Origin of the sequence: Brevibacterium sp. K72 (assembly GCF_050562175.1) — a bacterium.
Classification (GTDB): Bacteria; Actinomycetota; Actinomycetes; order Actinomycetales; family Brevibacteriaceae; genus Brevibacterium; species Brevibacterium casei.
Map to the genome: position 1 here is coordinate 1,082,322 of NZ_CP191582.1, position 227,501 is coordinate 1,309,822.

Annotated in this window: 203 protein-coding genes and 2 pseudogenes (2 of these 205 cut by a window edge); 123 read left to right on the forward strand and 82 right to left on the reverse strand. The window is 67.8% G+C overall.

From position 1 onward, the window contains the following. The 7 genes from eat to ACQ1RG_RS04835 form a co-directional block, all read left to right on the forward strand. Positions 1-1,300: the 3' portion of an ethanolamine permease gene (gene eat / locus ACQ1RG_RS04805; protein WP_009379786.1), read on the forward strand. The gene continues 137 nt to the left of window position 1, outside the view; the window shows 1,300 of its 1,437 coding nt (coding positions 138-1,437); its start codon lies off the left edge, out of view; it ends in the stop codon at positions 1,298-1,300. 92 nt (positions 1,301-1,392) lie between these two features. Beyond that, a complete protein-coding gene (locus tag ACQ1RG_RS04810; RefSeq protein ID WP_009379784.1) occupies positions 1,393-2,877 on the forward strand; it encodes a glutamine synthetase family protein in 1,485 nt (494 codons plus the stop codon). Next, complete coding sequence (locus ACQ1RG_RS04815) at positions 2,858-3,646, forward strand: gamma-glutamyl-gamma-aminobutyrate hydrolase family protein (RefSeq protein WP_009379776.1); 789 nt, start codon at positions 2,858-2,860, stop codon at positions 3,644-3,646. The genes ACQ1RG_RS04810 and ACQ1RG_RS04815 overlap by 20 nt, the downstream gene beginning before the upstream one ends. A gap of 14 nt (positions 3,647-3,660) precedes the next feature. Next, on the forward strand, positions 3,661-5,028 hold the full coding sequence (locus ACQ1RG_RS04820; protein ID WP_040342187.1) for an aldehyde dehydrogenase family protein: 1,368 nt from the start codon (positions 3,661-3,663) through the stop codon (positions 5,026-5,028). Between the two features lie 111 nt (positions 5,029-5,139). Next, entirely contained in the window at positions 5,140-5,916 is a 777-nt protein-coding gene (locus ACQ1RG_RS04825) for a 3-oxoacyl-ACP reductase (protein WP_009379773.1), read from the forward strand. Positions 5,917-6,027: 111 nt separating this feature from the next. Continuing rightward, positions 6,028-6,786 carry a type 1 glutamine amidotransferase gene (locus tag ACQ1RG_RS04830; RefSeq protein WP_009379763.1) on the forward strand — a complete coding sequence of 253 codons (759 nt, stop codon included), beginning with the start codon at positions 6,028-6,030 and terminating at the stop codon, positions 6,784-6,786. A gap of 75 nt (positions 6,787-6,861) precedes the next feature. Next, positions 6,862-8,544: an alanine/glycine:cation symporter family protein gene (locus ACQ1RG_RS04835; protein ID WP_100227503.1), complete on the forward strand. Its 1,683-nt coding sequence runs from the start codon at positions 6,862-6,864 to the stop codon at positions 8,542-8,544. Positions 8,545-8,604: 60 nt separating this feature from the next. On the opposite strand, the gene ACQ1RG_RS04840 is transcribed toward ACQ1RG_RS04835, so the two are convergent. The 5 genes from ACQ1RG_RS04840 to ACQ1RG_RS04860 all read right to left on the reverse strand — a co-directional run bounded on the left by ACQ1RG_RS04840 (position 8,605) and on the right by ACQ1RG_RS04860 (position 11,861). Further along, complete coding sequence (locus ACQ1RG_RS04840; RefSeq protein ID WP_009379759.1) at positions 8,605-9,333, reverse strand: hypothetical protein; 729 nt, start codon at positions 9,331-9,333, stop codon at positions 8,605-8,607. Continuing rightward, positions 9,330-9,839 (reverse strand): DUF6114 domain-containing protein, encoded by a 510-nt coding sequence (locus tag ACQ1RG_RS04845; RefSeq protein WP_009379757.1) that lies wholly within the window; start codon positions 9,837-9,839, stop codon positions 9,330-9,332. Before ACQ1RG_RS04845 ends, ACQ1RG_RS04840 begins: the two co-directional genes overlap by 4 nt. After that, positions 9,839-10,453 carry a DUF6230 family protein gene (locus tag ACQ1RG_RS04850; protein ID WP_009379755.1) on the reverse strand — a complete coding sequence of 205 codons (615 nt, stop codon included), beginning with the start codon at positions 10,451-10,453 and terminating at the stop codon, positions 9,839-9,841. Before ACQ1RG_RS04850 ends, ACQ1RG_RS04845 begins: the two co-directional genes overlap by 1 nt. Positions 10,454-10,689: 236 nt before the next feature. Continuing rightward, on the reverse strand, positions 10,690-11,205 hold the full coding sequence (locus ACQ1RG_RS04855; RefSeq protein WP_100227502.1) for a tetratricopeptide repeat protein: 516 nt from the start codon (positions 11,203-11,205) through the stop codon (positions 10,690-10,692). A 14-nt stretch (positions 11,206-11,219) separates the two neighbouring features. Continuing rightward, complete coding sequence (locus tag ACQ1RG_RS04860; protein ID WP_009379750.1) at positions 11,220-11,861, reverse strand: GntR family transcriptional regulator; 642 nt, start codon at positions 11,859-11,861, stop codon at positions 11,220-11,222. 253 nt (positions 11,862-12,114) lie between these two features. On the opposite strand from ACQ1RG_RS04860, the gene ACQ1RG_RS04865 reads away from it, so the two are divergent. From ACQ1RG_RS04865 to ACQ1RG_RS04900, 8 genes are all read left to right on the forward strand, one after another. Beyond that, positions 12,115-13,161 (forward strand): 1-aminocyclopropane-1-carboxylate deaminase, encoded by a 1,047-nt coding sequence (locus tag ACQ1RG_RS04865; RefSeq protein ID WP_167560304.1) that lies wholly within the window; start codon positions 12,115-12,117, stop codon positions 13,159-13,161. A 27-nt stretch (positions 13,162-13,188) separates the two neighbouring features. After that, a complete protein-coding gene (locus tag ACQ1RG_RS04870) occupies positions 13,189-15,639 on the forward strand; it encodes a transketolase-like TK C-terminal-containing protein (RefSeq protein ID WP_063248753.1) in 2,451 nt (816 codons plus the stop codon). Between the two features lie 336 nt (positions 15,640-15,975). After that, a complete protein-coding gene (locus ACQ1RG_RS04875) occupies positions 15,976-17,370 on the forward strand; it encodes an NAD-dependent succinate-semialdehyde dehydrogenase (protein ID WP_009379743.1) in 1,395 nt (464 codons plus the stop codon). A 391-nt stretch (positions 17,371-17,761) separates the two neighbouring features. Continuing rightward, on the forward strand, positions 17,762-18,256 hold the full coding sequence (locus ACQ1RG_RS04880; protein ID WP_009379741.1) for a monovalent cation/H(+) antiporter subunit G: 495 nt from the start codon (positions 17,762-17,764) through the stop codon (positions 18,254-18,256). Continuing rightward, on the forward strand, positions 18,256-19,851 hold the full coding sequence (locus tag ACQ1RG_RS04885; RefSeq protein WP_009379739.1) for a class I adenylate-forming enzyme family protein: 1,596 nt from the start codon (positions 18,256-18,258) through the stop codon (positions 19,849-19,851). The genes ACQ1RG_RS04880 and ACQ1RG_RS04885 overlap by 1 nt, the downstream gene beginning before the upstream one ends. Next, positions 19,848-21,188, forward strand: coding sequence for a beta-ketoacyl-[acyl-carrier-protein] synthase family protein (locus ACQ1RG_RS04890; protein WP_063248752.1), 1,341 nt, complete (start codon positions 19,848-19,850; stop codon positions 21,186-21,188). The genes ACQ1RG_RS04885 and ACQ1RG_RS04890 overlap by 4 nt, the downstream gene beginning before the upstream one ends. Then, complete coding sequence (locus tag ACQ1RG_RS04895) at positions 21,185-22,390, forward strand: acyl-CoA dehydrogenase family protein (RefSeq protein ID WP_430600601.1); 1,206 nt, start codon at positions 21,185-21,187, stop codon at positions 22,388-22,390. Before ACQ1RG_RS04890 ends, ACQ1RG_RS04895 begins: the two co-directional genes overlap by 4 nt. Before the next feature lie 137 nt (positions 22,391-22,527). Further along, complete coding sequence (locus ACQ1RG_RS04900) at positions 22,528-24,567, forward strand: heavy metal translocating P-type ATPase (protein ID WP_119297102.1); 2,040 nt, start codon at positions 22,528-22,530, stop codon at positions 24,565-24,567. 178 nt (positions 24,568-24,745) lie between these two features. On the opposite strand, the gene ACQ1RG_RS04905 is transcribed toward ACQ1RG_RS04900, so the two are convergent. The 4 genes from ACQ1RG_RS04905 to ACQ1RG_RS04920 all read right to left on the reverse strand — a co-directional run bounded on the left by ACQ1RG_RS04905 (position 24,746) and on the right by ACQ1RG_RS04920 (position 29,090). Then, entirely contained in the window at positions 24,746-26,287 is a 1,542-nt protein-coding gene (locus ACQ1RG_RS04905; protein ID WP_119297103.1) for a dihydrolipoamide acetyltransferase family protein, read from the reverse strand. Further along, positions 26,287-27,312, reverse strand: coding sequence for an alpha-ketoacid dehydrogenase subunit beta (locus tag ACQ1RG_RS04910; RefSeq protein WP_119297104.1), 1,026 nt, complete (start codon positions 27,310-27,312; stop codon positions 26,287-26,289). The genes ACQ1RG_RS04905 and ACQ1RG_RS04910 overlap by 1 nt, the downstream gene beginning before the upstream one ends. Continuing rightward, positions 27,309-28,412, reverse strand: a complete 1,104-nt coding sequence (gene pdhA / locus ACQ1RG_RS04915; RefSeq protein ID WP_009379727.1) for a pyruvate dehydrogenase (acetyl-transferring) E1 component subunit alpha — start codon at positions 28,410-28,412, stop codon at positions 27,309-27,311. Before pdhA ends, ACQ1RG_RS04910 begins: the two co-directional genes overlap by 4 nt. Before the next feature lie 168 nt (positions 28,413-28,580). Then, positions 28,581-29,090, reverse strand: a complete 510-nt coding sequence (locus ACQ1RG_RS04920) for a YqeB family protein (protein WP_009379724.1) — start codon at positions 29,088-29,090, stop codon at positions 28,581-28,583. Positions 29,091-29,321: 231 nt separating this feature from the next. Here ACQ1RG_RS04920 and ACQ1RG_RS04925 point away from each other — a divergent pair, with 231 nt between their 5' ends. After that, complete coding sequence (locus ACQ1RG_RS04925) at positions 29,322-30,056, forward strand: TetR/AcrR family transcriptional regulator (protein WP_009379722.1); 735 nt, start codon at positions 29,322-29,324, stop codon at positions 30,054-30,056. 390 nt (positions 30,057-30,446) lie between these two features. Here ACQ1RG_RS04925 and ACQ1RG_RS04930 read toward each other — a convergent pair whose 3' ends face one another. Beyond that, a complete protein-coding gene (locus tag ACQ1RG_RS04930; RefSeq protein WP_009379720.1) occupies positions 30,447-30,905 on the reverse strand; it encodes an Lrp/AsnC family transcriptional regulator in 459 nt (152 codons plus the stop codon). Positions 30,906-31,233: 328 nt separating this feature from the next. Between ACQ1RG_RS04930 and ACQ1RG_RS04935 the strand changes: the two genes are divergently transcribed. Genes ACQ1RG_RS04935 through ACQ1RG_RS04945 form a run of 3 tightly spaced genes read left to right on the forward strand, consistent with a single transcriptional unit; the run spans position 31,234 to position 35,778 of the window. Next, positions 31,234-32,010, forward strand: a complete 777-nt coding sequence (locus ACQ1RG_RS04935) for an electron transfer flavoprotein subunit beta/FixA family protein (protein WP_009379718.1) — start codon at positions 31,234-31,236, stop codon at positions 32,008-32,010. Between the two features lie 11 nt (positions 32,011-32,021). Next, on the forward strand, positions 32,022-33,008 hold the full coding sequence (locus ACQ1RG_RS04940; protein ID WP_009379716.1) for an electron transfer flavoprotein subunit alpha/FixB family protein: 987 nt from the start codon (positions 32,022-32,024) through the stop codon (positions 33,006-33,008). A gap of 1 nt (position 33,009) precedes the next feature. Next, positions 33,010-35,778, forward strand: a complete 2,769-nt coding sequence (locus tag ACQ1RG_RS04945; protein ID WP_009379714.1) for a cytochrome b/b6 domain-containing protein — start codon at positions 33,010-33,012, stop codon at positions 35,776-35,778. A gap of 206 nt (positions 35,779-35,984) precedes the next feature. On the opposite strand, the gene ACQ1RG_RS04950 is transcribed toward ACQ1RG_RS04945, so the two are convergent. Beyond that, positions 35,985-36,962 (reverse strand): alpha/beta hydrolase, encoded by a 978-nt coding sequence (locus tag ACQ1RG_RS04950; RefSeq protein WP_009379712.1) that lies wholly within the window; start codon positions 36,960-36,962, stop codon positions 35,985-35,987. Positions 36,963-37,046: 84 nt separating this feature from the next. On the opposite strand from ACQ1RG_RS04950, the gene ACQ1RG_RS04955 reads away from it, so the two are divergent. Further along, positions 37,047-37,625: a TetR family transcriptional regulator gene (locus ACQ1RG_RS04955; protein WP_131248212.1), complete on the forward strand. Its 579-nt coding sequence runs from the start codon at positions 37,047-37,049 to the stop codon at positions 37,623-37,625. Positions 37,626-37,692: 67 nt separating this feature from the next. On the opposite strand, the gene ACQ1RG_RS04960 is transcribed toward ACQ1RG_RS04955, so the two are convergent. Further along, on the reverse strand, positions 37,693-38,355 hold the full coding sequence (locus ACQ1RG_RS04960) for a GntR family transcriptional regulator (RefSeq protein WP_009379709.1): 663 nt from the start codon (positions 38,353-38,355) through the stop codon (positions 37,693-37,695). A gap of 162 nt (positions 38,356-38,517) precedes the next feature. Between ACQ1RG_RS04960 and ACQ1RG_RS04965 the strand changes: the two genes are divergently transcribed. The 5 genes from ACQ1RG_RS04965 to purU are packed head-to-tail and all read left to right on the forward strand — an operon-like array spanning position 38,518 to position 44,565. After that, positions 38,518-39,735: a sarcosine oxidase subunit beta family protein gene (locus ACQ1RG_RS04965; protein ID WP_009379708.1), complete on the forward strand. Its 1,218-nt coding sequence runs from the start codon at positions 38,518-38,520 to the stop codon at positions 39,733-39,735. 19 nt (positions 39,736-39,754) lie between these two features. Further along, positions 39,755-40,051 carry a sarcosine oxidase subunit delta gene (locus ACQ1RG_RS04970; protein WP_430600603.1) on the forward strand — a complete coding sequence of 99 codons (297 nt, stop codon included), beginning with the start codon at positions 39,755-39,757 and terminating at the stop codon, positions 40,049-40,051. Then, positions 40,048-42,969 (forward strand): glycine cleavage T C-terminal barrel domain-containing protein, encoded by a 2,922-nt coding sequence (locus tag ACQ1RG_RS04975; RefSeq protein WP_167560300.1) that lies wholly within the window; start codon positions 40,048-40,050, stop codon positions 42,967-42,969. The genes ACQ1RG_RS04970 and ACQ1RG_RS04975 overlap by 4 nt, the downstream gene beginning before the upstream one ends. 10 nt (positions 42,970-42,979) lie before the next feature. Next, positions 42,980-43,717 (forward strand): sarcosine oxidase subunit gamma, encoded by a 738-nt coding sequence (locus ACQ1RG_RS04980; protein ID WP_342474401.1) that lies wholly within the window; start codon positions 42,980-42,982, stop codon positions 43,715-43,717. Positions 43,718-43,719: 2 nt separating this feature from the next. Next, positions 43,720-44,565, forward strand: coding sequence for a formyltetrahydrofolate deformylase (purU, locus tag ACQ1RG_RS04985; protein ID WP_009379701.1), 846 nt, complete (start codon positions 43,720-43,722; stop codon positions 44,563-44,565). A gap of 154 nt (positions 44,566-44,719) precedes the next feature. Here the strand turns inward: purU and ACQ1RG_RS04990 are convergent, their stop codons facing one another. Both ACQ1RG_RS04990 and ACQ1RG_RS04995 read right to left on the reverse strand, forming a co-directional pair. Then, on the reverse strand, positions 44,720-46,102 hold the full coding sequence (locus ACQ1RG_RS04990) for an MFS transporter (RefSeq protein WP_009379699.1): 1,383 nt from the start codon (positions 46,100-46,102) through the stop codon (positions 44,720-44,722). Beyond that, positions 46,099-46,671, reverse strand: a complete 573-nt coding sequence (locus ACQ1RG_RS04995; protein ID WP_202974440.1) for a TetR/AcrR family transcriptional regulator — start codon at positions 46,669-46,671, stop codon at positions 46,099-46,101. The genes ACQ1RG_RS04990 and ACQ1RG_RS04995 overlap by 4 nt, the downstream gene beginning before the upstream one ends. Before the next feature lie 215 nt (positions 46,672-46,886). On the opposite strand from ACQ1RG_RS04995, the gene ACQ1RG_RS05000 reads away from it, so the two are divergent. Beyond that, the gene (locus ACQ1RG_RS05000; RefSeq protein WP_009379695.1) at positions 46,887-47,141 is read left to right on the forward strand and encodes a glutaredoxin family protein; all 255 of its coding nucleotides are present in this window, start codon (positions 46,887-46,889) and stop codon (positions 47,139-47,141) included. Between the two features lie 137 nt (positions 47,142-47,278). Here ACQ1RG_RS05000 and ACQ1RG_RS05005 read toward each other — a convergent pair whose 3' ends face one another. Further along, complete coding sequence (locus ACQ1RG_RS05005; RefSeq protein ID WP_201671827.1) at positions 47,279-48,223, reverse strand: IclR family transcriptional regulator; 945 nt, start codon at positions 48,221-48,223, stop codon at positions 47,279-47,281. A gap of 179 nt (positions 48,224-48,402) precedes the next feature. Here ACQ1RG_RS05005 and ACQ1RG_RS05010 point away from each other — a divergent pair, with 179 nt between their 5' ends. The 5 genes from ACQ1RG_RS05010 (at position 48,403) to ACQ1RG_RS05030 (ending at position 51,063) form a co-directional block, all read left to right on the forward strand. Next, positions 48,403-48,984 carry a dihydrofolate reductase family protein gene (locus ACQ1RG_RS05010; RefSeq protein WP_131248209.1) on the forward strand — a complete coding sequence of 194 codons (582 nt, stop codon included), beginning with the start codon at positions 48,403-48,405 and terminating at the stop codon, positions 48,982-48,984. Between the two features lie 193 nt (positions 48,985-49,177). After that, positions 49,178-49,993 (forward strand): ABC transporter ATP-binding protein, encoded by an 816-nt coding sequence (locus tag ACQ1RG_RS05015; RefSeq protein WP_259800925.1) that lies wholly within the window; start codon positions 49,178-49,180, stop codon positions 49,991-49,993. Between the two features lie 181 nt (positions 49,994-50,174). Continuing rightward, positions 50,175-50,357, forward strand: a complete 183-nt coding sequence (locus ACQ1RG_RS05020) for a hypothetical protein (RefSeq protein WP_009379686.1) — start codon at positions 50,175-50,177, stop codon at positions 50,355-50,357. 101 nt (positions 50,358-50,458) lie between these two features. After that, entirely contained in the window at positions 50,459-50,653 is a 195-nt protein-coding gene (locus ACQ1RG_RS05025) for a hypothetical protein (RefSeq protein ID WP_063248735.1), read from the forward strand. 2 nt (positions 50,654-50,655) lie between these two features. Then, positions 50,656-51,063 carry an NUDIX domain-containing protein gene (locus tag ACQ1RG_RS05030; protein ID WP_040342157.1) on the forward strand — a complete coding sequence of 136 codons (408 nt, stop codon included), beginning with the start codon at positions 50,656-50,658 and terminating at the stop codon, positions 51,061-51,063. Here the strand turns inward: ACQ1RG_RS05030 and ACQ1RG_RS05035 are convergent. From ACQ1RG_RS05035 to ACQ1RG_RS05045, 3 genes are all read right to left on the reverse strand, one after another. Further along, positions 51,056-52,069: a serine/threonine dehydratase gene (locus ACQ1RG_RS05035; RefSeq protein WP_009379679.1), complete on the reverse strand. Its 1,014-nt coding sequence runs from the start codon at positions 52,067-52,069 to the stop codon at positions 51,056-51,058. The two genes, ACQ1RG_RS05030 and ACQ1RG_RS05035, sit on opposite strands and share 8 nt — an antisense overlap. After that, positions 52,066-52,791 carry a class I SAM-dependent DNA methyltransferase gene (locus tag ACQ1RG_RS05040; RefSeq protein WP_009379678.1) on the reverse strand — a complete coding sequence of 242 codons (726 nt, stop codon included), beginning with the start codon at positions 52,789-52,791 and terminating at the stop codon, positions 52,066-52,068. The genes ACQ1RG_RS05035 and ACQ1RG_RS05040 overlap by 4 nt, the downstream gene beginning before the upstream one ends. A gap of 123 nt (positions 52,792-52,914) precedes the next feature. Then, positions 52,915-54,255 (reverse strand): MFS transporter, encoded by a 1,341-nt coding sequence (locus ACQ1RG_RS05045; RefSeq protein WP_009379676.1) that lies wholly within the window; start codon positions 54,253-54,255, stop codon positions 52,915-52,917. A gap of 331 nt (positions 54,256-54,586) precedes the next feature. Between ACQ1RG_RS05045 and ACQ1RG_RS05050 the strand changes: the two genes are divergently transcribed. Continuing rightward, on the forward strand, positions 54,587-55,117 hold the full coding sequence (locus ACQ1RG_RS05050) for an AAA family ATPase (RefSeq protein WP_081591030.1): 531 nt from the start codon (positions 54,587-54,589) through the stop codon (positions 55,115-55,117). A gap of 227 nt (positions 55,118-55,344) precedes the next feature. Continuing rightward, complete coding sequence (paaZ, locus tag ACQ1RG_RS05055) at positions 55,345-57,378, forward strand: phenylacetic acid degradation bifunctional protein PaaZ (RefSeq protein WP_009379674.1); 2,034 nt, start codon at positions 55,345-55,347, stop codon at positions 57,376-57,378. Positions 57,379-57,478: 100 nt separating this feature from the next. On the opposite strand, the gene ACQ1RG_RS05060 is transcribed toward paaZ, so the two are convergent. The 5 genes from ACQ1RG_RS05060 to ACQ1RG_RS05080 form a co-directional block, all read right to left on the reverse strand. Next, the gene (locus ACQ1RG_RS05060; RefSeq protein WP_119297116.1) at positions 57,479-58,837 is read right to left on the reverse strand and encodes an MFS transporter; all 1,359 of its coding nucleotides are present in this window, start codon (positions 58,835-58,837) and stop codon (positions 57,479-57,481) included. Between the two features lie 75 nt (positions 58,838-58,912). Continuing rightward, entirely contained in the window at positions 58,913-59,623 is a 711-nt protein-coding gene (locus tag ACQ1RG_RS05065) for a TetR/AcrR family transcriptional regulator (RefSeq protein WP_131248207.1), read from the reverse strand. A gap of 56 nt (positions 59,624-59,679) precedes the next feature. Beyond that, positions 59,680-60,975, reverse strand: a complete 1,296-nt coding sequence (gene paaK, locus ACQ1RG_RS05070; RefSeq protein ID WP_186372599.1) for a phenylacetate--CoA ligase PaaK — start codon at positions 60,973-60,975, stop codon at positions 59,680-59,682. A gap of 104 nt (positions 60,976-61,079) precedes the next feature. Further along, a complete protein-coding gene (gene paaI, locus ACQ1RG_RS05075; RefSeq protein ID WP_232254145.1) occupies positions 61,080-61,610 on the reverse strand; it encodes a hydroxyphenylacetyl-CoA thioesterase PaaI in 531 nt (176 codons plus the stop codon). A 153-nt stretch (positions 61,611-61,763) separates the two neighbouring features. After that, positions 61,764-63,245, reverse strand: a complete 1,482-nt coding sequence (locus ACQ1RG_RS05080; protein ID WP_430600607.1) for a stealth conserved region 3 domain-containing protein — start codon at positions 63,243-63,245, stop codon at positions 61,764-61,766. Positions 63,246-64,081: 836 nt separating this feature from the next. On the opposite strand from ACQ1RG_RS05080, the gene paaA reads away from it, so the two are divergent. The 9 genes from paaA (at position 64,082) to ACQ1RG_RS05125 (ending at position 71,830) form a co-directional block, all read left to right on the forward strand. Next, entirely contained in the window at positions 64,082-65,080 is a 999-nt protein-coding gene (gene paaA, locus ACQ1RG_RS05085; RefSeq protein ID WP_342474402.1) for a 1,2-phenylacetyl-CoA epoxidase subunit PaaA, read from the forward strand. After that, entirely contained in the window at positions 65,077-65,403 is a 327-nt protein-coding gene (paaB, locus tag ACQ1RG_RS05090) for a 1,2-phenylacetyl-CoA epoxidase subunit PaaB (protein WP_101624274.1), read from the forward strand. The genes paaA and paaB overlap by 4 nt, the downstream gene beginning before the upstream one ends. A gap of 14 nt (positions 65,404-65,417) precedes the next feature. Further along, positions 65,418-66,398: a 1,2-phenylacetyl-CoA epoxidase subunit PaaC gene (paaC, locus tag ACQ1RG_RS05095; RefSeq protein ID WP_119297120.1), complete on the forward strand. Its 981-nt coding sequence runs from the start codon at positions 65,418-65,420 to the stop codon at positions 66,396-66,398. Then, positions 66,398-66,919: a 1,2-phenylacetyl-CoA epoxidase subunit PaaD gene (paaD, locus tag ACQ1RG_RS05100; RefSeq protein ID WP_119297121.1), complete on the forward strand. Its 522-nt coding sequence runs from the start codon at positions 66,398-66,400 to the stop codon at positions 66,917-66,919. Before paaC ends, paaD begins: the two co-directional genes overlap by 1 nt. A 1-nt stretch (position 66,920) precedes the next feature. Then, on the forward strand, positions 66,921-68,051 hold the full coding sequence (gene paaE / locus ACQ1RG_RS05105) for a 1,2-phenylacetyl-CoA epoxidase subunit PaaE (RefSeq protein WP_227007150.1): 1,131 nt from the start codon (positions 66,921-66,923) through the stop codon (positions 68,049-68,051). Between the two features lie 98 nt (positions 68,052-68,149). After that, positions 68,150-69,316 carry a thiolase family protein gene (locus tag ACQ1RG_RS05110; protein WP_201671820.1) on the forward strand — a complete coding sequence of 389 codons (1,167 nt, stop codon included), beginning with the start codon at positions 68,150-68,152 and terminating at the stop codon, positions 69,314-69,316. Between the two features lie 113 nt (positions 69,317-69,429). Continuing rightward, entirely contained in the window at positions 69,430-70,164 is a 735-nt protein-coding gene (locus tag ACQ1RG_RS05115) for an enoyl-CoA hydratase/isomerase family protein (RefSeq protein ID WP_063248800.1), read from the forward strand. A 110-nt stretch (positions 70,165-70,274) separates the two neighbouring features. Further along, a complete protein-coding gene (locus tag ACQ1RG_RS05120) occupies positions 70,275-71,057 on the forward strand; it encodes a 3-hydroxyacyl-CoA dehydrogenase family protein (RefSeq protein WP_063248799.1) in 783 nt (260 codons plus the stop codon). Further along, entirely contained in the window at positions 71,051-71,830 is a 780-nt protein-coding gene (locus ACQ1RG_RS05125; RefSeq protein ID WP_162909134.1) for an enoyl-CoA hydratase/isomerase family protein, read from the forward strand. The genes ACQ1RG_RS05120 and ACQ1RG_RS05125 overlap by 7 nt, the downstream gene beginning before the upstream one ends. A gap of 26 nt (positions 71,831-71,856) precedes the next feature. On the opposite strand, the gene ACQ1RG_RS05130 is transcribed toward ACQ1RG_RS05125, so the two are convergent. The 7 genes from ACQ1RG_RS05130 to ACQ1RG_RS05160 all read right to left on the reverse strand — a co-directional run bounded on the left by ACQ1RG_RS05130 (position 71,857) and on the right by ACQ1RG_RS05160 (position 77,176). Continuing rightward, positions 71,857-72,303: a TVP38/TMEM64 family protein gene (locus tag ACQ1RG_RS05130; RefSeq protein WP_227007151.1), complete on the reverse strand. Its 447-nt coding sequence runs from the start codon at positions 72,301-72,303 to the stop codon at positions 71,857-71,859. A gap of 410 nt (positions 72,304-72,713) precedes the next feature. Then, on the reverse strand, positions 72,714-73,322 hold the full coding sequence (locus tag ACQ1RG_RS05135) for a DUF998 domain-containing protein (RefSeq protein ID WP_063248723.1): 609 nt from the start codon (positions 73,320-73,322) through the stop codon (positions 72,714-72,716). Between the two features lie 31 nt (positions 73,323-73,353). Beyond that, positions 73,354-73,773: a MarR family winged helix-turn-helix transcriptional regulator gene (locus ACQ1RG_RS05140; RefSeq protein WP_063248722.1), complete on the reverse strand. Its 420-nt coding sequence runs from the start codon at positions 73,771-73,773 to the stop codon at positions 73,354-73,356. Positions 73,774-73,920: 147 nt separating this feature from the next. After that, positions 73,921-74,091: a hypothetical protein gene (locus ACQ1RG_RS05145; protein ID WP_156491120.1), complete on the reverse strand. Its 171-nt coding sequence runs from the start codon at positions 74,089-74,091 to the stop codon at positions 73,921-73,923. A 17-nt stretch (positions 74,092-74,108) separates the two neighbouring features. Further along, on the reverse strand, positions 74,109-75,482 hold the full coding sequence (locus ACQ1RG_RS05150) for an L-lactate MFS transporter (RefSeq protein ID WP_063248721.1): 1,374 nt from the start codon (positions 75,480-75,482) through the stop codon (positions 74,109-74,111). A 272-nt stretch (positions 75,483-75,754) separates the two neighbouring features. Continuing rightward, positions 75,755-76,504, reverse strand: a complete 750-nt coding sequence (locus ACQ1RG_RS05155) for a SurA N-terminal domain-containing protein (RefSeq protein WP_063248720.1) — start codon at positions 76,502-76,504, stop codon at positions 75,755-75,757. 105 nt (positions 76,505-76,609) lie between these two features. Next, positions 76,610-77,176: a dihydrofolate reductase family protein gene (locus ACQ1RG_RS05160; RefSeq protein WP_082834831.1), complete on the reverse strand. Its 567-nt coding sequence runs from the start codon at positions 77,174-77,176 to the stop codon at positions 76,610-76,612. Between the two features lie 166 nt (positions 77,177-77,342). On the opposite strand from ACQ1RG_RS05160, the gene ACQ1RG_RS05165 reads away from it, so the two are divergent. Beyond that, positions 77,343-78,551: a M20 metallopeptidase family protein gene (locus ACQ1RG_RS05165; protein WP_063248719.1), complete on the forward strand. Its 1,209-nt coding sequence runs from the start codon at positions 77,343-77,345 to the stop codon at positions 78,549-78,551. Positions 78,552-78,635: 84 nt separating this feature from the next. Here ACQ1RG_RS05165 and ACQ1RG_RS05170 read toward each other — a convergent pair whose 3' ends face one another. Together ACQ1RG_RS05170 and ACQ1RG_RS05175 are read right to left on the reverse strand one after the other, a co-directional pair. Then, on the reverse strand, positions 78,636-80,321 hold the full coding sequence (locus ACQ1RG_RS05170; RefSeq protein WP_063248718.1) for a BCCT family transporter: 1,686 nt from the start codon (positions 80,319-80,321) through the stop codon (positions 78,636-78,638). Between the two features lie 77 nt (positions 80,322-80,398). Next, on the reverse strand, positions 80,399-81,373 hold the full coding sequence (locus ACQ1RG_RS05175) for a flavin reductase (protein WP_063248717.1): 975 nt from the start codon (positions 81,371-81,373) through the stop codon (positions 80,399-80,401). Positions 81,374-81,489: 116 nt separating this feature from the next. On the opposite strand from ACQ1RG_RS05175, the gene ACQ1RG_RS05180 reads away from it, so the two are divergent. Genes ACQ1RG_RS05180 through ACQ1RG_RS05210 form a run of 7 tightly spaced genes read left to right on the forward strand, consistent with a single transcriptional unit; the run spans position 81,490 to position 87,041 of the window. Beyond that, positions 81,490-82,182 (forward strand): GntR family transcriptional regulator, encoded by a 693-nt coding sequence (locus ACQ1RG_RS05180; RefSeq protein WP_063248716.1) that lies wholly within the window; start codon positions 81,490-81,492, stop codon positions 82,180-82,182. Beyond that, complete coding sequence (locus ACQ1RG_RS05185; protein ID WP_082834830.1) at positions 82,179-82,859, forward strand: amino acid synthesis family protein; 681 nt, start codon at positions 82,179-82,181, stop codon at positions 82,857-82,859. Before ACQ1RG_RS05180 ends, ACQ1RG_RS05185 begins: the two co-directional genes overlap by 4 nt. Then, the gene (locus tag ACQ1RG_RS05190; RefSeq protein WP_201671819.1) at positions 82,856-83,407 is read left to right on the forward strand and encodes an amino acid synthesis family protein; all 552 of its coding nucleotides are present in this window, start codon (positions 82,856-82,858) and stop codon (positions 83,405-83,407) included. Before ACQ1RG_RS05185 ends, ACQ1RG_RS05190 begins: the two co-directional genes overlap by 4 nt. A gap of 12 nt (positions 83,408-83,419) precedes the next feature. Continuing rightward, a complete protein-coding gene (locus ACQ1RG_RS05195; protein ID WP_430600610.1) occupies positions 83,420-84,268 on the forward strand; it encodes an alpha/beta fold hydrolase in 849 nt (282 codons plus the stop codon). Then, positions 84,265-85,746 (forward strand): aldehyde dehydrogenase, encoded by a 1,482-nt coding sequence (locus ACQ1RG_RS05200; RefSeq protein WP_201671817.1) that lies wholly within the window; start codon positions 84,265-84,267, stop codon positions 85,744-85,746. The genes ACQ1RG_RS05195 and ACQ1RG_RS05200 overlap by 4 nt, the downstream gene beginning before the upstream one ends. A gap of 5 nt (positions 85,747-85,751) precedes the next feature. Further along, positions 85,752-85,952 (forward strand): 2-hydroxymuconate tautomerase, encoded by a 201-nt coding sequence (locus ACQ1RG_RS05205; RefSeq protein ID WP_063248713.1) that lies wholly within the window; start codon positions 85,752-85,754, stop codon positions 85,950-85,952. A gap of 42 nt (positions 85,953-85,994) precedes the next feature. After that, entirely contained in the window at positions 85,995-87,041 is a 1,047-nt protein-coding gene (locus ACQ1RG_RS05210) for an LLM class flavin-dependent oxidoreductase (RefSeq protein ID WP_201671816.1), read from the forward strand. 165 nt (positions 87,042-87,206) lie between these two features. Here the strand turns inward: ACQ1RG_RS05210 and fdhA are convergent, their stop codons facing one another. After that, complete coding sequence (gene fdhA, locus ACQ1RG_RS05215; RefSeq protein ID WP_201671815.1) at positions 87,207-88,421, reverse strand: formaldehyde dehydrogenase, glutathione-independent; 1,215 nt, start codon at positions 88,419-88,421, stop codon at positions 87,207-87,209. A gap of 553 nt (positions 88,422-88,974) precedes the next feature. Beyond that, positions 88,975-89,907 carry a LysR family transcriptional regulator gene (locus tag ACQ1RG_RS05220; protein ID WP_009380154.1) on the reverse strand — a complete coding sequence of 311 codons (933 nt, stop codon included), beginning with the start codon at positions 89,905-89,907 and terminating at the stop codon, positions 88,975-88,977. Positions 89,908-90,106: 199 nt separating this feature from the next. On the opposite strand from ACQ1RG_RS05220, the gene ACQ1RG_RS05225 reads away from it, so the two are divergent. From ACQ1RG_RS05225 to ACQ1RG_RS05235, 3 genes are read left to right on the forward strand one after another with little or no spacing between them, the layout of a single operon-like run. Continuing rightward, complete coding sequence (locus ACQ1RG_RS05225) at positions 90,107-91,357, forward strand: aromatic ring-hydroxylating oxygenase subunit alpha (RefSeq protein WP_236586982.1); 1,251 nt, start codon at positions 90,107-90,109, stop codon at positions 91,355-91,357. Next, the gene (locus ACQ1RG_RS05230; protein ID WP_131248197.1) at positions 91,354-92,790 is read left to right on the forward strand and encodes a flavin reductase family protein; all 1,437 of its coding nucleotides are present in this window, start codon (positions 91,354-91,356) and stop codon (positions 92,788-92,790) included. The genes ACQ1RG_RS05225 and ACQ1RG_RS05230 overlap by 4 nt, the downstream gene beginning before the upstream one ends. A 51-nt stretch (positions 92,791-92,841) precedes the next feature. Beyond that, entirely contained in the window at positions 92,842-95,409 is a 2,568-nt protein-coding gene (locus ACQ1RG_RS05235) for a GcvT family protein (RefSeq protein ID WP_131248196.1), read from the forward strand. Between the two features lie 335 nt (positions 95,410-95,744). Here the strand turns inward: ACQ1RG_RS05235 and ACQ1RG_RS05240 are convergent, their stop codons facing one another. After that, the gene (locus ACQ1RG_RS05240; RefSeq protein ID WP_131248195.1) at positions 95,745-96,446 is read right to left on the reverse strand and encodes a YoaK family protein; all 702 of its coding nucleotides are present in this window, start codon (positions 96,444-96,446) and stop codon (positions 95,745-95,747) included. A 139-nt stretch (positions 96,447-96,585) separates the two neighbouring features. On the opposite strand from ACQ1RG_RS05240, the gene ACQ1RG_RS05245 reads away from it, so the two are divergent. Further along, on the forward strand, positions 96,586-98,454 hold the full coding sequence (locus ACQ1RG_RS05245; protein ID WP_201671813.1) for a gamma-glutamyltransferase family protein: 1,869 nt from the start codon (positions 96,586-96,588) through the stop codon (positions 98,452-98,454). A gap of 5 nt (positions 98,455-98,459) precedes the next feature. Then, complete coding sequence (locus ACQ1RG_RS05250) at positions 98,460-99,122, forward strand: GntR family transcriptional regulator (RefSeq protein ID WP_430600611.1); 663 nt, start codon at positions 98,460-98,462, stop codon at positions 99,120-99,122. A 64-nt stretch (positions 99,123-99,186) separates the two neighbouring features. Here the strand turns inward: ACQ1RG_RS05250 and ACQ1RG_RS05255 are convergent, their stop codons facing one another. The 3 genes from ACQ1RG_RS05255 to ACQ1RG_RS05265 form a co-directional block, all read right to left on the reverse strand. Next, positions 99,187-99,678 (reverse strand): SRPBCC family protein, encoded by a 492-nt coding sequence (locus ACQ1RG_RS05255; protein WP_101624285.1) that lies wholly within the window; start codon positions 99,676-99,678, stop codon positions 99,187-99,189. 1 nt (position 99,679) lies between these two features. After that, positions 99,680-100,105: an ArsR/SmtB family transcription factor gene (locus ACQ1RG_RS05260; RefSeq protein WP_430600613.1), complete on the reverse strand. Its 426-nt coding sequence runs from the start codon at positions 100,103-100,105 to the stop codon at positions 99,680-99,682. A gap of 91 nt (positions 100,106-100,196) precedes the next feature. Further along, positions 100,197-101,432, reverse strand: coding sequence for an MFS transporter (locus ACQ1RG_RS05265; RefSeq protein WP_430600615.1), 1,236 nt, complete (start codon positions 101,430-101,432; stop codon positions 100,197-100,199). An 85-nt stretch (positions 101,433-101,517) separates the two neighbouring features. On the opposite strand from ACQ1RG_RS05265, the gene ACQ1RG_RS05270 reads away from it, so the two are divergent. The 7 genes from ACQ1RG_RS05270 (at position 101,518) to ACQ1RG_RS05300 (ending at position 108,995) form a co-directional block, all read left to right on the forward strand. Continuing rightward, positions 101,518-102,072 carry a CGNR zinc finger domain-containing protein gene (locus ACQ1RG_RS05270; RefSeq protein ID WP_430600616.1) on the forward strand — a complete coding sequence of 185 codons (555 nt, stop codon included), beginning with the start codon at positions 101,518-101,520 and terminating at the stop codon, positions 102,070-102,072. A 179-nt stretch (positions 102,073-102,251) separates the two neighbouring features. Next, the gene (locus ACQ1RG_RS05275; protein WP_009380138.1) at positions 102,252-103,697 is read left to right on the forward strand and encodes an APC family permease; all 1,446 of its coding nucleotides are present in this window, start codon (positions 102,252-102,254) and stop codon (positions 103,695-103,697) included. Further along, positions 103,694-104,623: a universal stress protein gene (locus ACQ1RG_RS05280; protein WP_009380136.1), complete on the forward strand. Its 930-nt coding sequence runs from the start codon at positions 103,694-103,696 to the stop codon at positions 104,621-104,623. Before ACQ1RG_RS05275 ends, ACQ1RG_RS05280 begins: the two co-directional genes overlap by 4 nt. 54 nt (positions 104,624-104,677) lie before the next feature. Next, positions 104,678-105,808, forward strand: coding sequence for a LacI family DNA-binding transcriptional regulator (locus ACQ1RG_RS05285; protein WP_201671810.1), 1,131 nt, complete (start codon positions 104,678-104,680; stop codon positions 105,806-105,808). A gap of 207 nt (positions 105,809-106,015) precedes the next feature. After that, positions 106,016-107,227 carry an MFS transporter gene (locus ACQ1RG_RS05290; protein ID WP_009380132.1) on the forward strand — a complete coding sequence of 404 codons (1,212 nt, stop codon included), beginning with the start codon at positions 106,016-106,018 and terminating at the stop codon, positions 107,225-107,227. A 26-nt stretch (positions 107,228-107,253) separates the two neighbouring features. Beyond that, entirely contained in the window at positions 107,254-108,027 is a 774-nt protein-coding gene (locus tag ACQ1RG_RS05295; protein WP_095375234.1) for an SDR family oxidoreductase, read from the forward strand. Between the two features lie 38 nt (positions 108,028-108,065). Further along, the gene (locus tag ACQ1RG_RS05300; RefSeq protein ID WP_190246600.1) at positions 108,066-108,995 is read left to right on the forward strand and encodes a 3-keto-5-aminohexanoate cleavage protein; all 930 of its coding nucleotides are present in this window, start codon (positions 108,066-108,068) and stop codon (positions 108,993-108,995) included. Positions 108,996-109,061: 66 nt separating this feature from the next. Here ACQ1RG_RS05300 and ACQ1RG_RS05305 read toward each other — a convergent pair whose 3' ends face one another. Beyond that, complete coding sequence (locus tag ACQ1RG_RS05305; RefSeq protein WP_063248707.1) at positions 109,062-109,361, reverse strand: hypothetical protein; 300 nt, start codon at positions 109,359-109,361, stop codon at positions 109,062-109,064. 240 nt (positions 109,362-109,601) lie between these two features. Between ACQ1RG_RS05305 and ACQ1RG_RS05310 the strand changes: the two genes are divergently transcribed. The 8 genes from ACQ1RG_RS05310 (at position 109,602) to ACQ1RG_RS05345 (ending at position 117,882) form a co-directional block, all read left to right on the forward strand. Then, positions 109,602-110,876, forward strand: coding sequence for a CaiB/BaiF CoA transferase family protein (locus ACQ1RG_RS05310; RefSeq protein WP_430600618.1), 1,275 nt, complete (start codon positions 109,602-109,604; stop codon positions 110,874-110,876). A 4-nt stretch (positions 110,877-110,880) separates the two neighbouring features. Further along, on the forward strand, positions 110,881-111,450 hold the full coding sequence (locus ACQ1RG_RS05315) for a dihydrofolate reductase family protein (protein ID WP_063248705.1): 570 nt from the start codon (positions 110,881-110,883) through the stop codon (positions 111,448-111,450). A 249-nt stretch (positions 111,451-111,699) separates the two neighbouring features. Further along, positions 111,700-112,620 carry a hydroxymethylglutaryl-CoA lyase gene (locus ACQ1RG_RS05320; protein ID WP_009380119.1) on the forward strand — a complete coding sequence of 307 codons (921 nt, stop codon included), beginning with the start codon at positions 111,700-111,702 and terminating at the stop codon, positions 112,618-112,620. Between the two features lie 2 nt (positions 112,621-112,622). After that, positions 112,623-113,867, forward strand: a complete 1,245-nt coding sequence (locus ACQ1RG_RS05325; RefSeq protein WP_119296975.1) for a CaiB/BaiF CoA transferase family protein — start codon at positions 112,623-112,625, stop codon at positions 113,865-113,867. Positions 113,868-113,981: 114 nt separating this feature from the next. Then, positions 113,982-115,040 carry a Bug family tripartite tricarboxylate transporter substrate binding protein gene (locus tag ACQ1RG_RS05330; protein WP_205772183.1) on the forward strand — a complete coding sequence of 353 codons (1,059 nt, stop codon included), beginning with the start codon at positions 113,982-113,984 and terminating at the stop codon, positions 115,038-115,040. After that, a complete protein-coding gene (locus tag ACQ1RG_RS05335; RefSeq protein ID WP_167560274.1) occupies positions 115,037-115,564 on the forward strand; it encodes a tripartite tricarboxylate transporter TctB family protein in 528 nt (175 codons plus the stop codon). Before ACQ1RG_RS05330 ends, ACQ1RG_RS05335 begins: the two co-directional genes overlap by 4 nt. A 9-nt stretch (positions 115,565-115,573) precedes the next feature. Beyond that, positions 115,574-117,088 carry a tripartite tricarboxylate transporter permease gene (locus tag ACQ1RG_RS05340; RefSeq protein ID WP_430600619.1) on the forward strand — a complete coding sequence of 505 codons (1,515 nt, stop codon included), beginning with the start codon at positions 115,574-115,576 and terminating at the stop codon, positions 117,086-117,088. Between the two features lie 14 nt (positions 117,089-117,102). Continuing rightward, positions 117,103-117,882 carry a helix-turn-helix domain-containing protein gene (locus ACQ1RG_RS05345; RefSeq protein ID WP_193338510.1) on the forward strand — a complete coding sequence of 260 codons (780 nt, stop codon included), beginning with the start codon at positions 117,103-117,105 and terminating at the stop codon, positions 117,880-117,882. Here the strand turns inward: ACQ1RG_RS05345 and ACQ1RG_RS05350 are convergent. Further along, complete coding sequence (locus tag ACQ1RG_RS05350; RefSeq protein WP_430600620.1) at positions 117,864-118,517, reverse strand: SRPBCC family protein; 654 nt, start codon at positions 118,515-118,517, stop codon at positions 117,864-117,866. The two genes, ACQ1RG_RS05345 and ACQ1RG_RS05350, sit on opposite strands and share 19 nt — an antisense overlap. Before the next feature lie 159 nt (positions 118,518-118,676). Between ACQ1RG_RS05350 and ACQ1RG_RS05355 the strand changes: the two genes are divergently transcribed. After that, a complete protein-coding gene (locus tag ACQ1RG_RS05355; RefSeq protein WP_193338512.1) occupies positions 118,677-119,435 on the forward strand; it encodes an HpcH/HpaI aldolase family protein in 759 nt (252 codons plus the stop codon). 1 nt (position 119,436) lies between these two features. On the opposite strand, the gene ACQ1RG_RS05360 is transcribed toward ACQ1RG_RS05355, so the two are convergent. From ACQ1RG_RS05360 to ACQ1RG_RS05370, 3 genes are all read right to left on the reverse strand, one after another. Further along, entirely contained in the window at positions 119,437-120,546 is a 1,110-nt protein-coding gene (locus ACQ1RG_RS05360) for an alcohol dehydrogenase catalytic domain-containing protein (RefSeq protein WP_430600621.1), read from the reverse strand. Positions 120,547-120,642: 96 nt separating this feature from the next. Further along, positions 120,643-121,167 (reverse strand): GNAT family N-acetyltransferase, encoded by a 525-nt coding sequence (locus ACQ1RG_RS05365; protein ID WP_009380109.1) that lies wholly within the window; start codon positions 121,165-121,167, stop codon positions 120,643-120,645. Continuing rightward, positions 121,157-121,525, reverse strand: coding sequence for an ArsR/SmtB family transcription factor (locus tag ACQ1RG_RS05370; protein ID WP_009380108.1), 369 nt, complete (start codon positions 121,523-121,525; stop codon positions 121,157-121,159). The genes ACQ1RG_RS05365 and ACQ1RG_RS05370 overlap by 11 nt, the downstream gene beginning before the upstream one ends. A gap of 74 nt (positions 121,526-121,599) precedes the next feature. Here ACQ1RG_RS05370 and ACQ1RG_RS05375 point away from each other — a divergent pair, with 74 nt between their 5' ends. Continuing rightward, positions 121,600-122,937 (forward strand): NAD(P)-binding domain-containing protein, encoded by a 1,338-nt coding sequence (locus ACQ1RG_RS05375; RefSeq protein WP_009380107.1) that lies wholly within the window; start codon positions 121,600-121,602, stop codon positions 122,935-122,937. Between the two features lie 29 nt (positions 122,938-122,966). Here the strand turns inward: ACQ1RG_RS05375 and ACQ1RG_RS05380 are convergent, their stop codons facing one another. Continuing rightward, positions 122,967-123,371, reverse strand: a complete 405-nt coding sequence (locus tag ACQ1RG_RS05380; RefSeq protein ID WP_009380106.1) for an arsenate reductase ArsC — start codon at positions 123,369-123,371, stop codon at positions 122,967-122,969. Between the two features lie 46 nt (positions 123,372-123,417). On the opposite strand from ACQ1RG_RS05380, the gene ACQ1RG_RS05385 reads away from it, so the two are divergent. After that, positions 123,418-123,807, forward strand: coding sequence for an MmcQ/YjbR family DNA-binding protein (locus ACQ1RG_RS05385; protein ID WP_040342252.1), 390 nt, complete (start codon positions 123,418-123,420; stop codon positions 123,805-123,807). Between the two features lie 45 nt (positions 123,808-123,852). Continuing rightward, positions 123,853-124,686 carry an aldo/keto reductase gene (locus ACQ1RG_RS05390; protein ID WP_131248190.1) on the forward strand — a complete coding sequence of 278 codons (834 nt, stop codon included), beginning with the start codon at positions 123,853-123,855 and terminating at the stop codon, positions 124,684-124,686. A gap of 144 nt (positions 124,687-124,830) precedes the next feature. Here the strand turns inward: ACQ1RG_RS05390 and ACQ1RG_RS05395 are convergent, their stop codons facing one another. The 5 genes from ACQ1RG_RS05395 to ACQ1RG_RS05415 form a co-directional block, all read right to left on the reverse strand. Further along, positions 124,831-126,348 (reverse strand): tripartite tricarboxylate transporter permease, encoded by a 1,518-nt coding sequence (locus ACQ1RG_RS05395; RefSeq protein ID WP_430600623.1) that lies wholly within the window; start codon positions 126,346-126,348, stop codon positions 124,831-124,833. 9 nt (positions 126,349-126,357) lie between these two features. Further along, positions 126,358-126,960: a tripartite tricarboxylate transporter TctB family protein gene (locus ACQ1RG_RS05400; protein ID WP_009380102.1), complete on the reverse strand. Its 603-nt coding sequence runs from the start codon at positions 126,958-126,960 to the stop codon at positions 126,358-126,360. Further along, complete coding sequence (locus ACQ1RG_RS05405; protein ID WP_009380101.1) at positions 126,957-127,988, reverse strand: 4-hydroxythreonine-4-phosphate dehydrogenase PdxA; 1,032 nt, start codon at positions 127,986-127,988, stop codon at positions 126,957-126,959. Before ACQ1RG_RS05405 ends, ACQ1RG_RS05400 begins: the two co-directional genes overlap by 4 nt. Next, positions 127,985-128,956: a tripartite tricarboxylate transporter substrate binding protein gene (locus ACQ1RG_RS05410; protein WP_063248693.1), complete on the reverse strand. Its 972-nt coding sequence runs from the start codon at positions 128,954-128,956 to the stop codon at positions 127,985-127,987. The genes ACQ1RG_RS05405 and ACQ1RG_RS05410 overlap by 4 nt, the downstream gene beginning before the upstream one ends. Before the next feature lie 63 nt (positions 128,957-129,019). After that, positions 129,020-129,748, reverse strand: a complete 729-nt coding sequence (locus ACQ1RG_RS05415) for a GntR family transcriptional regulator (RefSeq protein ID WP_009380099.1) — start codon at positions 129,746-129,748, stop codon at positions 129,020-129,022. Positions 129,749-129,899: 151 nt separating this feature from the next. On the opposite strand from ACQ1RG_RS05415, the gene ACQ1RG_RS05420 reads away from it, so the two are divergent. After that, a complete protein-coding gene (locus ACQ1RG_RS05420; RefSeq protein ID WP_119296969.1) occupies positions 129,900-131,114 on the forward strand; it encodes a CaiB/BaiF CoA transferase family protein in 1,215 nt (404 codons plus the stop codon). Between the two features lie 110 nt (positions 131,115-131,224). Next, the gene (locus ACQ1RG_RS05425) at positions 131,225-132,016 is read left to right on the forward strand and encodes an enoyl-CoA hydratase/isomerase family protein (protein ID WP_119296968.1); all 792 of its coding nucleotides are present in this window, start codon (positions 131,225-131,227) and stop codon (positions 132,014-132,016) included. 6 nt (positions 132,017-132,022) lie between these two features. Here ACQ1RG_RS05425 and ACQ1RG_RS05430 read toward each other — a convergent pair whose 3' ends face one another. The 9 genes from ACQ1RG_RS05430 to ACQ1RG_RS05470 form a co-directional block, all read right to left on the reverse strand. Continuing rightward, a complete protein-coding gene (locus tag ACQ1RG_RS05430) occupies positions 132,023-132,904 on the reverse strand; it encodes an NAD(P)-dependent oxidoreductase (RefSeq protein WP_095375211.1) in 882 nt (293 codons plus the stop codon). 15 nt (positions 132,905-132,919) lie between these two features. Then, on the reverse strand, positions 132,920-133,708 hold the full coding sequence (locus tag ACQ1RG_RS05435) for an SDR family NAD(P)-dependent oxidoreductase (protein WP_009380095.1): 789 nt from the start codon (positions 133,706-133,708) through the stop codon (positions 132,920-132,922). Continuing rightward, positions 133,705-134,646: a sugar phosphate isomerase/epimerase family protein gene (locus ACQ1RG_RS05440; protein WP_009380094.1), complete on the reverse strand. Its 942-nt coding sequence runs from the start codon at positions 134,644-134,646 to the stop codon at positions 133,705-133,707. Before ACQ1RG_RS05440 ends, ACQ1RG_RS05435 begins: the two co-directional genes overlap by 4 nt. Before the next feature lie 19 nt (positions 134,647-134,665). Further along, positions 134,666-135,421: a GntR family transcriptional regulator gene (locus ACQ1RG_RS05445; protein WP_009380093.1), complete on the reverse strand. Its 756-nt coding sequence runs from the start codon at positions 135,419-135,421 to the stop codon at positions 134,666-134,668. Beyond that, positions 135,418-136,281: a triose-phosphate isomerase family protein gene (locus ACQ1RG_RS05450; RefSeq protein ID WP_342474405.1), complete on the reverse strand. Its 864-nt coding sequence runs from the start codon at positions 136,279-136,281 to the stop codon at positions 135,418-135,420. The genes ACQ1RG_RS05445 and ACQ1RG_RS05450 overlap by 4 nt, the downstream gene beginning before the upstream one ends. Positions 136,282-136,284: 3 nt before the next feature. Then, positions 136,285-136,740, reverse strand: coding sequence for a ribose-5-phosphate isomerase (locus ACQ1RG_RS05455; protein ID WP_009380091.1), 456 nt, complete (start codon positions 136,738-136,740; stop codon positions 136,285-136,287). Beyond that, positions 136,737-138,542 carry a dihydroxyacetone kinase family protein gene (locus ACQ1RG_RS05460; RefSeq protein ID WP_430600625.1) on the reverse strand — a complete coding sequence of 602 codons (1,806 nt, stop codon included), beginning with the start codon at positions 138,540-138,542 and terminating at the stop codon, positions 136,737-136,739. Before ACQ1RG_RS05460 ends, ACQ1RG_RS05455 begins: the two co-directional genes overlap by 4 nt. Before the next feature lie 225 nt (positions 138,543-138,767). After that, positions 138,768-139,205, reverse strand: coding sequence for a helix-turn-helix domain-containing protein (locus ACQ1RG_RS05465; protein ID WP_430600626.1), 438 nt, complete (start codon positions 139,203-139,205; stop codon positions 138,768-138,770). Positions 139,206-139,242: 37 nt separating this feature from the next. Then, positions 139,243-140,409, reverse strand: coding sequence for a PucR family transcriptional regulator ligand-binding domain-containing protein (locus ACQ1RG_RS05470; RefSeq protein WP_430600627.1), 1,167 nt, complete (start codon positions 140,407-140,409; stop codon positions 139,243-139,245). Positions 140,410-140,521: 112 nt separating this feature from the next. Between ACQ1RG_RS05470 and pxpA the strand changes: the two genes are divergently transcribed. The 9 genes from pxpA to ACQ1RG_RS05515 all read left to right on the forward strand — a co-directional run bounded on the left by pxpA (position 140,522) and on the right by ACQ1RG_RS05515 (position 149,842). Beyond that, on the forward strand, positions 140,522-141,247 hold the full coding sequence (gene pxpA / locus ACQ1RG_RS05475; RefSeq protein WP_430600628.1) for a 5-oxoprolinase subunit PxpA: 726 nt from the start codon (positions 140,522-140,524) through the stop codon (positions 141,245-141,247). 72 nt (positions 141,248-141,319) lie between these two features. After that, entirely contained in the window at positions 141,320-141,559 is a 240-nt protein-coding gene (locus ACQ1RG_RS05480) for an acetyl-CoA carboxylase (protein ID WP_144588445.1), read from the forward strand. Then, positions 141,531-142,919: an acetyl-CoA carboxylase biotin carboxylase subunit gene (locus tag ACQ1RG_RS05485; protein ID WP_430600629.1), complete on the forward strand. Its 1,389-nt coding sequence runs from the start codon at positions 141,531-141,533 to the stop codon at positions 142,917-142,919. The genes ACQ1RG_RS05480 and ACQ1RG_RS05485 overlap by 29 nt, the downstream gene beginning before the upstream one ends. Beyond that, the gene (locus ACQ1RG_RS05490; RefSeq protein ID WP_430600630.1) at positions 142,916-143,824 is read left to right on the forward strand and encodes a 5-oxoprolinase subunit B family protein; all 909 of its coding nucleotides are present in this window, start codon (positions 142,916-142,918) and stop codon (positions 143,822-143,824) included. The genes ACQ1RG_RS05485 and ACQ1RG_RS05490 overlap by 4 nt, the downstream gene beginning before the upstream one ends. After that, positions 143,821-144,801, forward strand: coding sequence for a biotin-dependent carboxyltransferase family protein (locus tag ACQ1RG_RS05495; protein ID WP_144588442.1), 981 nt, complete (start codon positions 143,821-143,823; stop codon positions 144,799-144,801). The genes ACQ1RG_RS05490 and ACQ1RG_RS05495 overlap by 4 nt, the downstream gene beginning before the upstream one ends. A 133-nt stretch (positions 144,802-144,934) precedes the next feature. Continuing rightward, positions 144,935-146,332 (forward strand): purine-cytosine permease family protein, encoded by a 1,398-nt coding sequence (locus ACQ1RG_RS05500; RefSeq protein WP_236586926.1) that lies wholly within the window; start codon positions 144,935-144,937, stop codon positions 146,330-146,332. 131 nt (positions 146,333-146,463) lie between these two features. Beyond that, a complete protein-coding gene (locus ACQ1RG_RS05505; protein WP_430600632.1) occupies positions 146,464-147,114 on the forward strand; it encodes a hypothetical protein in 651 nt (216 codons plus the stop codon). Positions 147,115-147,246: 132 nt separating this feature from the next. Further along, positions 147,247-148,803, forward strand: a complete 1,557-nt coding sequence (locus ACQ1RG_RS05510) for a PepSY-associated TM helix domain-containing protein (protein ID WP_430600633.1) — start codon at positions 147,247-147,249, stop codon at positions 148,801-148,803. A gap of 541 nt (positions 148,804-149,344) precedes the next feature. Continuing rightward, positions 149,345-149,842 (forward strand): MarR family winged helix-turn-helix transcriptional regulator, encoded by a 498-nt coding sequence (locus ACQ1RG_RS05515; protein ID WP_197932227.1) that lies wholly within the window; start codon positions 149,345-149,347, stop codon positions 149,840-149,842. A 58-nt stretch (positions 149,843-149,900) separates the two neighbouring features. Here ACQ1RG_RS05515 and ACQ1RG_RS05520 read toward each other — a convergent pair whose 3' ends face one another. Continuing rightward, positions 149,901-151,157, reverse strand: coding sequence for a glutaminase (locus ACQ1RG_RS05520; protein WP_430600634.1), 1,257 nt, complete (start codon positions 151,155-151,157; stop codon positions 149,901-149,903). Positions 151,158-151,306: 149 nt separating this feature from the next. Here ACQ1RG_RS05520 and ACQ1RG_RS05525 point away from each other — a divergent pair, with 149 nt between their 5' ends. The 3 genes from ACQ1RG_RS05525 to ACQ1RG_RS05535 all read left to right on the forward strand — a co-directional run bounded on the left by ACQ1RG_RS05525 (position 151,307) and on the right by ACQ1RG_RS05535 (position 153,368). Then, positions 151,307-152,398 carry a pirin family protein gene (locus tag ACQ1RG_RS05525; RefSeq protein WP_430600635.1) on the forward strand — a complete coding sequence of 364 codons (1,092 nt, stop codon included), beginning with the start codon at positions 151,307-151,309 and terminating at the stop codon, positions 152,396-152,398. Positions 152,399-152,467: 69 nt separating this feature from the next. Beyond that, entirely contained in the window at positions 152,468-152,842 is a 375-nt protein-coding gene (locus ACQ1RG_RS05530) for a GNAT family N-acetyltransferase (RefSeq protein WP_009380084.1), read from the forward strand. Between the two features lie 43 nt (positions 152,843-152,885). Continuing rightward, positions 152,886-153,368: a carboxymuconolactone decarboxylase family protein gene (locus ACQ1RG_RS05535; RefSeq protein ID WP_259821135.1), complete on the forward strand. Its 483-nt coding sequence runs from the start codon at positions 152,886-152,888 to the stop codon at positions 153,366-153,368. Between the two features lie 59 nt (positions 153,369-153,427). On the opposite strand, the gene arr is transcribed toward ACQ1RG_RS05535, so the two are convergent. Then, on the reverse strand, positions 153,428-153,835 hold the full coding sequence (gene arr / locus ACQ1RG_RS05540) for an NAD(+)--rifampin ADP-ribosyltransferase (protein WP_430600637.1): 408 nt from the start codon (positions 153,833-153,835) through the stop codon (positions 153,428-153,430). A gap of 59 nt (positions 153,836-153,894) precedes the next feature. Here arr and ACQ1RG_RS05545 point away from each other — a divergent pair, with 59 nt between their 5' ends. Then, positions 153,895-155,205, forward strand: a complete 1,311-nt coding sequence (locus ACQ1RG_RS05545; RefSeq protein ID WP_430600639.1) for an Nramp family divalent metal transporter — start codon at positions 153,895-153,897, stop codon at positions 155,203-155,205. Between the two features lie 81 nt (positions 155,206-155,286). On the opposite strand, the gene ACQ1RG_RS05550 is transcribed toward ACQ1RG_RS05545, so the two are convergent. Both ACQ1RG_RS05550 and ACQ1RG_RS05555 read right to left on the reverse strand, forming a co-directional pair. After that, positions 155,287-156,396: a hypothetical protein gene (locus tag ACQ1RG_RS05550; protein WP_430600640.1), complete on the reverse strand. Its 1,110-nt coding sequence runs from the start codon at positions 156,394-156,396 to the stop codon at positions 155,287-155,289. Between the two features lie 203 nt (positions 156,397-156,599). Further along, positions 156,600-157,757 carry a DNA cytosine methyltransferase gene (locus ACQ1RG_RS05555; RefSeq protein WP_430600641.1) on the reverse strand — a complete coding sequence of 386 codons (1,158 nt, stop codon included), beginning with the start codon at positions 157,755-157,757 and terminating at the stop codon, positions 156,600-156,602. A 430-nt stretch (positions 157,758-158,187) separates the two neighbouring features. On the opposite strand from ACQ1RG_RS05555, the gene ACQ1RG_RS05560 reads away from it, so the two are divergent. After that, positions 158,188-162,822, forward strand: a complete 4,635-nt coding sequence (locus tag ACQ1RG_RS05560) for a sacsin N-terminal ATP-binding-like domain-containing protein (protein ID WP_430600642.1) — start codon at positions 158,188-158,190, stop codon at positions 162,820-162,822. A gap of 75 nt (positions 162,823-162,897) precedes the next feature. Next, positions 162,898-163,547: pseudogene (locus ACQ1RG_RS05565) on the forward strand (transposase); the annotation flags it as partial. 16 nt (positions 163,548-163,563) lie between these two features. Here the strand turns inward: ACQ1RG_RS05565 and ACQ1RG_RS05570 are convergent. Then, positions 163,564-164,711 (reverse strand): IS3 family transposase gene (locus ACQ1RG_RS05570; protein ID WP_100227560.1). Its coding sequence is split into 2 segments (ribosomal slippage): positions 163,564-164,441 and positions 164,441-164,711, totalling 1,149 coding nucleotides; the frame shifts between segments, so codons are not numbered across the junction. Positions 164,712-164,795: 84 nt separating this feature from the next. Between ACQ1RG_RS05570 and ACQ1RG_RS05575 the strand changes: the two are divergent. The 5 genes and pseudogenes from ACQ1RG_RS05575 to ACQ1RG_RS05595 form a co-directional block, all read left to right on the forward strand. Then, positions 164,796-165,296 (forward strand): annotated as a pseudogene (locus ACQ1RG_RS05575) (integrase core domain-containing protein); the annotation flags it as partial. A gap of 111 nt (positions 165,297-165,407) precedes the next feature. Next, positions 165,408-166,925, forward strand: a complete 1,518-nt coding sequence (locus ACQ1RG_RS05580) for an NERD domain-containing protein (protein ID WP_430600644.1) — start codon at positions 165,408-165,410, stop codon at positions 166,923-166,925. Next, positions 166,922-170,116 carry a helicase-related protein gene (locus ACQ1RG_RS05585; RefSeq protein WP_430600645.1) on the forward strand — a complete coding sequence of 1,065 codons (3,195 nt, stop codon included), beginning with the start codon at positions 166,922-166,924 and terminating at the stop codon, positions 170,114-170,116. The genes ACQ1RG_RS05580 and ACQ1RG_RS05585 overlap by 4 nt, the downstream gene beginning before the upstream one ends. Positions 170,117-170,135: 19 nt before the next feature. Further along, entirely contained in the window at positions 170,136-171,914 is a 1,779-nt protein-coding gene (gene drmB, locus ACQ1RG_RS05590) for a DrmB family protein (RefSeq protein WP_430600860.1), read from the forward strand. Positions 171,915-172,024: 110 nt separating this feature from the next. Then, on the forward strand, positions 172,025-172,414 hold the full coding sequence (locus ACQ1RG_RS05595) for a very short patch repair endonuclease (protein WP_430600861.1): 390 nt from the start codon (positions 172,025-172,027) through the stop codon (positions 172,412-172,414). 767 nt (positions 172,415-173,181) lie between these two features. Here ACQ1RG_RS05595 and ACQ1RG_RS05600 read toward each other — a convergent pair. Further along, a protein-coding gene (locus ACQ1RG_RS05600; protein ID WP_100227560.1) for an IS3 family transposase occupies positions 173,182-174,329 on the reverse strand; the annotation gives its coding sequence in 2 pieces (ribosomal slippage) (positions 173,182-174,059 and positions 174,059-174,329; 1,149 coding nt in all). A gap of 129 nt (positions 174,330-174,458) precedes the next feature. Here ACQ1RG_RS05600 and ACQ1RG_RS05605 point away from each other — a divergent pair. Both ACQ1RG_RS05605 and ACQ1RG_RS05610 read left to right on the forward strand, forming a co-directional pair. Continuing rightward, positions 174,459-175,841: a peptide MFS transporter gene (locus ACQ1RG_RS05605; RefSeq protein WP_430600646.1), complete on the forward strand. Its 1,383-nt coding sequence runs from the start codon at positions 174,459-174,461 to the stop codon at positions 175,839-175,841. Positions 175,842-175,882: 41 nt separating this feature from the next. Further along, complete coding sequence (locus ACQ1RG_RS05610) at positions 175,883-177,556, forward strand: amidohydrolase (RefSeq protein ID WP_430600648.1); 1,674 nt, start codon at positions 175,883-175,885, stop codon at positions 177,554-177,556. Between the two features lie 12 nt (positions 177,557-177,568). Here the strand turns inward: ACQ1RG_RS05610 and ACQ1RG_RS05615 are convergent, their stop codons facing one another. The 9 genes from ACQ1RG_RS05615 to ACQ1RG_RS05655 all read right to left on the reverse strand — a co-directional run bounded on the left by ACQ1RG_RS05615 (position 177,569) and on the right by ACQ1RG_RS05655 (position 189,058). Continuing rightward, positions 177,569-178,609 (reverse strand): DUF2891 family protein, encoded by a 1,041-nt coding sequence (locus ACQ1RG_RS05615; RefSeq protein ID WP_430600649.1) that lies wholly within the window; start codon positions 178,607-178,609, stop codon positions 177,569-177,571. Positions 178,610-178,858: 249 nt separating this feature from the next. Beyond that, positions 178,859-179,614 (reverse strand): HNH endonuclease, encoded by a 756-nt coding sequence (locus tag ACQ1RG_RS05620; protein ID WP_430600650.1) that lies wholly within the window; start codon positions 179,612-179,614, stop codon positions 178,859-178,861. Between the two features lie 293 nt (positions 179,615-179,907). Continuing rightward, positions 179,908-181,329: a purine-cytosine permease family protein gene (locus ACQ1RG_RS05625; protein ID WP_430600651.1), complete on the reverse strand. Its 1,422-nt coding sequence runs from the start codon at positions 181,327-181,329 to the stop codon at positions 179,908-179,910. 135 nt (positions 181,330-181,464) lie between these two features. Next, complete coding sequence (locus ACQ1RG_RS05630; protein ID WP_415711538.1) at positions 181,465-183,033, reverse strand: aspartate aminotransferase family protein; 1,569 nt, start codon at positions 183,031-183,033, stop codon at positions 181,465-181,467. A gap of 431 nt (positions 183,034-183,464) precedes the next feature. Beyond that, complete coding sequence (locus ACQ1RG_RS05635) at positions 183,465-184,973, reverse strand: aldehyde dehydrogenase (RefSeq protein ID WP_430600653.1); 1,509 nt, start codon at positions 184,971-184,973, stop codon at positions 183,465-183,467. A gap of 100 nt (positions 184,974-185,073) precedes the next feature. Next, on the reverse strand, positions 185,074-186,471 hold the full coding sequence (locus ACQ1RG_RS05640) for an MFS transporter (protein WP_430600654.1): 1,398 nt from the start codon (positions 186,469-186,471) through the stop codon (positions 185,074-185,076). An 84-nt stretch (positions 186,472-186,555) separates the two neighbouring features. Continuing rightward, complete coding sequence (locus tag ACQ1RG_RS05645) at positions 186,556-187,878, reverse strand: M20 family metallopeptidase (protein WP_430600655.1); 1,323 nt, start codon at positions 187,876-187,878, stop codon at positions 186,556-186,558. Further along, positions 187,875-188,558 carry a DUF1028 domain-containing protein gene (locus ACQ1RG_RS05650; protein WP_430600657.1) on the reverse strand — a complete coding sequence of 228 codons (684 nt, stop codon included), beginning with the start codon at positions 188,556-188,558 and terminating at the stop codon, positions 187,875-187,877. Before ACQ1RG_RS05650 ends, ACQ1RG_RS05645 begins: the two co-directional genes overlap by 4 nt. Continuing rightward, positions 188,555-189,058 carry a RidA family protein gene (locus ACQ1RG_RS05655; RefSeq protein WP_430600658.1) on the reverse strand — a complete coding sequence of 168 codons (504 nt, stop codon included), beginning with the start codon at positions 189,056-189,058 and terminating at the stop codon, positions 188,555-188,557. Before ACQ1RG_RS05655 ends, ACQ1RG_RS05650 begins: the two co-directional genes overlap by 4 nt. Positions 189,059-189,181: 123 nt before the next feature. Here ACQ1RG_RS05655 and ACQ1RG_RS05660 point away from each other — a divergent pair, with 123 nt between their 5' ends. The 4 genes from ACQ1RG_RS05660 (at position 189,182) to ACQ1RG_RS05675 (ending at position 194,202) form a co-directional block, all read left to right on the forward strand. Further along, positions 189,182-190,102, forward strand: a complete 921-nt coding sequence (locus ACQ1RG_RS05660; protein ID WP_119297191.1) for a LysR substrate-binding domain-containing protein — start codon at positions 189,182-189,184, stop codon at positions 190,100-190,102. Positions 190,103-190,303: 201 nt separating this feature from the next. Beyond that, positions 190,304-191,680 carry a flavin-containing monooxygenase gene (locus tag ACQ1RG_RS05665; protein ID WP_430600659.1) on the forward strand — a complete coding sequence of 459 codons (1,377 nt, stop codon included), beginning with the start codon at positions 190,304-190,306 and terminating at the stop codon, positions 191,678-191,680. Further along, positions 191,677-193,086, forward strand: a complete 1,410-nt coding sequence (locus ACQ1RG_RS05670; RefSeq protein WP_430600660.1) for an aspartate ammonia-lyase — start codon at positions 191,677-191,679, stop codon at positions 193,084-193,086. The genes ACQ1RG_RS05665 and ACQ1RG_RS05670 overlap by 4 nt, the downstream gene beginning before the upstream one ends. A 138-nt stretch (positions 193,087-193,224) precedes the next feature. Continuing rightward, positions 193,225-194,202, forward strand: coding sequence for a cation diffusion facilitator family transporter (locus ACQ1RG_RS05675; protein ID WP_430600661.1), 978 nt, complete (start codon positions 193,225-193,227; stop codon positions 194,200-194,202). A gap of 29 nt (positions 194,203-194,231) precedes the next feature. Here ACQ1RG_RS05675 and ACQ1RG_RS05680 read toward each other — a convergent pair whose 3' ends face one another. The 3 genes from ACQ1RG_RS05680 to ACQ1RG_RS05690 are packed head-to-tail and all read right to left on the reverse strand — an operon-like array spanning position 194,232 to position 197,913. Continuing rightward, complete coding sequence (locus tag ACQ1RG_RS05680; RefSeq protein ID WP_430600662.1) at positions 194,232-197,360, reverse strand: DEAD/DEAH box helicase; 3,129 nt, start codon at positions 197,358-197,360, stop codon at positions 194,232-194,234. 38 nt (positions 197,361-197,398) lie between these two features. Beyond that, entirely contained in the window at positions 197,399-197,695 is a 297-nt protein-coding gene (locus ACQ1RG_RS05685) for a hypothetical protein (protein ID WP_430600663.1), read from the reverse strand. Then, positions 197,692-197,913, reverse strand: coding sequence for a hypothetical protein (locus ACQ1RG_RS05690; RefSeq protein ID WP_430600665.1), 222 nt, complete (start codon positions 197,911-197,913; stop codon positions 197,692-197,694). Before ACQ1RG_RS05690 ends, ACQ1RG_RS05685 begins: the two co-directional genes overlap by 4 nt. Before the next feature lie 175 nt (positions 197,914-198,088). Between ACQ1RG_RS05690 and ACQ1RG_RS05695 the strand changes: the two genes are divergently transcribed. The 3 genes from ACQ1RG_RS05695 (at position 198,089) to ACQ1RG_RS05705 (ending at position 199,477) form a co-directional block, all read left to right on the forward strand. Next, positions 198,089-198,745 carry a homing endonuclease associated repeat-containing protein gene (locus tag ACQ1RG_RS05695; protein WP_430600666.1) on the forward strand — a complete coding sequence of 219 codons (657 nt, stop codon included), beginning with the start codon at positions 198,089-198,091 and terminating at the stop codon, positions 198,743-198,745. 189 nt (positions 198,746-198,934) lie between these two features. Beyond that, complete coding sequence (locus ACQ1RG_RS05700) at positions 198,935-199,219, forward strand: GlsB/YeaQ/YmgE family stress response membrane protein (RefSeq protein WP_009377556.1); 285 nt, start codon at positions 198,935-198,937, stop codon at positions 199,217-199,219. Between the two features lie 72 nt (positions 199,220-199,291). After that, positions 199,292-199,477: a CsbD family protein gene (locus tag ACQ1RG_RS05705; RefSeq protein WP_009377555.1), complete on the forward strand. Its 186-nt coding sequence runs from the start codon at positions 199,292-199,294 to the stop codon at positions 199,475-199,477. Between the two features lie 203 nt (positions 199,478-199,680). Here the strand turns inward: ACQ1RG_RS05705 and ACQ1RG_RS05710 are convergent, their stop codons facing one another. Then, complete coding sequence (locus ACQ1RG_RS05710) at positions 199,681-200,850, reverse strand: pyridoxal phosphate-dependent aminotransferase (protein ID WP_430600667.1); 1,170 nt, start codon at positions 200,848-200,850, stop codon at positions 199,681-199,683. Between the two features lie 199 nt (positions 200,851-201,049). After that, positions 201,050-202,501 (reverse strand): NAD(P)/FAD-dependent oxidoreductase, encoded by a 1,452-nt coding sequence (locus tag ACQ1RG_RS05715; protein WP_430600668.1) that lies wholly within the window; start codon positions 202,499-202,501, stop codon positions 201,050-201,052. Between the two features lie 163 nt (positions 202,502-202,664). Here ACQ1RG_RS05715 and ACQ1RG_RS05720 point away from each other — a divergent pair, with 163 nt between their 5' ends. Next, a complete protein-coding gene (locus ACQ1RG_RS05720; protein ID WP_430600669.1) occupies positions 202,665-203,027 on the forward strand; it encodes a cupin domain-containing protein in 363 nt (120 codons plus the stop codon). A gap of 2 nt (positions 203,028-203,029) precedes the next feature. Here the strand turns inward: ACQ1RG_RS05720 and ACQ1RG_RS05725 are convergent, their stop codons facing one another. After that, positions 203,030-203,701, reverse strand: coding sequence for a TetR/AcrR family transcriptional regulator (locus ACQ1RG_RS05725; RefSeq protein ID WP_430600671.1), 672 nt, complete (start codon positions 203,699-203,701; stop codon positions 203,030-203,032). A gap of 115 nt (positions 203,702-203,816) precedes the next feature. On the opposite strand from ACQ1RG_RS05725, the gene ACQ1RG_RS05730 reads away from it, so the two are divergent. From ACQ1RG_RS05730 to ACQ1RG_RS05745, 4 genes are all read left to right on the forward strand, one after another. Beyond that, complete coding sequence (locus ACQ1RG_RS05730; protein ID WP_430600672.1) at positions 203,817-205,280, forward strand: APC family permease; 1,464 nt, start codon at positions 203,817-203,819, stop codon at positions 205,278-205,280. Next, positions 205,280-206,929 (forward strand): N,N-dimethylformamidase beta subunit family domain-containing protein, encoded by a 1,650-nt coding sequence (locus ACQ1RG_RS05735; protein WP_009377548.1) that lies wholly within the window; start codon positions 205,280-205,282, stop codon positions 206,927-206,929. The genes ACQ1RG_RS05730 and ACQ1RG_RS05735 overlap by 1 nt, the downstream gene beginning before the upstream one ends. Then, complete coding sequence (locus ACQ1RG_RS05740) at positions 206,926-207,285, forward strand: cupin domain-containing protein (protein WP_009377547.1); 360 nt, start codon at positions 206,926-206,928, stop codon at positions 207,283-207,285. Before ACQ1RG_RS05735 ends, ACQ1RG_RS05740 begins: the two co-directional genes overlap by 4 nt. A 143-nt stretch (positions 207,286-207,428) precedes the next feature. Beyond that, positions 207,429-208,625: a pyridoxal phosphate-dependent aminotransferase gene (locus ACQ1RG_RS05745; RefSeq protein WP_009377546.1), complete on the forward strand. Its 1,197-nt coding sequence runs from the start codon at positions 207,429-207,431 to the stop codon at positions 208,623-208,625. Between the two features lie 31 nt (positions 208,626-208,656). Here the strand turns inward: ACQ1RG_RS05745 and ACQ1RG_RS05750 are convergent, their stop codons facing one another. Beyond that, positions 208,657-209,199, reverse strand: coding sequence for an AAA family ATPase (locus ACQ1RG_RS05750; protein ID WP_430600674.1), 543 nt, complete (start codon positions 209,197-209,199; stop codon positions 208,657-208,659). A gap of 74 nt (positions 209,200-209,273) precedes the next feature. Here ACQ1RG_RS05750 and ACQ1RG_RS05755 point away from each other — a divergent pair, with 74 nt between their 5' ends. The 10 genes from ACQ1RG_RS05755 (at position 209,274) to ACQ1RG_RS05800 (ending at position 223,145) form a co-directional block, all read left to right on the forward strand. Beyond that, positions 209,274-210,767: an amidase gene (locus ACQ1RG_RS05755; protein WP_430600676.1), complete on the forward strand. Its 1,494-nt coding sequence runs from the start codon at positions 209,274-209,276 to the stop codon at positions 210,765-210,767. A 135-nt stretch (positions 210,768-210,902) separates the two neighbouring features. Further along, positions 210,903-211,622: a DUF1345 domain-containing protein gene (locus ACQ1RG_RS05760; protein WP_095375173.1), complete on the forward strand. Its 720-nt coding sequence runs from the start codon at positions 210,903-210,905 to the stop codon at positions 211,620-211,622. A gap of 300 nt (positions 211,623-211,922) precedes the next feature. Next, positions 211,923-213,017 carry a zinc-binding dehydrogenase gene (locus ACQ1RG_RS05765; protein WP_167560250.1) on the forward strand — a complete coding sequence of 365 codons (1,095 nt, stop codon included), beginning with the start codon at positions 211,923-211,925 and terminating at the stop codon, positions 213,015-213,017. 267 nt (positions 213,018-213,284) lie between these two features. Further along, positions 213,285-215,042, forward strand: a complete 1,758-nt coding sequence (gene hutU / locus ACQ1RG_RS05770; RefSeq protein WP_430600677.1) for a urocanate hydratase — start codon at positions 213,285-213,287, stop codon at positions 215,040-215,042. A 97-nt stretch (positions 215,043-215,139) separates the two neighbouring features. Beyond that, positions 215,140-216,381 (forward strand): imidazolonepropionase, encoded by a 1,242-nt coding sequence (gene hutI, locus ACQ1RG_RS05775; protein WP_430600679.1) that lies wholly within the window; start codon positions 215,140-215,142, stop codon positions 216,379-216,381. Positions 216,382-216,401: 20 nt separating this feature from the next. Continuing rightward, on the forward strand, positions 216,402-217,721 hold the full coding sequence (locus tag ACQ1RG_RS05780) for a YjiH family protein (RefSeq protein WP_430600680.1): 1,320 nt from the start codon (positions 216,402-216,404) through the stop codon (positions 217,719-217,721). A gap of 132 nt (positions 217,722-217,853) precedes the next feature. Continuing rightward, positions 217,854-219,575: a histidine ammonia-lyase gene (gene hutH / locus ACQ1RG_RS05785; protein WP_430600681.1), complete on the forward strand. Its 1,722-nt coding sequence runs from the start codon at positions 217,854-217,856 to the stop codon at positions 219,573-219,575. Position 219,576: 1 nt separating this feature from the next. Next, positions 219,577-220,887 carry an allantoate amidohydrolase gene (locus ACQ1RG_RS05790; RefSeq protein WP_430600683.1) on the forward strand — a complete coding sequence of 437 codons (1,311 nt, stop codon included), beginning with the start codon at positions 219,577-219,579 and terminating at the stop codon, positions 220,885-220,887. Next, positions 220,884-222,281 carry a formimidoylglutamate deiminase gene (locus tag ACQ1RG_RS05795; RefSeq protein ID WP_259787104.1) on the forward strand — a complete coding sequence of 466 codons (1,398 nt, stop codon included), beginning with the start codon at positions 220,884-220,886 and terminating at the stop codon, positions 222,279-222,281. The genes ACQ1RG_RS05790 and ACQ1RG_RS05795 overlap by 4 nt, the downstream gene beginning before the upstream one ends. A 51-nt stretch (positions 222,282-222,332) precedes the next feature. After that, positions 222,333-223,145: an IclR family transcriptional regulator gene (locus ACQ1RG_RS05800; RefSeq protein ID WP_430600684.1), complete on the forward strand. Its 813-nt coding sequence runs from the start codon at positions 222,333-222,335 to the stop codon at positions 223,143-223,145. Between the two features lie 15 nt (positions 223,146-223,160). On the opposite strand, the gene ACQ1RG_RS05805 is transcribed toward ACQ1RG_RS05800, so the two are convergent. Continuing rightward, positions 223,161-223,841, reverse strand: coding sequence for a MerR family transcriptional regulator (locus ACQ1RG_RS05805; RefSeq protein ID WP_430600685.1), 681 nt, complete (start codon positions 223,839-223,841; stop codon positions 223,161-223,163). A gap of 87 nt (positions 223,842-223,928) precedes the next feature. Between ACQ1RG_RS05805 and ACQ1RG_RS05810 the strand changes: the two genes are divergently transcribed. Continuing rightward, positions 223,929-224,441, forward strand: a complete 513-nt coding sequence (locus tag ACQ1RG_RS05810; RefSeq protein ID WP_259787099.1) for a DUF2306 domain-containing protein — start codon at positions 223,929-223,931, stop codon at positions 224,439-224,441. Between the two features lie 156 nt (positions 224,442-224,597). Further along, on the forward strand, positions 224,598-226,298 hold the full coding sequence (locus ACQ1RG_RS05815; protein ID WP_101624338.1) for an ABC1 kinase family protein: 1,701 nt from the start codon (positions 224,598-224,600) through the stop codon (positions 226,296-226,298). A 36-nt stretch (positions 226,299-226,334) separates the two neighbouring features. Here the strand turns inward: ACQ1RG_RS05815 and ACQ1RG_RS05820 are convergent, their stop codons facing one another. Then, positions 226,335-226,715 (reverse strand): VOC family protein, encoded by a 381-nt coding sequence (locus tag ACQ1RG_RS05820; RefSeq protein ID WP_101624339.1) that lies wholly within the window; start codon positions 226,713-226,715, stop codon positions 226,335-226,337. Positions 226,716-227,047: 332 nt separating this feature from the next. Here ACQ1RG_RS05820 and trpS point away from each other — a divergent pair, with 332 nt between their 5' ends. Further along, a protein-coding gene (gene trpS, locus ACQ1RG_RS05825; protein ID WP_430600687.1) for a tryptophan--tRNA ligase crosses the window boundary here: on the forward strand, positions 227,048-227,501 show its 5' end (the start). Its footprint extends 593 nt past the window's final position; 454 of the gene's 1,047 nt are visible here — the first part of the coding sequence; it begins with the start codon at positions 227,048-227,050; its stop codon lies off the right edge, out of view.

Here is a 227,501-nt window from a genome sequence, read left to right on the forward strand (position 1 = left end):
GAACCTCGGCCTCGCCGAAGGCGGCTGGGGCGGTCTCCTCATCGCCTTCCTCCTCATGGGGCTCATGTACGTGTGCATGGTCTTCGGCCTCGCCGAGCTCTCCTCGACCCTGCCGACCGCGGGCGCCGGCTACGGATTCGCCCGCCGCGCGCTCGGCCCGCTGGGCGGCTTCGCCACAGGCATGGCGATCCTCATCGAGTACACAATGGCTCCGGCGGCGATCTCGACGTTCATCGCCGGCTACGTCCAAGCCCTCGGCATCCTCCCCGAATCCGTCCCCACGTGGACGATCTACCTCGCCGCGTACGCGATCTTCGCCGGCGTCCACCTCTGGGGCGTCGGCGAGGCGCTGCGGCTGATGTTCGTCATCACCGCGATCGCCGTCATCGCCCTCATCGTCTTCGTCGTCGCCGCGGTCGGCCACTTCGATGCCGCGAACCTCTTCGACATCGAACCGACGACCGCTCTCGGCTCGAGCGCGTTCCTGCCGATGGGCTTCAGCGGTCTGCTCGCCTCGCTCGTCTTCGGCATCTGGTTCTTCCTCGCGATCGAGGGCGTGCCCCTGGCCGCCGAGGAATCCGCCGACCCGAAGCGCGACATGCCCCGCGGCATCATCACCGCGATGGCGATCCTCGTCGTCTTCGGCGCTCTCATGCTCCTCCTCGTCCCCGGCATCGCGGGCTCGGCGGCCATGGGCGAATCCGACAACCCGCTGCCCGAGGCGCTGCGCTTCGTCTACGGCGAGAACTCGTGGCTGGCGACCTTCGTCAACTGGGCGGGCCTCGCGGGTCTCATCGCGAGTTTCTTCTCGATCATCTTCGCCTACTCCCGCCAGCTCTTCGCGCTCTCCCGCGCCGGTTACCTGCCCAAATGGCTCTCCCTGACCGGCAAGCGCAAGACCCCGGTCCTCGCGCTCATCGTCCCCGGCACGATCGGCTTCCTCATCGCCGTCCTCTCCGGCGGCAACGGCGGAGTCCTCCTCAACGTCGCCGTCTTCGGCGCCACCGTCTCCTACGTCCTGCTCAACCTCTCGCACATCCGCCTGCGCTTCAAGGAGCCGGACCTGCCTCGCGGTTACCGCACCCCCGGCGGTGTCGTGACGACGGGCATCGCCCTCGTGCTTGCCTCGGTGGCCGTCGTCGCGACCTTCTTCGTCGACATCCTCGCCGCCGCGATCGCCGCCGGCGTCTTCCTCATCGCGCTCGCCTACTTCTGGTTCTACTCCCGCCACCACCTCGTCGCGAGCGCACCCGAAGAGGAGTTCGCCCAGATCGAGGCCGCCGAGAGCGAACTCAAATAGACAGCGGACTCAGACAGACAGCGGACTCAGACAGATCCTGACCACCTCAACGACCGACGAGACAGCACGCACAGAGAACTGAGGTACCACCGATGACCCATCTGACCACGCCCTCCGAGGCCACCTCCGCCGAGGCGGCAGCCCCTGCCGATGTCGCCCCGGCAGCCGCCTCGGCGCCCACGACGGCACACGCCCCGCAGCGGACCACCCGCGGATCCCTCCAGGCGAAGCCGCTCACCCTCGACGAACTGCGCCGACTCACCGAGGCCGGAGAGATCGACACCGTCGTCGTCGCCGTCACCGACGCCCAGGGACGCCTCCAGGGCAAACGCCTGGGCGCACAGTTCTTCCTCGACGACGTCGCTGGGCACGGCTCCGAGGCCTGCAACTACCTGCTCGCCGTCGACGTCGACATGAACACCGTCGACGGCTACGAGATGTCCTCGTGGGAGACCGGGTACGGCGACATGGTCATGCAGCCCGACCTCGCGACCCTGCGCCTCATCCCATGGCAGCCGGGCACGGCCATGGTCAACTGCGATCTCCTCTGGACCACCGGCGCCGAGGTGACCGCCTCCCCCCGGCAGATACTCAAGAAGCAGCTCGACCGCCTCGCCGAGGCGGGGATGAGCGCCCACGTCGGCACCGAACTCGAGTTCATCACCTTCGATACGAGCTACGAGGACGCGTTCGCCTCGAAGTACCAGGGGATGACCCCGGCGAACCAGTACAACGTCGACTACTCCCTCCTCGGCACCGCTAGGATCGAACCGCTGCTGCGCGACATCCGCAACTCGATGGCCGGTGCCGGCCTCTACGTCGAGGGAGCGAAGGGCGAGTGCAACTTCGGTCAGCACGAGATCACCTTCCGCTATCAGCAGGCGCTCAAGGCCTGCGACGACCATGCGGTCTACAAGAACGGGGCGAAGGAGATCGCCGCCCAGCACGGCAAGTCGATCACCTTCATGGCGAAGTACGACCAGAAGGAGGGATCGTCGTGCCACATCCACTTAAGCTTCCGATCCGCTGACGGCGACATGGTCATGGCCGGCGACGGTGAGCACGGCTTCTCCCCACTCATGGAGCACTTCATCGCCGGCCAGCTCGCCTGCATCGAGGACTTCACGTACTTCTTCGCCCCGAACATCAACTCCTACAAGCGCTTCGTCGAGGGCTCGTTCGCCCCCACCGCCGTGGCCTGGGGCTTCGACAACCGCACGTGCGCGTTCCGCGTCGTCGGGCACGGACCGTCCCTGCGCGTCGAATGCCGGGTCGGCGGCGCCGACCTCAACCCCTACCTCGCCGCGGCCGCCCTCATCGCCGCCGGCCTCCACGGGATCGAGAACGAACTCGAACTCCCGCCGATCACTGAAGGCAACGCGTACACGACCGATGCGAAGCGCCTGCCGACGACGCTCACCGGTGCCCGCGACCTGCTCGAAACCTCCGAGATCGCCAAGGCGGCCTTCGGAGATGACGTCGTGCGCCACTACGTCCATGCCGCCGATGTCGAACTCGACGCCTACAATGCGACCGTGACCGACTGGGAGAGGATCCGTGGCTTCGAACGACTCTGAGAGGGCGGACGCCGCCCCGGTCATCGCGATCACCTCGTACATGCAGCAGGCCCAGTGGGGAGTCTGGGACGCCGAGGCGGCCCTCATCCCCGCCGACTACGTCCGGATGGTCGCGGGGTGCGGGGCGATCCCCGTCCTCCTGCCCCCGCACGGGCAGACGCCCGAGGTCCTCGACCGCGTCGACGGCCTCCTCATCGCAGGCGGTGCCGATGTCACCGCCGAGGCGTACGGACAGGTTCCGCACGAGCGGACCGCCTCCCAGCCCTTCCGCGACGAGTCCGAGTTCCTCCTCTTCCGCGGCGCGCGGGAGCGCGGGCTGCCCGTCCTCGGCATCTGCCGGGGCCTCCAGGTCATCACCGTGGCCACCGGGGGCACCCTCATCCAGCACCTGCCCGAGGTCCTCGGGCACTCCGACTACCAGCCGAACCCCGGCGTCTACGGCGAGGTCGCAGTGACGACGGAGCCGGGCAGCCTCGCCCGGGCCATCCTCGGGGAGGCGGCTACGGCACCCTGCTATCACCATCAGGCGGTCGACCGCCTCGGCGAGGGATTCGTCGTCACCGCCCGCAGCGGTGACGGACTTATCGAAGCCATCGAACCCGACCCTGCCCGCTCTGCGGAGACCGGTGAGGACGGGTGGCTGTTCGCGGTGCAGTGGCACCCCGAGCACAACCCGGACGACGCCCGCGTCGTCTCAGCCCTCGTCGACGCGGCCAGGCAGCGGATGAGCGGAACCGGGGTCCGCCTCGGCGAGAGGATCACAACGTGAAGGAGAGCAGTGACGTGAGTACGTTCACCGTCGTCAACCCGGCCACAGAGGAGTCGATCGCCGAGGTGGAGATCGCCGATGTCGACGCCACCGACGCCGCGATCGCGAAGGCGCAGACGGCCTTCGACGAGTGGCGGAAGGTCGCCCCCGGCGACCGGGCGCGGCTGCTGCGGCGCTTCGCCGACGCTGTCGGCGGGGCGATCGACGAACTCGCCGCCCTCGAGGTCGCCAACGCCGGGCACACGATCTCGAACGCGACGTGGGAGGCGGGCAACGTCCGCGACGTCATCGAGTACTTCGCGGCGATGCCCGAACGCCTCTTCGGCCGGCAGATCCCCGTCGACGGGGGAGTGAACATCACCTTCGCCGAACCGCTCGGGGTCGTCGGGGTCATCGTCCCGTGGAACTTCCCCATGCCGATCGCCTCGTGGGGGTTCGCCCCCGCGCTCGCCGCCGGCAACACCGTCGTCCTCAAACCCGCGGAGATCACCCCGCTCACGGCGATCCGCATCGGCGAACTCGCCCGCGAAGCCGGGATCCCCGAGGGCGTGCTGACGATCATCCCCGGCAAGGGATCTGTCGTCGGCGAACGCTTCGTCACCCACCCTGCCGTACGGAAGATCGTCTTCACCGGCTCCACCGAGGTGGGCAAGCGGATCATGGCCGGCTGCGCGGCGCAGGTGAAGAACCTCACCCTCGAACTCGGCGGCAAGAACTCGAACATCGTCTTCGACGACGCCGACATCGCCGCCGCTGCGGCAGCGGCCCCCGGGGGCGTCTTCGACAACTCGGGACAGGACTGCTGCTCTCGCTCGCGGCTGCTCGTCCAAAGGGGGATCTATGACGAGTTCATGGCCGCCCTCGAGGAGTCCGTCGGAGACTTCGCCGCCGCCGATCCGACGCTTCCGGACACGGCGATGGGACCGCTGGTGACCGCAGCGCACCGGGACAAGGTCGCCTCCTACGTCGCCGCCGGCGAGGTCGCGTTCCGGGGAACGGCACCGGAGGGACCGGGGTTCTGGTTCCCGCCGACCGTGCTCACCCCGGCCTCGACCTCCACCGCTGACTTCACGGAGGAGATCTTCGGTCCCGTCCTCTCGGTCGTGCCCTTCGACACCGAGGCCGACGCCCTGCGGATCGCCAACGACACCGAATACGGGCTCTCGGGCTCGATCTGGACGAACAGTCTCGACCGGGCGATGAGGGTCTCCCGCGGGGTCGAGGCCGGGAACCTCTCGGTGAACTCGCACGCCTCGGTCCGGTACTGGACGCCGTTCGGCGGGTTCAAGCAGTCCGGGCTCGGCCGCGAGCTCGGCCCCGACGCGGTCGCGTCATTCACGGAAGTCAAGAACGTCTTCTTCGCGACCCGGCCGGGGGAGTGAGCCGGGCTCGGCGAGCTCCAGACCCACCACCTCAGCCACACCACCTCAGACACACCAACTCAGACACACCAACTCAGACACACCACCTCAGACACATCACCAAGGAGAACCATGACCACAGCGGCAACCCGACTCAAGGACAAGGTCTGCGTCATCACCGGCGGTGCCTCGGGCATCGGGCTGGCGAGCGCGAAGCGGCTCGCCGAAGAGGGCGCGAAGGTCGTCATCGCCGACCTCGACGAGGCTCGCGGCCAGGAGGTCGCCGAGGAACTCGGCGGGCTCTTCGTCCGCGTCAACGTCGCCGACGAGGAGGATGTGAAGAACCTCTTCGACACCACCGTCGAGCACTACGGCCGGGTCGACGTCGCGTTCAACAACGCCGGCATCAACCCCACCGAGGACAATTCGATCCTCACGACCGACCTCGCCGCGTGGCAGAAGGTCCAGACGGTCAACCTCACCTCGGTCTTCCTCTGCTGCAAGTACGCGCTCACCCACATGGTCAGGCAGAGGTCGGGATCGGTCATCAACACCGCATCGTTCGTCGCCCTCATGGGGGCCGCCACCTCGCAGATCTCCTACTCGGCCTCGAAGGGCGGGGTGCTCTCGATGAGCCGAGAACTCGGGGTCCAGTTCGCCAAGGACGGCATCCGCGTCAACGCCCTGTGTCCCGGACCGGTGAACACGCCGCTGCTCCAGGAGCTCTTCGCCGCCGACCCCGTGCAGGCTCAGCGCCGCCTCGTCCACGTGCCCAGCGGCCGCTTCGGTGAGCCCGAGGAGATCGCCGCGGCCGTGGCGTTTCTCGCCAGCGACGATTCGACGTTCGTCAACGCCTCCACGTTCACCGTCGACGGCGGCATCACCTCGGCGTACGTCACTGCGGAGTGAGGGCGGCGGCTGAGTTGGGGCGTGCGGGGCTCTCGGTCAAGCCGGAGCGCACTTTTCGGGCGTTCCTCGCATCGCAAAGTGCTCGCCGGCTTGACCGAGGAGAATGAGGCCATGGCAGACGTGAGGATTCTCGTCATCGAACACGAGAAAGGCACCGGTCCTGAACGCTTCGGGCAGTGGCTCGAGGAGGCCGGCGCCGAGGTGGTCGTCGTCCGTCCGTACCTCGGCGAGGCGATCCCGGCCCCCGGCGACTACGCTGCGCTCCTCGTCCTCGGCGGCGCCGCAGGTCCCCTCGAGGACACGGCGAATCCGTGGTTTCCGCAGGTGAGGGAGCTGCTGCAGCGCTCTGCTGGCGGTGAGTTCCCGAGCTTCAACGTCTGCCTCGGCGGGGAGCTGCTCGCCGCGGCCACGGACGCGCGGATCTCCCGGCGGGAGCGCCCGCAGATCGGGATCTACGATCTCCGCACCACCTCGGCGGGGGAGTCGGACCCGGTCTTCGCCGCACTCGCCGGACGGACGCTGCCCTCGGTGCTCTTCCATCAGGAGGAGATGAGCCTGCCGGAGGGTGCGGAACTCCTCGTCACCGGCTCGGACGCGCCTGTGCAGGGGTTCCGGGTCGGCGAGTTCGCGTGGGGGACGCAGTTCCACCCGGAGACCGACGCCGTGCAGATCGCCCGCTGGCTGTCCTCGGACTCGGTCCCGCTGCCCGAGGGGAAGACGGCCGAGTCGATCGTCGAGGAGGTCCGCGCCGCCGACGCGGAGCTCATCGCGTGGGGCCGCGAGCTCGCGCAGAGATTCGTCGAGTATCTGCGCAGGCGAGAGGGCCGAAACGGCGCTGGGGCGGATGACGTCAACCTGACAACGAGCTGAGCGCTTGTTAGGTTGATGCTGGGTGCCGGTCCCGGACCGATCCTCCGGACGAATCCCTCACTCGCACCCGTGCGCATGAATTCCATAACTGAACACCTGTCCCAGCTCTCGGCCGTCGAGGCCCCGACCGGCACACTCCAGGCCGCCGACACAGTGCAGGCCGCCGGAATCGACCAGGCGATCGAGTCCTTCCTCGGGCCGATCGCGCAGACCTTCAGCAGCATCGTCTTCTTCGAGCTGCGCATCGGCGACCTCGGCATCCCGCTCATCGTCGTCTGGCTCATGGCCGCCGCGGTCTTCCTCACGATCTACCTCCGCTTCCATCCGGTCACCGGTCTGAAGTACTCGCTCGGCATCATCCGCGGACGCTTCACCCGCAAAACCGACCCCGGTCAGGTCTCGAGCTTCCAGGCGCTCGCCACCGAGCTCTCGGGCACCGTGGGCCTGGGCAACATCGCCGGTGTGGCCGTGGCGATCACGGTCGGCGGACCGGGCGCTGCGCTGTGGATCATCATCTTCGGCTTCTTCGCGATGACGGTGAAGATGGCCGAGGCGACGCTCGGCGTGAAGTACCGGCGCATCAACGACGACGGCACGGTCGCCGGCGGGCCGATGTACTACCTCCGCGACGGTCTCGCCGAGATCGGACGCCCGAAGCTCGGGAAGTTCTTAGCCGCGTTCTACGCCCTCACCGCGGTCATCGGCGTCATCGGTGCCGGCAACCTGTTCCAGGCGAACCAGGCGGCGTCGATCCTCGTCGGCGCCACCGGGGGCGAGGACAGCTTCCTCGCCGACAGGCTCTGGCTCATCGGCGTCGTCATCGCCGCCCTCACCGCGCTCGTCATCCTCGGCGGGATCCGGAAGATCGGGCAGTGGACGTCGAAGCTCACGCCGATGATGGCGATCCTCTACTTCCTCTCCGTCATCGTCATCCTCATCGTCAACGCGGGCGCCATCCCCGGCGCGTTCGTCCTCATGGTCGAGGGCGCGTTCAGCCCCGACGGCATCGCCGGGGGCATCGTCGGCGTCGCGATCGTCGGCATTCAGCGGGCGCTGTTCTCCAACGCCGCGGGCATCGGCTCGGCCGCGATGGCCCATGCCGCGTCGAAGACGACGAAGCCGGCGACCGAGGGCTTCGTCGCGATGTGGGAGCCGCTCATCGACTCCGTCATCGTCTGCACGCTCACCGCGCTCGCGATCATCACCACCGGGCTCTACACGACGAGCACCGAGGACGGCATCGGGCTGACCGCCGAGGCATTCGGCACTGTGAGCAGCTGGTTCCCGATCCTGCTCACCGTCGCCGTCGTCCTCTTCGCGTTCTCGACGATCCTCGCCTACGGCTACTACGGGCAGCAGGCCCTGGGCTACCTGACGGGGAACTCGAAGAAGGCGGACAAGGCGTACCAGATCTTCTGGATCCTCGCCGTCATCGTCGGCGCCTCGATGTCGCTCGAGTCGGTCATCGCCTTCTCGGATGCGATCTTCTTCCTCATGGCCCTTCCCAACCTGCTCGGCATCTACTTCCTCTGCCGCATCCTCCGCCTCGAGATCCTCCGGCTGCGGAAGAAGATCGACGTCGGGGTGGTCACCGAGATCAGCCCGCCGGAGCTCCAGGTGGGCATGGGCGACCATGAGCCCACCTCGGAGCAGGTCGCCGCCGCCGAGGCGGGACGCCGGCGCAAACGCGACCGGCTCCGCGAGGTGCGCAGCACGCTTAAGGAGAAGAAGCTCGCCCGCGCGAAGAAGGGCGAGTGAAGCGGCCGACCGGCTGTCCGGTCGGCCACCTCACTCCGCGGCTCAGGGCCGCTCCGTGGCTCAGGGCTTGACGATCTTCTGATCGGTGTTCGAGTAGCTGATCGAATCGGCCATCGAGCCGACGAGGCCCATCGTCACCCGCACCAGTCCCGGTTCGACGTCGTCGAGCGGGGGCGGGGTGTCGGTGCCGATGGTCAGCGACTTCCCGTCCTTCGTCGTCGCGGTGATCGACCCGATGTAGACGCTCACATCTCCCTTGAGCGTCATCTCGTCCGCCTTGGTCACGAGGCCCGGCTCACCGGGCGGGCGGACCGTGAGTGAGAAGCCGGTGATCGTGATCGAATCAGCGGTGATCTTCAGCGCCCGGATCGACCCCCCGTCCGCGGTGGGCACCGAGACGATCGAGACGCCGCTCAGCCCCGTGAACGAGAGCTTCTCCGAGCCCAGCGACGCCGGGGTCTTCGCGAAGATCGGCGCATCGTCGTCCTCCGTCGCCTCGACGGGGTCCGGGGACTCAGTGGGCTGCGGTGACTCCGTGGGCTCCGGGGCCTCCGTCGGCGACTCGGTCGGACCAGGCGTCGGGGACTCGGTGGGTGACTCCGTCGGGGTCGGTCCCACGCTCGGTCCCGGTTCGGCCGGATCCCCGCACGGGGACTGCGGACTGCACAGCGCCCCGGAACCGGGCCCCACCTCGGCGGCGGAGGCCCCCATCGACGTGAGCACCGTCGCGGGAACGGTGAGGGCGAGTGCCGAGAGAGCCAGCGCGGCGCTGCGGACGGGCGCCCTCATACGGTGCCTTCCCGGCTCGCGGTCTCCGCGACGTCCCTCCGTTCGTCCACCGATCCGAGGGACTCTGCGCTCGGTTCCCCGCTCGATGCCCCGTTCGGTTCGCGGGGACCCATCCACGCGACGACGAGCACGGCGCCGATGCTCGCGAGCAGCATTCCGAGGATGAAGCCGCCGAGGTTGACCCCGACGAGCGAGTAGACCGCGATGATGAGCGCGAGGATCCCGTAGAACACGTGGTGGACGGGCATCGCCATCGCGAGGACGCCGAGGACGACGAGGGTGATCGGGATGATCGTCGCCTGGAGTCCCTCGATGCCGAGCTGGATGTGGAGATTGCCCGTGTCGAGCTGACCGGAGAAGAAGAGCTCGATCCCGCCGAGGATGACGAGGAGGCCGCCGATGAACGGCCGCTGCCGGCGCCAGCGTCGGAAGCCGCCGGTCCGCTCCGTCCGGTGGCGACCGCGGCGTGACTGTGTGTTCGCTCGTCGTGTCTGTGCGCTCGCCATCAGAAGCACGTCTTCGATCCGTCGGTGAGCTCGAGCTTCATCCCCTTGAGGGTGAAGACTGACGCCTGCGTGCTCCACGCCGTCTGCTCGAGTCCCGAGATCGAGATGGTGTCCGAATCCTGGGCGAAGTCGCCCGCAGTGCCCTTGGCCTTGGTGTTGACGTCGGAGGCGTCGACGCCGATGCGGATGTTCGAGAACTCGGCGTCGCCCTTGAGTCCGGTCATCCCGATCTGCAGATCGCTCGCCGTCGCCGGTTGGCCGCCACCGCCGGCGGTGATGAGCACACCGGCCTTCCCGAGTGGCGTGTCGGTGACCGCGGACTGGCAGAGATCGCTGAGCTCGGCGCTCTTGATGTTCGCGATCGCGACCGTGTGCTTGCCGCCCTCGCTGTCCTCGGCGGTGCCGCCGTACTGGGAGAACCCCGTGCCCTCGAGCTGGGAGGCGCTGATCTGGAACTGGCTTCCCGACACCGAGAACGAGACCGGCACGGCACCCTGCGCGACACCTCCCATGAGACCGGCGGAGACGACGCCGGCGGGAATCGCGACGAGCGCGATCCGTCCGGCATACGACGAGGTGAGCTTGCTGATGTGGCGGAACTTCGGGAACTTCATCGATCCTCTTCCCGACGCCGACGACTGCGTCGGCGCCTCAATATGTGACGTAAGTTACTACGGGGTGTTACTGGCGAGTATATCGATCGTCCTTTCAGACGCAACACCCTCTGAGGTCGCCGATGGGGGAGGTTTTCTTGCCCGCAGTGCGCCAAGAGGGGCTGCGGGATCGGGCGGCGGTGCTCGTCGGGTCGTGCGGGCAGGTCGCGATCAATGCGGGTGGGGAACCGGGCCCCTCAGCGCTCGGGGTCGACCGCGCGGCGGCGCAGAGCGAAGGCGAGCGCCTGCTCGGCCGATTCGAGAAGTGCGGGGTCGCCGGAGAGGCGCATCGAGACCGCGATGCGGAAATCGTCGATCGCGTCGTCGACGCGACCAGCTGCCAGGAGCGCCTTTCCCCGGTGCTGTCGCATCGTGGCCTCCAGCGGGGTTCCGGCGGTCTCCGCGACGAGGCGATCATAGACGTCCGCGGCCTCGCCGGGTGCGCCGAGTTCGCGCAGGCAGTCGGCTCTGAGCGCGCGGGTGCGCAGCGTTGGGGGATGGTCGTCGAGCATGCGCAGAGCTGCGGCAGGTTCGTCGGACCACAGTCGTTCGAGGACCGGACACAACGGATCCTCGGCGAGTCCCGCCCGGAACGCCTGCAGGTCGACGATCGCCGGTCGCAGATCGCTGCCCCGCAGGATCCACCCCTGACCGCCGACGACGTCTGCGATCTCCGTCGGCGGCGCTTCGCTCTCAGGCGGTTGCTCTGCCATCTCCGACATCGCGTTCACCCCTCGAGGACGGACCAGTTCTCCCTGGTCAGGGTGACGGCGAGATCGTGGTCGTCGGCGCGGATCGCGGCCAGGATCTCGATGTGCTGCTCCGGCGAGGCTGACCCCTTCTCCGAATCGAAGTGGAGGTACTCCGCACGGCGCAGCGTCGCGGTGACGACCTCGAGATGGTCGAGGATGAGCGGGTTGCCGCTGCGCGTGAGCGCCACCGCGTGGAAGTCGTCGTCGGCGGCGATCGCCGCCTCGCTGTCCGAGGCCTCGAGCGCGGCCTGGAGGCGTGCGTTCGCCTCCTCCATCTCGGCGACATCGTCGGCGTCGAGGTGCGGCAGTGCGAGCTTCATCCCCAGCGCATGGAGTTCGGCGGCGACCTGGCGGGCGTTGATGATCGCCGCAGGGTTCTCCGGGGCAACGCGGGTCATCTTCCCCGGCTCCGCGACGACGAGGCCGGCCTGGGCGAGGCGCTGCAGGGCCTCGCGCACCGGGGTGCGGGAGACCCGCAGCCACGACCCGAGCTCCTGATCGCGCAGCTGCTCTCCCGGTGCGAGCTGACCGCGGATGATGGCATCGCGTATCGACCGGTAGACGTCGTCGCGCAGCAGCGTGCGGTGCGGGATCGGTGACGCCTCGGGTATCGGCACGGCTGCTCTCCCTGTCTATGCGGTGACGGTTGGTCTGTACGGTGACAGCTGATCTGTGCGGTGACGGCTGGTTGGCCAGCCCCTGTGAATCCTGACATGTGGGATGGTCGGTCGCTCCTCATTGTAGCGACGCTCGGAATGCAATATATTGCATATCGTGAGGTGGGTCTCAACGACGAGGCCCATCCACCACTGCCCGTGACCCGACCGACAGCGACACAGTCCCAGCACCGCCCCCAGAGACAAGGACGCCATGGCCATCACCGACTTCGAGCGCTACCCCCTGACCTTCGGCCCGAGCCCCGTGCACGAGCTGCGCCGACTGAGCGACCACCTCGGTGGGGCGACGATCTGGGCGAAGCGCGAAGACGTCAACTCGGGTCTCGCATTCGGCGGGAACAAGACCCGCAAACTCGAGTACATCGTCCCCGACATCCTCGCCTCGGGCGCGGACACGCTCGTCTCGATCGGCGGCTACCAGTCCAACCACACCCGCCAGGTCGCCGCCGTCGCCGCGCACCTCGGGCTGAAGTCCCGCCTCGTCCAGGAGCGCTGGGTCGACTGGGACGACCCGGTCAACGACCGGGTCGGCAACATCGAGATCTCACGGATCATCGGCGCCGACGTCCGCCTCGACGACTCCGGTTTCGACATCGGCTTCCGCTCGAGCTGGGAGGACGCGATCGCCGAGGTGGAGGCCGCCGGCGGCACCCCGTACCCGATCCCGGCCGGAGCCTCGGAGCATCCCCTCGGCGGACTCGGGTTCGCGAACTGGGCGTACGAGGTCGCCGGACAGGAGGCCGAGCTCGGGGTCTTCTTCGACACCATCGTCGTCTGCACGGTCACCGGATCGACGCACGCCGGCATGATCGCCGGCTTCGCCGCCGTCGAAGCCGCCGGCGGCCGGCCCCGGACGATCATCGGCATCGACGCCTCGGCGACGCTGGACAAGACCCGCGAGCAGGTCAAGCGGATCGCGAACCGCACCGCCGACCTCATCGGGCTCGGCCGCGAGATCACACCGGCCGAGGTCGACATCCGCTCCGGCTGGCAGGGACCCGCCTACGGCATCCCCGACGAGACGACGGTCGCCGCGATCCGCACGACCGCCGAACTCGAAGGCGTCATCCTCGACCCCGTCTACGAGGGCAAGTCGATGGCCGGACTCATCGACCTCGTCGGGGACGGGACGATCGGCGCGGATTCGACGGTCCTCTACGCCCACCTCGGCGGACAGCTCGCCCTCAACGCGTACAGCTCGATCTTCTCCGAGGCTCCGACCCCCGCCACGACCCGCTGATCCCCCCTTCTCGAAAGGCACACGACCATGGCCGCGAACGACCAGCAGAGCACCGTGAACACGCCGAGCACCGACCAGCGCGACGCCGACGAACTCCACCAGTTCGAGACGTCGATCCAGGTCAGCCCGCCCGGCACGAACGACAGGCCGCTGACCGCCTCGGCGTCGGGAGAGGACGAGGTCCTCGACGAGATCGCCCAGCGCGTGCTCTGGCTCGCCACCTCGATCATCGACCGCGCCAACCGCGGGCGGGCCAACAGCGACGGCGTCAAGGTCGGCGGACATCAGGCGTCCTCGGCGTCGATGGCCGGCATCATGACCGCACTCTGGTTCACGACGCTGCGCTCTGTCGACCGCGTCTCCGTCAAACCGCACGCCTCCCCGGTCCTCCACGCGATCAACTACCTCCTCGGCGACCTCGACGTCTCCTACCTCGACACCCTGCGCTCCCGCGGCGGCCTCCAGCCGTACCCCTCGCGGACGAAGGACCCCGACACCGTCGACTTCTCGACGGGATCCGTCGGCATCGGCGCGACCGCCCCGATCTGGGCGGCCCTGGCCCACCGGTACGTCTCCGACCGCTTCCCCGACACCCCCTCAGCCGGTCGTTTCTACTCCCTCCTCGGCGACGCGGAGATGGACGAAGGCGCGGTGTGGGAGGCGATCATCGACCCGGAAGTCCGCGCGCTCGGCGAAGTCACGTGGATCGTCGATCTCAACCGCCAGTCCCTCGACCGGGTCATCCCCGACGTCCAGATCCAGCGCCTCCAGGGCATGTTCGCCGCTGCCGGCTGGCAGGTGCTCACGTGTCAGTGGGGGCGCAGGCTCGAGACCGTCTTCGCCGGTGAGGGAGGTGAGGCGCTGCGGCAGCGGCTCGTCTCGATGCCCAACCCCGAGTACCAGCGTCTCCTGCGTGCCCATCCCACCGAAGTCCACGACCGTCTGCTCGCGGGCCTCGCCGAGGCGGACGCCGCCTCCCTGCGCACCGTCACCGACCGCTTCGCCCCCGACGACCTCGCCTCCCTCATCCGCGACCTCGGCGGTCACGATCTCGGCCAGCTCGTCGACACGTTCGACCAGATCGACGACACGCGTCCGACCGTCGTCTTCGCCTACACGATCAAGGGTCGTGGCCTCGCCACCGAAGGCCACCCCGGCAACCACGCCGCGCAGCTCACCGAGGACCAGATGCGCGACCTCGCCGCCGCCTCGGGGATGGACCTCGAGAACCCGTGGCAGACCTTCGACGCGGACACCCCGGCCGGGCGGCTCTGCGTCGAGACTGCCGAGCGCCTGTGCCGGGAGCCGATCACCACCCATGCCGTCGCCGAGGTGCCCGCCGAGCTCGGGTTCACCCCGAAGGCCGTCGTCTCGACGCAGGCCGCGCTCGGACGGTTCCTCGCCGACCTCAAGAACGTCGCCCCCGAGGTCGCCCGCCGCGTCGTCACCGTCTCACCCGACGTCGCGACGTCGACCAACCTCGGCGGATGGATCAACAAGACCGGCGTGTGGTCACCGGCCGGACGCGAGGACTGGTTCTCCGACGACCGGGAGCGGGTGCTCAAGTGGCACGAGGACTCGAGCGGGCAGCACATCGAGATGGGCATCGCCGAGATCAACCTCGTCTCCCTCGCCGGTGAGCTCGGCACCACCGGGCAGCGGTGGGGTCAGCCGCTGCTGCCGATCGCGACGATCTACGACCCGTTCATCAACCGCGCCCTCGAGCCGTGGACGTTCGGGCTCTACGCGGGCGGACGCTCGATCATGGTCGGCACTCCCTCCGGTGTGACCCTCGCCCCCGAAGGCGGGGCGCACCAGTCCTTCAACACCCCCTCGGTCACCCTCGAGATCCCGAAGCTCACCAGCTGGGAACCGGCGTTCGCGCAGGACCTCGAATGGACGCTGCTCGAAGCGCTGCGCGACCTCGCCGATCCCGACGGCGACTCCGCGTACTTCCGCCTGACGACCCGGCCGGTGGCCCAGGAGCGTGCCGCCGTCCCCACCGATCCGCTCCTGCGGGAGCGCCGCAGGCAGCAGGTGATCGCCGGCGGCTACCGGCTGAGCGACCATCCGGCGAGTGAGGACGCAGTGACGCTCGTCGGCGTCGGGGCGATGATGACCGAGGTCCTCGACGCCGCAGAAAGGCTCGAGAGTCTCGGCATCCGCGCCGGTGTCGTGTGCCTGACCTCGCCGTCGAAGATCTTCCGGGCCGTCCAGGAGCGGACCCGGGTGAGTCCGAGCCCCCGCTCGGCCATCGCCGATGAGCTCTTCCCCGCCGCGCACCCGGCACCGCTCGTCACCGTCCTCGACGGTCACCCGCACACGCTGTCGTTCCTCGCCGGCATCCGCGGAGACCGGACGCGCAACCTCGGCGTCAGCGACTTCGGGCAGGCCTCCTCGGTCTCCGAGGCCCACGAGATCCACGGCATCGACACGGTCTCGATCGTCTCGAACGCCCTCGACCTGCTCGGGAGGTGAGCGTCACCGGCGCCGAAGTGGGTCCCCCGCCTCGGCGGGTGCGGACCCCTGATTCGGCAGATGCGGGGGTCCTCGAACCGGCCTGCCGAAACCGTGACAGCCGTAGTCCTCACCTACGGAATCCGTCGCTTGATGCGCGGAATCCGCACAACCTCGGCGGGGGCATCGGGAGGCTCGGAGTGCTGATGATACCCCCAGGTTCCGGCACTTGTTGCTCAGGTCACGTGTTGATAGCGTGAGAGGCAGGCATACGCGATCCGTCGATTCGGGCGGCGTCGCAGTAGGCAACCGCTTCCCTGGAATCACCCAGGGTGCCATGAGTCAAAGGAGTCTGGAATGAGCAGTTCAGTCAGCGCCGCGACCGGCTACCGGGTCGAGAACCCGGCCACGGGCGAGATCGTCGAGCGGTTCGACACCGCCACCGACGAGCAGATCGGTCAGGTCATCGACGAAGCTCAGGCTGCTTACCTGAAGTGGCGTGAGAAGAGCATCGAGGATCGTGCCGCGATCGTCAACAAGGTCGCCGCCCTCTTCGGTGAGCGCAAGGAAGAGCTCGCGAAGATCATCGCCGAGGAGATGGGCAAGCCCATTCCCGAGGGCATCGAGGAAGCCGAGTTCTGCGAGGCGATCTTCAACTACTACGCCGACAACGGGCCCGAGTTCTCCAAGGACGAGGAGATCAAGTCCTTCTCCGGCGGCAAGGCCTACATCCAGCGCCGTCCCGTCGGCGTGATCCTCGGCATCATGCCGTGGAACTTCCCGTACTACCAGGTGGCCCGCTTCGCCGCGCCGAACCTCGTGCTCGGCAACACGATCATCCTCAAGCACGCTGAGATCTGCCCGCGTTCGGCGGCCGCGATCCAGCAGATCATGGATGACGCCGGCGTGCCCAAGGGCGTGTACAACAACGTCTACGCCTCGCACGACCAGATCGAGACGATCATCGCCGATCGCCGCGTCCAGGGCGTCTCGCTCACCGGCTCCGAGCGTGCCGGGTCGATCGTCGGCGCACTCGCCGGCAAGTACCTCAAGAAGGCCGTGCTCGAGCTCGGCGGATCCGATCCGTACATCATCCTCGACACCGACAACCTCGACGAGGCCGTCGACACCGCATGGGGCACCCGCCTGTACAACACCGGCCAGGTCTGCAACGCGAACAAGCGCATGATCGTCATGGACGACATCTACGACGACTTCGTCGCCGGGATCACCGAGCGCGCGAAGTCCTCGGAGAAGTCGAACCCGTCCGAGCCCGTCGAAGGCGGATACTCGCCCCTGTCCTCGCGGTCTGCCGCGGAGAACCTCCGCAAGCAGCTCGAGCGCGCGGTCGAGCAGGGTGCCACCCTCGTCGGCGGCGAACTCGCCGACGACGGTTCGGCCTACATCACCCCGGCCGTGCTCACCGGCGTGACCTCGGACATGGATGCGTTCCGCGAGGAGCTCTTCGGTCCCGTGGCCACGGTCTACAAGGTCTCGAGCGACGACGAGGCCCTCGAGCTCGCCAACGACACGGACTTCGGCCTCGGCGGCGCCGTGTTCTCGAAGGACGAGGAGCGCGCGGCGAAGATCGCCCAGCAGCTCGATGTCGGCATGTCGAACGTCAACACCCCTGCCGGTGAGGGCGCGGAGATCCCGTTCGGCGGCACGAAACGCTCGGGCTTCGGCCGCGAGCTCGGCCCCTACGGCATGGACGAGTTCGTCAACAAGCGCATGTACTACGTCGCCGAGTGACACCCTGACCGGGGTGCGCCGCTGATCAGTGCTAGTCGCTGACTCAGGCGGCGGGGCACGGTCGGTCGGTTGCACATTCGGTTGCACGTGAGCGGGCGTCGCGTCCGGTGCGGGAGAGTCCTCCCGGGCTGGGTGCGGCGCCCGCTTCGCGTGCCCGGGCTCGTCTTTCGGGTGCCCGGTGGCGCCGCGCACGCCACTGCGCCCCTTGCCGCGTCCCCTGCCGCGCCCCCTGCCGCGCCCCCGAGGAGGATCCGGTTCGAATCTGGCACCAAAATCGAACCGGATCCTCCTCGGGAAGCGCGACGCCGGCGTCCGACGGCTGCGGTGACGACCACCTCGGCGGGGATCATGTTCAGCCACTGCGCAACCTTCGCCGTCTAGACTGCGGAGTATGACGGAAGAGTGGACATCGCGGTGGCACATCACCGGGAAGAACGAGGTCATCCGGCAGTGGTCGCACGAGGACGGTCAGCAGGCGTATCGCCGCTACCAGACGACCAGCCGACCCTCACTGCAGAACCTCATCACCCTCGATGAGCACATCGGACGCTTCGACAGCCTGTGGAGCCGGATGTCGATCGTCTTCGTCGCACTCGGAGTGCTCGCGACCCTTGGGGTCGTCCTCGGTCTCTTCGGCCTCCCGATGTACGGAGTCGCGAACTCGGTGTCCCTGACCGTCGGGATCACCTCGGTGGCGATCATCGTCCTCATCCCCATCGTCGCGATCTTCATCATGCGCCACCTGCGCACCGAGGTCACCCGCCTCTACGCCGAGGCCGGCATCCCCGACGCGACGGGCACCGTCATCCCCGTCGCCGAGGGCGAAGTCCTCGTCGCCCGCTCCGGCATCGAGACGAGCGAACCGGTCGCCGCCAAGGCTCCCTGATGCCCATCACCGAGGCGATCCTCGAGACCGCCCGGACCCACCCCGACCGACCTGCGATCGTCGGTGAGGATGCCCGCCTCAGCTACGCCGGGCTCGTCGCCGACTCCCGCAGCCTCGCCGCCGCCGTCGATGCCCTCCACCGCGCTCAGTCGCACCCGCCGCGCCCGGCCCCGGAGACTGCGGGCATCCCGATCACCGCGGTGAGCCTCACCTCGGCGCTCACGACCGCCCGCATTGTCGCCGGGCTCGCCGGCTTCCGCGCCGTCTCGGCGACGATCGACCCTCGATGGCCGCTGAACCACCAGGTAGGCGTCATCACCGCGACCGGCATCGGGCTCGTCATCAGCGATTCCCCGACCCTCGCCGAGGCGCTCGCCGCGTCCGGCTGGACCGGCACCGTCGTCACCGCCGCCGAACTCGCCGCCGCGCAGGAGCGCCGCTGCGACCGTGCTCATGCCCTGGGTCCCGATCTCCCGTCGCCGTCCGTCCGCGGCCCCGACGAGGCGTTCCTCATGCTCTTCTCCTCCGGCACGACGAGCGACCCCAAGGCGTTCCTCAAGACCCGCGAGCAGTACCGCGCCAACGTCGCCGTCTCCTCGGCGCACCTCGAACCCCTGCCCGGCGTCGTCACGCTCGCCCCCGGCCCCGTCTCCTACAGCCTCACCCTCTATGCCGTCATCGAGAGCCTCGCGACCGGCGGGACGATCCACGTCGCCGACGAGTTCGCACCGCTTCCCCTCGGACGCCGCATCGCCGAGGAGTCCGTCACCCGGATCGTCGCCGTCCCCGCCGTCGTCGCGGCCCTCGCCGAGGCGGCCGACCGTGATCCCGACCGCTTCGTAGGCCTCGACCTCGTCGTCACCGGGGGAGCGAACCTCCCCACAACCATCCGCGACCGCCTCGCCGAGGTGCTCCCGGACACCCGGCTCATCAGCTACTACGGTGCCGCGGAGATCGGATTCATCGGCGACAGCCGGGACGGCGACGGGACGTGGATCGAAATCTATCCGACGATCGCCGCAGACATCCGCGACGAGACCGGCGACCCCGTGCCCGAGGGCGAGCTCGGCACCCTGTGGATCCTCGCCGCCGCATGCTCCGACGGCTACCTCGCAGGCACGACCGACGCCGTCCTGCGCGGACCCGACGGCTGGGCGAGCGTCGACGACCAGGGTCGCATGGTCGACGGTCGCCTCCAGCTCGCCGGCCGCGCCGGCGACATCGCCGTCACCGGCGGACACAAGGTCTCGCTACCCGAGATCGAACGGGCCTTTGCGACTCTGCCCCACCTCGGCGAGGCCATCGCGATCGCTCTGCCCGACTCCACGCTCGGCAGCCTCATCGCCCTCGTCGTCGAAGACGCGGGTGTCGTCGACGACGGCGACTCCGGCGCCGACAAGCCCGGCGCCGGCGGCCACGGTCCCGAGCACCCCGACAAGGCGGCCCTGCTCGCCCACGCCCGGTCACATCTCGCACCGCAGTTCGTCCCGCGCCGGTTCTACGCACTGCCCCGGCTGCCGCGGACCGTCGGCGGGAAGATCCGACGCACCGAGACCGTTGACCTCATCGTGAGCGGAGAGGGAACGAGACTGTGAACCGCGTCGTCATCACCGGCATGGGTGCGATCACCCCGAGCGGGCTCGACGCCGGCGCACTGTGGGAATCGGTGCGCGAAGGCCGCAGCGCCATCGACGTCCTCGACGGGGAGCAGTTCGCCGACCTCGCCGTGCGCATCGGCGGCCGGATCAGGGACTTCGACGCCGAGGCGGTCCTACCCCGAGCGCTCGCCCGCAGGCTCAGCCCCGTCCAGCACTGGGCGATCGCCGCCGCCGACGAAGCCCTCACCCAGGCGGGCATCCCCACCCCGTCCGAGGACCTGCCGTGGGAACGCCACCGAGTCGCCGTCATCGCCGCTACGGGATCGGGTCCTGTCGACGCGATGCAGGAGGCCACCCGCGCCCTCGAGACATCGGGGCCGCGCGGGGTCCCGATCACCCTCGCCATCCACGGCGCCCCCGACTCCGCGGCCGCGCTCATCAGCCAGCGACACGACCTCCGGGGACCCGCACAGGGAGTCTCGGCCACATGTGCGTCCGGGGCGATCGGCCTCGGCGAGGGGCTGCGCCGCATCCGCCACGGCTACGCCGAGGCCGTGCTCGTCGTCGGCATGGAGGACTGCCTCGGGCCGGTCAACCTCGCCTCGAACGCGAATATGCGGGCACTCGCCGCAGGGTTCGAGGACGACCCCACCGCCGCGAGCCGACCCTTCGACACCGCCCGGAACGGCTTCGTCATGAGCCAGGGCGCCGGGGCGATCCTCCTCGAATCCGCCGAGTCCGCCGCCGCGCGAGGCGCCGAGGTGATGGCCGAACTCGCCGGGTTCGGTGCCGCGAGCGACGCCCACCACCCGACGAACCCGCACCCCGAGGGCAGGGGTGCCGCCGCTGCCGTGCGCGAGGCCCTCGCCGACGCCGGCCTCGACCCCGCCGACATCGACCACATCAACGCCCACGCCACCGGCACCCCGGCCGGCGACAGGGCGGAACTCGCCGCCTTCGAGTCGGCCCTCGGGCAGGCGGCCCACCGGATCCCGATGAGTGCGACGAAGTCGGTCACCGGCCACCTCCTCGGCGCCTCCGGGATCGTCGAGGCGATCATCGCGGTGATGACCCTGCGCGACCAGACCCTGCCGCCGACGCTCAACCTCGAGTCACCGGAGTTCCCAGACTGGGACATCGTCGCAGGCCAGGCCCGCAGGATCGCCGACGGCAGCTCGGCCGACGGTGGTCCTGGCGAGAACCGGCTCGACACCGTCCTCTCGACGTCGTTCGGCTTCGGCGGGCACAACGGCGCGATCATCCTGCGGAACCCCGAGCGGCCGGCTCGGCAGCGCCCCGAGAGCACAGAGCACCCCACAGAGGAGAATCGATGAGCGACCGTGAGACCCGCATCGCCGAACTCGGCGATCGGTACCTTCCCGACGATGCGCTCGAGCGCTTCCGCGAGCGCGCGGCCGTCTACGACCGGGAGAACACGTTCTTCGACGAGGACCTCGAGGAGCTCACGGCCCTCGGCTACCTCACGCTCTTCGTCCCCGAGTCCCACGGCGGACCCGGGCTCAGTCTTTTCGAGGTCGCCCGCCTCCAGCAGCGCCTCGCCGGGACGGCCCCGGCGACGGCACTGGCGGTCAACATGCACCTCATGACCACGGGTGTGGCCAAAGCGCTCGCCGACCGCGGGGATGACTCCCTGACCTGGGTCTTCGACGAGACCATGGCCGGGGAGATCTTCGCCTTCGGCATCTCGGAGCCCGGCAACGACTGGGTCCTCCAAGGCTCGACCACCGAGGCGGTGCCGACACCCGACGGCGGATACGAGCTCACCGGCGTGAAGATCTTCACCTCGCTCTCCCCGGTGTGGACCCGGCTCATCGTCCACGGTGCGATCACCCCGGACGACGACGGCATCGCCGGCCCCGACGCGGACGCCCCCGCCGAAGGGGAGCTCGTCTACGGCTTCATCGACCGCAGGGCCCCGGGGATCACGGTCTCCGACCAGTGGGACGTCCTCGGGATGCGGGCCTCACAATCGCGGGCGACGATCCTCGACCACGTGCCGATGCGCCCCGACCGCGTCTCCCGCATCATCCCGGCCGGCCGTCACCCGGACCTCCTCACCTTCGCGATCACGAGCAACTTCCAGCTCCTCATCGCCGCCGTCTACGCCGGGGTCGCCGCCCGCGCCCTCGAGATCGGGGCGGCGGCGCTGAAGAAGCGGAGGTCGGCGAAGGCGGGAACGTCCTTCGCCGAGGTGCCCGAGACCCGTGCCCGGCTCGCCGACGCCCACCTCGACTACCAGGCCGTGCCCGCGATGATCGACGCGTACGCCCGTGACTTCGACGACCTCGTCGACCACGGCGCCGGGTGGCCGCTGCGTCTCGTGGCCGCCCGGATCAAGGCCGCCGAGGTGGCCCGCTCGGCGGCGGAGATCGCCCTGATGAGCACCGGCGGCAGCGGCTTCGACAACGCGCATGAGGCCTCCCGCCTCTACCGGGACGCGACCGCGGGTCTCTTCCACCCGCCGAGCGCCGACGCCGCGCGCCCGATGTACGCAGCCGCTCTCCTCGACGACTGAGGCATCCTCGACCACTGAGGCCTTCTCGATCACTGGGTCGGCCGCCGACGTCGATCCTCTCTGGCAGCCCTCTGTGCACTTCCGATGTGTCCGCGGAAACATATTGACGTATAAACATACGTGCATACGATGGAACTATGGACACGGCAGCACGCAAGGACGGGACACCGACGACCACTCGACCGAAGGATGACGGACACGGTCACGGTCGCCTCGGCGGGCCCGCCTGGGAACTCGGGTTCGCGATCACCTCCGGTGTCACGTACATCGCCGGGGCGATCTTCGAGTACTTCGTCCCCGGCGCACCTCTGACGCAGATCGCCATCCCCCTCTTCCTCGCCACGTACTTCTTCGGCGGGTTCTTCACCTTCGCGACCGCGATCAACTCCGTGCGACACGGCCGGTTCGAGGTCGACTTCCTCATGCTCGTCGCCGCGATCGGTGCCGCAAGCGTCGGCCGCTTCGCCGAGGGCGCCGTCCTCCTCTTCCTCTTCTCGCTCGGGCACGCGCTCGAGGAGTATGCGATGGGCCGAGCGAAGAAGTCGATCGAAGCGCTCGCCGAACTGGCCCCGGCCACAGCGCTGGTCCGCGTCGGCGACGACGTCGTCGAACGCCCGACCGAGGAATTGGAGATCGGCGACACCGTCGTCGTCCGACCTCATGCCCGGATCCCCGCGGACGGCTTCGTCGCCGTCGGCAATTCGGCCGTCGACCAGGCGGCGATCACCGGTGAGAGCATTCCCGCCGAGAAGTCCCCGGTCGCCGACCCCGGCGACGCCCTCGACAACCCGGGTCGCATCGACACGGCCTCGCGGGTCTTCGCCGGCACCGTCAACGGCTCGGGCTCCCTCGACATCGTCGTCCTCGCTGTGGCCGCCGATTCGACGCTCTCCCGCGTCGTCACGATGGTCCGCGAGGCCGACGACACGAAGAGCGCGACCCAGCGATTCATCGACCGGTTCCAGCGCTGGTACGTGCCCGCGGTCATCGCGCTCGTCGTCGCCGTCCTCGCCTTCGGGTGGCTCTTCCTCGACGAATCGTTCGCCGACAGCTTCTACCGGGCGATGCTCGTCCTCGTCGCCGCGAGCCCTTGTGCGCTCGCGATCGCCACTCCCGCCGCCGTACTCTCGGGTGTCGCCCGGGCGGCCCGCGCGGGCCTGCTCATCAAGGGCGGCGGACCGCTGGAGACGCTCGGCAAGGTGCGCTCGATCGCCTTCGACAAGACCGGCACACTGACGTGGGGTCTGCCCAGGCTCACCGACATCCGACCCGCCGAGGGCGCCGATGCCGACGAACTCTCCCGTGTCGCGCTCGCCCTCGAATCCTCCGTCGACCACCCCCTGGCCACGGCGATCGTCGCCGGCCTCGAACCTCAGATTCCGGCCGCGGATCGCCTCGAGGCCGGCGACGTCGAATCGGTCACGGGACAGGGCGTGACCGCAACGATCGCGGGCGAACCGGCGGAACTCGGCAGCCTGCGCATGTTCGCCGGCGACCTCACCCCGGAGATCGACGGTCTCGTCACTCAGCTGCAGGACGAGGGACGGACGATCATGGTCGTGCGGTGGGGCGGACGGTTCCTCGGCGCCCTCGGCGTCATGGACGCCCCCCGCTCCGAGGCGAAGGCCGTCATCAGCTCACTGCGGACCTCCGGCGTCGACGAGCTCGTGATGATCTCCGGGGACAACCAGCGCGTCGCGGATGCGATCGGCTCCGAGGTCGGTGTCGACACCGCCGCCGGCGACCTCATGCCCGAGGACAAGGTGTCGACGATCCGCCGCCTCGCCTCGCAGGGCGACACCGCGATGGTCGGCGACGGCGTCAACGACGCACCGGCGATGGCCAACGCCTCGGTGGGCGTGGCCATGGGCGCGGCGAGCTCCGCGGTGGCGCTCGAGACCGCCGACGTGGCGCTGATGAGCGACGACATCGGCAAGGTCCCGTTCCTCATCCGGCTCAGCCGAGCCTCCTCGGCGATCATCCGGCAGAACCTCATCGCCTCCCTCGTCATCGTCGCCTTCCTCGTTCCCGCAAGCCTGCTCGGCCTGCAGATGGGTCCGGTCGTCTTCATCCATGAGGGTTCGACCTTCCTCGTCGTGCTCAATGCACTGCGGCTGCTGCGCTTCGGCAACGGCGACGAGCACTCGGGCATCGCTCACGAAGCCAGGCCCGAGTAGACCGGCTCTCCCCTCGAAGCCGGCCGATCCCCGGTTCGGTCCGCGCACAGCCCGACAGCTGTGCGCGGACCGAACGCTGTGCGGGAAGGACGCCCGGCGCGAATCGAGGACGCGCAGTGTCGATTTCTCGTTCGGGAATCGACACCGCGCGTCCTCAACGCGCGTCCGGGGTGGGTGCTCAGACCTCCGGGAGGAGGGAGATCGGGTTCTCGATGCAGTCGGCGACGAAGGTGAGGAACTCGCTCGGCTCCGCACCGTCGCATGCGCGATGGTCGAAGACGAAGCTCAGGTACATCACCTTGCGGACGGTGAGCTCGCCGTCGACGACCCACGGCCGGTCCTTGATCCGGCCGAGGCCGAGCATGGCGACCTCGGGCAGGTTGATGATCGGTGCCGACCCGTCGACGCCGAACACCCCGTAGTTGTTGAGCGTGAACGTGCCGCCGGAGAGCTCCGAGGCCGCGAACTTGCCGGTCGACGCCTTGCCGACGGTGTCGACGATCGAGTCGCGCAGCTGCCGCAGATTCATCTCGCCGGCTCCGTGGACGACGGGAACCATGAGCCCGCGCGGGGTCTGCGCAGCGAGCCCGAGGTTGATGTCGCCGTGGGTGACGATCTCGTTCGCCGCCGTGTCGATCGACGAGTTGAGGATCGGGTACTGCTTGAGCCCGGCGATGACGAACCGCGCGACGAGTGCGAGCAGCGAGTACTTCTCACCCGTGCGCGCCTCGAGGGCCTTCTTCGTCCGCAGCAGCTCGGTCGCGTCGACGTCGAGCCAGATCGTCGCCTCAGGAATCTCATTCCGCGACTGCGTGAGCCTCTCCGACACGACCTTCCGCAGACCCGTGATCGGAGTCCGGGTGTCAGGGTCGGTGCTTTCGACCGTCGAAGCCGTCGCCGAGGCGGCCGGCTGTCCGGCGGTGCTGCTGGTGAGGTCGGTGGTCGTGCCGGTCTCGATCGCCGCGAGGACATCGGCCCTCGTCACGACTCCGCCGGGACCCGTGCCCGTGAGGTGCTTCGCGCTCAGCCCATGCTCCTGGGCGAGCCGGCGCACGATCGGCGAGGTGACCGGCGAGGTTGTGGGCGACGACGGTGCTGCCGGTGCAGCGGGCTGGGCGGTTGCGGATGCGGACTGCGCCGGGGCGGGCGTCGTAGCCGTTTCCGGGGCAGTCGCCGCAGCGCTGCTGTTTCCAGCATTGCTGGTCTCAGCACTGCTGCCGCTCCCGGCACTGCGCTTGCCGCCGAACGTCCGCTTCTTGCCCGAGCGGGCCTTGGGCTCCGAAGCGCCGTAGCCGATGAGGTTCGCACCGCCGCCTTCGACGCCGACCGGATCTTCTGCGTCATCGGCGGCCGGCGGCTCGGTCGGATCCTCCTCGGCGCCGGTGCCCGCCGCAGCAGACGAGCCGCCCGCAGCGGCAGCCGAACCACCCGCGCCGGCGGGCGAACCTCCGGCCTCAGCCCCCGCCTCGGCGACGGAGAGCAGAGCCTGCCCGGCCTCGACCGTGTCTCCGGCCTCGGCATGGAGGGCGACGACCGTGCCCGCGAAGGGGCATGGGAGTTCGACGACGCTCTTGGCCGACTCGACCTCGACGACCATCTGGTCGACGTGGACGGTGTCGCCGACGGCGACCTTCCAGCTGATGAGCTCCGCCTCGGTGAGGCCCTCTCCCAGGTCAGGGAGGATGAAGTCGCGGGCACCCGCGCTCGTCACGGCACTCATCACAGATCCCAATCCCACGATTCGAGGGCGTCGAGAACGCGTTCGGCGGTCGGCAAGTAGTACTCCTCGAGCTTGGGGGACGGGTAGGGGACGTCGAAGCCGGTGACCCGGAGGATCGGGGCGGCGAGGTAGGTGAAGTTGCGTTCGGTGACCCGAGCGGCCACCTCGGCGCCGTATCCGCCGAACTGGGCGGCTTCATGGATGACGGCGGCGCGGCCGGTCTTGCGGACCGACGCGGACACGGTCTCATCGTCGAACGGAGAGAGCGTGCGCAGGTCGATGACCTCGATGGACAGGCCGTGCTCGGGTCCCGCCTCGGCGGCCTCGAGGGCCGTGCGCACGGTCGGACCGTACGCGAGGAGGGTGGCGTCGGTGCCCTCGCGGATCACCTCGGCGCGGTTCATCGGGGCCGTGGTCACCGGGAGGCTGAGCTTGTCCTTCATCCAGTACCGGGACTTCGGCTCCATGAAGATCACGGGGTCGTCGGAGGCGATCGACTCGCGCAGCAGCGAGTACGCATCGGCCGGGTTCGACGGGGTGACGACGGTCAGCCCCGGCGTCGACGTCCAGTATGCCTCGGAGGAGTCCGAATGGTGTTCGACGCCGCCGATGTCGCCGGCGTAGGGGATGCGGATGGTGATGGGCAGGCTGATGCGGCCCTTCGTCCGGTTCCGCATCTTCGCGATGTGGGAGACGATCTGCTCGAACGCGGGGTAGGCGTACGCGTCGAACTGCATCTCGATGACCGGGCGCATGCCCGCCATCGCCATGCCGATCGCGGTTCCGGCGATGCCGGACTCGGCGAGCGGGGAGTCCCAGACGCGCTCGGGTCCGAACTCCTTCCGCAGGCCTTCGGTGACGCGGAAGACCCCGCCGAGGCGGCCGACGTCCTCGCCGTAGACGACGACGTTCTCGTCCTCGGCCAGGGAATCGCGCAGGGCCTGGTTGAGCGCCTTCGTCATCGTCACCGAGGTCGGTGCCGGAGTCGTGTCCTCGGTCGTCGGTGCGTCCGTCGTCGCGGTCATGCGTGGGCACCTGCGAGTTCGGCTTCACACTGGGCCTGCTGCTCGCGCAGGGCGGGGCGCGGGTTCGCGTAGACGTAGGCGAAGAGCTCGGTCGGGTCGATCTCGGCCTCGGTGTTCATCGCGTCGCGCACCGATGCGGCGAGGGTCTCAGCCTCGTCGGCGACTGTCGCCACGGCCTCGTCGTCAAGGACTCCGCGGGCGCGGAGGAACGCCTCGAGGCGGGTGATCGGGTCGAACTGCTTCCAATGCTCGACCTCCTCGGAGTCGCGGTACTTCGTCGGATCGTCGGAGTTCGTGTGCGACTCCATCCGGTAGGTGAGGCACTCGATGAGGGTCGGGCCGTCGCCTTCGCGTCCGCGTTCGAGGGCCGCAGAGACGGCGGCGAAGACCGCGGCGACGTCGTTGCCGTCGACGCGGATGCCCGGCATCCCGTAGCCGGCCGCGCGGTCGGCGAGCATCGTCGCATTCGACTGCTCGCGCAGCGGGGTCGAGATCGCGTACTGGTTGTTCTGGAGGACGAAGACGGTCGGGGTCTGCCACACCGAGGCGAAGTTGAAGGCCTCGTGGGTGTCGCCCTCGCTGCTCGCGCCGTCGCCGAGGAAGGTGAGCGTGCACGCCTCCCGGCCCTTGAGCTTCGACGCCATCGCGAAACCGGCGGCGTGGAGGGTCTGGGTGGCCAGCGGTGTCGCCGCTGGTGAGGTGTGGTACTCCTGCGGGTCGAAGCCACAGTGCCAGTCGCCGCGGAAGGCCGCGAGGATCTCTCCGACGGGCACACCGCGGGTGAGCAGCGCGGCCGAGTCGCGGTAGGTGGGGAAGAGCCAGTCGCCCGGTGCGAGCGCGGTCGTCGCCCCCACCTCGCACGCCTCCTGTCCGGCGGCGGACGGGTACGTGGCCAGGCGTCCCTGCCTGGTCAGGTGGGTCACCTGGGCTTCGAAGCGGCGCACGAGGACCATCTGCCGATAGAGGCCGGCCAGGGTCCGGTCGCTCGGGATCTCGAGCCCGTCGGTGTCGGTGTCGGTGGGCTGTCCGTCTGGGCCGATGAAGCTGATGGGCTGCAGCTGCGGCAGCGAGCGGCCGGTGGTGGGAACGTCGATGGTCATACCCTCATGATGACGTGAGCCGCATCACCGATCCAGGCTCTGAGATCGGTCACGGACAGGGGTGCCGATCGTGTCGGCAAAGGTGGACGTTGTGAGTGATCGGAGGCGGTCTCGGTGGACGTTTGGCACTGGGGATTCAGGGGTGTTGGAGGGGCTCGCGGGCGCCGCTCAGATCTCGCCCCAGCGGTAGCCTCGAGCGGTGAACGCCGCGGCGACCCGGTCCTTCTTCCCTTCGACACTGCCATGGAACGCCTGATGTCCGCCGGCGGTGAGGATCGTCAACTTGCCGCCGTCGAAGTAGGCGGTCGAGAACGACTCCCGCGAGATCCGCACCGGATGGCCGTTGCGTGTGTCCACCGTGATCGCGTCGTCGTCGATGCGCAGCCGCGGCACCGAGGCGGAGATGACGAGGGCGGCGACGGCCCCGAGGACGGCGCCGACGAACGGCCGGGCGATGACCACCCACTGCTCGTCGAATCCGCTGAGCTTCTCAATGGCATCGCCGAAGGGGATGGGGAAGCGTGCCGCAACGGAACCGAGCGCGGGGAGGAAGAAGCCGAGCGCGATGCCCGCCGCCACGCAGACGAGACCGATGATGACGGCGTCCGATCGTTTGAGCTCGAAGACCTCCGATTCGCCGCGGACGTGTCCGGAGTCGGCGTCTGGCGTGGTGGGCATCGTTCCTCCCTGGTCTGGATGTGCGTTCTGGGCGCGGTCCGAGCGCGTCAGCTCGCGTACTGGAACATAAGTGTACCAAAGTGGAACAATGATGTTCCTCTAGGCAAGGGTGGAGGAATGGCCGGTTGATGGTGCAGGCGGAGGGTCGACGCTGGACGGAGTCGATCCGCGTGCGGTGATCGGCGAGGATGGGAAGGCACGCATGAGTGCGAACGACGACGGAAGGTGCATATGGCCAAGGGAATGGGGCGGCTGGGCAGGACGGCCCTCATCGACGGGGCGCTGCCGCTGCTCGCGGCCGATTCGACCGCGTCGATGACCGACCTCGCCGATGGTCTCGGCGTCGGACGGACTACCCTGTATCGGCACTTCGGGGATCGCGAGGCGATGATCGCCGAGGTGGCCCGCCTCGGTGCGCGGATGTTCGGGGATGCGTTCCTCAGCGCCCGTCCCGAGGTCGGAACCGGGCTCGATGCCGTCGAGCGGATCTGCACCCAGCTCTTCACCGTCCCCGACGTGCTCACCCTCCTCTTCGCGGACAACCCGATCATCACCGACGACACCTTCGCCGAGGTGGCCCGCGAACGGGTCGAAGCGGAGCGTGAACGTGCCGTGGCTGAGCGCGAACGGGCCGTGGCGGAGCGCGAACGCAGTGACCGCGCCGAGGCGTCGCGAGGCCCCTCGGGTGCGGAGAGCGAGGGCGACGCGGACGACCTCGGTCCCGGGGGTGCGACGACCGAGTCCGACGACGACCAGCTTGAGGCGGTCATCGCGCGCGGCCAGGCCGACGGGTCGATCACGGCTGACGTGCCCGTCGGGTGGGCGGCGATGTACGTCTTCCTCACCATCGGCTCCGGGCATCTGTTCTCCGTCAGCGCCGGGATCGCCGATCGCGATGCCCGTGCTCAGGCGCTCGCCCTGACGATTCGTGCGGTCCGGCGCACACTCGAGGCGCCGGGCACCTGAGTCGCCCTGACATCATGCGCCGCCTCGAGAGCGCCCCTCGGGAGCGCCCCTCGCCGCGGGAGTCCCCCGCCGCCAGCGGCTTCGCTGCGATCGGGCGATCGCGGGCGACCGGGATGCAGGTTTCGGCGGGGCCTCCCCGCGAGTCTCAGCGGGGGATTGTGCTCGCCGAATCCTTAGGTTAGGCTGACCTATGAGATAGAGGGCACGTTCCTGTTGCCTCAGGCAGTTGACACACCTGCTTGGAGTTGCGGGCCCGATGTCTCACTGTTTCATTCGCCAGGAACCCTCGGAGCCGACGATATGCGCCGCGTTTCCCGACCGATGCAGATGTTGCCGATTCACTGCGCCAGGCGGAGGCGACGGTGGTCGCTCCGAGGGTTTCAGCGCGCTTCAGCCCTGTGCTCCGGGTCTGTGCCCGTCGGCCTCGTCGAGGATGAGCAGCGACCGCGACGATGTGACGCCGGGGACCTCGTGGATCCTGCGGAGGATGACCTGGGAGAGCGCCGTGTTGTCAGGCGCATTGACGGTGACGAGAGCGTCGATGTCACCGCTGACGGCTTGGACCTTCTCGACGAACGGCAGCGCGGCGAGATCGTCGCGCACTTCGGGCCACGGCCGATCGCCGATCCTCACGACGACCACCGCGGTCACGGTCATGCCGAGCGCACCGCGGTCCACCTCGGCGGTGAAGCCCTTGATCGCCCCGGATTCGATGAGCGCAGTGAAGCGTTTGTGGGCGGCTGACCGGGAGATATGGACACGTTCGGCGAGCTGGCGGACGCTCAGGCGCGAGTTCTCGACGAGAGCGGCGACGATGCTGCGGTCGATGTCGTCGAGGTCGAAGGACACGGGGATCTCCTTGGTGCGGGTCGGTGCCCCCATTCTAGGTCGGACGGGGTGCGATCGCGGTCGGCCGCCTCGGCGGGGATGCGAGCACCGGGGATTCGACCTACACTTAAGTAAACGTTCGTTAAGTATCATGGCCGCTGTGACCGATCGGACGCCCCGGTGACGCCGATGTGTCCTCCACCACGTAGCATGGGGCGGAGGAACGGTGGGGTCGAGCCGCGATCCCACTGACGGACGGCTGTTTCCCGACTGTAGATTATGGTCGGAGACGACTCGCAGCAGGCCTGACTGCTCGACGGCGGACCTGCGTCATTGATAAGGAGCCACGTTGAAGATCGCTGTGTTGGTCAAAGAGGTCCCGGACACGTACGGGGATCGCAAGCTCGATCTCGAGACCGGTCTGGCGGATCGTGCCGCCTCCGAGGCCGTGCTCGACGAGATCGGCGAACGCGCACTCGAAGTCGCCCTGTCCTATGCCGACAGCCACGACGGCACCGAGATCACCGTCGTCTCGATGGCGCCCTCGGGTGCCACGGCGACGATCCGCAAGGGCCTGGCGATGGGTGCCGGCGACGCCGTGCACATCGCGGATGAGGAACTCCTCGGCGCCGACCTCGGCCTCACCGCCGAAGTCCTCGCCGCAGCCGTGCGCCGAGGCGGCTACGACCTCGTCATCACCGGCAACATCTCCACCGACGGCAATGCCGGCATGCTGCCGGCGATGCTCGCCGAGCATCTCGATCTGCCGCATCTGACGAACCTCTCGGCCGTCGAGATCGCCGACGGCTCCGTCTCGGGCACCCGCGCCGTCGACGGCGGCCAGCAGCAGGTGACCGCCGAGCTGCCCGCCGTCATCTCGATCACCGAGGCGCTGCCCGAGGCCCGGTTCCCCAACTTCAAGGGCATCATGGCGGCGAAGAAGAAGCCCTTCGAGGTCATCGGCCTGGCCGACCTCGACGTCGATGCCGCCGATCAGTCGACGGCGCGCTCGATCATGGTCTCCGTCGCCGAGAAGCCCCCGCGCGAAGCCGGTGAGAAGGTCGTCGACGAAGGCAACGGCGGCGTCGAACTCGCCGAATTCCTCATCAAGAACCGTCTGGCCTAAGGAGAACGCCCATGTCTGAATTCCCCCAGGACACCATCCTCGTCGCCCTGACGGTCGACCCCGAAGGCGCACTCGAGAAGCCGGCCGCCGAACTCCTCGGCGGAGCCGGTGTCATCGGCAGCCCCGTCGCCCTCGTCATCGCGCCCTCCGGCAGCGGTGACGCCGCCGCGGAGACGGCCTCGTCTCTCGGCGCCGTGCAGACCCTCGTCGCCGAGGTGCCCGAAGGCAACACCGCGCTCGGGTCCTTCGCCGTCGACGCTCTCACCGCAGCCGCTGAGCTCACGGCCCCCGATGCCGTCCTCATCCCGAACACGATCGACGGCCGTGACCTCGCCGGTCGCTTCGCCGTGCGCTCGGGATCGGCGCTGTCGGTCGACGCGATCGGCGTCGACCGCGACTCCGAGGGCATCGTCGCCGACCACTCGGTCTACGGCGGCGGCTACACCGCTCAGTCCGCCCCGACCTTCGGTGCCCCGGTCATCACGATCCGCCTCGGTTCGATCGAGAACCGCGGTGAGGCCCAGCCCGCGAACTCGCAGGTCCTCGAGGTCGCCGACTCCGGCAAGCGCGCAGCCCAGGTGACGGCGTTCGAGCCGATCGTCGAGACCTCGTCGCGTCCCGAGCTGCGTGGGGCCCAGAAGGTCGTCTCCGGTGGTCGCGGTGTCGGCTCCGAGGAGTCCTTCGAGCTCGTCGGCGAGTTCGCCGACGTCCTCGGTGCCGCCGTCGGCGCCTCCCGCGCCGCTGTCGACGCCGGCTTCATCGCCCAGTCGCACCAGGTCGGTCAGACCGGTGTGTCCGTGTCCCCGCAGCTCTACGTCGCGCTCGGCATCTCGGGTGCGATCCAGCACAAGGCGGGTATGCAGACCTCGAAGACGATCGTCGCGGTGAACAAGGACGGCGAGGCGCCGATCTTCGACATCGCCGACTACGGCGTCGTCGGTGACCTGTTCAAGGTCGTGCCCCAGGCCGTCGAGACCTTGAAAGCGAAACAGTCCTGATATGTCCACCTTCTCCACCACGCTGCGTGCCGGCCTGCCCCGGGTCTCCGGCGGCGATCCGTGGCCCCCGGAGGGGACCGTCGGACAGGCCGTCGAATGGGAGTCCCGCGAATGGGTGAGCGCCGAGGCTGCTTCCGGAGCCGCTCCCTCTGCGTCCGAGTCGGCAGTGTCCGATTCGGCTGGGATCGTCGATGAGCCCACCGAGGCGGATGTCATCGAATCCGGTGCCGCCGAGGTGCGTGCCCCGGTGACCTCGGACGATGCCGGTTCGTCGGTCCCTGAGGCCGGCCCCGGCGACGTGTCGGCCGTCGGTGCCGACGATCACGGTGCCGCTGAACCCGGTGCTGAGGATCTCGGTGATTCGGGCCTCGGGATCGAGGATCGCGGAGCCGATGAGTTCGGCGCCGAAGATTCCGGTGCGGCAGTTGGAGGAGGGGTGGCGGCAGCCGTTGCCACCGAAGTCATCGACGTTCCGCTGCGACGCGGTCTGCCGCGCGTGAGCGGAGGAGATTCGTGGCCGCCCGAGGGCGTTGCCTCCGTCCGCGCGAGGTCCTCGGCCAGCAGTCCCGCCGCTGGCTCGGCCGATGGTGCGCCCACGGCCGCGCCTGAGCCGGGCGTGTCCGCAGCCGAAGCGTCGGAGCAGGTCTCGTCAGAGCCAGTTTCATCGGAGCAGGTCGCTGTCTCCGAATCCGAGCTCGTGTCGAGTGCGAGCGATGTCGATAGCGCGCAGGCCGATGGGGTTGCACAGGATGAAGAGGCGCCGAGCGACGTTGTCGCGGCCGACGCGACACAGCCGACTGCCGGTGCTGCTGCGGGAGTGGCCGCCGGTGCCGGCGTCGCCGGAGCGGGGATCGCTGCCGCCTCGAGTGGGGGAACTGCGGGCGAGGACGCCTCGGTGCCGTTACGCCGCGGACTGCCCAGGCAGTCAGGCGGCGACCCGTGGCCGCCGGAAGGTTTCGCTCCCGCCGGTGTGAAGAGCGCCGGCGCACAGGCACCATCCACTTCGGCAGACGGTGCGTCCGCCGAGACCGGTGCTCCCGCAGAGTCGGGCGCCCCGGCGGCAGCCGCTGGCGCGTCTACGACGGCTGCTGACTCGGCAGCGGAGCCCGAGACGACTCCCGCCGCTGAGACGAGTGCGACACCTGCTGCGGGCAGTGCTGTCACAGCGGGCGCTGGCGCGGCCGCAACGGCAAGCCGGCCCGCCGGCGCCTCTGAACTCAGCGACGTTCCCCTGCGCCGCGGACTGCCGCGCACCTCCGGCGGCGACCCCTGGCCGCCCGAAGGCTTCGCCCCGGTCACCGCCGCTGCCTCGACGGCTGCAGCACCGACCGCCCCTGTTGCAGAGCCTGCCGCCGGGAAGGCGCCCGCTGCCTCGAGCGAAGCTGCGACAGCCGACACCTCCGCAACCGACACCGCTGCGGCCGGAACCGCCGCTGGCACGGCCGCTGCCTCGGCGACGGCCGACGATGCCGCAGGCACGGAAGCAGCAACAGACAAGGACGCGGCCGCCGCTGGCACGGCCGCGAAGCCGGCGGCACGCTCAGGTCTGCCGAAGACCCGGACGGGGCTGCCGAAGTCGACCGGACCGGACACGGGCAAGCCCGGTGCCAAGCCCGCAGCCCGTACCGGTCTGCCGAAGACCGCAGGCCCGGCTTCGAAGCCGGGCGAGAAGCCTGTTGCGCAGAAGCCTGCGGCGGCGACCTCGGCCGGGACCGCCTCGGCGACGAAGGCCGACGCGAAGCCGACGGAACCCGCGAAGGCATCGGCCGCCTCGGCGGGATCGACGGCGAAGACCGCTGCTCCGACGAAGACGGCGGAGAAGCCGAAGACAGCCGAGAAGGCGAAGGCCCAGCCGGCACGCGAACCGATCATGATCGGGTCCAAGTCGCTCGGCCAGTGGGGCAAGCTCGTGAGCCTCGGCCTCGGCGGACTCATCGTCGTCGGCGGAATCCTCATCCTCGCCGCGCGCGGCGTCACGACCCTGCCCGGTGTGCCCGAGTTCCTCGAGCGCTACCCGGGCGAGTACCACCTGCCCGACTTCGTCGAGCCGGGATTCCCGGCGTGGGCGCGGTGGACGCACTTCCTCAACCTCTTCTTCATGGTCCTCATCATCCGCACGGGTCTGCAGGTGCGGCACCAGCAGAAGCCGCCTGCGTTCTACACGCCGAAGAAGGGCGGGAAGAAGATCAGCATCAACCTATGGCTGCACACCAGCCTCGATGTGCTGTGGCTGATCAACGGCGTCGTCTTCGTCGTCCTCCTCTTCGCCTCCGGGCACTGGGCGAGGATCGTGCCCACGAGCTGGGAGGTCTTCCCGAATGCGCTGTCGGCGATGCTTCAGTACGCGACGCTCGAGTGGCCGATGGAGGACGCGTGGGTCAACTACAACGCGCTCCAGCAGCTCATGTACTTCATCGTCGTCTTCATCGCCGCCCCCCTGGCTGCGATCACCGGCGTGCGGATGAGCGAGTGGTGGCCGAAGGACGCGGCGACGCTGAACAAGATCTACCCGGCGCCGCTGGCGCGGGCGATCCACTTCCCGACGATGCTCTTCTTCGTGTTCTTCATCGCCGTCCACGTGTTCCTCGTCTTCGCGACCGGACTGCGGCAGAACCTCGGCTACATGTTCGCCGGGACGAACGTGCTCGGCTGGGCGGGAGTCATCTGGTTCATCGTGGCGATGGCCGTCGTCGTGGCGGGCTGGTTCGCGGCGAGGCCGCTGCTGCTCGCTCCGATCGCCAACCTCTTCGGGCGCGTCTCGAGCAGGTAGACCCGGCTCCGTCAGCAGCGGACAGCACACGGCCCGATCGCAGCCCTCTCAGGCTGCGGTCGGGCCGTTGCGATTCACGCAGGGTGCGGCTGGGCCGCCCAGTCTTGAGTCGCGCAGGCCGGGGCCGTCTGCGATCGGATGGCTCGGGAGGCTGCAGCTGCGGCCGTGCGTTGCGTGCCCTCGCGCTCAGCGACGATGCCCGGCGCTCACCGCGCGGGCGTCCTGGTCCAGTTCGTCACCCGGTCGACGAACTCGGCGACGGCGAGCTCGAGCTGACGCAGGCCCGGGTCTTCGAGCGGGAGGTGGCCTGCTCCCTGCAGGCTCACCTCCTCGAACAGTGCGGGGTCGAGGCGGGAGACGACCGGGTCGGAGAGCTCGCGCGGCGACCACCGGTCTGCAGCCGGCTGGGTGAGCAGGACCGGGCAGGCGCGGAAGCGCGCCGGTTCGATCGCAGGGGCGTAGGCGAGGTAGTCCGCGAGGAATCTCAGCGGCATCGCATTCCCCGCCGAGGTGGGGTCGCCGAGGAGGACCTCCATCGCCCCGCGGTCGTTGGCAAGTGCCGACATCTTCGAGGCCAGGCGCATCGGATAGCGCAGACGCCCGAGCGGGGTCCTCGCGAGCGCCGCCATGATCGGTGCGCCGACGCGTGCGGTGGCACGGCTGCGCGCCGTGCGCTCGAGGACCTCCGGGCAGCGCTGGTCGAGGAAGGTCATGCCGACGATTCCATGGAGGACGCCCGCGGGGGCTGTCGCCGCGACGTGAAAGGCGAGCATGCCCCCGGCGGAGAGTCCGTAGAGGACGGTCGGCTTCGGATCCCTCGCCTGCTCGGCGCTGAGGAAGTCGACGACGAGTTCGACCCAGTCGGAGTACGACGGCGTGAACCCGGACCTCATCTCGGTCATTCCGAAGCCGAGATTGTCGAGGGAGACGACGTCATACCCGCGGCGCGCCAAAGGAGCGCCGAGGATGAGCGACATCTGGCGCCCGTTCGTCCCGACCCCGTGATGGAGGACGACACGTGCCGAAGCCTCCGGCTGCGAATAGCGGTCGAGATGGATACGGTGGCCGCGCCAGCGCCAGATCTCCTCCTGCGGAGCCGTCGATTCGTCGAGCCGCAGTCGTTCCGGCAGAAACTCCTGGAGATCCTGCCAGGCCTGCTGGTCGCGGTAGAGCGGTGCTGTCATGGATCCTCCTCGCGCAGTCACAGGAACACTATAAGTCAAGAATGACACTCAGTGCCATCGTTGTCCTTCGCCTACAATGCTCAGATGAGCACCCCGAACCTCCGTGAGCGCAAGCGCCGCCTCATGCAGGCCGAGATCACCGCGATCGCCCTGAGGCTGTTCCGCGAGAGGGGCTATTCCGAGACCACCGTCGACGATCTCGCCGCGGCCTCGGGGATGTCGCGGCGGACGTTCTTCCGCTACTTCCCGTCCAAGGAGGACGTCATCTCGGGCAAGTGGGTGGGGATGGGGGAGGACATGATCGCCCGGCTCCTCGCCCGCCCCGGTGACGAGGATCCGTGGACGTCCGTGCGCGCGTCGATGTCGGGGATCGTCGACCACTACGCCGACCCCGACCGGCGGGCCGACAGCTTCGCCCTCGACGAGGTCATCGACTCCACCCCGTCACTGCGGGCGGCGTTCATCGCGAAGGTCGACATCCTCGCCGAGGCGGTCGCCGCCGTCCTCGGCAAGCGCGGCGTCGAGCCCTTCCGTGCCCAGGTCATCGGCAGGGCGTGCGGGGCGGCGCTGACGATCGCGATGCGCGAGTCACGCGCACGGGGAGCCGAGGGCATCGGCGAGGATCTCGACCGTGCGATGAGGGAGTTCGCCTCGGGGCTGTGATCCGCGCGAGCAGGGGGCAGGCGCCCCCCGGTCGAGGTGGCGCGGCGGTGTCGGTGACGCGGTGCGGCTACGCCAGTGCCATGCGGACGGTCGCCTCGAACTCGCGGACATGCTCACCGGCCACCCGGCCCACCGCATCCTCGTCACCGGCGAGGATGCCCTCGAGCAGAGCGATGTGTTCGCGGATGTGGCCGAGGAGGTCGGGGATCTTCGGGAGCACGAGGCACCAGATCCGCGTCGCGAGGTCGTCGAGGCGCACGAGCGTCTCCTGCAGGTGGAGGTTGTCGACCGCGCCGTAGATGAGCCGGTGGACCTCGAGGTCGCGTTCGATGAGCAGGCGGGCGTCCATCCCCGCCTCGAGAGAGCTGAGCTCGGCGATCGTCGTCGTGAACTCCTCCCGCAGTTCGGGGCCGATGTTCCGCGCCGCGCGCCGGGCCGCGATCGGCTCGAGCGCCTCACGCATCTCCGTGATCGCCGCGAGGTCGGTGATGTCGACGTTGGAGGCGAACGTCCCGCGCCTGGGGAACGAGACGACGAGGTGCGCACCCTCGAGTCGTTTGAGGGCCTCCCGGATCGGCGTCCTCCCGACCCCGAGCTCCGCGCTCAGCGCCGCCTCGTTGATGACATCGCCGGGGGCGATGTCGAGCATGATGAGCCGGTGCCGCAGCGCCTCGTACGCGCGATCGGCCAGCGACGTGCTGCTCGCCGAGGTGTCCGTCACCGATGTCATCTCGCCCTCCGTCCTCGTCATGCGTCCCAGCAGTATTCCGGGGCGTTCCTGCCCGCTCGGAAATCGCTTCGCGCGAACCATTGCCAGCGCCGGGAATCTGGGCCTAGACTACAGGAACACAGCTGATATATTAGTTGACGATTAACGATCGAGGGAGATCGCATGGCTGAGCAGCTTCCCGAACATCCAGACTTCCTCTGGCGCAACCCGGAGCCGAAGAAGTCCTACGAAGCCGTCATCATCGGCGGCGGCGGGCATGGACTCGCGACCGCCTACTACCTGGCGAAGTACCATGGGATGACGGACATCGCGATCCTCGAACGCGGGTGGCTGGCCGGTGGCAACATGGCCCGGAACACGACGATCATCCGCTCGAACTACCTCTGGGACGAGTCGGCGGCGATCTACGAGCATTCGCTCAGACTCTGGGAGCAGCTGCCCGAGGAGCTCGACTACGACTTCCTCTTCTCCCAGCGCGGCGTGCTCAACCTCGCCCACACCCTCGGCGACGTCCGGGAATCGCGCAGGCGGGTCAACGCCAATGTCCTCAACGGCGTCGACGCCGAATGGCTCGATCCCCAGCAGGTCAAGGAGGTCTGCCCGATCATCAACATCGGCGACGACCTCCGCTACCCCGTCATGGGCGCGACCTTCCAGCCGCGGGCCGGCATCGCCAAGCACGACCACGTCGCATGGGCGTTCGCCCGGAAGGCCGACGAGATGGGCGTCGACATCATCCAGAACTGCGAGGTCACCGACATCCACCGCGACGGCGACCAGGTCACCGGAGTCGAGACGACCCTCGGACGGATCGCCACGGAGAAGGTCGCGGTCGCCGTCGCCGGGCACACCTCGGTGGTGGCGGACATGGCGGGCATCCGCGTGCCCATCCAGTCCCACCCGCTCCAGGCGCTCGTCTCCGAGCTCTTCGAACCCGTCCACCCGACCGTCGTCATGTCCAACCACGTCCACGTCTACGTCTCCCAGGCGCACAAGGGCGAACTCGTCATGGGCGCCGGCGTCGACTCGTACAACGGCTACGGGCAGCGCGGGGGCTTCCACATCATCGAGGAGCAGCTCGCCGCCGCGGTCGAGCTCTTCCCGATCTTCGCCCGCGCCCACGTCCTGCGGACCTGGGGCGGCATCGTCGACGTCACCCTCGACGCCTCCCCGATCGTGTCGAAGACGGAAGTCCAGGGACTCTACGTCAACTGCGGGTGGGGCACCGGCGGCTTCAAGGGAACCCCCGGTGCGGGATTCACCTACGCGCACACGATCGCCACCGACGAACCGCACCCGCTCAACGCGCCCTTCGCGCTCGAACGCTTCGAGACCGGCCACCTCATCGACGAGCACGGCGCGGCCGCCGTCGCCCACTGACCGACCAGAGAGGACCGCCATGCTGCTCATCATCTGCCCGAACTGCGGATCCCGCGACGAATCCGAATTCACCTACGGAGGCCAGGCGCATGTGCCCTACCCCAAGGATCCGTACGCGCTCACCGACCGCGAATGGGCCGAGTACCTCTTCTATCGCGACAACGACCGCGGGCTCTTCGCCGAACGCTGGTGCCACAGCCTCGGCTGTCGCAAGTGGTTCAACGCCGTGCGCGACACCGTGACCTACGACTTCGCCGGGGTCTACCCGATGGGTCAGCCCCGGCCCGCGACCTTCGAAGGAGCGACAGGACGATGACGACGACCGACTCGCACCGGACCGGTGCGACCCTGGGCCCTCTGGCAGCTCGGCTCGAGACCGCGACCGGCATCGACGGCAGCCGACCGATCGGCTTCACCGTCGACGGCGTCGCCTACTCGGGGTTCGCCGGGGACACGATCGCGAGCGCCCTCATCGCCGCCGGACGCCTCGACTGCGGACCGTCGACCTACCTCGACCGGCCTCGGGGGATTCTGGCCGCCGGAGTCGAGGAGCCCAACGCCCTCGTCCGCGTCCATGCCCCTGATTCCGCCGAGGTGGCCGAGTCGATGCTCCAGGCCACCCGGGTCCTCATCCGCGAGGGCCTGACCGCCGAGTACCTCTCGGGCCTCGGCATCCTCGACCCCGGCCGCGACGACGCCACCTACGAGCACCGGCACACCCACACCGACGTCCTCGTCGTCGGCGCCGGTCCCGCCGGGCTCGCCGCCGCCCGTGAGGCCGCACAGTCCGGGGCCCGCGTCCTCCTCCTCGACGACGGCGTCATCCCCGGCGGGTCCCTGCTCTCGGATCCGCACGCCGTCATCGACGGGATCCTGGCCCCGGAGTGGATCGAGACGACGCTCGCCGAGGCGGCCGCCGCCGAGGAGTTCACGTACGCCCCGCGCACGACCGTCTTCGGCAGCTACGACTCGAACTACTTCGTCGCCCTCGAGGACCGGACCGGCGCCGAGGCGGGACCGAGGCAGCGGGTGTGGCACATCCGGGCCGGGCAGGTCGTCCTCGCCACCGGTGCGCATGAGCGTCCCATCGTCTTCGCCGACAACGACCGTCCCGGCATCATGCTCGCCTCAGCCGTGCGGACCTACCTCGGCCGGTACGGCGTTCTCGCCGGTGAGCGGGTCGCGATCGCGACGACGAATGACTCCGCCTATGCGCTCGTCGCTGATCTCGTCGCTGCCGGCGTCGACGTCGCCGCGGTCGTCGACTCCCGCCCGACCGCCTCGGCGAGGGCGTCTCAAGTCGCCTCCGATACCGGGGTGCGGCTCATCCTCGGCTCCGCCGTCACCGGCACGGCCGGGGAGGGCCCGGGGGGACGGGTCTCCGGGATCACGGTCGCCTCCCTCGATGAGGACGGGGTGGCCGCCTCGGCGGGGGAGGACATCGCCCTCGACCTCCTCGCCGTCTCCGGGGGGTTCTCTCCCGTCATCCACCTCCACGGGCAGCGCCGCGGACCCATCGAGTGGGACGCGGACATCGCCGCGTTCGTCCCTGCCGGACCGGTCCGCGACCAGTTCACGGTCGGCGCGATGACCGGGGAGTACGCACTGGCCACGGCCCTGCGGCAGGGAGCGGAAGCCGGGAGTGAGGCAGCCGAGCGGGCCGGGTTCGACACCGAGCCCACAGTGCCGACGACGACCGAGGAGGGCGCGGACGCACCCCAGCGCCCGCTCTGGGTCGTCACCTCGGACGACGACCCCGAGGCCCTGACCTCGCATTTCGTCGACTTCCAGCGCGATCAGACCGTCGCCGACATCCTCCGGGCGATGAACGCAGGCATGCGCTCGGTCGAGCACATCAAGCGCTACACGTCGATCTCGACGGCCGCCGACCAGGGCAAGACGAGTGCGGTCAACACGATCGGGACGATCGCCGCCGTCCTCGGGGAGGACGACCTCGGCGAGGTCGGGCACACGACCTTCCGGGCGCCCTTCACCCCCGTCGCCTTCGCCGCGCTCGCCGGACGGCGGAAGGGGGAGCTCTTCGACCCCGCCCGGGTGACGTCGATCCACCCGTGGCACGTCGCCCACGGCGCCGAGTTCGAGGACGTCGGGCAGTGGAAGCGGCCGTGGTACTACCCGCTGCCCGGCGAGGACATGGACGCTGCGGTGCTGCGCGAATGCCGGGCCGTGCGGGAGTCCGTCGGGTTCCAGGACGCATCGACACTCGGCAAGATCGAGATCCGCGGTGCCGATGCCGGGAAGTTCCTCGGACGGATCTACACGAACGGGTTCTCCAAGCTCGGCGTCGGCAAGGCCCGCTACGGTCTCATGTGCACCCCCGACGGGATGATCTTCGACGACGGCGTGACCCTGCGGGTCGCCGAGGACCGCTACTACATGACGACGACGACCGGTGGGGCCGCGAAGGTCCTCGAATGGCTCGAGGAATGGCACCAGACGGAATGGCCCGACCTCGACGTCGCCTTCACCTCGGTGACGGAGGAATGGGCGACGGTCGCCGTCGCCGGCCCGAAGTCGCGGGAGGTCATCGCGAAGGTCGCCCCCGATCTCGACGTGTCGAACGAGGCGTTCGGCTTCATGGAGTTCCGGCACACGACGCTCGCGAACGGAATCCCCGCGCGGATCTGCCGGATCTCGTTCTCCGGGGAACTCGCGTTCGAGATCAACGTCGAAGCCTTCTACGGACTCGCCGTCTGGGAGATGGTCGCCGAGGCGGGAGCCGAGTTCGACATCACCCCGTACGGGACGGAGACGATGCACGTGCTCCGCGCGGAGAAGGGGTTCATCATCGTCGGACAGGACACCGACGGCACCGTCACTCCCGCCGACGCGGGCATGGAATGGATCATCTCGAAGGTCAAGGACTTCATCGGCAAGCGCTCGTTCTCCCGCCTCGACACGGCCCGGGAGGACCGCAAGCACCTCGTCGGGGTCCTCCCCGTCGACGGGGAGACCCGGCTCATCGAGGGGGCGCAGCTCGTCGCGGCCGGCACCCCGATCACCCCGGAGGACGGGCCGGTGCCGATGATCGGGCACGTCACCTCGTCCTATCTCTCCCCGACACTGAACCGGCCGTTCGGGCTCGCGCTCGTCGAGAACGGCCGCAACCGCCTCGGCGAGGTCGTCCAGTCACCGCTCGGTGACCAGGTGATCGACGTCGAGATCACCTCACCCGTGTTCTACGATCCCGAAGGGAAGCGCCGTGATGGCTGAGACTGACGCGATGGCTGAGACTGAAGAGTCCACGACCGTGCTCGAGGAGCTGCGGGTGTCCCCGACGGCCCACCTCGCCGAGGCGATGGCTGAGGCCAGCGCGGGAGGCGGGGGTGCCGTGGGACTGCGGGAGCGTCCTTTCGCCGTGCAGATCGGGGTGCGCGCGGAGCCGGGGACCGCCTCGGCGAGGGCGATCGAAGGGGCCTTGGGGATCACCCTGCCTGAGGTCGTCGGCGAGGTGACGGGGGAGGCGGACGGTCGGCACACGGTGTGGCTGAGCCCGGACGAGTTCCTCGTCATCGACGTCTCCCGGCCGCAGCGGCCGGGGGAGGCCGACGAGGCGGAGGCCGCGCTCGAGGGGCTGCCCGGGCAGGTCGTCGAACTCTCGGCGAACCGGACGATCCTCGAACTCACCGGGTCGAAGGCCCGGGAGGTGCTCGAGAAGAGCTGCCGGGCCGACCTCCACCCACGGGCGTTTCCCGTCGGGACGGCGATCGTCACGCAGCTCGGGCCCGTCCCCGTCATCCTCCACCGCTCCGGTGGCGAGGAGTTCCGGATCCTGCCGCGCTCGAGCTTCGCGGACTTCATGGTCCGCTGGCTCATCGACGGGATGGCCGAGTTCACCGGGGAGGGCATCGACGCGTTCGACGACGTCGTCGGGCACGCGCACGATGACGGGTCGGCGGGGCACGGCGGCGCGGAGCGCGACGCCGCCTCGCGCACAGCAGACAACGACCGGAAGGGCTGACAATGCCGGAATACGTCCTCTCCCTCGAATGCGATGAGCGTCGGGGCATCGTCCACTCGCTCACGGGGGCGCTGCTCGACCACGGCGGCGACATCAGGGAACTCAAGCAGTTCGACGACGCGCTGAGCAGGCGGTTCTTCCTCCGGGTCGAGTTCGAGCTCGAACCCGAGGCCCTCGAGGACCTGCGTGCCGAGATCGAGAGGCTCGGCGCGGACCTCGACGCGAAGTGGAACCTCTGGCCGAAGGGGGAGAAGCGGCGCGTGCTCGTCATGGTCTCGAAGTTCGAGCACTGCCTCAACGACCTCCTCTTCCGGGCGCGCATCGGAGAGCTGCCCGTCGACATCGCGGCAGTCGTGTCGAACCATCCCGACCACCGGGAGCTCGTCGAATGGCATCACGTGCCGTTCTTCCGGATCCCGGTCACCCCGGAGACGAAGCCCGAGGCCGAGGGCAAGCTCCTCGACCTCGTCGATCGGTTCGAGATCGACCTCGTCGTCCTCGCCCGGTACATGCAGGTGCTCTCCGACGACCTCGCACGCGAGCTGACGGGCAAGGCGATCAACATCCACCACTCGTTCCTCCCCTCGTTCAAGGGCGCCAAGCCCTACCACCAGGCGTACGAGCGGGGTGTGAAGACCGTCGGGGCGACCGCCCACTTCGTCAACAGCGAGCTCGACGAGGGGCCGATCATCGCGCAGGCCGTCACCGAGGTCGACCACGCCTTCGGCCCGCAGGACCTCGTCGCCGCCGGCCGCGACACCGAATGCAAGGCGCTGTCGAACGCCGTGAAGTGGCACTGCGAGGGCCGGGTGTTCCTCAACGGGAAGCGGACCGTCGTCCTGAGGTGAGGGGCGGGTTCGGCCGTCGGCGCTCGCGCTCCCGGAGGAGGATCCAGTTCGAAATCGGGCTCGGTTTCGCACTGGATCCTCCTCGCTGGGGATCGGCCGGTCCGCGTGGGGCTGAGAATCGCTGAGGTGCTGCCGCGACGCGCGAGCATTCTGCTCAGTCACGCCCCTCTCTGGGGATGAGCAGGACGGCGATGACGCTGAGGGCGAGCAGCGGCAGGGCCCAGAGAGCGGCTGTGACATACCCGAGCTGAGCTGGGAAGAGTGTCCCAGGGGCAGTCGCCACGACGAGCAGGAGCCCCGCGAGTGCGCTGCCGATGCTGAAACCGCTGGCCCTGACGATCTGGTTGATCGAGAGGACGCTTGCCGTCTCTGACTTCGGGACGCCGGTGAGGACGAGCTGCGGCATGATGGCGGATATGCCGCCCACGCCGAGACCGAGCACGCTCATCGCCGCAAGCACGGCTGCGAGCGAATCGAGCAGCAGGACGACGACGACCGTGGATGCGGTGAAGGCGGTGTAGACGATGAACGTCGGCTTTGCCGAGAGTCTGTCGACCAGCCACGGTGTCAGTCTGCCGGCAGCGAACCCGAGGACTGAGAACGGGATGAGAGCGGCACCGGCAGCGGTGTTCGACAGGTCGAAGCCGTATCCTGCTTGGACGGGCGTCTGCACGAATCGGGTGAGCAGAGAGAACAGCAGGTACATGGCGATGGCTGAACCGAACATCGCAATATTTGCCAGCAGGATGTTCCTGGTGAAGAAGAGCCTGAGATCCACCAAGGGCGCCTGGCTTCGACGCTCGACATGCAGCCAGCAGCCGAACGCAGCGCAGGCGATGAGGAGTATCGCGGCCCCGGCCCATAGAGGGTTCCAGACCGAGGGTTGCGACACCGTCAGCAGTACGCCGAGGACCCCGAGGCCGAGCAGAACGGCGCCGAGGGCGTCAACAGGGGTGCCTTCGGTCGGGACTGAGCGGGGGAACGTTCGCCAGGCGACGATGAACGCAGTCAGCGAGAGCAGGAAGCCGCAGCCGTACGCCGCGCGGAGTCCGGCGGCCTCGCTGATGAATCCCATCAGCGGATAGGCCACTCCGATGCCGACAGTGGACGCGACCGATACTGTGGCGATGGTCTTCCTCGCCCGGTCGGCGGGCAAGGTGTCACGGGCGAGGCTCATGAGCAGCGGAATCACCCCGAGACCGAGTCCCTGCAGGCCCCGTGCTGCAAGGAGCACGCCGAAGGGCGCCGGCACTGCGGTGAGAAGGCCGCCGAGCGCGACCAGGGCGAGGGTGCCGAGTATCGTCTCCTGTCGCTGCGAACCGGCGCCCAGTCGGCCGAGGACCGGGGCTGTGACCGCCCCAGTGAACAGAGTGATGGTCAGGGTCCACTGTGCTTCGTCGAGTGCGATGTCGAGATCGAGTGCGACTGCGGTGATGAGTGGGGCGCCGACGCCTCCGACCACGGAGCCAAGCAGTGCCACGGCGACGATGGCGCGGCCGAGACCTCGGGCGTTGAGGTCGGATTCCCGCGTTGTCACCGGTTGGTCTCGTCGCTGATGTGGGCGAACAGGCCGGGACGGATCCGTGTGCGCATTCCCTCAGCCCACGTCTCGTCGATCTGTTCCAGGTCGAGTGCTGCTCCGACGTTGAGGAGCATTCCGAATGCGAGGAAGGTCTTGACCGTCACCGGATCGAGCGAGGTCGTCTCCGAGACGACCTGCCACATGCGGGCGAACCGTTCGCGCACTGCTTCCTTCACCTCGGCGTCTCCGCATGCGGCCAGTCCCTGCAGCTGCAGCAGCAGGGCGGTCCGGTCGGCAAGGAGGTCGTAGTATTCGGTTCCCATCCTCTCCAGCGAACGGATCCCGGTGCGTCCTGAGCCCGCTGTGAGCATCCCACTGCTCGTCCGTTCGAAGGCCGAAGTGACGAGCTCGATGAACAGCGCCTTCTTCGTCCCGAACAGACGAAAGATGTAGGCCTGGGTGATGCCCGCCGAACGCGCGATCGCCTCCGTGGACGCGCCGTGCAGGCCGTGCTCCGCGAACTCCACGGCGGCGATCCCGAGAACCTGTCTGCGGCGCTCCTCGCCGCTCATTCGTTGTGCCATGTCTTTAAGTTAGCAGTTAGTAACTACTAATCAAAGAGCTGCGTCCGCGCGCTCCCGGAGGAGGATCCGGTGCGAAAACGGGCGCGGTTTCGCACCGGATCCTCCTCCCTAGGCGCCCCGCTGCCGGAATAGTCCTCCCGTGCGCACGGTTCGCATGAGTGCCGGAATCCTTCGGCGACACCGTGCGCTGGAGCGCCCCAAGCGAAAGGCCGACCATGTCCGAGAAGACCATCACGATGTACGGGGCGGAGTGGTGCGGGGACTGCCGTCGCACGAAGAAGCAGCTGACCGAACTCGGCGTCGACTTCGACTACATCGACCTCGTCGTCGAGCCGGAGAAGGCCGATGAGGCGAAGGAGATCTCGGGTAGGACGAACATCCCCGTCGTCGTCTACCCCGACGGCTCCCACCAGGTCGAACCGACGAACCCCGAGGTGCTCGCGAAGCTGAAGTACCTCTCCTTCGTCTGACCCTCTCGTTGCGCTCGCCCGCCGAGGGGACCACCTGATGGCGAGGGAGCCAGCTGGGAGGCGCGCGCTCGCCGCTCAGCGGTCCCTTCGACCACGGGAGAGGCATCGAGACGGACACTTCGCGCCGAGACCGACACTCAGAACTGTCGGTCTCGGCGCGAAGTGTCTGTCTCGGCGGAGGCTTCTGAGCTCGCAGGCTCTGCATCGGCGGCGAGCGCCTCGGCGATGATCTTCGCCTCGCGCCGCAGCAGGGCGACGAGGTGCTCGACCCGCTGACCGGTGACGCGGTCGGCGATCGACGCGATCGACAGGGCCGCGCGGGGACGGCCCCCACGGACCCTGAGCGCGACGCCTACTGCCCACGAACCCTGCGCGAAGAGCCCGGGATTGTGGACGAAGCCGTCGATGCGGGCCTGGTCGATGATGTCGCGCAGCTGGTCGATGCGGACCTTCGGGTACCGCTCGGCGAGGATCTGCTCGTTCGCCTCGAACAGGGCGTCCACCTCGGCGGGGGAGAGTTCCGCCATGATCGCGAGACTGCCGGCTCCGATCCCCAGCGGATGCCGGTCGCCGACGGCGAGCGCGTTGTTGAAGATGTCCCCGAAGCCCTCCTCGCGCCGTGCGCAGATCGCAAAGCTGCCGGTGCGCAGCGTGAGGAACGCCGTGTCCTGGGTGATCTCGGCCAGGCGCAACAGGCTCGACTCCGATTCGATGACGAGCGGGTCGACGGACTTCTGCGCGAGCTGACCGAGGATCTGCGACTGCACGCCGAGGCGGTACCCGCCCTCGTCGAGGCGCTCGACGTAGCCCATCGCGATGAGAGCCTGGAGCATGCGGTGGACGCTCGCCTTCGGACGCCCGCTGATCGTCGCGATCTCGGAGAGGCCCGCGCCGCCCGTGCGTTCGCTGGCGAGGAGGCCGACGAGGCCCAGCAGCGACAGCGCCCGCTGGATGCTCTGCGCTCCGGTGCCCGGCTCGAGATCATCGACGGCGTGGGCGACGTTGAACGACGCCGATCGGCGCAGGATCTTCCCGCGCATCCTCATCCGCCCCAGGTCGTCCGGGTCCACGCCGCTGCCCATGGTCTGATTATCGCGCGCAGCCCTCAGCGCACCGCGCGGAATCCATGATGTGGAACCTTTCGTCCGGACCCGGTGACAGGTCGTTCACATGGCGAGCCGGGACGGATCAGTCTCAGGTTTCCCTGTCATTGCGCTGGTTCGAGGACTATTGTCGAAGCACGACGGATTCGGGAGGAACCATGACCGTCACGTACACGTTCGATGTCTTCAGCAGCCTCGACTCGCGGGCGAGCGTCACCGAGGACGCGGACTGGGGCGGCTATTGGGGCAAGCAGGGACCCGAACTCCTCGAGGAGCGCCTCGGCGAGTACTCCGGCGACCAGCGGCTCGTTCTCGGCGCGAACACGTACCGGGCGTTCGCGGCGATGGTCGCGTCAGCCGGCGAGGGCGACGACGTCTTCGACCCGTGGGTCACGGAGATGCGGAACCTGCCGACGACGGTCATCTCGAACACGCTGGAGGAGCCCCTGGACTGGCCGGACGCCACGCTCGTGCGCGGCGATGCCGTCGACGTCGTCGCCCGGCTCAAAGAGCAGTCCGATGTCCCGCTGCGCTCGCACGGGAGCCTGTCGATGAACCGCTCCCTCATGGCGGCCGGACTCGTCGACCGCCTCCAGGTGACGATCTTCCCGGCGCTCACCGGCCGCACGGGCACCGAACCGATCTTTGACGGGACCGAGGACTTCGACCTCGAACTCCTCTACTCCCGCACCCTCGACGGGCGCACACAGGAACTCATCTACCGTCCTCACCTGCACTGACACGGGGACTCAGGGGCCACCTCGGGGGGACCGACCCCGTCCGATCCATGATGTGGAACTCTGCCTGCTCACTGTCCGGCCGCCTCGGCGCGGTTCCGTCCTAGACTCGCATCGTCCGGTCCCGAGTGCCACTGCCCGGACGAACGCGGCCCCATCCGGGTCGCGGCGATCCCGACGATGCGAAGGAGACGACGTGGGTGAGGCGGTCCTCGACCTCAGCGAGGTGACGTTCCGACGCGGGCAGACGCAGATCCTCCACGGCATCGACCTGCGGATCGACCGCGGCGAACACTGGGTCCTCCTCGGACCGAACGGAGCGGGGAAGTCGACGCTGCTCAGCTTCGCCTCGGCGCAGGTGTTCCCGACCTCGGGCACGGTCGACGTCCTCGGCAGGCGGATGGGCAGGGTCGAGCTCGCGGCCCTGCGACGGCACATCGGGCACGTCAATCCCCGGCATCCGCTGCGGTCGAACCTCACCGTCCGCGACGTCGTCCTCACCGGGGTGACCGGGACGATCGAGCGGCCTCTGCGGTGGGAGGCGAACCCTGAGGAGATCGCGCGTGCCGAAGCGATGATCGCCGAGGTGGGTCTGGCCTCCCGGGCCGACGCCGGGTGGCGGATCCTCTCCCAGGGCGAGCGGGGTCGCGCGCTCGTCGCCCGCGCTCTCGTCTCGGCGCCCGAACTCCTCCTCTTCGACGAACCGACGACTGGCCTCGACGTCGCCGCCCGCGAGCAGCTGCTCGAGACCATCGACGCCCTGTCGGTGAGCTCGCCGGAGCTGACGACGCTGCTCGTCACCCATCACCTTGAGGAGATCCCCGAAACGACCACGCACGCCGTGATCATCTCCCGCGGTCGGCTCACCGCCAACGGCCCGATCGCCGAGGTGCTCACCACCGAGGCCGTCTCCGCCGCCTTCGAGCATCCGATCGAGGTCGGCCACGCAGACGGCCGCTGGTCGGCGCGAGCGGTGCGGACGATGCCGGCCGCGGGCAGTGCCGTGGTCTAGAGTCGCCTTCAGGTGAGCGGACGCCGCCGTGGTCTGCCGGGGACACCGCCGATGTCTGACACGGGGATCGCCGACACAGGGTCGTGATTCCCCGACAAGGGGTCTGGTGCGGACGCCCAGAGACGGGCAGACTGTGGGGACGGGCGAGCGTCGCCCGCCGGTCGAGGGAAGTGAGGACCCGATGGGACATCACAAGGACAACGACGAACTGCGCGAGGACCGCTTCGAGCAGGACAAGGCCCGCCAGGAGATGCGCGACGAGGTCTTCGCCGACACCGACGGCGACGTCGACGACCAGGGCTCGCAGGACGAACGGCGCAAGGACGGGCTCGACCCGGCCTCCCGCGCCGACGAGGAGGAGTGACTCGACCGCCTCAGTGCGGTGACCCGACCGCCGCAGTGCGGGTCGGCTCATTGCGGGCGGCTCCGTTGCAGATCGGTGCAGCCGAGACCTAGGCTGGAGCCATGAAGATGAGCACAGTCTGGAGCGTCCTCGGCGCGATCCTCGCGATCATCATCGCGTGGTGGATCGTCAGCGCCGTGTTCTCGATCGCGTGGTTCCTCGTCAAGGCGGTCATCGTCATCGCCGTCGCCGCGATCGTCTTCGGCTTCATCAAGGGCGCCTTCCGTTCGAAGGATCGGCAGCGCCCGACTCCGTGACGATGATCCGCGCGGCCAGCGTCGTCATCGTCGACGACCGGTCGCGCGTGCTCCTCGTCCAGCGCGGCAGGAACCCCGACAAGGGACGATGGTCCGTGCCCGGAGGCAAGTGCGAACCCGGTGAGTCCTTCGCCGAGGCGGCCGCCCGGGAAGCGTACGAAGAGACCGGGCTGCGCGTCGAGATCGGCCGCGAGCTCTGGTCGCTGACGATCCCGATCGGCGACGGAGTCGAGTACGACGTCCACGACTTCGCAGCCACCGTCACCGGCGGTGAGCTCTCCGCCGGCGACGACGCCGCCGATGCGCGCTGGTTCGCCGAGGCCGAACTCGATACCCTCGACCTCACCCACGACCTTGCCGGCTACCTCCGCCGAGCCGAGGTCTTCGGGCCCGGCACCGCGGCTAGGTGAGCCCGTCGAAGCCCGTGTTCGCCCCGCAGAGGACGACACCGACCTTCTCACCGGGCTCGGGCACATAGCCCTCCGCACTGCGGATCCCCGCGAGCGCGGCTGCCGCGGCATGTTCGACGACGAGACGATGGTCGGCCCACAGATGTCGGCGTGCCGCGATGATCTCCTCATCGCGCACGAGCACCGAGGTGACGAGATCGGTCTGCGCGGCGGCCAGCGCCAGGGGAGTGGCCCGCCGCGCCCCGAGGGAATCCGCCGCCACCGAGTCGACGGCGACGTCGACGGGCTGGCCGGCCTCGAGTCCGGCATTGAAGGCGCGGCTGCCGACGGGTTCGACGGCGACCGTTCGCACCCCGTGGAACGTCGCCGCCGTCGCGACACCCGCGAAGAGTCCGCCCCCGCCGACGGAGACGACGACGGTGTCGAGATCGGGCACCTGCGCGAGCAGCTCCGTGAACACGGTCCCCGCCCCTGCGGCGATGAGCGGGTGGTCGTACGCGTGCGAGGACAGAGCCCCCGAGGACTCCGCGAACTCCGCACACGCCAGCGCCGCCTCGGCGTACTCGGCTCCGACCTGCCGGACCTCGGCGCCGTACGAGCGCAGCCGATCGACCTTGACGGTCGGGGCGTTCGCGGGGACGAACACCGTCGCCGGGACCCCGGCCTCCGCGGCGGCCCACGCGCATGCGAGTCCCGCGTTCCCGCCGGAGGCGATCGTCACGCCCGCATCGGGGAACGTCCCCTCGGCGAGGTGGGCGCGGATGAAGTTCTGCGCCCCGCGCGCCTTGAACGTCCCCGTGTACTGCATGAACTCGAGCGCGAAGTAGAGACCCGAGGCCTCGGGGTCGTTCGTCGGGGGAGCGACCCACGTCGCGCCCGTGTCCGTCTCCGCGTGCGGGCGGCGTCCTGGCTGCGCCGAGGCGACCGCGAGGGGGCGGACGCGACCGGTGATCCGTTCGGCGGCCGCTTCGATGTCGGGGTAGGTGAGCGGGTCAGGGTGCGTCACGGCTTCCTCCAGACGGAGACGTGTGAGGGGCTCTCGGCGGTGAACGGCGTCCTCTCCCAGTCGGCGAAGCGCCCTTCGGGCTCGAGTCCGGCGAGGCGGGCCATGAGGTCGAGTTCGGAGGGCCACACGTAGCGGAAATGGTGCGGCGAATAGCGGAAGGTCGCGCCGTCCCTCGTGAGATGGTGCGAGGTCGCCCGCTGTGTGACGGGGTCGAGGGTGTCGAAGCCGACGTGCTCGTCGGTGACGTCGAAGGGGACAGCGGACTGGCCCGGCGGCAGCCGTCGCAGGGGCGGGACGGTGTTCTCGACGACGAAGCGTCCACCCGGACGCAGATGGGAGGCGGCGTTGGCGAAGCAGGCGACCTGGGCGTCCTGGGTGACGAGATTGCCGATCGTGTTGTAGACGAGGTAGACGAGCGAGTGCTCTCCGGAGGTGCGCGTCGTCGTCATGTCGCCGATCGTCACCGGGATGTCGGGGGCCTTCTGCCGGAGGCGTTCGGCCATCGGCTCCGAGAGCTCGATGCCGGTGACCGGGACGCCGCGCTCGCGCAGGGGGATCGCGACCCGCCCGGTCCCGATCGCGAACTCGACGGCGCTTCCCCCGGCCGCCGCCTCGGCGAGGAAGGCCGTCGTCGCCGCGAGGAGCGCCGGGGCGAACATCGGATCCTCGGCATCGTCGTAGTTCTGCGCCTGCTCACGTGTCCAGACATCGCTGTCGACCATGCGCTCAGGCTAGCAAACACGTGCACGAGCGTCGTCGGCTCACCTCGGCGGAACGTCCGATCACCCTCTCCGAGGCGACGCGGTTACGGTCGGCCGCCTCGGCGAGGGGATGAGTCCGATGACTCAGTGGTGCTTGGGCACGCCGAGGGGGTTGCCTTTCGTCTCCTTGACGAGGCTGACGCCGATGAGGGAGATGACGCAGACGATGATGAGGTAGATCGCGATCGACAGGGAGTTGCCGGTCTTCGCGAGCAGGGTCTCGGCGATGGTCGGGGCGAACGCCCCGCCGAGGATCGCGCCGAGCGCATACCCGATCGACACTCCGGAGTAACGGACCTGCGGCGGGAACATCTCCGCGTACATCGCCGACATCGGGCCGTAGCTGAGCCCCATGCCGACGGTGAGGACGAAGATGCCGATGCCGTACATCCAGATGCTCTTCGAATCGATCATGATGAACGTCGGGATGAGCCAGAGGATGAGGAGGATGTAGCCGATCTGGAAGGTCCGGACGCGACCGAGCCGGTCGGAGAGCGCCCCGCCCCACATCGTGAAGATCAGCCAGCCGAAGCTCGCGAGCGTTGTCGCGAGCAGCACGGGGGCGCGGTCGAGGCCGACCATGCCGCCCTCGGCGAGGGGGCGGGAGGCGTACGCGGCGAAGAACGCGATGATCATGTAGCCGACGGCGTTGTTGCCGATGAAGATGACCGCGGCGAGCACGACCTCCTTCGTGTTCTTCCGGAACAGGGTGCCGAGCGGAGCCGAGGACTCGGCGCGGCGTTCGGCGAGCTCGGCGAAGACGGGGCTCTCCTCGACCTGCTTGCGGATGTAGTAGCCGACGACGACGAGGACGACGGAGAAGAGGAACGGGATCCTCCAGCCGAAGCTCGCGAACTGCTCCGGAGTGAGCACGGTGGTGAGGATCCAGATGACTCCGGTCGCGAGGATCATGCCCACGGGCACGCCGATCTGTGGGTAGGCCCCGAAGATGCCGCGTTTGTCGTCGGGGGCGTGTTCGACTGAGAGCAGTGCCGCGCCGCCCCATTCGCCGCCGGCCGAGAAGCCCTGGAGGATGCGCAGCAGGGTGAGGAGGATCGGCGCTGCCACGCCGATCGCCGCGTACGTCGGCAGGAGGCCGATGAGCGAGGTCGCCGCGCCCATGAGGATGAGCGTGAGGACGAGCATCCGCTTGCGTCCGATCCGATCGCCGAGGTGGCCGGCGATGATCGCGCCGAGCGGCCGGAAGAGGAATGAGATGCCCAGCGAGGCCCACGCCATGATCTGGCCGAGCGCCGGGTTGTCTGCGGCGAGCGGGCCGAAGTACTGCACCGAGAGGATGAGGCCCGCTGCCTGGGCGTAGATGAAGAAGTCATACCACTCGATCGTGGTGCCGACGAGGGTGCCCGCGAGGACCTTGCGCTCCTCGCGCGTGATCGTCGAGGACGTGGGTGAGGCGGTGGACATGGCTGATCTCTCCATCGAAATCCGAAGTCCGTCAGGTCGACGCTGGGGCGAGCGCGGGTGCTGTGCGGGGAGCGGCTGTGCTCTCCGGTGGGCTTGCGTGGGTGCTCTCCGGCGGGCGGCTGTGCCCGCCGTGTGTCCTCGGGTCGACCTTTGGTGACTGTTTGGTCAGTTAATGCGCTTGATCATAGCCGACGAGGGTGACCCGCGCCACTGGCGGGGCGCGCCGATTGCAGGCGGTCGAATGCACAGTTTCCCTGCGTTCGCTCCGTAGGGTTGTCGTGACCGGTACCGTCACCGAGAGTGTGACCGCGGGCAGTGGAGAGGATGGACAATGGCAACAGCAGTGATCCTGGTGAATGGGATCCCCGCATCGGGCAAGTCAACGCTTGGTGCCGAACTCGCCGAGGCGGCAGGTGTTCCGTTCCTGTCCGTGGACGAAGTGCTCGAACGCCTCGTCGATTCCGTTGACTACCGCTTCCCCAGGGGACCGGTCCATGAGCTGGCGAACACGGTGACATGGCGACTGGCCGCCCTGGTCGACGACACGGTGGTGGTCGAGTCGTTCTGGGCCCGTGAGCGCGATCTCGAGACCGTCAGGGACGGGCTGAGGGTCGCCGGAGCTGAGACGGTGGTCGAGGTGTGGTGCGATGCTCCGGTCGACGAGGCCGTCGAGCGGTACGAGAACCGCGACCGCCACGGCATCCACGAAGACGATCCGAACGACGTGGATCTGTGGCGACGCAGCGCTCCGCTCGCGTTGGGTCCGATCGTGCGAGTCGACACGAGCAGCATTTCCGATGCAGTGTCGGGTCCCGAGGTGCTCGCGCAGGTGCGAGACGCGCTTGGGATTCCCGTGGCGTAGGGCCCATTGTCGTCGCATTGGAAGCTCTGCGATGGCATTCCGCGGATCAGGGTCGTGATGGCGTCGTGGCAGGCGGGTGCAACCGCCCCCAGCACCCGATGACAATTACCGACCGATTGGTTAGTATATGGACTGATCGGCGAGCTCGGGTGCGTCCCGGGCCGCAGCAGGACAGCGGCGACGAGGCTGAGCGGCTTCGAGCGACCAACCGACAACGGGAGGCCCCCATGACCGAGACCCTCAGTTCCTACGCGGCCGGCACCTGGCACACCCCGAGCGAGGCCGCCGACGCGCGAGACGTCCGCGACTCGACGACCGGGGACCTCCTCCACCGCGTCTCCTCGGCCGGCATCGACTTCACTGCGGTTGCCGACTTCGCCCGTGAGGTCGGGGGCCGGGAGCTGGGGAAGCTGACGTTCCATCAGCGCGGGGTCATCCTCAAGCAGCTCGGCGCGTACCTCATGGAACGGGCGAAGGACTACCACGAGATCTCCTTCACCACGGGCACGACGAAGCGCGACGCCTTCGTCGACATCGAAGGCGGCATCGGCACGCTCTTCACGTACTCGGGCGTCGCGAGGCGGCAGATGCCGAACTCGACGGTCCTCCTCGACGGCGGGGTCGAGCGCCTGTCGAAGAACGGCACCTTCGTCGGCCGTCACATCCTCACCTCCCGACAGGGCCTCGCCCTGCAGATCAACGCCTTCAACTTCCCCGTGTGGGGCATGCTCGAGAAGTTCGCCCCGATGTTCGTCGCCGGCGTCCCCGTCGTCGTCAAGCCCGCCACCGACTCCGCGCACCTCACCCGCGCCGTCGTCGCCGACATGCTCGCCTCCGGGCTCCTGCCCGAGGGCGCGATCCAGGTCGTCACCGGCGACATCACCCCGCTCTTCGATCTGCTCGCCGAGCAGGACACGATCGCCTTCACCGGGTCAGCCGGCACCGCCCGCCGACTCGCATCGCTGAACTGCGTGACCGAACGCGGCACCCGCTTCTTCGCCGAGGCGGACTCCCTCAACTTCTCCCTCCTCGGTCCCGATGCCGCCCCCGGCACGCCCGAGTTCGACCTCTTCGTCGACAGCGTCGTCGCCGAGATGACCGTCAAGGCCGGTCAGAAGTGCACCGCGATCCGGCGCACCTTCGTTCCCGCCGAGCACGCCGAGGCCGTCGGGGAGGCCCTGACCGCGAAGCTCGCGACCGTGACCGCTGGCGACCCGCGGGAGAAGTCGACCCGACTCGGCCCGGTCATCTCGACGAAGCAGCGTGATGACGTCCTCGACGCCGTCGATGAGATCATCGCCGGCGGTGCCCACCTCCTCACCGGCGGTCGCGAGGCCTCGGACGATCTCGCGTCCTCCCTCGGCGGGGCGTTCGTCGCCCCGACCGTCCTCCAGGCCGACGATCCGTGGGTCGACGCCGTCCACGACGTCGAGGCCTTCGGTCCCGTGACCACACTCATCACGTACTCGACCCTCGCCGAGGCGGTCGACCTCGCCGCTCGCGGGCGCGGGTCCCTCGTCGGCTCGGTCGTCACCCACGACCCGGCGTTCGCCGCGGAGTTCGTCCGCGCCGTCGCTCCCTGGCACGGGCGCATCCTCGTCCTCGACCGCGACGACGCCGACGAGTCGACGGGGCACGGCTCCCCGCTGCCCACCCTCGTCCACGGTGGTCCCGGCCGCGCCGGAGGCGGAGAGGAGATGGGTGGTCTGCGGGGCATCACACACTTCATGCAGCGCACCGCGATCCAGGCCTCTCCGAACATGCTCACCGCGATCGGCGGGGAGTGGGTCGCGGGAGCCGAGCGCCACCTCGGCGAGCATCCGTTCACCAAGTCTCTGGCCGATCTGAAGATCGGGGATGCCCTGGAGTCGGAGTGGCGCGAGGTCACCCTCGAGGACATCGCGCACTTCGCCGAGTTCACCGGCGACACGTTCTACGCCCACACCGACGAGGAGGCGGCAGCGGCGAACCCGTTCTTCCCCGGCCGCGTCGCCCACGGGTACCTCATCGTCTCCTTCGCCGCGGGTCTCTTCGTCCAGCCGGATCCCGGGCCGGTGCTCGCGAACTACGGCCTCGAGGGGCTGCGCTTCGTCACGCCCGTCTCACCAGGGGACAAGCTCAAGGTGACGCTCACCGCGAAGCGCATCACCCCGCGCGAGACCGACGAGTACGGCGAGGTCCGCTGGGACGCCGAGGTCGTCAACCAGGACGGCGAACCCGTCGCGAACTACGACGTCCTCACCCTCGTCGCGAAGGAGTGAGGGGGCGCTGACTCCTCGAGTCGAGGACGTGCGGTGTCGATTCTGCTGACCATTATCGACACTGAGCGTCCTCGACTCGCTGCATCGGTGGTCAGCCCAGTCAGGGGCGCGAGTCCTCCGGGGCAGGGACGGCCGGGTTCCGGATGCCCACCAGCGAGACCAGCCCGCCGGCGATGAGGAGCACGGACACGAAGACGGCGGCGCGGTAGAAGCCGCTGAGGTCGAGGGTGCCGCCGACGACCGTGCCGACGAGCGCGATGGCGATGAGCCCTGCGACGCGGGAGATCGCATTGTTCACGGCGCTGGCGATCCCGCTGCGCTCCTCCTCGATCGCGCCGAGGATCGTCGCCGTCAGCGGTGAGACGGTCGCGGCGAGCCCGAGGCCGAAGACGATCATCGCCGGCAGCACCTGCCACCAGTAGTTGAAGTCCTCCCTGACGAGGAGGAGCATGAGCGACCCGAGACCCATGAGGATCGGTCCGACGCCCATGAACAGCCGCGGGCCCCAGCTGCCGGCCAGGCGCCCGGCGGTGGAGCTGAAGAGGATCATCATGATCGTCGTCGGCAGGCTCGCGAGACCCGCGGCCGTCGCGGACAGCCCCGCCTGCTCCTGCAGGTAGATGGCGAGGACGAAGCCGTTGAGCGAGAGCGCCCCGTACATGAGCGTCGTCGTGATGTTGCCGACCCAGAAGTTCCGCGCGCGGAACAGGTCGAGCGGGAGGATCGGATCGCTCACCCGCTTCTGCCGGAGGAGGAAGAGGACGAAGAGGACGGCCCCGCCGAGGAGGGTGATGGGGATCGCCGGATGCCCCCATCCCAGCCGCGGCTGTTCGATGAGACCGAAGACGAGTCCGCCGAGTCCGAGGATGGAGAGGACCGCGCCGAGGATGTCGATGTGCGGCTTCGTCTGCCGGGGAGGATCGGGCACCCCGCGCAGCAGCCACAGGGTGATGGCGATGGGAATGACGTTGATGAGGAACGCGAACCGCCAGCTCGCGAAGTCGACGAGGACTCCGCCGATGAGGGGACCGACGATCATCGCCCCCGTCGTCAGCGCCGTCCACGTGCCGATGGCCTTGGCGCGGGCGACGCCGGAGAAGTGGGCGCTGATGAGCGCGAGCGAGCTCGGCACGAGGAAGGCTCCCGCCGCCCCCTGGAGCATGCGGGCGATGACGAGGGTGAGCGGGTCGGGGGCGACGGTGATGATCACCGAGGCGATGCCGAATCCGATGAGGCCGATGCGCATGACGAGGCTGCGGCCGTAGGCGTCGCTGATGGAGCCGGCGACGAGCATGATGGCGCCGAGGGTGATGAAGTAGCCGTCGACGACCCACTGCTGGGTGACGAGCCCGCCGCCGAGCTCGCGGTCGATCGCGGGCAGGGCGACGTTGACGATCGTGCCGTCGAGGAACGCCACGAAGGAGGCGAGCACGGCAATCCAGAGGATCCGAGAAGTCACCCTGTCAGAGTACGCCGGAAACGACCGTTATCAGCACTGTCGGCGGCCCCGATCGCACGGGCGCGTGTGCGCGCTCTATTCGGCGAGGCCGTTGAAGGCCATCGCGGTGACCGCCTCGGCGATGGTCTCCGGATCGACGGGGTAGCCGGGGCGGTACCACTCGGTGATCGAGTTGACCATGCCGAAGAGGAGGCGGGTGACGAGGCCCGGCGGGAAGTCGGCGCGGACGCCGCCCTCCTCGATCGCCGCGGTGACGAGGGCGCGGATCTTCATGTCGATCTGCCGCCGCTGCTCGAGCGCATCGCGTTCGACCGCGGAGTTCCCGCGCACCCGCAGGAGCAGGGTGACCGAGTGGTGGTATTCGATGAGGATGAGCACGCTCGAGTGGACGGCGTGGCGCAGGCGTTCGAGGGCGCTGAGATCCTGCCGGTGGGACTCGGACTCCACCGCCGAGGCGAGAGCGTCGGTGCCGCGGTTGATCGCCAGCCGCAGCAGCTCCTCCTTCGACTTCACATGGTGGTAGATCGCCGATTTCGTGATCCCGAGCTCGCGGGCGACTGTGTCCATCGACGTGCCGTCGTAGCCGCGGGAGACGAAGACCTCGGTGGCCTTGTTGATGAGCGTCTCCCGGTCGTAGCCGGGCCGACCGCGGCGGGTCCGCTTCGGCTCCGACCCGACCCCCGCCTCGGCGGCGGATCCGGACCCAGCTCCCGCCTCGGCGAGGTCACCGGTGACGGACTCCGTCGCGTTCGACGGAGTCTGTGCAGGTGACGGGCTCTTGGACATGGGAATCAGTCTAATCAGCGGAAGCCGGCGGTGCCGCGATCCGAGTCACAGCGGACCTAGCGGATGTTCTCGCGACGGTCGATGATGCGCTTGAGCTTGCCGACCGAGCGCGGCAGCGAACCGGGGTCCTTGATGTCGACGGTCGAGGAGACGCCGAGGCGCTCCTTGATCCGGGCGGCCACGCGGCGGTCGAGGCCCTCACGTTCGACGGCACCGACGTTCTCGCGGCACTCGACCTCGACGGTGACCTCGTCCATCCGCCCTGGGCGGGTGAGGACGAGCTGGAAGTGGGGGCTCAAGTGCTCGAACTCGAAGAGGACGGATTCGACGTTCGCGGGGTAGACGTTGACGCCGCGGATGATGATGAGGTCGTCGGAGCGACCGGTGATGCGCGAGATGCGGCGGAAGTTCGGGTGCGCGGTGCCGGGCAGGAGGCTCGCGAGGTCGTGGGTGCGATAGCGGATGATCGGCAGCGCCTCCTTCGTCAGCGAGGTGAAGACGAGTTCGCCCTCCTCGCCGTCGGGGAGGACTTCACCGGTGAAGGGGTCGACGATCTCGGGGTAGAAGTGGTCCTCCCAGATCGTCGGGCCGTCCTTGGTCTCGGCGGATTCGCACGCGACGCCGGGGCCCATGACCTCGGAGAGGCCGTAGATGTCGACGGCGTCGATGGCGAAGGACCGCTCGATCTCCCGGCGCATCTCGTCCGTCCACGGTTCGGCGCCGCAGATGGCGACCTTGAGGCTCGTCGAGGTCGGGTCGATGCCCTGCTTGTGGAACTCGTCGAGGATCGTGAGCAGGTAGGTCGGGGTGGCCGTGATGATGTCGGGCTTGAAATCCTGGATGAGCTGGACCTGGCGTTCGGTCTGCCCGCCGGAGATCGGGACGACGGTGAAGCCGTGGCGTTCGGCGCCGTGGACGCCGAGACCGCCGGTGAACAGGCCGTAGCCGTAGGCGTTGTGGAGCATCTGCCCCGGCTTTCCGCCGGCGCCGAGGATCGAGCGTTTGATGAGTCGGCTCCACACGTCGAGGTCGTTCTGCGTGTACCCGACGACCGTGGGCAGGCCGGTCGTGCCGGAGGAGGCGTGGATGCGCGCAACGTCCTCGCGGGGGACGGCGAAGAGTCCGAACGGGTAGTTGTCCCGCAGGTCCTGCTTGTTCGTGAACGGCAGCTTCGCGATGTCGTCGAGGCTGGTGATGTCGGCGGGGGTGATGCCGAGGTCGTCGAAGGCCTTCCGGTAGTGCGGCACCTTCTCGTACACGGCGGCCACCGTGGTCTTGAGGTTGGCGAGCTGATCGGCGCGCAGCTCGTCGAGGCTCATCGTCGGACCGGCGTCGCTGTCGGTCGTGGTCATCATCGTCTCCTTGGGAATCCGTGCAGGTGAGGTGTCGAGTCAGGAAGCGCCGAGGTGGGGGCGCGACGCGGGAGACGCCGGGTGAGCGTGGTCCGCGGTGAGGGTCAGGAGGTGGCCGGCTTCGGTGCCGGAAGGGTGCGGGAGCGTCCGCGGTAGACCGCGACGATCTCGTCGCCGCGCTTGACCTCGACGTCGTAGATGCCCGAGCGGCCCGGCTTGACGATCTCGCGGCCGTGGGCGACGAGTTCGTCGCCGATGCGGGTCGGCTTGAGGAAGGTGATGTCCCCGCCCGAGGCGACGGTGACCGAACCCGGATAGTTGCACGCCATCGCGAACGTCGTGTCGGCGAAGAGGAAGATGTAGCCGCCGTGGGTGATCTCGTGGCCGTTGGCCATGATGTCGGTGACCGTCATCGAGCACTGCGCCCAGCCGGGGCCGTGGTCGTCGAGGGTGATGCCGAGGTGCTGGGAGGCGCGGTCGTTCGCGTACATCGCGGCCGCGCCGGTATGTGCTTCGTTCCCGATGCCGGGGGCGACGGAGGCAGAGGAGGGAGTCGCCGTGGGATCGGCATGGGTGTTTTGTGAGGGAGCCGCGCCGGAACTGGTGTCCGTCGTCGTTGTGGTCGTCTCTCCCATGTCAGGTTCCTCCTCGCACCGATGCGATGCACTGCCTCCGTCGCCCGATCCGACGTGCGACACGGGATCGGAATAAACGACCATCTGGTCAATAAATATCGTTGTGATCGGCGTCTCTGTCAAGTCGGAGGGCCGGGAAGGGGTAGGCCGGGTCTACTTCTCGAAACTGCTCGGGAGCGGGAACTTCTCGTTGAGGAACCAGCTCATCATCGCATCGAGGTGCTCTTGCGCCTCCGGTGAGGAATCGGTGTCGTTGAGGCAGAGGACGTCGAGGTTGCGTCGGCGGAGAAGGCGCCGCATGTACAGTTCGGCATCGGGTCGTGAGATGTCCATGTAGGCGTAGCGAATGGACGAGTCGATGGCTTTGCCCTGCGCGTAGGCGTGGAAATGGTAGAGCGCCGAGGTGATCGAATAGTCATCGGGATGACGGAACTTCGAGCGTGCGACGTGGTCGAACAGGTCCTGATGCGTCGCCTCGAAATCTTCCATGACTGACCTCACCTGTGGGTGAGGCGTGTGCTTGAACTTGTTGGCCACCCGTCGGCCGTGTTCGTCGAGCATGAACTGTCTTCCTCGTTTGGCAGCCGAGAGGACTGGCATGTCTCGGGCGCTCGGGTCGTCGAGGTCGAGAGGTGCCGTCGACGGGAAGAAACGGGAGAGTCCGCTTCCGGTGAAGAAGAGTTCGGGGCTGGTCGGGCGCATGAAGAACAGGTCGTCGTTCATGTAGAGGTAGTTCTCGCTCAGCCCGGGGATGTGGTGGAGTTGAGACTCAATCGCATGCGAGTTGAAGACAGGCAGATTGTCGGTGTCGGTGAAGATGTCTCTGTGGTCGATGACCGTGATCTTGGGATGATCGACGTTGAGCCACTCGGGGATCTGAGCGTCGGTGACGAGGTAGATGTGGTTGACCCAACTGGCGTACGCTTCGACCGATCGCAGAGAGTAGCGAAGCTCCTGCCGGTCGGCGAAGCGCGACTCGGAAACCGCGGTGTCGTTGATCTGCTCGCCACGCATCTCAGCTTCGGCGCGTGACTTCTTCGCCCGCCACAGAGGGTCCGAGCCGTCGACCCGCGTATAGACGAGGTCGACAGGTCCCGCGACGGCGTAGAGGTCAGGGGCATCGGGCAGCACGGTGCGATTGTCATTTGCCAATGACGCCTCCCAGGTCTCGGGAGTGAAGTACTCGACCAGTGTGCGGGGCTGTTTCGCGATGCGGTGAAGGGTTCCCGGGATGTGCGTCGACCCGTCCACGCGTGCCCGTCGGGGTCCCAGGTCCGTCCACGCTTCGATGATGACGCCCTCGAAGCCGGTGCTGAGGATGCGGCCGCTCGGGGCGGCCACGCGACGGTGGCAGATGATCATCGCGACGGAGAACGGATCGTCACGCTGGCGGCGACGACTCCCACTCGCCCACGACCGATACCGCCGGAACTGCGTCCAACCGTCCTGAGGATCCAGAGCCGACAATGCCTGCTGGGCGCGCCGAATCTGCGACTGCGGAATGACCAGTCGTGAGCGATCGCGGGCGCGTCGGGGGAGTTCGACGAAATCGATGCCCGCCTCGGCGAGGACGGTGCGCACTGTGCGCAGATTGTCTTCTTGTGCTGCGATCGAATCGTGCGTTCGAGTCGCCACCACTTTCGGTTCCTTGGCCAACCCCGGTCGAAGTACGGTTCGCATGCGGCGCTGCAGATCTGTCTCACCATGGCGCACCTCTGACAGCCAGAGCTTCTGCTGGTCGGTGAGCATGGTCGCTGCTTTGCGGCGGTACTGTCTGGCGCGCGCCTTCATCGTTGCTCGACGACCGTTCACCGTCCGTACCTCCGCACGTTATTCTTCGTTCACCCACATTTTAGAGCGAAGCAATCTTTTCATCGGGGATTGCCGCGGTCAAAACCAGAAGTAGTTGAAGATTGTCTTCGGAATCGAGAATTCGAGGCGTCGGCCGATCCATTTAGGGAAAGGAGTCTTGGTTTTTATGCGGCATAGATTTTCGGGCTTGGGCGGTTGTGGAGTCTCGGGCTCTCAGGAGCCTCACGAACCCATCCTCGGTGGCGACGACCGTCTTCCCGCCCCGGGGCGGCGGTGAAACGCGTGATGGGAGGGGTGGATTAGGTCATTGACTGCGGTTGACCACTCGTCGAGTCGGCTGTGCCGTCGTGGCTTCGGGTGCCCGCATCGCCGGCGGCAGGCTGGGGGATCGGTGGCACCGCTTGGGCGAGGTCTCGCTTGGGGCTGTTCGAAGGCCCGCTCGGGGTTCAGGTCAGTCGCCCTGTCCCGATATTGCACCTCGGCGTGGGGTATGCCACACTGGTGAAGAACATTACAGAACAAACGGTCAGTAAATGATCGAACGGTTCCGGCGGCCTGTGATGACGGAGCGCATCCCGTCCGCCGCACCGGCAGTGCCGCACCCGGATCACGGGTCGGGCGCGTGACGAGGAAGGGCGCACCCAGGGGGTGGAGTGGTCATGACAACGGAAGTCAACGAAACGCAGCTCGAGGCGCAGTTCGCCGACACGATCGAGGCCAAGGACCGGATCGAACCGCGCGACTGGATGCCCGAGCCCTACCGCAAGACGCTCATCCGTCAGGTCGCCCAGCACGCGCACTCGGAGATCATCGGCATGCAGCCCGAGGGCAACTGGATCTCCCGCGCGCCCTCCCTGCGGCGCAAGGCGATCCTGCTCGCGAAGGTCCAGGACGAAGCGGGTCACGGCCTCTACCTCTATTCGGCCGCCGAGACGCTCGGCGCCAGCCGCAACGAGCTCACCGAGAAGCTCATCGCCGGCAAGCAGAAGTACTCCTCGATCTTCAACTACCCGACGCTCAACTACACCGACGTCGGCACGATCGGCTGGCTCGTTGACGGCGCCGCGATCTGCAATCAGGTCCCCCTGTGCCGCACCTCCTTCGGTCCCTACGGGCGCGCGATGATCCGCATCTGCAAGGAGGAGTCCTTCCACCAGCGCCAGGGCTACGAACTGCTCATGACGATGATGCGCGGCACCGACGAGCAGCGGACGATGGTCCAGGAATCGGTCAACCGCTTCTGGTGGCCGGCCCTGATGATGTTCGGACCTCCCGACGACGATTCGCCGAACACCGCGCAGTCGATGGAGTGGGGCATCAAGACTCACACGAACGACGAGCTGCGCCAGAAGTTCGTCGACATGTCGATCCCGCAGGCCGAGGCGCTCGGCGTGACGTTCCCCGACGAGAACCTCAAGTGGAACGAGGAGCGCGGACACTACGACTTCTCGACCCCCGACTGGGACGAGTTCTGGGCCGTCGTCAAGGGCAACGGCCCGTGCAACGAACAGCGCATCGCCCACCGCAAGCGCGCGTGGGACGAGGGTGCGTGGGTGCGTGATGCCGCGCTCGCCTTCGCCGAGAAGTCCGCCCAGGCCGCGGCAGACGCCCAGTTCGCCGCAACCGCCGACACCACCGCCGAGGAGGCCGCAGAATGACCGAGTCCACCCCGGCCACCGGAGGGACGACCCCGACCGTGCGCGGCGAATGGCCCCTCTACGAGGTCTTCGTCCGCGGCAAGCGCGGCCTCAACCACGTCCACGTCGGCTCGCTCCACGCCCCCGACGACCAGCTCGCGATCCGCCACGCCCGCGACGTCTACACGCGCCGCAACGAAGGTGTGAGCATCTGGGTCGTGCGCTCATCGGACATCACCGCCTCGAGCCCCGACGAGAAGGACCCGATGTTCGCCCCGAGCGGCGACAAGGTCTACCGTCACCCGACCTTCTACGACATCCCCGACGATGTCCCGCACATGTGAGGGAAGAGCATCACATGACGACTCCCAACGCCGCCTCGGCGAACGAATCCAACGCCCCTGAGGTCCACGAGCCCACGGCAGAACACGACGAGCACGAGAACGCCTACTCGGGCCTCCTCGTCAACGACGCCCATTGGGCCTTCGGCACGGACTTCGAGGACCCGCTCGCCGGGGTCGACACGACCGTGCCCGACGGCGTCGACCCGTCTGAGCTCGCCCAGTACTGCCTCATGCTCGGCGACGATGCGCTCGTCTTCTCCCAGCGGATCTCCGAATGGTGCTCCAACGCCCCTGACCTCGAAGAGGACATCGCGCTCGCGAACATCTCCCTCGACCTCCTCGGCCAGGCCCGCCTCCTCCTCGCCCGCGCCGCCGCAGCCGACCCCGCCCTCGTCCCGCAGCTGCCGGAGGGATCACCGGTGCCCGACGAGGACCGGCTCGCCTTCTTCCGCGAGGACATGGACTTCCGCAACGTCCGCCTCGCCGAGGTCCCCAACGGCGACTTCGCCGAGGCGGTCGCGAAGATCCTCATCTACTCGACCTGGCGCCTCGCCCTCTTCGAACGCCTCACCGCCAGCCGCGACTCCGTGCTCTCCGCGATTGCCGCCAAGGGCGTCAAGGAGATGTCCTACCACCGCGACTTCGCCGGCCGCTGGGTCGTCACGCTCGCCCAGGGCACCGAGGAGTCCCGTGCTCGCTTGCTCACCGCACTGAGCGGCCTGTGGCCGCTGTGGTCCGAGCTCTTCGAGACCCACCCGATCGAGGCTTCCGTGGCCGAAGCCGGCATCGGCGTCGACCCCGCCGAGGTGGCCGACGAGGCCGGTGTCATCCTCGACCAGGTCTTCGCCGCCGCCGGCGTCGACCGCCCGGAGGCGGGAGCACTCGCCGGGGTCCGCGGCAAGAAGGGCCGTGACGGGCTCCACACCGAGGCGCTGTCCCGCATGCTCGCCGAGATGCAGGTCGTCGCCCGCGCCCACCCGCAGGGTCAGTGGTGATGAACGCGACCCTGGAATCCCCCGCCGAGGCGGTCGACCGGGCCCGTGCCGCCGCCGCCCGGGTCACCGACCCGGAGATGCCGATGCTCACGCTCGTCGACCTCGGCGTGCTTCGGGAGGTCACGCTCGAGGACGACCACGTCGTCGCGACGATCACCCCGACGTATTCGGGCTGCCCGGCGATGGCGACGATGCGCGATGACCTCCAGCGCGAACTCGAGGACGCAGGATTCCCCGACGCGGAGATCCGCGTCTCCCTCACCCCGGCGTGGTCGAGCGACTGGATCACCGACGAGGGCCGGGAGGCGCTCGCGGAGGCCGGCATCTCCCCGCCCGGCCAGGCGCCGCGCCGGCAGGGACCCGTCGCGCTCACCCTCATGCCCACCCGCCGCGCGATCGTGTGCACCCTGTGCGGATCGGGCAACGTGGCGCTCACCTCGGAGTTCGGTCCCACCGCCTGCAAGGCGATGTACCAGTGCCGGGACTGCCTCGAACCGTTCGAACACGTGAAGGAGATCTGAGATGACCGAGACGATCGGCCGAGACGCCGAGACTGTCGGCCAGACCGCCCCCGCGGAGTCCACGGGTCAGGCCGCTGACCGCACCGGCTTCCACCCGCTCACCGTGCGCACCGTCGAGCACCTCACCGAGGACTCCGCGGCCGTGACCTTCGACGTGCCCGCCGAGGTGGCCGAGCTCTTCGACTTCGCCGCCGGACAGTCGCTCACCCTGCGTCGGATGATCGACGGCGTCGAGCACCGCCGCACCTACTCCATCTGTGCGCCCGCGGGAGCTGCCCCGCGCATCGGCGTGCGCGAGATCCCCGACGGCCTCTTCTCCCGCTGGCTCGTCCGCGACGTCCGCCCCGGTGAGACGATCGAGGTCCAGCCGCCCAGCGGCAGCTTCCGGGCCGACGCGAGCCTCGGCGGCAAGCACCTGTGCATCGCCGCCGGTTCCGGCATCACCCCGATGCTCTCGATCGCGTCGACGGTGCTCACCAACCCCGACGCGTCCGTCACCCTCCTCTACGGCAACCGCTCGACGAACACCGTGATGTTCGCCGAGGAACTCGCCGACCTCAAGGACGCGCGCAACCAGCAGCTCGACCTCGTCCACGTCCTCTCCCGCGAACCCCGCGAGGTCGAGCTCTTCTCCGGCCGCCTCGACGAGGAGAAGCTGCGCCAGCTGCTCACCTACCTCGTGCCCGTGCACGATGTCGACCATGTGTGGCTGTGCGGTCCTTTCGGGATGCTCGGCGACGCCCGCACCGTGCTCGACGAGCTCGGGGTGCCGAAGGAGAAGGTCCACTTCGAGCTCTTCTACGTCGATGAGCCCCCACCCGAGGTCGCCCACGCCGACAAGGTCCTCGAGGGGGCGACGAGCGAGGTCACGGTCATCCTCGACGGACGGCGGACCACCTCGGCGATGGCACAGGGCAAGACCATCCTCGACTCCGCGCAGGAGTCCCGCTCCGACCTGCCCTTCGCGTGCAAGGGCGGGGTGTGCGGGACGTGCCGGGCGAAGGTGTGCGCGGGCGAGGTCGACATGGTCCGCAATTACGCCCTCGAGGACGCCGAGGTGGAGGCGAACTTCGTCCTCACCTGCCAGACCTTCCCGGTCAGCGACGAAGTCACCATCGACTTCGACTCCTGACCCCGGTTCGGGTGGCGATACCGCCATCCGGCCCCCTGCCCCGGCCTGATGTGGCAGGCGTTACGATCGACTCGTCTGAACCGACTTGAAGGAGCATCATGCCCGAGGCATTCATCCTTGACGGACTGCGCACGCCCATCGGCCGCTACGGAGGCGCACTCGCCGACCAGCGGCCCGACGACCTCCTCGCGACGACGCTGAAAGCCGTCGTCGACCGCACCGGCATCGACCCCGCCGACATCGACGAGGTGATCATGGGGGCGGCGAACCAGGCCGGGGAGGACAACCGCGACGTCGCCCGCATGGCCGTCCTCCTCGCCGGCCTGCCCGACTTGATCCCCGGCTTCACCGTCAACCGGCTGTGCGCCTCGGGACTGACCTCGATCATCCAGGGCCGGGCGATGATCGCGGCCGGAGACGCCGACGTCGTCGTCGCCGGCGGCGTCGAGTCGATGACCCGCGCACCCTGGGTGGTCGAGAAGCCCTCGAAGGCCTGGGCGAAGCCCGGGAAGTCCTTCGACACGTCGATCGGCTGGCGCTTCCCCAACCCGCAGTTCGGGGAGAACGTCACCTACTCGATGCCTGAGACGGCCGAGAACGTCGCCAAGCGGTGGAACATCTCCCGCGAGGAGCTCGACGACTTCGCCTTCGCCTCCCACCAGCGGGCGCTCGCCGCGCAGGACGAGGGGAAGTTCGACCCCGAGATCCTCCCCATCGGCGACGTGAGCAAGGACGAGGGTCCACGCCCGGACACGACCCCGGAGAAGCTCGCGAAGCTGCGCGCCCTCCACGGCGAGGGCAGCGTCATCACCGCCGGCAACTCGTCCTCGCTCAACGACGGCGCCGCCGTGACGATCCTCGTCTCCGAGCGCTACGCCGAAGAGCACGGACTGACCCCGCGCGCCCGCGTCGTCGCCGGTGCGAGCGCCGGCGTGCCGCCGGAGATCATGGGCATCGGCCCGGTCCCCGCGTCAGAGAAGGCGCTCGCCCGCGTCGGCTGGAGCGTGAACGACCTCGACGCGGTCGAACTCAACGAGGCCTTCGCCTCGCAGTCGATCGCGTGCATCCGCGACCTCGGACTCAACCCGGAGATCGTCAACCAGTTCGGCGGGGCGATCGCGCTCGGCCACCCGCTCGGCGCCTCGGGCACGCGCATCACGCTCACCCTGCTCAACCGCATGGAGCAGGGCGACGATCAGCGCGGACTCGCGACGATGTGCGTCGGTGTGGGTCAGGGTTCGGCCGTCCTCCTGGAACGCCCGTGAGCCCGGCGGCGTCGCAGGGCGACGGTTCCGGGAGCGGAGACGGCACCGCCGCGAGTGACGCCTCCGCGGCCGACGACGCCTCCCCACTGCTCGTCGAACGGCGGGACGACCGGATGGTCATCCGGCTCAACCGCCCCGAGGTGCGCAATGCGATCGACCTGACGATGGTCGAGGCCCTCCACGAGGTGTGTGCCGAACTCGAGGCGCACCCGCAGGTCGCGATCCTCACCGGCACCGGAGGGACCTTCGCCGCCGGAGCCGACATCGGGCAGCTGCGCGAGCGCCGCCGCGATGATGCGCTCGCCGGCATCAACTCGAAGATCTTCAGCCGCATCCTCGACCTGCCGATGCCTGTCATCGGCCTCATCGACGGCTACGCCCTCGGCGGGGGAGCGGAACTCGCGTTTGCGTGCGACTTCCGCATCGGGACACCGGCGACGAAGATCGGCAACCCCGAACCCGGTCTCGGCATCCTCGCCGCTGCCGGTGCCGCCTGGCGTCTGCGCGAACTCGTCGGAGAGCCCTGGGCCAAGGAGATCCTCCTGGCCGGACGCACGCTCCAGGCCGATGAGGCCCGCAGCATCGGTCTCCTCAACGACGTCGTCGACCCCGAGGAACTCGAGGCCGCGGGTGAGGCGCTCGCCGACCGGATCGCGAGCTTCGCGCCCCTGGCCGTGCGGCTGACGAAGTCAGCGTTCCACGCCCCCCGCGAGGCGCACCCCCTCATCGACAACGTCGCCCAGGCGGTGCTCTTCGAGACCGACGAGAAGTTCGCCCGGATGGACGCCTTCCTCGCCCGGCGCGAGGAGAAGCGGCGTGAGAAGAAGCAGCAGGAGAGAGACGAGTGAGCGAGCAGAACCAGTCACAGGCGGCCCCCGGCGCGACCGACGAGGCGCGTCCGGCAACCGAGGACAGGGCCTACGTGCCTGACACCGTCGGCGTCTACGGCGGCGGCCGGATGGGGGCGGGCATCGCCCACGCGTTCGCGAGCGCCGGCGCCCGCGTCATCGTCATCGAGAACACCGAGGAGACCGCGGCCGCGGCCCGGGAGCGGGTCGAGGCCTCGATCGAGAAGTCCCGCGCGAAGGGCCTTGAGGTCCCCGGCCGGGTCGAGGTCGTCCGCGACCCGACCCTGCTCGACCAGGCGCTGCTCGTCGTCGAAGCCGTCCCCGAGGACGTCGCCCTCAAGCAGCGGGTCCTCGCCGACATCGCGAAGTTCGCCCCCGCGGCGAGCATCGGGACGAACACGAGTTCACTCTCGATCGACGAGCTCGCCTCCGTCCTGCCCCGCCCCCAGGCTCTCATCGGCCTCCACTTCTTCAACCCCGTCCCGGTCTCCGACCTCGTCGAGATCGTCGTCGGCTCCCGCACCTCGCCCGACCTCGTCACTGCCGCGACGAACTGGGTGGCCGGTCTCGGCAAGACCCCGATCACGGTCACCGATTCGCCCGGGTTCGCGTCCTCGCGCCTCGGCGTCGCGCTCGCCCTCGAGGCGATGCGCATGGTCGAAGAGGGTGTGGCCAGCGCCGAGGACATCGACACCGCGATGACGCTCGGCTACCGGCACCCGGCCGGACCGCTGAAGACGACCGATATCGTCGGCCTCGACGTCCGCCTCGGCATCGCCGAGCACCTCGAACGCGAACTCGGTCCCCGCTTCGCCCCACCCCAGCTGCTCCGCGACAAGGTCGCCGCCGGCGAACTCGGCCGCAAGACGGGCAAGGGGTTCTACGAATGGTGACCGAGATCCGCCTGGCCACCCGCGGCCCGATCGCCGAGATCGTCCTCGACGGACCCGAGTCCCGCAACGCCCTCGATGCCGGCAGCCTCCGCGCCCTCGCCGAGGCGGTGTCGACGGTCGCCGAGGCGGTGCCGGACGTCCGCGTCCTCCTCATCCGCGGTGAGGGGAAGGTGTTCTGCTCCGGTCGCGACATCTCCGCCGTCGACGTCGAGACCGACGACGCCCACGCGTTCCTCGCCGAGGTGTTCACCCCGATCGTCCAGGCCATCCGGGGCCTCTCCATCCCCGTCGTCGCCCAGGTCCAGGGGGCGGCGCTCGGGCTCGGCTTCGGTCTCGCCGCGGCCGCCGACATCATCTACGCCGCCGAGGATGCGAAGTTCGGCTCGCCGTTCGCCGCGATCGGGGCGGTGCTCGACTCCGGCGCCCATCACGTCTTCCTCGACCGGGTCGGCTACCACCGGACGATGGACCTCATCGTCACCGGTGACTTCATGTCCGGCGCCGAGGCGGCGGCGACGGGAATCGTCTCCCGCGCCGTCCCCGCGGCCGAACTCGAGGACTTCGTCGCGGCGAAGCTCGCCCGGATCGTCACCGGCCCCGCCGAGGCGTACGCGATGGAGAAGGGCTTCGTCCAGAGGCTCGCCGACGAGCGGCCCTCGTTCGCCGAGGTCCTCGACGCCGAAGCGCACCTCCAGGAGACGGCGCGGCGCACCCCCGACTACGCCGAGGGCTTCCGCGCCTTCCAAGAGCGGCGCAAGCCGAACTTCGGGTAGGGCGCTGGCCGGGCGTTCTGATACCCTCAGCCGTCGGCCGCCTCGGTGACGGGTCCCGGATTCCCTCGGTTGTCGCGCTCGTCGATGCCGTTCTGGGCCGCAGGTTCCCGGGTCGTCGCTCGCCAGCGACGGAATGCGAGGATCGTCAGGGTGCCGACGAGGACCCAGGCGACGCCGACGGCGATAGCGTTGGCAATGCTCGGGTCGCCGATGAAGGCCCCGATGCCGACGAGGGCGAAAAGGCCGGGCAGCGAGGAGATCGTCGTGGCCGTGAGAAACGTGCGATTGTCGATCCCGAAGGCGCCGCTGCCGTAGTTGACCGGCCAGTACGGCAGACCCGGCAGGAGGCGGAGTGTGCACACCGCGTAGAAGCCGCCGCCGTGGAGTTGGGTTTCGACCGCCTCGGCGTGGGAGCCGAGCATCTTCCTCGCGGTCGGACGGCCGAGGCCGCCGGGCGATCCAGTACCCGGCATACCCTCCGAGGACGATGCCGATGAGCGTGAGCAGGGTTCCCAGCGGCAGACCGAACGCGAGCCCACCGGCGACGGCGACGATCGTCACCGGGATCGGGGTGGCCGCGACCACCGTGGCGAGGGCGACGAAGACGGCGAAGCCCCACGCGCCCGCCTCGGCGATCTCATCCTGGAGCACGCGGGGAGTTGGCAGGTGGACGTTGACCACGAGCCAGAGTCCGGCGAGGACGACGACGGCGAGGGCCGCGTTGCGCACGATCGACCCCCACGCGAGACGTCCGCGTCTGCGGGGAGGGGTCTTGGGGTTCGTCGTCGGCACGGATCGAGTGTACGCCTCAAGGACGTCGGAGGGGCCCGGGCGGGCTCGGGGCGGAAGGTGGACCGGGGTGAGCGGGGCGGAGCTGGCTGTCTCAGGCGCTGAGCATCATCAGTCCGGCGGCGACGCCGATGTAGAAGAGGCTCACCGAGAGGATGAAGATCCGCTCGGAGATGCCGAAGACCTTCGGCCTCAGCCTCGAGACGACGAGGACGAGGACGCTCACGGCCAGCGAGATCGCGGCGATCCACCCGATGACGGCCAGCGTCGAGGCGAGCCACGCGGGGCCCTCGGCGGTGAAGAGACGGGTGAAGTTGCCCATGCACGCGTAGGTGAGGGCGAACCAGGCGATCGCGAAGAGGTAGTGGAGGCGGCCGACGAGCGTCGTCTTCGCACCCTCGAGATCGGTCGGCGCGAAGGGGAGGGCGACGAAGATCCCCGCGAGGACGAGCAGGGCGATCGTGATGCCCGTGGCATCCGACCAGTCGGGGACGCCTGTGATCACCGCTCCGGCGAGGAGTGCCCAGAATCCTGCGGTCAGCCAGGTCATGATCGAACTCAGCCTCCGCGTCGGTCCGACCGCGTAGTCGCTGACGGCATGGGAGACGATCGAGTAGTCGCTGGGCACGAGGTGGAGGGCGACGAAGACACCGAGCCGGGCGAGTCCGAGGACGAGGGCGAGAAGGGCGAAGGTCACTGCCATGAGAGCTCCTGGAGGAGAGGTGCGAGAGGGGTTACGGGTTGCGGACGGTGCGGACTTCGTCGTGGAGGTCGCGGATCGTCTGGGCGAGGGCCTGCGGGTCGAGGCCGATCGTGCGGGCGTTGTCGTCGAGTGAGCTCCCGAGGAGGCGTCCGCACTGCTCGGCCTTCTCCTCACCCGCCGAGGTGAGGTGGAGTTCGCGTCGGTTCCCCGAACCGGCCGCGGCCCGGTTGTCGACGTACCCCGCGCTGAGCAGGGCCTTGACGATGCCGCTGCCGGCCGCCTCGGTGACGCCGAGGGACCGGGCCAGGGTGCGTCCGGTGATTCCCGGGTGCTGGCCGAGGATGACCAGGGCGACGTACTGGTTGTAGCTCAGGCCCTCCGGCGCGAGGATCCGCTCGGCCCACCGGTCGAGGGTGCGCACGAGGTCGTGGAGTTCGAAGGCGAGGTCCATGACACTAAGTTAAGCACTTAAGTTAATGGGTGGCAAGAGGGTGCCCGGACGGGGTGCGCACATGCCGACGGCCCCGGCCCGGACGGAGGGTCCGGGGCGGGGCCGTCGTCCGGCCGCCTCGGCGGGGGAGGGGCCGGTCGGCGACGTTCAGCCGGTGAAGATCGCCACGGCTTTGATCACGGTCAGGGTGAGGCCCCACGCGAGGCCGCCGACGACGACCACGGTGAGTGCGGAGCCGATGACTTTGTAGGCGCCGCCGACGGGCGACTGCGGGGAGCCGGTGGCGGGAACCGACGACCAGGTCTCGGAGCTGCTCATGTCTTCTCCTCCTTCCTTCAGTCGGTCTCAGCCGTCGATGCGGACTTCGGGGTCGCCTCGGCGGTCGTGGGTTCGAGGTACTTGTCCTTGACCGGGGTGACGAGCAGGTTCGCGACGAAGCCGATGGCCAGGGCGCCGACCATGATGAACATGCCCGGGGTGTAGAGCTCGGGTCCGGTCTTGCCGGCCTTCTCCCCGGCCTCGACGACAGAGTTGACGATGAGCGGACCGGCGACACCTGCTGCCGACCATGCGGTGAGCAGGCGGCCGTGGATCGCGCCGACCTGGAAGACGCCGAAGAGGTCCTTGAGGTAGGCGGGGATCGTCGCGAAGCCGCCGCCGTAGAACGAGATGATGAGGAGCGTCGCTGCGACGAAGAGGACGATCGACCCGCCGCCGAAGAGTGCGACGACGAGGTAGAGGATGGCTCCGCCGCCGAGGTAGATCATGTAGTTGTTCTTCCGGCCGAGGTAGTCCGACGTCGTCGACCACACGAAACGGCCGGCCATGTTGCCGATCGAGAGCAGGCCGACGAATCCGGCGGCGGCTGCGGCCGTGATGCCGAAGTAGGCCTGGATCATCGGGGCGGCGTTCTCGAGGATGCCGATGCCGGCGGTGACGTTGAGGAAGAGGACGATCCACAGCAGCCAGAACTGGCGGGTGCGCACGGCGTTCTTCGCCGAGACGTTGCCGGTCGTCTGCATCGGCTTGGCCTTGATCGTCGACGGGTCGAAGCCCTCGGGCTTCCAGTCCGGGTGCGGGACGCGGATGACGTAGGCGCCGGCGGCGATGACGACGGCGTAGATGATGCCGAGGGTGAGGAACGTCGGGGTGAGACCGGCGACGAGGTTCTCCGGTTCGCTGCCGCCGCCGTAGAAGGACATGAGCTGGTTCGACAGGGGGCTCGCGATGAGCGCTCCGCCGCCGAAGCCCATGATCGCCAGGCCCGTGGCCAGGCCCGGACGGTCGGGGAACCACTTCATCAGGGTCGAGACCGGCGAGATGTAGCCGATGCCGAGTCCGATGCCGCCGATGAAGCCGTAGCCGAAGTAGACGAGCCACAGCTGCCCGGTCATGATCCCGAGGGCGGAGATGAGGAAGCCTGCGACCCAGCAGGTGCCGGCGGCGACCATCGAGGCGCGGGGCCCGGCCTTCTCGACCCATGTGCCGAAGATCGCCGAGGAGATGCCGAGCATGAGGATCGAGATCGAGAAGATCCAGCCGATCGAGATCTCACCCGCATCGAAGTGCGCCATGAAGGGATTCTTGAAGACGCTGAAGGCGTAGACCTGGCCGATGCACAGGTGGATCGCCAATGCCGCCGGCGGCATCAGCCATCGGTTGAAGTCCTTCGGCGCGACGATCGCTGACCGAGAGAGTACGGAAGCCATGGGGACCCTTTTCGTCTGTGCTTCCCGGGTCGTCGACGACGGCGAGGGGAAGCGGTGTGCCAATGCGGTCCGGTGGGAACCGCGTTCATCCCATACAGACTAGAGGCCTCACATGGATATTGCGAGATCCATGGGGAAATTCCTCAGGATCGCGCGTGTCATCCCCGCCGAGGCGGGTGGTTGAATGATCCACTACAGGTGAGATCCGCGTGGGAGTGGGCATCACTGCCCTGAATGATTTCAGGTGAGCTTGTGGGCACGGAATCCGCAGATCAGAGATTGATCGTGACGTCTCCCTTGTCACGCAGTTCGCCCGCGAACTTCTGGGTCGCCTCGGTCGACTTCTCACCCTTGACCTGCTCTTCGAGCTGCGGGCGCATCTCGTCGAGCGAGGGGACCTGCGCCTCCTGGCCGGACTGGGACGCCATCTGCTCCTGCTGATCCTTCGCCCGCTGATAGGCGGCACCGATCTCCTCGTCGGTGACCTCGAACTCGCCGAACTCATCGGCGATGAGGTCCTCGATCTTCAGCTGGGTGCGCAGCTCCTCATGGACTTTCTTCTCGTCCATGCCCTGATCCGCCATCGCCGCGAGGAAGTCGTCTTTGCTCATCTGGGAGGCCTGGGCGGTCTCGTCGAGGGCGGTGGAGACGTCGTCGTCGGAGGCTTCGATCCCGCGCTTGTCAGCTTCCTGGCTGAGCAGCTTCGTGCTCACGAGGTTCTCGGCCGTCTGCTTCTTCAGCCCCTCCTCGTCGACGGGCTGACCACCCTGCTGGGCCTGCATCATCATCTGCTGGTACTGGGTCTCGTAGAGGGGGACGAAGTCGTCCTTCGTGATCGTCTCGCCGTTGACCTCGGCGACGACGTCGGGGATGTCGGCGGTGTTCGGCGCGCCGTCCTGGCTCGCTTCGGCCGCCGGCGAAGTCACCGCCGGACCGGAGTCCTCGCCGGAGGATCCGCACCCGGCAAGCGCTGCGACGGAGAGGGACACGGCGAGTCCGACCCACCATTTGGTCTTTGGCACAATCACTCCTGTGTGTCGATTCAGCCTGCCAGGCTAACAGGCGCGGATCATTGCGAGCTGTGCGCCCGGCGGGTGGACGGCGGGTGGACGGCCCGGGCGCGACGCTCACAGGCTCGTCGGGACCTCGCCGGCGGGAGTGTACGCCGAGTAGACGACGCCATTGCCGAACGCCTTCGAATCGAGCAGGGTGAGCGGAGGCTGCCGGTGCCCGTCGGGGAAGAAACCGCGACCTCGGCCCTGCCAGACGGGATAGGTGAACATCCGGTACTCATCGACGAGGCCGGCGGTGATGAGCTCGTGGGCGAGCGTGATGCTGCCGGTGAGGATCGCGTCGAGGCCCGGCTGATCGCGCAGTCCCGCGACGACGAGGCGGGGGTCGGTGCTCATCACCCGCGAGTTCTCCCACTGGGGATCGGTCATGGTCGAGGAGAACACCCATTTGTCGACCTTGTCCATCTGCGCGGAGATGCCCGTCGTGTCATCGTTCTTCCCCGGCCAGTAGCTGCGGAAGTCCTCGAACGTCTGCCGACCGAGCAGGAGGAGCTGTTCGCGGGCGGTCTGGCTCCTCACCTCGGCGAGGAGCTCATCGTCCTGGGCCTGCGGGTCGAACCAGTCGTCGAGCATCTCGACCCGGCCGTCGAGGGTGACGTTCTGCGTGATGATGATGCGCACTGCTGACTCCTTCGTCGGGGCCCGCCCGTGGGCGCTGCGTCGTCGGTCCCGCCACAGGCCCGGTTGCCGACAACGCTACGCCCAAGCGCCGACGAGCGCGAGAGGCCGATCGCTCGGGAGGTGGACCGGGCGGGGGATGCCGGCGCATCGAACTAGGATCGGAGGCATGTCGATCCCTGATCTCCGCAGCGCTGCGCAGTCCATCCTCCCCGACCTCGTCACCCTCCGCCGCACCCTCCACGCGAACCCCGAACTCGGCACCGATCTGCCCTTCACGCAGGCTCAGGTGCTCGAGGCCCTCGCGGGGCTGGGACTCGACGTGAGCACGGGGGATTCGCTCACCTCGGTGGTGGCGGTCCTGCGGGGCGGACGCCCGGGACCCGCGGTGCTGCTGCGTGGGGACATGGATGCGCTGCCGGTGACCGAGGAGACCGGGCTCGACTTCGCGTCGACGAACGGGAACATGCACGCATGCGGGCACGACCTCCACACGGCCGGCCTCGTCGGGGCGGCCCGACTGCTCGCCGTACACCGCGATGAGCTGCCCGGCTCGGTGATCTTCATGTTCCAGCCCGCGGAGGAGAGCGACGGCGGCGCCGAGCCGATGATCGCCGAGGGCGTCCTCGAGGCGGCGGGAGTGCCGGTCGTCGCCGCCTACGGCATCCACGTCGAGGCCGATGTCCGCGGCCGGTTCACGACGAGGGGCGGTCCGCTCATGGCCGGGTTCGCCGACCTCCACGTCACCATCCACGGGGCCGGCGGGCACAGTTCGCAGCCGCAGTCGACGCGGGACCCGGTGCCCGCGGTCGCTGAGCTCGCGCTCGCCCTCAACACGATGACGACCCGGTCGTTCGACATCTTCGACCCCGTCGTCGTCACCGTCACTCAGCTGCAGGGCGCGCAGGCGACGAACGTCATCCCCGACGATGCGTCGCTCGCCGCGTCGATCCGCTTCCTCTCCGCCGAATCGCTGGCCCTGCTTCAGGAGCGGGTCGGAGAGATCGCCGAGGGAATCGCGCGGGCCCACCGGTGCACCGCCTCGGTGGACTTCGAGGTCGGGTTCCCGGTCACGGTCAACGACCCCGCCGAGGCGGCCCTGGTCACCCAGCGCCTGCGCGGACTCTTCGGGGAGGAGAACGTCGCCACCCTCGAGCATCCCCGGATGGGTTCCGAGGACTTCTCCTTCGTGCTCGAGAGGGTGCCCGGTGCCTTCGTCTTCCTCGGTGCCACACCCGAAGGCATCGACCCGGACGCGGAGACGAACCATTCCCCGCGCGTGCAGTTCGACGACGACCTCCTCGGCGATCAGGCGGCAGCGCTCGCCCACCTTGCGTACGCGCGGCTTCTCGACGAGGCGGGGGAGACGACCGACTGAGCACCGAGACCGACACTTCGCACCGAGACCGACGGGTGGAAGTGTCGGTCTCGGCGCGAAGTGTCGGTGTCGATGGCCGGGGACTCAGCTGTCGTCGGCGGTGGTGAGGCTCGGCGGCAGGTCCTTGCGCCGCACCGTGCGGAACGCATCCATGTCGTGATCCTCGTGCAAGGTCTTGACGATGCAGATCCCGAGGAGGGCGACGATGACGGCGAAGGGCAGTGCCGAGAGCATCGCAGCCTGCTGGAGTGCCGCGAGACCGCCGGCGAAGAAGAGGACCATCGCCGTCGTACCGGTGAGCACACCCCACACGGTGAGCACCCAGCGACTCGGTTCGAGGGTGCCCCGCGAGGTGAGCATGCTGAGGACGAACGTGTTCGCGTCCGCGCCGGAGACGAAGTAGAGGACGACGAGGATGATCGCGATGACCGACGTCAGACCGGTGAGCGGAAGGTTGCCCAGGGTCTCGAAGAATGCGGAGTTGACGTCCTCGGCGGCGGCCTTGCCGATCGCACCGGTGCCGTCCATGTCGATCTTGATCGCCGTCCCGCCGAAGACCGTGAACCAGGCGAAGAAGACGAGGCTGGGCACGCCCATGACGCCGAGGACGAATTCGCGCACGGTCCGCCCCTTGGAGATCTTCGCGAGGAAGACTCCGACGAACGCACCCCAGCTCAGCCACCACGCCATCATGAAGTAGGTCCAGTACTGGTACCAGCCGACTGCATCGGAGGTCAGCGGGGTGAGCAGGCTCGTGGTGAAGAACTCGCCGAGGTACTGGCCGGTGGCGCGGAAGAAGAGGTTGCCGATGAAGCCGGTGGGCCCCGCGATGAGGACGAAGAGGCCGAGGAAGATCGAGAGCACGGCAGTCGTCTGGCTGAGGAACTTGATGCCCCGGTTGACGCCCGAGAGGGCGGAGAGAGTGAAGATCACCGTGATGCCGAGGATGATGACGATCTGGACGAAGAGCTCGTTCGGGATCCCGAGCACACGATTGAGCCCTTCGGCGATCTGCGAGGCGCCGAGACCGAGTGACGTCGTGGTTCCGAAGAGCGTCGCGACGACGGCCATGATGTCGACGAGCTTGCCCAGCCATCCGTCCATCGCCTTGCCGAAGATCGGCCGGAGCATCGGAGAGATGAGCCCGGTGTTGCCGCGCTTGTGAGTCGAATAGGCGATCGCGAGACCGAACACCCCGAACACCGCCCACGCGTGCGGTCCCCAGTCGAAATACGAGTACTGGAGGGCGACGACGGCCGCCTCGGTGCTGCCGGGTGCTGCGAGATCATGGGGTGGGGTGGTGAAGTGGGAGATCGGCTCCGCCACGCCGTAGCTGATGAGGCCGATGCCCATGACGGCGGAGAGGATCATCGCCAGCCAGGCCCATGTGCTGAACTCGGGGCGGTCGTCCTCGGCGCCGAGGCGGACCCGACCATAGCGGCCGAACCCGAGGTAGATGAGCAGGCCGATGCAGCCGAGGGTGACGATGAGGTAGGACCAGCCGACGTTCGCGGCGACCGCGTCCATCGCCGTCGTCATCGTCGACGCCATGCCCTCAGGCGCGATGACGCCCCAAAGCGTGAACGCTGCGACACCGGCGATCGAGATCCAGAACACCGCCCCCGGCCGACTGCGCAGGGCATTCGCCTCGGCCATCGCCGGCGAGATGCCGTCTCCGAATTCCATGCCGCGACCGGGGAGCTGCGCATGCCGGTGGTCTCGCTGCGCCTCGTGGTCATCCCCGTCGCTGCGGTCGGATTCGTGTTTCATGGGAGAACTCCACTTCCTTGTGAATCAGTTCTGAATGAATCTGGTGCAGGTGCTTCGGTGGGGTCCTCCCCTCACGGTCATCCCAGCGACCGGAGGTCCTCGCTGTCGAAGAACTTTCCGGCCTTGTAGATCATCGGTGCATCGTCGGTGGCCTCGGCACTGCGGACCCTGCCGATGAAGACCGTGTGGGTGAGCGCCTGGAAGCGCTCCTTGATCTCGACTTCGATCGACGCCGCGGAGCCGTCGATGAGCGGTGACCCGTTCGCCGCAGGGTGCCAGTCGAGACTGGCGAACTTGTCAGGCGCCTTCGACGCGAACACCCCGATGGTCTCCCGCTGGTTCCTGCTCATGATGTTGATGCCCATGTGGGTGGAGCGGAAGAGAGCGGGGTAGGTCGAGGACGTCTTCTGCACACAGACGAGGACGAGCGGGGGATCGAGGGAGACCGAGTTGTACGAATTCACCGCCAGACCGCGCGGCTTCCCGTCCTCGTCGGTGGTCGTGACCACGGTGACGCCGGTGATGAACTGACGGTTGAAGGCTTTGAGCGAGTCAGCGGACGGGCGGCCCGAGAGGTCGTCGGTGACGACGTCGTCCGGAGCGGCCTCGAATGCCGAGGACAGCGATTTGAGCCCGAGGTCGGCGAGCAGCTCGTGGGCATCCCACGTGACCTGCTCGCGGCTGATCCGCGACCCGTCGAGCGTGATGAGGTTCGATCCGTGCGTCGTCACAGTCTGTCCCGTCGGGGGGACGTCGTTGAGCGGCTCGGTGAAGGTGCCGACCGAATGCCAGTAGACAGCCGCTTCGCTGCCTTCGATGAGGAGGTGATCGATCGTCGTCGTGAGATCCGGGAATGCCGAGCGGATCTCCCTGATCTCCTGCTTGATGGCCTCCGCGTCCTTCTCGTGACCGGAGTTCGTCGAGACGCGCACGTAGTCATCGGTGACGAGGGCGTCGAAGGCGTCGATGTCGTCGGAGTCCCAGACGGCATGCCAGGCGTCGATGATGGTCTGCTTCACACTGCTGTGGGTGAGGTCTTGTGCTTCTTGCATACCAGAGACGATAGAATGAGGCGGATGCATTCGTCAACAGATTTAATGAAGTCGATAAAATCAATGCTTTTGCGGCACTGTTGACATCCCGTCATGTATGCAAGTAATTTTCTTGTATGCAACAGATTTCCAGCGACGCTCAGTCCAGCGAGTCGTTCCTCGACCGGGTTCGCTCGCTCATCCTCAGCGACGGCTACGCACCGGGCGACATGATCCCCGAGTCCAGCCTCGCGGAGTCCTTCGGGGTCAGCCGCACGCCGATCAGAGAGGCGTTCAAGCAGCTCGAGTACGAGGGCCTCGTCGAGATCCGACCGCGGGTGGGGACCTTCCTCCGACGTCCGCAGCGCAGGGAGATCATCGAGATGTTCCAGCTCAAGGAGTCACTCGAGGGCCTGGCGGCGAATCTCTTCGCCCGGCGCGGGGCGATTCCGGAGCTGGCGATGCTCAAGGACAACGCCGACGCCTCCGATGCCGCGGCGCTTGCCGGCGACGCCGACACCTACGCTCGGCTCGTCCACGAATTCCACTGGACGCTGGTGCGCGGAGCCGACAACCTCAAACTCGTCGAAACCTATGAGCGTCTCATGCATCAGCTCGCCTACCACCGGATCGTCATCAGCGCCGTGCAGCGTCCCGGACGTCTGCGCGAATCGGTCGGCGAACACCACGCGGTGATCGAAGCGATCGAGAACAAGGACTGGTTCGGTGCCGAGATCGCGATGCGCGAGCACGTGAGCGCCTCGAGTCGGGCCGCACTGCTCTCCCTGACCGAGACGCACGAGCTCGCCGACCAGGAGGAGGGCCGATGAGCGCGGAGTCCATGATCGGCGTCGCCGCAGACTCGGCGACGGATGAGGGTCTGCCGCAGAGCTTCGAGGAGCTGGCGCGCCGGTTGGGCGTCCGCTCGCTCACCCTCCATCGCAATGAGATCCTCTCCGAGGCCGGCACCGAGCTCGATGCCCCGCTCATCCAGGCCGCAGCGGTCGCCGTCGTCAGCAATCCGTGGACGGGCACCGGTCCCGACGAGGACCTCGGTCCGGCGACCGAGAAGCTCGCCCCCGTCCTGGCGAAGGTCCTCACCGACCGCCTCCTCCTGGCACTCGGCGCCCCCGACCGGGTCGAGGCCTTCGGCAAGGCCGCGGTCGTCGGCACGGCAGGGGAACTCGAACACGCCGGCGCCCTCATCCACACCCCGTACTTCGGCAACATCATGCGGGAGATGCTCGACGGCACCTCGGTGCTCTGCTTCGCCGACGGTCGGGCGGCCGCCTCGGCGAGCATCCGGGTTCCCATGTGGCACAAGACCCACGCGACGTCGCGTGACCATTACCAGTCCATCGAGGTCCGCCTCCCCGACGCCCCCCACGCGGACGAGATCTGCATCATCGCCGCAGCGTCGAGCGGCCCCCGGCCGTTCGCGCGCATCGGCGACCGTCGCACCGACGGCGCCGTGACCACCGACATCCTGAAAGGACTCATCGCATGAAGATCCGCAAGATCACGACGATCACCGAAGACATCCTCGCCGAAGGCGGCCGCCCGGTCGACCCGCCGATCCGCGTCGCAGCGGTCGCCGCGGTGATCGAGAACCCCTGGTACGGACAGGGATTCGTCGACGACCTCGGGCCCGGGATCGACGCGACGGCGAGCGACCTCGGAGCCACGCTTGCGCCGCGCGTCATGGAGGCCCTCGGCGGTGAGCTCGAAGCCTACGGGAAGGCGGCGATCGTCGGGCTCGGCGGCGAGATCGAACACGGCTCGGCGCTCATCCACACGCTCAAGTTCGGCAACCACTTCCGGGATGCCGCCTCGGCGAGCACCCTCCTGCCCGCCGTCGAGAAGCGCGCGGAGGCGGGAGCGATCTTCGACATCCCGCTCAAGCACTTCACCGATGCGACGATCCGCTCGCATCACCAGACCTTCGAATGGCGGATCTCCGACGCTCCGCACGCCGATGAGATCGTCGTCGCCCTCGCCGGATCGACCGGTGGTCGTCCGCAGCAGAGGCTCGCGCCGCTGTCGGCGGACAAGTAGGGCGCAGCGATCATGCGGGAAGACGATGACGTCCCCGTCGTCCTGCTCCACGGGGTGGGGCTCGACCGGACCGTGTGGGCGCGCGTCGAGGCTCTCCTCGGCCGGAGGACCATGGCGCTCGACCTGCCCGGCCACGGCGCTCAGCCGCCGCTGACGGCACCGACGACGCTGGCGGAGATGGCCGCTGACGTCGCCCTCCGTCTGCCGCCCGGTCCGGTCCACCTCGTCGGATTCTCGCTCGGCGCGCTCATCGTGCAGAAGCTGGCCGTGACCCAGCCCGGGCGGGTCCGGAGCCTCACGTGCGTGAGCTCCGTGTGCGCACGCACCGAGGAGGAGTCGGACGCGGTCCGGCAGCGGCTGGTCGGAGCGCGTGAGGACTTCGCCGGCAGCATGGAGCGCGCCCTCGACCGGTGGTTTCCCACCGGAGAAGACGCCGACTCCGAGCAGTGGCGCGCGGAGACCCGCGAGGTGCTGCTGCGCAACGATCCGGAGTCCTACGGCCATGCCTACACGGTCTTCGCCACCGGAGACCGCGACATCGAACCGGAGCTCTCGGGCATCGCCGTCCCCACTCTTGCGATCACCGGTGAGCTCGATCCCGGGTCGACACCGGAGATGAGCTTCCGACTGAGGGACAGGATCGCGGGCACCGAGGTCGACATCGTCCCCGGCGCCCGGCACATGCTGCCGGTGACGAATCCTCACGAACTCGTCGACCGCCTCGGCGCCCTCATCGACAAGGCGAGACACGGAACCGCCGGTGACGGGATCACCGCAGACAACGACGACACGGACGCTGTTCCCGCCGAGCCCGGCAGCACACCGACCGAGACCGATCCGACCGAGAGGAGCGCGGAATGACGACCAGACTCGACCACTTCATCGCGGGGGAGCACAGCGCCCCGAGCGACGGAGGCTATCTCACCAGCACGAACCCCGCCACGCTGGAGACGCTCTACGAATTCGCACGCGGCACCGAAGCCGACGTGACCAGGGCCGTCGATGCCGCCGCCGCGGCGTTCGCCTCCCGCGGATGGCAGCGGACGACGCCCACCCAGCGCGGGCACCTCCTGCGCAGGTTCGGCGACCTCATCGGCGAGAACGCCGACGAACTCGCGCGGCTCGAGAGCCAGGACAACGGCAAGCTGCTGCGGGAGATGGTCGGGCAGCTCGCGGGCCTGCCCGAGTACCTCTACTACTACGGGGGTCTCGCGGACAAGGTCCAGGGGTCGCAGATCCCGACGAACTCGCCCGAGGTCATCAACTTCACCCAGCGGGAGGCGCTCGGCGTCGTCGGCCTCATCACGCCGTGGAACTCTCCGATGACGCTGACGCTCTCGAAGCTCGCGCCCGCCCTCGCCGCCGGCAACACCGCCGTCATCAAGCCGAGCGAATACACGTCGAGGACGATCCTGCGGCTGGCCGAACTCGCGTACGAGGCCGGCTTCCCCGCCGGAGTCGTCAACGTCGTCACCGGTCTCGGCGCCGAGGCGGGACAGGCCCTCGTCGACTCGCCGAAGCTCGCGAAGATCTCGTTCACGGGGTCGACGCGGACGGGATCGGCGATCGCCGCCTCGGCGGCCGGACGATTCATCGGATCGACACTCGAGCTGGGAGGCAAGAGCCCGAACATCGTCTTCGACGACGCAGACGTGTCGAATGCGGCCATGGGCGTCATCGCCGGAATCTTCGCCGCCGCCGGCCAGACGTGCATCGCGGGCTCCCGGGTGTTCGCCCAGCGGGGGATCTACGACGAGCTGCTCGAGAAGGTCACGGCCCGAGCCGCCTCCATCGTCATCGGCGACCCGATGGCCGAGGAGACCGAACTCGGTCCGCTCGCCTTCCAAGCGCAGCTGGACAAGGTGAGCGAGTACGTCGGCATCGGCGTCGCAGAGGGCGGTCGCATCGCCTACGGGGGAGGCCGGCCCGAGGTCGACCTGCCCGGCTACTTCTTCCAGCCCACCGTGCTCACCGACACGACGAACGACATGCGCATCACCCAGGAGGAGATCTTCGGACCGGTGGCCGCCGTCATGCCCTTCGACACCGAGGAGGAGGTGCTCGAACTCGCCAACGACACCGAGTACGGACTGGCGGCCGGCGTGTGGACGACGAACCTCGCCCGCAGCATGCGCATGTCCCAGCGGCTCGAGGCCGGCACCATCTGGATCAACATGTATCGGGCGATGTCGCCGATGTCCCCGCGCCAGGGGTTCAAGAACTCCGGTGTCGGCATCGAGCACGGAATCGAGTCGATGCACGAGTACACCCGCCTCAAGAGCATCTGGATCAACACCGACGAAGGGCCCGTCGCCGACCCGTTCGTCCTCGGGAGGTGAGGACATTGCCGCTCATCGACATCTCCATCGCCAAGGGACGCACACCCGAGCAGCTGCGCGCGCTCATCGCCGGAGTCCATGAGGTCGCGGCGACGACCACCGGCGCCGCCGACGAGAACATCACCGTGATCGTCCGCGAGGTCGAGAAGGAACTCTGGTCGCGGACGAACACCACGATCGCCGAACGCGACGACACCACCCACTGAGCACTGTCCCGGAGTCGAGGCTCCGGGTGGAAAGGACCAACGATGCGCTTCTCGCTCTTCCTCCACATGGAACGCTGGGACGATTCGATCAGCCCCGAACAGCACTGGCAGAACCTCGTCGAACTCGTCAAGATGGCCGAGGCCGGCGGATTCGGCACCGTCTGGATCGGTGAGCACCATTCGATGGAGTACGTCTCCTCGCCGAGCCCGATGCCCCAGCTCGCCGCCCTCGCCGCGCAGACGTCGACGATCAGGCTCGGATCGGGCACGATCATCGCCCCGTTCTGGCATCCGCTGCGCGCGGCAGGAGAGGTCGCCCTCCTCGACGTCATCAGCGGCGGCCGGGCCGAGGTCGGCATCGCCCGCGGCGCGTATCAGTTCGAGTTCGACCGGATGGCCGGGGGCATGCCCGCAGCCGACGGAGGAGAGTATCTGCGGGAGCTCGTCCCGGCCATGCGTGCGCTCCTCCAGGGCGATTACGCCCATGACGGCGAGCACTGGCAGTTCCCGGTCTCGACGGCCGTGCCGAAGCCCGTGCAGACGCCGACACCGCCGATCTGGCTCGCCGCCCGCAGTCCCGAGACCCACGACTTCGCCGTGGCCAACGGCTGCAACGTCCAGGTCACACCGCTGATGAAGGACGATCGCGAGGTCGAGGACCTCATGAACAAGTTCGAGACCGCGCTCGCCGCGCACCCTGAAGTCGAGAAGCGCCCGGAGATCATGGTGCTCCGCCACACCTACGTCCATTCGCCCGAAGACCCCGAGGGCTGGAAGGTCGGAGCTGCGGGCATCAACAAGTACTACCGCACCTTCTCCGCGTGGGCGTTCGGGAAGAAGGATCCGGTCGACGGGTTCCTCGACCCGACGCCCGAGGAGAAGTTCGCCGACCGCCCGGAGTTCTCCCTCGAGTCGCTGCACCAGTCAGCGATGATCGGGACTCCCGCCGAGGTGACCGAGCGCATCCGGCACTACGAAGACCTCGGCTACGACGAGTACAGCTTCTGGTCGGACAATGCGCTCACCCACGAGGAGAAGAAGGCGTCGCTGCAGCTCTTCATCGACGAGGTCGTCCCGCAGTTCCGGTGAGTCGACTGCGCCTCCGCCGTCGACGCGTCGGGCGCTGAGGGGTCAAGGCGCTCGCCGCTGCTGCACCGAGACCGACGCTTCGCATCGAGACCGACGGGTGGAAGTGTCGGTCTCGGCGCGAAGTGTCGGTCTCGGCGCGAAGTGTCGGTGTCGATGGTCGGGGGCTCAGGCGCGGATGAGCCCGTGGGGGTCGAGGACGAACTTCTTCGCCACTCCGGAGTCGAAGTCCGCATAGCCCTGGGGCGCCTCGTCGAGGCCGATCGCGGTCGCGTTGACGTTCTTCGCGATCGAGACCTTGTCGTGGAGGATCGCCTGCATGAGGCCGCGGTTGTACTTCATCACCGGGCACTGGCCGGTGACGAAGACGTGGGACTTCGCGAAGCCGAGGCCGAAGCGCATCGACAGCGACCCTTCCTTCGCCGCCTCGTCGACGGCACCCGGATCGCCGGTGACGTAGAGCCCGGGGATGCCGAGGCTGCCGCCGGCCCGCGTGATCTCCATGAGCGAGTTGAGCACGGTCGCCGGAGCCTCATGGCTCGCGTCCTTGCCGTGCCCGCGGGCCTCGAAGCCGACGGCGTCGATGCCGCAGTCGACCTCCGGGGTGCCGAGGATCTGCTCGATCTGATCCTTCGGGTCGCCCTTCGAGACGTCGACCGTCTCGCAGCCGAAGCTGCGCGCCTGCGCGAGCCGGTCCTCGTTGAGGTCGCCGACGATGACGACGGCGGCACCGAGGAGCAGCGCCGAGGTGGCTGCGGCGAGTCCGACGGGACCGGCACCGGCGACGTAGACCGTCGACCCCACCTGCACGCCGGCGCCGACGGCACCGTGGAACCCGGTGGGGAAGATGTCCGAGAGCATCGTGAGGTCGAGGATCTTCTCCATCGCCTGGTCTTTGTCGGGGAACTTGAGGACGTTCCAGTCGGCGTAGGGCACGAGCACGTACTCGGCCTGGCCGCCGACCCAGCCGCCCATGTCGACGTAGCCGTACGCCGAGCCCGGGCGGTCGGGATTGACGTTGAGGCAGATGCCCGTCTTGCCCTCCTTGCAGTTGCGGCACCGACCGCACGAGATGTTGAACGGCACCGAGACGAGGTCCCCGACATTGACGAACTCGACGTCCCTGCCGACCTCGACGACCTCGCCGGTGATCTCGTGCCCGAGGACGAGCCCCTCGGGAGCGGTCGTGCGACCGCGGACCATGTGCTGGTCAGAGCCGCAGATGTTCGTCGCGACCGTCTTGAGGATGACGCCGTGATCGACCTTCCGGCCGACGTTGGCGGGGTTGACGCCCGGACCGTCCTTGAGGACGAACTCGGGGTATTCGGTGTCGATGACCTCGACCTTGCCGGGACCTGCGTAGCTGACTGCCTTGTTGCTCATCCTTGAGCCTCCGTTCGGACGGAATCGCTGAGACGTTCGGCGGGAGAGCCGATCGGCCTCCTGAAATATCAGTCTTGTATCAGACGTGGTGTCAGTCTCGTGGTGCGGGGAAGAGTTTGTCAACACCCCATCGCTTGCCACGTTAATCGAACCCGTGGAGGTCCGGAAGCGCATACCGAGGGCGGAGACCCGGCGTCTCAGCCCGCCTCGCGGTGCCGCCACAGACACCGACGCGGTCAACCGACAAAAACGCGGTCTGCTAACCACGTATATGTCGGTTCACCGCGTCGAAGCGCCGAGGCGGTCGCCCGAGGGTCGGTTCACCGCGTATATGTCGGTTGACCGAGTCGAAGCGCCGAGGCGGTTGACCGAGTCGAAGCGTCGAGGTGGTTCCCCGCCATGCTGCCGGCCCGCGCTGCCGCCGTGCCGCCTCAGCGTGCCGCCACAGCCACCGACGCGGTCAACCGACAAAAACGCGGTCTGCTTACCGCGTATTTGTCGGTTCACCGCGTCGAAGTGCCAGAGCCGCCCGCGCCGCCCCGCCCCCGGCGTCTCAGTCCGCCTCGCCGAGGCGGGTGGCGAGAATCCGCTGCGACGTCGCCTTGAGGTGGCGCAGGGACTCCCGGATGAGCGGCGATCCGCGGCTGCCGGTGCGCACCGCGGCGATGATCTTCCTGCTCAGGCGCCCGGTTCCGGCCAACCTCACCCGTCGCACATTGGCTTCGCCGGCGAGGCTCGCGAGCCGGGGCACGAGGCTGACCCCGACGCCGGCGCCGACGAGTGCCGCCGAGGTCTCCCACTCGACGGACTCGTGGGCGATCGTCGGGGTCACGCCGGCGGCGGTGAACGCGGCGATGAAGAGCGCGTGATAGGGCGAGCCGGGCATCGCCGTGATCCAGTCCTCGCCGGCGAGTTCGGACAGCGTCACCGAATCGCGTCCGGCGACAGGATGGTCGGAGGGGACCATGACGTCGAGCGGGTCGTCGAGGAGGTCGACCTTCTCGAAGCGCGCATCGTTCTCGGCCCGGGAGTCGCCTTGCGGGGAGACGACGACGGCAAGGTCGATGCGCTCGGCGACGAGGAGGTCGAAGCACCGGCTCGGACTCGCCTCGACGATGTGGACGCGGACGTCGGGGTGGGTGCTGCGCAGATGCGCGGCGAGCGGAGCGAGGAGGTTCGCCGAGGCGGTGGAGAACCCGCCGATGCCGAGATGGGAAGGTGCCTGGTCGCCGGCGGTGAACGACGAGGCGCGGATCTCCTCCCACACGGAGAGGAGCCGGTCGGAGCGGCGGACGAGATAGCGGCCGGTCGCCGTCAGCCGCAGACCGCGTCCGTCCTTGGTCAGAAGCGTCATCCCCAGCGAATTCTGGAGGTCGCGCAGCTGCGCGGACACCGCCGAAGGGGAGTATCCGGTGAGCTCCGCGGTGGCAGCGATCGTGCCGGTCTCGGCGAAGGTCCGCAGCGTGATGAGACGCGGATCGATCATGGAGACATTATGCACTCATTCCGCACATTGTCCCGCAGGATCTCGCGCTTTTCGTGCAGTGTGAGGCTGTTCTATCGTGACAGCAGCGACACGGCTGCAGGGCGATGGCGCCGCTGATCGCACACTCACCGGCATCGAGGGGGATGGGAATTTGACCGCGACCAATCTGGCACCGACGAAGAAGGGCTTTCCGGCCGGCATCAGCGAGGAGAGACTCGACGAGATCCGCCTCCTCCTCGACACCAGACGTCAGGGATTCTCACTCGAGGCCCCGTTCTACACCGACGACCACCTCTTCAACCTCGACATGCAGGCGATCTTCGGCCGGCACTGGGTCTTCGCGTGCAGCGTCGCCGAGATCCCCGAACCCGGGGACTACATCACCCTCGACTACGGTCCCTACTCGCTCATCGTGCTCCGCACCGACGACGGCGGCGTCAACGTCCTCCACAACGTCTGCCGCCACCGCGGCGCCCGCGTGCTCACCGCTGAGTCGGGGACGACGGGCAACCTCGTGTGCGGCTACCATTCGTGGACCTATTCGCCCGACGGGGACCTCATCCACGCCTCGGCGCCGGGGGAGATGACCTTCGACAAGGCCTGCTACGCGCTCAAGCGCGCCCATGCAACGGTCGTCGCCGGCCTCGTCTTCCTCTGCCTCGCCGATGAACCGCCTGCGGACTTCGCCGAGGTGGCAGAGCTCTTCGCCCCCTACATCGCCCCGCACGAGCTGGCGAAGACGAAGGTCGCCTACCAGCAGACCATCGTCGAGGAGGGCAACTGGAAGCTCGTCATGGAGAACAACCGCGAGTGCTACCACTGCGACGGCCACCCCGAACTCGCCTGCTCGCTCTTTCCCACGTGGGGGCTCACCGATGAGACGGTGCCCCCGCACCTGGCCGACGTGTGGGAGCGCAACCAGCAGGCGCAGGCCTCCCTCGAGTACCGGTGCCGCCGCTACGGTCTGCCCTACGAGGTCATCGAGGAGCTCGACACTCGGGTCGCCGGCATCCGCATCTCCCGGGAATCCCTCGACGGGGAGGGGGAGTCGTTCTCCGCCGACGGGCGCCGGCTGTCGAAGAAGCTGCTCGGCGACCTGCCCGACTTCCGCCTCGGCCGGTGCTCGATGCACCTGCAGCCCAACAGCTGGTTCCACCTCCTCGGCGACCATGTCATCACCTTCGGGGCGTACCCGATCAACGCGCACCAGACGCTCGTGCGCACGACGTGGCTCGTCGCCGACGACGCCGTCGAAGGCGTCGACTACGACCTCGAGACGCTCACGCACACGTGGAAGCAGACGAACCTCCAGGACAAGGCCTTCGTCGAGCTCTGCCAGCAGGGCGCGGGCAGCCCCTACTACGAGCAGGGCCCGTACATGAAGAGCGAATATCAGGTCGAGGCCTTCATCAACTGGTACGTGATGAGGATGCGGGAGCACGTGGAATGAGGACGATCGATGACCCCACGATCCCGCTCGCGCAGCGGATCCGGGGCCTCGAGATGCCGTGGAACCGGGTGCTCGGTTCGACCGCGGGTCCGGCCGGGGCGGCGACGGCGCTCGGTCCGTGGCATCCGCAGGAGTTCACCGCCGAATGCGTCGAGACGATCCCCGAGGCCGGGGACATGATGACCTTCGTCTTCCGCCGCACCGACGGTGCCCCGCTCGCGTTCCGGTCGGGTCAGTACGTCAACATCGACTTCCCCATCTACGGCGCCGAGGCGGAGCCGGAGTCCCGCAGCTACTCGCTCTCGTCCGCGCCCACCGAACCGTGGACGTTCTCCGTGACGATCAAACTCGACCCGTCCGGCCTCGTCTCCCCGTGGGCGCACGAGTCGATCCGGCCGGGCACGGTGCTCGAGATGCTCGGACCCGTCGGGGCCTTCCACCTCGCCGACTGGGACCGACGCGCGCGCTACCTCTTCCTCGCCGCCGGTGCGGGGATCACCCCGCTCATGTCGATGATCCGCACCATCCACTCGCTGCCCGGCCAGGCCGACGTCATCCTCGTCTATCACGGCTCAGCCCCCGACCGCTTCGCGTTCACCGACGAACTCGACTTCCTCGAGAAGGCCGACTTCCGGATCCAGGTCGTCTACTGCCTCGGCGATCGGGCGCAGACGGACCCGCATTCATCGGAGTGGACGGGGCGGACAGGAAGGCTCTCGGCCGAACTCCTCGACGAGGTCGTCCCCGACGCCAACGGCCGTCAGGTCTTCGCATGCGGGCCCGAGGGCTACCTCAACACCGCGACGGACTGCCTGGCCCGGGTCGGGGTCGACGACACGTCGATCTTCATGGAGTTCTTCTCCGGCGACCGCGCCACCCGCCTCGAATACGCCGAGGAGGTCGCCCTGGCCGGTGAGATCGCCGGCGAGATCGCGTCCTCGGCCGAGGAGTACTACGAACAGCAGCCGTCGGCCTTCGACCTCTACGAACCCGAGTACGGCGCCGAGGGTTCCGTCGAGGCGGTCGGCGCACCCCTCGAGGCCGTGCCAGCCGACGCTCCCGTCCCCGTCGACGCCCCTGCTGCCCTCGCCGAGGCGGCAGCCGGGCTGGCCGAAGTCGATGGCGAATCGAGACCCCAGGAGACCTCCGGCTTCGCTACCGTGGGAGAAGGCGAGCACACGATGGCCTTCCTGCGCTCGGGCATCAACGTCCGCGTCGCCTCCGATGTCGTCATCCTCGACGCCGCGAGGAAGGCCGGGGTGCGCATCGGGGCGAACTGCCAGGAGGGCATGTGCGGTTCGTGCAAGGTCGTCAAACTCGACGGGGAGGTCGACATGAACCATCAGGGCGGCATCCGCTCGCGCGAGATCGAGGCAGGGAAGTTCCTTCCCTGCTGTTCGACGGCGAAGTCCGATCTCGTCATCGACGCCTGAGGGCGTCACCCCAGATTTCCACCGCAGCTTCACCACAGCAAGGAGAACCCAGTGTCGAATTCCTCCCCACGGGTCGTCATCATCGGAGCGGGCATCGTCGGGGCCAACCTCGCCGACGAACTCGCCCGGTTGGGCTGGACCAACACGCTTGTCCTCGAGCAGGGGCCGCTGACGATCCCGGGCGGGTCGACGTCGCACGCTCCCGGCCTCGTCTTCTCGTCGAACCCGTCGAAGTCGATGACGGAGTTCGCGCAGTACACGATCGAGAAGCTCACCTCGCTCACCGGACCTGACGGCAAGGGCTCGTTCCTGCCCGTCGGCGGGCTCGAGATCGCGACGAAACCCGAGCGCCTCCACGACCTCGAGCGGCGGGCCGGCTGGAATCGGGCGTGGGGCGTCGACGCCGAGGTCATCGACGCCGAGGAGTGTCTGCGCCGGTTCCCCATGCTCAATCCCGAGATGGTTCTCGGCGGGCTCTTCACTCCCGGTGACGGGCTCGCGCTCGCCGCCCAGGGGACCCAGCTCGTCATCGCCCGCGCCCAGGCCGCGGGCGTCGAGTTCCGCGACCGCACGGTCGTCACCGACATCGAACACTCCGGTGGGAAGGTCTCGGCCGTCATCGCCGGGGACGAGCGGTTCCCTGCCGACATCGTCGTCAGCTGCGCGGGCTTCTGGGGGCCGAAGATCGGCGCCATGGCCGACACCCCCATCCCGCTGCTGCCGCTCGCCCACCAGTTCGCGTGGTCGACGGAAGTGCCGAGCCTGGAGGGCAAGAACGAGCTGCCGAAGGGAGCGAGCGCCCCGATCCTGCGCTACCAGGACGAGGACCTCTACTACCGGGAGTGGGGTGAGCGGATCGGCATCGGCTCGTACGCGCACCGGCCCATGCCCGTCGACCTCGACACGCTGCCGCAGTACTCGCCCGACGAGATCACGGACGAGCGGATGCCCTCGTCGCTGACCTTCACCCCCGAGGACTTCGCCCGCGAATGGGAGATCAGCCAGGAGATCCTCCCCGAACTCGCGCAGACGCAGATCCAGCGCGGGTTCAACGGGATCTTCTCCTTCACTCCCGACGGCGGGTCGTTGGTCGGTCAGTCCCGGAACGTCGACGGCTTCTTCGTCGCCGAGGCGGTGTGGGTCACCCATGCCGCAGGTGTCGCGAAGGCCGTCGCCGAGCTCATCGCGCACGGCCACTCCGAGACCGACCTCTCGGGCCTCGACCTCAATCGGTTCGAAGACATCCAGACGGCTCCCGAGTACGTCAGCGAGACCTCGCAGCAGAACTTCCGCGAGATCTACGATGTCCTCCACCCGCTCCAGCCCAGGGTCTCGCCCCGCGATGTGCGGATGAGCCCGTTCAATGCCCAGCAGCGGGAGCTCGGCGCGTTCTTCCTCGAGGCCGCGGGATGGGAGCGCCCGCACTGGTACGAGGCGAACGCCGCGCTGCTCGACGAGCTGCCCGAGGAATGGCGGGCTCCCGAGCGCGACGACTGGGCGAACCAATTCCATTCGCCCATCGCCGCGGTCGAGGCGTGGAAGACGCGGACCAACGTCGCGATGTACGACATGACCCAGCTCAAGCGCTTCGAGGTCAAGGGTCCCGGCGCCGGCCGGCTGCTCCACGGGCTGACGACGTCGTCGATGCTGCGCAAACCGGGGGCGGTGAGCTACACGCTGCTGCTCGACGAGGCGGGCGGGATCACCTCGGACATCACCGTGGCGATCCTCGACGAGGAGACCTACCAGGTGGGAGCGAACAGCAACATCGACCTCGCCTACATCACCAGGGCGGCCAAGCGGCAGACCGCGGAGGACCCGAGCCAGTGGGTGACCGTGCGGGAGACGACCCCGGGCACATGCTGCATCGGGCTGTGGGGACCGCGCGCCCGCGACGTCATCGCCGCCGTGAGCGACGACGACCTCAGTGACGAGGGGCTCAAGTACTTCCGGACGAAGCAGATCTCGGTCGCGGGCATCCCCGTCACGGCGATGCGCCTGTCCTACGTCGGGGAACTCGGTTGGGAGCTCTACACCTCGGCGGATCTCGGACACAGGCTCTGGGATGTGCTCTGGGAGGCCGGGCAGGAGTTCGGGATCATCGCCGCCGGCCGCGAGGCATTCAACTCGCTGCGGCTGGAGAAGGGATTCCGGTCCTTCGGCACCGACATGACGAGCGAGCACGAACCGGAGCAGGCGGGTCTCGGGTTCGCCGTCAAGGCCTCGAAGACCGACGACTTCGTCGGCAAGGCGGCGCTCGCCGATCGGGCGGCGGGAACGACGAAGAGGCTCACGTGCCTCACCCTCGACGAGCCGAGCGACATCGTGCTCGGCAAGGAACCGGTGTACGTCGCGGGTGCGGGGGCTGAAGGTGCTGGGGCCCCGGCCGCGGGAACCGGCGCGGAGGGTGGCTCTGGGTCGCCCGCGACTCGGGCGGACGGGTACGTCACCTCGGCGGCGTACGGGTACACGATCGGGAAGGCGATCGCCTACGCGTGGCTGCCGAACACTTTGGGCGTCGGCGACGCTGTCGAGATCGAGTACTTCGGCCGCCGAGTGCCCGCCACCGTCACGGCCGAACCGCTCTACGACCCGGAGATGACCCGCCTGCGCGGGTGAGACCCGAGTGCTGAGGCGGCGCGGGTGGTGCGCAGCGCACTGCCCGCGCCGTCCCCGCCGCCGCGCCGCCGAACGGACCTAAGGACGCGCAGTGTCGATCCGCGAGCTCAGAATCGACACTCAGCGTCCTCGAAACGGGTTGGAGTCGGGCGGCTGCCGGGCCGGGTCCCCCGCTCGATCCACGCGAGGCTCGAAAATCGACGTGCTCGCGACGCGGCCAGCTGTCGATCCACGCGGGGCCCGAATTCCGCGTCTCGGGCGACGCGGATTTCACCCGCGGCGTGGATCGAGCGGGGAGGCCCCGGGCGGGGGCCCTGACCGGGGAGCGGCGCTGGTCAGGTTCGGGCCTCGGCGGGAGTGGTGGCCGCCTCGGCGCGGGTGCGGCGATGCATCCCGCGGTGACCGATGAATGCGGCGACGGCGATGATGACGGCGACGATCGCGATGCCGATCCACTGATTGATGAGCAGGGAGGCGGCACCGGCGAGGGCACCGACGAGGATGAGAGCGACGGCGAGGACTCGGCGCACCCAGTTCGTGCTGTCCCCGCCGGCCAGCCGCGAGTCCGAGGCGAGGCCGACGATCGTCGAGGTGACGACGACGGTGGTGATGTCGGCGATCTTCATCCGCCTCGCCGCTGCTGCCTGGACGCCCATGAGCGCGGAGAGCGCCGAGGTGAAGACCGTTCCCGCGAGCCCGATCTCCGGGTTCGGGACGAGGCCGACGTAGACCGCGAGGCCCGCGCAGCCGAGCGCGACGAGGGCGAAGATCACCGTCGTGCGGTGGTGCCAGTCCGCTCCGCGCTGACCGATGACGCGACCGCCGATCGCCGCGCCGACCATGAAGAAGACGAGCGCAAGCGCAGGCCGCAGCACCGGCAGGTCATCCGCGCCGGTGAGCGCCATGCCGAGGATGACGACGTTGCCCGTCATGTTCGCGGTGAAGATCTTGTCGAAACCGAGGTAGCCGATCGCGTCGACCATCCCGGTGGAGAAGGTGAGCACGAGGAGCATGGCCAGGTCGAGACGGCGATCCATCGCGGCCCCCCCTTTCGCAGCGGTCCGACCGTCCGACTCGGACAGCGGGGTCCGGTTGTATACAAAACAGTGAGTACACGTTAGATTGTATGCAATATCTGCGACGCCCTCGACCCCAACTCGATGAAGGGACACTGACATGGCGTACACGCCTCCCGCCGCTTTCACCACCCGCCCCACCCTGGAGGGCCACTTCGGGATGTCGGCATCGACGCACTGGCTCGCGACCGCCTCGGCGCAGTCCGTCCTCGAACGCGGCGGGAACGCCTTCGACGCCGCCGTCGCCGGCGCCTTCGTCCTCCATGTCGTCGAACCCCACCTCAACGGCCCCGGCGGTGACATGACCGGGGTTTTTGCGACCGCTGAGGATCCTGCCCGCCCGCAGATCCTCATGGGTCAGGGTCCCGCCCCGGCCGGGGCGACGATCGAGCACTACCGCAGCGAGGGCCTCGACATGGTCCCCGGCGCCGGAGCGCTCGCCGCAGCCGTCCCCGGCTCCGTCGACGCGTGGCTTCTCCTCCTTCAGGAGCACGGGACCTGGGAGCTCGCCGATGTCCTCGCCTACGCCATCGACTACGCGGACAACGGCCACCCCGTCCTCGCCCGCGTCGTCGGCACGATCGAACGCGTGCAGGAGCTCTTCACCGAGCACTGGCCGACCTCGGCGCAGCTGTGGATGCCCGGCGGCCGCATCCCCGCGGCGGGGGAGATCATCGTCAACCGCCCCTACGCCGAGGTGCTCCGCCGCCTCATCGCCGCCGGTGACGACGTGGCCGGTGCTGGTGCTGCAGGGACCGACGCCGCCGACAGCGGCAGCGAAACGCAGGGTTCCGGGGATGCTCGGGTCGAGCGGATCCGGGCCGCACGGACGGCGTGGAAGTCCGGGTTCGTCGCCGAGGCGATCGCGGAGTTCGTCACGACCCCGCACCGGCACTCGACCGGAGGGGACCACGCCGGGGTCATCACCGTGGACGACATGTCAGGCTTCGACGCCGAGTTCGAGACCCCGGTGACGATCACCTTCCGCGGGTACGAGATCGCGAAGATCGGCCCGTGGGGACAGGGACCGGCGCTGCTCCAGACCCTGCGCATCCTCGAGGGCTTCGACGACGAGCGCCTTGACCCCTCGACCGAGATCGGGGCCCACACGATCCTCGAGGCTCTCAAACTCGCAATGGCCGACCGCGACGCCTACTACGGCGACGCCGACGTCGACCTCGACTGGCTGCTCAGCGAGGACTACGCCGCGAGCCGGCGAGCGCTCATCGCCGACACTGCCTCGGACGAGTTCCGGCCCGGGCCCGACAGGAACGGCGACGCCCCGGTCTTCACTCCTCCGCTCGTGCCCGAGGGGGCGGACAAGGAGGAGCTCATCAAGGCGGGCATCGGCGAACCGACCGTGCAGAAGAACGGCACGAACAACGGCGACACGTGCCACATCGACGTCGTCGACCGGTGGGGCAACATCATCTCGGCGACGCCGTCGGGAGGATGGCTGCAGTCCTCGCCCGTCGTGCCCGATCTCGGCTTCTGCCTCGGCACCCGCCTGCAGATGATGTGGCTCGACGAGACCTCCCCGTCGGCACTGCGACCAGGCAGGAGGCCACGCACCACCCTGACGCCGACACTCATCTCGAAGAACGGGCAGCCGGTCATCGCACTCGGCTCGCCAGGCGGTGACCAGCAGGAGCAGTGGCAGCTGCTCATGATCCTCCGCATGCTCGTCGGCGGCTACGCTCCGCAACAGGCGATCGACGCCCCGGCGCTGCATACGACCGCCCTGGCCGGTTCGTTCTGGCCCCGCACCTGGGTGCCGGCCGGAGCCGTCGTCGAGGACCGCCTCGGCGATGAGGTCATCGAGGGGCTGAGCCGACGCGGTCACGAGGTGACGCGGGCGGGTGACTGGGAGCTCGGACGACTCTCGTGCGTGACACGCGAACCGGAGACCGGGACGCTGGCCGCCGCGGCCAACCCGCGCGGTGCCCAGGGCTACGCGGCGGGGCGATGATGCCGATGCACGCAGTCGGGGCGCGCATCCGCTCCGACATCATCTCCGGCGTCCTTACCCCCGGGACGAAGCTGCGGGAGACGGCGCTGGCGAAGCAGTACGCGGTCTCACGGATCCCCGTCCGAGAGGCGCTGCGCTCGCTCGAAGCCGAGGGGCTCGTCGAATCCCGACCCTACGTCGGCAGCGTCGTCGCGCCGTCGCCGATCGAGGACGCCGAGGACCTCTTCGACATCCGCATCGTCCTCGAATCCGCGACCGCCAGACGGGCGGCGAAGCGCGCGGCCGCCCTCGCCGACGGTGAGGAGCCCGATCCGCGCTGGCGAGCGGTGCGCAAGGAGATCAACGACATCCTCGAGGCCGGTGAGGTCGTCATCGCCGATGGGCGGTTCGAGGAGCTCGCCGTGCTCAACATGCGGTTCCACTTCGCCATCGCCGAACTCAGCGGCAGCCTCTCGCTCATCAGCCTGCTGCGGCAGATCTCGGGGAAGATCGAATGGCTCTACTCGCTCAACGTCAGCCGCCGCGGCTCACGCGCCTGGCCCGAGCACCGCGCGATCCTCGCCGCCATCGACGCCGGTCAGGAGGTGACAGCCGCCGAGCTCATGGGTGAGCACGTCGGCCGCAGCCGCGACGCGTACTTCGCGATGATGGCAGAGACCGCCGACTAGGCGCGCACAGCTGGGGACAGCCGGCTGGGTGCGGGCGGTCCCCAGCCAAGGCCGGTCCCCAGCCTCAGGCCCCTTCGGCGAGGAGGGCGTCGAGCTTGTTGTAGCCCTCGACGATGCCGGACTCCATGCCCGCGGCAACCATGCCGTCCCGGGACTCGACCGAGTCGAAGATCGCCGTCGAGGACAGCCGTGTCCGTCCGTCGCCGAGGTCGGTCAGCGTCATGATCTCGAGGTTGACCGCGTCGGGAAAGCCTTCGAAGGTGAAGGTCTGGACGATGCGCTCGTTCTCGCGGACCTCGTGGAAGGAGCCGAAGAAGCCATACTCGCCGTTGTCGTCGCGGGAGACGTAGCTCCAGTTCCCGCCGGTCTTCGGGTCCCATTCGCGGATCGTGTTCGTGATCTCCTCGGGCCCGTTCCACTTGACGAAGAGCTCCGGATCCATATGCGCGCGGAACACTCTGTCAGGGCTCGCGTTGAAATCGCGGGTGATCTCGAGCGACTGGGTTCCCTCCGGAACGTCGAGCTTCACCTGGCTGTGATCGGTGTCGGTGGTCATGTCATGCTCCTTTGCGTGATTGCCCTGTGATGGGTGGTGTGGGTTGTGCCGAAGTGCCGACTTCCCTCGCCGAGGCGGCCCCTGAGTCGGGTGCCGAACCGTCCTCGTCCGCGTCCATCGCTTCGAGGACGGCATCGAGGCGCTGATAGCGGGATTCCGCCTGGCGTCGGTACCGTTCGATCCATTTCGTCATGAGGTCGAAGACGTTGTCCTCGAGGTGCACCGGTCGGCGCTGGGCGTCCCGGCTGCGGGTGACGAGTCCCGCGTCCTCGAGGACCTTGAGGTGCTTCGACACGGCCTGCAGGCTGACCTCGTAGGGTTCGGCGAGGTCGCCGACGGTCGCGTCGGCGACGCTGAGCCGGGCGACGATGTCCCTGCGGGTCGTGTCCGCGAGTGCCGCGAACACCTTCGAGAGCTGATCGTCCACTGAGCCCCCCCTCTCTCATTCAACCTGTTGGTTGATTACGACGATAGACCCGTCGAGTCACCTAGTCAACCGTTTGGTTGAATAAAAGTCCCTAGCCGTTCCCGTCGGCCTCGCTGGCGGCGGCGTTGATGAGGGGCGCGGTCATCGGCAGACGCGCAGCGAACCACAGGGAGACGGCGACGGCGATACCGCTGGCGATCCACAGGACGGGCTGCATGCCGAGAGTGGTCACGCCGGCGGCAGCCAGGCTCGCACCGAGCGGCAGCGCTCCCCAGCTGATGACGCGCGACGCCGAGTAGACGCGCCCGAGGAGATCAGGCGGCGTCGCCTGCTGGCGGACGACGGCGACGATGATCCGCCAGACCGTCGCCCCTGATCCCGCGAGAATGATGCCGACTGCGATGACGGGCACCGGGGCACCGAGGGCCGCGGGGAGGACGAGACCCACCGTCCCGACCGTGTCGACGAAGAGCAGTACGGCGGGGGAGAGCAGGCGCTCGAGGCGGAAGGTGAGCATCGAGGCGGCGATCCCGCCGACGGCCATGCCCGTGAGGAGCAGGCCGTACGCTTCCGGCGACAGACCCAGTGGGCCGGGCGCCACGGCGTAGAGGACGAACGTCGACGTCCAAGCTCCCCAGACCACACTCATGGCTGCGGTGAGCAGCGTGAGTTCGCGCTGCAGCCGATGGTTCCAGAGGAAGCGCATGCCCTCGCGAACTCGAAGTGGGAGTGCTGCGCCGGATTCCCGACCGGGGTTCCCGCCGCGCTGGAGTGTGAGTGCGAGCCCGACTGCGGCCAGCGCCGACATGGCGTAGAGCCCCGCTCCGGAGGCGGCGGCCGCAAGACTCGAGAGTCCGATGAGGAGGCCGGCCAGCGGAGGCCCGGCGAGCTGGTTGGCGACATTGATCGTCGCCTCCAGTCTGCTGTTGGCTGCAGTGAGCCGCCCGGGGTCGACCGTTCGAGGAACCGTGGCGATGAGGGCGGTGTCGACGAGGGTCTCCGCGAGCCCGTAGGCGAACGCGGCGGCGATGGTAAACGCGTAGACCGCGAAGTCGGCGGCGATGGCGATGAGAAGAGCGGTGAGCGCGAGGACCCGCATGGCGTTGACGGCGATGAGCAGCTTCGCCGGGGAGACCGTGTCGACAATCCAGCCTGCGTGCAGGCCGAAGATCGGCCACGCAATCGTCGCAGCCACGGTGACGAGGGCGACGTGCCCCGGGGGCGCATCCGCGGCGAGGGCGATGAGAGGGAGCGCGATGACGGTGATTCCGTCGCCGAGGTTGGCGGTGCCTGCGCTGGTCCAGAGCCAGCGGAACGATGCACGCATTCTAACCACCTAAAACTTGTTTGTAGGTTAAGTCTTCATCGTCGAACATCACCAGTCAAGAGTCGATAGGTGGTAAAGTCGGTGTATGGACTTCGAGCATGTCGGCAATGCCCAGTGCTTCGAGCTGGTGAACTCGGTGCCCGACCGCATCGAGGGTGGGGATCGGGACTGGCTCGGTGACGAAGACACTGCCCGCGCGTGGGCACAGTCTCTCGGGCTGGGGCCGGTGCGAGAGTTGACGGGCGAGGAGCTCGCCGACCTGCGATCGTTCCGAGAGTCGGTGTTCGCCGTCTTCGCCGCCGTCGCAGAAGGCAACGCGGTTCCCGCAGAGAGTCTCCAGGTGGTCACCGACGCCCATGCATCTGGGCTGTCGCGATATGGCTACGGTCCCACCACGACCGGGGTCGCGCGGGAGTGGCCCGATGTCTGGGATGCGGATTCGCTCACGGCGCTCTTCGCCGAATCGGCGATTGACGAGCTCACCGGCTCTCGCCTCGACCGGGTCAAATCGTGCCCCGGCTGCCGGTGGCTCTTCATCGACACCACCCGCAACCGGAGCCGGCGCTGGTGTTCGATGAGCATGTGCGGGGGGCGCGACAAGGCGTTGCGGCACTATCGCAATGCCCGGGCCCAGCACTGACCCACCCGCGACACACGGAGAGCGAGACACAATCCGGGGAATTTCGCCGTCCCGTCTCGCTTGTTGAACCATGGTGCAGTAGGGTCACCGTAGACGACGTGCAGGGTGCGGCGAATTGAATCCCCGATTCGGCCGCGTGCACGGTCTGGCCGAAGACGATGATGTCGGGAAGGACAGTCATGGCAACCCTCAGACAGCAGCTCTTCCGGGTCAAACCGGTGCCTCGTGACAGCGAGGAGGCGGCAAGCGACCTCAAGCGCACGATCGGCCTCTTCTCCCTGACGATGATCGGCGTCGGCTCGACCATCGGCACCGGCATCTTCTTCATCCTCTCCGAATCGGTGCCCGTCGCCGGGCCAGCGGTCATCTGGTCGTTCGTCATCGCCGGCGTCGTCGCCGGTCTCGCGGTCATCTGCTATGCCGAACTCGCCGGCAGCGTCCCCGTCTCCGGCTCGTCCTACTCATACGCCTACGCCACCCTCGGCGAACTCCCCGCGATGGGCGTGGCCGCCTGCCTGCTCCTCGAATACGGCGTCGCCGGTGCGGCCGTCGCCGTCGGCTGGTCTCAGTATGTCAACCAGCTCCTCTTCAACCTCTTCGGCTTCCAGATCCCCGACGCCCTCGCCTATGCCCCCGAGGAGGGCGGCATCGTCAATCTCCCGGCGATCCTCCTCCTCGCGATGTGCTGCTTCCTCCTCGTCCGCGGCACCGGCGAATCGGTCGTCGTCAACACGATCATGGTGTGCATCAAGGTCGGCGTCCTCGTCTTCTTCATCGTCGTCGGCCTCACCGGCTGGAACTCCGACAACTTCGCGAACTTCGCCCCCTTCGGATTCTCCGGCGTCGTCGCCGGTGCCGGCCTCATCTTCTTCAGCTACGTCGGCATGGACGCCGTCGCGACCGCAGGCGATGAGACGAAGAACCCGAAGAAGACGATGCCCAAGGCCCTGATCTTCGCGCTCCTCATCATCACCTCCGTCTACGTCCTCGTCGCCGTCGCCGCGCTCGGCGCTCAGCCGTGGGAGGAGTTCGAAGGGCAGGACGCCGGACTCTCGGCGATCCTCGAGAACATCGTCGGCTCGACCTGGCCGGGCACCGTCGTCGCCGCGGGCGCCGTGATCTCGATCTTCAGCGTCACCCTCGTCTCGATCTACGGTCAGAGCCGCATCCTCTTCACGATGTCGCGCGACGGGATGATGCCCAAGCTCTTCCAGGACGTCAACCCTCGCACGCTCACCCCCGTCAAGGGCACGATCGTCGTCACGGTCGTCATCGCGATCCTCGCCGGGTTCATCCCGCTCAACTTCCTCGCCGAGATGACGAGCATCGGCACCCTCGTCGCCTTCGTCGTCGTCTCGCTCGCCGTCATCATCCTCCGCGTGCGCGAACCGAACCTCGAGCGCGGCTTCAAGGTCCCGTTCTACCCGGTCCTGCCGATCCTCTCGATCCTCGGCTGCCTGTGGATCATCAGCAGCCTGCGGCCGATCACGATCGTCGTCTTCGTCATCTGGACTGCGGCCATCATCGGCCTCTACCTCGTCTTCGGCCGAAGGAATTCGGTCCTCGGCAAGCAGCAGGCCGCAGCCGAACGCGGCACCACCGACCCCACGGGAGGACGGTCATGACCATCGTCGTCGGCGTCGCCCCCGGTCAGGACGACACCTCAGCCGTCGAGCTCGGAGTCGTCCTCGCCCGCTCGTACGCGAAGACGCTCACGCTCGTGTCCGTGAGTTCGACGGCGTGGCCGCCGAACCGGGACAAGATCGACGCGGAATTCCAGTCGTATGTCCACACCGTCGCCGAGGCGTCGCTTGAGCAGGTGCGGGCGCTCGTTCCCGATGACATCGAGGCGACCTACATCGTCCACCCGGCCCGATCGTCGCGGCGGGGGCTGCTCGAGGTCAGCCGACGCGTCGACGCGTACCGCCTCGTCGTCGGCTCCGCCGACGACGGTCGGGACGGCCGGATCACCCTGGGATCGGTCTCGACCGGACTCCTCCACAGCGCCGAACTCCCCGTCGTCCTCGCGCCCGAGGGATTCACCGCCTCGGCGGGGGCGAAGCTCAAACGGATCACCGCCGCCTACAGCGGGTCGTCCACCTCGGCGGACCTCATCCTCGGAGCCGCGATGGTCTCCGCGGAATCCGGAATCCCCTTCCGCATCGCCTCCTTCGCCCCCCGGTCCCGGGTGCTCTCGGCGGCGAGCATCGGACGCGACGTCGAGGCGGGCATCGTCGACGAGTGGACGCGGGTCGTGCGCCGCGACACCGACCGGATCCTCTGCTCGATCGACGAACTCGACATCCGCCCCGGGGAGACCGAGGTGGCGATCGGCACGGGACCCAGCTGGGCGGCAGCGCTGACGAGCATCGGCTGGGAGGACCCCGAGGTGATGATGCTCGGGTCCTCCGGTCTCGGCACGCTCAAGCGGGTGTCGCTCGGCAGCCATGCGACGAGGATCCTCCAGAACTCGCCGGTGCCCGTCGTCGTCGTTCCCCGACGCGCGAAAGCGCGGTACACGTCCCGGGCGCGGGAGGACACGGAGGCGTAGACGGAGGAGACCGCCTCGACTTAACGTTGCTTAACGAACCGTTCCAGTCGTCCAATGGCAGTGTTCGGACTGCGCAATGAGTTCGAACTCCACAAGGACGTGAAGGACGCGACGATGCATCAGGAACAGTCGACGGGCAAGCCCAGACCGCGGGTCTCAGCGGCTCAGGTGGCACGCGCCTGCGGAGTCTCCACAGCCACCGTCAGCTACGTCTTCAACGGCAAGCCCGGCGTCTCGCCGGTCGTGCGCCGCCATGTCATCGAAACCGCCAACGAGCTCGGATACCGGTCGCCGCTGACGGCGGCGAAGCACAACCGCTCCCTCACCCGCGTCGTCGGACTCATCGTTCCCTCGATGCTCAACTACATGCACATGCACTGGGCGCAGGCGATCATCGACGCCGCCGCCGAAGAGGGGTTCGACGTCTTCGTCTCGACGACCGGCGACGACCCCGAACGCCTCGCCCACGTCGCCGCGTCGATGGCCGCCCGCAACGTCGACGGGGTGATCTCGACCGGCGGGATGCGCCTCGACGCGCGGATCCACGGCACTCTCGGCGCGGCCCGGATCCCCGTCGTCAACCTCTCCCGCACCGTCGAACATGCCGATGCGAGCTTCATCGGCATCGACGACGCCCAGGCCGCCAGCGAACTCATGGGCCACGTCCTCGGACACGGAGTCACGAAGGTCGCCACCGTCATCGGCCCGCGCTTCTCCACCGCCTCGGCGACGCGGGAAGCGGCGTTCATCGACACCGCGGCCGCGCACGGCGTCCCCATCCCCGGACGATGGCGCGTGAGCACCCGCCTGCACCGGGGCGGCGGGCGGATCGCCGCCGAGGAGCTCCTCGCCGATCACGACGACCGACCCGAGGCCATCGTCTGCGGCTCCGACGAGGTGGCGCTCGGCGTCATCGAGCACGCGGTCGTCAACGGCATCGACATCCCGGGCGAGCTCATCGTCGTCGGCAGCGACGGTCTCGCCCGCTCGCGCTCACCGCTGCTCGGGCTGACCACGATCGTCCAACCCGTCGTCGAGATGGCGACGACCGCCTTCCGCATCCTCCTCGAACGCATCACGGAACCGGGCACCCCCGCCCGCACGGTCATCTGCCCCCACCAGCTCCACATCGGCACCAGCTGCGGCTGCCACCCCGAGGACTTCAACGCCCTCACCGCCCGCTGAGCCGCCCCCGCACGTTCCTCCCCGTCCGGCACCGCCGCCGCGACCACACCGTTCGATCCGACCCCGAAGGAGAACCATGTCCGACACCGCTGCTCCGAGGACGGGCCTGAGGCCGCCCGCCGTCCTCAACCGGGTGATCTTCGCCCGCCTCAGGCCCCGCTCATCGCCGCCTACATCCTCGCGTTCCTCGACCGGACCAACATCGGCATGGCCAAGGACCGTCTCGAGATCGACCTCGGGATCTCCGCAACGGCCTACGGCATCGGTGCCGGGCTCTTCTTCCTCACGTACGCCCTCTTCGAGGTGCCCTCGAACATGATCATGCACAAGGTCGGCGCCCGCTGGTGGATCATGCGGATCATGATCACGTGGGGGCTCATCTCCGCTGCGATGATGTTCGTCCAGGGCGAATGGTCCTTCTACATCCTCCGCATGCTCCTCGGCATCGCCGAAGCCGGACTCTTCCCCGGCGTCATGTACTACCTCACGCAGTGGTTCACCGTGAAGGACCGGGCGAAGGCCAACGGCATGTTCCTCCTCGGAGTCTCCATCGCCAACATCATCGGTGCCCCCATCGGCGGTCTGCTGCTGACGATGGACGGGTTCCTCGGCCTCCACGGCTGGCAGTGGATGTTCCTCATCGAAGGCCTGCCCGCCTGCTTCCTCGCACTCGTCGTCTGGAAGTACCTGCCCGACGGGCCGCGGAAGGCGAAGTTCCTCTCACCCGAGGAAGCCGAATGGCTCGAGCGGACCATCGCCGCCGAAGAGCGGGCCGGCGCCTCCGGGGCCTCGAACCACCGGCTGCTCGACATCGTCCGCGACCCGCAGATCATCCTCGTCATCTGTGTGTACTTCGGACACCAGCTCGCCGTCTACGCCCTCAACTTCTTCCTCCCCACGATCGTCGGCAGCTGGGGCGAGATGAACACCGTCGAGATCGGCCTGCTCACCGCCGTCCCGTGGGTCTTCTCCGCAATCGGCGCGCTCCTGCTCCCGCGCTTCGCGACGTCGGCGTCGATGTCGAAGAAGATCGCCCTGGCCGCGATGATCGGCATCATCGCCGGCTACATCATCGGCGCGGTCGGCGGACCCGTCCTCGGCCTCATCGGCTTCTCCCTGGCAGCCTTCAACTTCTTCGTCCTCCAGCCGATCCTCTTCACCTTCCCCGCGACCCGCCTGACCGGAGTGAGCCTTGCCGCAGGCCTCGCCCTCGTCAACACGATCGGCCTCCTCGGCGGATTCCTCGGGCCCTACATCATGGGCTACATGGAGGACCTCACCGGGTCGGCGACCTCGGGACTGTGGTTCATCATCGCTGTCTGCGTCGTCGGCGCGTGCCTCATCCCGTTCCTCAGGCGCGGACACGAAGCCGACCCGGCGACGGTGCCGACCACCTCGGCGGATCCCGATCATAAGTGACCTCGACGACAGCGACAGGAGAGACCATGGACATGCTCGGACTGACCGGAGCACGAGTGCTCATCACGGCGGGAGCCGCGGGGATCGGGCGGGAGATCGCCCAGCGGTTCCGCGACGCCGGCGCCGAGGTGTGGGTGACCGACATCGCCGAGACCGCCGTCGCCGACGCCGCCGAGACCGGCCTGCGGGCGACCGTGTCGAACGCCGCCTCGGAGGACGAGGTCAGGGCGCTCGCCGCCGAGGTGGCGGGGTTGTGGGGAGGACTCGACGTCCTCGTCAACAATGCCGGGATCGCCGGTCCCACCGGACCGATCGAGACGCTGGAGACCGCAGCGTGGCTCACGACGTTCGACGTCAACATCCACAGCCAGTTCTACTGCGTCAAGCACTTCCTGCCGCTCCTGCGCACGAGCGGCAGCGCCTCGATCGTCAACCTCTCCTCGGCCGCCGGGCGTCTCGGCATGGCCGGGCGCAGCCCGTACTCGGCGTCGAAGTGGGCGGTCGTAGGACTGACGAAGACGCTCGCGATCGAACTGGGTCCCGAAGGGATCCGCTGCAATGCGATCTGCCCGGGTGCGGTCGACGGGCCCCGCATCGAAGCGGTCATCGCCTCGAAGGCGCAGATGCTCGGAGTCTCCGTCGACGAGGTCACCGCGCTCTACACCGGGCAGGCGTCCCTCGGGAAGCTCGCCGCGGCCGCCGACATCGGCAACATGGCCGTCTTCCTCGCCTCGACGATGGCCTCCCATGTCACGGGCCAGGCTATGGCCGTCGACGGCAACACCGAGAAGCTCTACTGACCCCCACTCGCCCACCGATCCCAGAGGACCACGAACCCATGGCACAGCCACGCAAAGTCATCATCACCTCGGCGGTGACCGGCGCCATCCACACGCCGACGATGTCGCCCCACCTTCCCGTCACCCAGGATGAGATCGCCGATGCCGCGATCGGGGCCGCGGAGGCGGGGGCGGCGATCCTCCACCTCCACACCCGTGATCCCGAAGACGGCAGACCCTCGCAGGACCCCGAGCACTTCGCACCGGTGCTCGAGAAGGTCGCCGCGAACTCCGACGCGGTCGTCAACATCACCACGGGCGGGTCACCGCACATGAGCGTCGAGGAGCGGATGCGTCCGGTCGCCGAGTTCAAACCGGAGCTTGCGAGCCTGAATATGGGGTCGATGAACTTCGGCCTCTTCCCGATGCTCGAGAAGTACGAGGACTTTCAGCACGAGTGGGAGCGCGAGCACCTCGAGAACTCCCGTGACCTCGTCTTCAAGAACACGTTCGCCGACATCGAGCGCATCCTCGAGATCGGCAACGCCAACGGCACCCGTTTCGAGTTCGAGTGCTACGACATCTCACACCTCTACAACTTGGCGCATTTCCAATCGCGGGGACTCGCCACCGGGCCTCTGTTCGTCCAGTCGGTGTTCGGTCTCCTCGGCGGCATCGGCGGCCACCCCGAAGACCTCATGCACATGCGGCGGACCGCTGACCGACTCCTCGAGGACTACCAGTGGTCGATCCTCGGCGCAGGACGCAACCAGCAGCCGCTGGCGACGATGGGGGTGACGATGGGTTCCCACATCCGCGTCGGCCTCGAGGACTCGCTGTGGATCGGACCCGGCCGGCTCGCCGAATCGAATGCCGAGCAGGTGGAGAAGATGCGCCGCATCGTCGAAGAGCTCGGGATGGAGGTCGCGACCCCTGACGAGGCGCGGGCCATGCTCGGCCTCAAAGGAGCCGACCGGGTCGAGTTCTGAGGTGGTCGCGCTCTGAGGGACCGCACGCTCGGCATGCGGTCCCTCAGAACTCGGGGTGAGGTCGCCTCAGGCGGGTGCGTCACGCTCCGGCTGGGTGCCGCCGAAGCCCTCGTCCTCGCTCTCCTCGATCCGCTGGCGATCGCGCCCGTCGCCGCCCGGGCGACCGGCCTGCTGATCGTCGAGGCCGCCGACACCGCCGCGGTCACCCTGCGGCTGACCGCCGGTCTGCTGACTGTCCGTGCCCGGGTGACCCTGCTGGCCCTCCGAACCGTCCTGACTTCCGGGACCGGGATGACCCTGCTGGCTCTCCTGACCGAGGCCCGCCTCGGCGTTCGGGTCGTTGCTTCCGAAGTTCTCCGATGTCATGATCTGCTCCTTGGGAATCGATCTCGCACTGACACTGCGCCGCGCATCGCGGCGTGTCTGCCAGTCTTCGACACTCCGCGCGATAAGGCAAGGGGGGTTGCTCGACATTCATCGAACTCTCCGGCGACGGCACGTTCATGGTCAGGGACGAGTCCGCCTCGGCGGGTTCGACCTGGCACCATGGAAGGACCGTGTCCGGGCCGCCGACGCGGACGCCCGACAGGAGAACAGCAGCCTCCCATGACAACGCGCCGCCTCCCGCTGACCGGTGTGCGGGTCCTCGAACTCGGCAACTACATCGCGGCTCCAACCGCCGGCCGGATGCTCGCCGACTTCGGAGCCGAGGTCATCAAGGTCGAACGTCCCGGCACCGGTGACGAGCTGCGCAACTGGCGGCTCAAGGCCGGCACGACGTCGATGCTCTACCGCACGATCAACCGCAACAAGAAGTCCGTGACCCTCGACCTGCGCTCCGAGGACGGACGCGAAGCAGTCCTCGAGCTCGTCCGCCGCTCCGACATCGTCCTCGAGAACTTCCGGCCGGGCACCCTGGAGAAGTGGGGGATCGGCCCCGGCGTCCTCGAGGAGGTCAACCCCGAGATCATCCTCGTCCGGATCTCCGCGTTCGGTCAGACCGGACCGATGTCGGCCCGACCCGGTTTCGCCGCCGTCGCCGAGGGGTATTCGGGATTCCGCGAACTCGTCGGTGACCCCGACCGCCCACCCGTACGCGTGGGCATCTCGATCGGCGACTCGATCGCCGGCATGCAGGCGGCCTTCGGGGCCGTGATGATGCTCTTCGACCGGCAGCGTCAGCGCATCCACGGAGCCGCCGAGGCGGTCACAGGCAAGGAGGTCGGCTTCGAGGGCGAGGGACCCCTCGCCGACCGCACCGTCGACGTCGCCCTCAACGAGGCGATGTTCTCCGTCATGGAGTCCCTCGTCCCCGACTACTCGGCCTTCGGCGAGGTCCGCACGCGCACCGGCGGCCGGATGGAGGGCATCGCGCCCTCGAACGGCTACCTCTGCGCCGGTGGGAAGTCCGTCGTCATCGCCGGCAACGGCGACGGCATCTTCGCCCGCCTCATGACGGCGATCGACCGACCCGACCTCGGGGCGGATCCCGACCTGCAGACGAACGCCGGTCGATGGGACCGCCGGGACGAACTCGACGAGGCGATCGGAGCATGGTGCGCCGAGCGCGATGTCGACGAGGTCGTCGCGGTCCTTGACGAGGCGGGAGTGCCTGCGGGGCCGATCTACACGGCCGAGGACCTCGTCGCCGATGAACAGCTGCGAGCCCGGAACATGATCCAGGCGATCGATGTCTCCACCGGTGAGGAGATCCTCGACGACGTCGCCTTCCCCGGCATCACCCCGGTCATCGGCGGTGCCTCGATCCCCATCGATCACCTCGGCCCCGACCTCGGCGAACACACCGCCGAGGTGCTCGCCTGGCTGGGAATGGGCGAACCCGCGGACCCTTCCGAAACGGAAGGCCCGGCAGTACCCTGAGCCCATGGCAGAGCTGCGGTATTCGATCAACATCACCGTCGACGGGTGCTGCGACCACCTCGCGATCGACCCCGACGAGGAACTCCACGCCCACCACGCCGAGAACCTCCGACAGGCCGACGGCCTCCTCTTCGGCCGGAGGACCTACCAGCTCATGGAATCCGCGTGGCGCCAGCCCGCAGTGACTCCCGAGACCGACGACGCCGACGCGGAGACGCAGACCGACATCGACGTCTTCGCCGAGGTCATCGACAAGGCGAAGAAGTACGTCGTCTCGAGCACGCTCACCGAGGTCGACTGGAACGCCGAACTCCTCGGCAGCGACCTCAGATCGGAGATCGAACGGATCAAGGACGACTCCGTCCGCGGCCTCCTCGTCGGGGGAGTGACGCTGCCCCGGGCGCTCGCCGAACTCGGACTCATCGACGAATACGAGTTCGTCGTCCACCCGCGCATCGCCGGCTATGGACCGTACGTGTTCAACGGTCTCGCCGAGGTCGTCGACCTCGTCCCCACGGACCGTCGCGAACTCGAGTCGGGCGCTGCCGTGCTCCACTATCGTCCGCGCCACTGAAGAAGCAGGCGGAGCCGCACACGAGCGGATCCCGCCGTGACCGTGCGTGTCCCGTTTGCCGGGACAACGAACGCCGACTTCCCACTCCGCTCTCACATAGCGACCCGCAGCCATTCCCTGCAACGGCGTGCTTATGCTATCTCTGAAGAGAGCATGCGAGGGCGCATGCCGGAAGCATCCTCCCGCTGAGCGGGAGACGATATCGCCATCATCGTTCCGTTCATGCGGAGATGACGCAGAGGGAGACCCATGGTCCGGCCGAACACGGTGCACATCCTCGACACGACCCTGCGCGACGGGCTGCAGATCGAGGCGGCCATCGTGCCCACGGACGTCAAGGTCGAACTCGCAGAGCGCCTCATCGCCGCCGGGCTCACCGAGATCGAAGTCGGATCCTTCGTCAACCCGAAGAAGGTCCCGCAGATGGCCGACACCGGGGAGGTTCTCGAACGCCTTCGGCCACACGAGGACCAGGGGGTCGACTTCTTCACGCTCGTCTTCAACCTCAAGGGGGCCGAACGCGCCGTCGATGCGGGAGCGAAGAACATCAAACTCGTCGTCTCCGCCTCCGAGGGCCACTCGCAGGCGAACTCGGACGCACCGATCGCCCAGGCCACCGAGCGCCTGCTCGCCGCCGCCGACTACGCCCACGACCACGGCGTGCGCTTCGACATCACGACGGCCGTGAGCTTCATCTGCCCCTTCGACGGGATCACCGATCCCGACCGCCTCGTCGAGGTCATCCGCCCCTTCGTCGAGGCAGGCGCCCACGGCATCGGCGTCGCCGACACCATCGGCAACGCCAACCCCTCACTGGTGCGCCGGAACACCTCGGCGGTCATGGAGGCCTTCCCGGGGAAGTCGGTCGGCCTCCACCTCCATGACACGTACAACTTCGGGATGGCCAACGTCATCGCCGCCCTCGACCTCGGCATCGAACACTTCGACGCCGCGATGGGCGGCCTCGGCGGCTGCCCGTTCGCTCCGGGCGCGGCCGGGAACATCGGCACCGACGACCTCGTCCACCTCCTCCACCGCGAAGGGGTCGCGACCGGCGTCGACGTCGATGCGCTCGCCGAGGTGCGGGCACCGCTCACCGCCGCCGTCGGCCACGAGCTGAGCTCGAGCCTCTCCCAGATCCCCGCCGTCCCCGCACCCTACCGCGGCTGATCATGATCGACGAGGACCCGCACACCAGCACCGAGGCGGCGGCCGCCGACGCCGGACCGAGCCAGCCGCTGCCCCTGGCCGGCGTCCGCGTCGTCGAGTTCTCCCATATGGTCATGGGCCCGAGTTGCGGGATGATCCTCGCCGACCTCGGCGCCGAGGTGATCAAGGTCGAGCCCCGCGGGGCCGGCGACAAGACCCGCTACCTGCCCGGCTCGGGTTCCGGACTCTTCCCCGCCTTCAACCGCAACAAACTCAGCGTCCAGCTCGACATCGCCGAGGCGGCCGACCGGGAGGTCGCCCTCACCCTCATCGACTCCGCCGACGTCCTCCTCGAGAACTTCCGGGTCGGGAAGATGGAGTCGATGGGCTACGGGTACGGCGAGCTCGCCGCCCGCAACCCGCGCCTCATCTACGCCTCCCTCAAGGGATTCCTTCCCGGCCCCTACGGGCAGCGCACCGCCCTCGACGAGGTCGTCCAGATGCTCGGCGGGCTCGCCTTCATGACCGGTCCTCCCGGGCAGCCGCTGCGGGCGGGCGCGAGCGTCAACGACATCATGGGCGGGATGTTCGGGGTCATCGGCATCCTCTCCGCCCTGCGGGTGCGCGAGCAGACCGGCCGCGGACAGCTCGTCAACTCCGCCCTGTTCGAGAACAACGCGTTCCTCGTCGGCACCCACATGGCGCAGGCCCAGCTGAGTGAGGAGCCGCTGCGGCCGATGCCCACCCGGCGGGCGACGTGGGCCGTCTACGACATCTTCCTCGACCGGGACGGCAGCCAGGTCTTCGTCGCCGCCGTCAGCGACGGGCAGTGGCGCGACCTCTGCGACGAGTTCGGGCTCACCGGCCTCGCCGAAGATCCCGCGCTCGAGCACAACCAGGGCCGCGTCGACCAACGCGAGCGCATCCACGCCGAACTCCAGGCCGCCCTCTCCCGGCTCAGCCTCGCCGAGATCGAGGAGAAGTGCACACGCAGGGGCCTGCCCGTCGCTCCCGTCAACACCCCCGCCGACCTCACGAGCGACCCCCACCTCGTGGCCTCGGGAGCATTGGCGGCCACGGGCCTGCCCGACGGGGAGAGCGTCGACATCCCGCTGCTGCCGCTCACCTTCGACGGACAGCGACTGGGCCTGCGCCGCAACGTCCCCGCCCCCGGTGAGCACAATGCGGTCTACCGGGACGGGAACTCGGGCACCCCTCCCGACCTTCCGGACGTCGACCTCGGCGAGGAGAGGACGCAGTCGCAATGACGGGGACACCGCGAGCACCGCAGGCGCGAGCACCGCAGGCGCGAGCACCGCAGACACACGACAACACACGATGACAGGGATCTGCAGGCAGCTGCAGCTGATCAAGGAGTGGCAATGCGATCAACGACGATCACACGCACAGGTCGGACCACCTCGGCGAGGGAAGGTGCGCGGAGGAGACGGTGGGCAGGCGTGGGGGCCGCGCTCGCCGCGACGGTGCTCGTCCTCTCCGGATGCCAGGGCCGAGCCCAGCCGCCGGGGGAGGGCGGGGACTACCCGTCGGGACCGGTGACGGTGACGGCCCCTGCCGAACCCGGCTCGGGCTGGGACACGACGGCGCGCGCCGTCACCGAGGCCCTGCAGCGCGACGAGCTCGTCACCACGCCCCTGCCGGTGCAGAACCGGCCGGGCGGCACGGGCTGCACGTGGCTGACGACGATGATGCAGCAGGACAAGGGCAAGGACGACCAGATCGCCATCACCTCGCTGGCGAGCCAGACGATGAAGGCGCGGGGTCTGTGCGAGTACGGGCCGCAGGATGCCACCCTCATCGCCACGCTCTACGTCGAGGACTTCATCGTCGTCGCTCCCAAGGACAGTGACATCGCCGACCTCGACGGCCTCGTCTCCGCGCTCAAGGACGACCCGCAGGCGGTGACCGTGGCCGCCGCCGGCGACGACACGCTGCCGTTCGCGCTCTTCGCGAAGGCCGCAGGGGTCGAACCCGCCGACGTCAACTTCGTCAACTACGACGGCGGCGGCGAGCAGACGACGGCGATGCTCAACGGGGATGCGAAGGTCGCGATCGCCGGACTGAGCGAATTCCGGTCCGTCCTCGAATCCGGGGACATCGTCCCCCTCATCACGTTCGCGCAGAAGCCGCTGATCGCCCCGTTCGAGTCGGTGCCCACCGCGATGGACTCCGGCTACGACGTCACGCTCGGCAACTGGCGCGGGGTCTACGGTCCCGCGGACATGCCCCAGGAGGCCGTCGACTACTGGGCGACGACGCTGGAGAAGATGAGCACGTCGACCACGTGGGAGGACACGGTGAAGAAGAACCAGTGGGCGCCGGAGTTCCGGACCGGTGAGGACGCGCAGAGCTACGTCGACGAAGCGGCGAAGACGGTCGAGGAGGGTGTCAAGGAGACCGAACTGGGCACGGACAAATGACCGCGACCCGGCGCGATCTCGTCACCGGGATCGTCATCACGGTCATCGGGGTCGTCTACCTCTCGGCGACCTTCTCGATCCGGGAGACGGCCGACATCGTCACCCCGCGGACCTTCCCCCAGATCGTCGGCGCCGGGCTCATCGTCCTCGGCCTCTTCCTCGCCGGACAGTCCGTGTGGAGTGCTCGGACCGGGCAGGCTCGGCCCCACCCCGCCGAGGCGGAGGCCGCGTCCCAGGGTGAGAGCGGCGCCGAGCCCGCCGGCGGTGTTCTCATCGACGCCCCGCCGGAGCCGGCGGGGCGCAGGGTCGTGGTCCAGTTCGCGCTCTTCTTCGCCTACCTCGCGATCGTCATCCCGGTCGGCTTCGTCCTCTCGACCGCGGCGTTCCTCATGGCGGTGACGAGCCTCTACGCCCCGAAGAAGTGGATCCGCAACCTCGTCTTCTCCGTCCTCTTCTCCGTTGCGGTCTACGTCGCCTTCGTCTTCGGGCTCGCGGTCTACCTGCCCGTGGGAATCCTGGGATAGGGGGAGGGCATGGACACACTCGTCGATCTGGGAGGCGGCTTCGCCTCGGCGCTGCAGCCGGCCAGTCTCGCCTTCGCTCTCCTCGGCGTCCTGCTCGGCACCGTCGTCGGCGTCCTGCCGGGGATCGGTCCGATCTCGGCGATCGCGATCCTCATCCCCGTCTCCTTCGGGATGGAGCCCGTGCACGGCCTCATCCTCCTCTGCGGGATCTACTACGGGTCGATGTACGGCGGATCGATTACCGCGACCCTGATCAAGACCCCCGGCGAGGTCTCGAGTGCGGTGACGGCGATCGAGGGCTACGAGATGGCCCGGCGCGGTCGGGCGAAGGCGGCGCTGGCGACCGCGGCGATCGGGTCGTTCCTCGCCGGCACGCTCGCGATCATCGGGCTGACGTTCCTCTCCCCGGTCCTCGTCCGCCTCGCCAACGTCTTCGGGGCCACCGAGTACTTCCTCCTCATGGCCGCAGCCCTCCTGCTCGCCTCGACGATGTCGACGGGGTCCCGAGCGAAGGCCCTCATCTCGATCTTCATCGGCCTCGCCGTCGGCCTCATCGGCCTCGACTTCCAGACGGGCCTGCCCCGGCAGACGTTCGGCATCACCCTGCTCTCCGACGGCATCGACTTCACGATCTTCGCCATGGCCCTCTTCGCGATCCCCGAGGCGATCCGCAACCTCGCGCTCGGTCAGGGGGCGAAGGAGGAGATCCAGAGCTTCGGCTCCGAGCGGTGGATGACGAAGCAGGACTGGCAGCGCTCGGCCGGCCCGTGGGCGCGGGGCTCGGTCCTCGGGTTCATCATCGGCGTCCTCCCCGGTGTCGGACCGTCGCTCGCCTCCTTCATGTCCTACATCATGGAGAAGCGGATCTCGAAGCGCAAAGACGAGTTCGGCAAGGGCGCGATCGAAGGTGTGGCCGGTCCCGAGGCGGCGAACAACGCCGGCGTCGGCGGTGCGATGGTCCCTCTCTTCAGCCTCGGCATCCCCGGGTCGGCGACGACGGCGCTGCTCCTCTTCGTCTTCACGATGTACGGACTCCAGCCCGGTCCGCTGATCTTCCGCGACGAATCGGGACTGATCTGGACGATCATCGCGAGCATGTACGTCGGCAACGTCGCCCTCATCATCCTCAACCTCCCGCTCGTCGGCGTCTTCGTCAAACTCCTCAAGATGCCCAAGGAGATCCTCTTCTCCGCGATCCTCGTCCTCGTCGTCATCGGCGCCTACGCGATCGAGTTCAGCCTCTTCGGCCTCATCATGCTCGGCATCTTCGGGGTCGTCGGCTACCTCATGGACCGAGGCGGCATCCCGCTCGCCCCGTCGATCCTCGCGCTCGTCCTCGTTCCGCTCCTCGAGGACAACTTCCGCCGCATGCTCCAGATCTCCGGGGGATCGCTCGCACCCCTGGTCACCCGGCCGGTGTCCCTGGCGATCATCATCCTCATGATCGCCGGCATCGTCGGTCCGTTCGTCTTCCGCTGGTGGGTGCGCCGAGGGAAGCTGTTGGCAGATGTGAGCGTCGGATGAGGGAGAGGACACCGATGACCGACAGAACGTCCACCGCAGGGAGGTCGACCGGGACGGAGGGGCGGGGCGATCCCACCCCCGCCGAGGCGCTCGCCCCGTCCGAGTTCGACCGGCCCCAGGAGGTCGGGGTCATCGACCGGAGTGCGGCCATCCTCACCGCGCTCCAGGACACCCCGATGACCGCCGCCGAGGTGTGCCGCCGCCTCGGCTACTCGAAGTCGACGACGTACCGCCTCCTCGCCGACCTGCGGACCCACCGCTTCATCGTCCGCGACTCCGGGGGCCTGCTCCGCCTCGGGCCGTTCCCGGGACGGCGGAGCATCGCGACGACGAATTCCGTCCTCGAGCACCTGCGCACGCTCACGAGCGAATCCGTGCAGCTGTGGGTCCGCGTCGGCGAGGACCGGGTGTGCGTGCGCAACGTCGAAGCCGACCACGAGCTGCGGGTCACCCGCGGCGTCGGCACGATCCTCCCGCTCGTCGACGGCGGGTCGGCGGCGCTCGCCCTGTGCGGGCCCGGGAATCCGGGGGAGTTCTACGCGACGAAGCAGGCGCGGGTGAAGGGGACCGCCTCGGCGAGTGTGGCCTTCACGGTCGGGGCCACGGTGTTCGCGCTCTGCGTGTCCTACCCCCTGACCAGGGAGCCGGACAATGTCGCCGGTGCCTACCGCGGGCCGGTGACGACAGCGGCGATCGAACTCAAGTCGCTGCTCGAGGACAGCGAGGAGCTTGCGGTGCTCAGGGACATCGCCCGCCTTGCGCTCGGGGCCGGCGGTCAGTCCTCGCCGAGGTAGAACGCCGTCGTCCGCTCCGCCGCGGCCCGGGCCTCGGGTTCGGGGGTGCCTGCCGCCGCCGAGGCCTCACCCCACGCCGCACTCGACGCGCGGATGAACCGCTGGACGGCCGGCGTCCGAGCGAAGGCCTCCTCGTCCTCGGGGCGACCCGTGCCGGCCTTGAGGTGGAGGGCGAGTCCGAGGAGCGAGAGGTCCCACCCGACACCGGTCGCCCCGGGCCCGTACCGGGTCCAGAACTCCGACCCCGCCTCGGCGGTGGCCGCATGCTCGAGGGTGAGTCGGGCACCGTCGCCGTCGGGGTCGACGCGCACGGACACCTGGCTCGTGCCGCCGCCGAACTCCCACGTGATCGCGAAGGTCCGCGGTGCTTCGCAGACCTCGATCGTGCCCGAGGCGTTGCCCTCGATCCCGTACCGGCCGCCTGGCCGCAGGTCGCCGCTGACCGGGGCGAACCAGCGGGCGAGGCGCTCGGGCTCGGTGCACGCCTCCCAGAGGTCGTCGACGGAGGTCGGGTAGGTCTGGCTGAGTGATTGGACGGCATGCTGGGTGCTGTCGTCGATGTCGACGCTCAGGCCGCGGGTGACGTCGTCGGCCTGGGCGGCGATGACGGCGTCGTCGGTGGGTCGCTCGCTCACTGGTCCTCCTCGGTGTGGGTGGGCATGGTTCGAGTATGGGCGCTCGGTCGCCCACGTCAAGGGCACTGACTCCTCAGAGCGGCGGGCAGGGCCCTGCCGGGCTCGCCCGGATCCTGAACGTCGGCGACCGCGCCCGGGCCGGTGTGGTTCGATGCCCCCATGACTGCTGCATTCGAGACGCACCGCGCCCGGCTCGCCGAGGGTGCGGTCTACAACGGGCTGTGGATGATGACGGCGAGCCCGGAGCTCGCGACGATCGGAGCGGCGACGGGGTACGACTTCGTCTGCCTCGACCTCCAGCACGGGCTCACCCGCCCCTCCGACGTCGTCCGGCTCAGCGACGCGATCCGCGCGCACGGTTCGGCGCTCGTCACCGCCCGGGTCGCGGTCAACCGGTTCACCGAGATCGGGATGCTCGCCGACGCGGGCATCGAGGCGATCATCGTGCCCCTTGTCTCCACGGTCGCCGACGCCGAGGCGGCGGTTCGGGCGCTGGACTACCCGAGCCGCGGCGGCGACCGGTCGTGGGGTCCCACAGCGGAGTTCCTCACCGGGGACATCAGGGACACCCGCGCCGAGCGTCCCCTGCTCTTCGTCATGATCGAGACCGCCGAGGGCCTCGGGGCCGTCGAGGAGATCTGCCGGGTCCCCGGTGTCGACGGCGTCTACGTCGGTCCCGCCGATCTCGCGTTCGCCGTCGGTGCCGTCCCCGGTCAGCCCAACGACGCCCACGCCGAGGCGCTCCTGCGGATCCGGTCCGCCGCCGATGCCGCCGGCATCGTCCCGGGCATCCACTGCGGTGACGGGGCGGAGGCGAACCTGCGCCGGGATGAGGGATTCCGGTTCATCACCTCGGCGCTCGACATCGGGGCGGCCGCCCGGGCGCTGCGCGCGGACCTCGACAACGCCCGCGCCTGACTCAGCCGTCGAGGTCGACGACGGTGCGCAGTCCCGGGGTGGGGTGCGCGAATTCGTTCGGGAGGTCGGCCGGGCGGATCGGCCCGCCGAGGATGTCGTCCCAGGGCATGGTCGCGCCCTCCCCGGCGAGGAAGTCGACCGCCTGCTCAAGGTGGCGCGGTTCGTAGTTGTGGACGCCGGTGATCGTGCGCCAGCCGCGGACGATGTGCTCGGGGTCGATGGACACGTGCGGTCCGGGGGAGACGCTGCCGGCGAGGACCGCGGTCCCGCCGATGCCGATCGCGTCGAGGCAGGCCCGCACCCCCGCCTCGGCGCCGGAGAGCTCGAGGGCGACGTCGACGTCGGCGGGCTGGTCGGCGGCCGCGGCGACGAGCGTGTCGGCACCGGTCGCCTCGGCGAGGCGACGGCGCTCGGGTGCGGGGTCGAAGGCGATGACCTCGGCGGCACCGCGGGACTTCGCGGCGGCGATCGCGATGAGGCCGAGCATCCCGATGCCGTTGACGAACACCCGACGCCCGGACAGGTCGCCGGCGGCCTCGCACATCGCCATGACGGTGGCGACGGCGCATCCGGCGGTCGCGGCGACGGCGTCGGGCACCGAGTCGGGGACCGCTGCGATCGCGACGCCTGCGGGCAGGACGATGTGGGAGGCGTACGTGCCCGAGAGCGCCCATCCGGCCTCGGTCGATTCGTGGCCGACCTTGGCGACCGAGACGCACTTCGCGCTCAGACCGCGACGGCAGTTGCGGCAGTCACCGCACACTGCGGTGACGGCGAAGACGACCCGCTGTCCGACCGCATGGTCGGCGGTCGTCGCCGCGATGACCCCGACGCCTTCGTGCCCGAGCACTGAGGGGCTCGGCGCGGGCCGGTGACCAGCGACCGTGTGTCGATCGGAGCCGCAGACCGTCGCCGTGGTCAGACGCACGAGAGTCTCTCCGGGAGCCAGAGGCGGAATCGGGAGCGATCGCGGTTCGAACCGGTCCTCGCCGAGCCAGACGAGCGCCTCGGCGGTCGACGGGGCTGCGGGGTCGCTGTCGGCGGTGCGGGTCGCGGTGCCGGTCGCACCGGAACCGGCCGGGTGGAGTTCGGGGCTGGAGAGGTCACTCATAGGGGTCCAGTTGACCAGCCTCGGCGGGGACTTGTCTACACAAGTGGGGCGAGTTCACTCTCACGCCACGACGATTTCACTCGGACACCTGCGGGCTCATTCGGGAGAGAGCTCTGTGCGCCTCTCGATGAGGACCGTGTCTCGCCACCGTCCCGCCAGCGGTCCGTAGGACATGCGGGCGATGCGTTCGCGGCGACCGACCGCGCGGAAGCCCGCGCGCTCATGCAGGCGCAGGCTCGCCTCGTTCTCTGCGAAGACCGATGCCTGGATCGTCCAGATGCCCGAACGGTCGGCGAGGCCGAGGAACGCGGCGAGCAGGCGGGTGCCGACCCTGCGGCCCGCGGAGTCGGGACGGACGTAGATCGAATGCTCGACGACGCCGCGGTAGACCGCTCGGGATGAGACCGACGCGGCGGCGGCCCACCCGAGGAGCGTCCCGTCACCGCCGGTCGCGCCGAGCATGAGGTGCGGGTGCTTGGCGGCTGCGAAGGCGTCCCAGCTCTGCGGCGGCTCGGCTTCGAACGTTGCGTGTCCGGTCGCGATCCCCTGCCGGTAGATGGCGTCGACGACAGGCCAGTCCGAGGCCGTCAGCGGCCGAAACGAGAGTGCGTCAGCGTTCATCGGCCGGTTCTGGTCGGAAGAGGGCCTTCGCTGCATCATCGAGGCTGCCCGGCACTGGGCGATAGTACGCCCAGCGCCCGCGCTGCTCCCGGGTCGCGAGACCGGCGTCGACGAGGATCTTCATGTGGTGGGACACGGTCGGCTGGGACAGGCCGACGGGGCCTGTGAGATCGCATGCGCACAGCTCTCCTCCCGGACTCGCCAGGATCATCGACAGCAGCTTCACTCGGGCGGGGTCGCCGAGAGCCTTGAAGACCTTCGCGACGCGCTCCGCGTCCGCGCCGTCGAGCGGCACGTCCTCGACGCGGCAGGACGTCGACTGCGAGTGCGTTCCGATCGGCTCAGGGGGTGCGGACATGGATCCATTGTCCCTCACGCATTGACATCTGTCGATACGTCACAGAGGATGAATGCATCGATGATCATCAATACGTGGAGAAGCGAATAAAGCCTGTCGTTGTCATCGGCGCCGGACCGCAGGGCCTTGCGGCTGCCGCCCATCTGCTCGAGCGAGACATGGAGCCGCTCGTCCTCGAAGCGGGAACGACGCCGGCCGCGGCGGTCGCCGAATGGGGACACGTGCGGCTGTTCTCCCCGTGGTCAGAACTCACGGATGCGGCAAGCCGCCGCCTGCTTCTCCGTGCCGGATGGGATGTTCCGGACCGCGGGTATCCGACCGGATCCCAGTGGATCGAGGGATACCTCGCCCCGCTCGCCGCCGCCGTCGGCGATCGGATCGAGTACGGCGCGCGGGTGGTCGGCGTCGGGCGGAAGGGTCGTGACCTCTCCGTCGACGACGGCCGTGCCGATTCGCCATTCATCGTCCATGTTCGCCGAGGCGACGGGTCGGAGGAGCGGATCGAAGCACGGGCGGTCATCGACGCCTCCGGTACGTGGGGACAGCCGAACCCTGCTGGTGCCGACGGGCTCTCTGCTCTCGGTGAGTCGGCGGCGGTCGACGCCGGTCTCGTCGAGCATCGGATTCCGAGCATCGTCGACGCGCGGCGATGGGCCGGTGGCCATATCGTCGTGGTCGGCAACGGGCACTCTGCGGCCACGACGATCGGTCTGCTCGCTCGCGTCGTCAAGCGCGAACCGCGGACGCAGGTGAGCTGGGTGCTGCGGCGGGGAGCGGTCGGGAACACGTTCGGCGGAGGAGACGCAGACGAGCTGCCGGAGCGGGGAGCTCTGGGGCAGCGCGCCGAACGGGCCGTCGACGAGGGACTCGTCGACCTGGTCACCGGTTTCCGGACCGAGCGCATCGTCGTCTCCGGCGAGCGGGCGACGCTCATCGCTGAGGACGGACGGAGTCTCGCGCCTGCCGATCGCCTCATCGTGCTCACCGGTTTCCGACCCGATCTGTCCTTCCTCTCCGAGGTCCGCCTCGACCTCGATATGCGGCTGCAGGCACCGGCGAAGGTCGCCGCGGAGGTCGATCCCAACGTGCACTCATGCGGTTCCGTGCGTGCGACCGGAGCCGCCGACCTCGCCCATCCTGAACCCGGTTTCTACATCGTCGGGGCGAAGTCCTACGGTCGAGCGCCGACATTCCTCGCTCTCACCGGCTACGAACAGGTGCGCAGCGTCGTCGCAGACATCGCCGGCGATCGGGAGGCGGCAGCCAGGGTCGATCTCGTTCTGCCGGATACGGGGGTCTGCGGCGGTGCCGGGCTCTTCGACGTCCCCGAGGAGGCGAACACAGGCGGATCGTGCTGTGCTGTCGGCCCGCAGCCGGTGAGCATGGGCACCGACCTCGGTGCCGTGCGCTGACCTGATCGCCGTGCGGAACGGGTGCGTCCTCAGCCGAGCAGTTCGTCGACGAGAGCCGTCACGCGTGTCCTGATGGCGTCGCGGATCGGACGGACGGCGGCGATGTCCTGTCCTGCGGGGTCATCGAGCTGCCAGTCCTCGTAGCGCTTGCCGGGGAAGATCGGGCATGCGTCTCCGCATCCCATCGTGATCACCACGTCCGAGGACCGCACGTCGTCGGTGGTGAGCACCGTCGGCTCTTCAGCAGTGATGTCGATGCCCTCTTCGGTCATGGCCTCGACGGCGACGGGATTGATGTGATCGGCCGGCATCGAGCCGGCGGAGCGGACCTCGATGCGGTCGCCGGCCAGGTCGCGCAGATAGCCCGCGGCCATCTGGGAGCGACCGGCGTTGTGGACGCAGACGAACAGAACGGACGGCTTCTCATCGGTCATGGCTGAATCATCTCAGACGCGATTGCCGTCGGCGTATCGTGGCACCATGGCTCACCCGCAGATGTTCGACGCCGACGACCCCGTGCTCGCGTGGTTCCGGGCGGTCGCGCTGAGCTTCCCCGAGGCGCAGGAGAAGGTCTCGCACGGTCGTCCGGCGTTCTTCACGACGAAGGTCTTCGCGTACTTCGGTGCCGCGGAGAAGCACGTCACCGGGGAGATCGAACAGCATCCCCACTCAGTCCTCCTCCTGCTCGATCCGCTCGACGCCGAGGTGATGCTCGAGCGCGAGGACACGTTCGTCCCCATGTACCTCGGCCCCACCGGCTGGATCGGTCTCGACCTCGCCGACGTCGCCGAGGACGAGCTGCGCGACCTCCTCGCCGACTCCTATCGCAGCACAGCCCCGGCCAGGCTCGCCCGGCTCGTTCAGGACTGACCGCACCCCTGGTCCTCACCGCCTCGGCGGTCTTAGGGTGGAGTCATGACTGCGATTCCCACTCTCGAACTCAACGACGGACGTCCGATCCCCGAGATCGGACTCGGCACGTATGCGATGACCGGCCCTGAGGGCGTTGAATCGGTCGCCGCCGGCATCGAGAGCGGCTACCGCCTCCTTGACACGGCCGTCAACTACGAGAACGAAAGGGAAGTCGGCCAGGCGATCGCGGAGAGCCCCGTCGACCGCGCCGACCTCTTCGTCACGAGCAAGATCCCCGGCCGCCACCACGGATTCGATGAGGCGATCGCGAGCACCGAGGAATCGCTCGCGCGTCTCGGCCTCGACTACCTCGACCTCCACCTCATCCACTGGCCCAACCCGAGCGTCGGGAAGTACGTCGACACGTGGCGCGGGCTCATCGAGCTGCGCGACCGCGGGCTCGTCAAGTCCATCGGCGTCTCGAACTTCACCGCCGAGATGCTCACCGAACTCATCGAGAAGACCGGAGTCACCCCCGCGGTCAACCAGGTCGAACTCCACCCCTACTTCCCGCAGACCGCGCTCGTCGAGTTCCATAGGTCGATCGGCGTCCAGACCGAATCGTGGTCCCCGCTCTACCGCGACGGTGGGCTCTTCGCCGAAGACCCCATCACCGAGGCGGCCCGAGCCCACGGCGTCGAACCGGCCCAGGTCGTCCTGCGCTGGCACACCCAGATCGGCAGCATCCCGATCCCGAAGTCGGCGAATCCCGACCGACAGCGTCAGAACGCCGACATCTTCGGCTTCGACCTCACCCCCGCCGAGGTGGCAGCGATCTCCGGTCTCGAGCGCGGCCGGATGAAGGACCGGGATCCGCTCTCCCACGAGGAGATGTGAGCGCCCGGGGCCTCACTCAAGGCGCAGCGCGCATAGCCGGTGGTGCATCGTCGGCCATCCGCGCTACGCCTTGACCGAGCACCCGGGCAGCTGGTTACGCCTTGACCGAGCGCGCGGACAGCTGAGGGCGCAGCCGCAGCGGCCTCAGTGCGACACGGTCTCCCGGTTGCGGGCGTCCGCTCTCCGTGTCCGGAGGTTCCGGACCACCGCTCCGATGAGCGGGTAGGCGAGTGCGAAGAGTGCGGCCAGGGTGAGGATGAGCGAGAGCGGCTGCTGGAACATGATGAAGAGGTTCCCGTTGCCCAGCGCCGAGGTCTGCACGAGGTACTTCTCGAGCAGCGGACCGAGGACGAGGCCGAGGACGAACGGTGCCGCGGGGAAGTCGAAGCGCTTCATGAAGAAGCCGAGGAGCCCGGAGAAGAACACCACCCAGAGGGTGAACATGTTGTTGCCCAGGGCGAAGGCGCCGACGAAGCTCATCATGAGCACGATCGGGTAGAGGAAGACGTAGGGGATCCGCAGGATCTGCGCGAACACCGGTGCCAGCGGCAGGTTGAGCACGAGCAGGATGAGGTTGCCGAAGAAGAAGCTCACGAGCAGACCCCAGACGATGTCGGGCTCCTGCTGGAAGAGCAGCGGACCCGGCTGCAGTCCGAAGATGACGAACGCGCCGAGGAGGACGGCCGTCGTTCCGCTGCCGGGGATGCCGAGCGCGAGGGTGGGGATGAAGCTCGCGTTCGCGGCCGCGTTGTTCGCCGCCTCGGGTGCGGCGACCGCCTCCGGCGCGCCCTTGCCGATGAGGTGCTTGAACCGGCTCACCTGCTTTTCGACGCCGTAGGCGAGGAACGTCGCGAGCGTCGCCCCGGCACCGGGCAGGACCCCGACGGTGAAGCCGAGACCGGTGCCGCGCACCGTCGACGGTGCCGCACGTCGCAGCTCCTCTTTCGTCACGAGCAGATCCCGGAAACGGGCGCGGATGGGCTTCTCCCCGCCTCGGCGGATCTGGTGGAGGACCTCACCGACGGCGAAGATGCCGATCATCACCGCGACGAAGTCGAGCCCCGAGAGGAGGTTGACGCTGCCGAAGGTGAAGCGGGCCGTGGAGAAGCCGGAGGCGACCCCGACCATCGACACGAGGAGCCCGGCGGCGGCCATGGTGATGCCGCGGAGGATGTTCTCCCCGGCGAACGAGACGATCGTCGCCATCCCGAGGAGGATGATCGCGAGGTTCTCGGCGGGGCCGAAGTTGAGGGCGAACCGTGCGATCGGCTGGGCCAAGGCGATGAGGGCGATGAGTGAGACGATGGCGGCGAAGAACGATGCGAGGGCGGAGATCGCGAGCGCCGCGCCGGCTCTGCCCTTCCGCGCCATCTGATAGCCGTCGATGGTGAGCACCACGCTCGAGGAGTCCCCGGGGGTGGAGATGAGGATCGAGCTGATCGAGGACCCGTACTGGGATCCGTAGTAGATGCCGGCGAGCATGATGAGCGCGGTGACGGGATCGAAGGCGAGGGTGACCGGCAGGAGGATCGCGACACCCGTCGTCGATCCGAGCCCGGGCAGCAGGCCGATGACGGTGCCGAGCAGGACGCCGACGAAGCACCAGAGCAGGTTCTCGGGGGTGACTGCGGTCTCCAGCCCGATGAGAAGATTGTCGAACATGGGAGCTCCTCAGACGAGGCCGAGCATCCCGGTCGGCAGGGGGACCGAGAGGACGAGGCCGAAGACGATGTAGACGAAGACTGCCGCACCGATCGTCGCCAGAGCGGAGACCCACCACTTCTGCTTCTCCACGACGAGGAGGAGGAAGAGGATGGCCCCCGAGAGCGCGATGATGAGCCCGAGGACGGGCACGAGCGCGAGCGCGATGCCGAAGGTGAGGAAGATGACGAAGGGCGCGCGGTTGCGCTGCCTCTCCGTGCGGCCGAAGGTGTCGACGGCCTCCCCGTCGGCGGAGACGGCATCGGCGGCGGCGTCGATCGACTCCGCGGCGGTGGCCTCGATGTCCTCGACCGCTGACATGATCCGTCCGCCCGAGGTGCCGACACGCGCGAAGAAGAGACGGAAGATCTCCGCCACCGAGGCGAGGAAGATGAACGCACCGGTGAGGAAGGGAAGCATGCCCGGACCGACCTGGCCGCCCTCGACGGTGAGCCCGTAGCCAAGCCCCATGATCGCGGCCACCGCGCCGACGATGCCGAGGATCGCGGTGCCGATGACGTCGGAGACCTCGGGTCGGTTCCGCGGAGGGGTCCGCTCCGCCACCGTGCTCATCGGACGCCCGCCTCCGCGGGGGCCGCACTCTCCGGTGCGGCGGTCCTCGCCCGCTCGGCCGCGCGGTGGGCGGACATGCGCACCGCGAGATCGAAGGCATGGCTGCTCGGGCTCAGCTCCGCCGTGCGCGTGCCGACGATCCCGTGCGCGGTGCCGTGGGCGGGAGTGGCGATGGGGATCGGGATGCCGCCGTGGACCGTGACGCCCTGGTCGAAGCCGAGCAGCTTCATCGCGATCTGCCCCTGATCGTGGTACATCGTCACGACACCGTCGAAGTCGCCGCCGGCGGCCCGGGAGAAGAGAGTGTCACAGGGGAAGGGGCCTGCGACGTCGATCCCGCGGGAGCGGGCGAGGGCGATCGCCGGGGCGATGTCGTCGATCTCCTCGCGCCCGAACTTCCCGCCCTCACCCGCGTGCGGGTTGAGCGCGCACACCGCCAGTCGCGGGGTCGGCGTCCTCGTCTCCCGGACGACGCGGTCGAGGAGCTCGATCGTCTCGAGCACCCTGCCGGCGCGGATGCCCGCAGCGACCTCGGAGATCGGAATGTGCGAGGTCACCCGGGCGGTGACGAGCGCATCGATGAAATTGAGCTCGGAGGTGAAGCCCCGGTAGCCGAGCCGCTCGGCGAACCACCGCAGCTCGTCCTCCTGAGTCATGCCCGCCTGCGACATCGCCCCCTTGTTGAGGGGGAAGAAGAGGACTCCGTCGGCGTCCTCGGCCGCGCACAGGTCGAGCGCGGTGCCGAGGTCGATCAGCGCCCGCCTGCCCGCGTCGGCACTCACCTCGCCGACGGGGATGGCGGGACCGTCGTAGGCGGTGCCGACGAACTCGATCTCCTCGAGGTCGGGCAGGTCGACGCCGGCGGTGTCGGCGAACGAGCGCAGCTCGTCCGGCGTCGCGGTGACGGTGAGGTCGGCGCGGGCCCGATTGCCCTCGTCGACGAGGATGCGGGCGAGGAGTTCGGGGCCGACCCCGGAGAGGTCGCCGGGGACGAGGACGATGCGCGGCTTGGGCGTCGAGGCGGTCACTTTCCGATCGCCTCCCGCAGCTCCTTGTCGTTTTCGGCGAGGTACTTCGAGAAGTCGTCGCCGTAGGCCGTGTTCGGCTGCATCATGTTGTCTTCGATGTACTTTGTGTAGGCATCGGTCTCGGCGAACGCCTTCGCCTGGTCGATCCAGTACTGCTTGGCCTCGTCGGGGATGTTGCCGGGTGCGATGACGCCGCGGAACTGGGCGAAGGCGACGTCGATGCCCTGTTCCTTCGCGGTCGGGATGTCCTTGAGCTCGGGGTACTCGTAGCGTTCCTCCGAGGCGGCGCACAGGGGCTTGAGATCGCCCGATTCGAGCTGGCCGAGGACCTCACCCGGGTTGACCGAGATCGCCTCGACCTGTCCGCCGAGGGCTGCGGTGATGACCTCGGACCCCGATTCGAAGGGCACGCGGTCGAACTTCGCCCCCGTGGCCTTCTCCATGAGCGTGAAGGTGATGTTGTCGAGTCCCGTCGCTCCGGAGATCGCGACGACGGTGCGCTCCTTCTTCGCCTTCTCGACGAGGTCGGAGCAGGTATTGAGCGGCGAGTCGGCCTTGGCGACGATGAGCGTGTAGTCGTCGCCGAGCTTCATGATCGGGGTGAAGCTCTCATACGTGAATTCGACGTCCTGGGTCGCCGGCAGGGCGAGCATCGCCGTCTCGGTGGCGAGCAGGTAGTTCGGATCGCCGCTGCGGCCGAGGAATTCGGAGTAGCCGACGGCCCCGGAGCCGCCTTCGATGTTCTGCACGGTGATCGTCTTGCCGGTCGTCTCCTCGAGTCCGGAGGCCGTCGCGCGGCCCGCGATGTCGCTGCCGCCGCCGGCGGCGAAGGGGACGATCATGGTGACGTTGCCCTTGGGTTCGAAGCCGCCGTCGGACGAGGCGGTCGACCCCTGCCCGCAGGCGCTCAGCCCGAGGGCGAGGACGCCGGCTGCGGCCGTGGCGGTGAGCAGTCTCTTCAGGTGCATTTCCATCTCCTTTGACAGAAGTGTGAGGTGGTGTCGGTGTGGGACGGTGGGGGTCCGCGGCGGTCACGTCGCCGGGGGCAGGGCGGAGCGCACCTCCTCGAGCCAGCGGTCCGATTCGGGCGTGGCCCCGTCGAGGCGGTCGACGACGTCGACGAGGAACGAGAGGTTCCCGTGGTCGTCGAACTCCGCTTCGATGGCCTCGGGGTCGCCGGTGAGGATGACGTCGAGCATCCGGGCGTGGCGCGCGACGTTGCCGTCGAGGTCCTCGATCTCCCGCCGGGCCTGGTTGTTCAGTGCCATGCACATCTGCAGCTGCATCGCCATCGCCCGGTACGTCGATTCGATGCGGCCGTGACCGGCCAGCCCGACCACGGCGAAGTGGAATTCGAACCCGGCGGAGACCATGTCCCCTTCGGTCCCGGACTCGGCGATCCTCTCCATCTCCCGCAGGGCGGCCCGGCATCGTTCGACCCGCTCGGGGGCGAGGTCGGGCAGGGCCAGACGCAGCGCCATCCGTTCGAGATCGCGACGCAGAGTGGCGATCTCGAAGACGTCGTGCTGAGTGATCGACATGATCCTCACCCCCTTGCGCGGGATGTGCTCGACGAGGCCGGTGTGCGCGAGCTCCTTGAGCGCCTCGCGCAGAGGGGGACGGGAGATCCCGAGCTCTGCGCAGAGGCGCTCCTCGACGAGCCGTTCGCCGGGGAGATAGTCGCCGGCGAGGATCGTGCGCTCGAGAGCCTGTCTCGCCTGCATCGCGAGACTCGGCTGAGCCGGGAGGAGAGTGGACACTTTTCGATAGATCCTCTTTTGTATACAGTAGTGTGAAGACTGTAACCCGCATCACACTGCAATTTCAATGGGTCGGCTCGGTCTGTCGTCGAAGATCAACGGCGTCGGGTGAGCTGTTCCTAGAGGATCGATGAAGATCAGAGGAGTTCTCATGAGCGCAGACACACCTCCCGACGAGTCCGCGGGACCGCGCGCGCCGGGCGCTCTCAGCGGCGTCACGGTGCTCGAACTCGGCGTGTTCATGGCCGGACCGTTCGCGACGATGCAGCTCGCCGACCTCGGCGCCCGGGTGATCAAGATCGAGAATCCCGATGGCGGCGACCAGACGCGCAGCACCGGGCCGTACGTCGACGGCGAGAGCGTGCCCCATATGCTCCTCAACCGGAACAAGGAGTCCGTCACCCTCGACCTCAAGGACCCGATCGGCAGGGAGGCGTTCATGCGCCTGGCCGAGACCGCCGACGTCGTCGTCGAGAACATGAGGCCCGGCGTCATGGCCCGTCTGGGAACCTCGTACGAGAGCGTGCGCGAGCGCAATCCCGGCATCATCTACGCCTCCGCCTCCGGGTGGGGCCAGGACGGTCCTCTCGCGGATCTCGCGGGACTCGACATCATGGCGCAGGCGCGCAGCGGGCTGATGAGCATCACCGGCTTTCCCGATTCGCCCCCGGCCAAGGTCGGGGTCCCGATCTGCGACCTCACCTCGGCGCTCTACGTTGCTCTCGCCGTCACCGCCGCCCTCGTCGAACGGGACCGTTCGGGGCAGGGGCAGCACATCGACGTCTCCCTCTTCGAGAGCGGCGTCTCCTACGCCGTGTGGGAGGCGGCCGCCTACTTCACCGAGGGCAGGATCGGGCGCCCGAACGGGTCGGCTCACCAGAACCAGGCCCCCTACCAGGCCGTGCACTCCGCCGACGGCTTCGTCACGGTCGGGGCGAACACGCCGCGCAACTGGGAGCGGTTCTGTCGGGCGCTCGGACTCGACGACCTCCTCGAGGACCCGCGGTTCACCCAGTCCTATGACCGGCTCACGCACAGGGAGGCGCTCATCGCCCTCATCGAGGACAAGACCGGGCAGCTGACGACCGACGAGGTCGTCGGACTGCTCAACGAGGCCGGAGTCCCGTGCGCACCGATCAGCGACTACGGGGAGGTCTTCACCGACGACCATCTCCTCGCGCGCGACTTCTACTGGGACTCCGCGCACCCGGTCGCCGGCACGGTCCGGCAGATCGGCTCACCGATGCGGATGTCGCGCACGCCGGCGCGACGCGGCCCGGCCGGGCCGTCGCTCGGCGCCGACAACGCAGTGCTCGACGACCTCGGTTTCACCCCGGAGGAACTCGCCGCACTCAAGGGACGCTGAGATGCACCTCGGCGGAAGGACGGCAGCGGAATGATCACGCACGGCGGCGGCACGATCACGGACACCTGCACGATGATGGGGAGAGCGACGATGAGCGAAGGAGCACGACCATGAGCAACGAGCACGCAGCAGTCGGGACGGAGGACCTCCTCGTCGACCGGGACGACGGCGTCCTCACCGTGACCTTCAACCGGCCAGAGGCGAGGAATGCGATGACCTGGGAGATGTACCAGGGCCTCGCCGAGGCGTGCGACGCCGTCGACGCCGACCCCGCGGTGCGCGTCATGGTCCTCCGCGGGGCGGGTGGGCGAGCCTTCGTCGCGGGCACCGACATCGCCCAGTTCACCGAGTTCGACGGCCCCGCCGGCGTCGCCTACGAACGCCGGATCTCCGAGGTGCTCGCCTGTCTCCGGGCGGTCGACGTACCCGTCATCGCGGCCATCGACGGGTACTGCGTGGGCGGGGGGCTGGGGATCGCCGCGTGCGCCGACCTGCGCCTGGCCTCCCCGGGATCGCGCTTCGGCGTGCCGATCGCGCGGACGCTCGGCAACTGCCTGTCGGGGGACACCCTCGGTCTCCTCATCGCCCTCCTCGGGCGCGGCCGGGTCGTCGACATGCTCCTGCGCGCGCGCTTCATCGACGCCGACGAAGCCCTCACCGCGGGCTTCCTCGGCACCGTCACCGACGACGTCGACGCGACGGCGGCGGAGTGGGCGGCGACGCTCAAGGGCCATGCCCCGCTGACGATATGGTCGGTCAAGGAGATCGTGCGACGTCTCTCCGACCTCGGCGGGGGCATCGACGATGCCGATGTCGTCGAGCGGATCTACGGGTCGGAGGACTTCCACGAGGCGGTGCGGGCATTCATCGCCAAGGAGGACTATGAGTGGACGGGACGCTGATCCCGCTCACGCATCGTAGGTGCGGATGACCTGGGAGTCGTCACGGCGGGCCAGCCCGAGTTCGGCTGCGGCGGCGAACCGCTGCGCGGCGACGGGGAGCAGGGCGAGGTCGATGTCGAGGTCGGCGGCCAGATCGGCGACGAGGGTGGTGTCCTTGACGAAGATTCCCACAGCGCTCGCCACAGGGGCGTCGAGTCCGGCGAGCATGCGCGGCCCCCGGTCGGCGAGCATCCACGACTGTCCGGCGCCTGCGGTCATCGCCGCGAGCACGGACTCCTCGTCGAGGCCGAGCCGTCCGGCCAGGGACAGGGCCTCGGCGGCGGCGACGATGTGGACCGAGCAGAGCAGCTGATTGACTGCCTTGTACGCCTGGCCGTCGCCGAGGCGCTCACCGCAGTCGATGATCGTCCCGAGGGCCTGAAGCACGGGCCGGCGGGAGTCGAGGACGTCGGGCGGACCGGAGGCGAGCATGCGCAGAGTCCCTGCCTGCACGCCGGCGATGCCGCCGGTGACGGGGACGTCGAGGGTGCTGATCCCGCGCTCAGCCGTACGTGCTCCGGCCGCTCTCACCGCTTCGGGGCCGACCGTGCTCATGACGATGAGCACCGCTCCGGGCGCCATGAGGTCGAGGAGACCGGGAACGCCCGCATCGGGGTCCCCGTTGAGGGCGGCGTCGAGCTGCTCGCCGGTGGCGACCATGACGATGACCGTGCCCGCGGACGCCGCGGACCGGGGTTCCGCCTCGGCGGGCAGGCCGGCCGCCGCCGCGCGCTCCCGCGGTTCGGGGAACGGGTCGACGCCCGTGACCGCGGCGCCGGAGGCGTGGAGGCGCAGCGCCATCGGCAGCCCGATCGCGCCGAGCCCGAGGAAGGTGATCTGGTCGGTCATCGATCCTCCTGGGGATCAGTGGAAGTAGAGCCCGCCGTTGATGCTCAGCGTCTGACCGGTGATGTGGCCTGCGCCTTCGCTGATGAGGAATTCGACGGTGGCGGAGACGTCCTCGGGCACGGAGATCCGTCCCAGCGGCGTCGCCGATCCCATCGCCTCGCGGCGCTCGTCGTCGAGCGGCCCGCCCATGATGTCGGTATCGACAGGGCCAGGGGAGATCGAGTTCGCGGTCACCCCGAAGGGGCCGAGTTCGAGGGCGACACCGCGCATGAGGCCGACGATGCCGGCCTTGGCGGCCGCGTACGCGGTCTTCGAGTACGTTCCGCCGCCCTTCTGCGCCGTGACCGAGGAGAGACCGACGATGCGCCCCACTCCGTTGGCGGCCATAATCCGCCCGAACGCCTGCGTGACGAGGTGGGTGGCGGTGAGATTGTTCGCGATGACCCGGGTCCACTCCGCCTCGGAGATCTCGAAGTACGTCACCGAGGAGGAGACGCCGGCGAAGTTCGCGAGCGCGACGATCTGCGGAAGTCCCGCCTCGAAGGCGGCTGCCGCCTCGGCGATGGCCGCGGAGTCGGTGACGTCGACGCCCGCACCGAGGGCCTGGATCTCGTGGGTGGCGGTGAGCTCCTCGGCGAGGGTGTGGGCCTCATCTGCGCGGCGGGCGATGAGCCCGAGGTTCCAGCCGTGCTCGGCGAGCCGGTGCGCGGTGTGGCGGCCGATGCCGTGGGCGCTGCCGACCCCGGTGAGCACGGCGGTGCGCGAGTCGGGGAACGTGGGGCCGGGTGTCGTCGGTGCGCTCATGCTGCGGAGTCCTTCCGGGGCGAGGGGCCCTGGAGCAGCCCGAGGAGATACGTGCGGTTCTCCGCGCACACGCCGAGGCTGTCGCCGCCGTACTGCTCCATGAGGAACGGTCCGTCGAACCCGAGGTCGAGGGCGCGCGCGACCATCGCGCGGTAGTCGATGAGGCCGTCGCGGAGGGTCGTCGGGTGGGTCGTCACCCACGCGCCGTCGCCGGCTTCGTCGCGCTGGTAGTTCTTCATGTGCCAGTAGTTCGCGAAGGGCAGGGTGGCCTCGTGCATCTCCCGCCAGTCCTCGATCGGGCGGTGGAGGCGGATGAGGTTGCCGATGTCGGGGTTGAGCCCGACCGTGTCGAGACCGATCTCCTCGATGAGGCGCACGGCGGAGTCGGCGGTGCCGAGGTAGGTGTCCTCGTACATCTCCAACGACATCGGCAGACCCACCTCGGCGGCATGGCGGCCGAGCTCCCGGAGGCGGCGGACGGCGAGCGTCCGGACCTCAGGGTCCGGTGGATCCTGCCAGCCGGGGGCGGTCCAGAACCACAGGGCCCGGCGCTGCGCCTCGGTGAAGGGCTGGTGGAGCCCGGTGGAGAAGACCCGGCAGCCGAGTTCGGCGGCGGCGTCGATGGTGCGGTGGGCGTAGTCGAGGTTGTCCTCGCCGTGGTCGGGGTCGATGACCGAGCGCCGTTGGACGTGGACGGCGGAGAAGTCGATCCTCGCCGAGGCGGCCGCCCGGGCGAGCTCGGACCGGCCCTCGGAACTGAGGTCGGCCGGCCGGATGTGGCTGTCGGCGATCTCGAGGGCGGTGAAGCCGAGGCCCGCCACGGTCGCGAGCATGTCCGACCACTCCTCGGGGCCTGCCTCGTGGAGGGCGGTGCCGTCACGGTCGACGGGAGGGAAGCCGTGCATGCAGCAGGCGATCATCGGCTCGGTGGGGATCATGGGTCCTCGCAGTTCACGATCAGGTGGTCGGTGGCTGGGGGTCTTCGACGAGGGCGCGGTGGGCGACCATGCGGACGTGGTGGCGCATCGCCGCCTCGGGGGCGGTAGGATCCGGGGAGGCGAAGGCCTCGAGGATGGCCCGGTGCTCGCTCACCGCTTCGTCGACGTCGGTGATGCCGTGGGGCAGGGCCTGCCGGAGGCGGTGGACCTGCGCGCCGAGGTCGTCGGACATCCGCACGAGGTAGCGGTTGTCGCAGTGGTCGAAGATGACGCCATGGAAGGCGCGGTCGCGCGCGTAGTAGTCCTGGGCGGCGGCGACGAGCCGGTGCTGGGCCTCCTCGTCGTCGGCCGCTGCGCTCTCCGCGGCCGCCGTCGCCTCCCGGACGCGGGCACCGGCCCGCTCGTGTTCGGCGTGGGCGGCTCGCAGGTCCTCGAGGAAGGCGTCGTCGGCGGGGGTGGCGAGTCGCGTGGCGGTGGTCTCGAGGGTCTCCCGGGCGACGAAGAGCTCTTCGAGCTGCCCGCGGTCGAGTGGGGGAGCGACCCGGTAGCCGCGCAGCGCCTCCCTGACGACGAGGCCCGTGCGTTCGAGGTCGACGAGGGCTTCGCGGACCGGGGTCGGGGAGACGTCGAGGCGACGCGCGAGACCGTCGATGGACACGCGTTCGCCGGGGGAGATCTCCCCGGTGAGGAGGATCTCGAGGATGTGGTCGTAGACGAGGTCGCGCAGACCTCGCCGTTCGATGTCGGGGCGGGGGACGGCGGGGAGCGAATTCATGGTGACAGCTTAATGACGTCGGCGACCTCATCGAGGATCTCCCGCACGGAATCGGTCTCGTGGGCGAACCGGCCGAGGAAGAGTCCGTCGACGGCGGGGCCGAGCCGGGTGAGGAGTCCCGGGCGGGCGCTGCCGCCGTAGATGAGGCGGAAGTCGAGGGCGGGGAAGTGGGTGCGGGTGCGTGAGCGCACGAGCCTGCACACCTCGGTGATGTGCTCGGGGTCGGCGGGAGCAGGCGCCCCGATCGCCCACACCGGTTCGTAGGCGAGGACGACGGACATCGGGCGGGGAAGCTCAGCGCTCGCCGGGGGCAGGGCGGAGCGGATCTGGACCATCACCTCGGCGGCGGCCTGCTCGGGGGAGACTGAGGATTCTTCGCCGACGCAGAGGACGGGGACGAGTCCGTGGCGCAGCGCCGCCGCGGTCTTGGCGCTGACGACGTCGTCGGTCTCGTGGAAGTGCCGGCGGCGCTCAGCGTGCCCGACCTCGGCGAACCGGCAGCCGAGTTCGGCGAGCACCGAGGCCGAGACCTCACCCGTCCACGCCCCGGAGTCGGCCGTGGCGACGTCCTGGGCACCGATGAGAAGGGGGCCGCCGAGCGCGACGCATTCGGGGATCGAGGGGAACTGGGGGAGGAGGAAGAGTCCGGCGGCGCCCGAGGTCACGGCGGGATGCGTGCGGCCGAGCTCGCTCACCTCGGCGGCCCACTCCAGGGTCCGGGCGTGCGAGAAGTACATCTTCAGGCTCGTCCCGATGATCCGGTCCGGCAGCGTCGGACCTGTGGGGTCAGTGGTGGAGTCGCCTGCGGGGCCGGTGAGCGCTCCTCCGGCGCGGGTGGCAGCGGTGGTCGCGGCGGCCATCGCTCAGCGGGACTCGTATTCGCTGATCTGGGCGACCTTGTCGTTCGAGGCGCTCGTCGGGTCGAAGGTGTAGCCGAGCCATTCGCGGGCGAGCCGGCGGGCGAGTTCGAGGCCGATGACGCGTTGGCCCATGCAGAGGACCTGGGCGTCGTTGGAGAGGACGGAGCGTTCGACGCTGAAGGAGTCGTGCGCCGTGGCCGCCCGGATGCCCTTAACCTTGTTCGCCGAAATCGCCACCCCGAGGCCGGTGCCGCAGATGAGGATCGCCCGGTCCGCGTCACCGCGGGCGACGATCTCAGCGGCGGTCGTCGCGATCGACGGGTAGAAGGTGTGGGAGTCGGCGTCGACTCCGACGTCGGTGACCGAGGAGATCCGCTCGTCGGCGGCGAGGTCGGCCTTGATGGCCTCCTTGTAGTCGAAGCCGGCGTCGTCGGATCCGATGACGAGTCGCAGTGTCATGATCGGGCTGCCTTCCGTTCGCGGTGTGAGGGTGGGGTGGGAGCCGGTTCGAGACCGGTGCGGGCGGTGAGTTCGTCTGCCACCGCCGAGGCGATGCGGGCGAGCGAGATCGCACCGGGGTCGGGGGTGCCCACGCTCTTCTCGCCATGTGCCCTGGCGCGACCGCGGCGGGCGGCGAGGTCGGCGGTGCCCTCGGCCCCGCGTGTCGCCGCTTCGGCGGCGCGCTCCGCCGCGACGGCGCAGACCGTGAGCGCTCCCTCGTCGGGAGCGGCGGCGTCGCCGACGGCGCGGGAGAACTCCGCGGCCAGCGGGGCGAGGGCGTCGAGGAGGGTCTTGTCGCCGACGTCGACGCCTCCGAAGGCCCGCACCTCGGCGACGGTGGCCTCGAGTGCCCGGGAGATGTCGGATGGAGTCGGGGCATCGAGGCCGTCGAAGCCGGTGGCGAGGCTTGTGAGGATGCGCCCCCAGATCGCGCCGGACGTGCCGCCGCCGACGTCGGCCCAGGCCTCCCCGGCGGTGCGGAGGATCACCGCCGGTCCCTGGTCGTGGGAGCTCGCCGAGGCGGCTTCGAGGGCCGCCGCCTGCGAGCCCCGCTGCATCCCGATCCCGTGGTCGCCGTCGCCGGCGATGCTGTCGAGGCGGCCGAGCTCCGCGGCGGATTCGTCGAGGAGGGCGGCGATGGTCGCGAGGACGGAGGCGACCTCGCGTCCGAGTCGACGCGACGTCTCCGAGGCGGGACGGGCGACGGCGGGACCAGCCGCGTCGGGACTGGTCCCGCCGTGCGCCGCCTCCTGGGGATGCGCCTCGGGGGAGACGGTCTCCGGAAGTGGGGCGGGCACCTGGTCGCCGACGACCGTGCCGCGGGAGAAGGCAGGCGTCGAACAGGGGGTGGTCCAGAGGGTTTCGAGTTCGTCGTCGAGCCAGAGCAGGGTGAGGGAGAGGCCGGCCATGTCGAAGCTCGTGCAGAACTCGCCGACCTCAGGAGTGACGACCTCAAGGCCGGCCTCGCGCAGCAGCGGGTCGATGAGTCCGTAGAGGAGGTAGAGCTCTTCGTACTTCACCGCCCCGAGGCCGTTGAGGATCGGGACCACGCGACCCGGCGCTTCGGGTGCTTCGGCGAGGAGGCGGGAGACGAGGAGGTCGGCGAGCTCGGCGGCGGTCGGGAGTGCGACCTCGTCGATGCCGGGTTCACCGTGGATGCCCAACCCGATGGCCATGCGGCCCTCGGGGACGGTGAAGAGGGGTGCGTCGGCGCCGGGCAGGGTGCAGCCGGAGAAGGCGACGCCGATCGACCGGGTGCGGTCGTTCGCGGCGGCGGCGAGGCGTTCGACCTCGGGCAGGTCCGCGCCGGCTTCGGCGGCCGCGCCGGCGATCTTGAAGACCGTGAGGTCCCCGGCGATGCCGCGGCGCTTCTCGATCTCGGAGTCGGGTGCGCTGAAGATGTCGTCGGTGACGACGACAGTGCGCACGTCGATGCCCTCGTCGCGCAGCCGGCGTGCCGCCTGATCGAAGTTGAGGACGTCTCCGGCGTAGTTGCCGTAGCTGAAGAGGACGCCGCGACCCTGGTCGCAGGCCTTGGCGATCGAGACGATCTGCTTCGTCGACGGTGAGGCGAAGACGTTGCCCATCGCCGCTCCGTGGGCGAGGCCCGGGCCGACGAGGCCGGAGAAGGCCGGGTAGTGGCCGCTGCCGCCGCCGATGACGACGGACACGGTCGGTTCCGCCGATCGCGTCGCACGCACGACGCCGCCGGGTGCCGAGCGGATCCACCGTGAGGATGCCAGTGCGAATCCGCGCGTCATCTCCGCGACGAAGTCATTCGGGTCATTGAACAATCGGGTCACGCAGTTCCCCCTCGAACCAGTTCCTATTTCCAATATCCTATAGGATCACAAATCGAGCGCAACCCCTCGGCGATCCCGGGGGCCGGGCTCGGCGGTCAGAGGCCCTCGATTCGGTCTTCGGCAGGGGCCCTCGAGCCGGTCATCAGGTGAGGTTCGGTCGAAACAGGTCGGTCTCGACTCAGTTCAGCGTGTTCGGTCGAGCAATGCCAGGGCAACGGCGCACATGCTGCGGTCCTCCCCGCTCGACAGGTCGATGCCGAGGGCGTCCTCGAGTTCGTTGCGGTGGGCGCGGGCAGTGTTCCTGTGCACGCCCAGGCGTTCGGCGGCCTGAGCCACGGACGGTGATTCGACGAACGCGGCCAGCGACTCGAGCAGGACGTTCGCGTTCGCTCTGCCGAGGATCGGACGGAGTAGCGCATCCGCAACGGCTCCGGCGTAGGCTGGCGGGATGAGAGCGCCGAGGTCGCGCAGCGTCGGAGGGCCGACATATCTCACCCCGTTCGCGGAGGTGTGAGCGTTCGCCTCACCCTCGTGCGAGAGTCGATGGGCGTCGGGATCGGCGCACAGACCGGTGAAGAGGCTCAGCGCCTGAGCACCCGCTGCCGGTTCGCCGATGAGCACGCTGTCCCCTGCGGAGGCGTTGACGACCTGATCGATCTCATCGAGGTAGGTCTGGTCGGCTCGCGCGAGTCGTCCGATGCTGGGCGGACCGATCGGTGAACGACGGCCGGTCCGGCAGGGTGCCGGAGGAACGATGATCCGACCAGCGGACGTTGTCGAAGGGCACGAGCAGCAGGAGCATCGCCTCGCCGGTCTCGACCGGAAAGACCACGACGTGTTCGCTGAGTACCCGCATCAGCCGCCAGGACAGCAGGTGGAGGCGGATGGGGCTGCGGGCATGGATGCTGAGCATGCGGATGCCTGCCGGGTCTGCGACTCCCAGGCTGTCGAGGGCCGAGGTGATCTCCTCCTGTGCGTGCCTGTCCGTCTGACGAAGCGCGGCAAGCAGGGCATCGGACTTCTCGCTGCGGCGGAAGCCTGTGCTCAGGCTTCGGGCGAGCACCATGCCGAGCACCGCTGCGGCGGGGGTGAGGGTGATCCGCAGACTGCTAGTGGAGTAGGACGCGGGTGCCGAGTTCGGACCGGAGGCGCCCGCCGTTTCGCTGTCGAGGATGCAGTGCAGGTGCCACTGTTCGTCCTCCCCGATGTTGAGCGGCAGGGCCAACTGCGGTGATGCGGTGTCTTTCCCCTCGGCGTGTTGGGACCACGGCAGCCGATCGGTCCCTGTGAATACCGCGCCCTCATCGTCGACGACCCGCAGAATGCATCCGACACGGGATGCGACGTGTTCGAGCAGCGGCGCGAACTCGAGGCCTTCCGCGGCGAAGCGAGTGCATTCCTCGGCGATCGACCACGCCTGGTGGGCCGCCTGGTACTCCTCCTCGGCGAGTGCTCTGAGGACGAGGTTCTGCAGGTGGAGGAACGGCACGTCTGTGGGGACGACGAGAATGGGGAAGTCATGAGCGGCGGCCGCGTCGTGCAGACCCTTCGGTACTGTGCTGTGCGGTTTGCCCTCACCGAACGCCAGGGCCGCAGTGCCCACTGACTTGAGGCGTTCGACGTAGCCGTCCCAGATGCGGGGGTCGTCGAAGTTGAGGGCCATGCCGGTTGTGAGGACGAGAGTTCCCGGACTGAGATAGGCCGCCGGATCGATGGACTCGGTTGCCACGGCGGAGCTGATCGCCGTGTGCAGACTCTCCTGCGAGGATGGTGTCGCCAGCTCGAGGCGAAGCAGCGGATCCGAGATGAGATCGAGAATTCTCATGGGCTGAATCTACGACCACTGTGCAGAGTGCACAATAATTGGTCGGAGATTTCATCATTTTCGTGGCGCACGTCACAGCTGCTCCTCCTAGAGTTGAGCCAGGAGGTATCCGATGACCAAGACAATCAACGCTGATCTGGGCGAAGGAATCGGACTGCACGCTTTCGGCAACGATTCTGAGCTGATGACGCTCATCGACGTCGCCAATGTCGCCTGCGGTTTCCACGCTGCCGATCCCCACATCATGAACACCACCGTCGAGCTCGCCGCTGAGAACGACGTCAAGGTCGGCGCCCACCCCGGGCTGCCCGACCTCGCAGGTTTCGGGCGTCGTGCCATGGTGCTCAGTCCTGCCGAAGTCGAAGACATCGTCACCTATCAGGTCGGTGCTCTCGCGGCGTTCCTCGACCGACACGACCTGCCGCTCAACCACATCAAGCCCCACGGCGCCCTGTACGGCATGGTCGGCCGCGACCCTGAGCTCATGGCCGCAGTCGCTCGCGTCGCACTCGTCCATGGAGTCCCGATCTTCGGTCTGGCGAACACCGCTCACAAATCCGTGTGCGACGAACTCGGTGTCCCCTTCGTCGCAGAGCTCTACGTCGACCTCGGCTACGACTCAGACGGCAAGCTCGTCATCGAACGGTCGCCGAAGCCCGCCGTGCCTGCCGACGCCGCCGCGCGGGTCACCTCGGCGATGACGATCGGAACGATCAGGGCCACGGACGGAACGGACCTCACCGTCGACTTCGACAGCGTGTGCGTGCACTCCGATCCGTCCAATGCCGCCGAGGTGGTGCGTGCCGTCCGGGCCGCCATCGACGACGCAGAGCGCTGAACCGGTCCTCGCATATCCTTCTCCTCTTCACCCATCCCTCTCCACCCACCACTCCAGAAAGCAGGACCAGCAATGGCCGACATCATCTCTCCCATGCCCGGTGTCTTCTACCGCAAACCCGCTCCCGGCAAAGCCGATTTCGTCAAGGTCGGCGACTCGGTCGAGGCCGGTCAGACGATCGGGATCGTCGAGATCATGAAGCAGTTCACCGAAGTCAAAGCCGATACCGCCGGCACCATCGTCTCCTTCAGCGCGGAGGACGAGGGCATGGTCAATCCCGGTGATGTCATCGCCACGATCGACGAAGCCTGAGATCGTCATGGACCACCTCTTCATCGCCAACCGCGGCGAGATCGCTGTGCGGATCATCCGCACGGCGCAGCGCCTCGGCATCCGCACGACCCTGGCAGTCAGCGATGCGGACACGGAATCCCTCGCGGCGGGCATGGCCGATGCGCTCGCCCGCGTCGGCCCCGCACCGGCGGCGGCCTCCTACCTCAACAAGGAGGCCATGCTCGAGGCAGCGAAGAACTCCGGTGCCGACGCCGTCCACCCCGGGTTCGGATTCCTCTCCGAGAACGCCGATTTCGCCCAGATGGTCATCGACTCCGGCATCATCTGGGTCGGCCCGGACCCGGAGACGATCCGACTGATGGGCAACAAGGCCGCCGCCCGCGCTGCCGCCGTCGAGGCGGGAGTGCCCACGTTGGCCGGGACTGAGGGCGCTCTGCCGGAGGACGCCGATATCGAGGCCATCGCCGCAGAGATCGGCTTCCCTCTCGTGGTCAAGGCCTCCGCAGGGGGTGGAGGACGCGGCATCCGGCTCGTCGAAACGCAGGATCAGCTTGCGGGGACCATCGACATCGCCCGCGCAGAGGCGGCCGCCGCCTTCGGTGACGACTCCCTCTACCTCGAACGCTTCGTCACCCGCGCCCGTCACGTCGAAGTGCAGGTGCTCGGTGACGGGGAGAGGTACATCCACCTCGGCGACCGTGACTGCTCGATGCAGCGCCGCCAGCAGAAGATGATCGAGGAAGCCCAGGCACCGGAGATCCCCGACGATGTCCGGAAGGTCATCCGCGACTCCTCGGTCGAACTGGCCCGTCGATCGGGATACAAGGGTGCGGGCACCGTCGAGTTCCTCTACGATCCTGCCCACCACACCGCGGCCTTCATCGAGATGAACACCCGCCTGCAGGTCGAACACCCCGTCACCGAGTTCGTCACCGGCGTCGACATCGTCGCCGAACAGCTGCGCATCGCCGAGGGGCGAGGGCTGTCGATCTCCCAGGACGACGTGAGCTTCGACGGACATGCGATCGAAGTCCGCCTCAATGCCGAGGACCCGGCGAACGGGTTCATGCCCTCTCCGGGCACGATCACCGAACTGCGCTGGCCGGAAGGCGACGGCGTGCGCATCGACTCGGGATTCGCCGCTGGTGGCGTCGTCGCTCCGTTCTACGACTCGATGCTCGCCAAACTCATCGTCCACGCCCCGGATCGTGCGCAGGCGATCGCGAAGATGGCACGCGCCCTCGACGAGATCGAGATCGAGGGAGTGAAGACGACGATCCCGCTGCTGCGAGTCCTCATCTCACGCGACGAATTCGCGGCCATGGACCACTATTCGACGTTCGTCGAGAACACCGAGAGCCTCTGGGAGGAACTGTGAGCACCACCATCGAACTCGGACCGGCCAGGTACACCTTCGGGGGCGACGAATTCCTCTTCGTCGAAGTCTCGGAGGAGATGAGCCTGCAGGCCAACTTCCGCGCCATGCTCATCGCGAGGACGCTGGGCGAACGGATCGAGAACGGAGACGTCCCCGGCATCATCGAACTCTGCCCCGCCAACGCCTCTCTGCTCATCCGCTTCGATCCCGATGTCATCGACCCGGCAACCCTTGAGGGCATCGTCCGCGAGATCGAGGAATCGGTCGTCCATTCGGACACCACCACCCTCGAGACCCGGATCGTCGAAGTGCCCGTGTGGTACTCCGATCCCTTCACCGCCGAGGTGGTCGAGCGTTTCCGGGAAGGCTACCATCAGGACCCGTCCGGCACCGACCTCGACTACGCCGCCGCGGTCAACGGAATGGACAGCCCGGAGGCCTTCATCGAGGCCCACCACTCATCGCCCTGGCTGGTGACGATGGTCGGCTTCGTCGCCGGTCTGCCCTTCATGTACCAGCTCGTCGACCGTGACCATCAGCTCGAGGTGCCCAAGTACCTTGCTCCGCGCACCGACACTCCGAAGCTGACGATCGGACACGGCGGCTGCTTCTGCGCGCTGTACTCCGTGCGCGGGGCCGGCGGCTACCAGATGTTCGGCATCGCCGCGGCACCGATCTTCGAGCCCGAACAGAAGGGGCCGGACTTCGCCGACTTCATGATCTTCTTCAGGCCCGGTGACATCGTCCGCTTCCGTCCCATCGACGAAGCGGAGTACTACGAGATCCAGGAGCAGGTCGACGCGAACACCTATTCGTTCCGACAGGCTCCCGTCACCTTCGACCTGGAGCGGGCACTGTCCGAGGGACCGGCCTACAACGACGAACTGCTGGAGGCATTGGCATGAGCGAGCAGAAGGCTTCGACGGTCGAAGTGCTCACCCCGGGCCTGTCGACGACGGTCCAGGATCAGGGCCGATTCGGGTACTACAACGTCGGTCTGCCGCAGGGCGGATCGCTCGACAACTACTCCTCGCAGGCAGCGAACATGCTCGTCGGGAATTCGGCGGACGATGCTGTCCTCGAATGCACTTACATGGGAGCGAACCTGCGCTTCGACGAGGCCGCGACGATCGCCGTGACCGGTGGCGACATCGACGTGAGGATCAACGGGGAACCGGCGCCGACGTGGCAGACGCTGCAGGTTCCAGCCGGGGGCACGGTCGAGTTCGGCATGCTCCGCTCGGGCGCTCGGTTCTACATCGCGGTCCACGGGGGCATCGACGTCCCGCTCGTCCTCGGGTCGCGGTCGACCTACCCTCTTGGCCAGATGGGCGGGTTCCAGGGCCGCAAGCTCGAAGCCGGGGATCGGCTGCCCATCGGTGCGGGCACCGGGCAGGCCCCTGTGAAGACCGTCGTCGCAGAAGACGCCCGCCCGTCGTTCGACAAGCAGCAGAACGTGCGGATCCTCATGGGTCTCTACGATTTCAGGCTCACCGAGAAGGGCAAGGCCAACCTCGTCGAGGAGGAATGGCAGCTCACCCCCGTCGCCGACCGTGCCGGGCTGCGGTACTCGGGGCCCGGCGTCGAATGGGTCGACCGGGTCCAGCCCTTCGGCGCAGGGTCGGATCCGTCGAACATCGTCGATGCCGGCTACGCCGTGGGGTCGATTCAGATCCCGGGCGGCACCCAGCCGATCGTGCTCCACCGCGATGCCGTCTCCGGTGGCGGGTACGCGATGGTCGCCACCGTCATCAGCGCCGACATGGACCTCGTCGCCCGTGCGACACCAGGCACGACAACCCGCTTCGTCGAAGTGACGATGGACGAGGCCTTGGCGGCCCGGAAGGAGTACAAGGAGGCGCTCGCCGCACTCTGGCGGTGATCATCCCGCACTGAGCCCCGTCGACGACTCCGGTCGACACACGTTTCGCTGCGCATCGACTGCGCACCCCCAGCCGAGCACTGTCGTGCCCGCTGAGCTCTGCCATGCCTGTTCACCAATGGAGGTAAACACTGTGAATATCGATCTCACCGGCAGCAATGACGATGTCGAAGCAACCGATGCGCTCGCCAGAGAAGGCAACGATGACGACCAGATGTCGCGTGGTTCTCTGGCCATGGCGTGGTACGGAGTCGCCAGTGCATTCTTCTTCGTCTACATCGGCGCTGCCATGGCCGTGGCCTATGGGACGGTCAACGCCGTCATCGGACTCATTCTCGTCATCGCATCCTATGGGCTGATCAACCGCGTGCTCACCAAGTACGCCATCGACAACCGGACGACGGTGGCCAAGTTCTCCCGCACGATACTCGGGACGGCGGGGTCCTCGATCGCCACGATCATCTTCGCACTTGTCGCCATCTACTACGCGGTCTTCGAAGGCTCGATCGTCGCCTACGCGTTCACGGCGGCGTTCGGGGGTCCGTTCTGGATGTGGAGTCTCATCGTCGTCGCGTATTCGACTCCGCTCATCCTCGGCGGTGCCAGACGATTCATCGACAAGCTCAACGGCTGGCTGATGCCGATCTACTTCTTCGGCCTCGTCGCCGCCGTGATCTGGGCCGGAGTCGTCTACGGCTTCGGCGACCGATGGCTGACCCAGATGCCCGAACCGCCTGTCACCCTGGCGATGGGCGGACCCGGATGGTTGGCCGCATTCTCCGGCTACATGGGAATCTGGATCATGATGATGTTCACGATGGACTTCGCAGCGCTGGGAAGGCGGAGAGACGCGAGATTCCATCAGAACGTCACCTTCGGCTACCTGTTCTACGTGCTGGCCTTCGGCTTCTCCGCCTTCGTGGGCATCTTCCTCACCTTCACCATCCCCGGCATCGAGGTCTCGGAGACCGGCCTGGCAGGCGGTGTCGTCGGGCTCATGGGTGTGTTCGGTCTCATCGTCATCATCGTCTCCCAGACGCGGATCAACACGGCGAACTACTACCTCGGCACCGCCAATCTGCGAGCTTTCGGGGAGGCGGTCCTGAAGATCCGCATGCCGAACGTCGTCTGGGTGATCCTCACGGCTGTGATCATCTTCCTCCTCATGCTCCTTCCCATCGTCGAATACCTGCTGCTCGCCCTCGCGTGGCAGGGCGTGCTGGTGACGGCATGGGTGGCGATCGCCGTCGTCCACATCCTCGTCGATCGTGGTGCGCATCAGGAACATGCGGCAATCGCGGACGCCCACTACAAGGCGTTCAACAGCAACGGACTCATCGCATGGATCGCAGCCACGGCGACGGGGCTTACGATGCTGCAGCTGGGAACGGTGGCACCGGCACTGGCCGGGATCGGAACCACGTGGGGGCCGATCCTCACGGCGGTGATCGGCGGCAGTGTCTACGCGGTGCTCTGGATGGTCCGGCCGGCGAATCGCAGCGGTCTCATGAGGACAGCGAGCGCCCGGTGACCCTCCCGTGAGGAGGGGCACCTCCTCCTCACAGGGTCACCGCACCCATCCCTCCGCCGGGTACAGGGCTCATTGCCGCAGGTTGCGGAAACGGCCGAAAGCAGCCTTCCGATCATGTGACAATAGTGGGCGTGAAACCGGAGATGCGGGGCCGACGGGCCCGACGCGGCGCTGCTGCCGCCGTCTTCGCGACCTTTATTGCGCTCACTTCCCACATCCTCGGCGGCGGGTCGATGCCCACCCTCATGGGCATCGCCGTTCCACTCGCCCTGTCCGCCCTCGTCTGCGTCCTCCTGGCCGGCCGCAAGCTCTCCCTGCCGCGGCTGTCCGTCTCGGTGGGGATCAGCCAGACCCTCTTCCACTCCCTCTTCTCCGTCTTCACGCCCACGCACACGATGACCGGCCCGATGACGGCGCTCGACCGCCAGGCGATGCAGCATGCCGGGATGGGCCACGACCCGGGCTCGGCGATGGCGTCGATGTCGTCGATGGGCGGGTCCGGGGCGATGATGCACTCGCATGCGTCGCCGCAGATGATGCTCATGCACGTCATCGCCGGGATCGTCACGATCGCGGTCATCTACTGGGCTGAGGCGCTGCCGGCGCGGCTGAGCGAATTCGCCCGCCGCGTCATCGACGCCATCGTCCCCGTCCTCGTGACGATCCGGCCGCTCCCGGAGCGTCCGCGCCTCACCGTCGCGATCACCGTCCTCGCGCCGCACGCGCTCACGATCCTCCGCTCTCCTGTGCTTCGGCGCGGGCCCCCGCACCCGGCTTTCTGACTTACTTCATCTTCACCAGCTCGGCTGAGACTCCACCGATGCTGCGGCTCGACCGCGCCCTCGTCCGCCGAGCGCGCCGTCAGTGCGCCCGAACGCGCCTGCGGCCGACACCACGACACAGAAAGCCTGATCATGACCTCACCGTCATCATCCCTGCCCGAACGTTCGGGCGCCGACGCCGACGCGTCGGCACAGTCGTCTTCCGACTCCGTCCCGGCGCGCCGGATCCTTGTCCGCGACCAGCCCGCACAAGCGGCGGCGAAGCGATCCGGGTGGTTCTCGGCGCTGCTGCGCCGACTCCACTTCTACGCCGGCATCTTCATCGGTCCCTTCATCTTCACCGCGGCGGTGACCGGTGCGCTCTACGCGCTCAGCCCGCAGCTCGAGAAGCTCATCTACGCTGACGAGCTCTACGCGAACTCGACGGGGCCCGCCCTGCCTCTGGCCGACCAGGTCACAGCGGCCGAGGCCTTCACCGGGGGAACCGAGACCCTCAAGGCCGTGCTCCCGGCGCCTGAGCCGGGCGCGACGACCCGGGTGCTCTATGACGATCCCACCCTCGGGGAGAACGAGTCCCGTGCGATCTTCATCGACCCCGCCACCGCCGAGGTGCAGGGTGACCTCACGTCGTTCAGCTCCGAAGGTGCGCTTCCGCTGCGGAAGTGGATCGACCAGCTCCACATCAACCTCAACCTCGGCGCACCCGGCGAGTTCTACAGCGAACTCGCCGCCTCATGGCTCGGCGTCGTCGTCGTGGTGGGCCTGATCCTCTGGTTCATGCGGGCGAAGACGACGAAGAAGCTCTCGACGATGCTGCGCCCGAGCAACAAGCGCAAGGGTCTGCGCCGCACCTTCTCCTGGCACGCCTCGGTGGGCGTGTGGGCCGCGATCGGCATGCTCTTCCTCTCCGCGACCGGCATCACCTGGTCGCAGCTGGCCGGTGCGAACGTCGACAAGGTCCGCGAAGCCCTCGGGTGGGGGTCACCGTCGCTGTCGCGGGAACTCGACTCCTCTGCCGCAGAGAGCGGCGGTTCCGGTGGCGGTCACGAAGGCCACGGTGCCTCCGGGGACTCTGCGGCAGCACCTGCCGCGAAGCCTGCACCGGAGGACTTCGACATGATCCTCGGCATGGCGCAGAAGGTCAACGTCAACACGAGCATCGTCGAGATCAACCCGCCCACCGATGCGAACACCGCGTGGAGGGTCCGCGAGCTTCAGCGCAGCGTCCCCTCGGAGGTCGACTCCGTGGCGATCGACCCCAACACGATGGAGATCGTCGACCGCCTCGACTTCGAGGACTACAGCATCCCGGCGAAGCTCACCCACTGGGGGATCTTCTTCCACATGGGCATGCTCTTCGGCCTCGCCAACCAGATCGGCCTCTTCGTCCTCGCTGTCGGCATCGCCGCGATGGTCGTCTGGGGTTACGTCATGTGGTGGCAGCGCCGACCCAAGCACGATCCCTCGCGCCGCTTCGGCGTCGCCCCTGCCAGGGGAGCCATCGCCCGCGCCCCGTGGTGGGGCATTGCGTCGGTCGTCGTCGTCGGTGCAGCGGTGGCCTGGTTCCTTCCGCTCGTCGGGCTCAGTCTCGTCGTCTTCCTCGCCGTCGACGTCCTCCTCGGCCTGCGGGCCCGAAGGAAGGCGCGCGCAGCCGCGGCGGACTCCGAGTCTGAGCGCGTCAGGGCATAGCACCGCGGTCAGATCGCACTGAAACGGACGGCCGCCTCGGCGAGGGATCGAGTTCCCCGCCGAGGCGGCCGTGCGTGTGCGGGCCGAATGGATCAGGCGCTTCCGGTCGCGGATTCCCGGTGAATGGGACTTCGGCGATCGCACTGCCGCCGAACGGCAACCGCACGGAAACGGACGGGAAAGCAGCGCCTCGGCGCGGGATAGGATGAGAACCTCAGTCGTGCGGTGCCCATGGGCACCGCACGAACAGCCCGGGATGGGGAAGCTGCGGGGATGCATCCGGGCGCACTCCGAGGGGAGATGCCAGTGTTGCCGCGAAACGGGTCCGTGGGAACTCTGGACAGTTCCATTGAACAATGAAATTGTTGTCAGGGCAACAAAAGTCGGGAAGAGTTCACTTGCCAGGTCATCGCAGACTCTGGGGCGTACTCCTCGTCGCATCAGCCTTCACCGTCATCTCAGGAGGAGTCGCCATGGTCCCCGCACCCCGCCGATCCCGACTCTCGTGCGGCCTCGTCGCCGCAGGACGGGGAGGCGACCGATGAACGAGACCACACCGGTGAGCAGCATCCTCAAGCGGATCGCGCCCATCCAGCTCGCAACCTGGCGACTGATGATGGAGAAGCACCAGGACTTCATGCAGCAGTTCGAGATCGGGTTCCGCGACCGCCACAACCTCACTCTCAATGAGTTCGACACCCTGATCAACACCCCGCCGGACGAGCAGATCCGCCACCGCGACCTCCTGCGTTCGATGGTCCTCAGCCGCAGTGCGCTCAGCCGTCTGCTGCGCCGGCTCGAGGCCCGCAGGCTCGTCATCCAGAGCCCCGACCCCGAGGATCAGCGCGGGGTCCTCGTCGAACTCACCGAGGCGGGCCGGAAGCTGCGCGAGGAATCGGCGCAGACGAACGCGGAGATCATCTTCGCCGGATTCTCCGGGCTCACCGCCTCAGAGGCCGACGAGCTGTTCTCCCTCGTGAGCAAGATCAGGCCGATCCAGCCGTCCGATCACATCGCCGAGGCGGCCGAGCGGAACTGAGCCCCCATCGTCCGTGCGGGGTCGGGCAGTGCTCATGCCCGCCTCGGCGGGGGAGTCGTCAGTCCGGGGCGGACCCGGTCGCGTCGAACGGGTAGGTGCCGTCCCCGAGATCCGGATCCGGCAGCTTCCCCTCGGGGTCGGCCAGACCCACCGTGAGTCCGTCGAGGCTGAGCCTGCGCATCCCCTCGAGGACCATCCGACGGCCGACGTCGGTGAAGCCGTCGACGCGGGAGACGTCGATGACGACGGTGCCGGTGCTCGGCGCGTCCTGCTCGAGTGAGTGGAGGATCGATTCGGCGCTGCTGAAGTTGATCGCCCCCTGGAGGTCGACGATCGTCGCCTCGCCGTCGGTGCGGACGTCGCGGACCGCCCGTGTGCCCGTCGGTTCGGTCTCCATGAGGTGGAATCCCATGTCCTTCGACATCCGGCGGAAGAGCTTGATCCCGCGCACGCTATTGCCGTGCTCGTCGAGGCGCGGGGAGAGGGAGCCGATGCCGATCTGACCCGGCAGGGCGCCGAGGAGGCCGCCGGCGACACCGCTCTTAGCGGGGATGCCGACCTCGGTGAACCACGTGCCCGCCGAATCGTACATCCCGGCCGCAGCCATCGCCGACAGGGTCTGTCGGGCCGCGCCGGGGGCGATGACCCGCTCACCCGTGATCGGGTGGGTGCCTCCGGCGGCGAGCGTCGCCGACATCGTCGCGATGTCGCCTACGGTGACGAGGATCGAACACTGCGCGGTGTAGCCGTCGACGATCTCATGCGGGTCGTCGTCGAGGATGCCATAGCTGCGGAGCATGTGCGCGATCGCGAGGTTGCGATCAGCGGTCTCGAGCTCGGAGCGGTAGACCTCCTCGTCGATGCTCAGCTGCCGCCCGGCTAAGGCGGAGAAAAACTCGAGGGCGCGCTCGACCCGCTCGTCCCGGGAGGCCCCGGCCCCGACGAGGAGACTGTGCGCGGTCAGGGCACCGGCGTTGATCATCGGATTCTTCGGACGATACGTGCCCTCTTCGAGGGAGAGCATGTTGAAGGCCGCGCCCGAGGGCTCGACGCCGACGTGGGCGTCGACGACGTCGACACCGCGATCGGCGATCGCCGCGGCGTAGGCGAAGGGCTTCGACATCGACTGGATGGAGAACTCGACATCGCTGTCGCCGGCGGTGTACGTGCGGCCTTCGACGGTGGTCACGGCCACGGCGAAGCGGTCAGGGTCGGCGGCGGCAAGGGCGGGAATGTAGTCGGCCACTGCGCCGTTGTCCTCAGAGCGAAGTGCTTCGAGGATCTCTTCGAGGTAGTCGGGAATGGGCGTTCGCATCGGTCTCCCTCTCTGCGAGCGGGGGCGCGGGGCCGCCCCCTGGACGCAACCATACAACTATGGAATGGTTGAACGAGCAACGACTCGGATCGCATTCGGCGCAGACAACCCCACCTGTCGCCGCGGTTCGGTGAGAGAGGTAGGCCGCCATGAGCAATGCTGAGACCCTTCCCGACCAGGTGGTGTGCCGATCCGGTGGTCTGCCGGGCCCCGAATGCGACCAGCACGGTCGGGCCCCGGTCGAGATCATCACCGCCCGCGACGTGCCGCTGGGCGGACCGCGGGCGATGACCGTCCACCGGACCCTGCCGCAGCGTCAGCGCTCGCTCATCGGTCCGTGGTGCTTCGTCGACCACTACGGCCCCGATGACGTCTCCGGCTCCGGCGGCATGGATGTGGCCCCGCACCCGCACACGGGTCTGCAGACGGTGAGCTGGCTCTTCGATGGTGCCATCCAGCACATCGACTCCGGCGGCAACGCGGGCCTCGTCCTCCCCGGCGAGGTCAACCTCATGACCGCAGGTCGCGGGATCTGCCACTCCGAGGTCTCGACCGACGACACCACGACCCTGCACGGAGTCCAGCTGTGGCTGGCCCTGCCCGAGACCTCCCGACACCAGCCTGAACGCGAATTCGAGCACTATGCGCCGCAGGCGCAGAGCTTCGACGGAGGCGAGTTCCTCGTCTTCCTCGGCGACCTGTGGGGACAGTCCTCACCCGTGACGACGCATACTCCGCTGCTCGGAGCCGAGTTCCGACTCGACCCGGGTGCGAGCATCGACCTGCCCGTCAACCCCGACTTCGAACATGGTGTGCTCGTCGACGCCGGCGAGGTCGCCGTCGAGAACGTGCCGGTGCCGCGGGCCGGGATCGGCTACACGGGGACCGGGCTGACGGAGATGCGGATCGCCAACCTCGGCGAGGATCCGGCACGAATCGTTCTCCTCGGCGGGGAGCCCTTCACCGAGGAGATCGTCATGTGGTGGAACTTCGTCGGACGCTCCCATGAGGAGATCGTCGAGTACCGGCGCGAATGGGAGTCCGGCAGTGACAGGTTCGGCGTCGTCGAGGGCTACGTCGGACAGGGCGGCCCCGGCCGGAACGCCGAGGGGCTCGGGCGGCTGCCCGCGCCGACCCTGCCCGACGTGGAGATCCGGGCGCGAAGGAATCCGCCACCGCACGTCCAAGGCGGACCCGAGGAGGGCTCCACGACCGACACCGAAGCGTCGACCACCGCGTAGTATGACCCCACCTGCAGCATGGCTGCACCGAGAGATCCCCACCAGTGCAGAGAAGAAGGAGCACCAGCGATGAACGAGAACCTCACGGACTCCAAGGGCGAGGCCGTCACCGTCGAACTCGACGAGCCTGGCCTCGCGTACGTCATCAAGGTCGCCGACGGTGAGGTCGCCGGTCGCGCCCACTACCTCGTCGGTGAGAACGACGACAACGAACGGATCTTCTACCACACCGTCGTCGACGAGAAGTTCGGCGGCCGGGGGCTGTCGAAGGTCCTCGTCTCCGAAGCGCTCGCCGATGCGCGGGAGAAGGGCGAGACCGTCGTGGCGATCTGCCCGCTCTTCGTCAAGAGGCTGCGGGAGTCCGGCGACGACTACATCGCCGAGGGCGGGAAGTTCCGCAACCCCACCTCTGAGGACTTCGTCTACGTCGAACAGAACGCGTGAGTCCGGGTCGGACCCGAGGGAGTCGGACCCGGGAGAGCAGAGCATGAACGCGAACAGGCCCTTCATCGACAAGTCGCATCCCGAGGTCTACAAGGCCGCCGTCAGTGCCGCGAGCGCGACCCGCAAGGCGGCCGTGGCCGCCGGCATCGACGTCGGCCTCATCGAGCTCATCAACACCCGGGTCTCGCAGATCAACGGCTGCCATACGTGCCTGAGCATACATGTGCCTGCGGCACGGAAGGCGGGGGTCGAGCAGCTCAAGCTCGACGTGCTCGCCGCGTGGCGGGAGTCGCACATCTTCGATGACCGGGAGCGTGCGGCGCTGCTCATCGCGGAATCGCTGACGAACCTCGACGTGCCTGTCGATCGTGATGAGATCGCCGCCGAGGCGGCCCGGCACCTCTCGACGGAGCAGATCGCGGCCGTCGAATGGATCGCGACGATGATCAACGCGTTCAACCGCATCTCGATCGCGAGCAACCACCCGACGGTGGGAGCGAAGAAGGCCGCGCAGCTCGCGGACTGAGGGTCGTGTCGTCGCTGGCGGCGGCGCGGATGCCGGCGCCTAGGCTATGGCCGGCGCGCTCAGTTGATGATCTCTGCGCCGTCGGCGCGGATCGCGGCGATCCGCTCCCGCCACATCCGCAGGTCGGCGGGGCTCAGCCGCTTCCAGTCGGTGACTTCGCGGATGATGCGCAGCGGTGAGGTGCTCCGGTAGGAGCGGGTGGGGTTGCCGGGGAACTTCTTGTCGGTGACGTTCGGGTCGTTCTCGAACGGACCGGTGGGCTCGACCTCGTAGACGTGGGGTGTGCCCTCGAGTGCGGCGATCTCGGCGGCGAGGCCCGCACCGTCGGGCAGGGCGGTGAAGTAGATGTGGTTCATGATGATCTCGGGCCGGTAGTTCGACGCGAACCCGGGACGCAGCAGGTCTCCGGGTGCGAGGGCGGCCTTCGTGCCGTGGAAGAACGGTCCGTCGTCGAGTGGCGTGGCCATGCCACCAATATACTGACCTGACGATCTGCCCGTTCACGCGAAGGAGCCTGGACCCCCTCATGACCTCGGAGACGACACACCAGCGGTCAGGACCACCCGCCTCGGCGCCGGGGACCTTCTCCGGACGGCTGCGGCTCATCGGTCCGGGCATCGTCCTCGCGCTCGCCAGCGTCGGGGCCTCGGACATGATCACGACGATGAACTCCGGGGCCGAGTACGGTCTCGCGCTCATCTGGGTGTTCACGGTCGGGATCCTGCTCAAGTTCGTCCTCTCCGATGCGGTCTCGCGGCTGCAGATGAGCGGGGACCGGTCACTGCTCTCCCACCTCACGCGGTTCGGAGGACGGCTGTTCCCGGCGCTCCTGCTCGTCGCCGAACTCCTCGTCGGGCTGTTCTTCGGGGCCGGGGTCGTCGCGGTGACGGCGAACATCCTCCAGGCGATCTTCCCCGTCCTCCCGTTCTGGCCGACGGCGGTCGTCGTGCTGCTCTCGGCGGCGATCCTCGTGGGGATCGGACGCTACGGGATCGTCGAGAAGGCGATGATGGGCTTCGGGATCATCATGTTCGTCGGGATCATCGCGCTCGCGATCTCCGTGTTCCAGGGGCAGGAGGCGCAGGACGTCGCCGCGGAGACGATCGTCCCGGTGTTCCCGCAGGGGTCGATGATCACGGTGATGTCGCTCATCGGCGGGGTCGGGGGAGCGACGGGGATCCTCGCGTACTCGTTCTGGATCCGGGAGAAGTCGTGGCGCAGTGCCGACTGGAAGCCCGTCGTTCGGCTCGATCTACTCATCAGCTACGGGCTCGTGTTCGTCTTCGCGGTGGCGATGAGCGCGGTGGGTGCGTTCATCCTCTACGGGCAGGGCTTCACGATCGCCGACAACGATGCGCTCTTCGCGATCGCCGACAGCCTCGTGGCCTCGATCGGTGAGGTCGGGCGTCTCATCTTCCTCCTGTCGTTCCTCGCCGTCGTCTACACGAGTGTGCTCGGCGGTTTCTCCGGCATCGCCTATGTCACCGCCGACGCGATCCGGGTGCTGCGCCGCTACCCGCATCAGGACGAGGCGCGGTTCGAGATGTCGGCGACCTCCGTCGATTTCCGCGTGGTCCTCGTCTACCTCAGCGTCGCGACCCTGGTGATCATGGGGTTGGGCAAGCCGGTCACCCTCGTCCTCGTCTACGCCGCGATCAGCGCGTTCATCCTCCCCGTGCTCGCGCTCGCCCTCCTCGTCATCCTCAACCGCTCATCGGTGCCCGAGTCGCTGCGCAACTCCTGGTGGTCGAATGTGCTCCTGGCCGTGTGCCTGGGTCTCTTCGGGTTCCTGGCGGTGCTCCAGGTCATCGAGTCCGTGTCGGGTCTCGTGGGGTAGGGGCCGGGCGGCTCGGGGGCCTCGGTGCCACGGTGCGTCGGTGCGTCGGTGCGTCGGTGCGTCGGGGCCACGGTGCCGTGGTCAGGCTTTGCGTCCGACGACGATGGTCTGCGGGGAGATGTCGTCCGCGTCCCAGTAGAAGAGCACGCGTTGGCGGCCGATCCGATAGGTGTCGAAGATCGTGTTCTGCCTGGTCGGCGTCGTTCCCTCGGGTTCGCCGAGGTGGTCGAGCACGGTTTCCCGGGTGAAGGGGTCGACGCCTGCGATGAGCTCCCCGATCCGCGGGTAGACAGCTGTGGCGTCGCCGGTGGGGTTGCGGAAGTTGAACTGGATGAACTTCACCTGGGCGTTGGGCGCGAGGACGACGTTGACGGCGCTCAGCTGTGAGCCGTCGATCCTGTTCCTGTCGTAGTCGCGCCAGCCGTCATCGCTCTCATGGACTGCGATCGGTCCGTCGACGAACCGGAGGACGGCGAGGACCTTCTCGTCGTTGATGGGCTTTCCCACTGCGGCCACAACACGCGTGAGGTCGCCGGAGATCTTGCGCTTGTTCTGGGTGTTCATCGTCGGCGGCGCCGAGGTGGGGGCGGGGGCGGACTCAAGCACGGCGGTAATGCGCGCCGCCTCTTTCGCACCTGACTCCTTGAGAGCGGAGAACTCCGCGACGGCCTCTGCTCGCGCAGCCTCGTCGGCGTGATCCTGGTTCCGGGTGAACCGGGTGGCCTCAGGGGAGTCGCCGGCCGGGGTGAGGCGTGCGTGGGTGATGCGATGGTCGTTGAGGAGGGCCAGTGCCCGTTCGCTGACGAAGAGGTCGGAACCCTGGCGGGCGAAGTCTGTCTCTTCGGTGGGCTCACGGTCGTCTGAGGCTGTGGTGGGTTCGGGGTTGGGGACGAGGCGTTCCCAGCGATCGGGGAAATCGGCGCTGCTCTCGGAGACGAACTCGGATGACTTCGTGATGACAGGGTCGGTGCGCAACTCGAACCCGGTGAGGTCGGAGGCGCGCAGAGCGTCAGCGAGCGTACCCGAGACGACGAAATCCGGATTGACGCTGACGAGGTCGTCGCCAAGCCAGCCGGCGAACTCGCACCGTAGAGCTTCGGCCTGGGTGTTCGCCCCGCTGGAGTCTTCAGTCCATTGGGCACCCGGGCCGACAGCGCCGGTGGCCTCAGGAGACAGAGTGTGGAGGGTCATCGGTGGCTCCTCGGGTTGTCACGGGCGATGACCCAAGTATGGCGTGGATTCGTCAGGACGCCGCGCGGGCACCAGTCCCCGATGATCAGACGGGAGGGTTCGATGTTCTCGCGCTCCGGATGCCGGCAATGAGTAGCTTCGGTAAGAGCGCTGGCGGAACGCGAGTAGATCAGAATGCTCGAGTGCCGACTGAGGGCGCAGTCCTACCCAGCGATTTCTTTGTCGAACTCTTCGAACGGCAGGTCTGCACTATCTGTACTATCTGTGCCGACTCCGGAAACCAATTCACCTTTCGCGGCCTTGATGACCTGTGAGCAGACAGCTTGCGCCAGATGGATCGGGACTGCATTCCCAATCTGCCGGGCAATCTTCGGTTTGGAGCCCACCCACTTGAATTCATCGGGAAAGCCCTGGAGCCTGGCAGCCTCAAAGTGCGTGATCGCCCGGTTTGCGGTCGGATGAAGATAGCGGCCCTTTTCCGGCTTATCGAATTCTGTCCTGATCGTAACTGAAGGGCTGTCTTTGTCGAGGCGCCCCATGACATCTGAATAGCCCGTACGATTCCGCCTCCAGCAGGGGGAGAGTAGTTCTTCAGGGATATCGAAACGGTTCCCTTTAGGGGGAATACTTGCAAACCGCTTCAATGAGAGATCAGTATAGGTGCGTCCAAGGTGGAGTTCCTGCGACTCAAAGGGGCCGTCGAATCCGTCTGCGGTCTTACGTTGCGGAAGATGAATTCCGTCGACCAGGGTGGTGATGCCCTGGAAGGCCTGATCCACGCTTACCCAATCGCTGGTTCTGTCCGGATGAGTGACGGTCGGCGGGCCCACTTCGGGCAGATCCCTCAGGCGGCCGATCACCACAGCACGTTTGCGTTTCTGTGGTGCCCCGTAGTCGGTGGCGATCAACCTGTGTGGCTCGAGCACATAGTCCTCAAGCATTCCACCGATCCGCGTCGAATTCTCGAACGCCGCAAATTCACTAGATTTCAAGAATGGGATGACATTCTCGACGATGAAGTACATGGGCTGTGATCGGACGATCGTCTCTGCGTATTTCTTCCACAGAAGGTTGCGGATGTCGTTGATGTCCCGTTTCCCGAGACTTGAGAATCCCTGGCATGGTGGGCCGCCGAGTATGACATCTGTCGAAGGAGTATCAATTTCAGCGAGCCAATTCTCGATCGGTCCGACGAACTGCCCCGAGCCTCCGAAGTTCTCGCGATAGCTGGCGGCGGCAGTCGGGTCGATCTCGACTGAACCAACGATCGTCGATTCGATCTCGAGCGCGGCAGCAGCGTTATGCCACCCCTGAGTCAGACCACCCGCGCCAGTGAACAAGTCGAGGACGTCGAGCTTCAAAACTGGTTCCTTCCGTTCGCATTCCGCGTGTACAGCTCCAGTACTCTTCGTGGATCACTCTGGGGCAGGTCCTCATCCTAGCCTGTGGCCCTGACTCGGCGGGGCCGACCCGCCGCAAAGGAGGAGCGACCGAGACATTAGGGCTAAATGACGTAGTCGAATGGGAGAACTCTGTGCGGTGTTCTAAGGAAGAAGCAGATTTGAGGCGAAGAAAATCTGGAGAAACGGCACAGGTGTCGACCGTCCTCGCATTTCCAGAAACTGTGATGACAGGTTTCCTCGACGGGCCGTACTTGGCGGGTAGTATGCAATCGTCGAGAAAGTACAGAGCTAGTCATGTCAGCGACCTGCGGTGTGTGAACGTCAGATGACTCGGGCACCGAATCGACTGACGTGGCGAGTCGGACCAGAGAAGAAGAGGTAGTCGCTCGTGGCATTCGACCGTGGAACTTGGGAACCGGACCCGATGCTGGTCGACGAGCTGAACGTCCAGTTTGATCGAACCATAGATTCCTACCGGATTCATCCAGACCTGGTCTCTGAGCACAGGAACCACGAAGAATCGATCAGGACCGGCGGCTACGCGAACCGGACACTGCTAGAGCTCGTCCAGAATGCGGCCGATGCGCTGGCTGGTGTTGATGAGACCAGCATGGACGGCGCTGGTCGTGTTGAGATTGTTCTCGATACGTCGAATCGAGTCCTCTACTGTGCCAACTCCGGCAGGCCGTTCTCGAAGGCTGGTCTGACCGCAATGACGATGGCTCACCTGAGTGGGAAGCGAGGCGACGAGATCGGTCGATTCGGCCTCGGGTTCAAGTCAGTGCTCGCTGTCTCCGAGTTCCCGCAGGTCCTCAGCAGGTCCGTCTCGTTCGAGTTCAATTCTCCGACTGCGCGGAGCGAGCTGTCCAAGGTCTCGAAGACCGGACGATATCCGGTTCTGAGAACAGCGACACTGTTGGACCCGAGCACTGAGATCTCCTCAGATCCGGTGCTCGAAGAACTCGCGAGCTGGGCAACGACGATTGTCAAGCTGCCAGACGCCTCCAATATCGAGCGACTCCTGCTTGAGATTCGGGACTTCTCGTCCGAGTTCCTACTCTTCGTGGGGGCGGTACGTGAAATCCGACTACGCGTGCTCGGCGACGAACCATTCGAGACCCGACACGTGTCGCGCGATCTCGGCGAGGGCCGGTTCCGGATCGAGCGGCCGGACGGACACGACGACGAGTGGATAGTCGCCAGTGCTATGCATGCGCCATCCCTTGGGGCGAGACAGGAGGTCGGAGAAGCGATCTCGCGAGAGAGGGTCAAGGTGACGGTCGCCGTACCCGCGCGGCAGTCCAGGCTCCGGATCGGGCAGTTCTGGTCATACTTCCGGCTGCAGGATCGCACCTCAAGTTCGGCGCTCTTCAACGCGCCATGGAGCGTCAATGACGATCGCACGAATCTGCTCGACAACAGGTACAACCGGGAGATTCTGAAGACTCTGTCCGATCTCTTCGTACCACTGCTCACGTCCGTGCGAGGAGATGACCCTGCGAGTCATCTGGATTATCTGCCGGCACGAGGGCGCGCCCAGGAGAGCCACGGATTCGCCGACGACTTCCTCGGTGCTCACATACTCGCGTTGACGGGGAAGGGGGCATTCATACCTGACTCCAGGGGTGTCCTGCGCAATGGTCAGGAATTGAGGCCTTTGGACCTGGGAATTCGCTTCAGTGATCGTGACCATGCGGAGTGGTCGTCGTCACCCAATACCGGCGACGACGTGCCGCATTCGAGTTGTTACAAGAGCAATGTGAGGATCTCAAGACTCAGGGACCTGTTGGTCACTGCGGAGCAGCCGGATTTGGATCCGAGCTCTCGTGATGTCAGAACCGCCTTGGAGCGTATGCCGAAGCGTGGCCTTTTGTCCTGGCTCCGCGAATGGGCAGACGGAGATGACTACGTATCCGCGGCCAATGCGTTCCGAACAGTTCTGAAATATCCGACGCTTGAAGGTATCGCTGGCGCAAAAGTCATTCCTACTACAGATGGACTCAAATCACTCAATGAGCGGAGCACTGTTTTCCTGCATGACAGAGGACTGCAGGACATTCAAGGTGCCGTCTTCATCGACAAGGATTTTCTGGCCGGGGCTGGAATCGAGAAACTCCTGCGAAACAATGGTTTCCGTGATCTGGATCCCGAGGCGGTGCTGAACGCGCGGTTGTCGATGCTCTCCAGTGAACCGAGCGACGAAGAGATGGAGAACCTCTGGGACGCGGCTCTGTCGGTCAACATGTTGGCAGCGTCGAACATGATGTCAGAATCATCGGCTTTCATCAAAGTACCAACGCGCGACGGCGGTTGGGCATGGCCCCGTCAGGTACTCGATCTGGAAGCAGAGCTTCCAGACCGAGTCGCTGATCTGCTTCTGGACCGGACTCGATGCCTGCCTGCCGTCGCACATAGATTGGGAGTCGTCCAACGACCAGTCAAGGACTATTCACTCGAAGACGAGTTCATGTTCGACTCCTATATGGACTCGATACTGTCTGACCTGAATTCCAGTCTCGGGCCAGGGGAACGGCGGGTGGAAGACGTGGAGTTCACTCCGGGTGAGGGTCCGGGTCCGTTCTCAGTGTTATCGATGTTGCGTGATGCCGAGGCACCCGAGTCTCAGCGATCACAATGGACGGTCGGCCTGTTGGCCCTCCCCGATCGGGATTGGATCGCCGAGGATTCCGCTTCTGGTCGCACATACCGAGTTGAGTCTCCCGCGAAATGGGCGATCAGAGAATCGGGGCTTCTGCCCACTTCACGGGGTTACCGTCGACCGGGCGACGTCGTCGCACCCTCGCTGGTAAGGTTCGGTGCTCTGCTGCCGCTTCTGAAAGCGACGAGCAGTGCAGCGTCCCTTCTGGAGCTCCCAGATGAGCTCGACGATGTGCCGCCGCACGTGTTTCGCGAGATGTTGGGTGCAGACTACTTTCCCACTGTCACGGACGATGCTGTACTTGCGGAGTTCGTCCTTGCGGCGACGCGGTTCGGATTCGACGCCGAGAAGCCGAGCACCATTCCCGCCAGAGTCAGGCGCTCCGTCGAGCCCTTCTCGCCTTCGGCCGTGTACCTGGCGAGCAGCGAGGAAGAGGCGGAGATCCTGAGTAGTCGTCAGCGCCCGTTTCTGAGGGTGGAACCCGAACAGGTCGAGGAATTCGTCAGCATCGTGGGCTGCCGTCGCTTCGCCGACAGCTTCTCCTTCTCGATGGTCGTAGAGGGTCAGCAGGATTTCCAAAGGGTGCTCGACGTCTACACGGGACTCCGCGCCCCCTACGGGGATCGGTTGGGATCGGCAAAAGTCGCTAGGGCGCTCCTCATCGCCAAGCGAGTCTCCACTGACGAGGGGATGGAGGACCAACCGCGGGATTGGCACCTGGACGGTCAGGATCTCATCGTGCAGAGCGATGCAGACGACAGGCGGACCCTTGAGTTCGTGAACGAAGCATTCGGCCTCGGTCTGAACAATGCGCGAATCTCAGAGATCCTTGAGGTCGGCCTCGCCCATCAACTTGAGCTGCAACGACAAGAAGCTCATGCAATTGAGAACGACGCCGACCGGTTGGAACTCTACATCGGTCCTGATGACCTCAAAGAGGCGTTGCCCACCGGACTTTGGAGTGCGCTGAAAGCTCAAGGTCTGGTCGATTCTCGTACGTCAGTTGCGGAACTCTTTCTCACTGTCTACGGGGCGGACTCTCTTCGGATGCTGGAGAGCCTGTTTCGAGAGGCGGGTTTCACAGACGTTCCGGAGGCGTGGGCCGGCCTCCCAGCGGCCGTCACTTGGGTACGGAAGATGGGGTTCGGTGCCGAATACGCTGGCCAGCGAAACCATTCGCGTCCGGAGGAGTTCGTTGTCCCAGGCGCGGTGAGGCTGAACAGACTTCACAGCTATCAGAAGAAGATCAGTGAAGATCTCCGAACAGTTCTGACTCAGCCTTCCCACGAGGGCCCGGCGCAGAAGGGGATGGTGGAGCTGCCGACAGGCGCCGGCAAGACCCGAGTTGCGACTGAGACAGTTCTGCGCCTGTTCGTCGATGAGGTGTTCACAGGAACGATTCTCTGGATAGCCCAGTCGGCTGAGCTCTGCGAGCAGGCAGTGCAGACCTTCCAGTCCGTTTGGCGGTATCTCGGCGATGAGCGTCCACTCACCATCGGGCGGCTATGGGACACCAATACCGTCCATGAGCCTGACACCGAGGCCAGCATCGTCGTTGCTACCGATGCGAAGATTCTTGCCGTTATGGATCGCCCAGATTATGAATGGTTGCGGACTCCGCGTGCTGTGTTCATCGATGAGGCGCATCGGGCGGGCGGATCCAAGGCATACACCTCGATTCTGAAATGGCTGGGCGTCGACGGCCGAAGCTGGGAGAGGCCGTTGGTCGGCCTTTCGGCGACTCCATTCAAGGGGCGCGCCGGCGACCACAGTGGGACCAAGGAGCTGGCCGCAAGGTTCGGTTCCAATCGACTGTCCCTGCCAGGAGATGACCCATACCAGCAGCTCGTCCGACTCGGTGTGCTTGCCAGGGTCAGGCACGAAGTACTTCCGTCCGGCGTTGAGATCGAACTGAACAGCTCTGAACACAATGCGCTCAGGACGAGTAGGCTCATCGATCGTAACGTGTACGAGCGAATCGGTCGCAATGAGAAGCGTATGCGTGTTCTGGTCGACCACATCCTGAAGACCATCGACGCCCATCCGGAATGGCCCATTCTGGTGTTCACGCCAAGCGTGCTCTCTGCACAGGTCTTGGCTGCTTCCCTTCGATATCGGAAGATCGCTGCCGAATCAGTGAGCGGACAGACCGGCCGACAGCAACGGCGTAAGGTCATCAGACAGTTCCAGGAAGGCGAGGTACAGGTCCTCGCGAACTGCGATCTCCTGGTGCAGGGATTCGACGCTCCCGGCGTAAGGGCACTTTACATCGCCCGACCGACGTTCAGCCCAAGCGCTTACATCCAGATGGCGGGGCGAGGGCTCAGGGGCAAAGAGAACGGTGGCAAAGAGGAGTTGGGCTGACCCCGGGATGTAGGTCCAGTCGTTGTGTGAGTCGTCTTGATGCTCGCTGCTGCGGGCAGGAAGACTGGTCTCATCATGACGAACACGAGGAAGCGGCACACGCCTGAGCAGGTCGTGCGCAAGCTCGGACAGGCCGACCGGATGCTGGCCGATGGCGCGGACGTCGCGGCGGTGTGCCGCGAGCTGGGCGTGTCGGAACAGACGTACTACCGGTGGCGCAACCAGTACGGCGGGCTCAAGGCCGACGACGCCAAGCGCCTCAAGGAGCTCGAGAAGCAGAACGCCACCCTCAAGCGTCTGCTCGCTGAAGCAGAGCTGGAGAAGGCGGCGCTGAAGGAGCTGGCAGAGGGAAACTTCTAGGCCCGGGCAGGAGGCGCGCCGCTGTCGCTCACCTCATCGCGAAGATGCGGGTGAGCGAGCGGATGGCGTGCCGGCTGACCGGGCTATCCAGGTCCGCCTACCGGCGCACCCTCAAGGCCGATACCGTCGCCGACCCCGACGCCGCCTTGCGTGAATGGCTGCGCGGTTACGCGAAGAAGCACCCCCGCTGGGGCTACCGGCGCGCGTGCCACGACGCCCGCGGCGAGGGCTGGCAGGTCAACCACAAGAAGATCCAGCGGCTATGGCGCGAGGAAGGCCTACGCGTGCCCCAGCGACGTCGCCGTAAGCGCATCGGCTCCTCGACCACGGACGCCCCCAAGGCGTGCGCCCCGAACGTGGTGTGGTGGGCCGCCCCCGTTGTTAGGTCCGGTCTCTGTGTGAGTCGTCGGGTTCCATTTCGTGGGTGCAGTGGCGAGCATAGTCGGCCGGGGTGAGGTAGCCCAGCGCCGAGTGGCGTCGCACGGTGTTGTACTCGACCTTCCAGTCGCCGATGACGACCTGGGCGTGCAGCAGTGAGTAGAAGCTGTTGATGTTCAAGCACTCGTCGCGCAGGCGGGAGTTGAACGACTCGACGTAGCCGTTGAGCCACGGCGAGCCGGGCGGGATGTACGACAGGCCGGTGCGGGTGCCGGCCCAGTCGGCGATCGCCTGGCTGATGAACTCGGGCCCGTTGTCGCTTCTGAGGACCGCGGGCGGTCCGTGCAGCTTAACGAGGTCGTCGAGATGGTCGGTGAGACGGTCGGCGGTGATGGAGCGTTCCACGAGGCCGCCGAGGCAGACCCGGGTGTGCTCGTCCACGATCGACGCGATTTTGATCGGACGCCCGGCCTCGTCGACGTCGAACTGGAAGTCGATGGCCCACACCACGTTCGGGGCGCACGCCTTGGGGGCGTCCGTGGTCGAGGAGCCGATGCGCTTACGGCGACGTCGCTGGGGCACGCGTAGGCCTTCCTCGCGCCATAGCCGCTGGATCTTCTTGTGGTTGACCTGCCAGCCCTCGCCGCGGGCGTCGTGGCACGCGCGCCGGTAGCCCCAGCGGGGGTGCTTCTTCGCGTAACCGCGCAGCCATTCACGCAAGGCGGCGTCGGGGTCGGCGACGGTATCGGCCTTGAGGGTGCGCCGGTAGGCGGACCTGGATAGCCCGGTCAGCCGGCACGCCATCCGCTCGCTCACCCGCATCTTCGCGATGAGGTGAGCGACAGCGGCGCGCCTCCTGCCCGGGCCTAGAAGTTTCCCTCTGCCAGCTCCTTCAGCGCCGCCTTCTCCAGCTCTGCTTCAGCGAGCAGACGCTTGAGGGTGGCGTTCTGCTTCTCGAGCTCCTTGAGGCGCTTGGCGTCGTCGGCCTTGAGCCCGCCGTACTGGTTGCGCCACCGGTAGTACGTCTGTTCCGACACGCCCAGCTCGCGGCACACCGCCGCGACGTCCGCGCCATCGGCCAGCATCCGGTCGGCCTGTCCGAGCTTGCGCACGACCTGCTCAGGCGTGTGCCGCTTCCTCGTGTTCGTCATGATGAGACCAGTCTTCCTGCCCGCAGCAGCGAGCATCAAGACGACTCACACAACGACTGGACCTACATCCCGGGGTCAGCCCAGTGGGCCATCGACTTCCAGTTCGACGTCGACGAGGCCGGGCGTCCGATCAAAATCGCGTCGATCGTGGACGAGCACACCCGGGTCTGCCTCGGCGGCCTCGTGGAACGCTCCATCACCGCCGACCGTCTCACCGACCATCTCGACGACCTCGTTAAGCTGCACGGACCGCCCGCGGTCCTCAGAAGCGACAACGGGCCCGAGTTCATCAGCCAGGCGATCGCCGACTGGGCCGGCACCCGCACCGGCCTGTCGTACATCCCGCCCGGCTCGCCGTGGCTCAACGGCTACGTCGAGTCGTTCAACTCCCGCCTGCGCGACGAGTGCTTGAACATCAACAGCTTCTACTCACTGCTGCACGCCCAGGTCGTCATCGGCGACTGGAAGGTCGAGTACAACACCGTGCGACGCCACTCGGCGCTGGGCTACCTCACCCCGGCCGACTATGCTCGCCACTGCACCCACGAAATGGAACCCGACGACTCACACAGAGACCGGACCTAACAACGGGGGCGGCCCAGAGTGTCTCATCGTCGATGTCGAAGACAACTGGGGGGCGCTGAATGACTTCCTTGGATACCAAGAATACGAAGAGCTGTGGAAGGAGCAGTACTGATGATGCTTGTGCCCTCGTTGGCCGATATCGAGAAGACATCACGCAGTGAAGCTGAGCGTAGGTTTGCTCGACTGCTGCGAGACGTCGATGCGGATGACGATGCAGTCGCCTTCTATTCAGTCGGCCTGCGCTCCCACGCGTATAAGCAGCAGGCCGAAGCTGACTTCGTCATTCTCTGGCGCGGGATCGTCATCGTCGTCGAAGTCAAGGGTGGAGGAGTACGCAGGCACGACGGCATCTGGTACAGCATCGATCGCCGTGGAGACTGGCACAAACTGCGCACCTCGCCGATGGAACAGGCGAGGTCAGCAGCGTATGCGCTTGCGGACATACTCAGAGAACAGAGGGTCGGCTGGTATGCCCACGAAGCTCTTGTCGTGACTCCGGACATCGATGCACCCCCGGACTCGGTCGATTGGCAGCCTCTCAACTGGGTCGCGCGTGATTCAATGACGGCTCAACGCCTCACAGAGACCCTTGATGCTCTGGTTTCAGAATCCAGGACTGCGCCACATGGTGTCAAAGTAGCGCGGTCGTCCGACCTGCGTGCGCGACTGTTCGGCGAGTTCACGCGAATGCCGGTCGTCGACGCCCAACGTGGCGCGGTGATCGAAGAACAGAACCGCGCCACCACCGGTCAGTCTCGTGTGCTCGCGGGACTTGCGCGGAACGAACGCATGTTGGTGTCGGGTGGAGCAGGAACAGGAAAGTCCCTTGTACTGGTCGAAGCCGCGAAGCAGGAGGCGGACCAGGGCCGTTCGGTGCTCGTCACTTTCATATCTCCGTCGCTTGCCGGGTACTTCGCACCGCACCTCGGTGAGTCCGCGATCGACGTGATCCCTTTCGACCAGCTTGAGGCTGCGGGACGGTACGACGTTGTGTTCGTCGACGAAGCTCAGGACATGATGACAGCGGAAGCGATGGACCGACTTGACTCAGTCATCGCTGGCGGGCGTTCCGGTGGACGGTGGAGGATGTTCCTCGATCCGAACAATCAGGCACGAGTCGACGGCGGTTTCGACGCTGACATAGCAGAGCTGATCGCCTTGGAGGCAGCGACAGTAGATCTGTCTCTGAACGTACGGAACACCCGTGCGATAGTCCACGTCGTCCAGGAGTACCTCGGCGCGGACGTCGGAGATCCCGGCATCGTCCAAGGCGAACGTGTGAAATGGCACTCGACCGATGGTCCCGCCAGCGTCGAGGTAGGCACACAGATCGCTGCCGACCTCGTTTCGCAGGGGGCGCGCAAAAGCGAGATCTGGATAATCGATCCGCGATCGGTCGAACCTCCGACGTCCGTCAACGGATTCGTGGTCACCAGTCCCCGGTTCTCCAAGGGGTTGGAAGCGGAGCATGTCATTGTCTGCGGGCTGCCTCAATCTCTTGACGAGGCAGGCACAGCGGCCTTCTATGTTTCCGTGACTCGCGCGAGAGTGTCCCTGCACGTCGCACTCTCGACAAGTGACAGAAGGATGCTCCAGCTACTCATACAGCAGGGAAAAGATAACGGATGACTCTCACTCGAGCACAAGAGCTTATTCTGAAACACCTGAAGTCTGCCTACGTCGGACCGGAGCTCGGAGAAGAAGAGGTCGTTCTCAACCCTCCGAACAGACAGTACGCAGTGGGAATGCTGTTCCCCAGAGAGGTCGCGCATGCTGCGGACGACGGCTCGAGCGGACTCGAACACAATGAGGCCGACGTCGACGGCGCAACAGCGTTCGATGGGGATGTCGAGGAGAACGGTGCCGCGGTCCCTATCGCTGAGGACTGGCGACCCTCCTCGGCAGCAATCTCATTCATCACAGACAGCGGGGTCGTGATAAGTGAGATTCGGGGTGCGACATACTCTGAACTTGAGGAAGACGGGCCACCGCGATGGCGGCGGGAGCCGTTTGCTGTCACCGATCTTGAGCTCGGACCAGGGCATCGGGTCTATGAGATGAGTGTCGGACAGGTCCCGATTGAGATCGGATCTCGCTGGCGACCTTTCGGAGAGGCGTACCTCGTCACCGTTCACGTGAGGGTTCTGGCTCAAGCCACCGGGGACAGGCGCCGTGATGCCGCCAGGATGTTGTATCAGGTCGCCCTGGACGTGACTCCGGGCGGTAACGGGACGATTCACGAGTATGACACGCGTGGAGGGTTCGACGTCGATAAGGAATCCGCAGAACTGCGGCTACGGTTCCGAAACAGGAAGGTCTATGCAGTCGGACACGGCATGGCCGCCGACTGGACCATGTCGGATGGTCTGTGCAGGCACGTCCGATTGGAACCAGTCCCACATTTCGTGGTCCCTGATGTCGAGACCACAGCGTTCGAGAAGGGGAGCCCTGAGGCCGATGCGCTCACACTCAGCCGGCTTGCAGAGCTGGACAGCGCGCCGGAGGAGGTGCTTGCGTCATTAGACGCGTTCGTGAGGGCGTTCGGCGACTGGGTCGAAGAACAACAGGACCGAGTCCCAGAATTCGGATCAGACCGTGAAGTGGCCGAGCGTATTGTGGGACGTTCGGTCCAGGCGACAAGTCGGATGCGGAAGTCGTTGGACCTGCTGCGAGCACCCGAGAACGAGGCGCTCAGGACTGCTTTCTCACTGGCGATGAATGCCATGCGTCTGCAGATGCGCCAGGCCTCGCTGAACCGGGGAGGTGACCAGGTCGAGCCGGCATGGCGTCCATTCCAGTTGGGCTTTCTGCTTGTCGCCCTGGCATCGACTGTGGACGATCGACACGAAGATCGAGAGCTGGTCGACTTGATCTGGTTTCCGACCGGCGGTGGGAAGACCGAAGCATATCTCGGCCTCGCAGCAATCGAGATCTTTCGGCGACGATTGGTTGATGGGACGGCCGGAGCCGGCACCGCAGTGCTCACTCGGTATACGCTTCGTCTTCTCACCTCCCAACAGTTCCAACGTGCAGCTTCGTTGATTTGTGCGATGGAGTTACTCCGTCGCTCGAAGCGGTTCGGGGACCCACGGGCTATGGAGATGAGCCCGTTCTCGATCGGGCTCTGGGTCGGAAACGAGGTGACTCCCGCTACCCATCATGATGCCAAGGCGGCATTGGAGCGTTTGCACAAGGCTGCTCGGCCCGAGGAGGCAAACCAGTTCCAGATGGAGAGCTGCCCGTGGTGCGCTACAGCGCTGATCCCAAAGAATCGCTCCTCTCGCAAGAGCGAGTACGGCATAAGGATCGAGGGGCGAGACCTGATCATCCACTGTGTCAATCCGTCGTGTGAGTTCAAAGATGAGATTCCGGTTCGCGTGGTCGATGAGATGCTCTACTCTGACCCGCCTACGATCCTGCTGGCGACGGTCGACAAGTTTGCGCGCCTCCAGTTCAAACCGGAGGCCGGCAGACTGCTCGGTCTCGGCACCCCGTACCGGCAGCCGTCGATAGTGATCCAAGACGAGCTTCACCTTCTGTCCGGCCCATTGGGCACGACCGTAGCCGTCTTCGACGCAATGATCCAGATACTGCTGTCTGCCGCTGGCCCCAAACCTAAGATAGTCGCGTCGACAGCGACGATTCGGGCCTCGGACGAGCAGGTCAAGGGACTCTATGGGCGATCCGTCGCGCTCTACCCACCTTCAGGGCTGGACGATGACAATAACTTCTTCTCGCGACCGGTGGCGAGCCGCGAAGGTCGGCTGTACCTTGGTCTGATGCCTCAGGCGCTGTCGCAGATGTCCGCCACAGTTTCGGCTTCTGCGCCGTTGATCGAGATTCCAGAAGTCCTTCGGAAGCATCCTGATGCCGGCACCAATATCGACGGATATTGGACTTCGGTGATGTACCACAACAGCCTCAGAGAGCTCGGCCGGACCAGTACGCTTGTAGTGGACGACGTCAACGCTCGGCTCGAACCCCGAGCCGAACGACTCGAGTTGGGCGTTCGCAAAGTCCGGGCCGGACGGGTTCTGGAGCTGACGAGTCGTCGGGGACCTGAGGAACTGCCGAACGATCTGCGGGAACTGCTTCGCAGCATCGATGGCGATGAAGAAGCAGTCGACGTGGTACTCTCCTCCAACATGCTTTCAGTCGGTATCGACATACCTCGACTCGCATTGATGCTCATGGTCGGGCAACCGAAGACGACCTCAGAGTATATTCAGGCGACCAGCCGCGTCGGACGTGGGCGCTACCGGGGGGTTGTGGCGACACTGTTCCGCTCGAACCGCGCTAGAGACCGATCGCACTTCGAGACCTTTCGCGGATATCACGAAGCACTGTATCGCAGTGTCGAGCCGACCAGCGTCACGCCGTGGTCGCTGGCTTCCCGGGACAGATCACTTGCGGGAGCAATCGTCGCCCTTCTTCGACATTGCGTGTCCGGTCTGGGGTCGAATCATTCCGCGAAGCTGTTCGACCTGGACGATGTGGGCCAGCGATCCTCTGTCGAAAAGCTGGTGGGAGCATTCATTGAACTGGTCGAACGTTCGGACCGTATCGAAGCCGAGGACACCCGTGATCGGATATGGTATCTGCTCAGGCAATGGGACCAGCGGGCGCGCGACGCTCGTGAGATGAACGAGGATCTGCTCTATGACCGGGTGAAGAACGACGATAAGGCGCTATTCAAGCGCTTCGGTCAAGACGGAGTCGGGTGGATCGTCGCCGACTCCATGAGATCCGTGGAACCGAATGTCGCAGTTGAGGTAAACGAACCGTTTGAAGGTGGCTCCGGTGCAGCGAATAAAGCATGATCTGAGATTGTCCGAAACGGTGACACCGTTCGGGGTCGGCGCAGTCGTCGATATCCGGGGCGAATCCCTGATAGCCCCGGACACATCATGGTGGAATGAGCGCAGCTCGTCCGAGATCCACTGCGACAGACTGGTGGAGCGGCTTGGGCCCACTGTCCTCCGAGAAGCTCCTGTCCATTCTGGACGTGCTGGGCGGGAAACCCCATCACTGTTGTACTGGCGGTTTCCTGCATGGAGATTCTGTGAGCGCTGCGCAAGGCTGTCCCAACTGACAGGGAGGAATCGAGGGAAATGGGTCAACAGATGTGATTGCGGTGGACTGCTGGTTCCGATGCGATATGTCGCGGTGTGTACGAAAGGCAGCCACATTCAGGACATACCCTGGTTCATGTGGGCTCATCGCGGTAATGACGCAGGGGTCACGGAAGCGGTTCGCTTCTGCCGCGCGTATAAGGAGATCCGTTTCGTCCGCTCGGCGAAGAGCGGCGAGGGGCTGAAGTCTCTGCGAATTGTGTGTGACGCTTGCAAGCGGTCGAGACCTTTGTCCGACCTGGTGACAAAGGACGCGCTGACCCGCGACGGCATTCGCTGCAGAGGGGTGCAGCCATGGCAGGATGACCACGATGTTCCAGTGTGCGATCATCCCCTTGTCGCAGTCCAGCGTGGTGCAACAGGGAACTACATCGCCGAGAAGGTCTCTGCTCTCGATATCCCGGAACACAAACCTCAGTCGGTAGCCCTAGTCGATTCGATTCGTACCCACGTCGATTTCCAACGAGTTGTCGCTGACAATGCCGGGCCGAAAGCCGAGATGATCGGTGGGTGGATTGCGGACGAAGTCGGAGCCGACGTCGAGGATGTCCTTAGGTTGGCAGCTGCTGGGAACAGTCAGCAGGAGGATGCTATTGCAACCCTCAAAGACGGCGAATGGGCCGCGTTCCAGAAGAAGCTTGCTACGACAGGGCGCGATCACTCCGAAGACAACTTTGTGGTGGATGCCTGGCGGACTGCCGAACGATCAGGAGTGACGGCTGCTTTGTCGTCAAAATTGGAGGCCGTGGGAGAGGTGCGGCGGGTGCGGGAGGTACGGGCGCTCAAAGGCTTCCGTCGTCACGACGCAGATGCCGAGTTGATCTCTGCTGATCTGTCGCTCAGAGATAGGCGACGACGAACTCTTCCTGCTATCGAACTGTTCGGTGAGGGGATCTTCCTCCAGTTCAGCGAAAAGCGTCTTTCAGAATGGGAGCAACGACCGGAGGTTCTGGCGAGGGCCAGGATCCTCTTGGAACGACGATCCAAACTGCAGTGGGCGCAGCGACTTAATATTCCTGAGGCGCGTTTCATAGCGCTTCACACAGTCGCGCATCTCCTGATTCGCAGGCTGGCACATGAATCGGGTTACTCGTCCGCGTCGTTGCAGGAAAGAATATACGCGGATTCCAGTGGGCCAGACCATACCGCGGGTATCCTGATATACACGGCCTCCGGCGACGCACAGGGGACCATGGGAGGGCTGGTCCGTCTCGGGGATCCAACGAAGCTCGTTCCGCTGATCCTTGCGACCCTGGATGATGCGGATGTGTGCTCGAACGATCCGGTTTGTATCGCAAGTGACAGGCAGGGCTCGTCAAGCCTCAATCTGTCTGCCTGCCATGGGTGCTCACTCATCAGTGAGACTTCCTGCGAGACTTCGAACAGATTGCTCGATCGTCAGCTTGTCCTAGGTGGACGGGATGTTCCGGGCTTCCTGGAGGACGTTCTCGCGGAAGTCCGGGAGATCGGCGCGAGAAGGGACTGAGGGTTGTGTCGCCGTCTGCGATTGTCTGGTCCCGTCTGAGATCCTGGCCTCGGTCCCGGTGAAGGATCATGATTGACTCTTGGGCATCCTCAGAACATGCTCGCCGCACGATGGCAGCAAACAGAGGACGCGACACAAAGCCTGAGTTGCGCATTCGGTCGGCCCTCCACCGGCGTGGAATGCGCTTTCGAGTCGATGTCGCACCTCTGAATCAGTTGCGTCGGCGCGCAGACATAGTTATGACGAAGGCTCGGATCGCGGTATTCGTCGACGGGTGCTTCTGGCATGGCTGTCCTGACCATTTCGTCCAGCCCAGAACAAACGCAGAGTTCTGGCGCGAAAAGATCCAACGAAACAGGACCCGTGACTGGGACACGGATCAACGACTTGAACAGGCCGGCTGGAAGGTCCTTCGGTTCTGGGAGCATGAAGACCCGGACGTGGCGGTGTCGATCATCATCGCCAGTTGGCGGCTTCGCGTGAACGGGTTATCGGCGTGAGAGCGCGGAATCACACCCGACGCCGCCCAGCGAGCACTTTTCCCCGGATCCGAACCATCCGGGTGTGTTTGAGACTGTGTGCCCCAGAATCAGAGAGTCGCGCGATTGATGCTGGTCGGTCATGACAGGTCATCGGTTTTACCCGGACCCGACTCAGTGAATTAGTCCCGTTGCCATAAGGGCATCGACCCGCGTGAGCACGGCCCTCGACAGGAAGCTGAGATCCTCGGAACCGGTCTTCTCAGAGTTCTCCTCGAACTGCGAAGCGAAGCGTATGACCAGTGCCACGACACAATGCCCATCACGAACCAGTGGCGTGCCCGACGGTCGGAGCGAGCGCGACGGCAAAGGCCATTGGACGACCAAAGGGTGCTCCTGATTCGACAGTCTGATCGCTTCGCCCCTTGGTCCTGTTTCCGGCACCCTGAAACGTTCATCCAGCAGGCGCACCGCCACTCAAGCGCGGAATGCCGAGCTCGATCGAGTCTCCATATCTGTGTGCCCGCGAGTCATCTGAATATCAGACCGAGAGCATCGGGAACGGCTATTGGAACCCGAGATTCGGCGTCACTAGGCTCGACCCAAGGCCGTGAGATGGTCGGCAGAGACGCTGCCAGCTCGAGACACGGTTTAAGTCTCAGGGATGCCCAAGCCCTGCCAGCATGCCGAGGAAGCCATGACCCAGTCTCAGATGAACGACGCCACAGGAGCGCCCGCAGACGACGGCGCTCGTCGGGCGCGCAAGTCCGACTGGGCCGCCCCCGTTGTTAGGTCCGGTCTCTGTGTGAGTCGTCGGGTTCCATTTCGTGGGTGCAGTGGCGAGCATAGTCGGCCGGGGTGAGGTAGCCCAGCGCCGAGTGGCGTCGCACGGTGTTGTACTCGACCTTCCAGTCGCCGATGACGACCTGGGCGTGCAGCAGTGAGTAGAAGCTGTTGATGTTCAAGCACTCGTCGCGCAGGCGGGAGTTGAACGACTCGACGTAGCCGTTGAGCCACGGCGAGCCGGGCGGGATGTACGACAGGCCGGTGCGGGTGCCGGCCCAGTCGGCGATCGCCTGGCTGATGAACTCGGGCCCGTTGTCGCTTCTGAGGACCGCGGGCGGTCCGTGCAGCTTAACGAGGTCGTCGAGATGGTCGGTGAGACGGTCGGCGGTGATGGAGCGTTCCACGAGGCCGCCGAGGCAGACCCGGGTGTGCTCGTCCACGATCGACGCGATTTTGATCGGACGCCCGGCCTCGTCGACGTCGAACTGGAAGTCGATGGCCCACACCACGTTCGGGGCGCACGCCTTGGGGGCGTCCGTGGTCGAGGAGCCGATGCGCTTACGGCGACGTCGCTGGGGCACGCGTAGGCCTTCCTCGCGCCATAGCCGCTGGATCTTCTTGTGGTTGACCTGCCAGCCCTCGCCGCGGGCGTCGTGGCACGCGCGCCGGTAGCCCCAGCGGGGGTGCTTCTTCGCGTAACCGCGCAGCCATTCACGCAAGGCGGCGTCGGGGTCGGCGACGGTATCGGCCTTGAGGGTGCGCCGGTAGGCGGACCTGGATAGCCCGGTCAGCCGGCACGCCATCCGCTCGCTCACCCGCATCTTCGCGATGAGGTGAGCGACAGCGGCGCGCCTCCTGCCCGGGCCTAGAAGTTTCCCTCTGCCAGCTCCTTCAGCGCCGCCTTCTCCAGCTCTGCTTCAGCGAGCAGACGCTTGAGGGTGGCGTTCTGCTTCTCGAGCTCCTTGAGGCGCTTGGCGTCGTCGGCCTTGAGCCCGCCGTACTGGTTGCGCCACCGGTAGTACGTCTGTTCCGACACGCCCAGCTCGCGGCACACCGCCGCGACGTCCGCGCCATCGGCCAGCATCCGGTCGGCCTGTCCGAGCTTGCGCACGACCTGCTCAGGCGTGTGCCGCTTCCTCGTGTTCGTCATGATGAGACCAGTCTTCCTGCCCGCAGCAGCGAGCATCAAGACGACTCACACAACGACTGGACCTACATCCCGGGGTCAGCCCACGACCTCAAACAGCCGTTGGGCCTCTTCACTCTCTCGTCGGTCGAGTTGTGGGAGCGATTCAGCTTCTACGGCCTCCAGGTCATCCTCGCCTACTACATCTACTACTCGGCGGCTGATGGCGGACTCGGGCTCTCTGAAGGCGAAGCTCTGGCCATCGCCGGCGCCTACGGCGGAGCCGTCTACCTCGGACAGCCCGTCGGCGCGTGGTTCGCCGACCGTCTGGTGCCTGCCCGCACCATGGTCATGGCAGGCGGGATCATCATCATGTCCGGCCACATCAGCCTCGCCGTCATCCCCGATCTCCCCGGCCTCGTCATCGGCCTCGCCCTCATCGCCGTCGGCACCGGGGCGCTCGCGCCCAACACTCATGCCATGGTCGGTCGCCTGTACAGCGAACACTCGCCGCGACGCGACTCGGGCTATGCCTTCTTCTATACGGGGATCCTCGTCGGCGCACTCGTCGGCCCTCTCGTCACCGGATTCCTGCAGACCGACTTCGGCTTCCACATCGGCTTCGGAGCCGCCGCCGTCGGTATGCTCTTCGGCCTCATCAGTTACTTCCTCGGGCGCAACACCGTGCCGGCCGAAGCGAGAATCGTCCCCAATCCCATCGGATCAGCTGGCCGAATCAAGGCCATCGGCTTTGCCGTCCTCGTCATCGCCGTCATCGCAGTCCTCGTCAGCCTCGGCCTGATGACGACCGCGAACCTCAACTCCTACGTCCTCGGCTCGATCATCGTCATTAGTGTCGCCTACTTCGTCATCATGCTGCGCTCGAAGTCCGTGACCCCTGACGAACGCCGCAAGGTCAAGGCCTTCGTTCCGCTCTTCATCACGGGCACGATCTTCTGGACCATGATCCTCCAGCTGTTCACCACCTTCGCCGTCTACGCGGACACCCGCGTCGATCTCGACATCGGCGGCTACACGATGCCCGCCGCCTACATCAGCACATTCGAAGTCATCGCCGGCATCATCGCTGGGCCGGTGATCGCCGTGCTCGGGCAGAAGCTCGCAACTCGACCCGGCCGACGCACAACGAGCACTGTGACCAAGCTCGGCCTAGGATTCGTGCTCATGACCGCGACCTTCGGGCTCTTCGCCGTCTTCTCGATGATCTTCACCGGTCAGATTCCCCTCATCCCCGTCATCGTCGGCATGATCGCCATGGGCGTGACTGAGGTGATGTACGCGCCGATCGGCATGTCAGTGGCCTCGCAGCTCTCTCCGCAGGCATTCACAGCGCAGATGATGGCACTCTGGGGCCTGACCACGGCAGCAGGCGCCAGCCTCTCTGGATTCATGGGCCAGCTCTACACCGTCAGCGACGAGGTCAGCTTCTTCTTCCTCCTCACCCTCATCAGTCTGCTCACCGCCGTACTCCTCTTCGCGCACCGGGCACCCCTGAGCCGCCTCGGCGCCGCATGATGAAGAACGACAACTCAGACCACTCGACCAAGGAGCCGACCTTGCCCACCGCTGACCGCGTATACCGAGGCGGACCCATCATCACGATGGACCCGGAGGTGCCGCGCACCACCGCCGTCGCCGTTGCCAACGGACGGATCATCGCAGTCGGCGCCGCTGACTGCGACGATGTCACGACCCCGGCCACCGAGGTGGTCGACCTCGACGGGCGAACGCTCATCCCCGGGTTCCACGATGCCCATGCGCACCCGGTCCTCGGCGGAATGGGACTCATGGGCTGCAACCTCGACGACATCCACGGATTCGACGCATACCTGGAGAGAATCCGCACCTATGCTGAGTCGAGACCGCAGGCGGACTGGATCATCGGCTCCGGCTGGTACGGCCACGTCTTCGAGGGCGGGTTCCCTCACCGGCGCGATCTCGACACGGTTGTCGGCGACCGGCCGGCCGTGTTCACCAGCCATGACGCTCACGGAGTCTGGGCAGATACGGCCGCACTCGAACTGGCGGGAATCACGCGCGACACTCCTGACCCCGATGGCGGCCGAATCGTCAGAGACGCCGACGGCGAACCGACCGGGATGCTGGTCGAAAGCGCAGCCGAGCTCGTCACAGCCCTGGTTCCACCGACGACGGCCGACGACGTCGAGCACGCGCTGCTCGACGCACAGCGATACTTCCACTCTCTGGGGATCGTCGGCTGGCAGGACGCCGGAGTCGGCGTCCTCACCGGCTCACCCCACGACACCTTCCCTCCGTACGTCTCACTTGCCCGACGAGGCGAGTTCTCGAGCAAAGTCACCGGTGCCCTCTGGTGGGATCGAACCGTTCCCTTCGCCGATCAGATCGCGACCATCAGCGACCGGCGCGACCAAGTCGAGGCGATCGACAGCGACAGGGCCGTCGGCGGACTGCAGGTGACCACCGTGAAGATCATGCTCGACGGCGTCTGCGAGAACCTCACCGGTGCGCTCAAACGTGCCTATCGCGGGCACGACCACGACCACGGGCTTCTCATGTTCGAAGCCGAGGAACTCAACGAGATCGTCGGCGGTCTCGAAGAGCGCGGCTTCAGCATCCACATCCATGCCGTCGGGGACCGCGCGCTCGAACTCGCCGTCGACGCGCTCACTCAGAATGGTGCACCCGCGCCCGGTCGGCGGCATCAGATCGCCCACCTCGACATCGTCGATCGGACTGATCTCACCCGGATGGCGGACAACGGTCTCATCGCCAATGTCCAACCCCTCTGGGCGCGCAACGACTCGGTGCTCGTCGACACCAAACTTCCGCTCCTCCACGACGATCAGCAGGCGAACCACTTCGTGTTCGGGTCCATGCGGAACTCCGGAGTGAAGCTCTCCTTCGGCAGCGACTGGCCCGTTTCGAGCCCCGACCCCATCTGGGGCCTCCACGTCGCCGTCAACCGCACCGCCCCTCACCACGATCCGCACGGCCAAGACGATGTCGCACAGAACGACCCCCTCCTCAAGGAGGAGGCGCTCACCGTCGCTGAGGCACTGCGGGCCTACACGTTCGATGCGGCCTATGCAAACGGGTACGACGATGTGTCCGGGAGCATCGCAGTGGGCAAGTCAGCGGACTTCGTCGTCCTGGACCGTGATCCCTTCGCTGTCGTTGCGGCCGACCTCGGCGATCTCACCGTGCAGATGACGGTCTCCGCCGGCGATGTGGTCTATCAGCGCAGCTGAACCGAGCGCCGATCACCTCTCCTGCAGCTGCAGTGCCTCCCACGCAAAGGTCGCGACCCAATGCGAAGACATGTACTCATCGGACACCGCTGCCTCGAGGCCCGGTGCCATGAGGGCGTCGACACGCGTGAGCATGCCCTTCGCGAGGAATCCGAGGTCCTCGTTGCCGGTCTTCTCCGCAATCGCCTCGAGGTCCGGGGCCAGCCGCATGATCGAGGTCGCGACCGACAGCCCGAGCCCGTAGAGGTGGCTCTGATGCCCGTCGGTGGGATCGAGCACTTCGACCGGCGTGAGAGCAGGCGACTCGGGTGAGAGCTCCGAGAGGAAGCCGGGCAGCCAGACGGCGAGCTCGTCCTCGGTGAGCAGCTCCGTCATGAGGTCGGCCTCGCACAGACCCGGAGAGAGGAAGTCGTGGCCGCTGCGCTCCTGCGTGAAGTTCCACGCTCGGTCTTCGGCGTAGTACCTCCTCGCCGCACCCGCGATGACGTCGACGACGTCCCGCCGCCCCTGCGCTCGGGCACCGAGGAGGATCTTCCGCAGACCGAAGGCCGTGTTCGTGTGGATCCCGTGCCGCACCGGCTCGGGCAGCTTCGGCAACCACTCCGCAGTGAGGTCGAAGACCGTGTCCGCGAGGATCTGCGCATTCGCCGCGAGATCGCGCAGCTGCGGATCACGGCTGTTCCGCACCGCCTCGGCGAGTTCGACCGCCCACGCCCACCCGTACGGACGCTCCCAGCTGCGGTTGTCGCGGAGGAACCATGCCTCGGCGGTGAGCTTCGCCTCACTGAGATGCGACTGGAGCAGCTCGATCGCCTCATCGCGCCACGGCGCGTCCTGCGCCGCCTCGGTGTCGAGCAGCGAGACGAGCAGGTAGTGCATGTGCACGCTCGAGTGCCAGTCGAAGGAATTCGCGAACGCCGGGTTCTTCTCACTCGCCGGCACGATGTCGGCGAGGCTGTTCGCGACATGATGCGAGGCGTACGGGTAGTCCTGCGTGATGTTCGTCAGCGCGACCTGCGCGAAGGGGTGGACGTAGTCAGAGGAGGGTGACATGAAGTAATCCTAAGGTCTTGCGGGCGGCGGTCTTGGTTGGGAACTGCGAGTTGATCACCCGAAGTTTGAAAGTCATTGACGTCGCTGCTGGATACAGGCGCACGAGCGCGAGCACGCCCATGGAATAGGAGCTGGCGGACGCGGACGAGGCGACTTCGGGGTGTTAGGGCACAGAGGGGGTGCGAAAGGTAGGGCTAAGGTCACGGCCACACTGGGACGCTTGTCAGCCTGGTCGTCGCACCCATCGCGCTACCCAGGTGATGAGCCGGCGACACGTTTGAGCCGTGCCTTCAGTTCTCCGACTTCGATCCAGCCGGAACGGTGGATCATCCGGTGACAGTTCGCGCATAGGAGCACGAGATCCTGGAGTTTCGTCGCGGTCATGCCGGACTCCTGCCGTGGCGTGGAGTGATGCACTTCGATGTAGTCTTCGCCCAGTTCACCATAGAAACTCCCGAAGTTGAACGTGCAGACTTCGCATTCGACCAGCAGTCCCTGGGAGGCGATGAGATCGAGCTTGGCGGCACGGAGTTCCGGGTCTCTCTCGCGGTGGTAGGAGACCACTGCGCGGAGACCACCTTCCTGTGCGGCAAGCGCTGCGCCAGGATCGGTCCGCTCAAGCGTCTCCGGCGTTACCTCCGCATGATCACCGGAGCGCGACATTCCCCGGTTGATTCTTCTCCGGATCTCGGCCGCGACGGTCTTCATAGCGGCTCTATCGACCAGAAAGCTCTCGACAACCGGCCATTCGGACGGTGACTTCCGGAGGCCGGCCTGGTCGACTTTCGGGATCCAAGCACGAAGGTTGTTGACCTTCATCCCGACGCTCCCTGTCGATCTGAAGTCGGCGTCCCTCAAACGGACAGGATGATAGTCGGCTCTCCGTAGCAGATCCGACAGCTCTGCGACCCCCGGAGTCGTCATGTTGACCGAACGCCAATCGAGATCATCCGCGAAGTCAGCAGCGAGAATCATCTCCTCTTGTGTCCAGTTGAGGCGTACCATCACCATCTCCCATCAGGCTCGTTTCGATGATCCTACGCTCATTGCTAATGGTGGACACGTCAGCAGAAATCACCGTTCGGCCTGTATGGGCAGCAGGTCGAAAGGAGGCAACCAGCATTTGGAAGCCTGCCGGCCGGGATCCATTGGTATGGACGGCGCTCTGAGTTCGCGGCCAAACTGTTCCGCCTCATAGCCAAGCATTGAAAGGGTCGGGCAGCTCGTCTGCGTAGACGACCCGCCCGACCAAGGAAGTGCTGGCGTTCACCTCCGACGACTGTTTCCTATGCTCCTCCCTACGCCCCGTCAAGCACTGGCGCAGCCTCCTGAGAATCCGAACGCCCGCGCCTGGCCCGCGACCGTGACAGTGCGAGGTAGACGATCGCCGTGACGACGAAGCCGACGAGCCACGCGATGTCGATGTTCTGCAGCGGTGCCGCGAGTGGCCCGGTGAAGAGCGGGGTGATCATGAACGGCACCTGCGCGGCCAACCCGATCGCATAGCTCGAGAGCCCGACCGCGTTCCACTTCCCGTACCGGCCGCCGTCGGGGGCGAAGAGATCGTCGACGTGGTAGTCGCCCTTCTGGACGATGAAGTAGTCGGCGAGGTTGATGGCCGACCACGGGATGAGCACGTAGAGCAGCAGCGTGAGGAAGCTTTCGAACGTCGCCATGAAGTCGCCCTGGCCGAGGATCGCGATGAGCGTCGCCCCCGCCCCGCACACGATCGTCGCCCACACGCGCGTCCCCGCGGTGATCCTCGCCTTGAAGTTCGACTGCATGACGGTGAGCGCATTCATCACCGCCGAGTAGAGCTCCACCCCGTTGATGAGCGCCGAGCTGATCGCGAAGATGATGAGGACGACCATGCCGACGGCGCCGAGGTGCTCGCCGAGGGCCGCAAGCGGGTTCTCCGGGTTCGCCGCCCCGAGCAGGACGCCGAGGGACATGACGAACACCGAGCTGACGACGAGACCGAGGTACGTGCTCCAGAACGCCGTCTTCGGCCCCGTCTTCTGCGGCAGGTACCGCGAGTAGTCGGAGACGTACGGGGCGTAGGCGAGCTGCCAGACGATGCCGATCGCGAGCATCGCGAAGAACCCTTCGGCGTTGAACGCCGCCTCGGCGTTGCGCGAGGTGACGTCGGGCTGCATCCAGAAGAGCACCATCGACACCGCGACCGTGCCGCCGATGAGGATCGACAGCCACACCATCGTCTTCTGCAGCAGGTCGTAGCCGACCGCGCACAGGCCGACGACGATGACTGCGAAGGCGATGATCGCCGTCGTCCCGTCGAAGTCGGGGAAGACCGCGAGCAGCGAGTCCTTCGCGACGATGAGGATGGATGCGAAGAAGCCGATGAACATGACGAAGGCGATGAGCGCGAAGAGGCTCGCACCCATGTACCCGAACTGCGCCCGGGCCTGGAGCATCTGCGGGATCCCGAGGTGCGGGCCCTGCGAGGCGTGGAGCGCCGACCCGAATGCGCCGATGACGTTGCCGATGAGGATCGCGGTGATGCTCCACCCGACCGGCAGGTTGTACGCGCCCGAGGCGACGGCACCGGTGACGACGGTCAGCGGCATCATGTTGAGGCTGACCCAGATCGCGAAGATCGACCAGTTCGTCCCGGTCCGCTCCGTCTCGGGGATCGGCATGATGTGCTGCTGTTCGAAGCGTACGAACGTCTTCGACTCGGAATGGGAATGGTGGGACATGAGTTCCTCTCCTTTGAGTGACTCTCACGGTGATCGGCAGAAGTCCGGCGCCGAGGTGGCCCTGGCCTTCCGCTGACCCCGACCGGGTGCTCGGGGTGGGACCCGAACCCCCGGTCGGGTTCGATGCGGACCGGGTCAGAGACCGGCGCGCTCGGTGGCCAGGGTGAACGCCCGGTCGAGGAGACCGGCGAGTTCGTCGATGTCGGGTGCGGTCATCACCAGCGGCGGCGAGACCTGGACCAACGGATTGCCTTCGGCGTCGATGGCGACACGGGCGATGAGCCCCACCTCGGCGAGGGCCGGGTTGAGGTGCCCGTTGACGAAGTCACCGGCACCGATGACCTCATCCGTCCACCGCTTCGCGGCCTGGTCGGTGACGAGTTCGAAGGTGCGGTGGAACCCGTCGCCGCGCAGATCCCCGACGATCGCGGAGTGCCGGGCGGCCACCTCGGCGAGCTTCTCACCGAGGTACGGGCTGAGCCGGGCGACGTTTTCGACGACGCCCTCACGCTCCATGATCTCGATGTTCTTCAGCGCCGCGGCGCACGCGACCGGGTGCCCGCCGTAGGTGAGGGCGTGGTTGTACATGCCGAGCGGGCCGTCGAGGACGGTCTCGATGACGCGGTCGCTTGCGATGAGGCCGCCGAGCGGCATGTACGCCGAGGCGATGCCCTTGGCGAAGGTGATCATGTCCGGCTGGAAGCCGTAGTGGTCGGAGCCGAACCACGAGCCCAGGCGGCCGTAGCCGGTGATGACCTCGTCGGCGATGAGGAGGATGCCGTACTTGTCGCAGAGTTCGCGCACGCCCTGGAAGTAGCCGGTGGGCGGGGTGAGGCTGCCGCCGGCGTTCTGCAGCGGTTCCATGATGATCGCCGCGATCGTGTCCGCGCCCTCCTGGACGATGAGGGATTCGAGTTCGCCGAGGAGGAACGCCGTGAACTCCTTCTCCGTCTCGGCGTCGGGGCGGCGGTAGCGCTTCGTGTTGTGGGTGTGGCGGACGCCGTTCATGAGAGGTTCGAACATCTTGCGGACGTCGGTCATGCCGTTGAGCGACATCGCTCCGAAGCTCGTGCCGTGGTAGGCGACGCGGCGGGCGAGGAACTTGTACCGCGAGGACTCGCCGCGGGTGATGTGGTACTGGCGGGCGAGCTTGATCGCCGCCTCGTTCGACTCGCCGCCGCCGGAGGCGAAGAAGACGCGGTTGAGGTCACCGGGGGCCAGCGACGCGATCTTCTGCGCGAGCCGAGCGGCCGGGGGATGGGCGACCGACCACGTCGTCTGGTAGGGCAGGGCCGCCATCTGCTCGCGGACCGCGTCGCCGACCTCGGCGCCGTGGGTGTAGCCGAGCTGGACGCAGAAGAGACCGGCGAGGCCGTCGAAGAAGCGGGTGCCGTTCTCGTCGAAGACCGAGCAGTGCTCGCCGCGGACGAAGATCGGCAGCTCGGCGTCGCGGTACTTCGCCGCGGGGGTGAAGTTCATGACGAGGTGGCGCTTGGCGATCTCGGCGAGGTTCTCGGTGGGGGTGTCGGAGAGGGTCGCGGCGGCGTTCGCGGTGGCTGCCGGTGCGGTCGCCGGGGCTTCGGTGGCCCGGGCATCGGTGGCGGGCGCTGCCGAGGACGTCGGTGCGCCGGCGGCGTCGTTGCCGGCCGACGCTGCCGGGGCTGCCGTGTCGTCCGGCGTGGTCAGCGTGCTGTCGAGTGTCATGGTGGGTCCTTTCGAGCGGTGGTGCTCAACTGCGGGGTGGTGCACGTTCGGTGGTGGTTCGGTGTCGGTGGTTCGACGTCAGCGGTGGTGTGTGGTCAGGGTCCGAGTCTGCGGCGGTTCGTGGTCTGCGGTACGGCCTCTGCGACTCCGTGTCTGCGAGTGGTGGCCGCGACTGCCGAGCCGGGGAAGCAGTGATCGAGGTGGTGTGGATCACCTTGTCCATTCATGCTTTCACCCACCGGCCCATAAGTGAAATAGTTTCTCGTTCTCAAGTGCATCTGAAAAACAGATGGTTGGGAGCGTGGACGCGGCGGCATGCCCGGGCGCCGCATTGTCAGCACGGCGAACCCGCACCAGCACGGTCTATGCGCCGTGCTGGTGCGGGTTCACCGTGCTGGAGCGTGCGCAGCGTCGGGGCCGACAGGCGCCCCTCACCCCCACTGCAGCCAGGTGGTCTTGAGATCCGTGTAGTTCTCGAGCGCGTGGATCGAGAGGTCACGGCCGAAACCGGACTGCTTGAAGCCGCCGAAGGGCGTCGTGAAGCCGAGCGCGTCGACGGTGTTGACCGAGACCGTGCCCGCGACGAGGCGGGAGGCCACCCGGTGGGCGCGGGCCATGCTGCCGGTCCACAGTGCCGCGGCGAGACCGTACGGGGTCTTGTTCGCCTTCGCGATCGCCTCGTCCTCGGAGTCGAACGGGGTGACGAGGGCGACGGGCCCGAAGATCTCGTGCTCGTGGAGCCGGTGGTCGGCGGGCAGGCCGGTGACGACGGTCGGGGTGATGAACGTCGTCATCCCGTTGATCGCCGGGCGCTCGCCGCCGGCGACGATCGTCCCATCGGCGCGCGCTTGCTCGACGCACTCCCACACCTCCTCGGCGTGCCTCTCGGAGACGAGCGAGCCGATCGCGGTGTCCGGATCGAGCGGATCGCCGGGCTGGTACGACTCCGCGGCGCGGGTGAGGAGGCTGACGAACTCGTCGTAGACGGGATGTTCGACGAAGATCCGCGAGGTCGCCGAGCACACTTCGCCCTGGTTGTAGAACGCCCCGAACGCCGCCTTCTGCGCGGCGACCTCGAGATAGTCGGTGTCGGCGAAGATGACGTTTGCGCTCTTGCCGCCGGCTTCGAGGGCGAGGCGCTTCATATTCGACTCCCCGGCGTAGACCTGGAGCTGCTTGGCCACGGCGGTGGAGCCGGTGAACGCGAGCATGTCGACGTCCATGTGCCGGCCCAACGCCGTGCCGACGACCGAGCCGCGACCGGGCACGACGTTGAGCACACCGGCCGGCAGACCGGCTTCGACGGCGAGCTCGGCGAGGAGCAGCGTCGAGTGCGAGGCCTCGACCGGAGGCTTGACGACGAGGGAGTTGCCGGCCGCCAGGGCGGGCGCGATCTTCCACGTCGCGATCTCGAGCGGGTAGTTCCACGGCACGATGACGCCGATGACACCGAGCGGTTCGCGGGTGACGAGGGCCGTCGATCCGCTCGGGGTCGCCGGTATCTCGTCGGAGACCTTCTCGATCGCCTCGCCGTAGAACCGGAAGAGGGCGGCCGCTCCGGGGGCGTCGATCGTCGAGGACTCGCCGATCGGCTTGCCCATGTCCAGGGTGTCGAGGAGCGCGAACTCGTCGGCCCGGGCCTCGATGAGATCGGCGAGGCGCAGGAGCACCTCCCGCCGGTCCGTCGCCGAGGCCCTCGACCAGCTTCCGTCGTCGTAGGCCCGGCGGGCGCTTGCCACCGCACGGTCGACGTCGGCGCCATCGCCGAGGTGGAGGGTCGAGATGACCTCGCCGGTCGCCGGGTTCGTCTTCGCGTGGGTCTGCCCGGACTGGGCGTCGACGCGCGCGCCGTCGATGACGGGCCGCCCGTCGAAGGTGAGCGCGGCCGCCTTCGTCCGCCACTCCTCGGCGGCGGGGGTGCGGGTGAGTGTGTCGGTCATGGTGGTGCTCCTTCGTGTGTTCCGTGGCTTCGACGCGGTGAGCCGACAATTACGCGGTGTGCAGACCGCGTTTTTGTCGGATCACCGCGTTGGTGGGTCTTCAGTCGGTCGCCGAGGCGGTCTTCGCCTCGGCGGCGGTCGACTCGGGGTGGTGGGTGGTTGGGTCGTCGGTGTCCGTGAGCTTGTCTGAGTCCTTGAGGAGGTCGACGCCGCGGGTCTCAGGGATCGAGGCGACCGTGACGATGCCGATGACTCCGACGACGGCGAGGAAGAATCCAGGGCTGAGCGTGCTGCCGGTGCGGTCGATGAGCCACGTGAGCGCATACGGGGCGGTGCCGGCGAAGAGCGCCGCAGTGATGGCGTAGGCGATCGAGAGACCGGTCTGTCGGGTCCGCGTCGGGAATAGCTCGACGACGGTGGCGGCATGCGTGCCGAGGATGATCGCGAGGATGAAGGCGAGCCCGAAGGTCGATGCGAATGCCGCCCAGTCGCTGCGCACGCCCATGAGCATGAACAACGGCACAGAGAGGACGGTGAGTGCGACGGCCGCGGTCATGAGCACAGGTTTGCGTCCCCACCGGTCCGACGCGATGCCGGCGAGCGGGACGATGATGAGTCCGAGCGCCGAGGCCAGGGTCGAGAGGAGAGCGGCGCGTCCGGCGTCGAAGCCGAGGCTCGTCTCCTGGTAGGTGAGCAGGTAGACGAGGACGACGTAGAACGTCACGTTCATGAAGATCTCCATCCCGCAGGTCTGGATGAATTCCTTCGGGTTGCGTTTGAAGACCTCGCGCAGAGGGGACTGGGCGACGGTCTCCATCTTCTGCAGTGCCTCGAACTCAGGGGTGTCCTCGATCTTCCTGCGGATGTAGAGGCCGACGAAGCCGAGCGGCACGGTGATGAGGAACGGAATCCGCCATCCCCATTCGGTGATCTGCTCCGGGGTGAGCGCCACGTTGAGGAGGTAGACGGCGAACGAGGCGAGGAGGAACCCGAGAAGCGAGCCGAATTCGAGCCAGCTGCAGCCGAAGCCTCGGCGGTTCCGTGGTGAGAACTCACCGAGGAACGCCGCGGCGCTTCCGAACTCGCCGCCCGCCGCCAGTCCTTGGACGATGCGGGTGAGGATGAGGAGGATCGGGGCGAGCACCCCGATCGTCTGGTAGGTCGGAAGGATACCGAGGACGAGCGTCGACACCGCCATCGAGAGGATGACGACGGAGAGCGTGAGCTTCCGTCCGAGCTTGTCGCCGAGGCGGCCGAAGAGGATCGCTCCGAGCGGACGGACGAGGAACGAGACGGCGAAGACCGCGAAGGTCGCGAGCAGCCCTGCCGTCCTGTCCGATTCGGGGAAGAAGATCGCGGCGATCGTCGTCGCCATGTACGCGTAGACGGCCCAGTCGAACCAGTGCACGAGGACACCGATCGATCCGGCGACGATGCTCTTCTGCAGACCCTTCTTCTGGGTCAGGGCAGAGCTGTGGACGGGTGTTGTGCCAGTCATGTCGATGTCCTCCATTGGAATCGGTGGTGGCTTCGACGCGGTGAGCCGACAGTTACGCGGTATGCAGACCGCGTTTTTGTCGGTTCACCGCGTCGGTGGGTTCAGGCCTGTCGCGGCGTCGAGGTCGCAGGTGCGTGTGGCGGTGAGTTCAGATGTGCCGCGGGCGGCGGCGACGTCGGCGGCCGTCCATGCCAGGGCGGTGGCACCGTCGACGAGCGCCTTCTCCGCGAGCGGCCCGACGCAGGCGTCGGCGAATGCGGCCTGGTGGTTGCTCGCCGCGCCGCCGACGCCGATGTAGGGGTGGATGGCGTCGACGACCTGGGAGACGTTGCCCATGTCCGTCGACGCGCGGTTCATCTTCGCCTCGGCGGGGTCGACGTCGAAGGACCGACCGAGCGCCGAGGCGTTCGCCCGGTAGGCCTCGAGCGCGACCTCATCGGTGCGCATCTCCGCGTACCGACGGCTCTCGGGGGTGATCGTCAGTCTCGCGCCGCTGGCCAGGGCCCCGGCCTCGAAGCAGTCGATGACCCGCTGCTCGACGGCGAGGAGCTCCTCGGTCGTCTCCGCCCGCACATACCAGCGGCCCTCGGTCTTCTCGGGGATCGCATTGGGCGCCTCCCCGCCGTTCGTCATCACGCCGTGGACGCGCACGCTCGGCGGCAGCTGCTGTCGGAGCAGGCCGATCGCCGTCTGCGCGATAAGGAACGCATCGTTGGCATTGACGCCGCGCTCGGGATACGCCGCGGCATGCGCGGCCCGACCGGTGTACTCGACGTGCCAGTGGGCGACCGCGAACGGCCGCGCCTCGGCGACGTCGACGGGGGCGGGATGGGCCATGAGGGCGAAGTCGAGTTCGGTGAACGCTCCGCGGTCGAGCAGCTCGATCTTCCCGCCGCCGCCCTCCTCGGCGGGAGTGCCGATGACCTCGACCGTGAGGCCGAGCTCGTCGGCGACGGCGGCGAGTCCGATCGCCCCGCCGACGCTCATTGCGGCGATGAGGTTGTGCCCGCACGCGTGCCCGAGCCCGGGCAGCGCGTCGTACTCGGCGAGGAACCCGACCGTGAACTCCCCGGTGCCGAACGTCGCCCGCAGGGCGGTCTCGAACCCGAGATAGGGGCGTTCGACGGCGAACCCGTGGGCGGTGAGGACGTCGGCCACCGAGGCGGACGACCGGTGCTCCTGCCACCCGAGCTCAGGATCGTCGTGGAGGGAGGTCGAGAGCGCGATGAGGGGCTCGGTCACCTCGGCGATGCGCTCGGCGATCCGCTCCTTGAGCGCAGGGTCCGCGATCCGGATCGGAGGCGACCACGAGGTCCCCGCCGAGGCGGCAGAGGCGGTCGCGAAGCCAGCGGCCTCAGTCGACTGGCCGGGTGTCGCCCCCGAGGACGTGACGGTCGACGGATTCATCGGTCGTCTCCGGGCACGCCGTAGGACGGGGACGCGGCAGGGGCGAGTCCGCGGGTGATGTAGTCCTCGCGTTGGGGCATCCAGATGTCGAGGAGGCGGCCGAGTTCCCCGATCGGGTCGTCCTCGGCCCAGTCGACGCGCAGATCGGTCACCCGCCACCCGGCGTCGCCGACGACGGCAAGTCCCGCGGAGTGGACCGGTCCGGCTTCACCGCCGGCGGCCATCGCCGCCTCGAAGCCGGCGAAGAGTCGCTCCTCGATCCGACCGGTCGCTGCCAGCGCGGTCTTGACGAAGGCGTCGAGGACCTCGAGCGAGGCGAGCATGTTGCCCCCGGCGACCGCGTTGCGTTCCGTGCGGGCGCCGAAGATCCCGAGCGCCTCCGTGCCCGAATGCGCGGCGGTCTGCCCGTTCGCGTCGATGACGAGCAGCTGTCGGTAGGCGATCGTCTCCGGATCACTCGCCGCGACGACGGCGTCGAGCGCCGTCTGCGCAGAGGCCCCGGCGGCCATCTCGGCGACGATCGCCGGACCCAGGCGCGGGTCGGTGATGTTCTGGGAGTTCACGCCGCCGACGCCGTCGGACAGGGTGAGGCAGCGGGCGGCGACGGCCGGAGACGACGACGAGATCGCGGCGCCGAACTCCCCGGTGGCCGGGTCGTGGAGGAGGAGGGAGAAGGTCATCGGGCCACCTCGGCGGGGGAGGGTGCCACCTCGGCGAGGGAGGACTCGGCACGGACAGCACGCGGCGCCTCCCCGGTGTCGGGGTCGCTGATGACGGCGGTCGCGTCGATCTCGACGAGCCACTCGGGGCGGGCGAGGGCCTGGACGACGATGCCCGTCGAGACGGGGAAGACGCCCTGCAGCCATGTGCCCATCGTCCGGTAGACGTCCTCGCGGTAGCGGGGATCGACGATGTAGACGGTGACCTTGACGATGTCCTCGAGCCGGCTGCCCGCCTCGGCGAGGAGCATCGCGATGTTCGCCATCGCCTTCTCCGTCTGTGCGACGACGTCGCCGATGCCCACCGATTTGCGGGTCTCGAGGTCCTGGCCGATCTGCCCGCGGAGGTAGACGACTCCGCCGGCGACGACGGCCTGGCAGAGATCGTTGTCGAGGTTCTGCTCGGGGTACGTGTCCTTCGTGTTGAACATGCGCAGTCGGGTGTGCGTCGGTGCGGTCATCGTCTCTCCTCGTCGAGTGCGGCTGTGCTGACCTCCATTCTGGGAACCCACGCTTCATCTGTGAAATAGTTATTATCTAGACAGCTCATCTGGAAAACAGATGACGACGGCGAGGAGGCCGGTATGGTCCACAGATTCCCGATCACGCTCACGCAGCTGACGTACTTCGTCGAATGCGCGAAGACGCTCAACATGACGACGGCGAGCCAGGAGCTCCACATCGCCCAGTCGGCGGTGTCGACGGCGATCAACCAGCTCGAAAAGGCGCTCGGCGCCCCGCTCTTCGTCCGGCAGCACTCGAAGGGGCTCGTCCTCACCTCGGCGGGGGAGAGCCTGCTCCAGGAGACGCGGCAGATCTTCGGGCTCATCACCGACGCCGTCGAGACGATCCAGGCCGGGCAGAAGGAGGTCCGCGGCACGATCGTCCTCGCGTGCTTCAAGACCATCGCCCCGTTCCTCCTCCCGCAGCTCCTCGGCGCGCTCGAGGCCGAGCATCCCGAGCTCACCGTCGAGGTCGTCGAGGGCGACCACGAGGAGTGCCTCGCCGCCCTGCGCAGCGGGCGCGCCGAGATCGCCCTCAACTACGACCTCACCGAGAACGACGGCATCGCCGCCGAGCGCGTCGGCACGGTCCGCCCGCACCTCATCGTCGGCACCGATCACCGCCTCGCCGGCCGCACCGAGGTCCGCCTGGCCGACCTCGACGACGACCCGCTCGTCCTCCTCGACCTCCCCGACAGCCGCGAGTACTTCCTCAGCATCCTCCGTTCCGGCGGGATCACGCCCCGGGTCAAGCACCGCAGCTCGAGCTACGAGACCGTGCGCTCGATGGTCGCGATGGGGCTCGGCTATTCGATCCTCAACCAGCGCCCGCGGATCGCCGAGACCTACACCGGTGAGCGGACGGTGATCCTCGAGATCGCCGACCCCGCCCCGAGCCTCCACGTCGTCACCTCGACGCTCTCCCGCTCGGGGACGACGGCGAAGGCGCAGGCCGTCACCGCCGCTGCCCGGTCGATCCTCGCCGAGGCGGCCCCGGAGTAGGCGACCATCATCCCCTGAAACGATGGGGATTCGACCATTGCATCTGCCCAGTAGATGCAGTGGTCCGTCAACGACTATTGGCATCGGCACTCTGGCCTGCGGTTTGCTGGAAAGGCGAAGGGCGACGACGACGTTCGGCCCGGACAGCAACGACGCACACCCCGCACCCGTCACCGGATGCGGGCCGGAGAAAGGGCACCCATGCCTCAGAGAGCCGCAGAAACCACAGAGGTCGTCATCGTCGGCGGCGGACAAGCCGGAATCGCGATGAGCGAGCACCTCCAGTCCCAGGGCGTCCCCCACATCGTCCTCGAACGCGACCGCGTCGCCGAGGCATGGCGGACCCGCCGCTGGGACTCCCTCGTCGCCAACGGCCCCGCCTGGCACGACCGGTTCCCCACCCAGGAGTTCGAGGACACCGACCCCGAGGCGTTCGCGACGAAAACCGCGGTCGCCGACTACTTCCAGACCCTCGTCGACCGCAAACGCCTGCCGGTGCGCACCGGGGTCACGGTCACCTCGGTGAAGGCGCTCGACGGAGCGCCCGGCTACCGCGTCGAGACCGACACCGGGACGATCGACGCGGACTACGTCGTCGCCGCCACCGGACCGTTCCAGGTGCCCAACGTCCCCGCGATCATCCCCGCCGAGGCGGGTCTCACCCAGCTGCACTCAAACGCGTACAAGAACCCCGAGCAGCTCGACGACGGTGGGGTCCTCGTCGTCGGTGCCGGCTCCTCCGGGGTCCAGATCGCCGCCGAGATCCAGGCCTCGGGCCGGAAGGTCCACCTCGCCGTCGGACCCCACGACCGGCCGCCGCGCTCCTACCGCGGCCGGGACTTCTGCTGGTGGCTCGGAGCGCTCGGCCTCTGGGACCTCGCGGCGCCGCCGGTCGGAGCCGACCATGTGACGATCGCCGTCAGCGGTGCCCGCGGCGGCCACACCGTCGACTTCCGCGACCTCGAGGCCTCAGGAATCACCCTGCTCGGACGGGCGAACGGCTTCTCGGATGGAACTCTCTTCGTCGGCGACGACCTCGGCGAGAACATCGCCCGCGGGGACGAGAACTACCTCTCCCTGCTCCGGGCCGCCGATGATTTTATCGAGCGCAACGGCCTCGACTTGCCGGAGGAGCCCGAAGCACACGAACTCGGGCCCGACCCCGAGGGTGTGCGGAATCCGATCCGCGAACTCGACCTCGCCGAGGCGGGTGTGCGCACGGTGATCTGGGCGACCGGGTTCGGCGTCGACTACACGTGGCTCGACGTGCCCGGGGTCCTCGACGAGCGCGGTTACCCCGTCCAGCAGCGCGGCGTCACCCCGGTGCCCGGGGTCTACTTCCTCGGCCTGCCGTGGCTGTCCAGGAGGGGCTCGAGCTTCATCTGGGGTGTCTGGCACGACGCGAAGTACCTCGCCGACCAGATCGGGATCCAGCGGATGTACCGCGACTTTACGCCGACGGCCTCCGACCGGGCGGTCAACGACGGTGCGGCTGACGAGGGTGCGGCCGCCGGTCTCCCCGGCACGACCCGCCCCGGTGAGTCCGCGACCGCGGAACTGCTCGAGGCGGCGGGATGACCGCCCGCCTCGGCGAAGGCGCCACCCGCACCGAGACCGATGCGCTCGGCAGCCTCGAGATCCCCGCCGACGCCTACTGGGGCGTCCACACGGCACGGGCGATGGAGAACTTTCCCATCGCCGCCCGCCCGATCTCCGTCTACCCGGAGTTCGTCCGCGCCTTCGCCTGCGTCAAGCAGGCCGCCGCACGGGCGAACCTCGAGATCGGCGCCCTCGACGCGGAGCGCTCAGGCCTCATCGACGCTGCGTGCGAGGAGATCAAGGCAGGTGAGCTCCTCGATGAGTTCACGGTCGGGGTCGTCCAGGGCGGGGCCGGGACCTCGACGAACATGAACGTCAACGAGGTGGTCACGAACCGCGCCCTCGAAATCGGCGGGTGGGAGAAGGGCGACTACGCGCACCTCAACCCCAACGATCACACGAACCGCAGCCAGTCGACGAACGACACCTACCCGACGGCGGTGAAGATCGCGCTCGCCTTCTCGCTCACGTCGCTGACCCGCGAACTCAGCCTCCTCGCCGAGGCGTTCGCGGCCAAGGGTGCCGAGTTCGCGCACATCGTCAAGGTCGGGCGCACCCAGCTCCAGGACGCCGTGCCGATGACGCTCGGGCAGGAGTTCACGGCCTTCGCCGTGACCCTGCGGGAGGAGATCGACCGGCTCGACGAGGCGGTCGGCCTCCTCGGCGAGGTGAATATGGGGGCGACGGCGATCGGGACGGGGATCAACGCCCCGGTCGGCTACCGGGACGCGGTCATCCGGCACCTGCGCACGGTCACTGGACTCGACCTCGTCACGGCCGGTGACCTCGTCGAGTCGACGAGTGACACGGGGGCGTTCGTGACGTTCTCGGCCGCACTCAAACGCAGCGCCCTCAAGCTCTCGAAGATCGCCGGTGATCTGCGGCTGCTCTCCTCGGGTCCGCAGGCCGGCCTCGGCGAGATCGGCCTGCCGCCGCGGCAGGCCGGGTCGTCGATCATGCCGGGCAAGGTCAATCCGGTCATCCCCGAGGCGGTCACACAGGTCGCGTTCGCCGTGGCCGGGGCCGATGTCACGGTGTCGATGGCCGTCGAGGCGGGGCAGCTGCAGCTCAACGCGTTCGAGCCGATCATCGCGCACTCCCTGTTCCAATCGATCACGTGGCTCGAACGCGCGTGCCGGACGTTCCGGGTCAACTGCGTCGAGGGGATCACCGCGAACGAGGCCAGGCTCGCCGACACCGTCGCCCGGTCGGTCACCGTCATCACCGCGCTCGCCCCGGTCATCGGCTATGCCTCGGCGGCCGCCCTCGCGAAGGAGGCGCTCACCGGCGATGCCCGGGTCGCCGATCTCGTCGAGAGTCGCGGTCTGCTCGAGTTCGGTGAGATCGATGCGCTGCTCACTCCGTCACGGCTGACAGGGGTGTGAACCGGGCCCTCGCCCGGCAGGGCGGGTTGGCTACCGATCCGAGGGGCGAGGGTCTCGTTCGCCGAGGCGGTTCACCGTATGCTGGTCACCTGCGAGTCGACCGACGGCTCAACGACCTGCGACGGGGAGGAAACTGCCATGGCCGAGCGTTCGGGCCGAGTCGACACCGAGGCGCACAAGGCCGCGGGCAGCAGCTGGATCACCGTCATCATCGCGTTCGCCGCGAACGTCGCCGTCGCCATCGCGAAGACGATCGCTGCGGGGATGACCGGATCGGCAGCCCTCGTCGCCGAGGCGGCCCACTCGTGGGCGGATGCCGGCAACGAGGTCTTCCTCCTCATCGCCGAACGCAAGGCCGCTCGGCCCGCCGATGCGTCGCATCCGCTCGGGTACGGGCGCGAAGCCTACGTGTGGTCGATGTTCGCGGCGTTCGGGATCTTCACCGTCGGCTCGGCGGTCTCGATCTGGCACGGCTTCCAGTCCCTCTTCGTCGACGAGGCCGACTCCGACTACACGGTCGGCTACATCGTCCTCGCTATCTCCGCGGTCCTCGAGGGCTTCTCGTTCCTCCAGTCCGTCCGGCAGTCGCGGAGGCGCGCCGGTCAGCTGAGGCAACCGACCCTGCGCTATGTCCTCAAGGGATCGAACCCGACCCTGCGGGCGGTCTTCGCCGAGGACGCCGCGGCACTCATCGGGCTCGTCATCGCTTTCCTCGCGATGCTCCTCCACCAGATCACCGGCATCGCCGCGTTCGACGCGATCGGGTCGATCCTCGTCGGTGTGCTCCTCGGCGTCGTCGCGATCGTCCTCATCGACCGCAATCGCCGGTACCTCGTGGGCGAGAACGTCACCCCGCACATCCGCGACATGATCCTCACCGACCTGCTCGCGGACAAGGACATCGTCGAGGTCACCTACCTCCACGTCGAGTTCGTCGGCTCGGGCAAGGTCTTCGTCGTCGCGGCCGTCGACCTCGTCGGCGATGCGAGGGAGAGCGAGCTCGCCGTGCGCCTGCGCACCGTCGAACGCCACCTCGAGGAGCACCCGATGGTCGAGGAGATCATCCTCACCCCGGCCGCGCCGGGGGAGAAGGCGTTGGTGCCGAACGGGCAGTGACGAGATGTCGTTACCCGCCTCCAGGGCCCTCACCCCTCGAAGAGCTGACGGATGTCCTCGGCACTGATCGTCTGACTGAACGCCTGACCTGAGGCGTTGCGCAGGGGAGCGTCACGGTCGGCGAGCTCGTCTGTCATGAGGTCGTCGAAGAGCTCGGCCTTCTTCCGCTGCAGGCCGAGCACCTTCTCCTCGATCGTGCCTTCGGCGACGTAGCGGTAGACGATGACGTGATCGGTCTGCCCTATCCGGTGGGCGCGGTCGATCGCCTGATTCTCCGCGGCGGGATTCCACCACGGATCCATGAGGAAGACGTAGTCCGCCTCGGTGAGCGTGAGACCGAACCCGCCGGCCTTGAGGCTGATGAGGAACACGGGTGCTGTGCCGGTGCGGAAGGCCTCGACCACCTCGGCGCGGTTGCGGGTCGACCCGTCGAGGACGACGTAGGGGATCCCGCGGGACTCCAACTCCTCGCCGACATGGTCGAGGAACGAGGTGAACTGGCTGAACACGATCGACCGGTGGCCTTCGGCGACGACCTCGTCGAGACGCTCGAGGAGCGCGGTGAGCTTGCTCGAGGGCACGTCGGCGTGCTTGGCGTCGACGATGCGCGGGTCGAGGGCGAGCATGCGCAGGAGCGTGAGCGAGCGGAAGACGATGAAGCGCTGCCGGTCGTAGTCACTGTCGATGAACCCGAGCAGCTTCTTCCGCTCCTTCTGCAGGATCCGGTCGTAGAGCTGTCGGTGTGCGGGACTGAGCTCGACGGTGATGACCTGCTCCTGCTTCTCCGGCAGGTCGGCGGCGACGAGGTCCTTCGTCCGGCGCAGGAGGAACGGGCGGATCCGCCGCTGCAGGCGTTGCATCCGCCCCGGGTTCTCCCCCGATTCGATCGGCCGGACGTACTCCTCCTCGAACCGGTGCGGGGAGGGGAAGAGCCCGGGCGCGGTGATCGAGAACAGCGACCACACATCCCGCAGCGAGTTCTCGAGCGGTGTGCCCGTGAGCGCGAGCCGGAACGGGGCGCTCACCGCCTTCGCCGCCTGATGGACCTGGGAGGTGCTGTTCTTGACGAACTGCGCTTCGTCGAGGATGAGCCCCGCCCACTCGTGTGCGGCGATCTCGTCCTCATCAAGCCGGAGGATCGCGTACGAGACGACGATGACATCGGCCCCGGCGACCACCTCGGCGAGGGGGATCTTCCGCTTCCGCCGGGACTCACCGATGACGCGAACGTCGAGGTCAGGGGTGACCTTCGCCGCCTCCTGTGCCCACACCGGGACCACCGAGGTGGGGGCGACGACGAGGAACGGCGGTGCCGTCCGGCCGTCGGCCCCGGTCCTGCGGTCCGTGCGGCGGGCGTGGGCGACGAGCGCGAGCGTCTGCACGGTCTTGCCGAGCCCCATGTCGTCGGCGAGGATCCCGCCGAGGCGGCACCGGTGGAGGAGGGACAGCCAGCGGAACCCTTGCACCTGGTACGGGCGGAGGGTGACGCCGTCGAGTTCGGGCACCTCGGTGGCCGGCAGATGCTCGAGATCACGCAGGGCCTGTGCGGACTCGCGCCAGGTCACGGCGGGTTCGGCCTCGTCGGCGAGATCCTCGAACTCCGACCACAGCCCGACGTGGAGGCGGCTGATCTTCGGGGACTCGGGTTCCCATTCGGGGATGAGGTCCGCCTCGGCGAGGAGGGACTTGAGCCGGTCGAAGACGGGACGCTCGAGGGAGAGATAGGAGTCGTCGGCGAGCTTGAGCTTGCGCTGGCCCTTCGCGAGCGCGGTGAAGAGCTTGACGAAGGGCACGGGCCTCCCGCCGATGCTGATCTGGAAGCCGAGCTCGAACCAGTCGTTCTTCTCCGCCTCGACCGAGGTGATCTTCACGCTCGGCTCCCCGCCGAGCTCACGGTAGGGCTGACGCTTCCCGCGCGTGACGACGTGGACGTGCTCGATCTCCTCGAGCCCGGGAAGGACCGTGGTGACGAAGTCGGCGGTGTCGGCGTCGGTGAGCTCGAGGTCGCTCGGGGCGGTCGGGAAGTCCGTGCCCGGGTCGGAGGGGGTGAACGTCTGCAGCAGGGTGGTGACCTCGGCGAGGACGGAATCCTCGTGGTCGACATCGCGCAGTTCGGTGTCCCTCCCCGCCGAGGCGGGGCCCGGGTTCGGCTGGACCGTTCCGTCGGCGCGCCGGGAGCCGGAGGGCTGCCGCACCGGCAGGGTCCGGCGCGGACCCGAGTACTCCCAGTACCAGCGCAGGCTCAGCCGGTCCTGCGCGCCGAAGGTGAGGTCGAGGGTGAGCCGCGGATCCCGGTAATGCGGGAAGCGGACGGATTCGTCGATGCTCACGACCTCGGTGCTCGTGCGCAGCAGCGGGTAGTACTCCGCGAAGAACTCCTCGGCGTCGTCGCGCGGGATCGTGATCGGTCCCGGTGCGGACAGGGCCGGCAGCGCCGAGGCGGTCGTGGCCTTCTCCGCGGGCGCCAGCGTGACCGTGAACCCGGTGCGGGTGTCGACGCCGAAGAACCCGTGCGTCCAGATCGGCTTCGCGAGCCCCGGAGCGATAGGGCGTTCGTCGATCGTCACCTGCGGCTGCACGCGCAGGCCGCCCCGCACCGACCGCACGTCGATGACAGCCTTCGCCGCCCGACCGATGCGCACATCCATGCCCTGGTTGACCCCGACGAACGCGATCCCGAGTTCGGCACCGTGACTGAAGACGTCCCAGAGCAGGGAGGTATGGAAATCGCCGAGGTTGTACGCCGCCCCGTCGGGCGTGAAGTCCGTCTTGTCCCGGGTGCGCAGGCCCGCGAGCTGGGAGAACCACTCCTGGTGGCGGGGGTCGACGCCGAACTGGGCGGTCATGCGGTCGATCGTGCGCCAGCTCAGCGACTTCTTCACCCAGTTGCCGGAGTCGCTGAGGACGAGCGGCCGGATCGCGAGCGACGGATTCGCGCCCGGGCTCACCTCGGCTTTCGTGAGCAGAGTGGTGTGCTGGGGTTCGAACCATGACCGGGGGACGACCTCGACGAGCTCGAATCCCAGGGCCACGGGCGTGTGCGTGGTGGGGGCCGCCTCGGCGAAGGAGGCGAAGGCCGTCCTCCAGTCGGCGGGGGTGGCCGATCCGGATGCACGACCCCGCGGATTCGGGGGAGTGCTCGGTCGGTTCGCGGTCACGACCCCATCCTCTCACTGCCCGGTGACACGGTTCATGGTCACTGCCCGCGGAGTTCACCCCATGCGAAGGAGGACTCCGCGACGAAGTCCTGGAGCATGTCGAAGAAGTGCTGGGCCATCTCGGCTATCTCCTCGTCGTCATCGGCGCGGGGAACCGTCACCGGAAGGGTGAAGACTTCGTCGCCGACCGTGATGCGCACGTCGATGAGGTTGCGGCTGCGGCCCTCGATGATGTCGAGACGGTCGAGCTCGCCGTCGCGGAGGATGCGATCGACGGCGGGCCGGACGATGCGCTCCATGACCTGGTCGTCTCTCAGGCGCGGTGATCGGGTCATGACCGCAGCGTCAGCGACGACTCGGAGTACCAGGGTTCGCGCTCGACTCCCGGCGGTAACGGCGGTCTGCGGTCGTATTGGGCGATGAGGATGGATTCCTTGCGTTTGCCCTGTCCGTTGATGATGGCGAAGACCTCGGTGAGTCGTGCTGGAGGGGTCTGGGATGTCTTCGCCCACTCGATCGCCTCGTCGGCGGATGTGCGTTCGGTGGCGTCCATGATCGGAGCATAGCCACGAAATCGCTCACGCGTGACTATTCGCCGCGCAGCTCGCCCCACCCGAATGACGACTCGGCGACGAAGTCCTGCAGATCGCTGAAGACGCGTGCAGCGAGATCCTCGACGGTGAGTTCGTGGGCCATCCTCATGACGACAACGATAGTGCCACCGTAGGATGAAAGGCGTGAATGAAGCCTCCGATCGGTCCCACATCTCGTCTCCCGCGATTCTCGGTGCGCTGCTGCTCGCGACCGCGCGCACGGTCGATCTGCTCAACGCCGCTCCTCCGCGGAATCCGACGAGGCCGCTCGGCCGAGGCGACAAGGACATCATCGCCGGAGTCGAGGCAGTCCTGCAGGCCCAGTTCTCCGATTCCCCCACGTTGATCGCCGACACCGTCGACGAGGTGGCCTCCGCCATCCGGTTCATCCGCAACCGTGGAGAGAAGCCGAGCCTCACCGCCGCGAAGTACGACCTGGCGCGTACGGCTGTGCTCGACCACCTCGGGGTGGGTTCGACCAAGGGGGCGAGCACGTGGCCGCCGACCAGCCAAACGGCAGTGCAGCGGTTCGGATCATGGAACGCCGCTCTCACGGCCGCCGGGCTGGCGACGAGCAGTGTGGGGCGAGCGAAGGGTCAACTGCGATTCGATGCCGCCGCTTACGATTCGGCGATCACCGCCTTCCTCGCCGACTGCGAATCCCGCGGAGTCGCGGCGACCTACAAGGAGTACGGGAACTACGCCGCCGAACACAAAGGAACGGTGCCCTCGGCTGCCGCCGTGCGAAAGTTCTACGGAAGCTGGAACACGGCTCTCACCTCGGCGAAGTGAGGCTTCATCCACTTTTCGTCGCCTGAGTTCCATGATTCGAAACGACAACATCACTTGGGACACGATCCGGCAAAAATCCTTGCGAATCGTGCGTGAGGTTTGTAGTCTCTGAACGTCTGTATAGATGGAACCGACTGACGTGCGCAGATGGCGCACGCGCTGGGTGACTGAATCGAAGGGACTGAAATCATGGTTGTCATCGGTTGGATCATCGTCGGGCTGCTCGCGGGCGCCCTCGCGAAGCTCATCCTCCCGGGTAAGCAGGCCGGAGGATGGATCAGCACGATCATCCTCGGAGTCATCGGCGCCTTCGTCGGCGGACTCCTCTTCGGACTGTTCGGCGGCAAGGGCATCGGCGCTGTGTTCTCGGATCCCTGGTCGTGGGGCTCGTTCTTCATCGCTGTGATCGGTGCGATCGTCTTCGCGTTCGTCTGGGGTCTCATCACGAAGAACCGCGGAGCCAAGACCGCCTGACGGAACGCTGGTCAGCCCTCAACTGACCAGATCAGCACGCATACACCCAGAGAAAAGGAGCATGCCGTGAGCATGAAGGACAAGTTCGACAACAAGGCCCAGGAACTCAAGGGCAAGGCCAAGGACGCCACCGGCAAGGCCATCGGCAACGAGCAGATGCAGGCCGAAGGCAAGGCCGATCAGGCTGCCGCCGGCACCAAGCAGGCCGGAGAGAAGCTCAAGGACACCGCAAAGGATGTCACCGACCGTCGTCACTGATCGGTCGCAGGAACTCCGGCGCGCCTGAGCGTCGGCGATAGACCCCGGCAATCGTGCTCTCCGCGGTTGACCGGATGACACAGAGGCGGGTGCACGATCGTGCTGTACCCGCCTCTGCTGTGTCCGGACGATGTCCGGCGGACGGACCCAGCGGACAGCGTTCAGCGGGTCAGGCTCAGCGGGGTGCGCTCACCGGCTTGGGGTCAGCGGGTCGCGGCGAATGCCTCCAGCCGGCGGCACGCCTCGATGATCGTCTCCGGGGACACCGCGAAGGTCAGGCGCAGATACCCCTCACCCTCAGGGCCGAACGCGGAACCGGGGATCGTCGCGAGATCGTGCTTCTCGAGCAGCTGGGTTGCGACCTCCCACGACGTCAGCCCCCAGTCCTTGACGTTGGCGAACGCATAGAACGTCGCCTCGGGGCGGAGCACGCTGATGCCGTCGATGGCGTTGAGCCGGTCGACGATGAGGTCGCGGCGTTCGGCGTAGGACTGCACCATCTCCCCGACGACCGACTGAGGGCCCGTGATCGCGGCGATCGCCGCCTCCTGGACGAACCCGGGCAGGCTCGACGTCAGACCCTCCTGGAGCAGAGGCATCGGCGGGATGAACTCGGCCGGAGCAATGACGAAGCCGCACCGCCAGCCCGTCATCGCATAGGTCTTCGAGAAGCTGCCGACGACGAGGAACCGATCGAACCCGGGTCGCACCTCGGCGATGGAGGTGAACGTCGAGTCGTCGAAGACGATCTCGTCATAGACCTCGTCGGAGATGATCGTGAATCCGAACTCGTCGGCGAGATCGGCGATCAGCTCAAGGTCCTCGCGATCGATGATCGACCCGAGCGGATTGGCCGGGCTGTTGAGGATGATCGCCGCCGTCTTCTCGGTGACTGCGGCCCGGACGTCGTCGGCACGGACCTTGAACCCCGACTCCTCCCGCACGGACACCGGAACGGCAACGGCGCCGAGGCGGTGGATCTGTCCGAGATAGTTCGGAAAGCAGGGGTCGGCGATGATGACCTCCTGCCCCGGGGAGATCGTCGTGTCGAGGGAGAGGGTGAGCGCTTCCATCGCCCCGAAGGTGACCATGACATTGTCGATGCCGATCTCGCGATTCCACCGCGTGGAGTACTTCCCGGCGATCGCCTCCCGCAGTCCGGGCAGCCCCGCGTTGGCGACATACTTCGTCGCGTCGTTCTCGATCGCGCGGATGCCTGCGGCCTTGATGTGCTCAGGCGTGGGGAAGTCCGGTTCGCCGACCGTGAGCTTGACGGCGTCGGGAAAGTCGAGCGCGAGGTTGAACATCTTCCGGATGTCCGAGGCAGGGTAGGTCTGCGCCATCGGGGAGATGCGCCGGTACGGGTCGGTCACGGGTGCGCTCCTTCGTCGGGGTGTCTCGAGTGCGGTCGGGGTGTCTCGAGAGTCGTGAGGACATCTCGAGTGTGTCAGATGAGGGCGCGAGGTCTCCGGCTGCCCGTCTCCTGGACGAAATGGGCAGGTTTTCGGCCTGAGAACCTGTCTAGAACGCCCAGGAGACGGGCAGCCGGGCACCACGTGTGCCTGGCGCGACCTACTCCGCGAGGCCGGCGAGCCGCGCCCCGAAGCGGGCGAGCAGGCTCGTCTTCGTCGCTCCCGTGGCGCGCTCCCACTCATCGGCGAGGTTGAAGATCCGGTACATCGACCGGATGCCGAGCCAGCGGATCGGCTCCGGCTCCCACTGCCCGGAGACGTGGTCGTTCCACGGCAGCGCGGTCAGGGGAGTCGGAGTCCCGCCTGCTCGATCGAGCAGGGTCTTCGCCGCCAGGTGTGTCGCCGTCACCCCGTGCCCGGCATACCCGCGCGCCACGCCGATGCGCTGCTCGGGATCGAAGAAGATGCCGGCGCACCAGTCCCTCGTCACCCCGAGCGCGCCCCGCCACGCGTGGGCGACCTCGAAGTCGAGGCTCGGGAAGAGCGAGGACAGGCGCGTGCGGAGGAGGTCGACCACCTCGGCGGGGACGCGACCATCACCGGGCAGACCCGAGTTGAACGCGTACGGCGCACCCCGCCCGCCGAGCGCGATCCGATCATCGGCCGTGCGCTGGGCGTAGATGAACGTGTGCGCGGCATCGCCGAGGCACTCGCGGCCTTCCCAGCCGATCTCCTCCCACGCCGCGGCCGGCAGGGGAGCGGTCGCGATCATCGACGAGAACACGGGGATGACCTGCCGACCCTCGAGCCCCGGCAGGTTTCCGGACACCGTGTCCGAATACCCTTCGAGGCAGACGAAGATCGTCTCCCCGTGCACCGGTCCGCGATCGGTGACGACGGTGCTCGTGCCGACGTGCCCGGCCTTCGTGCCTTCGCAGATCGTCACGCCCTGATCACGCAGCACGCGCGCGAGCCCCTCGACGAGGAGCGCTGGATCGACGCGCGCGGTGGCCGGGACGAAGACGCTGCCGTGGGCATTGTCGACGTTGATCCGCGCCCGCGTCTGCTCGGCATCGAGGACCTCCATGTCATCCGGCCCGTAGCCGTACTCGCGGTTGGCGTCGACGAGCTCGCGCACCCGGGCCATCCCCGCCTCGGATTGTGCGATGTCGATGTGTCCGCCGCGGACCTGCTGCGCGTCGATGCCCTCGGTCTCGAGCGTCTCGAGGACCTCGTCGATCGAGTCGAAGAGCGCCGACTGGAACGCCCGGACGGACTCGAGGCCGGAGACCCCCGCCGAGCCGACCGGTCCGTGCGGGTCGGTAGCGAGGGCGAAGTCGACCGCCTCGGCGAAGCGGGCGCGATTGCCGGGCATGAGCGTCGAGAGCCACCCGCCGTTGCGTCCCGAAGCGCCGTAGCCGACGGTGCGCGCCTCGATGACCGTGATCGACCAGTCCGGGTGCGCCTGCCGGGCGCAGTACGCCGACCACAGCCCGGTCATGCCCCCGCCGACGATGACGAGGTCCTGCTTGGTCGTCGGCAGAGGGGAATCGATGGGCTCGGCCGGGGACTGGGCCAACCAGAACGAGGCCTCACCGTCGAGGTAGCTCACAGGACATCTCCTAGTCGCAGGGGTACGGCGCTGTCTGCGACCGTACGAATCCAGTTCTATCCCATGCCCATTGACGATGTAAATGGTTGTCCGTACGTGTATTGGCATATGAAATCGCCGAGATTGTCCCCGGAATCCGTGATCGTGTGATTACACTGTGGCCATGAGCGCAACGGAGCCGATCGACACCCGCACCCTCCCTCTCGAGCACGAGCCCATCGAGGACTGGCAGCGCCTCGACGAGCCTGCCGGGACCGCGACGACGGCCTTCGCCGAGCTCGGCACCATCGGCGGCGTCGACTATGGACTGTGGGAGATGAGCACCGGCGCGATGCGCGACATCGAAGGCGACGAAGCCTTCCTCGTCATCGCCGGAACCGGACGCATCGAGTTCGACGACCCCGCGTGCGGGCCCGTCGAGCTCTCACCCGGCAGTCTCGTCCGCCTCGAAGACGGGATGAAGACCCGCTGGTACATCGACGACGCTCCGCTGCGGAAGCTCTTCATCGCCCCGAGCGAGGACTGAGGTCACACGGCCTCGCGGGTCGACCCGGCCTCGTTGGCCCGCTCGACGACGGCGGCGATCGTGCTCGCGTCGGTGATGACGAGACGCAGCAGCACCTCGGCGATCGTATCCGGCGGGACACCGTGATCGTCGTGGGACCAGAACATCGACTCGTTCGCCACGGCATCGAAGATCTCGAGGACGGCACGGGGATGCTCGGCGGTGAATTCTCCGGACTCGATGCCGCGTCGGATGATGGCCGCAGTCGTCGCGCGCGCCACCTCGACGGCGGTCTCCCATCGGGGGAAGAGCTCCGCGGTCGCAGGAGGGAGCCGGAAGAGCCACCTCGTGTCGAGCGACATCGTCAGCTCGAGCGCCGTCTCGTCGCGGATGAGGCGGAAGAGGTCGAGCGCGGGGTCGTCCGGGGTGTGGTCGAAGCGGTCGCTGAGCAGGGGTGACATCGTCACCCGCCGGTCGATGAGCTCCTGGCCGATCGCCTCTTTGCCGGCGAAGTAGTGGAACAGGGACGGCTGCTTGATCCCCACCGCCTCGGTGATCGCCCGAGTGCTCGCGCCCTGGTATCCCAGCTCGGAGAACAGTCGGGCGGCCTCGGAGAGGATCCGCTCCCTCGTGTCGCCATTGACGTCGACACTGCGCGGCCTCGCCATCATCGCCTCCCGAAAAAAATGATTCACAAACAGCCTATCGGATGATAGGTTACACATTAATCTATCGACCAATAGATTAATTCGAGCGGCGGTCGCTCCGGTTGCGACCGCCTCGGCGTCACCTCCTACGAAGGGATGCAATGTGGCACCCTCTGCGCCCACCGAGACAACCAGTCCCTCGAGCCGACGGGGCATCGGCACCCCGGGGCTCGTCTTCTTCGTCCTCGCGGCAGCCGCACCGCTGACGATCCTCGCCGGCTTCGTTCCCCTCGGCATGCTCGCCGGCGGGGACGCGATCGTCCTCGGATTCCTCTACCCCGGGCTCGTCTACCTCCTCTTCGCCGTCGGCTACACGACGATCGCCCGCCACGTCCCCGGCGGCGGCGCGTTCCTCACCTACATCGCCGCCGGTCTCGGCGCCCGCACCGGATCGGTGGCGGGCATGATCGCCTACGTCGGCTACCTCGGCGGACAGATCGGCTTCACCGCCTCGGCGTCGGTCTTCGCCTCCTTCACGATCGAGACCCTCACCGGAATCCGTCTCCACTGGTTGCCGATCGCCGTCGTCATCACCGTCCTCGTCCTCACCCTCGGACTCCGACGGGTAGGGGTGGGGGCGGCCACCGTGGCCGTGCTCCTCGTCGCCGAATGCGCGATCCTCGCCGTCTTCGCCGTCGCCGTCCTCATCCAGGGCGGGTACGAAGGGCTCACGCTTGCGGCCTTCGCTCCCGAGAAGTGGGTGAGCGCTGCGCTGCCGGGAGTCTTCGTCCTCACCTTCACCGCCTTCGTCGGCTTCGAGCAGACCACGGTCTACCGCACCGAGACGCGGGCCCCGAACCGCACGATCCCGCGAGCGACCTACCTCGCCGTCGCGATCCTGCTCGTCGGCTACACCTTCGGCGCGTGGGTGATCCTCCAGGCCGCCGGGCAGTCGCGCGTCACCGCCCTCCTCGCAGGCGACCCGTCCGAACTCGTCTTCACCCTCAACGACGAATTCGTCGGCCCCGCGGCGACAGCCGTCATGCTCATCCTCGTCGTCACGAGCTTCATCGCCGGCGTCATCGCCCTGCAGAACACGTCCGCCCGCTACCTCGTCAACCTCGCCCGCGGCGGACTGCTGCCGGGAGGGCTCTCCCGGCTGGCGACCTCGGGCAGCCCGCTCACGGCGAACTTCGTCCAAGCCGGCCTCGTCCTCATCGCGCTCGTCATCTTCGCAGCCGTCGGCGCCGATCCGTATACGCAGATCGTCACGTGGACGAACACCCCGACGATCATCGCCGTCCTCGTCACCGTCGCCCTCGTCCTCCTCATCGCGCAGATGGGAGCGCTCACCGGCCTCGGTCCCGCGGGCAACGCGTGCGTCATCGCCCCGCTCGTCCTCGCCGGAGCCTACGGCCTCCTCCGGGCACGGAGGGTCCACCCCGGACGGGCGACGCTGGCCACCCTCGGTGCCGAGACGACCGGCCCCGCCGAGGTTGATCCCGCCAGTGCGACCGTCCGTGCCGTTCACCCCGACCTCGCCGAGGCGGACGCCGCCGATCGCCCCGACCCTCGACCCGAGACCCCGACCCCCGACCATCACCGCAGCACAGAGAGAGAAGGATGATGAACACTCGCACCGACTACGCCTGGTCGACCCCGAGAGGCCTCGTCGAACGCCCCGGAGAGTACCCTGAGACCACCGAGCTGTGGGGCTACACCGACCGCTTCGCCTACCGGCAGGGAGAGCAGGTCGACCTCCGGGTGCACACGACCGCTGAGACCTTCGACGTCGAGATCATCCGCGAGGGCGCCCGACCCGAGACCGTTTTCACGGCGACCGGGGTGCCGGGCACGCGGCAGGAGACCCCCGCCGATGCGTACGCGACCGGCTGCGGGTGGTCGAGCTGCCTGACGATCGACCTCGGTGAGGACTTCACTCCCGGCTACCACCTCGTCGTCTTCCGCACCCAGGACGACCACGGGCGGGAGATCGAGCAGGAGTCGTTCTTCATCGTCCGCCCCGACAACCCCGCCGATGTCGACATCGTCCTCGTCCACGCCACCTCGACGATGCTCGCCTACAACGACTGGGGCGGCGGCAACCACTACCGGGGCCTGCCCGACGGCGACCGCAACGACATCCCCTCGCCGTACTCGTCGATGCACAGGCCCATCGCCCGCGGGATGCTGCGCAAACCGGTCGGGGCCCCGCGCAACGCGCACACCGATCTCAGCGTCCCGATCGGCTGGGAGCCGCGGCACCCGACGTACGAATGGGCGTGGCAGCGCGGATACTCCCGCCACCACAACGACGCCGGGTGGGCGAACTACGAACGCCCGTTCACGATCTGGGCCGAGGAGCAGGGCTACCGCGTCGGCCACCTCACCCAGAACGAACTCCACGCCGAACCCGACTGCCTCGACGGGGCGCCGGTCGTCGTCATCGTCGGCCACGACGAGTACTGGTCGTGGGAGATGCGCGACACCCTCGACGCCTACGTCGACGCCGGCGGGCACCTCGCCCGCTTCGGCGGCAACTACGTGTGGCAGGTCCGCCTCGACCTCGACGCCGGTGTGCAGACCTGCTTCAAGGACCCGAGCGCCGACCCGATCCGCGCCACCGACCCGACCCGCCTGACCACGGCCTGGGATGCCCCGGAGATCGGTCGGCCCGGCGCTGAGACGATGGGCCTGACCGGCCTCGGCGGTGCCTACATCCGCTACGCCTCGGCGGTGCCGCGCGGCAGCGGCGGATACACCGTCTACCGCGAGAACCACTGGGCGCTCACCGGCACGGACCTCTACTACGGCGACGTGTTCGGCCAGGCGCCGCTGTGCATCGCCGCGTTCGAAGTCGACGGCTGCGACTACACGTTCCGTCACGGACTGCCCTATGCCACCGGCGCCGACGGCGCCCCCGAGGACCTCGAGATCATCGCCATGGCGCCTGCGGTCTCCGGGGGAGAGGACCGCTGGTCCGGTCGCGTGCCGATCGGGGCACCCGCCGCCGAACTCGCCGACCTCTACGCCGGAATCTACCCCGACGGCATCCCACCCCACCACCAGGGGCCCGGCTACGGATCGTCCATGGTCGTGACCTTCACCCGCGGCGACGGTGAGGTGTTCTGCGCCGGGACGACCGACTGGCCCTACGGACTCGAAGCGAACGACCCGTTCGTCACGATCATCACCCGCAACGTCCTCGACCGCTTCATCGCGGCCGGACGAGACGGCGCCCAGGCGCCGGCGACGAACACGAAGGAGCAGCGATGAGCGCAGCGGACACCGTCCAGATGCTTACCGAGCACCCGAACCGGGCCGTCACCCCGGCGCTGAGCGACTACGACGCGCACTCGGAGGGCTGGTCGGAGACGGAGTTCCAGGTCGAGACCGGCCCGTCGACGGTGGCAGGCCGATGGGTGGGCGAACCCGGCTGGGTCGAATTCGACTCGTGGCCCTACCGGGAGTTCTGCGTCATCGTCTCCGGCAGGGTCGCCGTCGAGAGCAGCGACGGCACGCAGCGCTTCGAGTACGGCCCCGGAGACGCGTTCACCATCCCGCAGGGCTTCTCCGGCCGGTGGGTCACGCTCGAACCGACCCGGAAGGTCTTCATCGGCGTCACCGAGTGAGCCGGCCGGGACTCGACAGCCGCCCTTGACGCCGTCGATTATCGTGTGGGGTAGGTTGGCGCTCCGCCCGTGCGGAGCGCCTCCTCCTGCCAGCTGCACCACCACCTCGGCGCCGGTGCCGGGGGCACACGAAGGAGCCGCCGATGAAGACTGCCAAGCGACTGTCCGACCTGGGCACGGAGACCGCGTTCCGTGTCGCGCAGGCGGCCGCGGACTGGAGGGCGCAGGGGAACCGGGTCTATCCGTTCCACCTCGGCGACCTCGACTTTCCGATGGCCCCGCACATCGTCGAGGCGATGAACCGGGCGATCGCGGACGGGAAGACCGGGTACTGCCCGGGTCCGGGGATCCCCGAACTGCGGGCAGCGCTCGCCGAGGACATCGGGTCGCGCCGCGGCATCGACATCGACCCCGCCGAGGTGGTCGTCACGACCGGCGGCAAGCCCGTGATCACGAAGTTCCTCCAGGCCGTCATGGACCCCGGTCAGTCCGTGCTCTACCCCAACCCCGGGTTCCCGATCTACGAATCCCAGATCGAATACCTCGGCGGCAGGGGCCTGCCCTACGGGTACGTGCCGACCGAGGACGGATTCGCCATCGATCTCGACCGGCTGCGGGACTCGATCGACGAGACGACCGTGGCGATCATCTACAACGATCTGCAGAACCCGATCTCCGCGGAATCGACGGCCGAGGAGCGGGAGGCGATCGCGCAGATCGCCCAGGAGCACAACCTCTGGGTGCTCTCCGACGAGGCGTACTTCGAGATGCGCTACGGCGGGGAGTCGACGTCGATCGCGACCCTGCCGGGCATGCGCGAGCGCACCGTCATCCTCTACACGTTTTCGAAGAAGTTCGCGATGACCGGGTCGCGGCTCGGGTGTGCGGTCGCCCCGAAGGAGATCGCCGAGGCGATCTCGACGATGAACACCAACGACGAATCGTGCACGACCCACTACGTCCAGTGGGCGGGGATCTCGGCACTCCAGGGTCCGCAGGGCGGGGTCGCGGAGATGCTCGACGTCCTCCGGGCCCGCCGGGATGCCGCATGCACGCTCATCAACGCGATCCCCGGCATGGAGGTCGCCGTCCCCGAGTCGACGTTCTACATCTTCCCCGACGCCACCGAGGCGATGGCGGCGAAGGGGATCGCGACCCTGTCCGACTTTTCCACCGAGGCCCTCCACGCCACCGGCGTCTCCTTCTGCACCCGCGAGCACTTCGGGCGCCCGCTGCCCGGCGAGGACCGGAAGTACATCCGCCTCGCCTACTCGGGCATCGGGGAGGACGACATCGTCGAGGGCCTGACGAAGCTGAGGGAGTGGGTCGAGGCGGGGTGAGGGCCGGCAGACGGTGGCACCGGACGTCGGCTCAGGGAAGGCGGAACCGCTGTGCGGCGATGCCGTCGAGGACGGCGGACAGCGTCTCCTCCCTCGTCTGATCGCTGCTGTCGATCGCGTGGGGCTCGAGCTCGCCGAGGTGGGCGAACTGGTCCCACATCGCCGTGATCGGCCCGTTGTCAGTGAGGTCGTTCGGACCGGTGCGGGCCGTCGCCCGAGCAAGAGCGACCTCCCGCCGAGGTCGGAGCAGGCAGTAGTGGATGGTCGGCGCCTCCGGTTCGCGGGCCAGCCCCCGGAAGTGATCGAGCATCCACGGACCGACGATCCCATCGACGATGACGGTGTACCCTCCCCGGGCGTAGATGCCCGCCGCCGAGGCGATGACGGTCATCACCGTCTGATTCTGTCGGTCCGATTCCGGCAGATAGGGCGGGATCGATCCCGCAGCGATGAAGTGCCAGAAGTCGTCGGTGTGCAGGTGGACGGAGAGAGCGAACTCGGCGGCCAGCGCCCGCGCCGTCGTCGACTTCCCAGCGCCGGGCGGACCGGCGAGAATGATGACATCATCGTGCATAGTCGGCAGTGTAGCGGCATCATCGTCTCCCGGCTGCGCGTCACCGAGGAGGGTGCGATGTCAGGTCTGAGCGCATGAGCGCGGCCACCGAGCTCTGGGCGTTGTCGGCGACCGAGGTGCTCGCGCGCTTCCGGACCAGAGACCTCTCCCCGGTCGAGTACCTCGAGGCGCTCACCGCGCGCATCGAGGACAGGGACGACGACCTCGGCGCTCTCACGGAGGTCCTCCCGGAGGCGACCGCCTCGGCGAGGGACGCGGAACGGTTCTACACGAAGACCCGGGAGGACGAACTCGACGAGATCCTCGCGATGCGTCCGCTCGCGGGCCTGCCCGTCATCGCCAAGGAGAAGCACGCGCTCGCCGGGCACACGCTCACCCAGGGGCTGCTCCACAACCGCTTCGCCGTCGCCCACCGCGACGCCGCCGTCATCCGCCGCATCCGCGACGCCGGCGGCTACATCCACGCCCGGGCGACGACGCCGGAGTTCAGCTGCGCAACGATCACGCACTCGCCGATGTGGGGCGTGACCCGCAACCCGTGGAACCCGGAGCTGTCCCCGGGCGGGTCCTCCGGCGGGTCGGGTGCCGCGCTCGCCGCAGGCTTCGGGCCCCTGGCCACGGCCTCGGACATCGCCGGATCGACGAGGCTGCCCGCCGCGTTCACCGGCACCGTCGGGTTCAAAGCCCCCTACGGTCGGATTCCCGGCGAGCCCCCGCTGTCGGCCGACTGGTACCGCGGGGACGGGCCGATGGCCCGCACCGTCGCCGACACCGCGCTCCTCGCCCGGGTCATGGTCGGTCTCGACTCGACCGATCCGTCGTCGATCGACTCACCCCATTTCCTCGCCGGATTCGACCGCACCCCCGCCGAGGTGGTCGAAAGCCTCAAGGGCAAACGCGTGGCCGTGTGCCTGCGGCTCGGGGACTTCCCCGTCGGCGACGACATCATCCGCAACACCGGAGCCGTCGCCTCGGCCCTCGCCTTCGCCGAGGCCGAGGTCGCCGAGATCGAACTGCCGTGGACGGCCGAGCGGATCTTCGAGACCGCCTTCACTCACTTCGGCACCATCCTCGCCCCCGCGATGAGGGCGGCCACCCGAGGCAACGAGGATTCCCTCGCCGACTACACGAGGCGGTTCATGGCCGACGCCGAGGCGGGCGCCGCCCGCCGGTCCCTCTACGACGGCCTCGTCATGGAGGCCGAGATCCAGGCCGAACTCGCCACCGCGATGGCCGGGTTCGACGTTCTGCTCGCCCCCACCTCGGCGGTGGCAGGACTGCTTGCGGGGGCGAGCTACCTCGACGGGATCCGGATCGGCGCCGACGGCATCGGTCGGGAGGGCACCGGGGCTGGGGCCCGGCTCGAGCACTACTGGCAGGCGCACATGACGATGCCGTTCAACATCTGCAACCGGGTGCCCATCGTCAACGTGCCCTCGGGTATGGCCGACTGCGGCATCCCCACCGGCGTCCAGATCGTCGGACATCCCTTCGCCGACCGCAGCGTCTTCGACGTCGCCGCAGCCGTCGAACTGCTCCGCCCGTGGGCGGGACTCGCACCGGGGTGACGGGGTCGCCCGATCCGGCACACGGGTCGACCGCGCACCCGGGAGGGGCCGTCGGCCTCGGCTAGGGTGAGCGGGAAGGAGACCAGCGACGCGAGAGCCGGAGAGATGCCGACGATGAGACCCCGTCACAGTCAGATGATCACGATCTCCGACGACGCACGCTCGAACGTGAGCATCCTGCCCGCCGTCGTCGTCGGGACCGTCGTCGTCCTCGGGTTCGGCCTCACCCCGCTCGGGTCGCACGACTCCCAGCTCACGGATGCGACGCAGCGGCTCATCGAGATCTTCCTCATCGGCTGGCCCGTCTACGCACTCGTCTACCTGCTGTGGACCCATGCCGGGCTCAAGGACCTCACCGAGACCGAACTCGTCGTCCACTCGCGGTGGGCGATCGCGCGCCGACGCCGGTGGATCTCGATCCTCTTGAGCAGCGGGGGAGCTGTGTCGTGGACGATCATCGCCGCCTCGGTCGCGATCCTCCTCAACCTCTACCTCATCACCGTCGGCGACGAGGCCCGCAGCGGCATGGCCGCGGTGCTCGGGTTGGCCAACGTCGTCGCGTCCTGGGCGGTCATGGTCTACTCGTTCGCGCTCGAGTACATGCGTCTTGACCTCCGCGAAGGCGGCAGCGCTGGGGCCCGCCAGCTCGAGTTCGACATGGGCGGGAACCGAACGTTCGGCGATTACCTGACGTTCTCCGTGCTCTCCTCGACGATGACCGCGGCCCTGCCCGGCAAGGCGATCACCCGGGCCGGCTGGACGCTCGTGCGCACGAACGTCATCGTCGCCTTCGCCTTCAACTCCGTCGTCGTCGCCACGCTCGTCTCGATGATCCTCTCCTCCGTGACGATGTGAGCGGGACCGGGCAGTGGGCGTCGGTCGGACGGGCTCGGGACGGTTTCCGGTGGCCTTCCCGCCGCTCTCGAGAATCGGCAGGTCAGCCTGCTGACCAGCGCAAAGAGGCTGGTGGCGGGTGGCTGTCGACCCCTCGACACCGTTTCTTAACGGGCGTACGCTCAACGTGGGTGCCGATGGTTCGATCACTGATCTCTCTGTGATCGTCGTTCCTTCGCAGTGATCGCTCTCCGGTGTCCGGGGCCAGTCGGGACTGTGCCGCTGGTCGACACCACTTCATGGGATTGCAAAGGAGCAGCTATGCGCGCATCAGTGTCCGAACAGGTCGGATCGCCCTTCACGACGAAGGAGATCTCGATCGCCGACCCCCTCGACCGCGAAGTCCTCATCGACGTCCGAGCCTCAGGGCTCTGCCACTCCGACCTCCACATCGTCGAAAGCGGCTACGGTTTCGGCTTTCCGGGAGTCTTCGGCCATGAGATCGCCGGCGTCGTCACAGCCGTCGGCCCGGAGGTGAGCACCATCGCCGTCGGCGACCATGTCGTCGGCTGTCTCATCCAGTTCTGCGGTGCCTGCACCACCTGCCTGTCCGGTCGCACCTACGAATGCCCGAACCCGCAGGCGACGCTGCGCGGCCCTGACTCTCCTCCCCGGCTGAGCGCCGAGGACGGAACGCCGCTGGCGCAGGGATGGGCACTCGGCGGATTCGCCGAGCAGGCCCTCGTCCACGAGAACCAGCTCGCGGTCGTCCGTGCCGACATCCCCTTCCCGCAGGCGGCTATCCTCGGCTGCGCGGTCGTCACCGGGGCCGGATCGGCGATCAACACCGCCGGGGTGAGGGTCGGTGACTCCGTCGCCGTCATCGGCACCGGCGGAGTCGGACTCAACGTCATCTCCGGAGCCCTGCTCGCCGGAGCGAGCACGGTCATCGCCATCGACATCATCGACGACAAACTCGAGGTGGCGAAACGCTTCGGCGCCACCGATGTCATCAATTCCGCGAGCGTCGACGCCGTCGCAGCCGTTCGGGAGATCACCGGGGGCGGCGTCGACCACGCCTTCGAGGTCATCGGCCTGCCGGCGACCCAGGAGCAGGCGATCGCCCTGCGCAAGGTCGGCGGGCACGCCTATCTCATCGGGATCGCGAAGCCCGATGCCACCGTCACCCTCGACACCTCACTCGCGGCGCTCGTCTCCCACGCCAGCGTCCAGGGAGTCTCGATGGGCTCGACCAACCTCAAACGCGACATCCCCATGTACGCCGACCTCTACATGCAGGGCCGACTCAACCTCGACGATCTCATCAGCCAGGAGATCTCCCTCGACGAGGTCGACGAGGCCTACGCGAAGCTCAAGAGCGGCGAGGTCATCCGCTCGATCATCACCCGGTTCTGAGCGACCCGCTCCGCTGGGCCCGGATCACGTGCTGTCCGAAATTTCGGACAGAACTTGATCCGGGCCACTTCCGCTCCGGCTCCCAACGGACACAATGGTGTGTGTAGACAGAGACGATTCCACGGCAGGCGACACATCGACCGGCCACGGACGGGCAGCAGGCCGCCTTCCACTCAGTCGGACAGGCCGAACCGCTCAGATCGCACACAGCAGCGGCCCCACCTGCGGCATCACGCAGCAGGAGGGGACGGAACGAAAGGGAGCCACATGACCGCCACGACCGAGAACAGCGGGGCGACCACCTCGGCGACGAAGCCGACCTTCACCCAGCACGACCCCAGCCGGGTCATCCGCGCCGATCGCGGCACCGAGATCACCGCGAAGAACTGGCAGACCGAGGCCGCGAAGCGGATGCTCATGAACAACCTCGACCCAGAGGTCGCCGAACGTCCCGAGGACCTCGTCGTCTACGGCGGCACCGGCCGCGCCGCCCGCTCGTGGGAGGCCTACGACGCGATCGTGCGCACCCTCGACGACCTCGAGGACGACGAGACCCTTCTCATCCAGTCGGGCAAGCCCGTCGGAGTGCTGCGCACCAACGAATGGGCGCCGCGCGTCCTCATCGCCAACTCCAACCTCGTCGGCGACTGGGCGAACTGGGAGCACTTCCGCGCACTCGAAGCCGAGGGCCTGATAATGTACGGCCAGATGACCGCAGGCTCGTGGATCTACATCGCCACCCAGGGCATCCTCCAGGGCACGTACGAGACCTTCGCCGCGATCGCCCGCAAGCGCTTCGACGGGACGCTCGCGGGAACCCTGACGATCACCGCCGGCTGCGGCGGCATGGGCGGGGCCCAGCCGCTCGCCGTCACCCTCAACGGCGGCGCCTGCCTCATCATCGACGTCGACAAGACCCGCCTCGACCGCCGACAGGCCAAGCGCTACCTTGACGAGGTCGAGACCGACCTCGACACCGCACTGGCCAAGGTCATCGAGGCGAAGAGGAACAAGCAGGCGCTCTCGGTCGGACTCGTCGGCAACGCCGCCGAGATCCTCCCGCTCATCCTCGACCGCGATGAGGCCGCCGAGGTCGACATCGTCACCGACCAGACCTCCGCCCACGACCCGCTCTCCTACCTCCCGCTCGGCGTCAGCCTCGAGGACTGGCAGTCCGAGGCCGAGCAGGACGCCGAGAAGTTCACGCTCCGCGCCGAGGAGGCCATGGCCAAGCACGTGCGTGCCATGGTCGAGTTCCAGGACCGCGGTGCCGAGGTCTTCGACTACGGCAACTCGATCCGCGATGAGGCCCGCAAGGCCGGCTACGACCGGGCCTTCGAGTTCCCCGGCTTCGTCCCCGCCTACATCCGCCCCCTCTTCTGCGAGGGACTCGGACCGTTCCGCTGGGTCGCGCTCTCCGGCGACCCGAAGGACATCGAGGTCACCGACGCCGCGCTCAAGGAGCTCTTCCCCGAGAACGAGTCCCTCCACCGCTGGCTCGACGCCGCCCACGAGTACGTCGAGTTCGAGGGCCTGCCTGCCCGCATCTGCTGGCTCGGCTACAAGGAGCGCCACAAGGCGGGCCTGCTGTTCAACCAGCTCGTCGCCGAGGGCAAGGTCTCCGCCCCGATCGTCATCGGCCGCGACCACCTCGACTCCGGCTCGGTGGCCAGCCCCTACCGTGAGACCGAGTCGATGCTCGACGGCACCGACGCCGTGGCCGACTGGCCGCTGCTCAACGCCCTGGTCAACACCTCCTCGGGTGCGACCTGGGTCTCGATCCACCACGGCGGCGGCGTCGGCATCGGCCGCTCCATCCACGCCGGTCAGGTGTCCGTGGCCGACGGCACCGAGCTCGCGGCGAAGAAGCTCGCCCGCCTGCTCACCAACGACTCGGGCATGGGCGTCATCCGCCACGTCGACGCCGGCTACGAACGGGCCGTCGAGGTCGCCGAGGAGCGCGGCATGCGCATCCCGATGATCCCCGAACTCGACGTCCGCGACGAGGAATCCGCCGCCCAGTGACCCGTCGATCCCATCGCCCCGCCGGCCATGCCGTCCCTCGGACGACCGGCCTGCGGGGCGGTGGGACTCCGGCGTTCCCGACCCGAAAGGCCCTGCGATGAAGCTCATCACCGGCATCAGCGAACTCGTCACCAACTCGGATCCGACCGAGCTCATGGCCCGCCCCAGCCTCGGCGCGGGCGATCTCCACACCCTCACCGACGCGGCGCTCATCATCGACGACGGGAAGGTGGCCTGGTCGGGTCCCGCCGCCGAGGCGGACGCCGCCCTGAACTCGCTCACGCTCGCTGCCCCCGACGCCCCCGTCGAGACGATCGACCTCGGTGGGAAGGCCGTCATCCCCGGCTTCGTCGACAGCCACAACCACCTCGTCTTCGCCGGTGACCGCTCCGCCGAGTTCGCCGCGCGCATGGCCGGTGAGAAGTACTCGGCCGGGGGGATCGCGACGACGGTCGCCGCGACCCGCGCCGCCACCGACGAGGAGCTTGAAGCCAACCTCGTCCACCTCGTGGACCAGGCCACCCGGCAGGGAACGACGACGTTCGAGATCAAGTCCGGCTACGGACTCACGCTCGACGACGAGATCCGCGCGCTCGAGATCATCGGGCGGCACACACCGGAGTCGACGCTCATCGCCGCCCACGTCGTTCCCCCGGAGTACAAAGCCGACCCGGAGGCCTACGTCGCCCTCGTCATCGACGAGATCATCCCCGCCGCCGTCGGCAAAGCGAAGTGGATCGACGTCTTCTGCGAAGAGGGCGCCTTCGACGAGGACCAGACCCGGCGCGTCATCGAAGCGGGCAAGTCCGTGGGCATGAAGGCCCGCCTCCACGCCAACCAGCTCACCCAGGGCGGGGCACTGCGCCTCGGCGCCGCGCTCGGCTGCACCTCCGTCGACCACGCGACCTTCGCCTCCGATGAGGACCTCGCCGTCCTCGCCGAGGCGGGCACCGTCGTCACCCTGCTGCCCGGCGTCGAGTTCTCCACCCGTCAGCCCTACCCGGACGCCCGCCGCTACCTCGCCGCCGGGGTGCGCCTGGCCATCGCCTCGGACTGCAACCCCGGCTCGTGCTTCACCAACAGCCTGCCCTTCTGCATCGCCGTGGCCGTGCGGGACATGCACTTCACCGTCGACCAGGCCGTGTGGGCGGCGACCGCCGGCGGAGCCCACGCTCTTGATCGCAGCGACGTCGGCCACCTCGGCGCCGGAGCGCAGGCCGACCTCGTCGTCCTCGACGCCCCGAGCTACCGACACCTCGCCTACCGGCCCGGTGTCCAGCTCGTCGACCGCGTCTTCGCAGGCGGCGAGCTCGTCGCCGACAACCGGCCCCAGCACTGAGCCCGATTCGAAGGAGAATCATGGACACCCCGACAGAGGCACAGACTTCGACGAAACGGCCCGGCACCTGGCGGTTCTTCGCCTACAGTGCGATCGGGATCGTCATGTTCTTCGTGCCCGTGACGATCGCCGGCACCTCGACGATCCCGCTCGACCACATCGTCACCGCGATCCGCACCTTCGCCGGACCCGTCGTACCGTTCATCGTGCTCGCGCTCATCCTCCTCGGCGCCGTCCGCCCCTTCGTCACGGGAACATGGAAGTCCTCGGTGACGAAGGGGATCTTCGCCGTCCTCGGCGTCGTCGGACTCGTCGTCGCGATCCTCATCCTCACCGCCCCGCCGGCCTGGCTCGCCGCTGAGGACATCGGGCCCTTCCTCTGGGACAAGCTCGTCATCCCCGTCGGCCTCATCGTCCCCGTCGGTGCGATCTTCCTGGCCCTCCTCGTCGGGTACGGGCTCATGGAGTTCATCGGCGTCCTCGTCCAGCCGATCATGCGCCCGGTGTTCAAGACCCCGGGCCGTTCGGCCATCGACGCGGTCGCCTCGTTCGTCGGCAGCTACTCGCTCGGTCTGCTCATCACCAACCGCGTGTACAAGGAGGGCAAGTACACCGCACGGGAGGCCGCGATCATCGCCACCGGGTTCTCCACGGTCTCGGCGACGTTCATGATCGTCGTCGCGAAGACGCTCGACCTCATGGACCACTGGCTGCTCTACTTCTTCTTCACCCTCGTCGTCACGTTCGTCGTCACCGCGATCACCGTCCACCTCCCGCCGCTGCGGCGGATCCCGGACACCTACTACCCGGGGGTGACCCCGCAGCCCGAGGAGAAGGTGACCAAGCACCGTTTCCGCATCGCGTGGCGGGAGGCGAAGGCGACACTGGCAGAGACCCCGAGCCTGGGCCGGAACCTCTGGATCAACTTCCGCGACGGCCTGCTCATGGCATCGTCGATCCTGCCCTCGATCCTCTCCGTCGGCCTCATCGGACTGCTGCTGGCGAAGTACACCCCGATCTTCGACTGGCTCGGGTGGATCTTCGTCCCCTTCACGTGGGTGACGCAGCTCTCCGACCCGATCCTCGCCGGCAAGGCCTCCGCTCTCGGGCTCGTCGAGATGTTCCTGCCCGCCACCCAGGTCGCCGGCTCCGACGACCTCGTGCTGCGATTCGTCATCGCCGTCGTCTCCGTGGCCGGCATCATCTTCTTCTCCGCCATGGTGCCCTCGATCCTCGCCACCGAGATCCCGATCTCCGTCGGCGCGCTCGTCATCATCTGGTTCGAACGCGTCGTCCTCACGATCCTCATCTCCGCCCCGCTCGCCCACCTGCTCCTGTAACGTCCGGGCCCGCAGCGCCTACACTGCTCTGCGGGCCCGACCCCGACCACACCGACCAGTTCGACCAACCCGACCAACTCGACCACCCCGGCAGGACCGACCGGTCCGACCGACACAGAAGAAAGGCTCCCGATGCCCGCTGTCATCGATCTCGATCCCGACACCCTCACCTTCGCCGAGGTGGTCGACGTGGCCCGTGGCGACGCGAAGGTGTCGCTGAGCGAGAGGACCCTGGCCCGGGTCGCGAAGTACCGCGAGGCCGTCGACGCGCTCGCCGCCGCCCCGAAGCCCGTCTACGGTGTCTCGACCGGGTTCGGAGCCCTCGCCCAGCGCCACATCCCCGCCGAACTGCGCACGCAGCTGCAGAAGTCCCTCATCCGCTCGCATGCCGCGGGCGTCGGCGAACCCGTCGAACGCGAAGTCGTGCGTGCCCTCATGCTTCTGCGCGCCCGGACGCTCGCCACCGGTCGCGCCGGTGTCCGCGCCGAGGTGCTCCAGACCTACGTCGACATGCTCAACGCCGGCATCACCCCGGTCGTCCACGAGTACGGCTCGCTCGGCTGCTCGGGCGACCTCGCGCCCCTGTCCGCGTGCGCGCTCGTCGTCATGGGCGAAGGCGTCGCCGAGGGCCCCGACGGTGTCGCCGGTCCCGCCGATGAGATCCTCGCCGCGGCGGGCATCACCCCGGTCACCCTCGCCGAGAAGGAGGGCCTCGCCCTCGTCAACGGGACCGATGGCATGCTCGGCATGCTCATCATGGCGCTGACCGACCTCGAGAGCCTGCTCACCGCCGTCGACATCTCTGCGGCGATGAGCATCGAAGGACTCTTCGGCACCGACGCGGTCTTCGCCCCGGAGCTCCACTACGCGCTGCGCCCCCACGACGGTCAGGCCGCCTCGGCGGCGAACATGCTCGCCGCCCTCAAGGACTCGGGCATCACCGCCAGCCACCGCGACTCGACGCACCTCATCCAGGACGCCTACTCGATGCGCTGCGCCCCGCAGGTCAACGGCGCCGCCCGTGACGCGCTCGCCTTCGCCACGCAGGTCGCCGAACGCGAACTGCGGGCAGCGATCGACAACCCCGTCGTGCTCACCAACGGGATGGTGTCCTCGAACGGCAACTTCCACGGCGCCCCGCTCGCCCACGCCCTCGACTTCCTCGCGATCGTCGCCGCCGACGTCGCATCGATGGCCGAGCGTCGCACCGACCGGATGATGGACGTCGCCCGCAACCAGGACCTCACCCCTTTCCTCGCCGACGACGCCGGCGTCGACTCGGGTCTGATGATCGCCCACTACACGCAGGCGGCCATGGTCTCCGAGGCCAAGCGCAACGCGACCCCCGCCTCGGTCGACTCGATCCCGTCCTCGGCGATGCAGGAGGACCACGTGTCGATGGGCTGGTCGGCCGCCCGCAAACTGCGCAAGGTCGTCGACAACCTCGCCAGCGTCATCGGCATCGAGCTCTACGCCGCCTCCCGCGCGTGCTACATGCGCGGGGCCGAGCCGGCACCGGTGACCGGAGCGGTCATCGCAGCGATCCGTGAGACCGTGCCCGGTCCCGGACCCGACCGCTTCCTCTCCCCGGAGCTCGCTGAGACGATCGCCAAGGTCAAGGACGGATCCCTCGTCGCCGCCGCCGAGGCGGTCACCCCGCTCACGCACACCGTCACCGCAGCCGCCGGCACCTGGCAGCCTGCTGGCGGCGGTCCGGCCGTCGACGACCCCGACTTCACGGCGCTCGGCAACCTCGAGGCCGCCGCCGAGGCCTCGGGCACGGCCGCCGCGACGACCGAGTACCACCCGGACGAGGCCGGCAGCGCGGGCGAGACCGCAGGAGAGGGCCGCTGAGATGAGCGACGTCGTCTCCCTGCTCGGGCAGATCGAGGACACCGGCCGCGACACCCGGGGACCGGGCTACCAGCGGCCGGGGTTCTCGGCGACGGAACGCGATCTGCGCGACTGGTTCCTCGCCGAGGCCGAACGGCGCGGACTCGACACCGAGATCGACGCCAACGGCATCACGTGGGCGTGGGCGCACACGCCCAACGCGACGCCCGGCGACGACCCGGCGGCGGGAGGCGACGCGATGGCGGGGCGGACGAATGCCGTCGTCACCGGATCCCACCTCGACTCCGTTCCCGGCGGCGGTGCCTTCGACGGTCCCCTCGGCGTCGCCTCGGCGCTCGCGGCCTTCGACGACCTCCGGGACTCGGGCGTTCTCGAGCGCGCCACCCGGCCGCTCGCGCTCGCCGTCTTCCCCGAGGAGGAGGGTTCGCGCTTCGGTGTCGCCTGCCTGGGGTCGCGGCTCATCACCGGGGCGATCGACGCCGACCGCGCGCTCGGGCTCACCGACGCGAACGGGGACACGTTCGCCGACGTCGCCCGCGGCTACGGGCTCGACCCCGCACGCATCGGCACCGACCCCGCACGCCTGCAGAGCATCGGCTCGTTCATCGAACTCCACGTCGAGCAGGGCATCGGGCTGGCGGGCACTGATCAGGCTGTGGCCATCGGCTCCTCCATCATCGGACACGGACGCTGGCATCTCGCGTTCGCCGGTCAGGGCAATCACGCCGGAACGACTCCGATGAGCCACCGCGCCGATCCGGTGGTGGCCGCATCGCGAGTGATCGGCGATATCCCGACCATAGCGGCCGCCACTGACGCGAGAGCCGTCGCCACCGTCGGGCGCACCCTCATCCACCCGGGCGGGACGAACGTCATCGCCTCGGCCATGAGCTTCTGGCTCGACATCCGGCACGAGTCCGATGCCGTCGTCGAGCAGGTCCTCGCGGCGATCACCGCCCGTGCCCAGGAGCATGCCGCCGACACCGGGGTGAGCGTCACCGTCTCCCAGGAGTCGTACTCGCCGACAACACGCTTCACCGCCGACCTCAATGACCGTCTGCGCTCGGTGCTGCCGGAATCGCCCATGCTGCCCTCGGGGGCCGGCCATGACGCGGGGATCCTCGCCGCCCATGTGCCCTCGGCGATGCTCTACGTCCGCAACCCCACCGGCGTCTCCCACGCGCCGGAGGAGGCCTGCGAGGACGATGACGCGCGTGCCGGAGTCTCCGCGCTCGTTGCCGTGCTCGAGAACGAACTCGGCGTCGCGACCGCCGACGACCTCGGTGTGCAGGCGACAGGAGGCACGCGATGACCCGCTTCTGGTGCGAATCCGCGTGGGTCGACGGGGCGGTCACCAGCGGCGTCCTCCTCACCGCCGATGAGACCGGCACGCTCACCTCGGTCGACACAGGGGTCGCGGAGGCGCCCGCCGATGCCGAGGTCATTCGCGGTCTCACCCTGCCCGGAGGGGTCAACGCCCACTCGCACGCCTTCCATCGCATCCTGCGCGGACGCACCCACGGCGACGGCGGCACCTTCTGGACGTGGCGCGAGGTCATGTATTCCGTGGCCGGGCGCCTGAGCCCGGAGAGCTACGAGACCGTCGCCCGCGCCGTCTTCGCGGAGATGCTCGCCGGCGGCTACACCTCGGTGGGTGAATTCCACTACGTCCACCATGCCCCGGACGGGACCCCCTACCCTGAGGCCCACGCGATGGAGCGGGCGCTGGCACGGGCGGCCGCCTCGGCGGGGATCCGGATCCGCCTCCTCGACACGTGCTACCTCACCGGCGGCATCGGCACCGAACTCTCCGACGAGCAGGCCCGCTTCGGCGACGGCACGATCGAGGACTACCTCGACCGGCACGCCCGCCTCGCATCGGACTTCGCGGCGGAGTTCCCCGTCGACGCCGCGGGCAACAGCTTCGTCACCGTCGGGGCCGCGATCCACTCGGTGCGGGCGGTGCCCGCCTCCGACCTGCCGCGGTTCGCCGAGATCACCGGACCCCTCCACGTCCACCTCTCGGAGCAACCGGCGGAGAACGAGGCCTCGATCGCCGCCTACGGGACGACGCCGACCCAGGTGCTCGCCCGGGCCGGAGTCGTCACGGAGCGGCTCTCCCCGGTCCATGCCACACACCTGACCGATGCGGACATCGCGACGCTCGGGGAGGGTGCGACGACGATCGTCATGTGCCCGTGCACGGAGGCCGACCTCGCCGACGGCATCGGTCCGGCCCGCGAACTCGCCGAGGCGGGAGCGACGATCGCCCTCGGCTCCGACCAGCACGTCGTCCTCGATGCGCTGCGCGAGACCCAGGGGCTCGAGGCCGGTGAGCGTCTGCGCAGCGGTGAGCGCGGTCGCTTCTCCCCGGCCGAGCTCATCGACGCGCTCACCCTCGGCGGTGCACGCAGCCTCGATCTGCCCGTCGGCGAGCTCACGGTCGGGAAGGCGTGCGACTTCATCGCCGTGCGCACCGACAGCATGCGCACCTTCGGCTCGCTCGGCGAGCAGGTCGTGCTCAGTGCGACCGCAACCGACATCCACATGACCGTGAGCGGGGGAGTCGTGCGCGTCCGCGACGGCGTCCACACCGCGCTCGGGCCGATTCCCGGGCTCTACGCCGAGGCGTTCGCCGCCTTGGGCATGGCCCCGGGGACCCCGGCGTCCGCCCTGTCCGCAGCCGACGCCTCGGCGGCGAGCTGAGGTATGGCGGAGGTCCCTGCATTGCGACGGTCGGTGGCGATCCTCAGGCACTTGGCCTCATCGAACCGCGCGATCTCCGCGGGTGCGCTCGTCCGTGCCCTCGAGATCCCGCGCTCGAGCGTCTACGAACTCCTCTCCGTGCTCGAGGAGCTCGGGCTCGTCGTGCGCACCGAACCGGGGTATGTGCTCGGTCCCGGAGTCCACGAGCTCGGCAGCTCGTACCTGCGGACCAACCCGCTGCAGCGCCTCGCGCAGCCGGTCGTGCGGCAGTTGGCCGAGGACACCTCGGCGACCGCGCAGCTGGCGATCATCCGCGGGTGGGAGACCGTCTATGTGCTCAAGGAGCAGTCGCTGCGATCCGTCGCCGTGGTCACCGCGACCGGCGTGCGGATGCCGAGCTACCTCACGGCGACGGGGCGGGCGATCCTCGCGCAGCTGCCGAAGTCCGAGGTGCTCGCGATGTTCCAGTCCGAGTCGTCGTTCGTCACCCGCACCGGGGTCGGGCCGGGTTCGTTGAGACAGCTGAGCGCTCTGCTCGCCCAGACCAGGCGGGCCGGGTGGGCGATCGAGCACGGTGAGGTGACGCCGGGGATCTCGACGCTCGCCGCTCCGGTCTACGACGTCCTCTCCCGTCCGATCGCCGCGATCGGGCTCTCCGTCGCCGACCCTGCGGTCGGTGCTCAGGCCGGCACCGAGGCGGGTGCCGGCACCGAGGCAGAAGCCGGTGCGAGCGCTGACAGTGCAGACCGGGCCGGCGCCGGGTCCGATGACGCTTCGGTGACGTCGGGCGCCGGTGAGGTGTCCGAGGACCTCGTCGAGCGGGTGCTCGCCGCAGCCGCCGAGGTGACCGCGAAGCTGCGGTGACTTCTCAGATCACCGTCAGTGCTGTTCGGGTCCTGCGCTGCGATCGGCGGTGACGCTGAGCGAGACGTGGCCGAGCGCCCGCAGCGCCCGGATGAGCTGGTCGAAGGCGATGGTCCCGGCCACAGCACGCATGACCTTGACGTCCTCCGCGGGCTCGTCCGCGCCCGGGTCTTCGGTGCTCTGCAGAGAGCCTCTGTGCAGGGACGCGACGTCCCCGCGGGAGATCTCCGCCATCGGCACCGCGTAGCGCATGACGGTGTCGATCCCATCGGGCATCTCCCACGCCGCCAGAGTGTGCAACACCTCGTCGAGAGCCCGGCGCGGGATCGACCCGATGTCCGGCCAGCCCATCCGCTCGAGCAATACTGCGACAGTGGGGTGCTCAGGACGGTCGCCAGCGGCCGGGCCTCCGGCCGCCAGGTCGCCCAGGGCGATCGCCTGCGCCTCCTCGAGCGCCCGGATGAGGGGCACTGACGGATCATCAAGGAGCGCGGTGAGCCTGCGGATCGCGGGGATCGGAGCATCGGCGACCTCCCGCAGCACCTGGATGAGGGCGAGTCGTTCCACATGCCGGGTGCCGTAGTCCTGACGGGTCGCGGTGATCCGCTCCCCGGGCGGCAGCAGTCCCTCGCGACGGTAGTACTTGATCGCCGCCGCCGAGCATCCGCTGGCGGCCGCAAGCTCGCTGAGCAGCACGACGCTCTGCCTTTCCCGCCCGGATAGTGCTCGCACCCGCGACTATCCTGATGGCGCTGGTGTAGATAGTGAAACTATCCTACAGGCATGGACACGCTCACCCTGGTCATCGCCGTCCACGCCGTCGCCGCTCTCTACGTCCTCCTGCTCGGTCCGGTGCAGATCTTCCGCCGCCGCCGCGACACGGCACACCGGATCCTCGGCACCAGTTGGGTGGTCGCGATGATCACCGTCTGCGTGTCGAGCTTCTGGATCATGCCGGACGGCTTCTCGTGGCTCCACGGACTCTCGATCTGGACCCTCGTCTGCGTTGCCACGGCGATCACTGCGATCCGCCTGGGCTCGGTCGGCGTCCACCGCCACTTCATGATCGGTGCCTACCTCGGCACCCTGTCCGCCTTCGTCTTCGCCTCGATCATCCCCGCTCGCCTCATCCCGCAGATGCTGCGCAGCGAGCCCCTCGTCGTCCTCGTCACGGTACTCGCGGTCGCCGCGACGGTCACGGTGTTCGTCCGGGTGGTGACGCTGAGGGCCAAGGCCCCCCGATCCGGTCCCCGAGGACGCGGTGACGTGAACCCGGCACCCGCCTCGGCGGGGTGAGGATCGGAGCCCGCAGCCACCTCGGCGGGGCGGGGAAATCAACCCTCTTCCGCCTCGGCGGGGTCGATTCGCACCCCGTGCCGATGTCCGGTGGTTACACTGTGCCCACCCCAAGCGGAGGTCGACCGGATCTTCGTGCCAGACACAGGAGCAGCCATGGCATCCCCACACCCGACCATGTTCGGCGGAGACGCCGCCCGCGCGCGGGAGATCCTCGAAGTCCTCGCCCGGTACGGCATCGCCGAACAGTCCGCCCGCAAGCTCGCCGCCGCCGACGGGGACACCAGCCTGGCGACGAAGCTCGCCGACCCCGACCTCGTCGAACTCGACGCAGGAGCGCGTCTGACCGCGGCGTTCACCGAACTCGGGACGACGTGGATCAAACTCGGCCAGTCCCTGAGCATGCGCGCCGACCTCGTGGGCACGGACATCGCCGAGGCGCTCGCCGGGCTGCAGGCCGAAGTGCCCGCCGATCCACCGGGAAAGGCTCGGGAACGCGTCGAAGCCGACCTCGGGGCGCCCGTGACCGAACTCTTCGCCTCCTTCGACGACGAACCCTTCGCCTCCGGATCGGTGGCTCAGGCCCACCACGCCGTGCTCAAGGACGGAACGCCGGCCGTGGTCAAGGTCCTCCACTTCGGCGCCGAGGAGAAGGTGCGCGGGGATCTCGACCTCATGCGCAAGGTCGCCCGCTTCGCCGAATCCGCCGATCCCGACCTCGCCCGCTTCCACCCTGTGAAGGCCGTCGAACAGTTCGCCGAGATGATGACCCAGGCCGTCGACCTGCGCAACGAACTCGGTGCGATGCAGCGCTTCACCCAGGAACTCAGCGAATTCGACTGGCTGCTCGTGCCCAAGCCGTTCCCGGAGCTCAGCGCCGCGGGAGTGCTCACGATGGAGCAGATGGCAGGGTCGTCGTTGCGCACGGCAGCCGACGTCACCGCGAGCGGGTGGACCGTCAACGACCTCACCCAGCATGTGACCAATGCGTGGATGACGATGATCTTCGACCATGGTCTCTACCACGCCGATCCGCACCCGGGGAACTTCCTCGTCTCCGACTCCGAGCACGTCGTCCTCCTCGACTACGGGGACGTCGGCTACCTCGCCGGACCCCGCCGCAACGACGTCATCCGGCTGCTCACCGCGGTCGTCGGACGCGACGTCTCCGGGCTCACCGACGTCATCATCGTCGTGTGCAAAGCGCCGGCCTCGACGGACGTCAAAGACCTCGAGATGGCCATCGACAAGTGGATGGCGCAGTACCTGCCCGAGGACACGGCGTCTGCCGACATCGATCTCAGTGCGGCGATGAACGCGTGCATGCAGCTCCTCCACGAGAAGGAGCTCAGCTTCCCCAGCGACCTCGCGATGCTCGTGCGCGTCATGTCGAGGCTCGAAGGCTTCGGCATCCAGATCGGCAGCACCGTGACGATGGAGGAGTACCTCGGGCCGTATCTGCGTGAGCATGCGAAGAAGGAGAACTCTCCGCAGAAGCTCTTCGAGCGCTTCGTCCGGTCGACGTCGAACTGGACGCGGATGGCGAACAACCTGCCCCGCGACCTCGAGATCCTCGTCCAGCAGTTGCGCAACGGCGACACCCGGTTCGAGATCAACCTCCGCGACCCCGACGAACTCACCGACAAGCTCGTCGATGGGCTCATGGCCTCATCGTCGCTGCTCGCGGCCTCCCAGCTGCTCGCGAACCGGACGGGTCCGACGATCAAAGGAGTCTCGATCGCCGGTCTCGCCGCGGCAGGTCTGGCCGCCGTGACCTGGCGGAACCTCTCCGTGCGCCGCACCAGTCACGTCACTGTCACCGAGGAGGTGCTCAAGCTCGCCAAACGCGCGCGGTGAGCGGGCGGCGGCCGTTGGCGTAGTCGGGTGCTGGGCTCACAGGTATGGCGCGGTGATGAGCTCGAGGTAGTGGCCAGCCGGGTCGAGGAAGTAGACGCCGCGTCCCCCGTGCTCGGTGTTCGTCTCGCCCGGCCGGGTGCGCTGCGGGTCGGCCCAGTGGTCGAGGCCGCGGTCCCGCAGGAGGCCGAGTGCCCGATCGAACTGCTCATCGGTGCAGAGGAAGGCCATGTGCACCGGGGAGACTTCGTAAGGCGGTGGGGGAGAGGCGAACTGGAGCATGACCCCGCCGGAGAGCATGACGTTGGCGAAGACACCCCATGACCGGGTGTGCTCGGCCTCGAGGATGTCGACATAGAACTGCGCCGATTCCTGCGGGTCCGCGGCGGCGACGATGGTGTGGTTGAAGGTTGCTGACATGAATGGTCCTTTCGAATTGGGCATGACGATCTGAGGTCGTGGTCTCGAAAGGAGGGGCGCGCTCGCGCCCCGGGCGGCTCACGTACGGACCGGGTCACCGATCCGTGAGCGGCGCTGGGCCAATCCGGTCATCGCGATCCAGTGTACGCACCGAACCTGCGAGGTCGTAGACTCGTCCCATGCGCACAACCCGACTCAACTGGTGGTGGCTGCTCGACGACGCAGCCGACTGACGCATACCCGCGGGCTGCATGGCAGCCCGCTGACGAGGTGGGATCTCTCCGTGCGACCCGTGCACACCAGACCGCACACGCACCCCACGGAGAACAGACATGGATTCCCTTTCCGCCACCCTCGATCGCATGCCGCAGCTGCGCACCGACATCGATGCCCATCCCGAACGCTACCGGATGCTCACCGGCGAACGCCCCACCGGCCGGCTCCACCTCGGCCATCTCTTCGGCTCCATCCTCGAACGGGTCGCCCTGCAGAACCAGGGGATCGAGACCTTCATCGTCCTCGCCGACTATCAGGTCATCACCGATCGGGCCACCTCGGCGAAAGTCGCCGACAACGTCCACGAGGCGAACCTCGACTACGTCGCCGCCGGGATCGACCCTGAGCGGACGACGATCTTCACGCATTCGGCGGTCTCCGCGCTTAATCAGCTCATGCTGCCGTTCCTCAGCCTCGTCAGCGACAGCGAACTGCGGCGCAACCCGACGGTCAAGGCCGAGCTCGCCGCCTCCGATCGCCCGCTCAGCGGACTCCTGCTCACCTACCCCG

Excerpts from the sequence above, each read along its gene's own strand:
- ACQ1RG_RS05750 (WP_430600674.1), bottom strand. The coding sequence starts at position 209,199 with ATGCACGATGATGTCATCATTCTCGCCGGTCCGCCCGGCGCTGGGAAG.
- ACQ1RG_RS05275 (WP_009380138.1), top strand. The coding sequence starts at position 102,252 with ATGGCAACCCTCAGACAGCAGCTCTTCCGGGTCAAACCGGTGCCTCGT.
- ACQ1RG_RS05030 (WP_040342157.1), top strand. The coding sequence starts at position 50,656 with ATGATCCGCGCGGCCAGCGTCGTCATCGTCGACGACCGGTCGCGCGTG.
- ACQ1RG_RS05580 (WP_430600644.1), top strand. The coding sequence starts at position 165,408 with ATGATGCTTGTGCCCTCGTTGGCCGATATCGAGAAGACATCACGCAGT.
- ACQ1RG_RS05705 (WP_009377555.1), top strand. The coding sequence starts at position 199,292 with ATGAAGGACAAGTTCGACAACAAGGCCCAGGAACTCAAGGGCAAGGCC.
- ACQ1RG_RS05320 (WP_009380119.1), top strand. The coding sequence starts at position 111,700 with ATGGTCCGGCCGAACACGGTGCACATCCTCGACACGACCCTGCGCGAC.
- ACQ1RG_RS04830 (WP_009379763.1), top strand. The coding sequence starts at position 6,028 with ATGGCAGACGTGAGGATTCTCGTCATCGAACACGAGAAAGGCACCGGT.
- ACQ1RG_RS05305 (WP_063248707.1), bottom strand. The coding sequence starts at position 109,361 with ATGACATCGGAGAACTTCGGAAGCAACGACCCGAACGCCGAGGCGGGC.
- ACQ1RG_RS04920 (WP_009379724.1), bottom strand. The coding sequence starts at position 29,090 with ATGCCCACCACGCCAGACGCCGACTCCGGACACGTCCGCGGCGAATCG.
- ACQ1RG_RS05455 (WP_009380091.1), bottom strand. The coding sequence starts at position 136,740 with ATGACACTGCGACTCGTCATCGGATCCGACGACGCCGGCTTCGACTAC.
- ACQ1RG_RS04955 (WP_131248212.1), top strand. The coding sequence starts at position 37,047 with ATGAGCACCCCGAACCTCCGTGAGCGCAAGCGCCGCCTCATGCAGGCC.
- paaI (WP_232254145.1), bottom strand. The coding sequence starts at position 61,610 with ATGGGAGAGACGACCACAACGACGACGGACACCAGTTCCGGCGCGGCT.
- paaC (WP_119297120.1), top strand. The coding sequence starts at position 65,418 with ATGACGACTCCCAACGCCGCCTCGGCGAACGAATCCAACGCCCCTGAG.
- ACQ1RG_RS05340 (WP_430600619.1), top strand. The coding sequence starts at position 115,574 with ATGGACACACTCGTCGATCTGGGAGGCGGCTTCGCCTCGGCGCTGCAG.
- ACQ1RG_RS05395 (WP_430600623.1), bottom strand. The coding sequence starts at position 126,348 with ATGTTCGACAATCTTCTCATCGGGCTGGAGACCGCAGTCACCCCCGAG.
- ACQ1RG_RS04870 (WP_063248753.1), top strand. The coding sequence starts at position 13,189 with ATGGCCGCGAACGACCAGCAGAGCACCGTGAACACGCCGAGCACCGAC.
- ACQ1RG_RS05585 (WP_430600645.1), top strand. The coding sequence starts at position 166,922 with ATGACTCTCACTCGAGCACAAGAGCTTATTCTGAAACACCTGAAGTCT.
- ACQ1RG_RS05345 (WP_193338510.1), top strand. The coding sequence starts at position 117,103 with ATGACCGACAGAACGTCCACCGCAGGGAGGTCGACCGGGACGGAGGGG.
- ACQ1RG_RS05010 (WP_131248209.1), top strand. The coding sequence starts at position 48,403 with ATGACCGTCACGTACACGTTCGATGTCTTCAGCAGCCTCGACTCGCGG.
- ACQ1RG_RS05630 (WP_415711538.1), bottom strand. The coding sequence starts at position 183,033 with ATGACACTCGACAGCACGCTGACCACGCCGGACGACACGGCAGCCCCG.
- ACQ1RG_RS04850 (WP_009379755.1), bottom strand. The coding sequence starts at position 10,453 with ATGAAGTTCCCGAAGTTCCGCCACATCAGCAAGCTCACCTCGTCGTAT.
- ACQ1RG_RS05000 (WP_009379695.1), top strand. The coding sequence starts at position 46,887 with ATGTCCGAGAAGACCATCACGATGTACGGGGCGGAGTGGTGCGGGGAC.
- ACQ1RG_RS05165 (WP_063248719.1), top strand. The coding sequence starts at position 77,343 with ATGTCGATCCCTGATCTCCGCAGCGCTGCGCAGTCCATCCTCCCCGAC.
- ACQ1RG_RS05515 (WP_197932227.1), top strand. The coding sequence starts at position 149,345 with ATGAACGAGACCACACCGGTGAGCAGCATCCTCAAGCGGATCGCGCCC.
- ACQ1RG_RS04905 (WP_119297103.1), bottom strand. The coding sequence starts at position 26,287 with ATGAGTGCCGTGACGAGCGCGGGTGCCCGCGACTTCATCCTCCCTGAC.
- ACQ1RG_RS05460 (WP_430600625.1), bottom strand. The coding sequence starts at position 138,542 with ATGACGCGCGGATTCGCACTGGCATCCTCACGGTGGATCCGCTCGGCA.
- ACQ1RG_RS05180 (WP_063248716.1), top strand. The coding sequence starts at position 81,490 with ATGCAACAGATTTCCAGCGACGCTCAGTCCAGCGAGTCGTTCCTCGAC.
- ACQ1RG_RS05145 (WP_156491120.1), bottom strand. The coding sequence starts at position 74,091 with ATGAGCAGCTCCGAGACCTGGTCGTCGGTTCCCGCCACCGGCTCCCCG.
- ACQ1RG_RS05280 (WP_009380136.1), top strand. The coding sequence starts at position 103,694 with ATGACCATCGTCGTCGGCGTCGCCCCCGGTCAGGACGACACCTCAGCC.
- ACQ1RG_RS05190 (WP_201671819.1), top strand. The coding sequence starts at position 82,856 with ATGAAGATCCGCAAGATCACGACGATCACCGAAGACATCCTCGCCGAA.
- paaB (WP_101624274.1), top strand. The coding sequence starts at position 65,077 with ATGACCGAGTCCACCCCGGCCACCGGAGGGACGACCCCGACCGTGCGC.
- ACQ1RG_RS05640 (WP_430600654.1), bottom strand. The coding sequence starts at position 186,471 with ATGACTGGCACAACACCCGTCCACAGCTCTGCCCTGACCCAGAAGAAG.
- ACQ1RG_RS05510 (WP_430600633.1), top strand. The coding sequence starts at position 147,247 with ATGACCTCACCGTCATCATCCCTGCCCGAACGTTCGGGCGCCGACGCC.
- ACQ1RG_RS05665 (WP_430600659.1), top strand. The coding sequence starts at position 190,304 with ATGCCTCAGAGAGCCGCAGAAACCACAGAGGTCGTCATCGTCGGCGGC.
- ACQ1RG_RS04880 (WP_009379741.1), top strand. The coding sequence starts at position 17,762 with ATGACGGAAGAGTGGACATCGCGGTGGCACATCACCGGGAAGAACGAG.
- ACQ1RG_RS05645 (WP_430600655.1), bottom strand. The coding sequence starts at position 187,878 with ATGAATCCGTCGACCGTCACGTCCTCGGGGGCGACACCCGGCCAGTCG.
- ACQ1RG_RS05370 (WP_009380108.1), bottom strand. The coding sequence starts at position 121,525 with ATGTCCGCACCCCCTGAGCCGATCGGAACGCACTCGCAGTCGACGTCC.
- ACQ1RG_RS05330 (WP_205772183.1), top strand. The coding sequence starts at position 113,982 with ATGCGATCAACGACGATCACACGCACAGGTCGGACCACCTCGGCGAGG.
- ACQ1RG_RS05810 (WP_259787099.1), top strand. The coding sequence starts at position 223,929 with ATGGACACGCTCACCCTGGTCATCGCCGTCCACGCCGTCGCCGCTCTC.
- ACQ1RG_RS04900 (WP_119297102.1), top strand. The coding sequence starts at position 22,528 with ATGGACACGGCAGCACGCAAGGACGGGACACCGACGACCACTCGACCG.
- ACQ1RG_RS05720 (WP_430600669.1), top strand. The coding sequence starts at position 202,665 with ATGAGCGCAACGGAGCCGATCGACACCCGCACCCTCCCTCTCGAGCAC.
- ACQ1RG_RS05550 (WP_430600640.1), bottom strand. The coding sequence starts at position 156,396 with ATGACCCTCCACACTCTGTCTCCTGAGGCCACCGGCGCTGTCGGCCCG.
- ACQ1RG_RS05185 (WP_082834830.1), top strand. The coding sequence starts at position 82,179 with ATGAGCGCGGAGTCCATGATCGGCGTCGCCGCAGACTCGGCGACGGAT.
- ACQ1RG_RS05450 (WP_342474405.1), bottom strand. The coding sequence starts at position 136,281 with ATGGCCGCCGCGACCACCGCTGCCACCCGCGCCGGAGGAGCGCTCACC.
- ACQ1RG_RS05650 (WP_430600657.1), bottom strand. The coding sequence starts at position 188,558 with ATGACCTTCTCCCTCCTCCTCCACGACCCGGCCACCGGGGAGTTCGGC.
- ACQ1RG_RS05210 (WP_201671816.1), top strand. The coding sequence starts at position 85,995 with ATGCGCTTCTCGCTCTTCCTCCACATGGAACGCTGGGACGATTCGATC.
- ACQ1RG_RS05360 (WP_430600621.1), bottom strand. The coding sequence starts at position 120,546 with ATGAGTGACCTCTCCAGCCCCGAACTCCACCCGGCCGGTTCCGGTGCG.
- ACQ1RG_RS05740 (WP_009377547.1), top strand. The coding sequence starts at position 206,926 with ATGAGCGCAGCGGACACCGTCCAGATGCTTACCGAGCACCCGAACCGG.
- ACQ1RG_RS05110 (WP_201671820.1), top strand. The coding sequence starts at position 68,150 with ATGCCCGAGGCATTCATCCTTGACGGACTGCGCACGCCCATCGGCCGC.
- paaA (WP_342474402.1), top strand. The coding sequence starts at position 64,082 with ATGACAACGGAAGTCAACGAAACGCAGCTCGAGGCGCAGTTCGCCGAC.
- ACQ1RG_RS04980 (WP_342474401.1), top strand. The coding sequence starts at position 42,980 with ATGGCTGAGACTGAAGAGTCCACGACCGTGCTCGAGGAGCTGCGGGTG.
- ACQ1RG_RS05250 (WP_430600611.1), top strand. The coding sequence starts at position 98,460 with ATGCACGCAGTCGGGGCGCGCATCCGCTCCGACATCATCTCCGGCGTC.
- ACQ1RG_RS05595 (WP_430600861.1), top strand. The coding sequence starts at position 172,025 with ATGGCAGCAAACAGAGGACGCGACACAAAGCCTGAGTTGCGCATTCGG.
- ACQ1RG_RS05140 (WP_063248722.1), bottom strand. The coding sequence starts at position 73,773 with ATGGACCTCGCCTTCGAACTCCACGACCTCGTGCGCACCCTCGACCGG.
- ACQ1RG_RS05300 (WP_190246600.1), top strand. The coding sequence starts at position 108,066 with ATGGCACAGCCACGCAAAGTCATCATCACCTCGGCGGTGACCGGCGCC.
- ACQ1RG_RS05685 (WP_430600663.1), bottom strand. The coding sequence starts at position 197,695 with ATGACCCGATCACCGCGCCTGAGAGACGACCAGGTCATGGAGCGCATC.
- ACQ1RG_RS05675 (WP_430600661.1), top strand. The coding sequence starts at position 193,225 with ATGGCCGAGCGTTCGGGCCGAGTCGACACCGAGGCGCACAAGGCCGCG.
- ACQ1RG_RS05815 (WP_101624338.1), top strand. The coding sequence starts at position 224,598 with ATGGCATCCCCACACCCGACCATGTTCGGCGGAGACGCCGCCCGCGCG.
- ACQ1RG_RS05495 (WP_144588442.1), top strand. The coding sequence starts at position 143,821 with ATGAGCGAGCAGAAGGCTTCGACGGTCGAAGTGCTCACCCCGGGCCTG.
- ACQ1RG_RS04875 (WP_009379743.1), top strand. The coding sequence starts at position 15,976 with ATGAGCAGTTCAGTCAGCGCCGCGACCGGCTACCGGGTCGAGAACCCG.
- ACQ1RG_RS05690 (WP_430600665.1), bottom strand. The coding sequence starts at position 197,913 with ATGGACGCCACCGAACGCACATCCGCCGACGAGGCGATCGAGTGGGCG.
- ACQ1RG_RS05295 (WP_095375234.1), top strand. The coding sequence starts at position 107,254 with ATGGACATGCTCGGACTGACCGGAGCACGAGTGCTCATCACGGCGGGA.
- ACQ1RG_RS05400 (WP_009380102.1), bottom strand. The coding sequence starts at position 126,960 with ATGAGCACGGTGGCGGAGCGGACCCCTCCGCGGAACCGACCCGAGGTC.
- ACQ1RG_RS05755 (WP_430600676.1), top strand. The coding sequence starts at position 209,274 with ATGAGCGCGGCCACCGAGCTCTGGGCGTTGTCGGCGACCGAGGTGCTC.
- ACQ1RG_RS05120 (WP_063248799.1), top strand. The coding sequence starts at position 70,275 with ATGGGGGCGGGCATCGCCCACGCGTTCGCGAGCGCCGGCGCCCGCGTC.
- ACQ1RG_RS05135 (WP_063248723.1), bottom strand. The coding sequence starts at position 73,322 with ATGGCAGTGACCTTCGCCCTTCTCGCCCTCGTCCTCGGACTCGCCCGG.
- ACQ1RG_RS05820 (WP_101624339.1), bottom strand. The coding sequence starts at position 226,715 with ATGTCAGCAACCTTCAACCACACCATCGTCGCCGCCGCGGACCCGCAG.
- ACQ1RG_RS05170 (WP_063248718.1), bottom strand. The coding sequence starts at position 80,321 with ATGAAACACGAATCCGACCGCAGCGACGGGGATGACCACGAGGCGCAG.
- paaK (WP_186372599.1), bottom strand. The coding sequence starts at position 60,975 with ATGACCACGACCGACAGCGACGCCGGTCCGACGATGAGCCTCGACGAG.
- ACQ1RG_RS05115 (WP_063248800.1), top strand. The coding sequence starts at position 69,430 with ATGGTCATCCGGCTCAACCGCCCCGAGGTGCGCAATGCGATCGACCTG.
- hutI (WP_430600679.1), top strand. The coding sequence starts at position 215,140 with ATGAAGCTCATCACCGGCATCAGCGAACTCGTCACCAACTCGGATCCG.
- ACQ1RG_RS05200 (WP_201671817.1), top strand. The coding sequence starts at position 84,265 with ATGACGACCAGACTCGACCACTTCATCGCGGGGGAGCACAGCGCCCCG.
- ACQ1RG_RS05625 (WP_430600651.1), bottom strand. The coding sequence starts at position 181,329 with ATGTCCCACCATTCCCATTCCGAGTCGAAGACGTTCGTACGCTTCGAA.
- ACQ1RG_RS04960 (WP_009379709.1), bottom strand. The coding sequence starts at position 38,355 with ATGACATCGGTGACGGACACCTCGGCGAGCAGCACGTCGCTGGCCGAT.
- ACQ1RG_RS05525 (WP_430600635.1), top strand. The coding sequence starts at position 151,307 with ATGAGCAATGCTGAGACCCTTCCCGACCAGGTGGTGTGCCGATCCGGT.
- ACQ1RG_RS05735 (WP_009377548.1), top strand. The coding sequence starts at position 205,280 with ATGAACACTCGCACCGACTACGCCTGGTCGACCCCGAGAGGCCTCGTC.
- ACQ1RG_RS05700 (WP_009377556.1), top strand. The coding sequence starts at position 198,935 with ATGGTTGTCATCGGTTGGATCATCGTCGGGCTGCTCGCGGGCGCCCTC.
- ACQ1RG_RS05660 (WP_119297191.1), top strand. The coding sequence starts at position 189,182 with ATGGTCCACAGATTCCCGATCACGCTCACGCAGCTGACGTACTTCGTC.
- ACQ1RG_RS04810 (WP_009379784.1), top strand. The coding sequence starts at position 1,393 with ATGACCCATCTGACCACGCCCTCCGAGGCCACCTCCGCCGAGGCGGCA.
- ACQ1RG_RS05390 (WP_131248190.1), top strand. The coding sequence starts at position 123,853 with ATGACTGCGATTCCCACTCTCGAACTCAACGACGGACGTCCGATCCCC.
- ACQ1RG_RS05470 (WP_430600627.1), bottom strand. The coding sequence starts at position 140,409 with ATGAGAATTCTCGATCTCATCTCGGATCCGCTGCTTCGCCTCGAGCTG.
- ACQ1RG_RS05230 (WP_131248197.1), top strand. The coding sequence starts at position 91,354 with ATGAGGACGATCGATGACCCCACGATCCCGCTCGCGCAGCGGATCCGG.
- ACQ1RG_RS05130 (WP_227007151.1), bottom strand. The coding sequence starts at position 72,303 with ATGCCGGGTACTGGATCGCCCGGCGGCCTCGGCCGTCCGACCGCGAGG.
- ACQ1RG_RS05265 (WP_430600615.1), bottom strand. The coding sequence starts at position 101,432 with ATGCGTGCATCGTTCCGCTGGCTCTGGACCAGCGCAGGCACCGCCAAC.
- ACQ1RG_RS05270 (WP_430600616.1), top strand. The coding sequence starts at position 101,518 with ATGGACTTCGAGCATGTCGGCAATGCCCAGTGCTTCGAGCTGGTGAAC.
- ACQ1RG_RS05335 (WP_167560274.1), top strand. The coding sequence starts at position 115,037 with ATGACCGCGACCCGGCGCGATCTCGTCACCGGGATCGTCATCACGGTC.
- paaZ (WP_009379674.1), top strand. The coding sequence starts at position 55,345 with ATGACCGAGACCCTCAGTTCCTACGCGGCCGGCACCTGGCACACCCCG.
- paaD (WP_119297121.1), top strand. The coding sequence starts at position 66,398 with ATGAACGCGACCCTGGAATCCCCCGCCGAGGCGGTCGACCGGGCCCGT.
- ACQ1RG_RS05745 (WP_009377546.1), top strand. The coding sequence starts at position 207,429 with ATGAAGACTGCCAAGCGACTGTCCGACCTGGGCACGGAGACCGCGTTC.
- ACQ1RG_RS05655 (WP_430600658.1), bottom strand. The coding sequence starts at position 189,058 with ATGACCGCACCGACGCACACCCGACTGCGCATGTTCAACACGAAGGAC.
- ACQ1RG_RS05025 (WP_063248735.1), top strand. The coding sequence starts at position 50,459 with ATGAAGATGAGCACAGTCTGGAGCGTCCTCGGCGCGATCCTCGCGATC.
- ACQ1RG_RS04885 (WP_009379739.1), top strand. The coding sequence starts at position 18,256 with ATGCCCATCACCGAGGCGATCCTCGAGACCGCCCGGACCCACCCCGAC.
- ACQ1RG_RS05485 (WP_430600629.1), top strand. The coding sequence starts at position 141,531 with ATGTCATCGCCACGATCGACGAAGCCTGAGATCGTCATGGACCACCTC.
- ACQ1RG_RS05520 (WP_430600634.1), bottom strand. The coding sequence starts at position 151,157 with ATGCGAACGCCCATTCCCGACTACCTCGAAGAGATCCTCGAAGCACTT.
- hutH (WP_430600681.1), top strand. The coding sequence starts at position 217,854 with ATGCCCGCTGTCATCGATCTCGATCCCGACACCCTCACCTTCGCCGAG.
- ACQ1RG_RS05620 (WP_430600650.1), bottom strand. The coding sequence starts at position 179,614 with ATGGTACGCCTCAACTGGACACAAGAGGAGATGATTCTCGCTGCTGAC.
- ACQ1RG_RS05545 (WP_430600639.1), top strand. The coding sequence starts at position 153,895 with ATGACCTCGGAGACGACACACCAGCGGTCAGGACCACCCGCCTCGGCG.
- ACQ1RG_RS04925 (WP_009379722.1), top strand. The coding sequence starts at position 29,322 with ATGGCCAAGGGAATGGGGCGGCTGGGCAGGACGGCCCTCATCGACGGG.
- ACQ1RG_RS05195 (WP_430600610.1), top strand. The coding sequence starts at position 83,420 with ATGCGGGAAGACGATGACGTCCCCGTCGTCCTGCTCCACGGGGTGGGG.
- ACQ1RG_RS05005 (WP_201671827.1), bottom strand. The coding sequence starts at position 48,223 with ATGGGCAGCGGCGTGGACCCGGACGACCTGGGGCGGATGAGGATGCGC.
- ACQ1RG_RS05440 (WP_009380094.1), bottom strand. The coding sequence starts at position 134,646 with ATGATCCCCACCGAGCCGATGATCGCCTGCTGCATGCACGGCTTCCCT.
- ACQ1RG_RS05355 (WP_193338512.1), top strand. The coding sequence starts at position 118,677 with ATGACTGCTGCATTCGAGACGCACCGCGCCCGGCTCGCCGAGGGTGCG.
- ACQ1RG_RS05315 (WP_063248705.1), top strand. The coding sequence starts at position 110,881 with ATGGCAGAGCTGCGGTATTCGATCAACATCACCGTCGACGGGTGCTGC.
- fdhA (WP_201671815.1), bottom strand. The coding sequence starts at position 88,421 with ATGAGCAACAAGGCAGTCAGCTACGCAGGTCCCGGCAAGGTCGAGGTC.
- purU (WP_009379701.1), top strand. The coding sequence starts at position 43,720 with ATGCCGGAATACGTCCTCTCCCTCGAATGCGATGAGCGTCGGGGCATC.
- ACQ1RG_RS05045 (WP_009379676.1), bottom strand. The coding sequence starts at position 54,255 with ATGTCCACCGCCTCACCCACGTCCTCGACGATCACGCGCGAGGAGCGC.
- ACQ1RG_RS04855 (WP_100227502.1), bottom strand. The coding sequence starts at position 11,205 with ATGGCAGAGCAACCGCCTGAGAGCGAAGCGCCGCCGACGGAGATCGCA.
- ACQ1RG_RS04970 (WP_430600603.1), top strand. The coding sequence starts at position 39,755 with ATGCTGCTCATCATCTGCCCGAACTGCGGATCCCGCGACGAATCCGAA.
- ACQ1RG_RS05240 (WP_131248195.1), bottom strand. The coding sequence starts at position 96,446 with ATGGATCGCCGTCTCGACCTGGCCATGCTCCTCGTGCTCACCTTCTCC.
- ACQ1RG_RS05125 (WP_162909134.1), top strand. The coding sequence starts at position 71,051 with ATGGTGACCGAGATCCGCCTGGCCACCCGCGGCCCGATCGCCGAGATC.
- ACQ1RG_RS04845 (WP_009379757.1), bottom strand. The coding sequence starts at position 9,839 with ATGGCGAGCGCACAGACACGACGAGCGAACACACAGTCACGCCGCGGT.
- ACQ1RG_RS05020 (WP_009379686.1), top strand. The coding sequence starts at position 50,175 with ATGGGACATCACAAGGACAACGACGAACTGCGCGAGGACCGCTTCGAG.
- ACQ1RG_RS04940 (WP_009379716.1), top strand. The coding sequence starts at position 32,022 with ATGTCTGAATTCCCCCAGGACACCATCCTCGTCGCCCTGACGGTCGAC.
- ACQ1RG_RS05040 (WP_009379678.1), bottom strand. The coding sequence starts at position 52,791 with ATGGTCGACAGCGATGTCTGGACACGTGAGCAGGCGCAGAACTACGAC.
- ACQ1RG_RS05430 (WP_095375211.1), bottom strand. The coding sequence starts at position 132,904 with ATGACCGACCAGATCACCTTCCTCGGGCTCGGCGCGATCGGGCTGCCG.
- ACQ1RG_RS05765 (WP_167560250.1), top strand. The coding sequence starts at position 211,923 with ATGCGCGCATCAGTGTCCGAACAGGTCGGATCGCCCTTCACGACGAAG.
- ACQ1RG_RS05760 (WP_095375173.1), top strand. The coding sequence starts at position 210,903 with ATGATCACGATCTCCGACGACGCACGCTCGAACGTGAGCATCCTGCCC.
- ACQ1RG_RS04910 (WP_119297104.1), bottom strand. The coding sequence starts at position 27,312 with ATGACCGCGACGACGGACGCACCGACGACCGAGGACACGACTCCGGCA.
- ACQ1RG_RS05380 (WP_009380106.1), bottom strand. The coding sequence starts at position 123,371 with ATGACCGATGAGAAGCCGTCCGTTCTGTTCGTCTGCGTCCACAACGCC.
- ACQ1RG_RS05780 (WP_430600680.1), top strand. The coding sequence starts at position 216,402 with ATGGACACCCCGACAGAGGCACAGACTTCGACGAAACGGCCCGGCACC.
- ACQ1RG_RS05365 (WP_009380109.1), bottom strand. The coding sequence starts at position 121,167 with ATGAACGCTGACGCACTCTCGTTTCGGCCGCTGACGGCCTCGGACTGG.
- ACQ1RG_RS05435 (WP_009380095.1), bottom strand. The coding sequence starts at position 133,708 with ATGAGCGCACCGACGACACCCGGCCCCACGTTCCCCGACTCGCGCACC.
- arr (WP_430600637.1), bottom strand. The coding sequence starts at position 153,835 with ATGGCCACGCCACTCGACGACGGACCGTTCTTCCACGGCACGAAGGCC.
- ACQ1RG_RS05790 (WP_430600683.1), top strand. The coding sequence starts at position 219,577 with ATGAGCGACGTCGTCTCCCTGCTCGGGCAGATCGAGGACACCGGCCGC.
- ACQ1RG_RS04865 (WP_167560304.1), top strand. The coding sequence starts at position 12,115 with ATGGCCATCACCGACTTCGAGCGCTACCCCCTGACCTTCGGCCCGAGC.
- pxpA (WP_430600628.1), top strand. The coding sequence starts at position 140,522 with ATGACCAAGACAATCAACGCTGATCTGGGCGAAGGAATCGGACTGCAC.
- ACQ1RG_RS04825 (WP_009379773.1), top strand. The coding sequence starts at position 5,140 with ATGACCACAGCGGCAACCCGACTCAAGGACAAGGTCTGCGTCATCACC.
- ACQ1RG_RS04975 (WP_167560300.1), top strand. The coding sequence starts at position 40,048 with ATGACGACGACCGACTCGCACCGGACCGGTGCGACCCTGGGCCCTCTG.
- ACQ1RG_RS04995 (WP_202974440.1), bottom strand. The coding sequence starts at position 46,671 with ATGGCACAACGAATGAGCGGCGAGGAGCGCCGCAGACAGGTTCTCGGG.
- ACQ1RG_RS05795 (WP_259787104.1), top strand. The coding sequence starts at position 220,884 with ATGACCCGCTTCTGGTGCGAATCCGCGTGGGTCGACGGGGCGGTCACC.
- ACQ1RG_RS05445 (WP_009380093.1), bottom strand. The coding sequence starts at position 135,421 with ATGAATTCGCTCCCCGCCGTCCCCCGCCCCGACATCGAACGGCGAGGT.
- ACQ1RG_RS05615 (WP_430600649.1), bottom strand. The coding sequence starts at position 178,609 with ATGTCACCCTCCTCTGACTACGTCCACCCCTTCGCGCAGGTCGCGCTG.
- ACQ1RG_RS05175 (WP_063248717.1), bottom strand. The coding sequence starts at position 81,373 with ATGCAAGAAGCACAAGACCTCACCCACAGCAGTGTGAAGCAGACCATC.
- ACQ1RG_RS05310 (WP_430600618.1), top strand. The coding sequence starts at position 109,602 with ATGACAACGCGCCGCCTCCCGCTGACCGGTGTGCGGGTCCTCGAACTC.
- ACQ1RG_RS05285 (WP_201671810.1), top strand. The coding sequence starts at position 104,678 with ATGGCAGTGTTCGGACTGCGCAATGAGTTCGAACTCCACAAGGACGTG.
- ACQ1RG_RS04950 (WP_009379712.1), bottom strand. The coding sequence starts at position 36,962 with ATGACAGCACCGCTCTACCGCGACCAGCAGGCCTGGCAGGATCTCCAG.
- ACQ1RG_RS05530 (WP_009380084.1), top strand. The coding sequence starts at position 152,468 with ATGAACGAGAACCTCACGGACTCCAAGGGCGAGGCCGTCACCGTCGAA.
- ACQ1RG_RS05635 (WP_430600653.1), bottom strand. The coding sequence starts at position 184,973 with ATGACCGACACACTCACCCGCACCCCCGCCGCCGAGGAGTGGCGGACG.
- ACQ1RG_RS05385 (WP_040342252.1), top strand. The coding sequence starts at position 123,418 with ATGGCTCACCCGCAGATGTTCGACGCCGACGACCCCGTGCTCGCGTGG.
- ACQ1RG_RS05535 (WP_259821135.1), top strand. The coding sequence starts at position 152,886 with ATGAACGCGAACAGGCCCTTCATCGACAAGTCGCATCCCGAGGTCTAC.
- ACQ1RG_RS05245 (WP_201671813.1), top strand. The coding sequence starts at position 96,586 with ATGGCGTACACGCCTCCCGCCGCTTTCACCACCCGCCCCACCCTGGAG.
- ACQ1RG_RS05290 (WP_009380132.1), top strand. The coding sequence starts at position 106,016 with ATGGCCAAGGACCGTCTCGAGATCGACCTCGGGATCTCCGCAACGGCC.
- pdhA (WP_009379727.1), bottom strand. The coding sequence starts at position 28,412 with ATGACCATCGACGTTCCCACCACCGGCCGCTCGCTGCCGCAGCTGCAG.
- ACQ1RG_RS05410 (WP_063248693.1), bottom strand. The coding sequence starts at position 128,956 with ATGCACCTGAAGAGACTGCTCACCGCCACGGCCGCAGCCGGCGTCCTC.
- paaE (WP_227007150.1), top strand. The coding sequence starts at position 66,921 with ATGACCGAGACGATCGGCCGAGACGCCGAGACTGTCGGCCAGACCGCC.
- ACQ1RG_RS04945 (WP_009379714.1), top strand. The coding sequence starts at position 33,010 with ATGTCCACCTTCTCCACCACGCTGCGTGCCGGCCTGCCCCGGGTCTCC.
- ACQ1RG_RS04840 (WP_009379759.1), bottom strand. The coding sequence starts at position 9,333 with ATGAGGGCGCCCGTCCGCAGCGCCGCGCTGGCTCTCTCGGCACTCGCC.
- ACQ1RG_RS05325 (WP_119296975.1), top strand. The coding sequence starts at position 112,623 with ATGATCGACGAGGACCCGCACACCAGCACCGAGGCGGCGGCCGCCGAC.
- ACQ1RG_RS05050 (WP_081591030.1), top strand. The coding sequence starts at position 54,587 with ATGGCAACAGCAGTGATCCTGGTGAATGGGATCCCCGCATCGGGCAAG.
- ACQ1RG_RS05695 (WP_430600666.1), top strand. The coding sequence starts at position 198,089 with ATGAAAGGCGTGAATGAAGCCTCCGATCGGTCCCACATCTCGTCTCCC.
- ACQ1RG_RS05670 (WP_430600660.1), top strand. The coding sequence starts at position 191,677 with ATGACCGCCCGCCTCGGCGAAGGCGCCACCCGCACCGAGACCGATGCG.
- ACQ1RG_RS04835 (WP_100227503.1), top strand. The coding sequence starts at position 6,862 with ATGAATTCCATAACTGAACACCTGTCCCAGCTCTCGGCCGTCGAGGCC.
- ACQ1RG_RS05065 (WP_131248207.1), bottom strand. The coding sequence starts at position 59,623 with ATGTCCAAGAGCCCGTCACCTGCACAGACTCCGTCGAACGCGACGGAG.
- ACQ1RG_RS04965 (WP_009379708.1), top strand. The coding sequence starts at position 38,518 with ATGGCTGAGCAGCTTCCCGAACATCCAGACTTCCTCTGGCGCAACCCG.
- ACQ1RG_RS05150 (WP_063248721.1), bottom strand. The coding sequence starts at position 75,482 with ATGGCTTCCGTACTCTCTCGGTCAGCGATCGTCGCGCCGAAGGACTTC.
- ACQ1RG_RS05255 (WP_101624285.1), bottom strand. The coding sequence starts at position 99,678 with ATGACCACCGACACCGATCACAGCCAGGTGAAGCTCGACGTTCCGGAG.
- ACQ1RG_RS05480 (WP_144588445.1), top strand. The coding sequence starts at position 141,320 with ATGGCCGACATCATCTCTCCCATGCCCGGTGTCTTCTACCGCAAACCC.
- ACQ1RG_RS05420 (WP_119296969.1), top strand. The coding sequence starts at position 129,900 with ATGAGCGCAGACACACCTCCCGACGAGTCCGCGGGACCGCGCGCGCCG.
- ACQ1RG_RS05425 (WP_119296968.1), top strand. The coding sequence starts at position 131,225 with ATGAGCAACGAGCACGCAGCAGTCGGGACGGAGGACCTCCTCGTCGAC.
- hutU (WP_430600677.1), top strand. The coding sequence starts at position 213,285 with ATGACCGCCACGACCGAGAACAGCGGGGCGACCACCTCGGCGACGAAG.
- ACQ1RG_RS05220 (WP_009380154.1), bottom strand. The coding sequence starts at position 89,907 with ATGATCGATCCGCGTCTCATCACGCTGCGGACCTTCGCCGAGACCGGC.
- ACQ1RG_RS04895 (WP_430600601.1), top strand. The coding sequence starts at position 21,185 with ATGAGCGACCGTGAGACCCGCATCGCCGAACTCGGCGATCGGTACCTT.